Here is a 216,000-nt window from a genome sequence, read left to right as displayed (position 1 = left end):
CCCCGATTTTATAAACATATTGTTTCATTTGCTTTACTTAGAGGACATCATTTGATGTCCTTTTTTTTATCCACTCGAAAAATTTCACTAACATTAACCAGCATAAAATAATTTATCATTAACGCTCGTTATTTATAATCTTGTGCAAAAAAGTATTACCCAGCAGATAAGTTAAAATAATTCACCTATCGAGTGAAATCATTTCGTTTGCTGAAAATAACCGAGAAAAATATACTGGCTTCAGTTTTTGAATCTCCCCGATTTTATAAACATATTGTTTCATTTGCTTTACTTAGAGGACATCATTTGATGTCCTTTTTTTTATCCACTCGCAAAATTTCACTAACATTAACCAGCATAAAATAATTTATCATTAACGCTCGTTATTTATAATCTTGTGCAAAAAAAAGTCTTACTCAGCAGATAAGTTAAAATAATTCACCTATCGAGTGAAATCATTTCGTTTGCTGAAAATAACCGAAAAAAATATACTGGTTTCAGTTTTTGAATCTCCCCGATTTTATAAACAAATTGTTTCATTTGCTTTACTTAGAGGACATCATTTGATGTCCTTTTTTTTATTCTTTTTGCAGCCTCTCATTACTATCGTAAAAAACAATTTATTAAATTACCGATAAATATTATTTACTCGATGGTAATTCGATAATTTTTAACTTTAGCTAAACCTACATTGACTAAGCTTGCTTAAGATTAGATAACAATAACCATAGCACGATAACTTCAAACCCAATTACCGCACCCAAACATATGTCTGTACTATAAGATAAAATAACTCACCTATTGCGTGAATTTATTTCGTTTGCCGTAAATACTAAATAAAAATACACTCATTTCAGTTTTTGAATCTCCCCGATTTTATAAACAAGTTGTTTCATTTGGTTAAATTTATAGGACATCGTTAGATGTCCTTTTTTTTAGCTCTGCTCATAATTATGTTGTTAGTCTACTGTGCAAACGCACCAACATAGTGCAAACCTTACGTTATATAGTATATCTATAGATATTTTCCCCTTAAAATTCAATACATTAAAAACGGTTTGATTATTGCTATATGGGTTTATCATTTATAGAATAAAGAACACCATGGCAATTCAAACTCCCATACGAGGCTTACGTTCATTTTGTGTTGCTGCAAAATGTTTAAGCTTTAAACACGCTGCAGCACAACTGTTTTTAACACCTTCAGCTGTAAGCCATCAAATTAAACAATTGGAATCACAACTCGATTTAACCTTGTTCAAAAGAGGCACAAGATCAATTGAGCTTACCAGTGCAGGAAAACAATTTTATCAATCAATACAGCCGATAATTCATCAATTAGAGTCAACTATTTCAGAGTTTACTAATACACAAGAAAACAAAACAATTGTGATCAGCTTGCCTGAATTTTTCGCCAGTGAATTATTCATTCCTCAGTTAAGTGAATGGTCTGAACAAAATCCAGATATTAATCTACAACTCGAAACAGTAAAGTCAGGTAGTGAGCCATCACAAATAGCAGATCTTTCTATCGTACTTGCAAATGGAAAACCTAATGCAAGTATTGTTCAAGAGCTATTTCCAATTAGATATGCTCCAGCTTGTAATAAAAAGCTTTATAAAAAGTTAAAGAATTCAGGCTTTAAAGCACTACAAAATACGCCATTAATTTTGCACAGAGCTAGACCTTGGTCATGGCATCAATGGGCTGATAATGTGGGTGTAGATGACTTTGATCCTAAACAAATTATTCAATTTGATAGCATGTTTGGTGTTGTTAGAGCAGCCCAGCAAGGTATGGGAATCGCTTTAGTTCCTTTACCAATGAGTAAAACTTGGTTTAGTGAAGAGCTATTAGTAAAGCTCTTTGATGAAGAGCTAAATACCAATGACAGATACTACCTAATTCAGCATGAAAATATGGAAAGCAAAATTGAATTAACGGTATTCGCTGACTGGGTAAAGAAAACCTTTGCTGTATAATATTAAAGCAATATTTAATTAGCATTACATTATTCAAATAGGTGAAATTAATTCATCCAACACCTATATTTTTATCGTTTGTCACTATCCCCTCTATTGCTTATATTTAGTGGGCATCAACAAGATGTCCACTACAAATATTAGGAAATATCATGGCTATAAAAAACATCTCTTACAAAGCTTTAGCAGCAACTATTGCTATCAGCTGTTCTGCATCAGCGATGGCTGAAATTAGCACCTTTAAAGTTGCTGTAATTAAAGACACAACAGCATCACAAGAAATTATTTCTGGTGATTTAGAAGCAAGTATCAACCAATTAACACTTACAAATGAAGATACTTTTGAAAATAACACAGGTTTATGTGTTGCATACTTAAAAAGTAAAAATGTTGAAAAATCTGAATCTGCATGTACTGCGGCGATTGAATCAATTAGCTCAGTGAATTCATACGATAGAAAAAAGAGCTACTTACAATCACTTAGTTACAGTAACAGAGCAATTGCACGTTACTTGAAAAAAGATTTCTCAGGCGCAATGGATGATTTAAGTGTTGCTACATCAATTAATTCAAACACTATTACTGCTGGTAACTTACAATTATTAAAAAACAAAATACTTGAAGTAGATAATTCTGCAGATAGCATATTTTCTGAATAATATAAGTACTCAATTTAGCACAAGGAGTAAATTATGATATATAAAATTATTAAACCCATACACTCTATCATTATGTTTATTGATGAAATGAAGCATCTGTCTATTAGCCAATGGGATATAGACCAGAAAGATGAAGGTAGAATGCCACAATAAAATAGGTAAGAAATGATTAATTTTACAGCTCAGCGGTAACATAAAAAATAGATTTTCAAGATACAGTTATTTTTATGTTACCCTCAATTACTGTACGTTATAGTACGCTTTAATTAAAGGATTTATCAAAGAAATAGTAAACAAAGGGACTCTCCAATAAACTTTCCCCTCGCAATTATTATTAATAACGAACACTTACCACTTTAATACTCTCCCCCAATTTTTCTCATAATATTAAGAAGGTAGATTATGAATTATCTTAGTGTAATTGAAAGGTATCATGATTATAAAAATTCAATTCATGAACTTATGGCATCTATTATCGCAGGGACTTTCGATGAAGCTTTTTTTCATGACGAAAAGACCTTAGCGAACTCAATGACTTGGCTTGGTAAAAATTACCCTTTTGTCGATCTAATGTTTACTTTAGATGGTGAAGGTGTGCAATTAAGCCCAAACATTTCAAATAATAACTTCCCCAATAAAGAAGATAATTTAGGCAAAGGTATAGATCGCTCTTACCGTCCTTATTATATAGAGGCCAACAAACAAGATGGTATTATTGTAACCGAACCCTATTTATCGACATCAAGTCATAACCTGTGTATTTCAGCGGCACTTAAACATGTAAATAAGTCTGGCGAATTAATGGGGATATTAGTTTTAGATATAGACCTTGCTCATGCCATTGAATTTTTAATGGGTGATCGAAAACGTAAAAAATTCCACCCTTTCTTTACCGTTATCTATTCTTTAATTGTTACAGGGTTATTTTTTATCGTCGGTATTCTGTTATTTTCTGCAGGTAGTGAAATAGTCAGTTTAATGGTTGCTCCTACACCCGAGAATCTCCAGCTCAAGCCCTTTGGCATCATTATATTTCTCACCTTAGCACTCGCAATATTCGATTTAGGCAAAACAACCATCGAAGAAGAAGTATTAATGAAGAAAGATATCTTCAGGCATAGCTCAACAAGAAGAACTATCACACGGTTTATGGCCACCATATTAATCGCGGTGTCAATTGAAGCATTATTGTTAATGTTTAAATCTGTTCTTGGCGCGCCTCAGTATTTAACGAATGCTGTCGCCATGATGGGCGCATCAGTAGGCTTGATGATTGGCTTAGGCATTTATGTTTATTTAGGCGCTAAGGCTGAAACCTTATTGATGAACAATCACTTAAATAATAAATCGGATGTGAAAAGTAACTAACGCAATTTGAAGCCAGTGACGCATTGTTACTGGCTTGATTATCACGAATTTCGTCAACTCAAGTAAATTAAATTCTTGTCATTTTATTGTCTCAAAAACCCATATTTAATAACAATATTGTTTTGCATAAAAAATCATTAAAGCGTAATATTTATTTACTTTTTTATATTGATAATCTCTTTTTATGCCTGTTAACTTACCTGAAATCATTCCCGCTTCACTAAACCCAATTGAAGGCATTCGCCTCGGCTGGGCTGAATCGAATATCAAAAAACCTAATCGTAAAGATTTACTTGTTATTGAAATTGCAGATGGTAGCGCTGTTTCGGGTGTTTTTACCCAAAACCGTTTTTGTGCTGCCCCAGTTACCTTGTGTAAAAAACACTTAAATGCCGTAAAAAATCAAGCTGTACCAAGTATTAAAGCATTAGTGATAAATACTGGTAATGCCAATGCAGGCACAGGCGAACAAGGAATGAATGACGCCATAGCAACGTGTGAGCAATTAGCTGAAATTATGGCTATTCCCGTGCAATCTATCTTACCATTTTCAACGGGCGTTATTCTAGAACACTTACCAATGGACAAGCTGTTAGCCGGTTTACCGCACGCAGTAGCTAACTTAACTGCAAATAACTGGGCCGATGCAGCGTCAACCATAATGACAACAGATGTAGCGCCTAAAGCTTATGCTACCCAGGTAAACGTTAAAAATGAAGTGGTAAACATCACCGGTATATCGAAAGGTGCTGGGATGATCCATCCAAATATGGCGACCATGCTAGGCTATGTAGCGACTGACGCTAATATTACCCAAACACTGTTAGATGAAATAACCAAAGAGATAGCGGATTTATCCTTTAACTGCATTTCTGTTGATGGTGACACCTCAACAAATGACTCATTTATTGTTATTGCTACCGGAAAAAGTAATACACCAGAAATTTCAGATCGAAACAGTAACGGTTTTAAAGCAGTATTTAATGCATTGCTTGAAACTGCTCAATACTTGGCGCAAGCCATTGTTCGTGATGGTGAAGGTGCAACCAAATTTTTAACAGTAACCATTAAAGGTGCTTTAACGAATGATGAAGCTAAAACTATCGGCTTTTCTATTGGTAAAAGTCCCTTAGTTAAAACCGCGATGTTTGCTTCAGATCCTAATTTAGGTCGTGTACTTGCTGCTATTGGTTACGCGTCAAGAGAGTGTGCGTCGTTAGAAGATTTAGATACGACTGATTTAGAGTTATATTTTGGCGATGTATTAGTTGCTGAAAAAGGCGGTCGTGCTGACAGTTATAATGAAGATGACGGACAGGCTATTATGAACGAAGCTGAAATTGACATTACCGTACAACTACACCGTGGTAATGAACAAGCTACTATTTGGACTTGTGATTTTAGCTATGACTACGTCAGAATTAATGCCGAATATCGCACATAAAGTTATATAAGTCGTATAAAATCAGATATAAGTTATACATAACTTATATCGCGTAAAGTCATCTGTTTTCAATGACCAAGCTATATTTACACTCAGCTTGGTCTAATTCCTTCTTTCACACAGCCAGTAGTTAAAGCGATGTTTTTAACTCATTGATCTACTGATAATAATCAAGTAATCTGAATGTATTATAAAATTATGAATGATTGATAACCTCTTGCACAAAGAAGGAGTCTTTCCGCATAATAAACGATTAAAACTCAAGGTAGGATCATGAAGCTATATCGTTTTGAAAAACCTGATAAGTGCAGAATAGATACGCTGAAATGTAATAAAATTTGGACAGCTCTCCCTAAATCTTTCAATGACCCGCTTGATTGTAAATTAAAAATCCATGATAAAACTGAATTCAGTACCTTTGGCGAAAAGAGAATCAAGTGTGCGGCGAAGTCTCTTTATGAAAAATATAACGTATCCGAAGGAGCTTGGTTAATCACTGAAGAAATTTTAAAAAGCATTGAATCATGGATATCGGGTAAAGACTTCTCTCCCTTGGTAACTGGAAAACCACATTTTTTAACACTTATCGAACAACGAATCTTAAGTTTTGGTGTTCAGTGCTTCAGCGAGACAGGATTTACAAATCCATTAATGTGGGCTCACTACGCCCTAAATCATCAGGGGTTTTGTATAGAGTACGAATATAAAGCATGGAGTTTAGTATCAAATAATGAAGGGAAATTTTCAATGGCTCCAGCCATATATTCATCTAAACTCCCAGAGTTTAATTTAATGGAGGTTTTGTTCTCACCAAGAGAAGTAACAGAGAAGTTGTATGCTACAAAATCAGAGCACTGGTCGTATGAAAGAGAGCATAGGCTAGTCTACTTTCCGTGTAATCCATCTCATGGTGCACAAGGAGAGTCTGTGTCTCTTCCTAAAGGCTTAAAAGTTACGAGAATAATTGCAGGACTTAATTCAGAGAAAATCAAGCAAGAATTGCAGGTTGCAGCAGCCGCACTAAATGTACCACTTGAAAAAATCAAACTATCTGATTCAAGCTACGATTTAGAGATTTAGCGTATTGATGAAACAATGGAAAGTAGGGTCCAAAGGGCTGGCTCAATCATCCCTATCTTAGCTATGCTGAGTGAATATTTATTTGTTATTAAATTAAATAAATTAGCTAGTGTAATTCACCCTGCGCAACTTACATATGAGATTTATAAAGCAAGACGATTTAAGCCTCATTTAAAACTATCAGTATGGCTCACTATATTTTTTGTTTGTTTAGGTGGTGTTTTATCAGGTTACGGTGATATTATTTATGCGAATCTCCTCCGATAAAAAGAAAATAAAAACAGTGAGTTAAGTTTATCTTCACTACATATTTTAACCTACTGTTTTAGTCCGCTTAGCGAGGCTATATATTTTTATCGACAGCTGATGCGCATCGCGCTACACTTATTGCATGATTAAATCTTTTAAACATAAAGGCCTTAAAAAATACTTCCAAACTGGTAGTGTTTCCGGTATTCAGGCAAATCATCAACGTAAATTACGAATGCAACTTGCCGCAATAAATACCGCACAAGAAATTGATGATATCAATTTACCCGGCTTTAAGTTACATCCATTAAAAGGGAATCGTGACGGGATTTGGTCTATTACTGTAAATGGTAATTGGCGTATTACTTTCGAGTTTATCGATGGTAATGCTTATATTCTCAACTATGAGGACTATCACTAATGAGTATGCAACATAATCCGCCACATCCTGGGGAATTTATCTATGACGTTTATTTGGAACCCTCTGGACTTAGTTGTCGTTATTTAGCTAAACAACTGGATGTAGCATCATCTACTTTGAATAGAGTGCTAAAAGGTCAGAGCGCAATATCACCAGAAATGGCACTTCGCTTATCTAAAGCAATTGGCAGAACGCCTGAGAGTTGGCTATCAATGCAAGACAACTACGATCTTTGGCATGCTAAACAGAAAATCAATTTAACAAATGTCCACTTTGTAAATTTTACAGTGGCATAGAAAATATAACTAAAAAAAGCAGGAAAAAAGTAGGACACACATACTTTATCGATGTGGGCGTTATACCCTACGAATAATCAGCACCGAGGAATAAATGATTTATTTTAATATCTTTATACTATTTTTAACGTCTATCAGCTTACACGCAAAAGAAAATTCAATAGAAGACCTGTACAAATCAAATAATATTAATGGCTCTATATTCATTGAATCAATCGATAGTAAAACTGAATATCGTTATAACGTCAATGATAAGGAACAGTTCGTACCTGCTTCTACTTTTAAAATACCTAATACGCTTATTATGTTAGAAGAAAACTTAATTAAAAATCAATTTGATATTATCAAATGGGATGGCGTAGAGCGGGAATATTCATCATGGAATCAAGATCAAACGCTAAAAAGTGCATTTCAATATTCGTGTGTATGGTGCTATCAACATTACGCGAAACAAATTGGTGATAAAACGTATCATACGTACTTGCGTAAATTTAATTATGGCAACCTTCTAACGGGTAGTAATTTAATTCGCTTCTGGCTAGATGGAGAGTTAAGGATTTCAGTTAAAGAACAAATTCAGTTTTTACGTAAAGTATATAATGAAGATCTTCCTATAAAAAAATCTCATATTAAAACACTTAAAAGTATCATGCTGTCAGACAATCATGAAAATTATAAGGTATGGTCAAAAACGGGTTGGTCTGGTAAAGATGGATGGTATGTAGGTTATCTAATCACTGAAGGTCAAACATGGTTTTTTGCTAACCATATTGAAATCAATGAAAAATCTGATTTAAAATTTCGTAAGAAATTAACTATGGACGTATTTAAGCTTCTAAATATTATTCAATAATAATGTTGATTAATAAAAAAGTAGAACAAAAGAGCAAAACAAAAAGTAGGACACTCATACTTTGTTGAATAAATAAAAATTCCTGACTATGTTTATATCATAAACACGTCAGGTGTTTGCTTATAACTCAATCTCGCCGTCTGCAAGTTTCATTACAAGATACCCGTTACTATCACTTAATCTTTCGTTATGTTCGCCCCGCTTATATCTGTAGCTAGGAGGATTACAGCAAACAAAGCTTTGAACAACGGTATACAAGAATAATACTGACAGATAAACCTAGCCGATATTGCCTAAACACTCACTTAAATTGTAATATTTCTTGTTCAATTTCCCTGTCATTAACGTTTATCACAATAAAAAAATCACCAACACGGCGAGTTACTTAAATAAGACACCATAGACTAACTTATTGTTTAAATTGTAATTTAAATTTTCACTTAAACTAATTCACACCGATACTAACCGTAGTAAACCGCTATTATTTTACAGTAATACCTTACTTTGTAGTTTCAAAATGGAAAAGCCACACTCAGGACAAATAAAGGATAACTTTTTAGAATAATGCTAATATAGTGGCGCTTTAATCGAGTTTATCTTCGCAAACCTTTTTTAAAATTCCATTTTACCGATAAATTATTTAAGGAAAAAAATGAAACACTTTACACTCCCCCTAATTGCTTGCTTAGCGTTAAGCGCATGTTCAACTTTCGACCCTTACACAGGTGAAGAAAAAACGACGAATACTGCTAAAGGTGCTGGTATTGGTGCTGGTGTTGCAGCCGTAGTTGCCTATATAGCTAACAAAGATGAAGACGATATTGGTAAACGAAATCGAAGAATTTTACAAGCCGCAACCGGTGGCGCTGCAATTGGTGGTGGTATTGGCTACTACATGGACACCCAAGAAGCTGAATTAAGAAAACAATTACGTGGCTCTGGCGTAAGTGTTGAGCGCGACGGCAATAACATAAATTTAATTATGCCGGGTAATATTACTTTTTCTTCTAGCAAAGCGAATATTGAACAAAACTTTTATTCAGTGTTAGATTCTGTTGTTTTAGTTTTAAAAGAGTTTGATAAAACCTTAATCGTTGTCGCTGGCCATACAGATAGTTCAGGTTCTGATGCACTAAACCAACGATTATCAGTACAGCGCGCGCAATCTGTGTCTGGCTACCTAAGTGCTGCTGGTATTCTTAATGACAGAATTGAATCTATTGGTTTTGGTGAAACACAACCTATAGCAAATAACAATACTGAAGCTGGTAAAGAGCTTAACCGCAGAGTAGAAATAACATTATTGCCGATTGCTGAATAATAAGCTTTGATCTAATAGCAATCCACATAAGAAACGAGCAGTCTATTATGTGGGTTGCGATAAGTCGTTTATGCATGTTAATTAAAGTAGTGCTTTATTAGACCTTATTTTATTAAACCTTACTTTATTAAACGTTTCTTTCATTCAAACAAATTAACAATTCACGTACAACCTTAGCGGCAAATACATCGCTATTACCAGTAGAATCAATTACTGGTGACAATTCAACTACGTCACAGCCAACAAAATTCTTTTTAAATAGTATTTTGCATAAGCTGACAAATGAATGAAAATCTTCACCTCCTGGCTCTGGTGTTCCTGTACCAGGGAAAAAGCTCGGATCAAAATAGTCTAAATCTAATGTTAAATAGATAGGACGATCATCTGCGATAGCTTCAACAGCGGCTAAAAAATCATGGCGCGATGATTTAATCGTTTTATGCTGGTGCATCCACTGATACTCTTCTTTTGTACCCGAGCGAATACCGTATTGTATGAGTTGATGTTCGTCGCCAAAATGGTCGAGTATTCGGCGAATAATAGATGCGTGTGAGTAATGAAAATCAAGGTACCCATCACGTAAATCGGCGTGCGCATCTAAATGCAATACTACTAAATTTGGGTATTGTTCTAAATAGGTTTTAATAGGCGCGTATGAAATAGAATGCTCACCACCTAGCACTAATGTACGTACTTTTGAGGTAGGTAAATCAATGTCATTAAATAGCGTACAAAAATCATCGGTAGCGCGCTGCCATTGTAGCTCTATGGTTTGATGTTCACTTTGATTTGATTGATTTGGCACCGTAGATAAATTACCTAAATCCACAAAAGAAAAATCTTCAATATCACGATCTAAATAAGGCGAATAGGTTTCTATTCCATCGGATACTAGTCTTAACGCATTAGGTCCGGCTTTAGTTCCTTTGCGAAAACAGGCTGTACCGTCAAATTCGAAACCAACAATATGGGTTGTATTCGCATATATTGCCGGTGTTATTTCGGCACAACTAAACTCGATTTCAGGTAAGCTTAAGTCGATATTAATTTCTTTTATTTTTTTCATAAGAGGTAACCCTAAAAATTTCGCCAATTATCCAAATAAAATGAAAAAAGTATAGTTTTATTTAACAAAAATAGGTAAATTTTTACACTAGCATTAAGCTAGTTTTTTTAACTACAAAGCTATTAGCTTTACTATGTCATTAGTACAAATTTCACTTAATAATTATTAAAAAAGTATTTATTGAAAAAATATTTTTTATTTGTACAATGACCGCCGCAATTTTTTATGTCTAGTTCTTTTAAATATTTTGAAGTATTTTAGGCAAATATTAAGGATTTACTTTTGTTTTTTGAAGGCTCAGAAAAAAAAGCTGAAGTGGTCGTGAATAGCCAAAATCTTTCACTTCTTAACGATATCAGCAATACATTTTGGCAAGAACTTGTTGAATGCTGTAATGCCCAAATATTATCCTCTGTTGAAAATGAGCACTGTAAAGCATTTTTGCTTTCTGAATCTAGCTTGTTTGTTTGGGATGATCGATTCTTGATTTTAACCTGTGGGGTAACTAAATTAGTTAACTCTATTGAATATTTTATTCAAAACACGCAACCAGAAGACATTCTTCATGTTACTTACCAAAGAAAAAATGAGTATTTTTCAAATGCGCAATTAACTTCATTTGGCGATGACATTAAGTTATTATCAAAATACTTAACCGGTAAAGCATACCGTTTTGGTGAAATATATAGTCATCATAATTATGTATTTCATCAAGATAATGAATTTCAAGCTGAGCCTGATGATACTACCTATGAATTATTGGCCTATCAAATAAGTGAACACGCTTCTAAAAAGCTAACAACTCATGGACTAAGCAAGCAAGAGATCAGAGAGTTTTTCTGTATTAATGACTTATTGCCTGGTTTTGAAATTGATGATTTTGTTTTCGACCCTTATGGTTATTCACTTAACGCCATTAAAGGTACAGACTACTATACGATTCATGTTACACCACAGGCAGGTAGTAGCTATGTGAGCTTTGAATCAAATATGGACTTATTGAATATAGCATCAAAAATCCTTGAAATCCTTAGCCCTTCTTCTTTTGATTTACTTGGTTTTAATGATCCTCAATTTGAAAAGAAAGTAGCAGCTAAAATTAGCAGCCCATACATCAGTAATTCATTAGTGAGTAAAACCCTAGACAATGGTTACCTCGTTTGTTTTGCTAGCTTTATTACACCCGAAACACAATATTCATCACCACTAGAGCTCGATCTCACGGGAGAAAACCATGCACTCTGATTTATGGGTAGAAGAAAAATTTTCAGACTTTTTAGGCTTACGTTTTAAAATAGAAAACGTATTATTTTCTGGTAAAAGTGACTTTCAAACAGTGGATATTGTTGAAACTAAAGGTCATGGAAAAATGCTACTTAACGATGGCTTAATCATGGTAACTGAGCGCGATGAATTTGCTTATCACGATATGATTTCTCACTTACCTTTGTTTGTTCATCCTAATCCTAAGAATGTTTTAGTGATTGGTGGTGGTGACGGTGGTACTGCACGCGAAGTAATACGTCATAACAGTGTGGAAAAATGTACTATGGTGGAAATTGACGCTATGGTTGTTGAGGCTTGTAAGGAACATATTCCACAAACAGCTAGCGCGCTTGATAACCCAAAAATTAATTTAATTATTGGTGATGGCGTACAATTTGTAAAAGAGACAACAGAAAAATTTGATGTGATCATTGTCGATAGCACAGATCCTATCGGGCCTGCTCAACCACTATTTGGTGAAGCGTTTTATCAAGACGTTTTTAACTGCTTAACCGATGACGGTATTGTGGTTTCACAGGGAGAGTCTTCTTGGTATGCCATGGATATTCAACAGTCATTATTAAAAGTATTAAATAACGTTTTTGATCAATGCTTTTTATACAGTTTTAGTAATTTAACTTACCCTGGCGGTTTATGGAGCTTCACCTTTGCCACCAAAAATCACCACCCAATTAATGATTTTGATGCACAAAGAGTTATTGATAGCGGTTTAGCGTTTGATTATTACAACCACCAATTACACACTGCCGCATTTGCTTTGCCTAACTTTGTAAAAAAAGAGCTTAAAGGTTTAATTCAAAACGATTAAAGCTAAATAAGCTGTAAATATACTGATGCTACTAACAATAATTAACCTAAATATTAATGGTTGTTAGTAGTATTGCTCACTTTATTTCTGTCTTCCTCTTGTACCTCGCTGTTCATTAATAAGCATTTTATTATTAATTTCTGCTTCAATATCAATTCCTTGCCAATGAGCAATGTCGAGCACTCTAAGAATAATATCGGCTAACTCTTCTCCAAAAGCTGCTGTTGGTTTTTCATTTCTACATTCATTAATTGCTTCGCCAACTTCCGATGCTACAAGCGCTAAAGCTTCTAAGACGGTTTTATTATGCCAACCCATTTCTTCAACCCATTCATAATTCTTCTTAGCGATATCGTTAATTGTCATTATTCTTATTCCAAGCAAAGTAAAATAAATGAATAATACCTCATTAAGAAAATCAACAGTATCGGTTTTATAACAACTAAGATACTAGCGTTGCCCCTGTAAATTTACAGCTTTGCTTTCATGATGACCTTATCACTATCACATAACAATCAAGCCTAGTTTGACTGAAAGATAAAGTACGCGTATCTTTAGTTTATTCAACCTCATTTAAAATCCCTTACAAAGTCTTACAAAGTTTAAGAGGTGAATCGCTAGTACACTAAATATTAGGTTTAGTACTATACGGTTAGAGACGTCAACAGTTCCAATCAAGCAATGTAAGCAAAGCGAAACATAATCGTTTACTTACGACAATGGAGAGCAAATCATGATTACGTTTACCGTCAACGGTGACACTCGTAAGTTTTCAGGCGACCCGACTACGCCCGTACTCTGGTATTTACGGGATGAGTTACAACTAACAGGTCCTAAATTTGGCTGTGGTATGGCACAATGTGGTGCGTGTACTGTTCATATAAACGGTGAGGCACAGCGCTCATGTACATTACCTATTTCTGCAGTTTCAGGTAGTAAAATAACAACTATTGAAGGCTTAAGTGAAAACGGTGAGCATCCTGTACAAAAAGCTTGGATAGAACATAAAGTGCCACAATGCGGTTTTTGCCAATGTGGTCAAATGATGCAAGCAGCTAGTTTACTGGCAAGCAACCCTACACCTAGTGATGATGAGATTGTACAAAGTATGTCAGGCAATATTTGTCGATGTGGTACTTATCCTCGCATTCATAAAGCGATCAAATCTGCGTCTAAATCAATGGCTGGTGTTGCTTATTATGTTCCTGAAAAAGCAGGAGAAGAAGCATGAGCCAATATTTTGATTTAACCCGTCGTAATTTTTTAAAGTCTAGTGCCGCAGTAGGTGCTTTAGTCGTTGGTACTTATTTTACAGGTGCAGCGCCTAGAGCAATGGCTGGTGTACTTGCTAAACCAGCAGAATCATCAAAAGTAGCTAATTTATTTGTTGCATTACGTCCAGATGGTGTTGTTGAAATTACTTGTCATCGTTCTGAAATGGGTCAACAAATTCGTACGGCGATAGCACAAATCGTAGCTGATGAAATGGAAGCGTCTTGGGACAAGGTTGTTGTTATCCAAGGTAAAGGCGATCCTAAATACGGTGACCAAAATACCGATGGTTCACGCAGTATTCGTTACAATATGCAACGTTTACGTGAGATGGGCGCAAGTGTTCGTCATCTTATGCGACAAGCAGCAGCAACGCGCTGGAATGTATCTATAGACGCATGTTCAGCTGAGCAGCACGTTGTTACTCATACATCAGGAAAAACCCTAACTTATGCTGAGTTGGTCAATGATGCGTTAAACATTACACCGCCAGAAGCAGATAAAATTCCGCTTAAAAAGCGTAGTGAGTGGCGTTACATTAATACCGCCATGGAACATGTCGATTTAAAAGATATAGTAACAGGCAAAGCCACGTTTGCTGCCGATGTACTAGAGCCGAAAGCGCTTATCGCAATGATTGTTCGCCCTCCTGTTGTTGGTGGCAAAGTTAAAAGTTTTGACGCAAAAGCTGCCAAAGCAATAGAAGGCGTTGTAGACATAGTAGAAATTCCTGCACCGCAAGGCGCACCTATGTTTCAGCCTAAAGGTGGTATTGCCATCATTGCCAATAATACTTGGGCAGCCATGAAAGGCCGCGAAGCATTAACAGTAACATGGGAAGACGGTAAAAATGGTGACTATAACTCAGCAGCATTCAAAGAGAGCCTGCTAACTACAGTGGCTTCGTCACAGTCGTCAGTACGAGAGCTAGGAGATGCAACAAGTATTCTAGTCAAAGACAGCGATAAGCTAGTGGCAGATTACTATGCACCGCATTTAGCTCAAGCACCAATGGAGCCGCCTTGTGCTACAGCAATGTATTACAAAGACCGTGTAGACGTGTGGGCTGCAACACAAAACCCGCAAGCAGATATGGCAACAGTAGCAGCCATGGTAGGCCAGCCACAAGAGCAAATTAATGTCCATGTTACTATGCTAGGTGGTGGATTTGGACGTAAGTCTAAACCTGATTTTTCAGCAGAAGCCGCTTACCTTTCGATGAAAACAGGTAAGGCTATTCGTGTTCAATGGACGCGTGAAGATGATATACAACATGGTTTCTACCATGCAGTTTCAGCGCAACACATTGAAGCGTCACTAGATAAAAATGGTGCGATAGAAGCCTATTTACACCGCACTGCTTTTTCGCCTTTAGCCTCTACCTTTATGGAAGGTGCGACTAGTCCACTAAGCGCAGAGTTACGTTTAGGGTTTACTGATAACCCTATTAATACGCCTAATATGAAATTAGAAAATGGTGAAGCGCCAGCTAAAGCAAGAATTGGTTGGATGCGTTCAGTATCGAATATATTTCATGCCTTTGCTATTCAGTCATTTATTGCGGAAGCCGCACATAAAGCAGGACGTGATCAAAAAGACTATTTGCTAGAAACAATTGGCCCCGATCGTATTGTTGATGTAACTGAGCAAAATGCTGAATACGATAACTACGGCGGTGATAAAGCTGTTTACCCGTTAGATATTGGTAGATTACGTCATGTTATTGAAAAAGTCGCTGAAATGAGTAAATGGGGTAGAAAGCTTCCTAAAGGCCGAGGTTTAGGGATAGCAGCACATAGAAGTTTCTTAACCTATGTAGCCACTGTGGTTGAAGTAGAAGTTTCAGACAAAGGTGATTTGAAAATAATTAAATCATGGGCAAGCATTGACGCTGGCACGGTAGTGAATACCGACACCGTGAAAAACCAAGTGCAAGGTGGCTCTATTTATGGGATTACAGCAGCGATCAGCGAAGGCATTACTTTCGATAAAGGTCGTGTACAGCAAAGTAATTTTCATGACTACCGTGTGCCACGTATGAATGATTGTCCGCTAGAAATAGAGGTAGAAATTATTCCTAGTGATGCGCCTCCTGCAGGTGTTGGTGAACCAGCCACGCCAGTTTACGCTCCAGCTTTATGCAATGCTATTTTTGCCGCATGTGGTAAACGCATTAGACAATTACCTATAGGTAATCAGCTAAAAGCTTAAACTTATTAGTATAACCGCCTACACATTAACATAAGATACGTAGGCGGTTTATACCTCTTGTTCGACTTGTTACCTAACAATGATATTTAATACCAATCTCACTAGTTATGTGATCATTTCTACTTGCTAAAATCACCAACGACATCGTTATTTATTTAATAATTAGCGCAACTAGTTATTAAACAAATACCTTGTATTAAGCAATTTTTTCTACGTATAAAATTGTTCACTTAATTAATGAAACGGGTATAACAGTCTCACCCTACTTTTTTCATTGCGGGTTTTCTAGTAAATTTTCGCTTAGTGCCAGCTTTTCTTTTTGGCTTAAAGGCCACTTTAGGTAAATTTGAAAAAGGTTGTTGGCTCGCCTCTGAAATCATCTCAGTAATAGTATTAATTAATGGCTCCATAAAACTGACATAGCTGGCATTTCTCTCTGAAATAGCCGTTAATGTTGACTCCCATTGTGCTGTCATATCTGGCAAGGTTGCTTTAATAGGCAGCGCATTAACAAGTGCTTTGCCCACATCAGTCGCAATAATTTTCTTCCCTTGTCGCTGTAAAAAATCACGCTTAAAAAGTAAATCAATAATCCCAGCACGAGTAGCATCTGTGCCTAAGCCGTCGGTATCTCTTAATACTTTTTTAATATTCACATCACTAACAAAACGAGCAATACCTGTCATCGCGCCTAGCAAGGTTGCATCGGTAAAAGACTCTGGTGGAGAGGTTTGCTTTTCAATTAATTCCCCTCGCTTACAATGCAACACCTGCCCTTTTGTTAATGCCGGCAGAAATGTATCTTTGGGCTCAGACGATTTATCTTGCCGAGGAAATAGTACCTTCCACCCTTGTTGCTGTTCAACCTTAGCACTAGTTGTGAATAACCCACCCGCAATTTTTACCGCTAATTTAGTTTGCTGGTATCGATAAACGGGATAAAACTGCGCCAAATATTGTCGCGTAATTAATAAATAAATATTTTTTTCAAACGAATTCAAATTAATATTATTAGGTGGTTTTTCTGTTGGAATAATGGCATGATGCGCAGTGATTTTTTTATCATTCCACGCATTACTCTTAATCGTTTTATCTGAATTTTGTGCTTGAACATTACAAGGTAAATTAGAATCCGCTAACATACTGATAATAGCTGGCGCTTGTTTTAACTGCTCTGTAGGAAGATAACGACAATCGGAACGTGGATAAGTAATCAGTTTATGTTTTTCATACAGCGTCTGACAAACATCTAACACTAACTTTGCGTTCATTGAAAACTGCTTAGCAGCAGAAATTTGTAAGCTAGATAAGTTAAAGGGTAAAGGTTGGTTTTGTTGTTTTTGTTCTGTCTTAATGTCTTCTACAATAGCGGGTTGATTATTAATTCTTGTAACAACATTTTCAGCTAACCCTTTAACTAGCACCCGCCCTTCTTCATCACAATATTGCAGGCATGCTTCACTCGGTTGCCATTTAACAGTAAAACAATCATTGTTATCTTGTAAGGCACTTAGTGCTATATGCGCGAGAACTTGGTAATAAGGTTTAGAAACAAACTCCGCGATTGCTTGTTCACGTCGAACAACTAATCCTAACACAGGCGTTTGTACTCGCCCTACTGACAAAACACTATTATAACCCTGCTTTTGCCCTTGCAATGTATATGCTCGGGTTAAATTAAGACCATACAGCCAATCAGCTCGTGAACGTGCTAATGCTGAAATTGATAATGGCATGAAGTCTTGATTGTCTTTAAGGGCGTTAAGCGAGCGTTTAACGGCAGGTAAATTCAAATCACTAATTAATAGTCGTTTAACTCTTAATTTTTTAGCTTTAGATACCTTAAGAAAATCAATAACTTCATCAACTAATAGCTGTCCTTCACGATCAGGATCACCCGCGTGAATAATATCATCGGCTTGCTTAACAAGCTTACGTAATGCGGCTAATTGATCACGCGTGCGAGCAATAGGCTTTAATTGCCATTGCTGGGGGAGCATAGGCAATGTTTCCATAGACCACTTTTTAAATCGATCATCGTAATCTTGAGGATCTGCTTGTTCTAAAATATGTCCTACGCACCAACTAACAACATCACCGTTAGCAACTTCTATATGGGTCTTATGATTTTTATGAGGTTTAGGAAGTGCTGCGGCAATAGCTCGTCCTAAACTAGGCTTTTCAGCAATATATAATTTCAAATATAAGGTAGATGTAATCAAATTATTTATTAAATATAACTCATCTACTGTATTTGTGTACAGTTATTTATTAAAGTTACCTGCTAGGCATTATTTTATCTTGTACTTTTTTCATATGTTCACGGAAACTTTTATCAAATTTGCTTTCGCCACAAAAAAATCCTGAGGTGGATTCTTCTACTGGGCTACCAAGAAATTGTTCTCTTGTTATTGTACAAGTGCCATTAGCATTCTTAGTGATTGAAATATCATTCGACATTCGTGCTGTACTTTTTTGTCGTATTTCTTCTTCACTTAATTGCTTATCCGAATGAGGAACCGGTGTTTGCTCACCATGCATTATTGAAGGCGATCGAAATTGTTGTAAGTCAGAAAAGCTTTGCTGAAGTATTTTGTTATTAAGTGACATTCGTAAATCTTTAAGTTGTTGATAACTTGAAAAAGAAGATTGAGCAGACGCTTTTTTTTTCGGCGTTAATTTTGAGGATATTGGCGGCTTAACTAAAGGCTCTATTTTACTTGAGTCATTTATTAGTGACATGTTTGTTGCTGGATTAACTTTCTGTGTTATTGGCTTATCAGTAGTGGTTTCTGTTATAGGGCTTTGTTGTTGGTTTTGTTTTTTTTCGGTTTTGGCTAATTTATCCGAGTCAACTGTTTTGATATCGTCAGGTATTTCTTTAACTAAAGTAGGTTTATTAATCGCTACTTTAGCGGGCATTTTATATAGGTAGCTTTTAATCGCTTTATGAGTGATATTAACTTGTTTCGCTTGTTTTGGTTCAGTGATAAAAAGCAATAACAACAGCAGTACTATGTGCATCAGCAACGATAAAAAAATAACAAGAGAATGTTTTTTCAATAGCACTCCTGTAACACTAGAGCCTTCCATTGCCCCTTGCTTTACAATGCTTCCTTTTATTACCAATCCATCTAATAACAAATACTATAATACCGTTCTACATTAGGTGTTATATAGACTCTATGTATTTAATTTAGTTCAGCTTAATAACATTATTTTTTTGTAATACCTAATCGATATGAGTCGATTATCGCAATTCCCCAAACAATAATTAACACATAGATATTCATATCTAATGCTTGCCCTTCAACACCAGACATTGAATTAGATAACGATACTGAGATAGCCGCTGGGTCTAAAGCTATTTCTCCACGGGTAATTTGGTCGACAATTTTCTCTGCTTTAGCGAAAATTTCACTAATAACAAAATATAAAGGTATAGAGAAAGCACCTGCAAAAATAACTCCTACTCGTGATTTTTTAAGAAAAAAATGTCCTGCTCCCGGGTAAATGAGTGCTGATAACAGTGCTGCCTTTATTGATTTTTTCATTATTTTACCTTGGTAAGATGTACCAAATTATTTAAACAAAAAAAGCAGCCGTAGCTGCTCTTTATTTGTCAGTTAAAAATATCTTAAACCGACTTCAGGTTATCTATGCTGTATTACATCATATCAGCAAATGGGTTTTCTGCAGGTAAAGAAATTTCATTTTTAAATTCTTTAAAATTTAAACTGCTATCACTAATTTCAATTTCGTTTTCATCAACTAAACCTTCGCCAAATTTATAAATAACATCAAACTCACCTTGGTTGGCACGTTGACGATATTCATTTTGAGCTTGTTCAACAGGCACTAGCTTCTGTTCGTATTCGTCCATAGCTTTCTCGCCATAACGTTTTTTCATCATTGCTATGGTAACTTTCGGTGACAAGACTACTGCGGTAGCATTATTACCGCCAAAGCCTTTTGAATTAATAAAAGCAGTATCCATCTCACCACAATCCCAATGCTCAACAGCAATGTTTAAACGATCACTATGAACATCGTCAGCGACTTTATCAATTGTAGTAATACCAGGCATAATATTGTCACTAAAAATACCTAATGCCATCGCCATTTGATCACCACTTGCAGGCCCGATAGTATGGCCAACAAAAGCCTTAGGAGCGGCTACAGGCCAATTATTAATATCAAAACTTGTCGCAATACGATCATAAATCAATGATTCTGTAATGCGGTTTTGTGGTGTACTTGAGCCATGCGCCAAAATAAAACTACGTTCTTGCAATGACTCTTTACCAAGAATGTTTTGCGCTAATGCAACTGATTTTGCCATAGTAATATAGTTACCAGGACCCGGTGCTGTAATCGACTTTTTATAACCATCAGCATTAACAAAAACATCTGCAACTGAAGCTAATACTTTAGCCCCCATTTCAAGCGCAAGCTCATCATCCATCAGCACAACAAACTGTGCTGCTTCACCAATAGTAAAACCACAATTATTACCAAATGGGCGACTAGTACGGCGATGATCGACTGTCTCGCTTTGATCTAATTTCTTTAAACCTTGTTCATTAGCCAAAGCGCTCATATTGCCAAAGCCTTCTATAACTTCAGGTGTAATAGGTGCTTCCGCGCTACCAACAACAGCAACACGTACTCTACCTGCTTGTATATCCTGTACTGCTGTTCGTAAATTATAAAGGAAAGTAGCGCAAGCACCTGATGAAGAAAAAGTGGTGCCAACATTGCCTGTAACATAAGCATTAATAAAGTCAGTTGACATAGTATTTAGTCCTAACGCCAACTGTTTAGTGCTAACTCTTGAGCCTGACAAGCGACTTTTTAATAAACCACCTAAACCTTCTTGCTGCATTTGCCCAACAACAGAAGCCGAATAGGTTCCTACTTGATCAGGGCTAATTTTATTCAAAATAGCATCCCATTCAATGCCTGTTGAACGAATAGCATCAGTAGCAGCAAAAATAGTTGCTTGTAATCCTCGCGGTTGGTAACGGCTGTTATAAAGTACGCCGGGATCAAAACCTGTCGGCATTTGCCCTGCTGCTTTAATAGGGTTATCGCGATATGCATCATGAGTAATAACTAATTCTTCAGGAATCTCAACACTTACTTTACCTTCACCTATGTCCGTTACTAACCAGGTATGTGGTAATGGCTGAGGTAATTCTTTGGCACGCAACTCAAAAGATATGTTTTTATCCGTAGGCTGTACGTGCATTTTTTGATGCCAATGCGTTGCATCAACATCAAAATGATTCTTTTCAATTTTTCTAATTAATGTTCCATCAAGAATTTGTTGTCCAAATTTAGCCTCTATTTCATTTACGGCAATAATATTTCCGGCTTGATCGACTAATTGACCATCCTTCATCGACACTAACTTCATTAAGCTAGCTAATCCCACAAACGTTTCTTCACGCGCCTGCGCATTAATTTTATCAATAACAATACGGCGAAAACCTTGATGAAAAGATGTACGGCCAGCGGCATTAATACCACCCATGCCAATAACTACGGGTAATGATGTCATGTAAATAACCTTTGATACGATAATAGAGTAACGAGAAGTAACCAATCTTATGGCGTTATTTTATAGCGAAGAGTAAAATATTAATGTGTTTAAAAGGCCACAAAATATGCCATAATGGCCAAAATAATATTTGGATATTGGCATGTCTATTGAAAGTAGTGGTGATGAAAAATCAGGCGAGTTAAAAGTAAGTTTAGTGATTTATCAACATGTACTAGCAACAGGTCTGACTTTACCTCTTGAAATGCTACTGGCAGGGGAAGCATTTGCTCGTCGATATGATAAATCAACAACAAAGCTTACAACACAACTCGTTAGTCAAGAAAACAAAACGGTTACCTCGCGTGCAGGTATTCAGTTATTACCTGATATTGCGCTAACTGATTTACCTAACGATAAAGATTACGTACCCGATATAATTCTCATACCAAGTTTATGGCGTAACCCTAGACCAATATTAAGAAAACATGAAAAGCTCATTGCTTGGCTTAAACATTGCTGGCAACAAGGTTCAACATTACTAGGTGTAGGTACAGGGGTTTGTTTTTTGGCTGAATCGGGCTTGCTTGATGATCATAGTGCCACAACACACTGGCATTACGTGGAACAATTCAAGCGAGATTATCCAAAGGTTTTCATTAAACCTGATTTTTTTATTACCCAATCTGAGCGCATTTATTGTGCCGCAAGTTTAAACGCATTAGCTGATATTATAGTTCACATTATTCGCCAAACGTACGGTAGAGCTGCAGCACAAAATGTTGAAAGCAACTTTTCCCATGAAATTAGAAAACCTTATGAAGAGCAACGATATTTAGAGGGCGCTGTTGATCGACATGCCGATGAATTAATTGCACAAATACAGTTTTGGTTGCGTACTAATTTAAGTAGTGAACTGAGTTTAGCCGAGCTAGCTGAGCAATTTGGTTTAAGCCAGCGTTCATTTACTCGCCGCTTCAAAACAGCAACAGGGATGCGTGCAACAGAATATTGGCAACAGCTAAGAATAGAAGCCGCTAAAGATTTACTTGCATCGAGTAACCTATCTATACAAGAGGTTTCTTACCATATTGGTTATCAAGATCAAGGGCATTTAACTCGCTTATTTAAACAAAATTTATCATTAACACCAAAAGATTATCGTGCGATGGTTAGAAAAAAACTGTTTAGCCAATCATAAAAATATACTGCTATTCATTGTCGTGTTTTTTTACATTAAGCATAAGAGAACAAAGTTAAATTTTTCAACACATTGTTATTAAAGTATAAATAAAACCTGGTATGACCTGTGCATTCTGGTATGACCTGTAAGCTAAAGAAAAATTTAAATTCATAGAGGTATATAAAAATGCTTAAAAAAATCAAATATATTATTACAACTGCCGTATCAGTTATTTCATTAAATACATCAGCGACACTAATCTCCAGTACATTTGAAAATGGGATCCCAACTAGCTGGGAATGTAATGGTAATTGCGGCGTAAGCTCTGCAAATGGCGTAGTAACCACACCACCAACTGGCAATACTAATTATGGCTGGATATCAACTGACGCTGGAGTGAAAAATATTGGTTTGACTGGTTTATTAGGCGCTGATGGCTCTATTTTACAATCGAGTTTATTTTCAGCTAATTCTGGTGACGACTTAGAGTTCTATTTTAATTATGTAACATCAGATGGTACTGGTTATTCAGATTATGCTTGGACTCGTTTATTAGATGACTCATTCAAAGAAGTCGCAATGCTATTCTCCGCAAGTACTAATATTGTTAGTGACATCGTAGCAGGCAATGGCTTATCAACGACTAAAGCAGTATTAAATACTGCAAATATAGTAAAAAATGGATCTGAATGGAAGCCTTTAGGTGCTGATTCTGGCAGATGTTTTCTTTCAGCTTGTGGCTACACAGGCTGGATTCAATCAAACTATTCAATTTTAGAAACAGGTAATTACTACCTTGAATTTGGTGTAGCAAATTGGCTTGATAGTAATTTTGATTCCGGTTTAGCATTCGATGGTATTAAGGTTGCGGGCATACCATTCGATAATTTAAAGGTTCCAAGTACAGCTACAACATTAGCAACAGATAAAGCTACAAGTGTGCCAGAGCCATCAAGTGTTGCTTTATTTGCACTTGCTTTTCTAGGATTAATCAGTGCAAAACGTAAGTATAGCTAAGATAAGTTATTACTAACTAACATTAGTAAAACTAACAACTAAAGCGCGTAATAAAGCCAATTTACTAATGTAAATTGGCTTTATTCTCTTATTATACCAATCTCACCAGTTATGTGAGCATTTCTACTTGCTACAATCACCAACCACATCGTTATTTATTTAATAATTAGCACAACGAGTTATTGAAATAAATGCCTTGTATTTGGCAATTTTTTCTACGTATAAAATTGTTCACTTAATTAATGAAGCTGTTATTAAACAAGATAAATCTATCAATACTATTGCTACTATTTATTAGCTACGGCAAAATAGCTATGATCCTTTAATTATCAGAGAAGAAAATGAGCGAACAATTATCTACTGCTTTGTCGATTGCGCAAAAGCAAATCAATCAAATGTTAACAATGCAAGATGCTATGAATTCACGAGTAAGCGAAACATGGCGCAGCAATGGTTACGAATGGTATCGCGCTATTTGGGTTGAATGTGCTGAAATGCTAGATCACCATGGCTGGAAGTGGTGGAAACATCAAGAAATTGACATTGCTCAAGTTCAGCTTGAATTAGTTGATATTTTTCACTTTGGTTTAAGCTTACGCTTAATGAGCGGCGCTAGCGTTGAAAAAATTTCGGCAAAACTGGCTAAAGAATTACACCAAGGTACTGGCGAGAATGACTTCAAAATAGCTTTAGAAAATTTAGCATCTGCAGCTGTAACTGAAAAATCATTTGACGCCAAAGCATTAGCTGACTGTATGTCATTAATGAATATGGACCTAGATGAGTTATTCCGTCAATACGTAGGTAAAAACACGCTAAATTTCTTCCGTCAAGATCATGGCTATAAAGAAGGTAGCTATATTAAGATTTGGCACGGTGAAGAAGACAATGAAGTATTAGCAAATTTAGTCAATACGCTTGATGCTACAGCAAGTGACTTTCAACAACAATTATATGCAGCATTAGAAGAAAAATACCCCAATTAGTCGCCCTCTAAATCACACTAAAAACTTTAAAGTTTAACCTTTATATTTCTGGCACAAATTCTGCTTAATTAGCATTAAGTATGCGCTTTATTTATTAAAACAAGTAAAGCGTCAAGAATTTGAATTGCCGGAGATGTTTATGGAACTTATTTTATTTGCTTTAATTAGCCTTATTGTCATCGTTGCGGTATTAGCAAGTCGATTAAATGACAACAGCTTCCCCTTTCCCTTTGATAGTAAACCGTCAGTTTTTACTGCCGCAGAAAAAAACTTTCAAAACTTACTAGAACAAGCAATGGGTCCCAAATACCGTATACTTAATCGTGTAAAGCTATCTGACATAATAACCATACGTAATGGTGTCTCTGAGAGAGCTAGTCAAAAAGCTGCCGCCAATGCTGAAGGAAAATATTTAGACTTTATTATTTGTGAACGCTCTTCTATGAAACTATTGGGTGCAGTAGATTTAGTAGATACACAAGGTCGTGGTTACAAAGTTAAAAAAGACTGGTTTGTTAGTGGCGCACTTGAAGCAGCTTCCATTCCACATTTAAGAATTAAGGTGAAAGCTAATTATACATTAGATGAAATTCGTGCATGTATTAACTCTCGTTTACTTGGTAACAAATCACCATTACCTAAAGTTAAAGGCGTCAATATACCAGCTCCTATGCTAAAAGCGCGTAAAAGTTCAGGCGCATTAAGCCCTACGGCGGCACGAGCAGAATTATCACCTCATACTAATGGTCGACTAACAGAGCAAAATGTAGCAGCACTGCCGCATTAATAAATTGAAATAAAAATCCAGCCAACAGAAAACCTAAAACCAGTAAATTAACATATTACTGGTTTTTTTATTTTCAGTTTACTCGCTGACAGTAAAAATAAGTTTATGCTTATCACATAATCATACCCCACGGCGTTTTTACTCCCTATTAATCCCCTACTTCGCTAAATGAATATAAACTAACTTTTTTCTTCAAGCCAAGTTATAATCCTTGATAAATTAATAAGCTAAAGAGAAAAACATGAAAGCAGGTATTATCGGCGCAATGGAGCCAGAAGTAGCTATTTTAAAAGAAAAACTAGTGAACTGTGAAACGAGCACCCATGCAGGTTATACATTTTATTGCGGGCAACTAAATAACAATGACGTTGTTATTGTCCAATCAGGTATTGGTAAAGTAGCAGCAGCTTTAGCCACCGCCATACTTATTGATAAATTTCAACCAGATTACGTAGTAAATACAGGCTCTGCCGGTGGCTTTGACACAAAGCTTAAAGTGGGTGATATTGTTGTAAGTTCAGAGGTACGCTATCACGATGTTGATGTAACAGCTTTTGGCTATGAAATAGGACAATTACCAGCAAACCCCGCTGCCTATATGCCTGACGTCACCTTAGTAGATGCCGCCAAAAAAGGTATTGCTCAACTTGATAATATTCAAGCTATGGTTGGGTTAATTACCACGGGTGATACGTTTATGACGAAAGACGATGATATCGCTAAAGCTCGTGCTAACTTTCCTACAATGGCTGCTGTTGAAATGGAAGGTGCGGCTATCGCCCAGACTTGCCATCAATTTAAAACGCCGTTTGTGATTATTCGTTCACTATCTGATATTGCAGGAAAAGAGTCACCTACCTCTTTTGATGAGTACTTAGAGACTGCTTCAGTAAATTCATCAAAGCTAGTAATGAATATGTTGAATGCACTTAAGGGAAAAACACTTAGTTCATAAATATTTTATCTAAAAAACATGAGTAAATGAAAAATGACTAACTTAAGTGAACTGTCTTCTTTTAGCTATCAACTACTAATATTATTAGCCGTAATATTAAGTAAAGCGATCATTAGTCATTTTTCTCATCATGAGCCTCTACGATTTTTTCAATTTTATTGCCAAAAACTGAGCGATAAAGTCAATAACCCAACAAACTCTCCTAATCAACAAACGATAGCAGGCTTAATTGCAATAGTAGTTACCTTGCCACCTATTATTATCATTTTGTGGCTGTTCGAATCTTTCGTTGAAGTTGATTTTCTATGGCAAGTGCTACTGCTGTATATTGCTATAGGTTCATTTGAAATAACCAAAGCAAGTAAGGACATCGCACAAGCGTTAACGGCGAAACAAAACTATCTCGCAAAACAAACATTAAAGCCTTGGGTGTTAAGAGAGACAGAGCCTTTATCCAGCTTAGGCTTAAGTAAAGCGTGTATCGAAATGCAGTTATTACGCAGCTTACAACAAGGATATGCCGTAGCTTTTATATTTATGACGCTAGGTCCATTAATGGCGCTTTGTTATCGACTATTGTTGGAAATGCACTATTGCTGGAACACAAAGCTAACAATACACAAGTATTTCGGCCTTTACAGTAAGTACCTTGTGAACCTTATAATGTGGTTACCGGTAAGAATATTCTCTTTATTATTACTGTTTTCTAACATAGGAAATAACTTAATTCTATTTTGGCGTTTAAGTCGAAAGCATTTTTTTCAATTAAATAACAATGTTGCTTTGCTATTATTATCACTAAATTTATCAATAAAACTGGGGGGTGTTGCCATGTATGATGATAAAAAAAACTCCCCTGAAAAATTACGCAAAATTAGCTTTAATGATAGAGCCAGACAACCACAAATTGCTGATATTATTTATGCGAGTAAAAAGGTTAATAACATGATTTTTGTCAGTCTATTTTTAATGATCTTTGTCGCTATTGCTATTGAATATATTGCATCAAATATATAAGCTCTCTAGTCATTCCATGCTTACTCTCTTGTCATTACTTAGACCGTCAGTCTCATAGTTCCGTAGGTCACCACCCCGGTCATTCCGTAGGACACTTAATACTGAATCCCATGAAGTTATCACCACACGCTTGAGATTCTGAATCAAGTTCAGAATGACAAGTTGTTGTTCAGGATGATAAGTAACTATTCTGACTGAGGGGTCATGATTAGCTGTAACAAGCGGAAGTGAGCATAACTAATTCCAGGTGACTAATGCCATAGAATCAAGTAGATTAGAGATAATTAATAAACAGATTAATTACGACTGAGGAAAAAACCATGTTTAGAGTGATAAAAATATTAGCATTAACACTTAGCCTTTTCACTACGGCAGTATTGGCAAGTGAAGCACCACAAATTTCTCAGCAAAGTTTGTTAGCAGCGCTTAATTCCCCTCAAAATAGTATTGTCTTATTAGATGTTCGTACTGAAGCGGAATATAACGCTGGCCATGTTGCTGGTGCCATTAATATTAGCCATGACACTATTGAAGAAAACCTAGCACAATTAGCACAACATAAGAACAGTAATATTGTCATTTATTGTCGCTCTGGTCGTCGTACCGCTATTGCTATCGATGTTTTAGCTAAAAATGGTTTTTCGAATCTACAACATTTAACTGGTGATATGAATGGCTGGCTTGAAGCTAAGTTACCTGTCGTCAGTGTGAAATAAAAATATAATTATTACAATAAGCTCTATTAAAGTAATCCCCCTCTCATGACTGAACTACTCTACTACTTAAATATATTTGGCATTGTTGTATTTGCGCTTTCTGGCGCATTAATGGCAGGCCGATATAAATTAGACCCTTTTGGTGTCATTGTGCTGGCTTTCGTTACTGCGGTTGGTGGTGGCACCATTCGAGATACTATTTTACAAACCCCTATATTTTGGGTCGTTGAAACTCATTACCTTTTTGTAGTTTTGGCCACTGCGCTACTTACCATTGTATTAATTCGACAACCTAAGCGTATCCCTAAACGTTTTTTACTGATTGCTGATGCTTTTGGCTTAGCACTCTTTGCTGTATTAGGGACACAAAAGTCAATTGCATTAGGTGCGCCTTTATCTGTCGCTATAGTATTGGGGACTATTACGGGTGTCGCTGGCGGTATGATTCGTGATATTTTATGTAATGTTATTCCAATGATATTAAGTAAAGAGATATATGCTTTAGCCGCCATGCTAGGTGGTGGTTTATTTGTTATATTTCACTTACAAGGTTGGCCCGAAGATGAAGCTATTGTAGTGGCTATTTTAGGTGCGTTGTTAGTGAGGTTGGCTGCTATTTATTGGCGTGTATCTCTACCTGCATTTGATATTATAGAAAAAGAGCCTGCCGAGAAAGAAGATATAAAAAAGGAAGGCCAGTAAACTCTCTAGCAATAGAGTAACTTAGAAGAACAGAGGAAACAGGGTTCAGGTTTCCTCCTTAATATTGGTAGCTTACGCTTCAACACCCCAGCCATCGTTATAACCTGAAAACTTAGTTGCTAGTGCTTCAAATTCACTTTCTTGCTTAACTATTGCTTCATAACTTGGTACTAACTGTATTGTACAATCAACATCCCAAACATTAGGTGTTTCATCAGGATGAACATTAACGATTACACCGCTCATATTTTCTTTAATATAATCAGCCATTGCATGTGCTTGGGCTTCTTGCTCAAATAAATGAAAAAAAACAACATCGTGAGTCATTTCAAGATTAATGCCTGCTTCTTGCATTTCTGCTAGTAGTTGACCTGTTTCATCATTGGGGAAATTCATAGTTTTACTCTGCTTTTTAGGCATTAGTGGAAGGTGTAAATCAATGTCGATATTATAAACAGGGAATAGCAAATTGAATAGTTTTTTGAAAAATATATTAAACCTAATCCCTTAAAGAGAAAAGTATCGACAAACAATTAAGCTAGCGCGGATATTTTGCCATCATAGCTGAAATAGCTTGTTTTATTCTATCATTAGTCTCTGCGCTATTTTCTCTATCTTCTAAATCTAACCTATACACACTGCGCCATACAGAGCGCCCTTGCTTAGGGTCTACCAAATCTACAATTAAACTTCCTCGACGAATGGCTGAATATTGTTGATCTGTTTTCCACGTTGTTGCCTGTAAACAGAAAGTACAAAAACGTACGACTTCATTATATTTAGCGTAATCTTTACGACTACCACTAACAAGATGATAAGTAACAATTAAATCAGTTTCATCAAGCTCAGCATAATTAAAATTTTGTTCCGCCATAGAACGTTCAATAGCAATTTCAATAGCGTTACGACGAGTGTCTAATAAACCCTGTGCTTCAGTGAAAGTAGAGTTTCGATCATAAAGGCTATAACTTTTCACTGACGAAAAATCAAAACCATCATGATAAACCACCCCCGCTTCTTTCATACTTGAACAAGCAATAAGAAAAGTTAAAAGAGTGATTACGATAGGTGTTTTGAACATAGATGAGAAAGCTATAAATAGAAGAACCTGCCTTAGCCTAGCAAGTTCTTCAATAACTATAAAGCAGTGATTTATTTAATAAAACATAAATACGGGGATTCTAATATAATAATTGATATTACATTAACGTATTCAGGTTAATATCTTCAAAACTATTTACTTGCCCACCAAACTCTTTGGCAAAAGCTTCCGCATCAGCTTTCTGGCTAAAGCTAGCTAAGGTTCTCCCCATTGCCCCCATTTTGTCTGAACCAGCTACATACCATGCAGTTTTCGCATCAATAAAATATTTATCATTAATACTGTCACTGCCCCATGGCATTTTACTCATGTCATGTACTAACATCTGAGCAACATTACGGGTGTTTTCTGGATCTAAATAATAGCTAAACATATCTTGCGTAGAGCAGAATTTAAAAACTTTATCGTCTTGCTCTTTACGAAAAACTTCACCTTTAGGGCCGTCAAATCGTGTAATAAGCATGCCACATAAATGGCATTCATCACTTGATTCCATCGCGACTGCTTGGTGTATAACTTTTTGTTGGTCTGAATTATCAGAGCAAGACATCACCAAAGGAGTGGTTAGTGTAAGCGCTGTAATTAACGCCAATAGTTTGTACTGTTTCATGGTCAATATTCTCAGTAAATAAGGATTATTAACAACCCTAGTTAAAGTGTCTTTTTCTTAAAAATAAATATAGCTAATGCTAAAGGAATAATAACCCAAGCAATTAACGCTAAAAATAATGATGTGTAAGATAAACTGGCATTAGTAGCAATAGATAGCACACCACTAACATTACGATTATCTAGGCCGATAAAATTCACAAGACGAAAAATATCCGTTGGGTTTAACATCAATAATTGTATTAAACCTTGTGGTGTTATCGCTTCTTCAACTCCCACTAATAAAGCAAGCAAAACAAGGTCAAAAGCGAGAGAAAATAAGAACCAAGTCATCAAGGAAAAGCCGACAGCTTTTGACTTTTCTGCCACAGAAAGACTGATAACATAAGAAATAGCGGTAAAACTTAGGCCTAATAAAGTAGCGCTGATAATAAATAAGCCAAAGGTATTCAATATATTTAAATCACCCAGTTGCCCATATAAAATCATAGCTGGAACACCAAAACCCACGAGGATAGCGAGGGTTATAATTCCACCTTGGCCAATAAACTTACCAAGTAATAATTGGCTTTTACTTAACGGATAAGTGAGTAATAAAAGTAGAGTACCGCTTTCTTGCTCGCCAACGAAGCTGTCATAACTTAATAACAAGGCAATTAACGGGATAAGCAAGGCGCTCAGGCTTGCTAAACTAGCAAGCGTGGTTGATAACGAAGCAACCCCAACGGCACCCGATGCTGCAGCGCCAAAGTAAGTTAAGCCAGTAGACAATAGCGCAAAAATTAGCGTTATAGCAACCAACCAACGGTTTCTGAGGCCATCATGAAACTCCTTATTGGCCACCGTAAATATTTGATGCATTAACTCGGTGCTCCATTATCTTTTGCCTTTAATGTGAGCTCATGCACTGAAATAAAGTGCTGATATACTTGTTCTAAATTTGCTGATTCTATTTCAATATCCTTAAGTCCTTCCATGTTAATTAACTGCTTTAATACCTTTATTTTTTCATGCGCTGGCACTTTTAGTGTATTAGAGCAAACATTGCTTAAGTACTGTGTTAAATGACTGTTTTGAGCAATAGCGTAATTTATTCCCGACGACTTAATAATAACAGGTAGCTCAGCTTGCTTACGTAATGCTTGCAATGTTCCTAGAGCGAGTAGCTTTCCAGAAGATAAAATCATTGCTCGGTCAATATGCTGTTCTACACCTGGCAGTACATGAGAACATAAGATAACACTGCTGCCAGTCGACTTAAGTTGGTCCACTGTTTTATAGAAGTCTTGAGTAGCGACGGGATCAAGGCCAACCGTTGGTTCATCTAACAGCAAAAGCTTTGGTCTATTGATAAATGCTTGCGCTAATCCAAGCCTTTGACGCATGCCCTTTGAGTATGTTTTTACCTGACGGTGTATTGCTTCAGTAATGCCTACTTGTTCTAATAAATCTATTGCCTGCTTTCTACTATCTTTGTTGGTAGGGCTTTTTAACTTAACAAAATAAGTCAGTACTTCTAGCCCTGTTAACTGCTCATAAAAACTAACATTTTCAGGTAAATATCCTACCTTATTTCGACAATGCCAAGCTTCTTTTAAATCAGGTGCCATTCCCATCACTTCTACTTTGCCATAGCTTGGTGAAATAACACCAAGAATTAGCTTCATCATAGTCGTTTTACCAGCACCATTATGACCAAACAAGCCAAGCACTTCGCCTTCATTCAACGACATATTTATCGCGTTTAATGCGTTAAGTTGGCCATAAGACTTTCCTGCTTCAACTAATGAAACTAGCGGGGAGCTCATATTATCTTTCCTATGCTTGTCATTATTGAACAGTCTTTGGCGTTAACTGATTAACGGATAATGAATTATCACTCGGTTTTTCTTGATAAAAATAAGGCTTCATTAATGGGTAACTATCGGTGACTCCCGGTGACTTTAAGACTGGAAATTGTTTCTGTACCCAACGTAAAATTACGATAGCAGGGCTATCCATTATCATTTTCATTTCTGGGTATTGCCATACTAATTGATCAATACCGTCATTAGGCTCAAAAATAGTATCACCGATGCCGTCTTTATCTATATCCCAGCCAAGATAGCTACTCCAGTAATTACCACGACCGTCTTTACTCCATTCTTGTTCGGTATTCGATACATACTTCACAGGTGTTGGATTATTAATAAAATTGTTGCCATAAACTTGCATGTTTTCTGAACCTGCCGTTAAATGAATGCCTATTTCGGTGGTATCAACAGTATTATTCTCTAATACGTTAGCACTTGAGTTATAAACAAAAAAACCTTTACCGGCGCGCCCTGCCATTACATTTTCAGGCTTAGTCCATACATTTTTGATGTAATTATCACTAAGAATAGATTCATCCAAGAAATTTAATAAAAACCCGTAATCTTCACTGCTGGTGACTTTATTACCTGTAACCGTTAAACGACTAGAGCTCATTAAAGCATAACCTGCCCGAGTGTTGTAAGCAGTATTATCCTTCACGACATTATCGTTAGAATTCATGTAATGAATACCATAACGTAGGTTATGCACAGTGTTTTTTTCTATTAGATTATGCTGACTCGCGATAACATAAATGCCATCACGTACTTCAGAGACGTCATTATTAACAATATGACTATGAGTTATATTAGTCGCTTGTATGCCATTACCTCTTTTAGCGGAAGGTAATGATAAATTACCATTCACTTTATTATTAACTATCGTTGCCTTAGTCGCATGATTGAGCCAAATCCCAAAGCCATCTCCTGACAAACTATTATTTTTAATAACTAAGCCCACAGCTCTTTCATTGATTCTTTGGTTATTAACGTAAATACCTGAATTTTCTTTATCAAGATCAGCCCCCCAATTAATAATATTTAGGCTATCAATGGTGATATAAGAATTTTTTAGTACAAGCCCATGTCCGTGGCCTTGAGCGTCAATGACGGTTCCGTTTTCGCCACGCAAGGTAATTTGTTTAGCAATAATAAAGTTACCTAGGTATTTCCCAGCCGACAAGGTAATAACATCACCATTTTGACTGGCGTCAAGCACGTTTTGTAAATCGTCATCCACAGTAACAAGTGTTGCTTTAGCAAAGCTATATTGGCTATAGCTAGCTATAACCAATAGTAGTACTAGCAAGAACGATGGTCTTTTTTTAAAGCCTAGCAAGGTGAGCTCTTCACTGAGTTTTTATATGTTAATAGCATAACATTTATAACTAATTAGCTGTTGATCTTAAATAAAGAACCGACAAATTACCGTTCTAAATTTTTATAAAAAACCAAACGCTGACATTAAGCTTCGGCCACTTAGTAATAGTGAAACAAAAACAACGATTGCCCCAAGGGTATTTTGCCAAATATTGTTTTTATGCTCGCCAAGCACCTTCGTATTCATTATCCATAATAGAAAGATTGTCACTATAGGAAGTAAAATACCATTGGCTATTTGTGCAAACCAAATGACGGCAATTGGTTTATAACCTAAGCTGGAGCCTAGCACTCCTAAAAATAGTACCACTATCCAGATAGCTTTAAAGCTATTAGAATGTAAATCCTTACTTGAATTTAAAATACCACTCAAGGCAAAGGCTGCCGCTAATGGCGCTGTAACTGCTGACGAAATTCCTGAAGCAAACAGTCCAATACCAATGAAAATACTCGCCATTTCACCAAACAGGGGCTTTAATGCTGGCGCTATGTCTGCTGCTGACGCTATTGATACCTGCGAACCAAAAAAAGCAGTAGCGGCTGTAGATAGAATAGCCATAGAAATTAAGCCACCAAGCGGAAGTGAAATATACAAATCTTTTCTCGCTTGTGGTAAATCACTAACGACATGCCATTTTTTACTCACACTTGAAGCGTGTAAAAATAAATTGTAGGGCACAATAGTTGAACCTATTAATGCAATAACAGTTAACGTAGCACCATCAGGTATAATTGGTTTAAATAACCCCGACAATAAAACCATTACATCGGGTTTTGTTAACAAAAAGGTGATAATGAACGCTAAACTCATTATTGACACTAACAAAATAAGTGCAGTTTCAATAAGCTTATAGCTACCTGAAATTAATAAGAAAAAGGCAATAGCACCAATGAGAATTGAAAACACTGTTTGAGCAGAACTAAATTTTACACCTATGTCTTCAAAAATCCCCACCAACCCTAAGCTAGCACCAGAAATATTACCACTTTGATAAGCACTGTTACCCACCACAATAGCAGACAGTACTAAGGCAATAGCCAAGCCTCTTAATAAAGGATTTGTACAGGCTTCACGGATATTTTCACCTAAGCCTTTTTGGGTAACAATACCTAAACGAGCCGTCATTTCTTGTAAAATTAACGTTGCAAGGACTGAAAATAGCAATGCCCATAATAAAGCGAAGCCATAATCAGCACCTGCAATAGAAGCGGTAATAACTGTGCCTGGGCCAATAAAGGCGGCGGTGACTAAAAATGCGGGACCGATTTGAGGAAGTTTCATTGTTATTCATGATCTTTGTTATTTATTTTGATCACAGCATACTTATTATTTCAAAAAATAAAACAAAAAATCTTAATACTTTTTACTAAAATCACCTTAATCATTAATCTTTAAACCTTCTTAATTTAGCTCACAGTGGTCTGTTCTACTATTCAACGGAAAGCTTTATGTATAATTTTGATTTTATTATTGATACTAGCTGAACAGGATGCCTGTTAGTTGACAAGTTATCCGCTTGTGGTAAATACTAATTTTTTTATTAGAAGCTGGCTCTAAAGATAGTCACTGGAACATTCGTATGCCGATAGGGGTTATCGAATGAATCAAAGATAAGGTTCGTAATTGGCAATTTCACTCTGCATCTGAATCATCAAAAAATAATACCAGTTTCATTAATTAGGTGAACAATTTTATACGTAGAAAAAATTAACAAATACAAGGCATTTATTTCAATAACTCGTTGTGCTAATTATTAAATAAATAACGATGTAGTTGGTGATTGTAGCAAGTAGAAATGATCACATAGCTAGTGAGATTGGTATAATAGATAAATATTAGTCGTATAGTGGCTATATTAATACAAAAAAGGGAAGCATATAGCTTCCCTTTTTTAGATAACACTGCAGATATACTTAGAAAATAAATTCTTCACTATCTAATGCCATCATTGATTCAGCACCATTAGCTACACAAGCTGCATGGCCGTTTGCTCTTGGTAAAATGCGTTGAAAATAGAAACGAGCTGTTTTAATTTTAGCTTGATAGAAAGCTTTGTCATCATCACTCGCTGCTAATTTATCTTGCGCTACTTTCGCCATTTTTGCCCAGAAATAAGCCAAGGTTAAATAACCTGAGTACATCAAGTAATCTACCGATGCCGCACCAATTTCATCAGGGTTCTGCATTGCTTTCAAACCTAAGGTTTCAGTCATTTTCTGCCAATCACCACCAAAGGTCATAATAGGTTGAATGAATTCTTGCATCGCTTCATCACCTGCATTGGCAACACAGAATGCGGTAACTTCAGCGCCAAACGGCTTCAATATTTCACCTTTAGAGCCTAAAATCTTACGTGCTAATAAATCAAGTGCTTGAATACCGGTAGTACCTTCGTATAAGCAGCTAATTTTAGTATCACGCATTAACTGTTCCATGCCCCACTCTTTAATAAAGCCATGACCGCCAAATACTTGTACCCCATGACTTGTACATTCTAAGCCTAGCTCAGTTAAGAAGGCTTTAGCAATAGGTGTTAATAGCGCTAATTTACTTTCGGCTATTGCTTTTTCAGCTTCATCTTTACTTGCATGACCAATATCAACTAATTGCGCTAAATAACCAATTAATGCTCGGCCACCTTCAGCAATAGATTTTTGTGTTAGTAGCATACGACGAACATCTGGATGAACGATAATAGGATCGGCTGGTCCGTTTGGATTTTTCACACCTGATAAAGAACGCATTTGTAATCTATCTTGAGCGTAAGCTAATGCCCCTTGGAAAGACGCATCTGCTGCTGCAACCCCTTCACTAGCAACACCTAAACGTGCAGCATTCATAAAAGTAAACATGCAATTTAAACCACGGTTAATTTCACCAATTAAATAGCCTTTTGCGCCATCAAAATTGATCACACACGTAGCGTTCGCATTGATACCCATTTTGTGTTCAATTGAACCACAAGTTACCGCATTTCTATCGCTGACTTCACCAGTGTCAGTTACATTGAATTTAGGCACTATAAACAATGAGATACCACGACTTCCTTCTGGAGAGCCTGGAATTCTGGCGATAACTATATGAACAATATTGTCAGATAAATCATGCTCCCCCGCTGAAATAAAGATTTTTGTTCCGGTTATCGCATAGCTACCATCATCATTGAGCTCTGCTTTTGTACGTAACATACCTAAGTCTGTACCACAATGAGGTTCAGTTAAACACATAGTGCCTGTCCAAGTACCTTCAACCAATTTAGGTATAAAAGTATTTTTTTGAACTTCGCTTCCATGCTCTTCAATTGTTGCTAAAGCACCATGACTTAAGCCGGGGTACATAGCAAAGCTATGGTTAGCAGCAGAAAAAAATTCATTTAACGCAGTATTCAATGAATGAGGTAAACCTTGTCCACCAAAATCAACGTTTTGTGCTAATGTTGGCCAACCACCTTCAACGTACTGCTGATAAGCTTCTTTAAAACCATCAGGAGTGGTTACTACGCCATCATTCCAGGTACAACCTTGCTCATCACCAGTTTTATTAATAGGTGCAATAACTTGCTCGGTGAATTTAGCAGCTTCACTCATAATAGCATCAACCATATCAAGGCTAGCATCTTCATAACCTAATTTTTGATAATGACTGTCGCAATCAAGTAGTTCTTGCATGACAAACTTCATGTCTCTAATCGGTGCTTTATATTCTGGCATAGTGCTTCTCCAATATTTATTTTTGTCAATTTATAATAGCTGACACAAATGGTCAGTGGTCTGACCTCAAACAGTTGTTTGATTAAATCATGTTCTTCACTTTTTTGAAAGAAGATTTTCGTCCATATTGACTGTTTTTTATACGTACTGGTTATTAGCCTACGCTTAAGAAACAAAAAAGGAGCAAAATGCTCCTTTCATAATTAGAATAGTAAAAGAATACTATTAGGGAATAGTGACTAGCTCTATTTGAGAATCAAGCTCACCATCACTTGACGAATCAACATAAATAATTAAACGTTGATCATCTCCTGATAACCTAAGGTTTGCTGGCTGACTTCCTTGAGTATAGGTGGTCGATGAAATTGTTTGGTGGTTATCATAAACATCTAAGTAGAAGCCAAGTTCATTAGCACTATTAAATCTGTAATAATTTGGCTGATCATTACTATTTTTAACTAACGATAGTGTCACAACACTTTCGCTGGCTTCTAATAAACCATTATCGACAAAGTTATCACCATCAAAACTGATCCATTCGCTACTTTGACTAAGCGCATAAATATTCGCTTCATCACTCGTCACCATAAAATCGAAAATAACCTGGTCATCAGCTAATAATTCTGGATGATACTCATGCGTTAACGAAACTGAGACTTTATCATCACCAAAGTCATTTACTTGTGGAATATAGCGTTTAAAGCTTGCCGTACTATTATCTAAAGCAAACAGTGTATTAGCTTGAGACGCGACAGCTAATTTACTGACAAGAAACGCATTGGGAGCATCCCAAAACAGTACATTAAGATTTTCATCCGCAAACTCAAATGCTTGTGTTATGACAAAATAACGCCCTGACAAACGAACAATAGCGATTGGTTCACTAATGATGTCTGTGTCAATAATTTCAGTAATGCTGTAATCGTCAAGTGAAACACTATAGCGATGAACCACTTCAGTGCTAGTTTCATCTTCTTGTGTCACTATTTCAGTGGCTTTTACCAACAAATAATCACCATTGGGATGTATGATTAATTGCTCGAGGATAGTGCCTTCTGGAGATATTTCTACACTGGATTCAAGCTCACCAGTATATTGATGGTAAGTAAGTAGCTCATTTCCTACACCAAGATAAAAAACAGGCTTTAATGGGGAAGTTACGATTTCACTACTATTGATAGCCAACGGCGTAATAACGTTATTACTTACATCTTGGCTACTGTTATAAAAATTGATAGTAATCGTTTCACTGATCGCTGCTATACCGGAGTCAGCAGAAATAGTCACTTGAGCCGATGAATTATTATTCGCTGATGCAAGGCTTGCATCAGCCGTTATTGTTAATTGCTCATTATTGTCTTTTGTTAACGTCAGCCAATTCGCGTCAGTTGTCGCTGTCCAGCTAATATCTAAATCAGCATTATTACTAACTGATACCGTTTTTTCTAATGTTGAAATACTATTGGTTGCACTTAAGGCCACTGCAGTTTGATCGGCAAGTAAATAAACATTATCTAACGCCACTTCTACTGGCACTAGCTTTATTTCACCTGAATCTATATCCGTTAATATAATATTACCTTGTTGTAAACCTGGCTCAGTAAATTCACTGATATCAGGAGTGACGACTATTTCTGTTTCACCAATGCCAGAGGTAATATCTAATGACAACCAGTCAACATCGGTACTTGCTGTCCATTCTTTCTCTTCAGTTAAGATAGAAATACTTTGTGCAGGAATAGTTTCATCACCAAAAGTACCGCTATAGCTAACTTTTTCAGTATCTACCGCTAAATTCCAAATTAGTAACGAAATATCAATATCATGAAAAGCAAACTTACTCGAGTCTTCATTACTTGTCGCTAATCGTAATGTAGTGTTATAGGTATCAGTAAGTAAGAATTGAGCATTAATAACATCAATAAAAACAGTGGCTGAATTCTCGGTAACGTTTTCAGTTCGATATTCTAACCACGGCGCAGAAATGGCTTCAGGAGAAAAGCCGACTAAAACACCGTCACCAACAAAACTTACATTTATTGCAATGCTCTCTGTTGACTCTTGTAAAAACTCATTACTAAAACTCACTTCACTTACATCAGCAGAAATAGAAAAAACAGTTTTATCTTCTGAGCTGCCACAAGCTTGAAGCATAATAACAGTGGTTAGTAATATTACTTTATAAAGTTGACGCATTGGTTCCTTCATAACAATTCCTAAAGCTAACACCTAAAGTTAAGTGGTTTTTATTATTTTATAATAGCTACGTAGTTGATTCAGAATTCATCATTTAATTTTAAATCACTTGATGTAAGTTAGGTTCGAGGCTCGATCAAAGAACTAATATAATATTCTAGACAAAAAATCGAGATTCTCTTCCATCCTACAAAGACGCAAATTTTTTATTTATATTTTACAAAAGTTATCATACTAATAATGATAAAACTATTTAATGGCCTTCTAAGAAAGCAAATACAGTTTCAAAAGCCTGCTCTTGATATTGTTTTAAACCTGTATCACGAAAGTCGATATCTATTTGGCTTTTTGACAGTTCTTTTTTAATAAAGCTACCGGCTAAAATTTGCACATTAAGATCTTGTATTAATTGGATTGCCGCTTCTACTTTGAAACCAATAGGTCCGCCAGCAAACTTACCTTTTAACGCGCGTCCTCGAATAATTACATCGGTTACTTGATAATCTTCCATTAACTTAGCAAACGTAAATTGGAATTTCTTTACTTCTTCCGCATCACCCGCATTATCTAAGGCTAATTTTTGTACGCGTGTATGAGGAATATCATACAAGCTATTTTCTTTGGACATAATACAAATGATTGCTTCATTGCTTTTTATTTCTACACCACATGCTTTCATAACAAATTCTCAACTGACTTAATTACTGCCATTATAACGAAATAGCAGGCAGAAGAAACGAAATAATAGTTAGAAGAAAATGGAAGTCACTTAACGATAACGGTATGATTTAATTTCAAAGCGTGATTAACAACAAAGTGAAGATTAATGAAAAAGGTTTGTATTATAACTGGCGGCAGTTCAGGTATAGGTTTAAGCATAGTTAAGTTATTTTTAAAGCATGATTATCTAGTTTTCAATCTAGATTTAACACCTTCAACATTAGGCGAGTTTTGTTTATGTGATGTTACTAATATTGAACAAATCACTAGTATTATTAGCCAAATAAGCCAACTGCATACTATTGACGTACTAGTGTCGAACGCAGGTATTCACTTTTCTGCGAACATTGAAAATACTAGCGAAGCTGATTTTGATAAGGTAATCGGCATCAATGTGAAAGGTGCATTTGCGGCAATAAAAGCGGTGTTACCTAATATGAAAAGTAATAACAATGGCGCGATTATATTAATGTCTTCTGATCAAGCTCTCATTGCTAAGCACAATTCTTTTGCTTATAACTTAAGTAAAAGTGCGCTTGCTTCCATGGCAAAAACAACCGCATTAGATTACGCTCAGTTTAATATTCGAGCGAATGCTGTCTGCCCTGGTACCATTGAAACACCGTTATATCATCAAGCTATTGACAATTATTGCCAGAAATCTGGAGCAGATAAAGCAGACGTTCATCGCGAAGAAGCAAGCTTACAGCCACTAAACCGCTTAGGACAACCTGACGAAGTGGCTGAATTAGTATTCTTTTTAGCTTCAGATAAAGCTAAGTTTATTACAGGAAGTTTACAGGTTATTGATGGTGGTTACACAGCACAATAGCTTAGAGCAGAAAACATGAAAATTATTGACCCACATCTGCATTTATTCGACTTAGCACAAGGTGATTATCATTGGTTAAAACCGGATCATCCGCCTTTTTGGCCTGATAAGTCTGCTATTAATCAAACCTTTGAAGAAAGTGATTTGGCCCTTGAGCCTACGTTTACGTTAGCTGGCTTTATTCATATTGAAGCAGGGTTTGATAATTCCCAACCTTGGCGAGAATTAATCACTTTAGAGCAAAATTGCAAACAACCTTTTCGAGCGATAGCTGCGATTGATTTAACACTAACTAACCAAGGATTTAATGACTGTTTAACAAAACTAACCGCCCTACAATCTTTTGTTGGGGTTCGTCATATATTAGATGATGATACGCTGCCATTACTAACAAACAAGCAAGTATTAACAAACTTCAGCCAACTTAATAATGCTGCTAAACAGCAAAATAAAACACTGATTTTTGAAGCACAATTATCATTAATTAATTCAACCTCAGTAAGTTCGTTATGTGATGTGATTAATGATAATGCTAATATTTCCTTTATTATTAACCATGCAGGCTTTCCCCCAACCGACATACAAAGTGTTGAATGGCAATATTGGCAAAGTAACTTGCTTAAACTATCGAGCTATCCTCATGTTGCAATAAAATGTTCCGGCTGGGAGATGAGTGACAGAAATTATAATCAAGCTTGGCTTACTCAAAGCTTAACAATAATTTTCGATATTTTTGGCCAAAATAGAATGCTGATGGCTAGTAATTTTCCGCTATGTTTGTTCAGTCATAACAGCTATCAAAATTATTGGTATTCGGTTATCGAGAGTGACTTTATTCAAGCATTATCAGCGCAAGAAAAAAGCGCATTGTGTTATGACAATGCGCTTCGTTGGTATGCTATAAGTTGTTAATAATTTAGCAATTATTTAATAGTAACATGTGGTGAACGTTTCACTATTTCATCATTCAGTTCAATGCCAATTCCCGGCACTTCAGTTACTTGAAAGAAGCCATCGACTGGCTGAGGATCTTGTAAGCATAATTCACGGTTCCAATCTTTAATTGCATAAGTATGATGTTCATGAATTAAGAAATTAGGAATCGCAGTTTCTAAATGCAATGATGCTGCCGTTGCTACTGGGCCACCACATACATGGGCTTGAATACGAATATCATAAACATCTGCATAATCGCACACTTTTTTAGCTTCAGTGAAGCCGCCACACAAGCCAACATCAGGTTGTAAAACATCAATACTTTGATCTTCAAAATAAGGACGCACATCCCAGCGATGATACAAACGCTCTCCACCAGCAATAGGTACATTCACATTATCAGAAACTTTTTTATGAACAGCAGAATTTAAGTAATTTACCGGCTCTTCGTACATCATACAATCAACTTCTTCGACAATAGCGCCCATTTGAATGGCAGAAGCAGCCCCCATAAGTGAATGAGATTCAAAAATTATATCAACATCTGGTCCAACTGCATCACGAATAGCACGTAATCGATCGCCAAAAAGGCGCATTTGTGGTCGAGTAAAAAGCTTGGTTCTGTCAAATGAAGAACTACCATCTTTGTTATACACAATCGGGTCAACTTTAACCGCATCATAACCTTCACTAACCGCTTTTAAAGCAGCTTGTGCATATTCTTCAGGCTCAATAAGTTTTTTAATATCGCTATCCCAATCAAATTGTAATTGGCTAGCATAGGTACGTAACTTGTCATTTACTTTACCACCCAATAACTGATAAACCGGGACGCCTAATGCCTTAGCTTTTATATCCCACAAAGCAGTATCTATTGCACTCATCGCTGAATACAATACAGGTCCGCCACCTAAGCCCCAAAAACTTTCTCTGAGCATACGTGACCATAACAATTCAGTATTAAAAGGATTAAAACCAATTAACACCGCTTCCGAAATTTCTTTCAGCATTGCTGCTGCTGCGCTGTGCCCCCAATCATAAGCCAAACCAGCTTCACCAACGCCACTTATCCCTTCATCAGTATGAATACGTACAAAAACAGGATTCCACGCAGGACGTTTTGGGCAATGAATATCAAATACTTCAATATGAGTAATTTTCATTTTTATCTCTTTTAATAAGTTTATTTATCTTTATCTTAAAACTAACGACTAAACCATTAACTACCAGCGTTAAGCTGTATGATTCAATTTGAACGAAAAAGCACGGAATTGACGTTAATCAGCAAAATCTGGATATTTGCGATACACTCGACGTAACATTGCTGGCCAAGCAGTTTCACCACCGGTTTTTCCTGTATGTACAATATTAGCTTGTGCTTTAATGCCATCAATAATACTTTGCGGCGCATAAATAGGTTTCATATCTGTTGCCATTACTTGTAACTGTATTTGGCATGCTCGCGTTAAGTCATACATATGCATAAACGCATCACCAATGGTTTTGCCCATGGTCAGTGCACCATGATTACGCAGTAACATAAAGTTTTTATCACCTAAGTCCTCTTGAATCCTTAACTTCTCTTCATGATTAACCGCTAAGCCTTCATAACCATGATAACTGAGTGACGCAAGCGCAAACATCGAATATTGACTTAAAGGTAATAAACCTTCTTCCAAGCTCGCTACCGCAATAGTTTCATTAGTATGCACATGCATAACACACATATCATCGTGCCGCGCTTCATGAGCAGCACTATGAATAGTAAAACCGGCAGGGTTGATGTCAAATGGGCAATCTTTATCAACAATATTACCGTTAATATCAATTTTGACTAAATTAGATGCGGTTACTTCTTCAAAAGCTAAACCAAAAGCATTAATTAAAATATGTTCACTATCTGGAATACGTGCCGAAATGTGAGTGTGGATTAAATCATCCCAACCGTGCATTACCATCAATCGGTAGCAGGCAGCTAAATCAACACGCGTTTGCCATTCTTGTGCTGAAACTTTATCTTTTAAATTTATCGGGGGAATTTCGAACATGTTCATGACCTAGTTGCGTTTCAATATATAAATTGAAGTATGTACACTGTAATACACAGAGTACAATATGAGAATTTCTTTATATTGAATACTACCTGAGCTAACACTCGGTATAAAGAAAGAGTTATCATAAGTTATAATTTCAAATTAAAAACAACCTTAATATGTGTATTTTATTTTTTGCCATTAAAGAACACCCTAAATACCCAGTGATTATTTGTGCTAACCGAGATGAAGTTCATCAAAGACCAACCCAAATGATGCATTGGTGGCCAGAAACAAAGCAACAAGCAAGTATTTTAGCTGGTAAAGACTTACAAGCAGGCGGCACTTGGCTAGGGTTAAATAAACAAGGTAGATTTAGTGCGCTTACTAATTTTCGCGAGCCACAGTTATTTGATAAAAATAAACAATCACGTGGTGATTTGGTAACACAAGCATTAGCTAAGCAAGATCAAGAAATAAATAAACAACTAGTGAATACTGCACATCAGTATAATGGCTTTAACCTAGTGTTTGGAAAACTCGACAACCTCACCTACTTTAATAGCACATCAAAAAAACAGCAAACATTAACGACTGGCTTTCATAGTTTATGTAATGGCGACTTAGACGATATTTGGCCTAAAATGGCTTTAGGACAAGAACAGCTTGCTACCGCAATACAGGAGTCTGCTAGTCAACTGTTGAATATCGATAACTTATTCACCCTGATGAAAAACAATCAACAAGCCGAAATAGAGAAATTACCTAAAACGGGGGTTCCATTAGATTGGGAGCAACGCCTTAGTTCGATTTTTATTGTATCGCCAGAGTATGGCACTCGTACTACTAATATAATCACCCAAGACAATCAAGGAAATATTTCTGTTTATGACAGGAGTTATGATGCTCAAGGAAAATGTGTAAAAGAGCAGCAATTCTCTATTCCAGCAACATAAATTACTTAAACGATGCATGCGTTGGCTCACTTAGGTAAAGTATATTCTCTGATATTCAACTGATGTTTTTGTAATTTTCGATAAAGAGTTCTAACGCTTACTTCTAAATTATCAGCAATTATTTTTGGTTGATTACCATATTTGTTTAATAGCCCAATAAGATATTTTTTCTCATTGGATAGTAAATTAGCAGGGTGATCTTCCATCTTACTTGCATTAGTAATATGCTGAGGCAAGTGTTCTATATTAATGAATTCGTCATCACTTAATAAAGCACTTCGCTGTACAATATTTTTAAGCTCTCTGATATTACCCGGATAGTGATAATTTGACAGTTTAGTTAATGCTTCTGGTGAAAACATTTTTGATGAAAACTCACTTTTTGATAATAAATGTTCGGCTAATAACGAAATGTCTGACTGCCTTTCTTTTAACGTTGGTAAACGAATAGGAAACCCTGCAATTCGATAATATAAGTCTTCACGAAAAGTGCCTTCTACCACCATTTTTTCTATATTTTTGTGGCTAGCGCAAATCAGTCTAAAGTTAGCCTTTTTCTTATCAATACCCCCTACACGTCGATAATAACCTGTTTCAATTAAACGTAGTAACTTCACCTGTAAGTTAAGCGGGACGTCACCTATTTCATCTAAAAATAAAGTGCCATTATTTGCTAAGCAAACCAAACCTTTTTTACTCGTATTGGCACCGGTAAAAGCCCCTTTTTCATGGCCAAACAACTCAGATTCAAATAACGATTCACTTAAGCCAGTACATTCAACCTCTATAAACGCTTCATTTTTTCGTTTACTCGCCTGATGTATTGATAACGCGACAAGCTCTTTCCCTGTACCGGTGTCGCCTTGTAGCAAAACACTAATATTACTGCTGGCGCTGCGCGTGATCATTTTAAGCAAATTTTGAAAAGGCTGACTTTTACCTATTAGCTTTCGATCACTACTGACACTGCTAGCAAAATCAATTTTTTCTAATATTTCTAAAAAGCCAATGGTTATTCCGTCATTATTTTTAACGGGTTTCATCAAAATACTACAATAAACATCGCCTAACTCGGTTCGATGAATATGTAACGCTGAGCTATTTTTATCGGTTATTTTACAAGATGATAAAGGACACGTTTCACCTTGCTGATCACAAGGTTTAGTTGCATTGTGCGAGACTTCATAGCATTTACTCTTTCCCAGCAATACTTCTGTTTTATAGGTATCACGATAAGCTTGGTTGACGGCCTCTATTGAGTAATCATTGGTAATGTAAATAGCTGGTTTTTCAACAGACTCGATAATTGCTTGAATTGTTTGGTGTACCACTTCGCCCCCTTAAGCCAAAATTGTCACAAACTCTCGCCATTTAATGTCATTTATGACTCAATTAAAAGCAGATTATTATAAAAAACGATATTTACAGCTTAATACACTGTTTTAAAAGTGTTTATTTTAACGTTATTCTTTGGCACTTATATTGCTATTCATATTACTGAATATACAAGCATGATACTGCTATAAGTAATTAATGTTAAATATTCATCGCTAATAACAAGCACTTTTGATCAGAGTAACTTAAGCTAATAAATAGCATTTTTACTCTAAAATTCAAGTACTTTTAAAGTTAATTTCAGTATGTGGGATAAAATGATGATGAATATTTTTAATTTGATCTGGATCAAACGTTCAAAACGTTTTAAACTTTCAGAAATTATTGAAACTTTATTTTTAAGTCTATGGAAATTTCAGAGAAAAACCAGTCATTCGTTTATCACTTTGGTGAAATGGGTAGTAAATGGGGCTTCAATCGTACCGTTGGGCAAATGTATGCCTTATTGGTGATTACTGACAAACCAATTACCGCAAACGATCTGGCAACTACGCTTAATATTTCTCGCGGCAATGTCAGTATGGGTATTAAAGAACTACAGTCATGGAAATTAGTACAAGTTACTCATGTACCGGGCGATCGTAAAGAATACTACAATGCTATTGGTAGTGTGATGGACATGGCGAATATTGTTTTTGAAGAAAGACGTAAACGTGAAGTAGATCCGACTCTATCATTACTACGAAATTTACTACTAGATACGCCAGAAACCGATAGTGAAATATATGCTCAGCAACGTATGAAAGACATTCATGACTTATTAGAAATGATCACCAATTGGGCTGCTGAATTACAAAAACTAACCCCTGAACAATTAAATACGCTAATGAAATTAGGAACAGGTGTGACCAAGATATTATCAGTTAAACAAGCCTTATTTTCTAAAAAGCAAACTGAATAAATAAATTTAGAACAACCAAACACCATCGAGACGTTAAATAATGTGTTGTGCAATAATCACGCAAGAGAGAAATCAATATGATCAATGAAACCTTAGTAGAGCTATCGCGGTGGCAGTTCGCTGTTACTGCCTTATTTCATTTCTTGTTTGTCCCTTTAACCTTAGGGTTAACGTGGATCTTATTTATTATGGAAGCCGTTTTTGTTATGACTGGCCGCGAAATTTATCGTGACATGACAAAATTTTGGGGCAAGCTATTTGGCATCAACTTTGCCATTGGTGTTGCAACTGGGCTAACCATGGAGTTTGAGTTTGGTACCAATTGGTCTTATTACTCACATTATGTTGGTGATGTCTTTGGTGCTCCATTAGCCATTGAAGGTTTAATGGCATTTTTTCTTGAATCCACGTTCGTTGGGATGTTCTTTTTAGGCTGGGATAGATTAAGCAAGCGCCAGCATTTAATCGGCACCTTTCTAATGGCATTAGGAACCAACATGTCAGCTCTATGGATATTAATTGCCAATGGCTGGATGCAAAACCCTGTCGGTAGTGAATTCAACTATATGACAATGCGCATGGAATTAGTTAGCTTTAGCGAAATAATTTTTAACCCCGTTGCTCAAGTTAAATTTATTCATACTGTAGCAGCAGGCTATGTAGCAGGCGCAATGTTTGTTTTAAGTATTAGCAGTTATTATCTACTTAAAGGAAGAGATGTTGCTTTTGCTAAACGCTCTTTTTCTGTCGCTGCCGGCTTTGGTCTTGCCGCAATACTATCAGTAATTCTTTTAGGTGATGAGTCAGGCTATGAAGTTGGCGAAGTACAACGCGTTAAACTAGCTGCTATTGAAGCCGAATATCATACCGAACCAGCTCCTGCAGCGTTTACCCTAGTAGGTTTACCTAATGACGAAACCATGGAAACGGATTATGCGGTAAAAATCCCGTATGCATTAGGCATAATTGCTACCCGCTCTTTAGACGGTGAAGTTATGGGCTTACGTGATTTACAAAAAGCCCATGAGCCTAGAATCCGTAACGGTATGGTTGCCTATGAATATTTAGAAAAACTGAGAAATGGCGAAGAAACCCCAGAAAATATCGCTAGATTTAACGAAACAAAGCATGATCTTGGCTACGGCTTATTACTGAAACGTTATACTGATAATGTGGTAGATGCCACTGAAGCACAAATACAAATGGCAGTTAAAGATTCAACCCCTTCAGTTGCTCCCATTTTTTGGGCGTTCAGAATAATGGTTGCCTGTGGTTTTACGATGTTACTGTTATTTGGCTTAGCTTTTTACTTTAACGCTAAACGACAAATAGAAGAAAAACGTTGGTTATTAAAAGCCCTACTCTTCGCATTACCTCTACCTTGGATAGCAATAGAAACAGGTTGGTTTGTCGCAGAGTTTGGTCGTCAACCGTGGTCTATCAGTGAAGTTTTACCGACTTTCATGTCAACGTCTAATCTAGCAGTAAGCGACTTAATTTTCTCGCTAGCAGCCTTTATTATTGTCTATACCATTTTATTTATTATTGAAATGTATTTAATGATCAAATTTGCTCGATTAGGCCCTAGTGCTTTACATACAGGTCGTTATCATTTTGAAAAAGAATCCGTGTTAGCACCGGGTCTTCGCAGCCAAAGTTCTTAAGGGGAAATACATGTTTGATTACGAAACATTAAAACTAATATGGTGGGGGCTAATCGGCTTCCTATTTATCGGTTTTGCTATTACTGATGGCATGGATATGGGCGTAGGTGGCTTGTTACCCTTTGTTGCTAAAAAAGATGTCGAGAGCCGTGTGGTTATTAACACTGTTGGGGCCCATTGGGATGGTAACCAAGTATGGTTAATTACCGCAGGCGCAGCACTTTTTGCAGCATGGCCTTTAGTTTATGCTACAGCGTTTAGCGGCTTTTATTTTGCTATGATGCTAACGCTATTTAGCTTATTTTTACGTCCGCTAGCATTTGATTATCGTAGTAAAATTGAATCTGAAAACTGGCGTAGTAATTGGGATAAAGCATTATTTGTTGGCTCTATGGTACCGCCATTAGTATTTGGTGTTGCTTTTGGTAACTTATTACAAGGTGTGCCTTTTAGTTTCGATGAGTTAATGCGTGTTACTTATACGGGCTCATTTTTCGCTTTATTCACTCCTTTTACTTTGCTAACAGGTATTGTCAGTGTTGCTATGGTATTAATGCATGGTTCAACTTGGTTAGTGATGCGAACAGATGCCAAGGTTGCACAGCGTTCAGCGAATATTGGTCGTGTTGTTGCCGTGGTGTTATCACTCGCGTTCGTCCTAGCAGGCGTGATGGTGTGGCAAAGTATTGATGGTTATGTAGTAACAAGTAGTATTGATAAAATGGGACAAGCACAACCCACTTTAAAACAAGTAACCACAACCGCTGGTGCGTGGCTTCATAATTACCAAAACACCCCTGTATTATGGCTAGTACCACTTACCGGAATAATCATGCCCTTAATCGTTGCACTTTTCTTAAGTAATAAAAGCAACAGAATGACAGTAAAAGTTACTGCTTTTATTGCCAGCTCGGTGACGATTGTTTCGGTAATATTAACTGCAGGCATTGCAATGTTCCCATTTGTTATGCCTTCAAGCAGCCAGCCCAATCACAGCTTACTAATGTGGGATACCGTATCAAGTGAAACTACGCTAACGCTAATGTTCACGGTAGTTGCTGTTTTTGTTCCTATTATTCTTGGCTACACTATTTGGTGTTATAAAAAGATGTGGCGTACGGTGACTATTGAAGAGATTGAGCAAAACAATCACAGTGCCTATTAATACTTAGTTGCTTAAATAGTTACTAGAAAGTTAAATAAATTTAGAGGAAAATTTTATGTGGTATTTCAGTTGGATTTTAGGTGTATTACTCGCCGTATCTTTAGGCATTATTAATGTTATGTGGTACGAAATGGAACAACATGTAGATAATGTTGCCGATGATCAAAATGGTGATAAATAGTCATCAATAATTAACCAGAAACAATATGCTTAGCACCAATATAGTAGTGCTAAGCATACAAGGTTCATGGTAAGCCAAGGACATTATGAGCGAAAAAACAACGCAACCAAAAAAGCATGTAAATAAATGGCTCAAAGCCCAAAAGAAGCACGCTCACGGCAAGTTGAGTGTCGCCATTGCTTTAGGATCATTAAATGGACTATTAATGATCTTACAAACAGCCGTTTTAGCTTACCTGATTGATTGGGTTATATTTTCAGAAAAAAGCACTCATTTATTTAATGATGCAAGTAATGAACTAGCCACTAATAGCACCATGTTTACTGGTTTTAGCATGGTTATTATTGCGTTAGTAGTGCTTATTTTTTGTCGTGCGGTACTTGGCTATTTTAGCGAATGCTATAGTCGCCGCAGTGCTATGAATATAAAAGCAAATATTCGTTCACGATTACTGTATCGTGTTTTTCAATTAGCTCCTTCTTTTGCGCAAACAAAAGGTAGTGCTAAGTTAGCGCATCTATTACATCAAGGAATAGATTCACTAGAAGATTATTTTGCTGGCTACCTTCCTACCATCGCCTATTGTGCCGTCATTCCACTAGCAATACTTATTGCGGTATTCCCTATCGATTGGCAGTCAGGACTCATTTTATTATTAACAGCACCTATGGTGCCGTTTTTCATGATCCTTATTGGTCACAAAGCAGAACAGTTAAACCAAAAACACTGGGCTAAACTACAACGAATGAGTAGTCATTTTCTGGATATTATTCAGGGATTAACCCAGCTAAAAATATTCAATGCCTCAAAAAGAGAAATTGCCGCCGTCAAAAAAATTAGTGATGATTATGGTGATCAAACGATGGGCGTTTTAAAAATTGCCTTTCTTTCATCATTTGTCTTAGAGTTTTTAGCGTCAATCTCAATTGCGTTAGTTGCCGTCGTATTAGGTTTTCGTTTGTATTATGGTGATGTAGATTATGTATTTGCCTTATGGGTTTTACTGCTAGCGCCAGAATTTTATTTACCCTTTAGACAGCTTGGCACACAGTACCATGCAAAAATGGCCGGTGTAACCGCAGCGGAAGACTTGGTTGATATATTGAGTCACCCCGTGCCAGAAAGATCACTACAAACAACCTTTACCGCCCCTTTTACGATTAAACTTGCACAAGTCGAATTTGCTTATCCGCAGCGTAGTAATACCTTAAGCAATATAAACATTGAGCTTTCATCTCAAGGTTTATATGCCGTCATTGGTGAAAGTGGTTCAGGTAAATCAACCTTAACTGATTTAGTATTAGGCTTTATTACCCCTAATTCAGGACAAGTTACCATTAATGAGCAGTTACTCACCTCAGCTAACCGTGATAACTGGTTACAACATTGTGGCTGGATTTCACAACAAGCCCAAGTATTCTATGGTTCATTAGCCTTTAATATTGCAATGTCGGACGATTATCAAGAAGATCGCGTAAAAGATGCACTGCAAAAATCAGGCTTATCAAGCTTTGTACAAAGCCTTGAGCAAGGTATTAACAGTAAAATTGGTGAAGCCGGTGCTGGACTCTCAGGCGGACAAGCACAACGCTTAGCCTTAGCCCGTGTTTTTTACCATCAACCTAAGGTGCTGATACTCGACGAACCAACGAGTTATCTTGATCAAGAAACTGAAAAAATTATTACTTCCTCTATTAATGACTATGCAAAAAATAATATTGTGGTTGTTATTGCTCATCGTTTACATACGGTAATTGATGCTAAAAAAATTATTGTGCTTGAGCAAGGGAAAATCATCGAATCAGGTACACATCAAGAACTGTTAGCACATAATGGTTATTATGCTCAGCAAGTGCTTTTGAAGGGGAATGTATGAAGACTAATTTCTCACAAGCCGCAGATGAAAAAGCAAACATGAAAACCTTCATGCGTTTGCTTTACCTGCTAAAGCCGCAGCTACCTTTGATGTTACTTGGTGCGTTATTATCGGTAATTACCATTTTAGCGAACATTAGCTTATTAGCGGTATCAGGCTGGTTTATCACTCTAATGGCTATTGGTGGAGCCACAGGTATTACGGTAAATTATTTTACGCCCGCGGCTATTATACGGTTTTTAGCGATTGTTCGTACCGCCGGTCGATATGCAGAGCGTATGCTAACTCACCGAGCAACCTTTAATGCGTTAGCAAGCTTGCGTCATTATTTTTATCAACAACTTGAGCCTTTATTACCTTATTATCAAATGGACTTACGTTCAGGAGATTTATTAGCAAGATTACAGCAAGATATCGAGAACCTTGATAATTTTTATTTACGTGTTTTATTACCCATTATCGTTGCGTTAATATCGGTACCTATTGTTTGTTACACTTTAGCTACTTTTTCCACTGAAATTGCTTGGTTAATGTTAGCAGCATTATTAATTGTCGCCTTTATTTTCCCGGTGATTAGTTATGTAGCATCACTCAAAGACGCTCGTAAAACATCACAATTAGAAAGCCATTTAACCGAAGAGTTAGTCAATGGCATGAGCGCGATTAAAACCTTGCTAGTCTATCAAGTTAGCACTCGTTTTCAGCGCTCTATCGCCCATATTACTCAAGAATATTACGGTGTGCGTTATCGTTTAATACGTATTAATGCGCGTTTAAGCGCGATAACCTTCTTACTTATTCACTTATCAGCTCTGGCCTGCTTATTGATTTTATTACCCTATTTAACATCTGGTGAAATAGACAGTAAATCGTTAGTGGCTGCTATTTTACTAATATTAGTAAGCTTTGAAACAGTGAACAGTATGCCGTTAGCATTGCAACTACTCCCACAAAGCTTAGCCAGTGCAGCAAGACTATTCGCGATTATTGATAAGCCAAAGCCGGCTAATAATGGTGATCAAATAGCCCAACAAGGCGATATTTATTTTGACAACCTAACCTTTTGTTACCCTGAACAAAAATCAGCCAGTTTAACCGATATTAATCTTTCGATTAAAGCCGGTGAAAAAGTCGCTATTATTGGCGCAAGTGGTGCAGGTAAATCAACGTTAATTAATTTACTGATGGGGTTTTGGCCAACAGGCTTAGCGCTACCATCAAGCAAGGGAAAAATAACATTAGCTGACACAGATTTGAGTTTAATAGAGTCAACTTCTTTGCGCCAAGAAATCGCGTTAATGAGCCAACAAGGCCATATTTTTGATGCAAGTATTGCAGATAATTTACGCTTAGCTAAGCACGATGCGACCTTAGAAGAAATGCGAAAAGCTTGTCAATCCGTGAATTTATTAGACTTTATTGATGAATTGCCTGATGGCTTGCAAACCTGGTTAGGCTCTACCGGTATAGGGCTTTCAGGCGGCCAAGTGCAACGCTTACAAATAGCTCAATTATTGCTTCGCCCTGCGAGTGTACTGATTCTAGATGAACCAACAAAAGGCTTAGATCGCATTAACGAACAAACAGTTATGGAAAATGTCTTAGCGCATGTTAACCAACATAATCAAAGCTTACTTGTGATCACACATAAACCACTTATGCTAGAAAAAATGGATAAAATTATCGTGATGGAACAAGGAAGCATTATCGTCCAAGGTAATCATAAAGAGCTAGCTAGTAACAATCAGTATTATCAAATGCTGCTTAATTATTTTTGATAAAAACAGAGGTTTACAATGAAATTAATCACTACAACAATGCTATTAACAAGCACGATCATAACTTTAGTTACCTTGCCTTTATTAGTAAACGCCAATGAAGTGACTAATAATATAACAGCATCTTCAAAGGATTCGCTTGAAGCGAGATCATTGGTAAAAGCTTTTGGTAGTGATTTGAAGTCGGTATTAGTTTCTACCATGAAAGCAGAAGGACCAATAAAGGCATTAGAAGTCTGTAATACCGAAGCAGGACCTATTGCCAATAAGCACTCAGCGTTGTCGAATTGGACCATCGCCCGAACATCATTAAAAGTACGTAATACCAATAACACACCAGATAAATGGGAATCTACCGTATTAGCACAATTTGAACAACGTAAAGCGGCAGGAGAAAATGTGGCAACAATGGAATATTCAGCAATGGTACAAAGCGATGATAAAACCATTTATCGTTATATGAAGCCAATACCGACAGCTGGTGGTTGCTTAGTTTGTCATGGTGAAAATATAAGCAGTAATATTGCTGATAAAATAAACGAGTTATACCCCCATGATCAAGCTACGGGGTTCTCTATTGGTGATATTAGAGGTGCCTTTTCTTTACAAAAAATAAGTGATTAACCCGCAATGGGCTTTTAACTTTACTAAAAAACTTAGCTAAAACGAGTCATCTAAAGGAGCATTTGGTAAAGTTTGCGTGTCATAGGCTGCTTTTTCTAATGCCTCTAAGTCTTTAATAATTAGCTGGTTACGCTTTTTATCTATAATGTCGGCTTTTTTCCAAAGCTGTAATTGTTTATTGATGACTTGTCTAACCGAGCCAGTCATTCGCGCCAATGTTTCATCGTTTAAGCCATTCACTAAATGGTGCTGATGTTCGGTCTCTTTTGTTCCCGTATAAAACTTAATTTTATTAATATGCTCTAAAATAATACGACTTAAACGCGTAGGCACATCATGCAGGATCAAATCACTCGCTTGCTGTTCTTTTTCACGCATTTTCTTCGCTAAATAAGGCATGAACTGTTGATTAAATTCAGGGTAAGTCCACAACCAATGTCGCATTGTCGTGAGTTTCACTGACAGTAGCTTTACCGTGGTTAATGGCGAAATAATCACATCGTGCGGTTGCTCGTCAAATAACACCATTAAATCAAAACAATCCCCTGCATAAAGCATATCTAACGTCGCTTCCCTACCCGTTTCTGGATTACTCTTCTTTATTTCTAAATGTCCGTCAATAACTACAAAAAAGCGCTTAGTTAGAATATCTGAATTAATGTAATCGCCCTTATACCATTCATTAAGCTGAAATTCTTGTTGGAAATCTTCAATCAGCTTGGTAGGTAAATCGGCAAACATATTCGCTTGCTTGACTAACACCGGACTGGCTTTTTGCGGTAAATGAGATGCTTCTTTTAACATAACCAAATAATACAGAACTTAAGTATGTTTTTATTTTAACGTGTTAGCGCTACATAGCAAAAATTAATTAATAGCGACCTAAGAAACGGTTAGATTCTAAAAGAAAAATATACAAGAATTCCGGCTATATGCTTCCATCAAAAGTTATTACACCGAGTAAAATGAAGAATAGATGTCAGATAAGAAACTTTTAAAATCAATCTAATAAGACTCAAAATAAAAACAGATTTCACAGATTAAATTTTGCTCAACGTTCTAATGCCCACTACTAGCACTTTACTCACTTTAATTTAAGGGGGTCAGTGACACTTAACAATGATTTCTATATTCATGTATCACTGACCCCTTTATGCTTTATTATAAATTAAAAACGCGCTCTCACACCTAAACTAACTGATCGTCCAGGTAAAGGTGCTTCGTCTTTTAAGTATGAAGAATGTACCCGTCCTTCTTCATCTGTTAAATTATCGCCTTTAATGTAAATAGTCATATCCACATCGCCTAAATCAAGATAGTAATTAGCTGAGACAGATAGCATTGTATAGCCTGACGTTTGCGTTTCGTTTTCCGCTATTTTATCTTGCTTGCTGTTACGAATAACTTCAACTTCGGTATGCCAATTGCCATACTCATAATGAACCGATGAACCAAATCTCATTGGTGGTATCCTTGGTACGTTGCCACCTGAATCTAATTTAGCGCGGGTATAATCAGTAAATACTTCTAAGCGCCAGTCATCGTTTAAATGCCAATCAACTTGCGCTTCATAGCCGTATAAGCGTGCGTTTTGCTGTGCAAACAAAACCACAGGTAAACCATCAGTTTCTTCGTCTGACTCACCTGACATAGCTACTTGGTCTTCATAGACAGTAGAAGTTATAAAGGCCCCATCACTAATCACTAAACCTGTAACGTCTTCAAAAATATAATTATTAATATCATTATTAAACACACTAAAATTAGCATTCCATGTGTCGGCATTATAGCGATACGTAAGATCTATATTATTTGAAGCCTCTTTCTCCATGCTTTCATCTGATTGAACAACATTGTATTGACCACTGTCGTTATTAAGCTCAAATCCACCGCCGATTTCATAAGTGCCTGAGCCGATATGAGGACCATAGGCATATATTTCTGAAGACGATGGCGCTCGTTGTGAGTATGCATAATTAAAGGCTAAGGAGTGTTTATCGTTAATACTCCAAACAACCCCTGCAGAGCCTGACACCGCGGTATAATCTTTATCATCGAACGAGATATCGTTAGACGCACTAAGATCGGCAAAAAAATCATTATTTACATTATGAGTCGATTGCTCAATACGTGTACCCAGCTGCCATAACAGTTGGCCTACCTCTTTCTCTTCCATTAAAAATGCGGCTACACTGTCTGTTTTAGTTGGTGGGGTAAAGGCTTCCTCACCAATCGCTTCAAAATCACTTTTGTTATAATGTAAACCAACAACCCCTTTCCAACCATAAACAGGTGCATGTTCAGCCCATAATCTCGACTCTATACTTTCGTTTTTAAAAGTAGTACCAATTTCAGTGCCTTCAATTTCAGAATGTTCATAGTCTGTATAGGCATTTTGCCAATGTACCGCTTTAATAAAACCAGCTAGGTTATTCCAGTCAACGACTCCTTGGTAGCGGTCTTGATTTAGCTTTATAAACACCCCCTCTTCACCCGGTAAACCGTATTCAGAGTCCATATGGCCATACGCAAAAGCAACTCTGGTATCATCAGTTATCCAGCCTGCTCCCAAGTTATAACCGCTGGCATCAATAGCTGAGTTAGCAAGTGTAGTGCTGCCGCCTTCCTCATCTATATTTGCAGGTACTGGTATTTTATAATCATCGGTTTCGCGAGTATAGCCATCAACATGAAAAGCAAAATCACCCGAGCCAGCATTTAAATCTGTTGAAACAGTGCTAGCATCGGCAACATTATTGTATTGTGCAAATACTTCACCGTTTACGCCATCTTGCCTTTGTGTAGGCAAACGATTATCAACCACATTTACTACGCCGCCAATAGCACCACTTCCGTATAAAAGCGTCGCCGGGCCTCTTAACACTTCAATTTGAGTCGCAGTAGAAGTTTCCGTTGAAACTTGATGGTCGGGACCTACACGTGATGCATCCGAAGCACCTAGACCATTTTGAACAACTTTAATTCGTGGCCCATCTAAACCACGAATAATTGGGCTACTTGCAACCGGTCCAAAATACGAACTATGTACACCGGGTACATTTTTTAGGGTTTCGCCTAACGTTGCCGCTTGATTTTGATCTAATGCTTCGCCACTTAAAATTGTTACCGGTGTGCTTGATTCAAGCACGGTGCGCTTTAACGGAGAAGCGGTAATTAACACTCGCTCAATATCGTTTTCATCTTTTTGAATGTTTTTGTCGGCAGCAAAAGCAGTGCTGCTCATTGCTGTTAATAAGGCTAGCACTATAGGTGAATAATTATTTTTCATGTTGTTATCTCTAAAAATACACAATAAAACTCTCTCGTTATCATTAAATAACGAGCATAAAATACGTTTAACTGGTTAATTAAAAAATAACAACTGGCGGATCCCTATTGCCGGCATGACCAATAAATACGCTATAAAGGTGCCAACTACTTAACTTTATTAAAGAAAAAGAATGAACATCTGACTCAAAGAGACTTATTTTAGTAGGTATAGAATGTTCTAAATCAAGAGAGCTAGAACACAGCTCACATTCTTGAGCTGTGTTTAAGACATGAGATGTGTCGTGCCAAGCAGAAAAAGCACTGAATAACACAACAAACACTAATATATATTTTAATAGTGTTGTTTGGCTTCTCAGTGAATGTAATGTAAGTCTCGGCATAAATGATATGATATAACGTTACTCATATTTTTGTCGATATATTAATTAACTTTTATCAGTGATGTATTAAGTAGCTCTCAACTCACATTTTTATGACATTCCAAAAAATTATCATTACTGTCACATTTGTGACAGTAGCACTTCCTCAACTCACGTATTATAACCCCACTAACAAACAGCCAAGGTTGTTTATGTGGTCTAGCTGCTAACAGAACATTGCCATACAGCATAAGACCTTTTTGATTAAACCCTTTTTAAGTATAGGTGGTTATTATGACTAAGATTATAGGTATAGATTTAGGTACGACAAACTCATGTGTATCAGTGATGGAAGGTGGTGTTGCAAAAATTATTGAGAATGCAGAAGGTAGTCGCACTACACCATCGATTATCGCGTATGCAAACAATGAAACACTAGCAGGTCACCCAGCAAAAAGACAATCAGTGACAAACGCTGAGAACACATTATTTGCTATTAAGCGATTAATTGGTCGTAAATTTGATGACAAAGAAGTGCAAAAAGATATTAAGCTAGCACCTTATAAAATTGTAAAAGCAGATAACGGTGATGCCTGGGTTGAAGTGAATGGCAAATCCATGTCACCACAAGAAGTCTCAGCTCAGCTTTTACGTAAATTGAAAAAAGATGCTGAGGCCTATTTAGGTGAAACAGTCACTGAAGCAGTGATTACTGTACCAGCCTATTTTAATGATTCTCAACGCCAAGCAACAAAAGATGCAGGTAAAATTGCAGGACTTGATGTTAAACGTATTATTAATGAACCAACAGCTGCGGCCTTAGCTTATGGGGTCGATAAAAAAAGTAAAAACGATCAAAACATCGTGGTTTACGATTTAGGTGGCGGAACTTTTGATATTTCTATCATTGAAATCAGCAATGTGGACGGAGAAAAACAATTTGAAGTGTTAGCAACCAATGGTAATACCTTTTTAGGTGGTGAAGATTTTGATTTACGCCTTATTAATTATCTTGCTGATGAATTCAAAAAAGACACTGGCATTGATATTCACAATGACTCTTTAGCATTACAACGTATTAAAGAAGCAGCTGAAAAAGCGAAAATAGAGTTATCGTCTGCATTACAAACCGACGTAAACTTACCTTATGTCACTGCTGATGCTAGTGGCCCTAAACATTTAAATGTACAGGTTACTCGCGCCAAGTTAGAGTCATTAGTAGATGATTTGATAAAAAGTACCATTGCTCCATGTGAGCAAGCATTAAAAGATGCCGGTGTAAGTAAAGCTGATATTAGTGAAGTTATATTGGTTGGTGGTCAAACACGTATGCCAAAAGTACAGGAAGCTGTTCAAGCTTTCTTTGGTAAAGAGCCACGTAAAGATGTAAACCCGGATGAAGCCGTTGCCATGGGTGCAGCTATTCAAGGCGGAGTGTTATCTGGAACCGTGGGTGATGTATTATTACTGGATGTAACGCCATTATCATTAGGTATAGAAACTTTGGGTGGTGTAATGACTAAACTCATTGATAAAAATACTACGATACCAACACGGGCTTCTGAAGTTTTTTCTACTGCTGAAGACAACCAAGCTGCAGTAACAGTACATGTTCTACAAGGACAGCGTGAAATGGCGACAGATAATAAGTCGCTTGGACAATTCAACTTAAGCGATATAGCTCAAGGTCCGCGCGGTTCGGTGCAGGTTGAAGTAACGTTTGATATTGATGCTGATGGTATTTTAAATGTGTCAGCGAAAGACAAGGCAACTGGCAAAGAACAAAGTATTAAAATTACTGCATCAAGTGGCTTAACAGAAGATGAAATTAATCGCATGGTTGAAGATGCAGAGCAACACGCAACGGAAGATAAACAAAAGCGCGAACTAGTTGAGCAACGTAACCAAGCGGATCAATTGATTCATACAGTAGAAACATCAATGACATCCTTGGCACAAGAGCAACAAGATGAGCTTAAATCGTTAATTGAGCAATTGAAAATGTCTGTGAATGGTAATGATAAATCTGCGATTGAAATGCGACAAAAAGCATTACAAGATGCTTACAGTAATATGATGCAAGCAGAACAAGCGCAACAGAAGTCACAACCACAAGGAGAGCAGTATCAAGAACATGCGGCCAATGACAGTGCTAAAGATGATGACATCATTGATGCTGAATTTGAAGATGTTAGTAATGGTTAATAAGTAATAGCTAAAGAGTTAACGTTTAGACATTAACTCTTTAGAATTGAAGCCTCTAATCGTCATGATTAGGGGCTTTTTTGTTTCAAAACGCCCCAAAACAACAAATATCTAGTTACCCTTCACTTATTTATAGCAAGTAATAATTGTTATTTTCTTCAGCTTCGCTTACTTTATCCAAGGTTCATATACTTCGATACTCGTTTCATTAAAGTTGTAAGCTTATTGTAAATAGTAAAATAAACCAGAGTACCGCTATCAATTAAGTAATAGCTAGCTATTGAGATTGAAAACAACGCGATATGTATTATTTTAACTAACGCAATTAAGCAAGAATTTACTGACATTAGTATTCGTTAGCCGTTTTATTATCACTATTTATCTTAAGGTACCCCCATGCTCTTTTTTATTTTCAAACTGTTAATGTTAGCTCTTTCATATAAACTATATTTAGTAAAAAAAGAGCCTTATTTTTCAGCATTATTGTTTAGTATTCCTTTGGCTATTGTAGGATTAATTATGGGTCATGAATTAATTGGAGTATTTATTGGCAGTGCCATATTATTTGCTATAGCTTTTGTTTGTTTCTTACTTATGTCAAAACTACCGAGTGGCATGCCTGAATATAGTGTTTTAGGTGTAACAGCAATAATAATCGCATTTGTAATTTAGTCTTGAGCCGTTTTACAGCCATTACCATTTCACTATTAAAGATGACAAAATAACAGTGTACTTATGAGTACTCGAAACCACGAATTTTCCAATAAAACTTGTATAGACTTAGGCGAATAAACGAACAAAGAATCGATTTAAAATAGAACCTTCTTAAGAAAATATGTCCATATAGTTGCCCTACTGACATGAATTAATATTTAACACTAGAAATATGATTAAACTTTCATTAAGGTACTATAATAATTGATTATTTATATCATGGATGTAGGTGGAATTAAGTGTTGTTACAATATAAATCGAGTATTCTTAATTTTTTTTTGTTAACGGATAATGATGATACAAATAATAAAATACCAAATTGGCGAATAAGCGCACTGAGAATTATTCTATCTACCGTTATGTTAGTATGTTTGGCCGTTGTGTGTCATACCTTCGGCCCAGCGGTACAACTCAGTTTAATACATATCATCATCCTCTCGGTTTCATTCTTCTCAATTGTCATTACGTTGTTAATCGCTAGCTATAAATATTATAAATTCTGTGCTCACTTTTTTTTGATTACGACGGTATTAGCGAGTTTAGCAATAAATTTATTTATCACGGATCTTGAACTTGCCAAAGTAGGTTCAATGTATATGTTCGCTTGCCCTACTATTGCACTGATATTGCTGGGTTACCGATCAGCAATATGTTATGCGTTGTTAAATTTAGCACCTTTTTTCATGATTATTTACAATGTTGATTTATCAATACTTTTCAGCCCACCTGAGCAATTACCCAATACAAACTGGTATATAATGGGCGTTATCTTCGCCTTTTATAATATTTGTATACCGCTTGCTGTGGCCCGTACCAGTGTCGCTGCTAAACGCTTAAATCAATCAATTCAAGACTCGAATACTCACTTAACCGCCAAAAATGAACTCTATAGAACTTTCTTTTCTCATTATTATAAGCCTAAAGTTATTCTTAGCGAAAAAGGCGAGATTATCGATCTTAATGAACAAGCTAAAATTTTATTTACTATAGAGTTAAACACCCAGACTACGAATGAACATCTATCAACTTTATTACCTAAATTAACAAGCAACGACCACAAAGACCAATTAATACAAATTAAAGATTCATATCATCGAGTCACTAAACAAAATGTGGTCAACTCAACCTACACGGTGTATGAATTTTCAGACTGTACACAAGAGCAAAAAATAAAGAAAAATTTAATTTCAATAGAAGAAAAATATAAGCGTTTACGCTATACCGATTCACAAACCAATTTACCAAATAAAGACTGGTTTGAACGCCAATGCGAAAGTTTAGCTATTAAAAAATCTGCAGGTTTTTATATTATTGTTATTCAAAGTGCCAATAATGATTATGTAAATTTAAAGTTTGGCGAATCCGATTTTCGCACACTTACTATCGCGGCATATAAACGTATTACCGATAATATTAAAGAAATCCTGCTATGTTCAGATGCAGGGTTAGGGAAACTTGTTTTTTTAATTAATACGCCAAATGTAGAAGAGTTAGAAAAATTATTATCTCGTATAAAAAAAACATTAGATGCAGAGTACACCCTATTTAATAGTACGTTTACCCAGTCTTATTTATTTGGTATTGCGCAATTTTCTCAAGAGAATAATTCTAGTGCTAAAGTTATTGCCAATGCACAAGAAGCGTTAAAAAGTGCAGACAATATTAACGTTTTTAGCTATTACAACCAAGAAAGCTCGCAGCTATTTTTGAAAAAACATGAAATTTCAATGTTACTCGATGAAGCAATTCAATCAGCAGCACTTGATGTCTATTATCAACCCAAAGTCACTAAAGATGGTCTTTGTATTGGTTTAGAAGCACTTGCTAGATGGAATAGTCCTGTACTTGGTGTTGTGCCTCCTGATACTTTTATTCCTGTAGCAGAAGAATATAGATTAATTTGCCCGTTAACCAATTTAATCATCCAAAAAGTATGCGCGCAAATACAAAAGTGGAATCAAAGTGGGTTCGATGTAGTGCCAATTGCAATTAACTTATCACCTTTTGATTTTAACCAAAAAGATTTTGTCTCAAATTTAATACGCTATTTAGCCGACTTCAATGTTAAGCCCGATCAAATTGAATTAGAAATAACAGAAACAGCGTTAGAAGAAAACAACACTAATGCCCTTAAAATTATTCAAAGTCTTCAATCTTGGGGATTTATTATATCTATTGATGATTTTGGTACTGGTTATTCAAATATAGCGCGATTAGCTGATTACCCAATCAATAAATTAAAGTTAGACAGATCATTAACGAATATGATTACTACGTCAAAACGACACTATAATTTAGTAAAAGCTGTTCATGCTATGTGTCGCTCACTTAATATAAAATGCGTATCTGAAGGTATAGAAAAAAGAGAGTATATAGCTTCACTAGCTGATATGGGCTCAGAAGAGTTTCAAGGTTATTATTTTGCAAGACCAATGACAGCAAGTGATTTTTACTTATACACTCAACAAAATGGATTATTTTTTAATGGTGAAAAAGTGGAAAACTTACCTAGTTAATTTATCGCTAGGCCCAGTTATATTCCTAATATAAAAAATAAAGCTTTAATCTACATTTATTTCCTATTGAGCTATACTAAGCTTATAATGGTAATATAAGTTGATAATATTTACGTTATCACTGTCAGTTATATTTACAAATAAATAAGATGACACATAAAAAACATTTGTACAGCCCTAATAACACTATAGTTTTATATCTTGGCTTGATTTGTGCCTAATGCTTATTATCGTAAATCATTTTATCTAGTAGTTAAATTTAGATATATATTAGTTCTAGCGTAATGCTTATTTTATTAATTACGCTTTATATGAAAAGTAGGTTGTTATGAAAAAATTTATTTCTATACTTTCAGGTTTATTCCTTTTAGCCTCAGTAACGGCAAATGCGAGTGAGTTTATCCTGAATGAATATAATGTAATCACTATTGAGGACTTTGAAGGTCTCGGGGGGACGCATGTTGACGGTAAGACTTTTGTCGGTGGTAACTATACAGGTCTAAAAAGTGATTTCGGTCAAAGACTAGACCAAAATTCACGTTCAGACATTACTGCATTAACTGTTGCGGGTTCAATAAACGCACAAGTTGGTGTTTATGTACATGATACCGTATTAAGCTCGGAAAAAAACATCGTAACGGCAGCAATAAATTCTAATCAAGTGCTCATTAATAGTACATTAATAGATTCAAAGATCGATAACGTTAAGTTAACAACAGGTTTAGATGCAATTAAAGCAGATTACAAAGCTCAGTTAGAAAATTCTTCTGCATATTTTTCTTCGCTAGCCGCTAATAGTAAAATAGAGACAAATGGAAATAACAAAACATTTGCAATTGATAAAGGATTGAATACTGACAATGATATTGCAGTATTTACATTAGATGGCTCTACGAATATATTTGATTTAAACAATCTGAGTCTAAGTATGACGGGAGACAATGCAAATGATCTTGCTTATATTGTCATTAATGTACCTGGAAATGATGTATCAATGTTAAATAATTCAAATATGAATTTTGATAAGAATAAATTTGGCTCTAAAATCATTTGGAATTTCTATGAAGCCGAAGTCATTACATTAAACGCTCAAAATTTTGTTGGTGCTTTACTAGCCCCTTATGCAACAGTTACTCAAACAGGTGGGAATATTGATGGCGCTGTAGGTGTTTTATCATTAATCACTAATGCAGAAATACATTTAGCGACTAATGTTGATGTTACAGTTCCTGCCCCTTCAGCTGGAAGACCTGTCACTCAAGTACCTGAGCCGAGCTCAATAGTACTTATGCTGCTTGCAATGACTGGCTTGATCTATCAACGTAAAAAGTTAAACGTTTGATTTTTTATGTTAACTCGTTAGATAATAAAACGGAGCTTTTTAGCTCCGTTTTAGATCTTAGCTTTAGATATAAAATAACTATGACTACATTTAAAATAAAGGAAATATTTTGACCTCATTAAAACAGCTAATATTGAAACCTATGAAGTTAATTAAACGTAACTTTTTTTTATTATATAAACGAAACTTATTAATCGTTGTATTTAGTAGTCTGCTTTCCCCACTTAGTTATGCTAGCGTCGATCCAAAAACTTATGAAGATGCGTTAACAAGCTTTCATGATGGTGATTATGCAACATCAATTATCCACCTTAAAAATATATTATCAATTGATAGTTCGCATTTACCTTCTCGTGTACTAATGGCTGAAAATTTATTAGCTCAAGGTAAAGGGGCATTAGCCGAGATAGAGCTTAATTTTTCTAAACAAGAAGGCGCTGCTATTCGTTTATTGGCCCCTTTATACGCTAAGGCTTATTTGCTACAAAATAAATTCGATCAAGTTTTAAGTTTACCTATAGAGCCACAAACCAGTGATACCTATCAAAGTACAATGTTAACCTTTCATGGTTTTGCGTTAACAGGTGACAATCAACTCAAGGAAGCACGAAATAAATTCAATAAAGCGCTAAAGTTAAGTCCTTATAATACCGAGGCTTTTATTGGCAAAACTAAGGTGGCTTTAAAAGAGCTCAACTTTGATGAAGCAATTGAATTAATTAATCATACATTAACAATTGACCCAAATAATATCCAGGCACTGTTAATGGGAGCCATAACTTATAAGCAACTTAAAAAGGATAAGTTAGCTTTAGAGTATATAACACAGCTATTAACTTATGAGCCTAATAATTATTCAGCTTTATTAGTTCGAGCTACTTTATTAATGAATATGCAAAAACATGATTCAGCAATATCCGATATTGATAAAATTGTTGAGGTTCTACCTAATGAACCTATTGCCAATTATATTAAGTTATTATCAGCTCAAGCAAGTGAGCAATCGCAATTAACGATAGAAATAAAAAAACGTTTAGATACCGTTATGATGGCTATTCCTGAGGAAGTGATGGATGAACAACCCATTTATTACTTTTTAAAAGGATTAATAAGCTTTCAAAACAATGCTATGGAAGCCGCGGAAAAAGCCTTTATTAAATATAATAAAATAGCCCCTAATGATCCTCAGGTATTAAAGCTACTTGCGCGTACCGAACTTGCTTTAGGTAATAGTTATGTTGCCCGTAAGTATCTAGTGAAAGCTTATTTGAACGATGATAACGACCGCGAATCATGGGCATTGCTAGGCCAAGCTAACTTAATGACAGGAAATATAAATGAAGCAGAATTTTATTTTGATAAAGTGATGACTGCATTTCCTAATGAATTGCAACCGCGTATAGATTTAGCAAAGTTATTACTGTTAAAAGGTGATTACACAAAAATAGTCACAGTATTAAGTGAAGTACTTGATGAAGATTCAACCATTCGCAATGAAACTAACGACGACTTAAATTTTGAATTATTACTTTTGTTAGCGAGAGCCTATCAAGAAAGCAATCAACTTCAAGCCGGTTTAAATATCAGCGCTGTATTAATAAAAAACTACCCTAATAATTCTAGTGTTAATCAAATTCACGCAACCTTATTAGGTTTATCAGGATATTTACCTCAAGCTAAACAGTTTTTAGAAAAAGCGTACGCACTCGATAATAATAACAATCAGGCCGTTATTCACTTAGCTAGAATTGATGCGTTACAAGGTAATATTGATATTGCCGTTGAACGTATAAAAACTCAATTAATGCAAAATAATAACAGTGATTTAATGGTCGAGTTAGGCGATATTCACTATTACGCTGAAAATATATCAGAAGCTCTGGTTTGGTATCAAAAAGCATTATCTCAAAATCAAGATAATGTCATCGCACTTGAAAAAATAGTAAGGCATTATGAGAGAAATAAAGCGTTAACAAAAGCACTCGATATTGTGAATAACTATTTAGATACACACAATGACAATAGCAACATACATTTATTAGCGTCTAACTTATATATTCAAAACAGACAGCATGAAAAAGCGATAAGTGCAATGGATTTGGCGTTAAAGCATACGCAAAACAAACCTCCTGTTTTATTTAAACAAGCAAAAATGTACACTTATTTGGGTAAAAAAGATCTAGCTAAAAAAAGCTTAGAGCATGCTATCTCTATTGATAAGAGCCTATTTGAAGCATACCAACTACTCATACAGCTATATAATCAAGATAATGAAAAGAATACTGCGCTTGCGTTGGTAAATAAGTTAGATCCTCAATTATTCCCCGTTTATTTAATCGAGCAATTTAAAGGCTCAATTTATATGAGCAAAGATAATAAACAAGCCCTTGGCTTTTATCAGAATTCATATCAAGCACAACCGAATAAACCTGCTTTATTAGGCCTATACTCTTTGTATACAGCGCAGAAACAGTATGCTGACATTGATACCTTACTTACGTTATGGCTCAGCAATAACCCGAACGATCTTGAAATAACCCTAGCGCTTGCTGAAAACTATAAACGTAGTGGTCAGTTAGATAAATCAATAGACTTTTATGATAAACACTTAGCTAATAACCCTAAAAATATCGCCTTATTAAATAATGCAGCTTTAGCCAATTTAACTGTCAATAATATAGAAAAAGCACATAACTTAGCTCGGCGTGCATTTAAAATATCGCCAGACAATGTAAATATTATAGATACTAATGCATTAGTTGAGCTAGCTTTAGGCAACTATAATAAGGCATTATCTTTACTTAGGCAGGCGAATATATTGGATTATAATAATGCTGAAATTAAGTATCACTTAGCCTTAACGTTAGATAAGTTAGATAGAAGAAAAGAAGCCTTAAGCTATCTAAAAGAGAGCTTGTCAACTGATAAACCTTTTACGGAAAAAGCTAAAGCAAAGGCTTTATTTTCAGCATGGCAACAACAATAGTTTAACGAGTAGTTATATTATTGGTAGCCCGCCTTTTATTTCATCACAAAAGCAGCGCGGCTTTCTCCTTCTTATAAAATTAACACAACAACTAAACGTAGTTGTTGTGTGTTCTGCGCTAAAGCATCTCTTTAATAATAGCGCCAACTAAAATCATAAAAACAAGTATCCAACTTACTTTACTAAACCTGGCTTGTTGTTCATTACTCATTGGGCTACCAAATCTTTCTCCGAGTATGACCATAAGTGCAACAACACCAAACACACACGCAAGAATAATGAATAAAGTCATATATATCCTTCAAATTTTACAATTGCTAATTACTAAAAATACATTAACATAGCACACAAGCTTTATTTACCTTTATTACTCTAATTATATGACACCTGCAGATGATTTTTATCAAAAACGTCGATTTATCATCCAACTTGGGAAGGCTCTTCACAAGTTAGGCTCTACAGCATATCGCTTAGAGGATAATTTACTCTCCATTGCGCACTTTTTAGATATTCGTGCTTCATTTATGGTTACTCCTACGGCATTAACTTTTATTTTATCTGATGAGGAAGATGAGCATCAATACAATCACTTAGTTCGCGTGGCGCCTGGCGAAATAGATTTGGGGTCTTTAGCACGTATTGATGAATTAGTAGACGAGTTAACCAGCGGTGAAAGAACGCTAGATGAAGCTATTGAACGTTTAAAAGAAGTCAATTCAAAGCCCCCTCCGTATGGTTTTTTGTTAACTTTTTTAGCTTTTGGTGCCTCAAGCGGTGCTTTTGCAATGTTAATGCACACAAGTTGGCATGATGTTTTCTGGTCAACTATATTAGGTTTTGTTGTTTTCTCATTTGTAATGTGGGCTGAGCGTTCACGTCGTGTCACCGAAATGCTAGAGCCAATGGCGGCATTAACAACCTCCTTATTAGCCTCTTTGATTTCAATATTTGATCCTAGTATTAATATACCTATGGTTATTCTTTCCAGTATTATATCTTTTATTCCTGGTTTATCGTTAACAGTTGGCTTATCTGAATTAGCAGCAAGGCACTTAATGTCAGGGACAGCACGTATAATGGATGGTGCTATGGTACTGTTCAAACTTTATTTTGGCGCTGTTTTGGGCATGGCATTAGGTAATTTAATGTGGGGAGAAGTCACCTTTATTCCTCCTGAAACTATGCCTGTTTGGACGTCATGGTTAGCCGTCACGACTCTGACTATTTCATTAGTTATTTTATTTAAAGTACGATTAAAAGATGCGCCATGGGGTATGATTGCCGGTTACATTTCTTTTGGCGTAAGTATTTGGGCTACTAGCTATCTAGGAGTCGCTTTAGGAGCTTTTGTTGGAGCTTTTGCCTTAGGAATTTATAGTAATTTATTTTCTCGAATTATGAATTTACCTTCTTCTATAGTGCGCTTACTGGGACTGGTTGTGTTAGTCCCTGGTAGTAAAGTTTATATTGGACTCAACAGCTTAGTTTCAGGAAAGCAAATGTTAGATGTGACTGACTTAGGCTCGCAAACATTCCTTATTTTTATGTCCTTAGTTGCGGGGATTATTTTTTCAAATGTAGCTATTCCTCATAGAAAAACACTATAGCGGTAACCTTTTTAAAGCACACACAATAGAAACTTAAATAATGATGAAAAAAAACAATCCAACTATTGATAGTAAAAATTCAACTTATCATCATGGTGACTTACAGAGTAGCTTACTTGCGACCGCAACAGCGATGATATCAGAAGATGGTATTGAAACCTTATCATTGAGAAAACTCGCTGAACGTATTGGTGTATCACGCACCGCGGCATATCATCACTTTACAGATAAAAATGACTTGCTCTCAGCTATCGCTGCACAAGGCTTTATTAGTTGGAAAGCTCAAGCAGAAGAAATATTTAATAATAATATGCTAACCGATCAAGAAAAATATCATACATTTGTTCATTTTTATGTACGCTTTGCCACACAAAACTCGGCGATTTATCGATTAATGTTTGGCAGTACATTATGGAAAAAAACAGAAAAAACGAATGAAACAAAAGGCAATAACGGCTCAAAAGGAACACAAAAACTTATTGATGTTGCCTATCCTAGCTTTCAGTATCAAGTTGAAATGACACAACTTTGGCAACAAAAAGGCATATTACCAAAGTCACATAATTCACTACGTTTAGCACAGGTTGCTTGGGCAACCTTACACGGAATAGCACAACTGGTTATTGACGGTATTTATGGTGATGCCAGCCAAATTGATGAAATGTGTCAATGTGCTGTTGAGCTACTTACCTCTCAGAAAGAATAAAACTCGTATTCTATCCTATAAAGCCCACCAATCACCCTAATGGCACTAGTATAATCTGCATAAATTGTTTATAAACTTAGCATAAATTTATTATGTAAATAGATGTGTTCTGAACTGGAGTTTGAACGAATTCTTTCGTAGTATTAGTTAGGCATGTTTTTCAGATACTTATTTTCCACTTTACAATATAAATTGAACAACATGATTATTAAAAACATAAATGAGAGTTAATAAATGAAAGCAATTATAACTGGCGCAGTTTGTACTTCTTTACTGATACTAAGTGGCTGTAGCAACAGCAACATGAATCAATCTGAAGTTCAAAAAAGTATGGAAGCTCCACAAAAAACAGCCTTAGCTTCTGGTATTGAACAAAAAAACATGGATAAAAGTGTACGTCCACAAGATAACTTTTACCGCTACATCAATGGCGGTTGGATGAAGAGTCACACAATTCCTGGTGATAAAACTGCAATCGGTTCATTTTACGACTTACGTGATAAAGCAGACGAAGATGTAAAAGCTATTATTGAAGAACTTGCAGCTACGAGCGGTTTAAAAGTAGGCTCTGACGAACAAAAAGTTGCTGATTTATTCCGCTCTTATATGGATAGCGAAAAGCGTAATGCTGACGGTATCGCCCCTATTCAATCAATCTTGTCTGCGATTAACACTATTGAAACTAAAGATGACTTAGCCACCTTTTTTGGTGCCTATTCAACAGTTGGTATCAATAACCCACTAGCTTTATATATTAGTATTGACGCTAAAGACTCTGCAAGCTACGCCGCCCATATTTGGCAAAATGGTTTAAATTTACCAGATAGAGATTACTACTTTAATGATGCTGAACGGTTTGTAAAATTACGTAGCGGCTATATTACACATATTGAAAATATGTATAACTTAGCAGGTCTAAGCAACGCAAAAGATGCTGCTAAAAATATCATGGAATTAGAAACTAACCTAGCTGAGCATCACTGGACTCCTGTACAAAACCGTGACAGCGAAAAAACATATAACAAACTAGCAACAAGCAGCTTAGATACCCTTACCAATAAATTTAATTGGCAGGCTTTTTTAGCAGCTGAAGGGGTTGCAACACAAAAAGATATTATTATTAACCAACCTGATTTTATTAAAGGCTTTGGTGAAGTATTCGAACAAACTTCTATCGACGTTTGGAAACAATATTTAACATTTAATACATTAAGCGCTTTTGCAAGTTATTTAACTGCTGACTTAGATAATGAAGATTTTGACTTTTTCTCTAAGCAACTTAGTGGTAGAGAAGAACAACGCCCGCAATGGAAACGTGGCGTGAGTGTAGTAAATGGTAATTTAGGTGAAGTTATTGGTAAAGTGTACGTAACTCGTCATTTTACACCTCAAGCTAAAGCTCGCATGAGTGAATTAGTAGAAAATTTACGTAATGCTTATGGTTCAAGTATTGACGATCTAACGTGGATGTCTGCCGACACGAAAAAAGCAGCCCATGTAAAATTAGCGGCCTTCACTCCTAAAATTGGCTACCCTGACCAATGGGAAGATTATTCAGCGTTAACTATTAAATCAGATGATTTAGTAGGTAACGTTATTCGCTCACGTAAAATATCAAATAATAAAGAAATCGCTAAACTAGGTGGCCCAATCCATAAATGGGAATGGCATATGACACCACAAACAGTTAATGCTTATTATAATCCGCCGGCTAACGAAATTGTTTTTCCTGCCGCTATTTTACAAGCACCATTCTTTAATATGGAAGCTGACGATGCCGTAAACTACGGTGGTATTGGTGCAGTTATTGGTCATGAAATGGGTCATGGTTTTGATGATCAAGGTAGTAAATATGACGCCAAAGGTAACTTACGTAATTGGTGGACAGAACAAGACCTTAAAGAGTTTGCTGCTCGCACTAAGGCCTTAGTAGATCAATATGCTGCTTATCAAGTATTTGATGATTTAAACGTAAATGGTGAATTAACTTTAGGCGAAAATATTGGTGATTTATCAGGTGTAACTATTGCGTATAAAGCGTATAAAGCATCATTAAATGGTAAAGAAGCACCTGTAATTGATGGCTTAACGGGTGATCAACGTTTCTTTATGGGTTATGCTCAAATTTGGCGTTCTAAAATTGTTGAAAAATCAATGCGTAACCGCGTAGCAACAGACCCTCATTCACCAGGTGAATTCCGTGCTTTAGGTTCGCTTTCAAACATGAATGAATTCTACGAAGCATTCGATGTGAAAGAAGGTGATGCAATGTATATAGCACCAGAAAAACGCGTTAAAATTTGGTAATATAGACTTCATACCTTAAATAAAAAAAGCAGCTTTAGCTGCTTTTTTTATGGAATATAAAACATAATACTAAATAAAAACCACAAACCTTATTGATAATCACTCTTGTTTACATTACTATATCAACATTGATTTTAATTAAAGTATTTTTGGTATTACTTATGTATGTCTGTTTGTGTCTTGGCGTAACCGACACCCAAATTAAAGCCGCTGTGGACAACGGTGCTCACACCATGAAACAATTAACAAGTGAATTAAAAATTGGTTCACAGTGTGGGAAATGTTGCCAATGCAGTAAAAGTATTCTGAATGATAAATTAGTACAAATTGCAGAAACTGAGGCCTTTGTTGCTTAATTCATCATTGTTTGTAGGTAATTTTCTAACCCTACATTCGTAATTAAATATTGCTGCTCTTCAATCCAGTCTATTTGTGTTTCAACACTTTCTAATAAGCTTTCAGCACAATCCCTACTAATATAATCTTGCTGCAGTTCACATGACTCAATTAATTCTTGTAGTACTGAACGAGATTTATGCTCTAATGCTATATTCGCTTGAAGTATTTCAGTTGTTTCCTCACCAATATGTAATCGACCGAGATCTTGTAGGTTAGGTAAACCTTCTAAAAAAAGAATGCGTTCAATTAACGAATCAGCCTGCTTCATTTTTTTAATTGATGTTTTATAATCCGCTTTGTTTAATTGCTCCAACCCCCAGTTCTTATACATTCTGGCATGTAAAAAATACTGATTAATTGCAATCAACTCAACCGCAAGTGCTTTGTTTAACAAAGCAATAATACCTTTATCCCCTTTCATAATAAAACCCTCTTGTTAGTTTATCCACCTAGGTGATTACCCATATGTGATTGAATATAATTATTTAGTCCAATCTTATCAATTAGCCCTATTTGTCTTTCAAGCCAATAAACATGATCTTCCTCAGTATCTTCCAAGAGTTTTTCTAACATAATTCTGCTTTGGTAATCTCCTTCAGCTTCACATAATTTAATACTTTCTTTAAGTCCTGCCACAACCTCCATTTCTAAAATAAGATCATTTTTTAACATTGAACTAACATCATCACCAATAAGTAAATCACGACGATCTGATAAATTAGGTACTCCTTCAAGAAATAAAATACGTTTTATTAGTGCATCAGCATGAGTAAGCTCTTCTTGCATTTCATGCTCTAATTGGTCATATAGCTTATCTAAGCCCCAATCTTGATACATACGAGAGTGGATAAAATATTGATCGATCGAGGCAAGCTCGTTATGTAATAAACCATTAAGACTCGCAATAACTTTACTGTTACCTTTCATTGTTTACTCCTGAAAATATTAAACCTATCTTCAGTGTAGATGAAAAATAAGTGATAAGTGAAATTTTACCTATTTTCTTTTATTGATATTTAGACGTCTAAACCGCTAAAGCTTGCTTATTTTGTACTATCTGCGTAAACTCTCCAAATGGTTAAGGAATGAGGTGCCTTTATTTTTAATAAAGAATTCCTCCACTGTACCCGCAACTGTGATTCATAAGTTACTACCATTATTTATTGGTAATAATTTAACGATAAGTCAGATACTTAACCTTTTAATATAATTAACAAACCTTAAAAATTTTGCGTGCGGGAAAACACCAACAAACAATGTCAGTACTACTGAAAGTTCACCAGCTTCATTGGCAAGTAAACAATAAAGCCATCCTTAATAATATCTCCTTTAACGTGAGTAAGGGAGAAGTGATCGGTATTATTGGTCCAAATGGTGCTGGTAAAACGAGTTTATTGCGTTGCATTACCAATCAACAACAGCACAATAAAACCGTAGCATTATCAGGCTCCGTTCATCTAAAAAACAAAATAATTAGTGGTTATTCTGCTCGAGAATTAGCCCGAAATTTTGCCAATGTAACCCAAAAAGCAGAAGCGATTTTCTCATTAACTGTGCTCGATATTGTCAGAATGGGGTTATTACCTTTTAAAGGTTTATTTGCCATTGATAATGACCATGACAAACAACAGATAAAACTTGCGTTAGAAAAAGTGGGCTTATCTAACACAGAAAAGATGCCCTATAGTCAACTTTCCGGTGGTGAACAACAACGTGTCCTGATTGCTAGAGCGCTAGTACAAAAGGCACAAATACTTATTTTAGATGAACCAACCAATCATCTTGATGTTTATTATCAGCACCAAGTATTAAATCTAGTTAATCAATTAAATATAACGGTAATCATGACAGTCCACGATCTGAATTTGGCCAGTCAGTATTGCCAACGATTATTATTATTAGAGCAAGGTAAATTGATTGCTGATGGCACACCTGAGCAAGTATTAACACAGACCCAGTTAAGTAAAGTTTTTAGATTACCATGCTCAATCATAAAAGATGATTTACAACATAAACCTCGTGTATTTTTCTCGTTACCAGAACAACAAACAATCAATTTAAGGAATAAAAATGACTAGATCATACTTCATTGTTATCTCCTTAATTATTTTCACCTTGCTCTCAGCTATCGCAGGTTTAAGTTATGGACCAGCAGATATCAATCACACTCAAATTTTTCAGTGTCTAGTGGGTAACTGCCCAGACAAAATAAGCCAAATGGTGATTTGGCAAGTCAGAATACCTAGAGTATTAGTAGGCTTAGTGGCTGGCATGGGATTAGCCATTGCAGGGGCAATTTTACAAAATACAACCCGTAACCCATTAGCCGATCCTTATTTATTTGGCATAGTATCGGGTGCAGGCTTAGGTGTAACTATTGCTAATATTTCGTTAACTAGCATTGGTTTAGAACAACAACTCGCTATTGCCCTTCCCCTTGCTGCCTTTTTGGGTGCTTTATTAGCGATAGTTATTGTGCTTATTATTGCCAAAGTATTACAGCGAATGGAACAATTATTACTTACCGGTATTGCAGTTTCATTTATGCTTGCTGCCGTGACGCAATTTATTCTTTTCTTTGGTGAGCCCTATGCTACTAATCGCGTTATTTTTTGGCTTATGGGCAGTCTAGCGCGTGTTGAGATGAGTAACTTTTATGCTATTACCGCGGTATTGCTCATCACTATTGTCATCATTACCGCCCTACATCGTCAAATTGACGCGCTCTTACTTGGTGATGAAAGTGCAGCAAGCTTAGGTATTAATGTAGATAAACTAAGATTACTCATGCTCGCTCTTTGTGCCGCTTTAACTGCTACCATTGTCGCTTATTGTGGTGGCATAGGGTTTGTAGGTTTAATGATCCCACATATTGTGCGTCAAGTATTTGGAGTCACTACATTAAAACTGATTATTGGTAGTGCCTTAATTGGTGGGATTTTTTTAATTTGGGTCGATATTATTGCCCGCTCCGCATTAGCGAATGCTGAAATTCCCATTGGTATAATAACCTCTGCTTTAGGCAGTATATTTTTCTTATTTATTATGGTTAAAACAAGAAATATTAATTAATAGTGATTACTTAAATGCTTATTTTAACGATAAAACAAACGCAAAGTGATAGATAAAATGACAGATAATAACTCAGCAAACGATTCAAAAAAGAACCTAGATCAAAAAAATGCACAACATAAAAAACGTATGCAAGCTGTGAAAGAAAAAGTTGATCAACGTATAGATAATGCTCAAGAAGAACGAGGTTTGATCATTGTTATTACTGGTAATGGCAAAGGTAAATCAACATCTGGTTTTGGTACTGTTGCTCGAGCTGTCGGTCATGGCTTAAAAGCAGCTGTTGTTCAGTACATAAAAGGTACATGGGCTTGTGGAGAGCGTTCATTATTAGAAAATGCAGGTGTTGGTTTTGACGTGATGGGAACTGGTTTTACTTGGAACACACAAGACAAAACGCAAGATATTGCCGCAGCACAACAAGTTTGGCTAAAAAACAAAAAATTATTACAAGATGAAAGTATTGATGTGGTTTTAATGGATGAATTAACCTACATGGTTGCTTATAAGTATATTGAGTTAGATGAAGTACTTGAAGCATTAAAAAACCGTCCAGTAAACCAACACGCCATTATTACAGGTAGAGGTTGTCACCGCGCTATCATTGACTTAGCAGATACTGTGAGTGAAGTGCAATCAATTAAACATGCATTTGATAACGGTATAAAAGCACAACAAGGTATTGATTGGTAGCGCATTGCTGTCAGTAATAAAGGTAAATCTACTAGATGAAAAATATAGCCCTCAAATTAATATTATTCGCTTTAATTAGCTTGAGCTTTGCAAGTATTGCTGACAGTTCACCAACCTCAAGAGCAGCACAGAAGCCTAGTATTATCGCACTTTCTCCTCATATTGTAGAAATGTTATATGACATAGGAGCAGGTGAACAAATTATCGGTACCACAACATTTGCCGACTACCCCGAGCAAGCAAAAGAGATCCCTATTGTGGGTAATTACTTACGCCTGCAAATTGAAAAATTTATTACATTACAACCTGATTATATTATCGCTTGGAAAAGTGGTAACCCAAGTGATGACATTACTCGATTAGAGCAACTCGGCTTTAACATTATCTATTCTCAACCGCATAGTTTCGAAGATATTGCGAAAGAAATGCGTGAGTTTGGTCAATTAACAGGTCATGAACAAAAAGCCAATGCTCAAGCCGAGAAACTACTTGGCCAACTCAACCTTATAAAAACTCAATACCAAAATAAACCGCCTATCACGATTTTTTACGAATTATGGTCTAAGCCATTAACCACGGTAGCGAAAGATAGTTGGCCTCAACAATTCTTGAATATTTGCCAAGCCAATAATCCGTTTGAGCAAGTGGATATAGCCTATCCCCAAGTAAATATAGAGAAAGTATTACAAGCACCTATTCAATTAATTATTCAGCCTTTATCGGCAAATCAAAGTGCTAAAGTCGGTTTCAACTGGCAAGACTGGCCAATTATACCTGCCGTTAAAAACGAACAAATAATTCAACCAAATGCTGATTCAATGCATCGTATGACGATGAGAAGCTTAACTGCCTTATCCAAACTCTGTGCCGATATAGATAAAAGCAGAGCCTTCTACCAAGCTAACACTTCAGATAAAACGTTCGAATAATTATGAATAAATTACTCTCAATACCTTCACTTAGTTTTTACTGCTGTTGCTTGTTTTTTACCAAAATAAGTTATGGTGCACAATCAAATATAGATAGTGTAGAAACGGATATAGAAACCATTGAAATCGTCAATTCTCATGAATTCAATAGTGTCAATTATCAAGTATTACATCGTGAAGATTTAATTACTTCTGCACAAACATTATCTGATGCTCTTAAGAATATCAATGGTATACAAATAAGACAGATTAGTGGTTTAGGTAACCCTGTCTCTATTTCTATCCGGGGTTCGAGTGGTAAACAAGTACAAATGTATATCGATGGGCAACTCGTCAACGATAGTCAATTTGGTGGTTTTGATCTTAACCAAATACCGACGGATCAAATTGAGAGCATTGAGATTAGTAAAAGCCAAGCACTAGGAACAGGTTCTACCCCAATTGGCGGGGTCATCAGAGTAAACACTTATAACCCAAGTGAAAACAAAAAGAAAATTGCGTTATCGATAGGTTCATTTGGCTATAAAGAAGTTAATTTTTTAAGTAATAATGCTTTTAAAAAACACAGCCTAGCATTCGGCGGAAATTACTTGGTCAGTGATAATGACTATAACTATTTAGTTCCTCAAAGCTTTATAAACCCTTCTGAATCAATTAATGAACCATTAAGAAATAATAAATTTGAAAAGCTATCATTGTTTATTAATGACAATGTTCAGTTAGATCAGCACCAATTGCGCTTTAATTTGCAATATAACAAACAAGACAAAGCCCTAGCTAACTATCAGAATAACTCTCCAGAAAATAGCTCTACATTAGAGAGTGATCAAATTAGATACAGTATTCAACATTATTGGTTAGCTGATATTAATAGTTTCGGTGATATAAATTTTGAAGGAATTGAAATTAATTATTCTGGTGAAACCAAAGATGAACTGTATTTAGAGCGTCCAAACGAAGACAGAATAAAAACTAGCGATTACAAAAACACTAAACAGCAGATTAGTATTAAACCAAATATTAACTGGTCGACACTAAGTTTCACACCATTTGTTGATATTAGCAGGCAGAATTTTAGCTCATTCAGCACTCAAAATGGTGAAGCCATTCAATGTAATGGCATCAGTAGTTGTGATGTTGAAGCAGCACAAACACAAATAAATTTTGGTGCACGTATTGAATGGAAAAGCGATAGTTATCCTATTAGCAGCTACATATTAGGTAATCAATTACGAGAAAAGAATGCCAATAGCGCATTAAACGCAATCGATAGTCAAAAAGAGACTAAAAATACCCATTACTCTACTCAAGAATTGGGGATTAATTACGGAACGGGAAACTTGAATACTTCTGTAAACTTTAGTAATGGTATTCGAACACCAACCCTCTTTGAGCTGTTTGGTGACCGAGGATCTTTTAAAGGTAATGGCAATTTATTACCAGAAGAAGCAAACACAATCACTCTAGGGCTCCAATACCAAGTTAAGCAATTCAATCTATCTTCTTCTCTTTACCGTCAAGACTTGGAGAACTCAATTGTTGCAATTTTTAACTCTAGTGGTGTTGGCTCTTATACTAATGTGGGTGGCGCTTTATTAAATGGTTTTGAACTCCAGGGAAATATTTCATTACTTGATAATTTATCGCTTTCAATGCAAGTTAGCCTTATTGATAGTGATACCTCTTCACCATTTATTGCTTTTGATAATAAAAAGCTACCAGGTATCTATCACCAACAATACAGTGCTTCATTATTATATAAGATCAAACCCAATTGGCAGATAAAAATAAATAGCAACCTTGATAAAGAGCTCTATTTTAATCGCAACAACCAATTTCAATCAACAAATAGTAATCTCGGTAGCGGTAATCCAGCCGACCGTAGCCTAACGAACATTGCACTGAACTGGCAAACACCAAAATACAACGCCAGTTTATCATTTAACAATGTATTTAACGAAAAATATCAAGACCTGGCCAATAGGCCAGCTCAAGGTAAAAGTATTCAACTCAAATTTTCAATAGAGGATCTATAAATGTCAACAACCTATACAAAAAAAGTATTACCCCTAAGTTTGTTAATCTCAGCTGCCTTGCTAAGTGGTTGTAATTCAGACAGCAATAATGCTCCAACGCTCACCGGTGAAACGGCACCTGTTGTTGCTGAAAACTCATTAACTGTAGCTCAATATACTGCGACAGATTCTGATAATGATGCCATAACATTCAGCCTTTCAGGCGCAGATAATTCACTATTTACTATTGATCAAAGTGGATTACTAACATTTAATACCGCGCCTGATTTTGACAACGGTGATACGGGTCCATACGTACTTACCGTTACGGCTACTGATAGTGGTGAACTCTCTGATGAATTAAGTATTACGGTTACTGTTGGCGATATTAAAGACACTCCTTCATTAGCGGTAGTGCAAACAATAGCGCCAGACTATAGCAGTTCTGAAGTTGTATATATGGACGGGGAAACTCAACAAGTTAATAGTGGTTATTATATCAAAGATGCTTCTGACTATACGTTAGCTAGCTACAAAACTGATGTTTACCATATCGGTCGATTTTTCATTGATACCATCACTAAATATAATGGTGCTGAAGTTAGTGAAAGAGATACTGCAATATGGTCTTTTTCAACACAAGATAGCCAAGATTCAATTAGCCGTAACCCATATTCGTTAGTATCATTAGACGATACAAAAGCCTACTTATTACGCTATGGTTCAAGCCAGGTATGGGTTGTTAACCCACAAGCCGATAATATTGATGACTTTAAAGTGGGTGAATTAGATTTATCTAGTTATGTGCCTGAAAACAATACCAATGGCACACCAAGTCCTGCTGCTGCAGTTATTAACGATGGTAAGCTTTATATTGTTATGCAACGTTTATCAGATGCTTATGCACCAAATACTAGTTATGTAGCAGTGTTTGATACCGCGACTGATGAAGAAATAGAAACTAACGCTAATAGTGACGATACTGTTAAAGGTATTCCTTTAGAAGGGTTAAATCCACTTGAAAACAGCATTACTACAGGCAATGATAAAATATATATCAGTACCCGTAGCGATTATAGCAACACTGATTTAACATTGAGTCGTATTGAAGAAATTGAACCAACCGATTATAGCGTTCGCCAAGTACTTAATGCGGGCAGTATTACAGACAACGTTAGTGGCTTTATTAAAAGTGCCGTTATTGTATCAGCAGAAAAAGGCTATTTTTATACTAGTGAATCAGTGTTTGTACCAAGCTTTCATGAAATATCATCACTATACCAATTTAACCCAACCACTGGCGAAATTACAGAGAGTAATGTAGCGAACACAGGTACAGAAGGAATTAACTTTCTTGGTTTAGATAATGCCAATTTCCTATGGCTAAGTATGCCAACACCGAGTGCACCTGGTATTGATATTATCAACAGTGAAACGAATGAAATAGTAAACGAACGTTTAGCGACAAACTTAAACCCAAGTACTATTCGCTTCCTTGAAGAATAAGCTAAGAGCTTTTTAAACTTATAGAAAACCTCGATCATGCAGGGTCGAGGTTCTTATTGCAGATTCTAAAAGTTTACTTGCTACATTATTGTGACTAAATGAGTAAATACACTTTGTACTTAATTATTTAGCAGCTAGTGCCATATTATCTAATAGTAGCTTAACTCCCTCGCCTTCCGTTTAGCGCCAATAAGCAAAATATAAATGGTAACTTTACATGGCTTGCTCCAATTGAATTCATTACTTACAAACAAACAAAAAAACATCTAGACGTCTAGACGCTTAAACGTTTATACTTTTAAATAATACCTAGTTGCTGAACGGGTAAAAATTCACGATGGACATGAAGGAATTTTCATAATGTTTGAGATAAAGCACCTAAAAACACTCACCACCTTGTCAAACACCGGGAATATAAGAAAGGCCGCTGATGCACTTTTTGTTAGTCAGTCAGCGCTTTCTCATCAGTTAAAGGACTTAGAGCAGCGCTTAAATACACAACTTTTTATTCGTAATACGTCGCCTGTTCAGTTCACCGAAAAAGGGCAAGTATTACTAACTTTAGCCAATAATATTTTGCCTAAAATAAGTACGGCACTAAACGAATTAAAAACAGAAAAAAGCACCATAACTCACCTCAATTTAGCTATAGCCTGTCACGCTTGTTTTCAGTGGTTATTACCTATTACCGAGCAATTTTCACAACAGTATCCAAAATTAAAACTTAACTTTATGGAGCAAACCTTTTTTGGTAAAACGTCATTAGAGCAAGCTTTTCCTAAACCTATTACTAATAAACCTGCTGATGATGTCGACATTCTATTTATTGATGAAAAAAATGAAAACGATAACTATATTTATCAATCACTTGGAACCTATGAAGTAGTTGCTGTACTAGCAAAAGAAAGTGAAACCACAGCCCAAGATTTTTTATCAGCCGCTGACTTTAGCCACTACACTTTACTCACCTACCCAGTGAAAATAGAAGAGCTTGATCTCTTTAAGCTTTTTTTAAATAAAAATACTAATCAAGAATCTGGTAATAAATACAAACCAAAAGCGATCAAACAAGTTGCGAATAGTCATATGATATTACAAATGGTTGCTGCTAATATGGGTATAGCGGTGTTGCCTAAATGGTTAGTAAATAGTTTAAGCAAGCAATCATTAGTACAAACTAAACGTATTGGTGAGACGGGTATATATAAAACGCTCTACGCCCGTTATCAAGCGCAAAGCCCGCATATTGAAATCATTGAGCAATTGATACCACAAACTATTTCAGCTTTTGAACGTTTAAATAAAGCAGAGATAACAGAATAGTTATACCAATTTCATTAATGAAGTGAACAATTTTATACGTATAAAAAATTGACAAATACAAGGCATATATTTCAATAACTCGTTGTGCTAATTATTAAATAAATAACGATATCGTTGGTGATTTTAGCAAGTAGAAATGATCATATAACTAGTGAGATTGGTATTATAAAGGAAAATATTAATATGTGGATACAAACGGAGATTAAGTTAACCAACAAAAGTCGTGGATTTCATTTAATTACCAATGAAGTTCAAGCACAACTTACTGGCTTAGAAAAAGTGCAACACGGCATACTACACTTATTCATTCAACATTCTTCCGCGTCACTAACGATTAACGAAAATGCCGACCCAACAGTTCGCGCCGATATGGAAAAACACTTTAATACTTTCGTTCCTGAAAGAGCCCCTTATTATCAACACACCTATGAAGGTGATGACGACATGCCAGCCCATATAAAAGCTAGTTTACTCGGCTCAAGCATTACTATTCCTATTACTAATGGGCAACTAAACCTAGGTACTTGGCAAGGTATTTATTTAGGCGAGCATAGAGATTATGGTGGTAGCCGTACAGTAATAGCTACCATCAACGGTGAATAATATAAGGAATCAATTAGTTAGCATCCGTTATAACAATGACTACTGTTAAGTTAAAATATTAGTCTTAAGTAAAGGCTTACATTCAAAAAAATAATACAAGCCAATACTCACTCAACTAATCTTCTTCAAGCACATGTGGCCCAGCATAATTATCAAAGCGTGAGTACTTACCTTGGAAAGTCAGTGGAACACGGCCAATAGGTCCGTTACGTTGCTTACCAATAATAATTTCTGCCATCCCTTTAAATTCACTATCATCGTGATATACCTCATCACGGTAAATAAACATGATTAAATCGGCATCTTGCTCTATTGAACCTGATTCACGTAGATCTGAGTTAATTGGACGTTTATCACTACGTTGCTCCAAGCCACGGTTTAGCTGAGAAAGCGCCACTACCGGTACTTGTAACTCTTTAGCTAAGGCTTTTAATGAGCGAGAAATTTCTGCTATTTCTAAAGTACGATTATCTGAAAACTGAGGTGCGCGCATAAGTTGTAAGTAATCGATCATGATCATAGAAATACCACCATGATCTCGATGAATACGTCTCGCTCTAGAGCGTACTTCTGTTGGTGTTAAGCCCGCAGCATCATCAATAAACATTTTGCCGTTTTCAATTAGTAAGCCCATAGTAGAAGACAAGCGAGCCCAATCTTCATCGTCTAGCTGCCCAGTTCTAATTTTAGTTTGATCAATGCGCCCTAAAGAGGCTAGCATTCTCATCATAATTTGATCCGCAGGCATCTCTAAACTAAAGATTAATGCCGGATACTCTTGTGTCATTGCAGCATGTTCAGCCAAGTTCATTGCAAAGGTTGTTTTACCCATTGATGGACGAGCAGCAACAATAATTAAATCTGACTTTTGTAAACCAGCCGTCATTTTATCTAGATCAGCAAAGCCACTAGGAACACCAGTAACACCACCGGTCTCCGTTGAACATAGTTTTTCAATTCTATCGACGGTTTTTTCTAACACTGAATGCAAGCTTTCAGGCCCTTCAGACTTGTTAGCGCGTTTTTCAGCTATTGCAAATACTTTCGTTTCCGCAAAATCAAGTAAATCGGCACTAGAGCGACCCTGCGTATCATAACCAGCTTCCGCTAATTCATTAGCTACGCTGATCATTTCTCGCGTAACGGCACGTTCCCGAACAATATCAGCATAAGCTGTAATATTAGCCGCACTTGGTGTATTTTTCATCATCTCAGCGAGATAAACAAAACCACCTGCATCATCAAGCTTTTGATCATTTTCTAAGGCTTCAGACAGCGTAATTAAATCAACCGGTTCACCTAGTTCAATTAGGGCGCCAATAGTTTCAAAAATCAGACGATGTGAACGACTATAAAAATCATCAGCCACTGTTTTTTCTGAAACACGATCCCAAGTTTCATTATCAAGCAATAAACCACCTAACACAGATTGTTCAGCTTCTAATGAATGCGGTGGCGTTTTTAATGCATCAATTTGCTTATCTTTGATAAATTGCCTTTCTTTAGCAAATTTACCTGGCTTTCTTTCTGCCATTTATTGAGCCTTAATTTTAAATTTGAGAAGGTTTTTCTAGGATGGTTAATGTAGCAGAAACACCACAAAAAATAGAGTACTAAAATCTACAAATGTCAGAAATAAAAAAAGCGCCTTTCGGCGCTTTTTTCGATGCTACTTTTCTTAATAACAAGAAAAGAAACTAAAAAGTAAAAATTACTTCTTAGAAAGAGCACCAAAACGTTTGTTGAATTTATCAACACGACCACCGGTCTCAGCAGCTTTCTGCTTACCAGTGTAAAAAGGGTGACATTCTGAACATACGTCTAAATGCACGTCTTTAGCTGCTGTTGAACGAGTTGTAATAACATTGCCACAAGAACAAGTTGCTTTAAACTCAACATAATTAGGATGAATTCCGTCTTTCATGGGGACCTCTATATCTCTTTCGAGAAATTGGGCGTATCGCCACTCAGCCGCTTTAGTTATATGAACTTAAAACGCCAAGCACCATACGGTGTAAAAATTAATGGAGGCGAATAATAAATGATCACCGCACCGACTGCAAGCTAAACTGATACTAAACTGACTAAAAAAGACTTATTAATAAATAGTAATTTTTACGGTAATATAAACGGCCTATTCTTATAACAAGCATTCTATATTATTCGTGTCTGAGCAATATGTACAAGTAGCAGTTCCCGTTCCTATGCGCCAGCTGTTTACCTATCAAGTACCTGAGGAACTACAAACACCACCAATAAAAATTGGTGAACGTGTTGCTGTGTCATTTGGTGCAAGAAAAGTTATTGCTATTGTGATCGCGATAACTGACAAGTGTGATATTGACTCAAAAATAAAACCTATTTCACAACGCCTTAACGATAGCTTCCACTTGAGCGATTTTTTGGTTAATTATCTAAAATTATGTGCTAATTACTATCACCACCCTATTGGTGACGTTTTTCAACAAGCACTACCCAAATTATTACGTCAGGTAAAAAAAGTAGATCTACAGCCGCCGATGGTTTGGCAAAGTGCTGAGCTAATCGAAAATGAACAGCAAGAGCAATTAGCTAAGGTTGAAACTAAAGCGCCAAAACAGTTCGCACTTTTTCAATTAATCGCAAAACACCATGGAATTAGCTGGGCTGAGTTACGGACTTTAGGTTATAGCAAAGCACAGTTAAATGCCTTGGTTGCTAAAGATCTTATCAAGCAGGTAAAACATAAACCAGGGCAATTTTCGTGGCAAGACAGCAAACTAACCCAAGAAAACAAACAAGTGCTATCAACCGAGCAAGCATTGATTGTTGCTGCAATCAATCAATCATTAGATCGCTTCTCTTGCCACTTAATTGACGGCGTGACTGGCAGTGGTAAAACGGAAGTTTATCTACAGGCCATGGAAAATGTATTAGCAAATCATCAGCAAGTATTAGTGATTGTTCCCGAGATTGGCTTAACACCACAAACATTATTACGCTTTGAGCAACGATTTAGCGTGCCTATTTCTTTGCATCACTCTAATCTTAACGATACTGAGCGTTTAGATACTTGGTTAAGCGCCCAACAAGGCAGTGCAGCCATTGTTATAGGCACACGATCGGCTATTTTCTCCCCCTTGCACAAGCTAGGTATGATTATTGTTGATGAAGAGCACGACAGCTCGTTAAAGCAGCAAGACAGTTTTCGTTATCATGGTCGAGATATTGCTATTTTACGCGCTAGGCAAACAAATATTCCTATTATTTTAGGCAGTGCTACACCTAGCTTTGAATCATTACAAAATGCCTTGTCTGGCAAGTACCAATACCACCAGCTACGTAAGCGAGCTGGAAAAAGCAGTAAAGCGCAAATAACATTAATTGATGTTGCTCAGCAACAAATGGAATTTGGTTTGTCGGGCACGTTAAAACATGAAATCAAGCAAACACTAGCACGTGGTGAACAAGCTCTTATTTTTTTAAATAGACGAGGCTATGCGCCCGCGATAAATTGTCAAGAATGCCATTGGCTTTCTGACTGCCAGCGTTGCGATAAACCTTATACTTATCATCAAAAACAACAACTATTAATTTGCCATCATTGTGGTAGCCAAAAGCGTGTCCCCAAACAATGTCCAAAATGCGGTAGTGTTCGTATTGCGCCGGTAGGTCAAGGAACGGAACAGTTAGAACAACGTATTGGTGAAATATTTCCTGATGTTAGTGTGGTAAGAATAGACAGAGACAGCACCCGTAAAAAAGGTGAATTAACTAAGCTACTACAAGAAATAACAGATAAGAAACATCAATTACTTATTGGTACACAAATGCTAGCTAAAGGTCATCATTTTCCTGACGTTACTTTGGTAGCGGTGCTTGATGGTGATGGTGCATTATTCAGTTTTGATTTTCGTGCTAGCGAACAAATGGCACAACTATTAATCCAAGTAGCTGGCCGTGCCGGTCGTGCGAGTAAACCAGGTAAAGTATTAGTACAAACAAGTTACCCTGATCATCCTTTATTACAAGACCTAGTGCATAACGGCTACCAACACTTTGCCAAACAAGCGTTAGCTGAAAGAAAGCAAGCTATGTTGCCACCTTTTAGTTATCAAGCCTTATTCCGCGCTGAAGCCAATTACCCAAGCTATCCTGAAAAGTTCTTACGACTATTAACTGAGCTTACTTTCACTAACTGTCAATTTGCCGGACCTGTTCCTGCAGCAATGGAGAAAAAGGCAGGCAAATTTCGTTATCATTTAATTTTACAGGCTAAATCAAGAAAAGAGCTGCATATTGCTATTTTCCAATTACTAGCTGCCATCCCAAATAATGAATGGCAAAGTAAAGTACGTTGGAGTTTAGACATTGATCCTATTGATTTAAATTGGTAATCAAATAATTAAACTGCAGCCTACTTTTACTGGATAGTTTTGCTTTCGCTATATCTACTTGTAATTAGAAATAACTTAAGTATAAAATAGCCTACATTCTTCCTGGTTCTTCTGTAGTTCATGTCAAATCAAGATTATATTTCTCGTACGCCGCAAAAAAAGAAAAAAAATAGCCCTTACAAAAAAAAATCGGCACAACCAGATCCAACTTCGACTCGAAAACTCAAGTTTTTAGGCCTGATAGCCATCATATTTATTTCCGTTTTTGTCTATAGTTTATGGTTTTTAAAAACAGATGAAACAACTAAAACGCCTATTCAAACTCAACATGAAGTTAAGCCTAAAAAAGAGAAAGACTTACCTGAGCCTCCTAAAGAAAAATGGACTTATGTTGAAAATTTAAAAACCAAAGAAATTGAAGTAGGACAGTATGAAGTTAAACAAAATGGTCCTTATAAAATGCAATGTGGTTCTTTTAAAACAGCAGCCCAAGCAGAATCACTAAGAGCTAAAATAGCTTTCTCCGGGTTAGAAAGTTCAATTCAAACTGCACAAGGTAAAAATAATATATGGCATAAAGTCGTTTTAGGTCCATATTCACGAAAACGCGCTGCAGAGCAAGATAAACACAAATTACGTAATAACAACATTAATGGTTGTCAGATTTGGTTATGGAAATAACCTATCCTTCAAAATAAATTGGATAGAATGACGATAAAATAAATTCTATCCTTGAAAACTCATTAATAACCCCAACTTTATTTACAACAAAAAAATGTATTTATTGAGATTGGAGTTAACATGACTACTATTGTTTCAGTTAGACGTAATGGCAAAGTAGCCATTGGTGGTGACGGTCAAGTGTCACTAGGTAATACCGTTATGAAAGGTAATGCCAAAAAAGTTCGTCGTTTATATAACAACAAAGTATTGGCGGGGTTTGCCGGCGGTACTGCTGATGCTTTTACCCTCTTCGAGCGTTTTGAAAGTAAACTTGAACAACATCAAGGCCATTTAACCAAAGCTGCTGTTGAACTAGCCAAAGATTGGCGTAGTGATCGCGCCCTTAGAAAGCTTGAGGCTTTATTAGCTGTTGCTGATGAAACTGCCTCATTAATTATTACCGGTAATGGTGATGTTGTTCAACCCGAACATGACTTAATCGCTATTGGTAGTGGAGGTAATTTTGCCCAATCAGCCGCTATCGCACTATTAGAAAACACCGACTTAAGCGCCAAAGAAATTGTAGAGAAGTCCTTAACAATTGCTGGTGATATATGTGTTTTCACTAATCAATCTCAAACGATAGATGAATTGTAAGCCACAAGCTTAATAGTAGTTTCTCCATTATATTTTCAAAAAGATTATTGTTTTGATGAATCAAGACAAAACGAGGATTAAAATATGTCAGATATGACTCCCCGCGAAATTGTCCATGAATTAGATGCCCATATTGTCGGCCAAAGCGAAGCCAAACGTGCTGTTGCCATCGCTTTACGTAACCGCTGGCGTCGTATGCAACTAAACGAAGGGCTACGCAATGAAGTAACCCCAAAAAACATTTTAATGATAGGCCCTACCGGTGTAGGTAAAACTGAAATTGCACGTCGTTTAGCAAAACTGGCACATGCTCCTTTTATTAAAGTTGAAGCCACAAAATTCACAGAAGTGGGTTATGTAGGTAAAGAAGTTGAGACGATTATTCGTGACCTTGCCGATATGGCAATTAAAATGGTTAAAGAAGACGAAATGAATCGCGTGCAACATTTAGCAGAAGAAGCCGCTGAAGAGCGTATTTTAGATGTGTTATTACCTCCTGCTCGTGATGGATTTGGAAACGCTGAAAAAAATGATGTAGACGGTGAGAATAACAATACTCGTCAAGTATTCCGTAAAAAATTGCGTGAAGGTAAATTAGACGATAAAGAAATTGAACTTGATTTAGCTGCACCGCAAGTCGGCGTAGAAATTATGGCACCTCCAGGCATGGAAGACATGACTTCGCAATTGCAAAGCATGTTCCAAAGTATGTCGAATGATAAAACTAAAAAGCGCAAATTAAAAATTAAAGATGCTTTTAAGGCGTTGCAAGAAGAAGAAGCCGCTAAAATCGTTAATCAAGATGATATTAAGCAAAAAGCTATTTATGCGGTAGAGCAAAATGGGATTGTTTTTATTGATGAAATAGACAAAATTTGTAAGCGTGCTGATAGTAATAGTGGCGGTGATGTATCACGTGAAGGCGTACAGCGAGACTTATTACCTTTAGTTGAAGGCTCAACGGTTAGTACTAAGCATGGCATGATTAAAACTGATCATATTCTATTTATTGCTTCAGGTGCCTTCCAAATGGCTAAACCTTCAGATTTAATTCCTGAATTACAAGGTCGCCTACCTATTCGAGTAGAGCTAAAAGCGTTAACAACAGAAGATTTTGTTAGAATATTAACAGAACCTTTCGCCTCACTAACAGAGCAGTATATTGCGTTATTAGCAACAGAAGGCGTGGATATTGAGTTTAGTGATGACGGTATTCAAGCAATAGCGAATGCTGCTTGGCAAGTTAATGAAACTACCGAAAACATAGGAGCTCGTCGCTTGCATACTATGATGGAACGATTAACGGAAGAATTATCTTTTAATGCTAATGAACGTTCAGGCGAAAAAATTGTTATTGATAAAGCACATGTTGATAAAACGTTAAATGACGTAATACAAGATGAAGATTTAAGCCGTTTCATCCTATAAGAAACATATTTTAACGAGTTTACAACCACTTATGAATATTCAAAGTTTTTTGATAAATACAAATACAAAAAGTCTTACCATTGATTTTAACAATGGGCAGTCTGCTTGTTTACCTTTTGAATATTTACGTGTTTTTACCCCTTCAGCAAATAAACCGACCAAACAACAAAGCTTAGTTACTCATAAAAAGGATGTTGTGTTAACCGCAATTGAAAATTTAGGTAAACATGGCTATAGGTTTATTTTTGATGATCAACATAACGCTATATATTCAACTAAATATATAGCGTTATTAGTAACAGAACAGAATAATCGTTGGCAACACTATCTTACAAATTTAAAAGCCTCTGGGCACTCTCGTGAAGCAATGATCAATATCACTCAATTGTAAATTAAGCTATTCTTGTACCTCTAGTGCTATTGTCGTTTATATATAGTTTTGTCAACCTAGCTTTTCAATACTCACGACCATATAGATTTAACTTTACACGGAAAATCAATGATAAAAAAATCGTTTTATGCGTTTGTGGGTCTAAGTGCGGTCGTCGTTCTAGCTGTAATAATCAGTGAATTTTATGAACTCTATAGTAGTAAAGTCGTCACCTTAGACAGCAGAATTAAAGAAGTTTCGGGGATTGAATTCGACAAAGCAGGCAACTTATGGGCTATCAATGATGGCGGTAATTCAGCACAAATACACCAAGTACAAAGCGATGGAAAAATTAAAAAATCAGTTACTATTACTAATGGGCGAAATTTAGACTGGGAAGACATGACCCAGGATGATTTTGGCCACTTTTTTATTGGTGACTTTGGTAATAATGACAATATGCGTAAGTGGCTCACCATTTATAAAATTGAGAATCCTATTGATATTAAAGGAACCGAAACTGAAGCGGAAATAATTAAATTCACCTTTCCAGAGCATCGAAACTTTCCACCTAAAGCGTCAGAAAAAAACTTTGATTTAGAGGCGTTTGTTTTTTACAAAAGACACTTATATTTATTTTCAAAAAATAGAACAAAGCCGTTTGATGGCGATACTAACTTATATAAAATTGGTGATCACGCAGATAATTATCAGGCCAGTTTTATTAGTAACTTTAATACTTGTACCACACATCAAAAGCTCTGCTGGATAACGTCGGCAGCTCTAAGTCCAGATAGAAGTAAATTAGTACTATTAGACTCAGAACGACTATGGTTATTTGAAAATTGGCAAGGTGATGATTTTTTCTCAGGTGATGCTTATAAAATTGATTTGGGTATCGTCACACAAAAAGAAGCAGTGACCTTTTCTGACGAAAACACCATTATTTTTACCGATGAAGAATTCTATGGCGTTGGCAGAAATTCTTATATGATTAAGCTTGATCAAGTCACGAAAGAGCGTATACAAACTAAAGCTCCCTCTAAACAATAAATCATATAATTAATAAGTTACGCGTTAACGACAATCTCAATTTACTAAGCCAGGTAAACCTCATAATAAGCATAAACTAAGTTTTTGTGCTTTTATTCTGCTTAGTCAAATAAGTAACAAATTTTTCTTCCGGCAATGGTTTATCAATAAGGTATCCTTGAACAGCATCGCAACCCATATTTCGTAAGACGTTAAGTTGATCTTTATTTTCAACACCTTCGGCAAGCACACGCTTCCCTAAACCATGTGAGAGTTTTATCATTGATTTAACAATAGTTAGATCAGAGTCATTGGTTGCAACTTCAGTGATAAAACTACGATCTATTTTAATTTTATCGATAGGTAATTGGCGTAAATAGGCTAAAGATGAATACCCTGTACCAAAATCATCAATTGATACTTTGATACCCATACTTTGTAATGACGTAATCGTGTTCATGGCAGTATCAATATCAGTCATTACCACATTTTCAGTAATTTCAAGCTCTAAATATCTAGGAGATAAATTATTATCACGTAATAAAGTTTGAATATTACTAACAAATTGAGGATCTTGAAATTCAACAGCGGTAATATTAACGGCAATAGTTACCCTGCGTTTATATTTTTCATACCATCGAGCATTCGTACTACAGGCTTTACTTAAAACATAATTATCAAACTGACTATTCATAAACAAAGTATCTATATCATCTAAAAACTCGCCTGGTAACAATAAACCTTTGGTTGGATGCTGCCAACGTACCAAAGCTTCAACACCTTCTAAACGATTCGTTAACAAGTTTAGTTGCGGTTGATAATATAAAACGAATTCATCGTTAAGAATGGCATTTTTAAGCTCTTTCTCTTTTAATAATAAACGTCGTCCACCTGCTTGCATGCCTGATTCAAAAATGATGGTAGATATATTATTAGTTTCTGCATGATGCAAAGCTAGGTTTGCATTTTGTAGTAGTTCTTCAGCATTTTCACCATATTCAGGAAAAGAGGTATATCCAATACTCGCTTGAATATGTGCTTCTTGATCATGATATTGATAAGGGCGGCTAATAATTTGATGAAGATGCTCTGGCACCCGAGCAACTGACGGTTCATTATAGTATTCAATGACAAACATAAAAGAATCACCACTTAAACGCCCTACAGCCTTTGGTTTCAAAAGACTGTTATTTAAGCGGTTTGCTACTTCTTTAAGTATGCAGTCACCTACGTTCAAACCATAAGTATCATTAATAAACTTAAACTGTTTAATATCAATTAAAAATACAGCAAGTTTACATGATTGTTGTTTGGCAATAGTAATTGCCTCCGTTAATTGTTTCATCACTTCGGTGCGATTTAACGCCCCCGTTAAGACATCATGCTTTCCTAAATACTGCTCACGAAGAATAGACTGTTTCGAGATATTACGCTCATCCCCTTGTATCCAAATAAGTAAAATAAATCCTAAAATACTGTGAGCACCAATATCAAAATAAGTTAATAGTAACGTTAATTGGTTTAGCCACTCAGCTGTTAAAGTCATCACTGTCATGGTTACATAAGCTAGATAACGAATGGCAGAAATAAGGAAAAAGGCAAATAAAAGTTTACTAGAAAAATGTGGTTTGCGATCAATAAAGAGATATAAACTTGCGCTTAAGAAACTAATAATGAAAATAAAACTTTGTACCTGTGCTTTAACCTCAAAGTACATAGCTGCGTTATCTTCGCTAAGTAAATAAGCAATTGATGCCGTTAAGCTAACAAAAAAAGTGAGTAACACAGCTAGACTCACAAAGGTTTTTGTGAACTTTCTTTTTGTGCGATAAAGGCCAAGTAATAAAAAAGCTAGAAATAGATATAAGGCTGTTTGTTGAACTTGCTCATAAAAAAGCAATAAGCTGTTATTTTTTATATAGATATCGGTAATAGGAAGTGCTGCACTAAGAACATAATAACCACTTAATGCCACTAAACTAAACAACCAACATTTGACATACTCACGTTTAAAAGAGCGAAAATACACTAAAAATACTAATGACAAAATAGCAAACACAATGGCTTGCATAGCAAATAAAAATGTAAATGAGTCCGTACTTACAAGCATTAATATATCAATTATTAGTGAGAATGAATCATCTATTAAAGAGAGTTTTAGTCCAAAATACAAGTAGCTATTTTATTTTCACTTCAGCAGGTTATACTAACAGCTATTATCTCTAAAACTTAAGGCTATTGTTATGGAATGTGATACCTCGCAACTGTGTGATATCTACGCTGACTTAATTGACGTTATCGATCCTATTTTTAGCAACTATGGTGGCCGACATTCTTTTGGTGGTAAGGTAGTCACCATAAAGTGCTTCGAAGGTGTTGGACTAATCAAAAAAACAGTCATGACCGAAGGTACCAACAAGGTACTAGTCATTGATGGTGGTGGTTCAACTAGACGCGCATTAATTGACTTAGATATCGCAGAAACTGCTGCAAACAATGGTTGGGAAGGTATTGTTTGTTATGGAAGTGTTCGTGATGTTGACGCGATTGAAGAAATAGATATCGGTATTCAAGGGCTGGTTTCAATTCCTGTTGGCGCTAACGATAATGAATTTGGTGAAATTGATATTGCGATTAACTTTGGTGGCGTAACCATATTACCTGATGATCATATTTATGCTGATAACACCGGTATTATTTTATCTCCAGAGCCATTAGATATTGAATAACGTCAAATTGAGTTACTTGGGAAAGTGAAAAAAAGGGTATTCTGGTGTTTTCGCTCAAGGGTGATTTTGCTTGAAGGTGCTTAACTGTAGTAGCCAGTGATTTCAACCGTATTTCTCTGTCATTGAGAGTTATTCTCTATTAATAAATATCGCCTTGTACTAAATTTTGTTTCATATAAAGCTACTAGGTTTTTTATTACCCTAGCGACTTAAATTCACTCGCTATCCTTTAAATGAAAAAATTTAAGTGAAAAAATGGTTAATACCAGTTTCATTAATTAAGTGAACAATTTTATACGTAAAAAAAATTACCAAATACAAGGCATTTATTGCAATAACTAGTTGTTCTAATTATTAAATAAATAACGATGTAGTTGGTGATTTTAGCAAGTAGAAATGATCACATAGCTAGTGAGATTGGTATAATTATAAAAGTTAACCATTTAAATTTAAACAAATCTACTCTAATCTAAGCTAATAAAATTAACTTATTATGCCTGTTTAGCAGGTATATATTCACCTCATAAACAGGCATATAACACTGTAATAAAAAGACAGTCTTTTTATTACATGTAGTTAGCTCTATTGCTAATTTTCAAAATAGAACTTAGCACGCTTATTATCATAATGCCCTACTTCATCCATAGTTTCAGCATTGTATAAACGACCATTAAGCATAGTATAAATTACTTTATCACTTTGTCGTATATCTTGACTGACATCACCATCAACCACAATTAAATCGGCTAATTTACCTGTTTTAATTGAGCCAAGCTGGTCGTCTAAGCCTAACGTTTGCGCTGAGGATATCGTCGCTGTTTTTAATGCTTGTAATGGTGTCATTCCACCTTGCGCCATCATCCACATTTCCCAGTGCATCGCCAGTCCTTCACGTTGTCCATGACCACCTGAATTAACTTTAATACCTAAATCTTGTAATTCTTTAGCCACCTTAGCAACACTAAAGTGATTATAATGATGCAATGGCGCTTTTGGTCTACGCATCGCTCTAGGTTGTAAAAACTCACTTGGTACATACTTACTTAAACGAGGATGTAACCAAACATCCGTTTTATCATACCAGTAGTTCTCTCCCCAAATTCCGCCATAGGCAACGACAAGCGTAGGCGTATACGCCATTTCAGATTGCGACCATAACTGCTTCACGTCGTCATAAATATTAGCCACAGGAATTGAATGCTCTAAGGTTGTGTGACCATCAACTAACATAGTTAAATTATGCTGCAATAAAGATCCACCTTCAGGAACTACCAACATATTCAACTCTCGTGCCGCTTGAATAAATTGCTGACGTTGGTTTCTGCGTGGTTGATTGTAGCTTTTCACACTAAAAGCGCCCGCTTCTTTTAAGCGCTCTACATGAAACTTAGCATCATCTAAACTATCCACATGTGCCGTATATCCAGCAGCATTGGCGCCATAAAGGATTTTTCCTGTTGAAAATAAACGCGCCGCAACAATTTTTCCTGCTTTTTGCATTTCACTCGCAGCGAAAAATTCGTTAGTGTCATTAGATGGATCGTGAATACTGGTAACTCCCAAAGCTAAACCGGCATAGTTTTTCCAGTTCTGTTGAGGAATTATTTGATTGTTACCTTGTGGACCATGTGCATGCGCATCAATGAGCCCCGGCATAATACTCTTGCCAGTTATATCAATAACAATAGCTGAAGAAGGAATAGTAACATCTGACTTACTACCTATCGCTTTGATTATATTACCTTCAACCAAAACAGTACCATTATCGATAACTTTATCGCCTTCCATGGTAATCACTTTACCCCCCACAAAAGCAACTATACCTGAAGGCTTGTCAACAGCACTGGTATAGCCAAGGTAAGTTTTAGTTACTTCTGTTGCTGATGGCTCTTTAGACGTATCATCAATATTTTCTTTCTTATCCACAGCATCAGTTATTGCAAAAAGATCAGTAATATTCGCTTGAAATAAATTAGCACCTAAACTCCAGTACAGTTCATCTGAATCACTATTCCAATTAATCCCTTCACCTGCACGCATTGATAATTTTTTAACAGGGAAATTACCTCCTTTAGGACCAATAGTAATAACATCACCACGTTCAACAAAAGGGGTTACAAATACTTTAAAACGTTCTGCAAAAGCTAAATATTTACCGTTAGGTGATACGTTATACTCAGTAGCAAACTCTCCTTGATAAAGAGCTCTGTCTTCTTTTCCATCAAGACTCACATACGCTAATTGCGGTTTTTCACCATTGCGCATGACGTAAATATTATTATTGCTGCTGCCAAAATGGGGCTGTCTACCATCTTTAGTAATGAGAACAGGTTTACGATCTTTGCGCTCACCCTTAGCTGATATCGCATAAATCCCCGTATTAAGATCCCAAGTTGGCTGAGTAATATAGCCGCCTGATATTTTACGGTATACCACTGTTTTTCCGTCAGGGGAAAAAGTTGGCTCAATGTATTTCCCTGGCTCATTTAATAACGATTTGCCTTTACCTCCTCTACTCGAAACAACACGAATCTGGCCTTGTTTATCGTCATTCCATGTAGCATAAACAATATTTTTACCATCACGAGAAAAGCTTGGGTTTAATTCATAATGGCTTTGTTGTTTAGTTAATCGTTTCGCCTTACCTTGCGCTTTACCGTTATTAATATTACGCGTATATATATGCCCCATAGATTCAAAGACAACCTTATCGCCATCTGGCGATATTTCAACATCACGAAGCATTTTTACGTTAAATTTATCTTGTGGTAAGTCTTGCTTAAATTGCAATGCTTGTTGAATTCTTTTCACAGTTTTTACATGAAAATCAATGATTGATGATTTTTTAGAAGCAATATCTAAACGATTAATTTTTCCACCATTCCAAAAAACTAAACTATCGCTCTTAGGTGTCCAAGCAATATTAGGATACACCCCATGAATCGCCCATGTTTCTTGCAAGTCACGTTCTAAATTTTCATAGATTTTTGTTTCTTTACCGCTGGTTAAATCGTATAAATAGAGGTTTGAAGAAAAGTCATCACGGCTAATAAAAGCAAGGTATTTTCCGTCGGGTGACGGTGTTGGACGAATAGCACCCCCCTTACCGTTAATAATGGTGTCAATTTCGCCTGTTGCTAACTCCAAGCGTTTTATTTTGTAAATACCTTTCACTGAATCTTTTGAATAATGAAAGGTTTTCCCTGGTGTTGCATCTTGAGAAAAATAAACATACTTGCCATCAGCAGAATAAGCAGGCTCACCTAAATCTTTTTGTTCATTAGGCCTTTTAGTTAACATAACACCGCTACCACCAGTTTTATGGTAAAGCCAAACCTCACCAGCCCCCAAAGAACGTGTACTAGAGTAGTGTTTCCTGCCAATTAAATAGTTACCATCAGGAGACCATGCGGGGCTATTTAATAAACGAAATGGCTCTGTTGAAACGGCTTTTCGATTACTGCCATCTCGATTCATAATCCATAAATTATCGCCACCATCTTCATCGGAAGTAAATGCTATATACTTGCCGTTCGGACTAAATTTCGGCTGCATTTGCCATGCAATATCTGTCATTAGCGGAGTAGCTTCACCACCTGTGATTGGCATAGTGTAAATATCACCGAGCAAATCAAAAAGCAACGTTGTACCATCTGGACTAACATCAACATTCATCCATGTACCAGAGGTCACGTCTATACTCGCATTTTTAAACACGCCTTGTGGCGAATTAACCGACCAAGTAGGTTTTTCTTCTTTTAATTCTTTCGCCTGGGCATTAACGCTCACTATCGATACTGACATGGTTAGCATCATTCCGACAGTGATAATTTTCTGAAGGTATTTCGACATATTACAGTCCTTTATTCGATTGTTTTATGTGCTAAAACCATATTAATAATATCGTTTTAGTTCATAGTGGAATAGTTTCAAGTCAAGCTTGATTGCATACAATATAATACAATCAATCTTAACTTTAAATGATAATCACCAAACAAGTCTCTTGCTTAGCAAAGGGAGTAACGTGACCTATTTCAAGTCAAGACGTTGAAGTAATTTTTCGTGAATAGAAGAGAATGAACCATTACTCATCACGACAATACTATCGCCAGCTTGTGCATAATCTGTAATTTTATTCACTAACTGATTAATATCATCTTCAACAATACAAGGCTGCTGGCAATTATTAATTAAATCGCTGACTGACCACTTTACTTGTTCACCTTGAAATAAAAACACTTGATCCGCTTGAGCTAATGAACCAGGCAAGGTGTCCTTATGTACACCAGATTTCATCGTATTAGAACGAGGCTCTAATACTGCAATAACACGGCCTGGACTATTATTACCATCAACTTGCGCTCTAACGCCGGCAAGGGTTTTAGCAATCGCTGTTGGATGGTGAGCAAAATCATCATAAACTTTAATTTGATTTACTGTGCCTCGTAATTCTAAACGTCGTTTAGTATTAATAAACTCGGCTAAAGCTTCAATAGCAATATGACTTGGTACTCCAGCATGTCTGGCTGCAGCAATCGCCATTAATGCATTATCAATATTAAAGTCGCCAATGAGTCCCCACTTAACAGTGCCCTGCTCTTTACCGTTAAAAGTAACAATAAATTCACTCCCGTCTGCAACAACTTTATTAGCTTGCCAACCTTTATCACTGTCGCTTTGCTCTGTTGGGGTCCAACAGCCCATTGCTAATGTTTCGTTAATCGCGAATTCATTCTTTGGTGATAAAATTAAACCATTGCTAGGCACCATTCGGATAAGGTGATGAAATTGGCGTTGAATATCAGATAAATCCATAAAGATATCACCATGATCAAATTCTAAATTATTGATAACTAATGTTCTTGGACGATAATGGACAAATTTAGATCGTTTATCAAAAAAGGCGGTATCGTATTCATCTGCTTCAATAACAAAAAAAGGAGTGTTACCTAATCGTGCTGAACAATTAAAGTTTTGCGGGACACCTCCAATAAGAAAACCTGGCGATAACTGTGCGTATTCTAAAATCCAAGTAAGCATGCTACTTGTTGTTGTTTTACCATGCGTACCAGAGACAGCAAGCACCCAACAATTTTTCAAAACATTTTCTAATAACCATTGAGGACCTGAAATATAGGGAATATTTCGATCAAGTATGTACTCCACCATCACATTGCCACGAGACATAGCGTTACCAACAATAACTAAATCTGGCTCATCATCAAAATGCTCTGTTTTATAGCCTTGCATTAACTCAATGCCAAGTTCTTCTAATTGTGTGCTCATTGGTGGATAAACCTGAGCATCGCATCCTGTTACGCGAAAACCCAGCTCTTTCGCTAATGCTGCAATGCCCCCCATAAAGGTGCCGCAAATACCAAGAATGTGTATATGTTGAATTTTATTTGTCATGAGCAAAAAAAAGTACTGAAAGTAGATGAAAGATTATGAGGGTTAATATAACGTATCCACTTATGACAAGTAAAAAAATATCGGACAATATACAGAAATGACAAAAGTTAGCAGTATTCATATTTACCCTATTAAGTCGACAGCAGGTATAAGTTTACCTAATTCAAAGGTTGAAGAGCTTGGGTTAGCCTTTGATAGACGCTTTATTGTTTGCGATCCTTCAGGACAATTTATCACAGCGAGAACAGAGCCAAAGTTATGCTTGGTACAAACAACAATGACCGAGCAAGGGGTAGCATTGTCAGCACCTAATATGGAAATGTTAACATTATCGTATCAAGAATTTACCGACCAGTATCATAATGTGATGGTTTGGGGTGATGAGGTTAATGGACAATTTTGCTCGCAAAAAGCGAATAACTGGTTTAGTGATTACTTACAACGACCTTGTGAATTACTCTACTTCGGAAAAAATTCTCATCGAGAAAGAAAACCTAATACGGATAATGCAAGAAAAATTGCATTCGCTGATGGCTACCCTATATTACTTATTTCAAAAGCATCATTAAACGATCTTAATAAACGTTTACTCGCTAATTCATCTAATAATTCACCACAAGATATTTCAATGGCACAATTTCGACCAAATATTGTCGTCGATGACTGCCTTCCTTTTGCTGAAGATAGTTGGCAACATATTCGTATTGGTGAAGTAGAGTTCAAAGTAAGTAAGCCATGTGAACGCTGTATATTTACTACAGTTAATCCAAGCAATGGCGAGAAACACCCACAGCAACAACCACTAAAAATGTTAAAATCATTTCGGCAAGATCATAATGGTGAAGTGTTATTTGGTCAAAATTTAATAGCTCTGAATAAAGGGACCATAAGCCAAGGTGATACCTTAACCGTTTTAAATACACAAAAACCGCCAACATTCATTAGCCCTCAAGCTACACAGGAGGTAGATAATTTGCCGATAGATGATTTACCAAAGGCTAATGCCATTAACGATATTGTTGTTCCCTCTGTAAATAAAAAATTGACCATCGCTTTTGAAAAATGGAATAAAAGCATCAAAGTATCGGCTTTAGACCAAGAAACCAACGAGCAAGCAAAAACACTACTAGAACATGGTGAAGATGCTGGACTAATTTTACCTTACTCATGCCGTGCAGGTATGTGTGGCCGTTGTCGAGCAAAACTTATCAGCGGAGAAGTAAGACCAACATCAATGGATGATAACGGCGGCTTAACGGCTTTAGAACAGCAAGAAGGCTATATATTATGCTGTATATCAGTTGCCATGAGTGATGTTGTTATTGATCATACCTAACCTTCGATAGATGATATTGACACTCTAGCTTCGCTAGTTTATTTAAAAGTAACAACAATAAGGTTTTTTTAATAGCATCAAAGCCTTATTCACAAACAATAGATAAAGGTAGTGCTAGGTAACTTTCTCACTTCCAACTTTAAGTTAAAAATATTAGAATAGCCGCGGTTTCCATGGTTAGGCTCATCCATTTTGTTATTAATGATAGATAATTACGACTCATTTACTTTTAATTTAGTGCATTACTTTCAAGCACTAGGGCAAGAAGTAAAAGTTTTTCGCCATGATGAAATTAGTATCGAGGAAATTACTCGTCTCAAACCTGATTATTTAGTCATCTCCCCTGGTCCCTGTGATCCAGACAATGCTGGCATATCGTTAGCGGTAGTCGAAAACTTTGCCGGTAAAATTCCTTTACTCGGTGTTTGTTTAGGCCATCAATGCATTGCCCAACACTATGGCGCTAAAATAATAAAAGCAAAGAAGTTGATGCATGGTAAAACAAGTATTATTAGTCATAATGCAGCGGGTTTATTTAAACAGCTTACCCCCTCTTTACAAGTTACACGATATCATTCACTGATAGTTGAACAAGCATCCTTACCTAGTGAACTCGTTGTGACTGCATGGAGTCTTGATGAACAAGGAAATAAAGATGAGATTATGGCATTACAGCATAAAGAACTCGCCTTATGCAGTGTTCAATTTCATCCTGAATCAGTATTAACTCAACAAGGCCAAGCCTTGTTGAGTAACTTTTTAACTATGTACGCTACACAGTATTAATTCTAGAAATTAAAGAAACTGCCTTTTATCACATTAATACTTTGATAACACAAACTAATCACCTTAGAATCAACGCTTACGTTATACTCTTTTAAAGTAAAAGAGTAACTTGTTACACATGAACTAAACGCTATGCACTTCTTTGAAAACAATGACATAATTTATTCTATATATCAGCAAGCCATTAGCTTATCTATTAGTAAGAGCTTTGCTGAGCAACGCCGGGGGAAAGTTAATCTTGTAGATTTTCAAGGGAGTGAACAAAAAAATCGCCGTAGACAACTATTATCTGTTGAAGAAACTGCACGACAAGAAAAAATGGTTGCCGATCATGGCAAAGAACATTTTCGCCAGCAAGTCATGGCGACATTTTTTGCGCAAGTAAACAAGCAAGTAAATGCAGAATTTGATAACAAAGCTTATTTATATGCCAGTGTACTTAATATTGAAGAAGAAGCCCCTATAATTTTAGAGTTACTCTCTTTGCGAGCCACTTCTATTAATAAAATTAAACCTCTAGCCACTTCATTACCCTGGCTTGCCACAGATCTCATCAGTTTAGTTAATAAACCTCAATATCGGAAACGAGCCGATGTTCAAGTCAACGATGCTAAACTTGCACTGAGTTACATAGGCTTAGATAATTTAAAACTGGTAATGCCAACATTTATACTTAAGCATTGGCTACCTAAAAGCTCAGCTCCTTTTAACTTAATGAAACGCAAACTGTGGAATGATAGTTTATCTATTGCCTTAGCTTCGAGCTTCCTTGCTGAACAAGTTGGTGCTAATGCCTATGTTGCCTTTACAACTGGCATGTTATCGAACCTGGGACAACTTGCCGTAACTCGATGCTTTTTAAGTACTTACAACCGGATGTATAAACAAGAGTTACGAGATGCTTTTGATGCCAAAGATAAACCTTTGCATGACATCCTGGTTAAAATTGAAAATCCACCCGAGCTGTTACTCGAACAATTAACTTTACGTAGTAGCCAACTTTCAGCTGAATTAATTGAATTTATGAACTTTGATCGCTTGCCAATAACAGAGCCAATGTTTGACTTAGCTTATGCTGACGCTATTGACAAAATGTGCCCAATAGCACAAATAGTGACTAAAGCTAAAGCGTATGTTTGTTACCGTAATCTCGCCAAAGATAATTTAATCAATACGAAGGAAGCGTTAGCGCTTTTTGAGTCTGCAAAACTCAATAAAGCTGAACTTATCTTGCTTAAAAAAAGTGATATTGACCATATAAAGTTAAAATTTAACTAGTTCTCTCTCTTTTTTATTAATTTATTTTTGATTATTTATTAAAAACATTAATAATCCTTTTTCAGTAAGTCAACTCCCTGTCTTATACAAAGCTATCTTTTAATCGTTTTATTTCATGCAATAAATATTCATTATATTTGAATAAAACACGGTAGGCCTTTGTTTTTAATGGCTTGCGGCATTCACTAGCAAGACAGCGTTAATTTTTCCTGTCATAATAACCTTCTGTTTTTGAAACACCGAACAATATTATTAGCACAAAAAATCAGTTTACTTATATACTAAAATGAGTGCTAAACAAACAAGTTATCCATCCAATTTTGAGGAGTTAAAAATGTCAGAACAGTTTTCTGTTAATCGCGAGTTATTTGATGATGTCATGGTGCCTAACTACGCACCTTCAGCTGTTATACCAGTACGCGGTCAAGGCTCTCGAGTATGGGATCAACAAGACAAAGAGTATGTTGATCTTGCAGGTGGTATCGCAGTAAATTGTTTAGGTCATTGTCACCCAGCACTTGTTGGCGCAATACAAGAACAAAGCGAGAAAATTTGGCATTTATCCAATGTAATGACTAATGAACCAGCATTACGTTTAGCAAAAAAGCTAGTCGATAATACCTTTGCGGAAAAAGTATACTTTGCCAATTCAGGTGCTGAGTCAAATGAAGCAGCTTTAAAATTAGCTCGTCGTTGGGCTATTGATGTTCACGGTAGCGATAAAACGCAAATTATAGCTTTTAACCAAGGTTTCCACGGACGGACTTTTTTTACCGTAACGGTAGGCGGGCAAGCAGCGTATTCTGATGGTTTTGGACCAAAACCAGGTGATATTGTACACGCTGAATATAATAATTTAGACAGCGTTAAAGCGCTTATTTCAGATAAAACTTGCGCTATTATGATTGAACCATTACAAGGCGAAGGTGGTATTGTTTCTCCAACTGATGAATTTATTAAAGGCGTTCGTCAACTATGTGATGAGCACAATGCTTTATTAATATTTGATGAAGTGCAAACTGGTGCTGGTCGTTTAGGCTCACTTTATGCCTATATGGATCTTGGCGTAACACCTGATATTTTAACCACAGCCAAAGGTTTAGGTGGCGGTTTCCCTATCGGCGCTATGTTAACAACAACTGACATTGCTAAGCATTTGAAAATAGGAACTCATGGTAGCACTTATGGTGGTAACCCATTAGCTTGTGCTGTAAGTGAAGCGGTTATTGATGTAATTAATACACCAAAAGTACTTAATGGTGTAAAAGCGAAAGCAAAAATTTTCGCTGATGGTTTACAAGCAATCAATACTAAATACAACGTATTTAAAGAAATACGTGGTAAAGGCTTATTAATTGGTGCGGTATTAAATGATGAATATCAAGGTAAAGCAAAAGACTTTTTAGTTGCTGCTATGAGTGAAGGTGTTATGACCTTAGTTGCCGGTGCTAGTATTGTCCGTTTTGCCCCTTCACTAATTATCCCTGATGAAGATATCACTGAAGGTTTAGCCCGTTTTGAAAAAGCTATCGCCAAAATAACGGCATAATCCACATTGCTATTCAATACGCTTGCTAGCTTATTTAACGCTAGCAAGCACTTCTTTTAATCATCGAGAATTACTTATGATTATCATCCGTCCTATTAAAATGACTGATTATGACGACTTACATCGTATAGCTATTGAGTCTGGCCATGGCTTTACCTCATTACCTGTTAACGAAGAGATACTTAAAAAGCGTATTAGTCACTCAGAAGAGTCTTTTAAAACTCAAGTGAACCAACCTGGTAATCAAGGCTACTTATTTGTGATGGAAGATCTTGAAACTGGGCAAGTTGTAGGTACGACAGGAATTGAAGCCGCTGTCGGCTTAGATAATGCTTTTTATCATTATCATTTAGGCAAAGTAGTCCATAGTTCACGTGAATTAAATATCCACAATACTGTTGAAACACTTGCACTTTGTAACGACTACTCTGGTGCAACTGAAATTTGTACTCTGTTCTTACAAGAAAGTCATAGAAAAAACAGTAATGGTCGATTCTTATCTCGCTGTCGATTCTTATTCATTGCCGAACATAAAGAGCGCTTTTCCGATTGTATTATTGCCGAAATGCGAGGAGTTAGTGACGAGAATGGCCAATCGCCATTTTATAGTTGGCTTGAAGAACACTTTTTATCTATTGAGTTCACCAAAGCTGATTACTTAACAGGAATAGGTAATAAAGGTTTTATCGCTGAATTAATGCCTAAATACCCTGTGTATGTCAACTTACTCAGTAAAGAAGCGCAAAAAGTTATTAACAAAGTACACGATAATACAATACCAGCCTTACGTTTACTTGAGGCAGAGGGGTTTTCTCGTCGTGGCTATATTGACATTTTTGATGCCGGTCCAACAGTTGAAGCAGAGCGAAGTCAAATAAGAGCTATTCGAGAAAGTAATAAATACCAAGTACTAATTGATGACAATTGCGGAGAAGAAAGTAACCAAAAATACATTGTTTGCAACACTCAAGTTGAAAACTTTAGAGCGACACAAGTTAATTTGACACTGCGTGAAACCGCTAACCAAGTAGTAATCACCAATAAAGTCGCTCAAGCGTTACAAGTACAGAAAGATGACTGGGTTCGTCTTTTACCTAATTAGTACCCTAATTTAAAATAGGAATAAATATGTCAAACGTTCAATTTATTAATGGTCAATGGCAACCTGGCTTAGGTCATGATGTCACCTCACTAAACCCAGCTAGAAACGAAGTTATCTGGCAAGGTAAAACTGCATCACCGGCACAAGTTGAACAAGCAATTAGTAGTGCACGTGTTGCCTTTGAAAGCTGGTCTATACTCAGCTTTGATGAGCGTGTCGCTATCATCACTAAATTTGCTGAACTGCTAACGGAAAATAAAGAACAATTAGCTAACACCATAGCACTAGAAACAGGTAAACCTCGCTGGGAAACGCTAGGTGAAGTTGGTGCTATGGTAGGTAAAATAAATATCTCACTTAATGCATATAATGAACGCACAGGGACTGTTGAAAACCCTATGCCTGGTGCTAAAGCCTTTATTCGCCATAAACCTCATGGTGTTGTTGCTGTGTTTGGTCCTTATAATTTCCCTGGCCATCTTCCAAATGGTCATATTGTTCCTGCGCTTATTGCAGGCAATACTGTGGTATTTAAACCAAGTGAATTAACACCTAAAGTTGCTGAAGAAGTAATAAAGCTATGGCAAGCAGCAGGCCTTCCTGCTGGTGTTATTAACCTTGTGCAAGGTGAAGTGGAAACAGGTAAAGCATTAGCAAGTAATAAAATGATTGATGGCTTGTTCTTTACAGGCAGCTCCACTACAGGTCATTTATTACATGAGCAATTTGGTGGTCAACCGGGCAAAATATTAGCGTTAGAGATGGGTGGAAATAACCCGTTAATTGTTAAAAATGTTAGTGATATAACCGCCGTTGTGCACGATATAATTCAGTCTGCTTTTGTTACTACAGGTCAACGTTGTACTTGTGCTCGTCGTTTATTCATTGAACAAGGCGAACAAGGCGATGCGATTATGGCTAAGCTAATTGAAGCGACTAAAGCATTAACGATTGGTTATTATGATGATAATGAGCAACCTTTCATTGGTTCTATGATTTCTGAAAAAGCTGCGTTAGGTTTAGTTGCTGCTCAACAAAAATTAGTTGATTTAGGTGCAACCTCATTACTTGAATTGAAGCATTTAGAAGCTAATACTGGTTTTATTTCTCCAGGCATCATTGATGTAACAGATATAGTTGCTGAAGTACCAGATGAAGAATACTTTGGTCCTTTACTAAAAGTATATCGCTATACCGATTTTGATGAAGCAATCAACGAAGGCAATAATACTGGTTTTGGTTTATCTGCAGGCTTATTAAGTGATAGTGAAGCATTATACAACCACTTCTTTACTCGTATCAGAGCAGGTATTGTTAATTGGAACAAGCCAATTACTGGTGCAAGCAGTGCCGCTCCTTTTGGTGGTATTGGCGCAAGTGGTAATCATAGAGCAAGTGCTTTCTACGCTGCTGATTACTGTGCATACCCCGTTGCCTCTGTTGAAGCAGAAAAAGTAAGTTTACCGGCAACGTTAAGCCCTGGTATTAAACTATAACGACGTAACTTAACTATGCAAATTAAAGATACTTATATTTTCGCTAATAAAAGAGAAGATGGGGTACGTCCCTGCTTCTTTAAAAGTATCGATCAACTATAAATTTAGGTGGTAGCGTCAGTTATCACCTGATTTTCTTATGAAAATCTTAACTGTTACGACTACCTTTTTGTTTAATTTATATCTACTACCATGATAAAAAAGGAAAAATGATGACAGCTACAGTAACTAAACTCTTTGACAATATTTGGCAACAATATATCGCGGTAACACCTTCTGCAGATAAAATTCACCAACTGTTAGGTGATGGAAAAGATGTAATCAACGATCATGTTGCTTACCGTACTTTTGATATAGAAAAAGTGAACTTAAAAAAACTTGCTAATCATTTATTAGCTATTGGTTATACAGAATGTGGTCAATACGATTTTGCAGCAAAAAAATTAACCGCTAAACATTATGAACATAGTGATAGCACTATGCCTAAAGTATTTATCAGTGAGCTACGCGTTAAAGAATTCCCAGAGGCTATACAAGCGATCATCCACTCATTAGTTGATCAATTACCAGGTGACATCAGCGAGCAAGAAAACTTTTTATATTCTGGTCGCCCATGGAAAATCAATTCAACAGACTATCAAACTTTATTAGCTGAAAGTGAGTATGCTGCTTGGTTAGCAGCATGGGGATACCGTGCTAATCACTTTACCGTTAGCATCAATCACCTCAAAGGTTATGATTGTATTATGGCTGTTAATGACACGTTAAAAGCAGCAGGATATAAATTAAACACCACTGGTGGTGAAATTAAAGGTGATCCAACAGTTATGTTAGAGCAATCATCAACATTAGCAGATAAAGCTTTAGTTAACTTTAGCGATACCACTATGGAAATCCCGAGCTGTTTCTATGAGTTTGCTAAACGCTACCCAAAAGCTGATGGCGAACTTTATACAGGCTTTGTTGCAGCCTCTGCAGATAAAATCTTTGAAAGTACTAACGCCTCTTAAGCACAGTTACTCAATTATTAGCACTAAGTTCATAATCACTTAGTGCTAACTTCCCCTAAAAGATGACTAAGCTTTAAATATAAATTAACCTTATTTTCATTAAGTTACTATTTATGTTTTAATAATAAAATTGTAGAGTTAAAGCTATCACAATAAAGGTTAATAACATTATCATGGTTACAGACAATGAAGGTTACATCCATTTAATTGAGTATTTAACAGAGCACCTAAGCTTATTTGAAAGCAGGCTTAATGAAGATAGTAATACTGAGACTATTATGGAAGTAATAGAGCTTGAATTAAGCGAACAAATAATAGCGGTATGTAGTCAAAACAGTGCGCTATCTTTCAATCAACGCAATGCTATTATTCGTGAAGTTGATGCTATTGTATATGATCTAGAAGAAGTTTTTTCTGGTGTGGTCAACAATCCAGTTACGGGACAACAAGCTCGATTTATTAAAGAGTTTGCAATGTTAATCAAAAATTTATTTGATACAGAAATTAATAAATTGCTCGCCTAAAAATAAAATAGATGCCAGTGTCATTTACTTAATTGAACGATCATTAATAATACAGCTTAGTGAAGATAGCATTACCTAGTATATTAAAATCTAGTTACTGCAACTACATTATAGATCACTCATCCAATCGAGTTGTTTATTTGCCTGTGTTTTTCTTTCCATTAAATCTCGAATTAATGGCGTTAAGATTAACTCCATCGCTAATCCCATTTTCCCCCCAGGTACTACTAATGTGCTCACTCTTGACATAAAAGATCCATCAATCATGCGTAAATAATATTGGAAGTCGACATTTTTCATTTCTCGAAAACGTATAACAACAAAGCTTTCATCTAAGCTTGGAATGCCCTTGGCACTAAATGGATTTGACGTATCAACCGTAGGAACCCGCTGAAAGTTAATATGTGTACGGGAAAATTGGGGGGTAATAAAGGATATATAATCTTCCATACTCCGCACTATACTTGCTGTAACAGCTTCTCGAGTATGCCCTCGCTTTTTCGTATCACGCACAATTTTTTGGATCCATTCCAGATTGACAATAGGTACCATGCCAATAAGTAAATCGACATGTTTTGCAACATCGTTCTCAGGAGTCACTACACCGCCATGAAGCCCTTCATAAAAGAGTAAATCTGTTCCCTCACCTATCTCTTCCCATGGAGTAAAAGTACCAGGCATTTGATTGTAAGGCACCGCCTCGTCGAATGTATGAAGATAGCGACGTGTCATTCCACGTCCAGTTTCACCATAATTACTAAATAACTTTTCTAATGCACCAAAATCATTAGCCAAATCACCAAAGTAACTGATATTAGAATGCGTTTCTTTCGCTTTACGCTTTTCTAGATCCATTTCAGGACGCGAAAAACGATGAAAGCTATCGCCTTCAACATTAACAGAGTTGATCCCTAAGGTTCTAAACATATGCTCAAAAGCAGCGGTAGTTGTGGAAGTTCCCGCGCCAGATGAGCCAGTTACAGCAATAATTGGATTTCGTGATGACATTTATACTGACTCACATATTAGTACTAAATGATGCTATTAATCATTTCAATTAGTATAAGCTAAAAAGTAGGGTATTTTATACGGGGAAAAATAGCGAACGTCAAGAAACAAAAAACCGAGCCAAGGCTCGGTTTTTTAATTCTTATAAAAGAATGAAACTTAAACTAATGCTTAAGCTTCTGCTGATTCTTCAACTTCTTCAACAGCGTCTTCAACTGCTGGGCGGTCTACTAATTCAACATAAGCCATAGGAGCTTTATCACCAGTACGGAAACCACATTTTAAAATGCGAGTGTAACCACCTGGACGTTCTTGGTAACGAGCACCAAGTTCGTTAAATAAAATACCTACTACTTCTTTGTCTTGTGTACGAGCAAATGCTAAACGACGATTTGCAACACTGTCGGTTTTAGCCAATGTAATCAAAGGCTCTACAACGCGACGTAGTTCTTTAGCTTTAGCTACAGTCGTTTTGATAACGCCGTGCTTAACTAGAGAGCTTGCCATATTGCGGAACATCGCTTGGCGATGACTGCTATTACGGTTTAACTGGCGACCACTTTGACGATGACGCATGTGTTAATCCTTCTTAAAAAACTATTAAAAAAACGATGATCGAACTAGTCGTTGTCAACAATGCTTTCTGGCGGCCAGTTTTCTAGGCGCATACCTAGAGACAAACCACGAGATGCTAACACGTCTTTAATTTCAGTTAATGACTTCTTACCTAAATTAGGCGTTTTAAGAAGCTCAACTTCAGCACGTTGTACTAAATCACCAATATATTGAATTGCTTCTGCTTTTAAACAGTTAGCTGAACGAACAGTTAATTCTAAATCATCAACAGGACGAAGCAAAATTGGGTCAAACAATGGTTTTTCTTCCACTTGTTCAACTTCTTTAATATCGCGAAGTTCAACAAACGCATCAAGCTGTTCAGCAAGAATAGTTGAAGCACGACGGATAGCTTCTTCCGGATCCAATGTACCATTGGTTTCCATATCTAAAACTAATTTGTCTAAATCTGTACGTTGTTCAACACGTGCAGAATCAACATCATAAGCAATTCTAACTACAGGACTGAATGAGGCATCAACCAACAAACGACCAATAGCTCGATCTTCTTCCTCGGCATCACGGCGCGCTGAAGCAGGTACGTAACCACGACCCATTTCAATTTTGATGCGCATGCTGATAGAACCTTCACCTGTTAAATTACAGATAACATGGTCTTGATTTACAATAGTAACATCGCCATCATGTTGTATATCAGCTGCCGTTACAGGGCCTTCACCAGACTTAGTTAAAGTCAGAACGGCTTCATTTTTGCCTTCTAATAAAACAGCAAGCCCTTTAAGGTTTAACAATATTTCGATGATGTCCTCTTGAACACCTTCTTTACTACTGTACTCATGTAATACACCATCAATTTCTACTTCAGTTACAGCACAACCTGGCATTGAAGATAATAGAATGCGGCGTAACGCATTACCTAAAGTGTGACCAAAACCACGTTCTAATGGCTCTAAAGTTACCTTAGCACGACGAGGGCTAATATTTTCAATACCAACCATGCGTGGTCTAAGGAATTCGGTTACAGAACCCTGCATATATGTCCTCTCTTAAAGTGTAACTTTACTACTTAGAGTAAAGTTCAACAATCAACTGTTCATTAATTTCAGCAGATAAGTCAGCTCTATCAGGAACACGTTTGAACGTACCTTCAAGTTTTTTGTTATCAACTTCAACCCAAAGTGGTTTTTCACGTTGGTCGGCTAAATCTAAAGCGGCAATAATACGCGCTTGAGTTTTAGATTTCTCACGAACAGAAACCACATCTTCAGCTTTAACAGTGAAAGATGGAATATTTACTACTACGCCGTTTACCACGATAGCCTTATGGCTAACTAATTGACGAGCTTCAGCACGAGTGCTTGCATAGCCCATACGGTAAACTACGTTATCTAAGCGTGTTTCTAAAAGTTGTAACAAGTTTTCACCTGTATTACCTTTTAAACGTGCTGCTTCTTTGTAGTAATTACTGAATTGTTTTTCAAGTACGCCAAAAATACGACGAACCTTTTGTTTTTCACGAAGTTGAACACCGTAGTCTGACAAACGACCGCGACGGGCGCCATGTTGACCTGGTATTGTTTCGATTTTACATTTAGTGTCAATTGCTCTAACACCGCTTTTAAGGAACAAATCTGTACCTTCGCGGCGACTAAGTTTTAACTTAGGACCTAAATATCTAGCCATTTTCTTTCTCCAACTATCCTAAAAAAACGATTAAACGCGACGTTTCTTAGGAGGACGACAACCATTATGAGGAATAGGTGTAACGTCAGTAATGTTGGTGATTTTAAAACCAGCAGCATTTAAGGCACGGATAGCAGATTCACGACCTGGACCTGGACCTTTAACGAACACTTCAATATTCTTCAAGCCAAACTCTTTTGCAGTAGCGCCTGCGCGATCTGCAGCTACTTGCGCAGCAAAAGGGGTAGATTTACGTGAACCACGGAAACCTGAACCACCTGCAGTCGCCCAAGATAAAGCATTACCTTGACGATCTGTAAGAGTCACGATTGTGTTGTTGAAAGAAGCATGAATATGAGCCATGCCATCAGCAACTTGTTTTTTTACGCGTTTACGCGTACGTACGGGTGTTTTAGCCATTGTCTAGTCCCTCTTACTTCTTAATTGGCTTACGAGGACCTTTACGGGTACGCGCATTTGTTTTAGTGCGTTGACCACGTAGAGGAAGACTGCGACGGTGGCGAATGCCACGGAAACAACCTAAATCCATAAGACGTTTAATGTTCATTGAAACTTCACGGCGTAAATCACCTTCTACGGTAAATTTATCCACTTCAGCGCGTAGCAAATCAATTTTTGCTTCGTCTAATTCACTGATCTTCGTTGATTCTTCGATACCTGCTGCCGCACAAATAGCTTTTGCACGGGTAGCGCCGATACCGTAAATCGCAGTAATGGCGATTACTGCATGCTTACGATCAGGGATGTTAATGCCAGCGATACGGGCCACTAACACATCTCCTTTAAATAATTAAAATTACATTGGTTGGAAAGCCCGTTAGGATACCCAACCATTCTCGTTTTTCGCAAATCGAAGCGGCATTATACAGAATTATCTGCACAATGCCACTGCTAAAAGATTTCACTAGTTATTATTGAGAATTAGACAAAGTAAATTTGACGAATCCTGGTCAATAAACAGACTAACCTTGTCTTTGTTTGTGCTTTGGTTCAGAACAAAGAACGCGTATAACGCCTTTACGCTTAACCACTTTACAATTACGACAAATCTTTTTTACGGATGCACGTACTTTCATTTTATACTCCGTTAACTAAAATAGCCCGGCCTAACGACCGTGACCTTTTAAGTTTGCTTTTTTAAGTACATTGTCATATTGATGAGACATCATATGTGTTTGTACTTGTGCCATAAAGTCCATAATCACAACCACGATAATCAATAATGATGTACCGCCAAAATAGAACTGAACGTCCCATGCTATGATCATAAACTGTGGAACCAAACAGACAAAGGTAATATACAACGCGCCCGCTAGGGTTAAACGAGTCATTACTTTATCTATATATTTGGACGTTTGTTCACCCGGACGAATCCCTGGTATGAACGCACCTGACTTTTTCAAGTTATCTGCTGTTTCACGTGGATTGAAAACCAATGCCGTGTAAAAGAAACAGAAAAATATAATTGCTGCTGCTAACATTAATACATACAAAGGTTGCCCTGGCGACATCGCCTGAGATACACCTTGTAAGAAATCAGCTACAGGGCCTTCACCTTGTCCAAACCAGCTCGCAAGCGTGCCAGGGAACAAAATAAGGCTAGAGGCGAAAATTGGTGGGATTACACCCGCCATATTCACTTTCAATGGTAAATGCGTGCTTTGCGCCGCAAAAACCTTACGGCCCTGCTGACGTTTAGCATAGTTAACAACAATACGTCGTTGACCACGCTCTACAAACACTACTAAGAAAGTCACTGCAAATACCACAGCGCCAATAAGCAATAATACTAATAAGTGCAATTCACCTTGACGCGCCATCTCAGCTGTTTGACCAACAGCCGATGGCATGCCAGCAACAATACCTGCAAATATAATGATTGAAATACCATTACCAATACCACGTTCAGTAATTTGCTCACCTAACCACATTAAAAACATGGTACCAGTAACCAAACTAACTACTGCAGTAAAATAGAAACTAAAACCAGCATTAATTACTAGTCCTTGCATCATATCCGGTAAACTTCTTGCAATCGCTATCGACTGTACTGTTGCTAGAACTAATGTGCCGTAGCGTGTGTATTGGCTGATTTTACGACGTCCAGCTTCACCTTCTTTCTTAAGCTCTGCAAACTTTGGACTAACCACAGTTAACAGTTGCATAATAATTGAAGCCGAGATGTACGGCATAATACCTAATGCCAATACCGAGGCTCGCTCAAGTGCACCACCAGAGAACATGTTAAACATTTCTACAATGGTGCCCTTTTGTTGTTCAAAGAACTGAGCTAATACAGCGGCGTCAATACCAGGGATTGGTACAAATGATCCTAAGCGTAGCACTACTAATGCAATGAATACGAACCATAATCTTTGTTTAAGCTCAGACAAACCGCCTGCGCCTTTGCTTCCCTTTTGAGAAGCGTCCATTCCTGGTGTAGCCATAATCTGTATTATTCCTCGATGTTACCACCGGCAGCTTCAATAGCTACACGAGCACCTTTAGTTACGCCTAAACCGCGAACAGTGATCTTACGAGTAATCTCGCCAGACAGCATAATTTTTGCTGTTTCAATGTTACGGTTGATTAGACCAGCATCTTTTAACGCGTGAATATCAACAACATCACCTTTGATAAGGTTTAATTCATGTAAACGAACTTCAGCGCGAACTAAAGATTTACGTGAAGTAAAACCAAATTTAGGTAAACGTTGTTTCAATGGCATTTGTCCACCTTCGAAACCAGGACGTACACTACCGCCAGAACGTGACTTCTGACCTTTGTGACCACGACCACCAGTTTTTCCGATACCTGAACCAATACCACGACCACAGCGCTTTTTAGTTTTATTAGATCCCGGTGCAGGGGATAAAGTATTTAAATGCATTATTAATCCTCCACCTTAATCATGTAAATAACCTTGTTAATCATACCACGTACAGATGGAGTATCTTCTAACTCAACTGTATGATTGATACGACGTAGACCAAGGCCTTTTAATGTAGCTCTATGCTTCGGTAAACGACCGATAGAACTTTTTATTTGAGTTACTTTAACTGTTTTAGCCATGTTCAATTACCCCAAAATGTCTGCAACGCTTTTGCCGCGTTTAGCTGCCATGCTTTCTGGCGAATGCATATTCGTCAAAGCAGAAACAGTAGCACGAACTACGTTGATTGGGTTAGTAGAGCCGTATGCTTTTGACAATACGTTCTGAACGCCTGCAACTTCAAGTACTGCACGCATCGCGCCACCGGCGATGATACCTGTACCTTCAGAAGCTGGTTGCATGTAAACTTTAGAGCCAGAGTGCTTGCCAATAATGACATGCTGAAGAGTAGTACCCTTCAGGTCAACGTTTACTATGTTACGGTGTGCTTTTTCCATTGCTTTTTGGATTGCAGCAGGCACTTCACGTGCTTTACCGTAGCCAAAACCAACACGACCATTACCGTCACCAACTACTGTTAGTGCAGTGAAACTGAAAATACGACCACCTTTAACCACTTTAGATACGCGGTTAACTGCGATTAGCTTTTCAGCCATATCACTTTGTTGTGAGTTTTCTTGATTATGATTAGCCATTATCAACCCCTAGAACTGAAGACCAGCTTCGCGAGCTGCTTCTGCTAATGCTTTAACGCGACCATGATAAAGGAAACCAGAGCGATCAAAAGCTATCTTAGAGATACCTTTTGCTACAGCACGTTCAGCGATTGCTTTACCTACTGCAGTTGCTGCTGCAACATTACCTGTGTTTTCAACTTGTGCACTAACTTCTTTGTCTAAAGTTGACGCAGATGCGATAACCTCAGAGCCAGTTGGCGCGATCAATTGAGCGTAAATGTGACGAGGAGTACGGAATATAACTAAACGATTCGCACCCAACTCGCTAATTTTTGCGCGTGCGCGTTTAGCGCGGCGCAAACGAGATGTTTTCTTATCCATAGTATTACCCTACTTCTTCTTAGCTTCTTTACGACGAACGTGTTCATCAGAATAACGTACACCTTTACCTTTATAAGGCTCTGGCTTACGGTATGCACGAATGTTCGCTGCGGTTTGACCAACTAAATGCTTATCACAACCTTTCAGTATGATTTCAGTTTGGCTAGGAGTTTCAACAGTAATTCCATCAGGAATTGCGTGATTGATTGGGTGTGAAAAACCTAATGATAAATCTACAGATTTACCAGCGGCTTTTGCACGGTAACCAACACCCTGTAAAACCAATTTCTTTTCAAAACCTTTACTAACACCTTCAACCATATTATTGATTAAAGCGCGAGCAGTACCGGCTTGTGCCCATGCATTTCTTTCATCACATGCGATGTTAGTAATGATTTGGTTCTCTTCTTGAGAAACCGCAACAAAACTATGAATCGTACGTGATAATTCACCTACTGGACCTTTAACTGTGATATTTTGACCTGATAACGTAACGGTAACGCCAGCAGGAACATCGACAGGTGCTTTTGCAACACGAGACATATTATTCTCCTTACTCTACGAAACCAAGAACTTCACCGCCAATACCCGCAGAGCGAGCAGCACGATCCGTCATCAAACCTTTAGAAGTCGAAATTATCGCAATACCCATTCCTGCAAGAACTTTAGGAAGTTCATTACAGTTTTTGTATACACGAAGACCAGGACGTGAAACACGTTTGATCACTTCAATTACTTCTTTACCTTCAAAATACTTCAACGTTACAGCTAATTCTGGTTTAACATCACCAGTAACTGAATAATCTGAAATATAGCCTTCTTCTTTAAGTAAGTTAGCAATTGCAACTTTAACTTTTGAAGATGGCATTTTTACTGCAACTTTTGCTGCAGATTGACCGTTGCGGATGCGTGTAAACATGTCCGCGATAGGATCAGTCATCATAACCATTTACTCCCGTGAATTACCAACTAGCTTTCTTAAGACCTGGAACTTCACCACGCATCATAGTTTCGCGTAATTTAATACGGCTTAAACCAAATTTGCGTAAGTAACCATGTGGACGTCCAGTAACATTACAACGATTACGTTGACGGCTACTTGATGAATCACGAGGTAAACTTTGAAGTTTCAATACAGCATCCCAGCGTTCTTCTTCAGAAGAATTAACACCAGAGATGATTGCTTTTAACGCAGCACGCTTTTCAGCGTATTGTGCTACTAACTTAGTTCTTTTATCTTCACGAGCTTTCATTGACGATTTAGCCATAACTCTACACCTTCTTCTTGAACGGGAAGTTGAAGGCAGACAATAATGCATGTCCTTCTTCGTTATCTTTCGCGCTAGTAGTAATAGTGATATCTAATCCGCGAATTTTATCAATTTTATCATAATTGATTTCAGGGAAGATGATTTGCTCACGAACGCCCATGCTGTAATTACCACGACCATCAAATGACTTAGGGTTTAAGCCACGGAAGTCACGGATACGAGGAATAGAAATAGAGATTAAACGCTCTAAAAATTCCCACATACGCTCGCCGCGTAGAGTTACTTTTGTGCCTATAGGATAGCCTTCACGAATTTTGAAGCCCGCAACTGATTTGCGTGCTACTGTCGTGACCGGCTTTTGACCTGAGATTGCAGTAAGATCATTCGTGGCGTGTTCTAGCACTTTCTTATCAGAAATTGCCTCACCAACACCCATGTTAAGGGTGATCTTTTCAATCCGAGGGACTTGCATGACACTTTTATAACCGAACTTCGCTTGAAGGTCAGCTACAACTGTATCTTTATAAAAATCATGCAGTTTCGCCATCGTTTACTCCAATTAAATTAATTCGTTATCAGATTTAAAGAAACGTACTTTTTTGCCGTCTTCAAATCTAAAACCAACGCGGTCAGCCTTGCCCGATTTAGGGTTAAGGATAGCTACGTTAGATACTTGTAAAGGTGCTTCTTTTTCAATAATCCCACCAGGCTGCTGTAACTGAGGTACAGGCTTAGTGTGTTTTTTGATTAAGTTTACGCCTTCTACGAATACTTTGCCGCTTTCAACAAGAACTTTAGTAACTTTACCAGTTTTGCCCTTGTCTTTACCTGCAAGTATAACTACTTCATCATCACGACGAATCTTAGATGCCATTATCGTGACTCCTTATAGTACTTCTGGTGCTAATGATACGATCTTCATAAATTTTTCATTACGAAGTTCACGTGTCACTGGCCCAAAAATACGAGTACCAATTGGTTGTAAGCTTGCATTAAGCATTACAGCCGCGTTTTCATCGAAACGGATAGCAGAACCATCTGTACGACGAACACCTTTCTTAGTGCGCACCACTACCGCAGTGTGAACATCACCTTTTTTTACTTTACCGCGAGGACTTGCTTCCTTTACGGCAACTTTGATGATATCACCAATGCGTGCATAGCGACGGTGCGAGCCACCAAGAACCTTTATACATTGAACACGCTTAGCGCCACTGTTATCAGCAACATTAAGCTGTGATTGCATTTGGATCATTGATTTTTGCTCCGCTGTTATCTTTTAACCCACTTACTTCCCAATATATAGAAAAATAAATATAAATCATTAAGATAAATTAAAATTCAAGGCCAGAAATTTGACCCGTCACTGCCTAAAAAGACTTCCCAAACACATTAAAGCACTGACAGAAGTCAAACACTCAAAGTTAATGGGCGCGAGATTATACCACCGCTAATTACAAAGTGATAGTTTAATTAACTAAAAAATGAACAATATTATTATAGTTTATTTATTTGCCCTGAATTTATAGGTTATTAAATAAAAAATTATGTTTATTAAGCTGTAATAGTTATTGACGAACACCTGTAAAACTTGCTAATAATGCTTGCGCAAAAAAGAAGTACTATATATAACACATTAAGTTCGACGCTTTTCATTAAGTTAAATTCAAACTTTTTTGATAAACAACATATTGATAAATAAGGTTAATAATTTTATTTTTGCTTTTATTAATCGAAAACATTGATTTTCATCATGTGTGATACAATATAGACCTGATATTTTAAGTCTATATTAAATAAGTTACATCATTGATATTGGCAATTACAACCAAGAATAAATGTTAAATGGTGTTACAGCCAAACAACCTTGGTCTTTGTAGTATTAGGAGATTCAGCATGCCAACAGGTAAAAATAAAGCATTAGGTATTTTAGCATTAGCAGGCGTAGAGCCATACCAAGAAAAAGCTAATGAAGAATATATGGGTGAGCCCCAAAAAGTACATTTTAAAAAGATTTTAGATGCGTGGCGTGTACAATTACGTGAAGAAGTAGACCGTACCGTAACTCACATGCAAGATGAAGCCGCAAACTTCCCTGATCCGGTTGATAGAGCAGCACAAGAAGAAGAGTTTAGTCTAGAATTACGTACTCGAGATCGTGAACGTAAACTCATTAAGAAAATTGAGAAAACGTTACAGTTAATAGAAGAAGATGAGTTTGGCTTCTGTAAGTCTTGTGGTATTGATATCGGTATTCGCCGTTTAGAAGCAAGACCTACTGCTGATCTTTGCATAGAATGTAAAACTCTAGCAGAAATAAAAGAACGTCAAATGGCTGGCTAAGCCATTCGTTTTGCAAGCTTTACAGAAAAACCCTCAAGATATAAAGCGACCATCGTTATTATCGCAAGATAGTTATCGTGGTCGTTTTGCTCCTTCACCTTCTGGCTTATTACACTTTGGTTCATTGATCGCCGCATTAGCAAGTTTTTTAGATGCTAAAGCATCCGTTGACTCAAACGGTAATCCAGGTAAATGGTTAGTTCGAATAGAAGACATCGATCCTCCCCGAGAAAAAGTTGGCGCTAGTACCGCGATTTTAAAAACGCTAGAAGCATTTGGCTTACATTGGGATGAAGATATTCTCTACCAAAGCCAACAAACTAACCGATATAAGCATATTTTAAATGAACTACAGCAACAACACCTAAGTTATTATTGTCAATGCACACGAAATGAAATTAAAAAGCTTGGTGGTATATATCAAGGGCATTGTCGTCCCCTAAACAATGCAAAAGAAAATAGTGCTACTCGCCTTATTAATCAATATGGTTTGTATCAATTTAAAGATATTTTTCAGGGTAATATATCTTGTGATAAAAGATTGGCTGAAGAAGACTTCATAATACACCGAAAAGATAATCTATTTGCTTACCAACTTGCAGTTGTTCACGATGATATTTACCAAAATATAAGTCATGTTATTCGAGGCTGTGATTTACTTGAGCCGACAGCGAGGCAACTAACCTTGTATGCCACACTTAATAAAAAACCGCCTCAATACGGGCATATACCACTGGCTATAACTAAGCAAGGCTTTAAACTTAGCAAGCAAAATAAAGCCACAGCTATTGATAATAATAATCCTCAACCAGCATTAATCGCTGCACTAAATTTTTTAGGACAAATTCCTGATCCGGATTTAACTCATGAACAAGTCCCTAACATTATCAATTGGGCAATTAAACACTGGAATAGAGAAAAAGTAGCTAAGGTCAAAGCAATAAACATTGACCTTAACTACAATGACGAATAATTATCAACTGATACAACGAATATTTACCTTAATAAAAACATGGACTCATATATGAATTTTGACTTTTCAGCTTTCAGCGCAAACCAACGCTATCATTTAATGACACAAACCATCATTCCTCGCCCGATTGCGTGGGCCTTAACTGATTCAGGTAATGGTTCATTTAATCTAGCGCCCTTTTCTTACTTTACTGCAGTATCTAGTGCACCTCCTATTTTAATGTTATCAGTAGGTAAAAAACCTAATGGCGATGATAAAGATACTTTAACTAACATTATTAAAAATAAAAAAGTCGTGATTCACATTGCTTCAGAACAACATGCTAGCTTAGTTACACAAACCGCACAAACATTAGCGCATGGTGAATCGGAGCTTACTGATGCAGGAATAAAAACTACTGAGTTTGCTAATTTTTCCCTACCAAGAATTGCACAATGCGACATTGCTTACGGTTGTGAGTTATATGAAATAAAACCGTTAGGTGATGTACCACAAAGCTTAATTTTTGTTGAAGTTAAGCAAGTCTATATTAATGATAACGTCGTTGATGTTGATGAAAAGCAACGAATCAAAGTACATGCCGATAAAATTCAGCCATTAGCTCGTCTTGGTGGTGCTGAATACGCAACGATTAATAATCCTTTTGAGATTAGTAGACCCAAATAATATTAATGTAGTAATTGATATAGCGATAATAAATATCTAAGTGCTACCTTATTGCCTATGCCTTTGGCATTAATATTATCACTTAAGGTAGCATTGATATGATAGTTAAAGCAGTTGTAAATAAAAAACAGCTGCTTTCTCATTCTCTTTGTTACAAGTTTGTTATATCATTACATGTATCTAATAAGATAATTTTTCATATACTTCCTACTCTTAATAAAAGGTTTGCGATTATCAAACGCGTCATTAATTTATGTAAAAAGGTTTTTACTAAAAATACCAGTAAAAAAGCTATCGTTAACAATCACGTCACAACACTCGAACAACCCATTGTACTTACACGTGATCAACATCCAGTATCTCGCCAATTAATTAGCCCAAATGCGCTTAAAGTATTATATCGGCTAAACAAAGGCGGTTTTGATGCTTATCTTGTTGGTGGTGGTGTTCGCGATATTTTATTGGGTCAAAAACCTAAAGACTTTGATATTGCAACCAATGCTACGCCTGACGAAATTAAAGGCTTATTTAGAAACTGTCGTTTAATAGGTCGCCGGTTTCGACTAGCGCATATTGTTTTTGGTCGAGAAATCATTGAGGTCGCCACCTTTCGAGGGCACCACGACAGTGAAGGTCAAAAAGGAAAGGACAGTACCAAAACCTCGAAACAAAACGATGATGGTATGTTATTACGTGACAATATTTACGGCACCATTGATGAAGATGCTGAACGTAGAGATTTCACCATCAACGCACTTTATTACTCATCTAAAGATTTTAAAGTCTTAGATTTCGCGAATGGTGTAAAAGATGTAGAAGACAAAGTTATCCGTTTAATTGGCGATCCAGAAACTCGTTACAGAGAAGATCCAGTACGCATGCTTCGTGCTATCCGTTTTGCCACTAAGCTAGATATGAAAATAGCTAAAGAAACTCAGCAACCAATTACAGAGCTGGCACCATTAATGGCAAATATTCCTGCTGCTAGAATGTTTGAAGAGTTTTTAAAAATGTTTATTTCGGGCAAAGCCGTTGCTAACTATAAACAATTACGTAAATACCAATTATTTGGTTTTTTCTTTCCTGCAGTTAATCTAGCATTAGATAATCACTCAGAAGGCAATAGCGAGCAACTAGAACGCTTCATTATTCAAGCAATGACAAATACAGATAACCGTATTAATAATGATCAACGTGTAACACCTGCATTTTTATTTGCAGCCATGCTTTGGTATTCATTACAGAACTATATTCGTCAGATAAATGCTAATCGCCAATTATCACCTCAAGATGCATTTTTTGCTGCTTTAAGCGAAATAATGCCTGAGCAGCAGCAAAGCATCGCTATTCCTAAGCGTTTTCAAAGTGTCATGAAAGACATCTGGATTTTACAAGAGAAATTAGAACGTCGAGAAGGTAAAAAAGCATTCAAAACTTTTGAACACCCTAAGTTTAGAGCAGGATACGACTTTCTCTTGTTACGTGCTGAAGTTGAAAAAGACAATGGGCACTTAACCGAGTTATCAAAATGGTGGACTGACTTTCAAAATGTTAGTCATGAAGCTCAAGAACAAATGGTTAAAGGAATCAAAAGCTCATCAGGAGCGAAAAGACGTACGCCAAGAAAACGACGTAAACCGACTAACCAAGCTACTGTTGACTAATAATACTCATGACAACGACATCAACTATTGCTTATATTGGCTTAGGTAGTAATTTATCTGAGCCAATAGAACAAGTTAAAAATGCAATTAAAGCAATTAGAAAAATAACACAAAGCAGTATTCTTTCGGTTTCTTCTTTATACCTTAGCAAACCGATGGGCCCTCAAGATCAAGATAACTATATTAATGCTGTTTTAAGCCTTGAAACGTCACTATCGCCTATTGAATTATTAGACGCTTTACAAGCTATTGAAAATGAATTTGGCAGAGTACGTAAAGAAAACCGTTGGGGTGCCCGCATTTTAGATCTAGACATCCTGTTATTTGGCAATCAAGTTATCAATTCTGAACGCTTAGTCATACCTCACTATGGTATGACCGAACGTGAATTTGTTTTAATACCATTAGCTGAAATCTCCCCTTTATTACAATTACCTAATGGCCAAAACATATCTTCTCTAAGTCAAAACATTTCTGTCAATTCAATGATAAAACTAAGCGAATACTAGCGGATCATTGCAGTTGAAAAATATTTGTGCGAAAGTAGCGCGATTGAGTCAAGGCTCAGCTTAACTAACAACCCAAACCAATTAACTCAACAGATGAATTGAGAACTATATGGCTAAAATAACCACATCTACCTTGTTAAAAATGAAACAACAAGGCGAAAAAATTTCAACTATCACCGCTTATGATGCAAGTTTTGCTCAGCTTTTCGATCAAGCAGGTATTCACGCTATCTTAATTGGCGATTCATTGGGCATGGTCCTTCAAGGACGAGATGATACTCTGCCTGTCACTATTGACCACATGGTTTACCATACTGAATGTGTTAAACGAGGTGCAGAAAATACACTTATTATTGGTGATATGCCTTTTATGACCTACGCCACCACAGAGCAAGCATTAACCAATGCAACAAAGTTAATGCAAGCTGGTGCTAGTATGGTAAAAATGGAAGGTGGCACTTGGTTAGCCAGCACTATAAAAGCTTTAGTTGAACGTGGTATTCCTGTTTGTGCTCATTTAGGCTTAACACCACAATCTGTCAATGTTTTTGGTGGCTTTAAAGTACAAGGTCGTAGTGATGAACACGCAAAGATAATGATTGAAGACGCTTTGGCGCTTGAAGCCGCGGGTGCACAATTATTAGTACTAGAATGCATCCCTGCCCCACTTGGCAAAGCCATTTCTGCAGCTGTATCAATTCCCACTATTGGTATTGGAGCAGGTAAAGATACCGATGGACAAATATTAGTTATGCATGATGCTTTAGGTATTTCTTGTAGTTATATGCCTAAATTCTCTCGAAATTTCATCAAAGAAACTGGCGATATTAAAAAAGCGATTGAGCTTTATATCAGCGAAGTATCTAATGGAAATTTTCCAGGTGAAGAACATATTTTTAAATAACTAGTCGATATAGACAGGTATCAAAGCGAAAGAATTACAATCCAAATGTTGGCGTAATTCAAAATTTCCATACTGATATTTAAGAGAATACCATGAACACTGTTGAAAATATTAAAGATCTAAGAGAACAAGTCAAAGCGTGGCGCATGCAAGGTTTAACAATAGCATTTGTACCAACAATGGGGAATTTGCATGACGGTCACCTAGCTTTAGTAAAAGCCGCTCATAAACATGCTGATAAAGTCATTGTTAGTATTTTTGTTAATCCTATGCAGTTTGGTTTAAGTGAGGATATTGATAATTATCCTAGAACTTTGGCACAAGATAAAGAAAGCTTACTCAAGGTAAACACTGACTTATTGTTCACACCTACAGCTGATGTTATTTATCCTAAAGGTTTTGGTGAAAATAGCTATGTAGAAGTCCCTAATATCTCAGATTTATATTGTGGTGCCAGCCGTCCAGGACATTTCCGTGGCGTAGCCACCGTTGTTTGTAAGCTGTTTAATTTAGTCCAACCTGATGTTGCCTGTTTTGGCTCTAAAGATTATCAACAACTGCAAGTGATTCAAACAATGGTTGAAGATTTATCTATGCCTGTTGACATTATTCCTGTGGAAATAATTCGTGAGAAATCTGGTCTAGCAATGAGTTCACGCAATGGTTACCTAACACCAGAAGAGCTCATAATAGCACCGGTATTATACAAAACCTTATTATGGTTAAGCGAAGCATTACAAGCCGGACATCAAGCTAGAGACTATGCCGTATTGCTAATGCAAGCAAGTGAAAAACTTGATAAAGCTGGCTTAAAAACTGACTATATTAATTTATGTCATGCACAAACATTAGCACCAGCCTCACCAAACGATAAAAATATTGTTATTTTAGCTGCGGCCTATTTAGGTAAAGCAAGACTAATTGATAATTTACCAGTTAAACTATCATAAAAAAACTACAATCATTTACAGTAACAAGACAACCGATATCAGCTCATCAATATCAAGCCAGAGATTAGTTGTCTTTTACTAAATCAAATAATTTAGGTAATAATATTTCACTTTCTTGCGCCAATTTGCATTGCTCTGCAAGAATATCACGTAAATTGCTTTTTCTTGTTAATGGGTTAGCTAGGACAACACGGAAAACAATCACTTTTTCGCCGCCATAACGAGCGACTTGAATACGCGTTCTCGACACAAAGGAGTGACCATCTTCACGTTGACGTTTTTGAATAAACTGTGTCAGCTCACCTAAAATAACATTAATTTCTTTCTGCTTAGTTTCATCAACTTGAGATAGCAAAAGCTGTACTGATTTAGGTACATAACGATAAGTTAATAAACATAATTCTGGTTTTGTAATCAATTCGAAGTCATCATGCTGATGAATAATCTCGGCAAAATATTCTGCTTTTTCAATGGCCTGATTGATCAACATTTCATAGCCTGGTCGACTAATAATATGTAAGCTTGAATAAACAAGCATCGCCATTCCTGCCCGAGAGCCTTCTAAGGTGTGACTACCTAAATCTTTTGAACCTTTTCGTAAAATATACTCCGCATGATGTTCGATTTCTTCAACAGATGAAGGATCTTTAAATAACACCATCCCTACTCCCATAGGTACATACATTTGCTTATGCGCATCAATCGTAACTGAATCGGCATGTTCAATACCAGCAAGGATATGTCGATGTTTATTCGATAATAAGGTTGCGCCACCCCACGCGGCATCCACATGAAAATAGCATCCGTGTTGTTTAGCAATTGCAGCCATTTCATTTAAAGGATCTACATTACCAGTTTCAGTTGTGCCCGCAATACCAACGATGGCTAGTACTTTAATATTCAGCTTCTGTAGTTCTTCGCATTTTTCTGCTAGTTTTTGACAATTTATTTTATTATTTTCATCAGTTTCAATGGCAATAACGCTATCTTGCCCAATACCGAGTATATCGGCCGACTTTTTCAAAGAATAATGACCACGTTCTGAGACAAGAATAACTAAACCTTGATAGCCATAATGTTGTAGGCCTGCAAATAAGCCTGAACGAGTAATTCCTTTAAAACTACCCTCAGCCTTAAGTAACTTATTACGAGCGACCCAGAGTGCTGTAATATTAGCAACAGTACCACCAGAGCAAAAAGCGCCTAGCGAATGTTCTGCGCTATGCATCCAAGCTTGATAAAAGCTTTCACTTTCTTTGTACACTAAATTGTGCATCATACCGACGACTTGTCGCTCTAACGGCGTGAAGGCTTTAGATGTTTCTACTTTTACTAAGTTCTGATTAAGACCCACCATCAACTTAGATAAAGGTAAAATAAAAGAAGGTAAAGCTGAAGTCATATGACCGATAAAAGTCGGACTAGCAGTATGAACTGATTGTGACACTAACTTATCTAATAAGTGGTGCATATGATCAGAAACGAACTCTGGCTGCTCAGGAATAAGCGGGCAGACAAAATCTTGCTCAATATCCGTTAACGCATTTTTACTCGCCACTATATGGTTATTCAAAAAGCCGAGCAGGTTTTGAGATATTTCTTGCTCAATGCGCCCTAAAGTAGAATCGGGTTTCTCCGCAAGGGTAAAAATCCGATGTAAGGCTGCTGGTGTAGCTTGGGCGGTACGCTTGGGCGTCGTAGTCATACGAGTTCATTCAAAAGTATAGATATTTAAGTGGTGAACTTTAATAAAAAAATGGCTAAATGTCTTCTTTTTTCTGAATAATGCAAAGCAGCAGTAGCGATTACCAGTTAACTAATTAATGTACTCACATAAATTAATCCAACCTGTACCAACATAACTAACATCGTTATTATCATTAAGATTTTATTTTTCATCGCTTTCATCATCACTTCCTTAAAATGCCTTTATATTCATAAGAGCAATCAATTGTTATGCCATAAAAATAAGCGATTGATTTAAAAGGAATTATAAATATTATGATTATCTGCTACATAAAATAATAGTGAAAAAAGCCATAAAATAGTTATTTTAATACTTAACGAGTAAAAGATAATTGCCAACAAATTTGACCACTTGCTTGATATTTAGCTTCAAATGGAGTCAATGGTTGCTCATCTATTTCCAAAGCAGAAATATCTCCAATTAAGTCCACATGATTAGCTGCTTGTTGGAACTCTTCTAAATATAATCGCCAATTACTACGTAAAATAATTTCTTTACCAAGGCTAATCAAGGTTGGAAATACCGCACTACCATGCCAACGGCGTTGCAAATGCTTTGATTTTGGCCAAGGATTAGGATACAAAATATAATGTTTACTGATAGGCCAATTAGCCACTTTCACCAAACGATAGAAATCATTTAAATCAGCTCTTACCAACTGAAAGTTCTCTGCTTGATAGCCATTTATAGCATCAAACCCCTTAACATTACGCTCTATACGACTCGATGACTTATCGACGCCAATCACTAATGCATCAGGATTTAATGATGCAAGTAGACGCGTACTTTGTCCAACACCACAACAAGAATCAAGAATCACTTTGCCATCAGGATTACCTTCAATATAAGCTTTAACTCGTTCATTAATATCATCAAAGGCTTTTTGAGTATGAACTTGATACGGTTTTTGAAAAGGATGAGTCAAATGCCTTTGCACCACTTCATCAAGCTTTTCATGTATACCACTTTGATTAGTGGTAATCGCTTTAGAGTCACCAGCAAGCTCATCTATTTTTGTATTTTCTTTCATAATAATAACTATGCTCTTTAACTTCTTAAGCCTATACCTTTATTAATTAACGTCATTGCAATAGCAAATAAAGTAACGATAAAAAAACCGATGACCATAAAAGCGGTACCTATGCTCACATCAGTAACACCTAAAAATCCATATCTAAAAGCATTTACCATATAAACAATGGGGTTAACTTGAGAAACACCTTGCCAAAATTCAGGCAGTAAACTAATGGAATAAAACACACCGCCAAGATATGTCAACGGCGTTAAAATAAAAGTTGGAATAATCGAAATATCATCAAACGTTCTAGCAAAAATAGCATTAATTAAGCCGCCTAAAGCAAAGGTTGCCGATGTTAGCGTAACCGTTGCAACAATTACCCACACATTGTGAATTTGTATATCAACAAATAATAATGATACTAAGGTAACAATTAAGCCAACCAAAATGCCACGAGCCATGCCGCCGCCAACATATCCAGCGACAATAACCCAATTAGGTACAGGAGCGACTAACATTTCTTCAACATTACGCTGCCATTTAGCACTAAAAAAAGATGATGCTACATTCGAATATGAGTTTGTAATGACACTCATCATAATCAAGCCTGGTACAATAAATGACATATAATCAACGCCGCCCATATCACCTATACGAGATCCTATAAGCGAACCAAAAATAATAAAATAAAGGCTAATGGTGATTGCTGGTGGTACTAAAGTTTGTACCCAAATACGCATAAAGCGTTGAGTTTCTTTATTCAAAATGCTTTTTAAGGCAATAGAGTTGTTCATGTTATTTAGCCTCTTTCTTGGTGCTATTATTCGTAATTAAGTTAACAAATAAAGCTTCTAATCGATTACTCTTATTGCGCATACTTAATACTTCCACATTTTGAGCAGATAATTGCTCAAAAACTGAATTCAACGTTTGTTTTTTCTGTAAATCAATTTCTAACGTACTATCATCAATCCTGCGAGAGCTAATACCGTTAAGGGCAATCTCACTTTTAAAGGGGAGTAAATCTAACACAAAGGTTTCACCATCTAATTGTGCTAACAAGCTTTTCATACTGGTATTTTCAACAATTTTTCCACCATCAATAATCGCGATATTACGGCACAAACTTTCGGCTTCTTCCAAATAATGAGTCGTTAAAATAATCGTAATGCCTTGCTCATTAAGTTGCTGCAAGAAATCCCACATGCCTCGACGAATTTCTATATCTACACCAGCGGTTGGCTCATCTAAGATCAGCATTTGTGGCTCATGCATTAAAGCACGAACAATCATCAATCGTCGTTTCATACCGCCAGATAACTCACGCCCAGCAGAGTTACGTTTATCCCATAATTCTAATTGCTTCAAATATTTTTCAGCACGAACTAAAGCCGTTTTTTTATCAACACCATAATAACCTGCTTGGTTAACTAAAATATTAATAAGTGGCTCAAACTGGTTAAAATTAAATTCTTGCGGTACTAAGCCAATAAATGACTTTGCTTTTTCTAGGTCGGTATCTATATCATACCCATATACTTTTACTTGGCCTTGAGTTTTATTCACCAAAGAAGTGATCACACCTATGGTGGTAGATTTACCAGCACCATTAGGGCCAAGTAGTGCAAAAAAATCGCCTTGTTTAACCGTTAAATCAATCCCTTTTAACGCTTGAAAACCGCCTTTATAGGTTTTTACAAGGGAGCTTATATGCAAAGCATTAGTTTCTACTGCATTGGTCATGGTAATACCTTAAGGATTAATGATGAAACGTAAATAGATAAAGACACTAAATATGGTGTTAATAATCGTAAATTCAACCGTGGCATAAATCTATTAGAAAATAAAAAATCAATGCTATAATAATATTCACTATTTTCATACATCCTTCTGATGTGACTCCATGACTAACAAAGCCCTATCAATTCGCAAAAAAACTATTTTTGACGGCATATTTACTAAATACTTTTTAAAATATTTATTTAAATTATGGTTTACATTAGCGGGTTGGAAAATATGTAAAGTAGCGCCAGAAGGTGCAGGGGTAGCAATAGCTGCACCGCACACGTCAAATTGGGATTTTGTTTATGCGCTTGGGGCCGCTATATTACAAGATGTAAAAATCTACTTTTCAATAAAAGACAGTTTATGTAAAACACCTATTTTAGGCACCTTATTAATGTGGTTAGGTGCGATGCCAATAAATAGAACGTCACAAGGTCAAGGGCAAGTTGATCAAATAAAAGCATTTATTGATTCTCAAAAAGGCAATAGAGTATTTTTTCTTTTCACACCAGAAGGTACTCGTGGCACGGTAACTAAATGGAAAACAGGTTTTTATCATGTTGCTCAAGGCTGTAATTTACCTATTTTTCTCGCTAAAGTAGATTATCAAACTAAAGAGACGGGTGTTTTTCATACTTTTCAATTAACCGATAATAAAGATGATGATATTCAAGCAATACAAGCATCCTATAAAAGTATCCATGGAAAGTTTATTAAAGATCAGTACCCGCCATATAGCGGGCAACTGCCGCTAATTTCTGAATCTGAAATTGCTATTATTCGAGCATTATACTCACTTAAAGGCGTAGCGACTGAGATGGAAATTAATACTAAGGCCAAATTAACTGAACTTTCAAAAACTATGTTTGCCTTATTGGTAGAAAAAGGATTATTAGAAAAACAATTGGTAAACGATGAAAGCACTTATCAACTGACTTTTGCTGGTAAGGGATATTTTTTACACTTAACACCAAACGTTCACCACTAATAAAGATGAAAATTCAACAAATATCAAAATTATCAACAACGGGCTCTTCTCGTCTTATTTACGGTTGCATGCGTATTGCCGGTGACAACTCAGCTAATGATCGTGCAAAAGGTAAATTAGCTATTCATACCGCCATTGACAATAACTACAATCACTTTGACCATGCCGATATATATGGTGATGGTGAATGCGAAAGTTTATTTGGCGAGGTATTAAAAGAATCGCCAAACTTACGTAATAATATAATAATCACTTCAAAGGCAGGTATTAGACGAAACCCTCAACGTTATGACTTCTCGTCAAACTATCTTACGAACAGTGTAGAAAACTCGTTAAAACGCCTTAATACTGACTATTTAGATCTCTTTCTACTACATCGTCCTGATTATTTGTTTAACGCTCAAGATGTAGCTGAAACGTTTATCCAATTAAAATCTAGCGGTAAAGTAAAGCATTTTGGTGTTAGTAACTTCTCGCCTTCGCAAGTAGCTTTATTACAATCAGCGTTAGATGACCCTTTATTAGTGAATCAAATAGAAATCAATATTCATAATATTAGCAGTTTTTCAGATGGCACCTTAGATCAATGCCAACAATTAGGCATAACACCTATTGCATGGTGCCCTCTTGGAGGTGTTGCTTATCCTGCATGGGGAAATACATTTTCAACTGCTGACGAGCAACGAATCAAAGCTGAATTATCACAACAAGCTTTAAAATATAACTGCCAACCATGGCAACTTATTTTAGCTTGGCTATTAAAACATCCTGCTAGTATTTATCCTATTATAGGCTCCACCACAGCTGAACGTATCATTGTTGCACAAAAATCACAGGAATTAGATTACAGTCATATAGACTGGTATCGTTTACTCGAGGCGAGAAATGGTCAAGCACTTCCCTAACAAAATAATGACTTAAGTTACGCTTATTTAATTACTCCAAATAATTAATTTTATGTTCTTTTCTTTTAGCTTAATATAAAAATACGTTATTATTCTGTTTATACTATGCAGATAAATTGCTGCTCTATCATATATTAAGGAATATTTGTGTTTACCACTCAACTTGCTGACACGACAGAAAAAGTCACTACCGCGCTTAACCCCACTAATTTATTAAAAGATGAAATAAATCAAGTCGCGAATATATACAACATTATTATTGAGTTCTTTACCAATTACAGTTTTCAACTTATTGGCGCACTAATTGTTTTTATTATTGGTTATATCCTTGCGGGTAAAATAGCTAAATGGGTATTAAAACTCTGTCTTAAAAATAAATTAGATATAACCCTAAGCCAATTTTTATCTAATACCTCAAAAATGATAATTGTGGTAATGATAACCATTGTAGCCTTAAGTAAACTTGGTATTAGTGTGACGCCATTTGTAGCTGCTATTGGTGCTGTTTCTTTAGGTGCTGGCTTAGCTTTACAAGGTTTACTAGCTAACTACGCGGCTGGCTTTAATATTATTATTATTAGACCTTTCGTGGTCGGTGATACCATAACCGTGCACGGTGTTACAGGGGTCGTTGAAGAAGTACTCTTAGCTTATACTGTATTAAAAAATGAAGATGATGTGATCATTACCGTACCGAATAAACATATTGTTGGCGAAATACTACATAACTCCAAAAATGACTCATTACTTGAATTAAAAGTTGGAATTTCATATGAGCATAACCCTTTAGAAGTTGCAGAATTACTGAAAAAAACCATGATGTCACTTGATATCATTGGCGATAGCAACAAACTACAAGTAGGTATTGATGAATTTTCTGACAGCGCGATTACATTAGGTATTCGTTTATGGACACCAACCATCAACCTTTACGAGTCAAAATATAAAGCTTATGCGAGTATATATTCCGCATTAGATGACGCTAATATCAACATTCCATTCCCGCAACGTGATGTACATATTCATCAAGTTGAATCAAAGTAGCTAACTAGCAACACGAAAATATAAAAAAACCGATATTCTTTAACAAAAATATCGGTTTTTTATTTTAAAATAGTAGACTAAAAAGATTAACAAGGCTTATAAAAAGTTTAACCCTTGTTTCAATATTCCTGCAGCATTACCATAACCGTTACTATCTAAATAACTAGTAACTGTACTGATCATAAGCGGAAGGCTTTCTTTTGGAATACCTAAACTTTCAAAAGCTGAATCTAAATAGCTCGCACTTTGTGCTGTTTTAGACGCTTTACTATCACCTAATAACGAAGTAATCGCTGAGGTTGAAAATGATGGTGCTTGGTCGATATAGCTACTTATATCCGGTATCGCTGTACTTAACTCTGAAAAGTTTTCTGTTGTTAAGTTATCTTGTGCAACTTTAAAAATAGACGCTAAACCACCACTAACCATTGCTTCAGACATACCAAGCTCAGTTGCGGCATAAGTTGTTAACGCATTTTTTGCCATATCTGTAGCAGCATTCTTAGCGATATCAGTTGCTGAATTACTTTCCGATAACTTACTTGTTAACGAATCAGGTAATTTAATAGCTGAAGCAGGCATGGCTAAGCTACTTAGTGCTACAGATAATAAAATGATACTTGCTTTCATAATTAAAAATTCCTTGGATAAACTTGATAATATAGTTAACTTAGATTAACACACTGTTAACCTAAGTTAACAGTAATAATACATTCGTTGCAACAATTATAAAATAGTATAATTTACTTCAACAACTATCTGGATATATCAACGAAAACTTCCAACCATGAGTACATTTTTTATCAGGAACATTACACGCTAATACCAGCAAAAATAGGCATGGTCACGCAAACAATAACATAGTATTCTCATTTGTTAGACACGTTAAAGTTAGCAAAATGTCTTATAATTTCCTGTACTAAACTCAGTAATAAAACTTTTATAGGAAATAAATTTATTAAAATGGGTATTATTCGATAAACATTGAAAAACACTAATGGTAATTAATATATCAACCGTTAACGTTAATCATAGATAATTAGGCAAAAGTAGACATGAATAATAATGATAAAAAAATAGTTAATTTAATTGCCGATATTGGCGGCACTAATATTCGTTTAGCACAAGCTAATGCACAAAGTGAATCTCAATATACAGATATAGAAACGTATCAATGCGCTAAATTTGCGAGTTTAATCGATGTTATTGCACTATATATTAAAAACAAAAATATTGCTGGCACCTGTATAAATGCTTGTTTAGCAATTGCTTGTCCCACAGATAAAGACATTATTTCAATGACAAATTTACCGTGGGAATTTTCACAAAAAGAGCTAATAGCAGCGCTTAACCTAAATAGTTTAACCATGATAAATGACTATACAGCTATTGCCATGGCAATTCCGCTATTAAATGATAATCAAAAAGTTAAAATTGGCGGTGGTGCAACAGTAGCTCAAATGCCTATTGCGGTATGCGGACCTGGTACAGGTTTAGGTGTTGCGCACATAGTACCAATATCCTCAAATGGAAAGAGTCAATGGCATTGTTTCAGCGGTGAAGGTGGTCATGTAGATTTTGCCGCCGTTGATGAACTTGAGATACAAATTTTACAACATTTAAAAAAGAACTTAGCACGAGTTTCTTATGAACAGTTATTGTCTGGTTACGGCTTAGAGCAAATTCATCAAGCAATTATTGCAATTAACGGTCAAGATAAGGTGCACCTTTCCGCTGCTGAAATTAGCCAACAAGCAGTATCTGGTAAATGTTCGGTGTGTGAACAAGCATTAACGCAGTTTTGTAAAGTCTTAGGCAGCTTCGCGGGTAACTTAGCCTTAACATTAAATTGCCAAGGAGGAGTATATATTGCAGGGGGGATTGCACCACGTTTTATTGACTTCATTAAAAACAGTGATTTTAGAACTCGTTTTGAAGCAAAAGGACGTTTATCGAATATACCGAAGCAAACACCTACCTATATTATTACTGAACCACAGCCAGGTTTACTTGGTGCTGCAGCATTATTACTTCAAAGATAAAACGTTAATCCTGCCAATCACTACCGAGTATTAGTAAAAATTCTAAGCAAAAAAGTCCAAATAATATTATTTGGACTTTTTCATATTTATATTGTGCTCGTTACTTAAATAACGCAGCTGCAAGCCGATAACTCATTTATATTAGTTAAATTATTTAGCTGTTGCTCGTGATACATATTCTCCTGAACGTGTATCTATTCTTACTTTTTCACCAATTTGTACAAATAAAGGAACACGAACTACTGCACCTGTTGATAACGTTGCTGGTTTTCCGCCAGTGCCTGCAGTATCGCCCTTTAAGCCAGGATCAGTTTCAGTAATGTCTATTTCAACAAAGTTTTGAGGTGTTACTGAAATAGGTGAATTATTCCATAGTGTAATAGTACAAATATCACCTTCAACTAACCATTTAGTTGTATCAGATACAGCTTTTTCATCCGCCGCAATTTGTTCGAATGTCTCGTTATTCATAAAGTGCCAAAATTCACCATCAGCATATAAATAAGCAAGTTCAACATCCATTACATCAGCGCCTTCAACCGACTCACCTGATTTAAATGTTTTCTCTAATACTTTATCTGATACTAGTTTGCGAATTTTTACACGATTGAATGCTTGACCTTTACCCGGCTTAACCAATTCGTTTTCAAGAATATTACATGGTTCGCCATCAAGCATGATTTTAAGTCCAGCTTTAAACTGGTTAGTACTGAAATTAGCCATAAGTGTGCTCTTTAATTAATTGTCCATTACCTTCATACCCAATATACTACACAGCATCTAAGGTAAAGATCATAAGTTGAAATAAGAATTGTCGCAGATAATAACCCAAATTGACCCTAAATTGCATCTTTGTGATGAAAATTCATGGCAAAAAGACCTTCGCCAAGTCATTACTGACCCTGAAAAGCTCTTAACATTGCTTGATATAAATAGTGCTGAGTATTTACAACATTTCAACGCCAAACAATTATTTCCTGTTCGAGTACCTTTGCCTTTTATCAGTCGTATGAAAAAAAGCGATTTTAATGACCCTTTACTCAAGCAAGTTATGCCGTTATCTAATGAGTTTATTATGTCTGATGGCTTTAGCACAGATCCTTTAGAAGAACACGATACGGTTGCTGAAGGCTTACTACATAAGTATAAAAATCGGGTATTGATGATTGTTAGAGCAGGTTGCGCCATTAACTGCCGTTATTGCTTTCGCCGTCATTTTCCCTATCAAGAAAATAGTCCTAACAAACAACGATGGCAGCAAGCATTAATCTATATTGCCGAACACTCAGAAATTTCAGAAGTCATTTTTAGTGGTGGCGATCCTTTAATGGCCAACGATTCTCACTTAACTTGGCTAGTTGAGCAAATTGAAGCCATAACGCATGTAAAACGTCTGCGTATTCATACAAGATTACCTGTCGTTATCCCTAGCCGTATTACTAAGGGTTTAGTCGATTTATTAATCCGTACCCGCTTAAAAGCAACTATGGTTTTACATATAAACCATGCTAATGAAATAGATGATAATTTTGCACAAGCACTAGAGCCATTGCGTGAAGCTCGCATTCCCTTATTTAATCAAAGTGTATTACTCAATGGTGTCAATGATAAAAGCGATACGCTAATCGCATTAAGTGAAAAAATGTTCGATATTGGTATCATACCTTATTATCTTCACCTTTTTGATCCTGTACAAGGCGCTGCCCACTTTGATGTAACAGAGAAAAAGGCGGTTAAAATAGTTAACGAAATGCTTGCGAGTTTACCCGGCTTTTTAATGCCTAAATTGGTACGTGAAATTGCAGGTCAAACTAACAAAACACCAATAAATCTGACATAATTACTATTAATAACGACTGCTAATAGCAACTTTTGATATTAGCAATTACTCTCGACTAGACAAATAAAGAAAAAATATGACTACTAAAGCGATTGAACAACAATTAATTGAAAATATTTCGTTGATTCTAAAAAGATCATTAACCGCTGATGCAACATTGGCAGACTTGCGTGAACATAAAAAAGCAGGGTTTGAAGCTATTTTTAAAAAAGATGCTGGTTTCACATGCTCAGCTGATACTTTTCAACCTTATGTCGAAGAGATAGCGGATGATTTATTACAATGGCAAGCAAACAAAGAGAATTCGAAATTACTAATTCCTTTAGTTAAAAAAATTGAACAATTATTCACTGTATTGGCTGGCTTTGAAAAAACTCATAGCGCTTAATAAGCCGTATTTCGGCTAACGAATAAGGTAATATGATAAGACATATCCAGACGTCATTAGGTATAAAAATAAAACACTCGCAAGATAAATAGGCTTAAAACCTACACCTTTAAATTTATTTAAGCGTGTCTCTATACCTAATGCTGTCATGGCCATTGTTAGGGCAAAATTATCCAGCTGATTGATATTATCCACCCAAGTTATTGATAAAATATTCAGTGAATTAAAGCCAACCATGGCAATAAAGCCTACAGCAAACCAAGGGATCGTAACTCCCCCTTTCTGCTGCCGGTTATCGTTAATAACATATTGTGCTTTATTACCTTGCTTAGCTAAACTTGCCAGCCAAACACCTAATACTAGTAAGAATGGGGCTAGCAGCATAACGCGTAACATTTTTACAATAACAGCTGTGTTAGCAATATCATCACTCATTGAAGCACCGGCACCAACCACATGAGCTACTTCATGTAATGTAGCTCCAACGTAAGCTCCCATCGCTTGTTCTGTTAACCTTAAACTTAGCCCTAAAAAGTCCTGTTGATACAAGATCGGATAAATAAACATAGCAATAGTGCCAAAAATCACTACCGTTACCACTGCAATACTGGTTTTATAAGCCTCTGCTTTAATTACTGGCTCAGTTGCCAATACAGCTGCGGCACCACAGATTGAACTACCAGCACTAATTAAAATGCTGGTATCGCGATCTAACTTTAATATTTTTGTGCCAAACCAATAGCCAAAAATAAAAGTACTTATTACAATAAAAATACTCAATAAAACGCCTGCAAAACCAACTTGTACAATATCTTGAAAAACTAAACGAAAACCATAAAAAACAATACCGGCACGTAATAAGGTTTTAGTCGAAAAGACAAGTCCTCCGTGCCAAGCATTAGGAAACTTGTCACGTAAGCTATTACCGTAAAATATACCAACCACAATGCCTATAATTAACGGGCTAATAGCTAACTCTTTAAAAAAGGAGAGTTCGGCTAAATAAGTCGCTGCCATTGCTAATAGCGCGACAAACAAAATTCCATTAAGTGTATTTACTCGATTATCTTTGGAAAACGGCATTGCATTCTCTCTCATCATTCATGTTAAGCATAATATATAGGGAGAACTTAAATAAAAAAAACAGATGTTTTTAATGTATTATATTAAAAATATTAATATATGATGACCTAGTAAATTGTGAAATAGCAGATGAATATAACATTAAAACAATTAACCGTATTTACCACCACCGCAAGGCTGAGTGGTATAACAAAAGCTGCGCAAGAGTTATCTATGACACAGTCTGCTGCTAGCCAATCATTAAAAGAATTAGAAAATATATTAGGCTACCCGTTATTTACTCGCCATGGCCGTAAGCTAGTGATTAACGCACATGGGCAAATGCTATTAAGTAAAGCAACACAGATGTTAGTATTGCAAGAACAAATTCAGCAACCCACTACAACCGAGTTACAAGGAGAATTAAAAGTAGCTGCCAGTGTTACTATTGGTTCATATGTTATGCCACAACTGCTAGCCGAGTTTATAGCAATACATCCTCAAGTAGAGCCAAAACTCTTCATAAGCAATTCAGAGCAAGTCACCGAGAAATTATTAGCTGGACAAGCCCATATAGGTTTAATTGAGGCACCACTTTCACATAAATCATTAAATTTATCAGCTTGGCGTAATGATCAACTCGTTGTTTTCTGTGCCAAAGATAATGTGTTGGCCAAACAAAAAAAATTAACATTAACAGAAATGTCACAACAACGTTGGATACTACGAGAACACGGTTCAGGCACACGTGCAGTGTTTATTAATGCTATGCAACAACTAGGCGGTACAATTAACCACAGCATGGACTTAGCGAGACAAGAGGCTATTAAGCAAACCGTTAAAGCGAATTTAGGTTTAGGAGTATTATCATTATTGTCGATACAAGAAGAACTAACACTTGGAATATTTAAGAGGCTAGAAACGCCCCTTAATTTAAATCGTCAATTATCCATTATAGAATCAGAGCATTACTGCCATGACCCTCTTGTAAGCGCCTTTCATACTTTTCTTCAAACGAAGATAATTAGTTGACTTGCATAGTAATATGGTTGTCAAAGGTTTCCAAAAACCACTCATCAAGCATGTTCTTCTCATAACCTAATGACTCATTTCTATATCTTAAACGACTTCCCATCAAAAAACTCATATCTTTGAGAATCACTTCAGCAGACTCAATTACATTACCATCGGTACTCACTAATTGATAAGAAAAATTAATTCTAGGGAAATAAATATCTTTAACAATTCTAATTTGATCTATGCCTCCAGCCATTGTATCACCGGCTAAGTCAACATCAGTGACATCAATTTTTAAAACTTGCCCTTCTGGAAGTTTCTCAGCAAGTTTGGCAATGTGTTTTTCTAAATTATAAAAGGTACTTTCACGAAAATGTTTTCGACTACCATTACTTGGTCGAATATCACGATATTTTTCATAATTGGTCCAAGTCACCTCTGATGTCGCCGCATAAGCAAAACCAGAAGATGATAGTGTAATAAACAAACTAAATAATATTGTGGTTAATATTTTCATCACTCTATCCTATTGTTACTGGGTATAGGCTATTAAAGCATATTTGCCGCTACAACATTGTAAAAAGATGTAACAACATAACAAGCAAAACAACACTATCAATAAAATATTTGTGTGTGCTTTAAGGCTAGTAGTATACAAGTCAAATTAACGAAATATTAATAAGTCACTGTGCCACGAATTGGATATCCTTCTTGGTTACGAACAAAAGTTAAACCTCTTACCACAACATCTAATTCTGGACGTAGAAATGGTGTGTTAGAAATATTTACTGCTTGAGTTATGCCTTCATCATTAACAATAAACAGTCCGGGTTCAGCAAAGTTATGATCAGTTTCTTGCTCTGAGCGCGGAGCTGAAATATAAAGCCCTAATTGCTGCATTTGCTGCTCAGTTAAACCGTAAGCAATTGGATAAGTTATTGATAATTGTTCCATAGTGCCTGCAAGCTGAGCTTTTGAATCAGCTGAAATAGCTGATATGCTCACCCCTATGGCCTTTAATGCTTCTTGATGTTCTTCTAATAAATTTAAGTATCGAACACATAGTGGACAATGCTTACCTCTATATACAATAATCATCTGCCAATCAGCACCGCTATGTGCTTTGCTCATGTCGACAATAGTACCGTTAAGCAATGTTGCTTCAATAGTAGGGAAAATATTACCAGCTGTTATTTTTACTGAATTTGTCATAATCATCTCTTCATTTATGAATTTTACTGTTATTACTAAGTGAGGTAAGTCTAATACATGCAACATTTAGCCTATTCATGCTAACAACTAACAAAATTTAAACATCAATGCGTTATTTTTTTGCTAATGAGTTAAACGTAGCACTAATAGCAATAAATATAACACTAACTATCACAACACCAGGCCATTGATAAAGCGAAAATGCTTTAACGCCCGCAATAGAGCCAAGCGCGCCACCAAGATAATAACCTAACATATAAATACCATTAATTCGGCTTTGTGCACTTGGGTCGATACTAAATACACGCACTTGGTTGGCGACTTGAGCACTAAAAATGGCAAAATCGATTAAAACAATACCGATAATTAAAGCAATTAAATTTCCTGTAAAGACACCCGTGATAGCAAAACCTATTGCCGCAAGTATCAGCACCATCATGATTAATTTTTTAGAGCCTAAGGTATTAACCCATTTACCTGATGATTTTGCACCGATAACACCCGCTAATGCAATAACACCAAATAAGCCAGCTTCTTGTGCGTTGTAATTAAAAGGCATATCACTTACATAAATCGCTAGTGTTGCCCAAAGTACATTAAAAGCAGCGAACCAGAAAGCGCCGGATAAAGTATAAATTTGTAATGGCTTATGCTGAACAAATAAACTGACGGTGCTTTTAATAAGTGCTAAATAAGGTAAATTACTTTGCGGTTTATTGCTTGGTAAAAATAGCTGTAACAAAATACCAAATATTGCAGCTAAAACTGCTGACATAATAAAGACACTACGCCAGCCAAACTGCTCACCAACAAAGCCACTTATCGTTCTTGAAAGTAGAATGCCAAGCGTTAATCCCATCATTAACGTGCCCAAGGTCACGCCTTTATTATTGGTTGATACCATAGAAGCTGCGAATGGTATTAACTGCTGAGTAATATTGGCACTAACACCAATAAGAAAAACTGCACTCAATAATATAGGTAAACTTGGTGCAATTACCGCAACTGCACAAGCAACAACTAAAATGCACGACAAAATACTGATTAAACGCCGACGGGCAATAGAGTCACCTAACGGGGAAATAAATAGTAACGCAAAAGCATAACCAAATTGGGTAAATGCAGGAATGCTGCCTAATTGTGAATAAGTTAATTTATACTCATCAGCAATAAGCGGTAAAATCGGCTGGCTGTAGTACAGATTTGCCGCTGTCGCAGCAATAGCAGTAGTCATCAATAATAATATAAACCGGCTCAACGACTGATTTTCTTCAGGATTCGTCATGTTTTTCTTGCGTAGGTAAATAAATAATTTATGGATAGATAATAGGCCTTATTAAGAGATAACAAAAATGATAGTATTTTATTGAATCTATATAAAAACTGTATAGACAAAGTTTTAATGCTCACGGCAGAAATATAAGGCGAAACTACAAATTGAATCAGCTATGGAATTAAAAATACTAAAAAGCTTTATTGCCGTCGCTAAGCACAAAAGCTTCTCAGACGCCGCTCGCGAGTTAAATACAGTTCAGCCCGCTATTAGTCGTCATATTTCTGCCTTAGAAGCTCAGCTTGGAGTAACTTTATTTAATCGTAACTCCCGAGATGTAGCAATTACTGTAGCCGGTGAACAGTTACTAAAGGATGCTACGGCCATTTTATCCTTAACTGAGCAAGCGACAGCACAAGTAAAACTTGCACACAATGGTCAAGTAGGCTCGCTGAATATTGCCTATTTAGGCTCTGCATGTTTATCCTTCATGGCGACCTTAGTGCGGGCTTATCGCTCTCAATTTCCATATGTACATGTCACCTTATTTGAAATGACCGCAACTGAACAAATTGAGGCCTTAAAAAATGAAAAAATAGATATTGCATTTTCAAGGCCTCTACCTAGTTCAATTAATGACGAATTTATTAGCCACTGTATTTACATTGATAAATTGATTGCTATCGTTAATCAAAACCATGCCTTGGCAAATAATAAAAGTATCAATTTAGCGCAGTTAAAAGACGAACAATTTATACTTTTTAATCGTGATGAAGCACTTGGATTATTTGATGAAACAATAATACATTGTAAAGAAGCAGGGTTCTCACCTAACATAATCAGCCAACCAAGGCACATGCAAACCTTAGTAACTGAAGTAGCTGCAGGGTTAGGTGTTGCGATTGCCCCATACTGTATTCGTAAGTTATACAGTGAAGGCTGTAGTTTTATTGAGTTAAATAATGTAAATACGCAAATTCCACTGCACATTCAGTATAAAAAAATCGATAATAACGCAACAGTAAATGCTTTCATACAGATAGTGCTAGCCGCCAAAAAGGAAATAAAACACAATATGACTAGATAACCTTAGACACAAGGATATGTTTTTTAAATAAACAAGACTGTTCCCTCCAGAATATTATTTAGTATCAAGAATATATATTATTTTTCTATTAATAATATAAGTATTTACACATCGATAATGAGCATTGATTTAACAAATAACGAGAAAAAAACACTAAACTTTATTAAAGCTAACTATGATTATGAATAGCGAAAAGGTACTATAGCGCCTTTTTTTAATGCTGTTCATGCAGCATCGTAATTTTTGTTAAATTTATAGTTTTTGGAGTTCTTTTTTATGCCATTTCAGGTAGGTCAGCGTTGGATAAGTGACAGTGAGTCAGATCAAGGGTTAGGGACAGTTACAAATATAGAGCACAGGTTCGTTACAATCGTCTTTACTGCCACTGGTGAATCACGTCAATATGCCAAAGCGAATGCTCCTTTAACACGTGTTATTTTTAATCAGGGTGACATAATTCCAAGCCACGAAGGCTGGACATTAAAAGTAACATCAAGCTCTGAAGAACACGGTATTATTACTTACCACGGCATAAAACAAGGTAATGATCTAAACGAAGAAATTTCGTTAAAAGAAGTGATGATAGATCACTTTATAAAATTTAATAAACCGCACGACCGCTTACTTAACAGCCAAGTTGATAGACTCGACTGGTTTCGCTTGCGTAAAGACTGTTTACGCCATCAGTATGAGCAACAACAATCTGAATTAATGGGCCTAACTGGTGCCCGCGTTAGCCTTATTCCTCATCAACTTTATATTGCTGACGAAGTGGGTAATCGCTTTGCTCCTCGTGTTTTACTTGCCGATGAAGTAGGTTTAGGTAAAACCATCGAAGCAGGTTTGATAATACATCAACAGCTTGTTAGTGGGCGCGCAAAACGTATTTTGATCATAGTCCCTGAGTCACTAATGCATCAATGGTTAGTAGAAATGCTACGTCGCTTCAATTTAAGCTTCAGTATTTTTGATGAAGATCGTTGTGATGAAGTCGCAGGTGAAGATAATGTAAACCCATTTAGCAGTGAACAATTAGTGTTAGTTAATTTAGGGTTTGTCACTAAAAATCCTAAATGGTACGAAGAACTAATTAGTGAAGACTGGGATTTAATGGTGGTAGATGAAGCCCATCATTTAAATTATCACAAAGAAAATCCAAGTATTGAATATCAATGCATTGAACAATTAGCACGAGTAATTCCAGGTGTATTATTACTTACCGCAACCCCCGATCAATTAGGCCATGAAAGTCATTTTGCTCGCTTACGGTTACTTGATCCTGATAGGTTTTTTGATTACGACAAGTTTATAGAAGAAGAGTCTCGTTATAGCGAAATAGCAGACGCAGCCAATGCTTTAGTTGAAGGCGAAAAACTTTCGTCTGATCAAGAAAAGACCTTATCAGCATTACTAAAAGAATCAAATATTAGTCAACAGCTAACGCAGCTAAACGATAGCAATGCTGATGTCCAACAAAAAGTTCGTAAGCAATTACTATCTCAATTACTTGATAGACACGGCACCGGTCGTATTTTATTTAGAAACTCGCGTAATACAATTAAAGGTTTCCCTGCGCGTGAAGCACACCCAGCACCGTTAATTATGCCTGAGCAATATCAAGAGTCATTGAATGAATTTATGCTAAGCGGTTGCCCTGAAACATTGGCTAACTCAAAACAAGCTAAGTTCGTTTTCACACCTGAAATGCTATACAGCTTAGATCATCAAAACGAAGTATGGACCGACTTTGATCCACGTGTTGATTATTTAATTGATTTACTACAATCATTAAAAAAAGAAAAGGTCTTAGTGATTTGTGCACATGCACAAACAGCGATTGACCTAGAAGCCGCTCTTCGTATTAAAGAAGGTATTCGCTCAGCAGTATTTCATGAAGGTCTATCGATATTTGAACGCGACAAAGCTGCCGCATATTTTGCCCAAGATGAAGACAGTGCACAATTATTGCTTTGCTCAGAAATAGGCAGCGAAGGACGCAATTTTCAATTTGCGCATCACTTAGTATTATTTGATTTACCAAGTAATCCTGACTTATTAGAACAACGTATTGGTCGCCTTGACCGCATAGGGCAAACCGAAATTATTCGTTTGCATATTCCTTATTTTCAAGACTCGGCACAACACTTATTACTTGACTGGTATCAGCAAGGAATGCAAGCCTTTGAACATACCTGTATTACTGGCCGCGTAGTTTATGAAACATATGGTGAACAGTTATTGGCTTTAGCATTAAGTGACCAACAAGTTTCTAATCAAGCCGAGCAACTCGTTAGTGATAGTTGGAAAAAGCACTGCCAGTTAAAAGCAGAATTAGAGTCTGGCCGTGATAAGTTACTCGAATTAAACTCATCAGGCCAAGGCCGTGCTTATGAGTTAGTTGAAAAAATAGAGAGGAATGACAAACAAATTCATTTACCGCAATTTATGTTTCAAGCGTTAGACGTGTTTGGTGTGCAGCAAGATGATAAAGCAGACAATTCAATCGCATTAAATCAAAGCGAACACATGCTTAATAGTAATTTTCCATGCTTACCAGAAGACGGAACGACTGTTACTTTTGATCGTAATACCGCCTTAATTAACGAAAACTACCAATTACTAACTTGGGATCATCCAATGGTTAGAGGTGTACTAGATTTAGTACTTAGCGACGAAATTGGTAATGCAAGTATAGGGCTATTAAAAAATGAAGCCTTACCTGTAGGTACTTTCTTTTTAGAATGTTTATTCACTGTCGAAGCAACGGCACCAGCGCACTTACAATTAGGCCGTTATTTACCAACCACACCGATTCGAATTTTAGTCGATAAAACAGGTAATAATCTTGCTGATAAAGTAAGTGAATCTGTTTTAGATAACCAATTAGCACCAGTTAAAAAGCAAATAGCTTTACAATTAATTAAAGCGTTAAAATCTCAAATTGGACCGCTAGTCACTAAAGCTGAAAGTCATGGTAAGCAACAAATTAAAGCTATTCAAACAAAGGCATTAGAAAATATGCAAACTAAGCTTGAACAAGAGCAGCAAAGATTAACGGCATTAAAAGCGGTTAACCCAAGTGTTCGACAAGCCGAAATTGACTTTATTGCTCACCAACAAAGTCAATTAACGCATTATATTGATAAAGCCCAGCTCACTTTTGAAGCCGTACGTATGATAGTAGTGACCCATTAATGGCTGCTAATCCAGACTTTATTTATACACCACCAATGACACCTTATCTTGATATTATTTTTCAGGATGAGGACATTGTTGTACTAAATAAAAGTAGCGGACTATTAAGTGTTCCAGGGCGCTTACCTGAACATCAAGATTGCTTACAAAATAGAGTGCAACGCGTACTACCCACAGCAACTGTGGTGCACCGTTTAGATATGGCAACTTCTGGTATTATGATTATGGCGCTAAATAAACCTGCCCATGTTTCTATTAGTCGACAGTTTGAACAACGAAAAACTAAAAAAAGCTATATTGCTCGTGTCTATGGTCAGGTAAAAGATCAAGCAGGTAGTGTAGATTTACCATTAATATGTGATTGGCCAAATAGGCCAAAGCAAAAAGTGGATCATGAAAATGGCAAACAATCATTAACGCACTATCAAGTACTAAGCTACAACGACTTAAATTCTGGTGAAGAAAGTAGTTTAGTTGAATTAACGCCTGTTACAGGGCGTTCTCATCAATTAAGAGTGCATATGCTAGCGTTAGGGCACCCTATTTTAGGTGATAGATTGTATGCGCATAAGCAAGCTTTAGCCGCGAGTTCACGGTTAACATTACATGCAAGAAACTTAAGCTTAGCGCATCCTGTAACAGGAGAATTACTCAATTTTGTTGCCCCTTGTCCATTTACTTAATACATTGAGTTAATACTTTTAACTTATAGGCCGATATATATTTATTGATCATTAGGTAAACTAACTTTTAAACTAATATTTCAATCATTATTCGATACGGCTTAAAATTAAGGAACACTGTGCGAGCATCATTAACGTTACCCAAGCTAATTATATTTTTTTTATTACTACCCTGGTTAAATATTAATGCTGTCGCACAGCAAGACGCTGCAACTGCAACAAATGATAATGCCAAACAAATGTCAGAGGATATAGCAGCGAAAGAAGCAAATGCAGATGCCACTGCAGCAAAAGATACTCAGGCGCCAGCGCCTGAAATTATTCCCATACCACCACCAATTTCTATTGCACAACAATACAAAGACGATCTAACACACTATTTACCTAACAAAAATGTAAAGCCATTATTAGCTGGTGCTGACGATTACATTACTTTAATAACTGAAAACACCACTGTAAATGATAAAGGTGTTGCAATTTTATTACCTGATTGGCAGCAAGGTGCGACTAACCCCAAAGCTATCAATTTTTTACGAAACCAATTACCTCAACATGGCTGGACTACCATTAGTATTCAGCCAATGGACAAACCCAAAAGCTATCCTTCTAGCGCGATAAGAATTGATACTCAACAAGAAGAAAATCAACGCATTATTGATGACTATAAAATAAAACTCGCCATAATGCTCAATGCTGTGCTCGACAAAGCAAAAAATTACCCTGGCATTCTCATGATTATAGCTCAAGGTAATAATGGTGCACTACTGGTAGATCTGTTGAGTCAAAAAAATGGGCAGCCCAGTATAAGCCAAGCACCTAACGCACTTATATTATTAAGTAGTTATATGTTAACAAACCAGCAATTAATTGATGAGGCTAACACTCGTTTTGCAAAAAGGTTAGCGGCTAGTGAATACCCTGTTCTAGACTTATACCTAAGAAAAGATAATCACATTGCGCTATATAAAGCTAAAGAACGTTTGTTATTGTCTAAGCAAGAGATGAAAGCCTACTATCGTCAGCGCCAATTAAACAATAGTGCCATGGGATATTACCCTGAAACAGAGCTACTTACTCAAGTGAATAGTTGGTTAAGATCCATTGGATGGTAGGGTTAAATAAAGAATACTCTCCTTCAAACGACCAACAGAGAGCACTTCTTTATTTGCTCAAGAAACAGCTGACCGCTGCATAAATAGCTTAAATCGAGTTCAGATGACTAAGCGTTCTATAAGTAAGTTAATTTACTATGCTTGCTTTGAAATCAAATCGTACGCAGCTTGAATATCTTGCGTCTTCTCTTTTGCTGCCTCCATCATTGCAGGTGGCAATCCTTTAGCAATTAACTTATCTGGGTGATGTTGAGACATAAGCTTACGATAAGCTTTTTTAATATCACCTTTGGAATCGTCTTTACTTACTCCTAAAATTTTATAAGCATTATCTAACTGTCCTGCGCTAGTTGGTGCATTTTCACCATTAAATTGCTGATAACTTTGCCCTGATTGCTGATTAAAAGCGGCACTGGCGATAATCATCTCAAGTAAATTATCTAATTGACGAGCTGAGTAACCTAAAAATTTAGCGGTAGTATGTAAAACTTCACGTTCTTTCGCGTCTAAATCACCATCAGAGAAAGCGACTTGAATTTGGATCTCTAAAAACATCAAGCGTAAATCATGACGATTACCACAAATACGCTTAAACTTTCTTAGGCGATCTTCTAATGGAAACCCTGTGGTTTTCCCTTCTCGAAACGCATCTTGTGCTTGTTGACGTAACTCACTGGTTAAATTAAGTTTATCCATGTAAGCACTGGCAAAAGCTATTTCATGATTGGTTACCTTACCTTTTGCCTTCGCAACATGCCCCATAACCGAAAATGTTGTGTAAAAAAAAGCAGCTTGCCGAGCAACGTCATCTTCTTTTCCACCTGTAACACCATCAAAATCAAATCCGCGTCCACGGTCAAACATATGCCCTAGCCAGACACCTAATAACGCACCAAATAAGTTTTTACTTAACATAAAGCCAAACAAAAACCCTAAAACTTTGCCCCAAATACGCATTTTTTAATCATTCTCCTACACTTTATGTGCTATTTGCTTGCTTCTCGTAGCTAGAAACGTATATTTCCTATATCATATACGTTTCATTGCGCATATTTAAGATAACATTTACAAATAAATGCATTTTCTCCAATTATCCCTTATTTTTATTGCTTCTGTTTCTATGACATTTTCTATGTCTACGTTAGCTGAAACAACTATTGAAAAAAATAGTGAAGTAGATTCCGAAACAGATGAGTTATTTCAGCTCCAGTGTCCTATTCCAATTTATATTCCTATGGTTACCAATGGACCAAAGATAACTGACGATAGTATTAATATTACATCTAGCTATGCCAGTATTGAGAAAGATCAAATTGCCAATTTCAGCGGTGGCGTTACGCTTGTTGATAAGAATCAAATGATACAAGCAGATCAACTTAACTTTGATCGTTTATTAATGACATTTAATGCCACCGGCAACATACACTACCAAAATCAAAATATCGATATTCATGCAAGTGAACTTTATGCCAGCAAGAAAGAACAAAAAAGTACAATGCTTGATGCTGCGTATCAACTTTATGGTAATCCTGGTCATGGTAGTGCTAACGAATTACAAATAAGCTCAAAAGAAGGGCTAAGTTTAGCTGGCTCAACTTATACAACCTGTATAGGGGATAGCCCTGCTTGGCAAATAAAAGCCTCAGAAATAAAAATATCTGCTGATGGTAATGAAGGTCAAGCTTATCATGCGCAAGTAAGACTGTTTGATACACCCGTTTTATACTTACCTTATTTCACATTTCCAGTATCTGACCAGCGAAAAAGTGGCCTTTTATACCCGAGAATTGGCAGTACAACTAACTCTGGAATAGAGATTGAAACTCCATATTATTGGAATATTGCTCCTAATATGGATGCCACTATTACCCCTCGCTATATGTCAAAGCGTGGTACGCAATTAAAAACAGAGTTCCGTTATTTATCAGGGCTGCAAAGTGGCAATATTGATATAGAATATCTTCACCGAGATAACGAGCTTAAATCAGATAATTCTGCCCGCTACCTTGCCAGATTCCAACATGTGGGAACATTTTCTAATAATTTCCGTGCTTACGTAGATTATACCACTATCAGTGATGAAAATTATTTAATTGATATTGGCTCTAATCAATACAATTCAAATGATGCCTACTTATATCAAATAGGTGAGTTATCTTATTTTGGTGAGCAATGGCAAACCACAATGAAATTACAAGATTTTGAAGTATTAGGTAATCACCAAGCAAGTTATAAAACGTTACCACATATTGAAATTTCAGCCCAAGACCCCTTTACTTTATTTTCTGAACAAGGCTTATCTGGCCAACTAGAGTTATACTCAGAGTTAACCAGTTTTGAAAGTGATACCAATGACCAAGTAAACGCAAACCGCTATCATGTTGAAGCCGGAGTTAGTTTTCCTTACTCGACACCTGCTTGGTTCCTAAATTCAGAATTTAAGTTAATGCATACTTATTACCAGCAAGATAATATTCAAGCGGGAAGTGAGTTAAGCGAAACAGTTAGCCGAACATTGCCGAAAATACGCTTCCACGGCGGTGTGAACTTTGATAGAACATTATCACTGTTTAACAGCAGTTATACTCAAACAATAGAGCCTCAAATCCAGTATTTGTATATTCCAGAAAAAGATCAATCAGATATTGGGTTATATGACACCTCGAATTTACAAGACGACTTTAATGGCTTGTTCCGAGATAGAAGTTATAGTGGTTTAGATCGAGTCGCTAGTGCGAACCAATATACTTGGGGTATTACTACACGAATTCTGAATGAGTCAAACTTAGAAGTTTTTCGTTTAAGTCTTGGTCGCATTCAATATTTATCAAGTAAAAACTCTGCTAACTTTATTAATTCTCTTAACTCTTTAGACTATCTGAGCTCTATTAATACGAGTGATTCTTTCGATGAGATACTCGTTAATAGCGATAATGATCCAAGTGTGCAACAATCTTCTGTTGCTGCAAATTTATTTTATCGATTAAATCATAAGTGGCAAATGAGTAGTGATATACAATACAATACGATTGATAACTTCACGAATAAGAGTCAAGCGGCTGTAAATTATCAAATTGATAAATATAATTCAGTTCAATTGAACCATAGGTACACTCGTAATGTCTCAGGTAGTAGTTTAGAGCAAATGTCATTACTGGCAAACGTTGCAATTAATCGAGATTGGGCTTTTGTCGGACGTGTTACACAAGATTTAAAAGAGCAGCGTAGTATAGAAAGCTATACAGGCATACAATATGAAAGTTGTTGCTGGGCTGTACGTATAGCGTACCATAGGCATATAAACTCAAACTTAAACGATGGATTTTCTAATGAAAATCGAGATGAATTTAATAGTGGTTTAGAGCTACAGTTCATCATAAAAGGGCTAGATGGTAAGCAAGATACCATTGGCACACAAGATATGTTTAATTCAAGTATTTTTGGCTATAAACGTCCTTACTATTTACAAAACTAAACATAATTACAATTTATAATGCACCATAACCAAGATGTAATAATTCATGAAAAATTTAGCTACTTTTTTACTTAAAACGTTAATATTAACCACTGTTCTTCATTCTAGTTTACCAATAGCACAAGCCGAAGAAAAACAACTAGACAAAGTTGCTGCTATTGTTAACAGTAGTGTTGTACTTGAATCTGAAGTACAAAGTTTATTAGAGAATATTAAACAGCAGGCAATAAAAAATAATCAAGCACTCCCATCAAACAATGCGTTACGCACACAAGTGATGGATAAGCTAATCAATGATAGCTTAACCTTACAAATTGGTGAACGTATGGGCGTACAAGTCAGTGATGCTCAATTAGATCAAACAATCACAAATATGGCGATGGAAAATAAACTTACCTTATCTCAATTTCGTCAATCGCTTATTAATGATGGTACTGACTATGAAAAATATCGTGAAAGCGTTCGTACTGAATTAATTTCTGGTGAAGTCCGTCGTAATAGTGTGCAACGTCGTATTCATATAGCTCCGCAAGAAGTTGCTAACTTATTAGAATTAATGAAAGAGCAAACCACCAATGATGTTGAATATAATCTTGGACATATATTAATAGAATTCCCTTCTGATCCAACTCAGGCAGAGTTGAATTCAAATAAAGAACGTGCCGATAAAGTAATTGAATTACTAAACAATGGCTCTGATTTCAAAAAAATTGCTATTGCTTCATCAGGTGGTGCTAATGCCCTCGCCGGTGGTGATTTAGGTTGGAAAAACATTAATGAAATGCCAACACTTTTTTCTGAATTAATCGCAGGAAAAGATAAAGGCACAGTTGTGGGCCCTATTCGTACAGGTTTAGGTTTTAGTATTGTTAAAATACTTGATATTCGTGGTCGTCAAATAGTAGAAGTTGAAGAAGTTAAAGCTAGCCATATATTAATAAAACCATCTATTATTTTAAGTGAAGAAAAAGCAGAAGCACAACTTCAAGCAATACTAGATAAAATTAAAGCGGGTGAACAAACCTTTGCTGAAGCAGCTAAAGAATTTTCTGAGGGGCCAACCTCAGTTCGTGGCGGTGATCTAGGTTGGGCTGATCCAAAAAGCTATGACCCTGCATTTAAAGAAGCACTCGCTACTATGCAACCTGGTGAATACCACAAACCATTTCGCTCTTCATTTGGTTGGCATATTATTCAATTAAATGATCGTCGTATGGTTGATGCTACTTCACAAATGAATCAAAACCGAGCCTATCAAATTCTTCATAGTCGTAAATTTGCCCTTGAAGAAGCGCGTTGGATGAAAGAAACTCGCGATGAAGCTTACATTGAAATTTTTGAACAGGATAAATAAGCATGACTAAACGCATTGCTATTACACCCGGTGAACCTGCTGGTATTGGTCCTGATTTAGTGCTTAAAATTGCTCAGCAACCTTGGCCTACACAAGTTGTTGTTATTGCGTCGAAAGCATTAATGGAACAACGTGCTAAACAGCTTAATTTACCTATTACACTGATTGATTATGATGCTAACGCAAAAGCAGCACCTCAAGCTAAAAGTACCTTAACTATTATAGATATCCCCTTAGGAGCTCCTGTAATTGCAGGTACTCTTGATACAGAAAATGGTACTTATGTTGTCGAGACTTTAAGGATAGCAAGCGAGAAAAACATATCAGGTGAATTTGATGCTATTGTTACCGGCCCTGTCCACAAAGGCTTGATTAATAAAGCTGGCGTACCTTTTAGTGGCCACACAGAGTACTTTGCCAACCAAGCTAATTGTACTGACGTGGTAATGATGCTGGCAACTGAGGGTCTACGTGTCGCTTTAGTAACAACACATATTCCTTTAGCCTATGTATCTAAAGCAATCACATTTGAACGTTTGCAGAAAGTAACTCGTATTCTTCATCAAGATTTAAAAAGTAAATTTGGTATCGCATCACCAAAAATCTATGCCTGTGGTATAAACCCTCATGCAGGTGAAGACGGACATTTAGGGCGTGAAGAAATTGACGTAATGGAGCCTGCTTTTGCTGAGCTTAGAGAGGAAGGTATGAATATTATTGGGCCTTTACCCGCTGATACTATTTTCCATGAAAAATACCTAAATGATGCTGATGCCATTTTAACCATGTACCATGATCAAGGCTTACCTGTATTAAAGTACAAAGGTTTTGGCTCATCGGTGAATATAACGTTAGGTTTACCTTTTATTCGTACTTCTGTTGATCACGGTACCGCACTTGAGCTTGCAGGTACAGGCGATGCTGATGCCGGTAGTATGATGGAAGCAATGAAAACGGCTATTCATTTAGTCGAAGTAGCAAGCCGTGCTGGATAGCCTGACAACTAGAGAATATTTATGAACAGTAAAACCCACTTAGGTCATCAAGCTAAAAAGCGCTTTGGTCAAAATTTTCTTCATAACGACGCCGTAATCAGCGACATAATTGATGCAATTAACCCTGAGCCGGGTGAGAATTTAATTGAAATTGGTCCAGGGCTTGGCGCACTAACAGAGCCTGTAGTTGAGCGAGCCAAAAAATTATCTGTAGTAGAATTAGATAGAGATCTTGCGCATCGGTTACGCCATCATCCTTTCTTAGCACCGCATTTAACCATATATGAAACTGATGCATTAAATTTTGATTTTGCACAGTTAGCACAAAGTGAAAGTGGAATAGAAAACCCATTACGGATTTTTGGTAACCTGCCCTACAATATCTCTACGCCATTAATCTTTCATCTTTTAACCTTTAAAGATAAGGTTAAAGATATGCACTTCATGCTACAAAAAGAAGTGGTCGAGCGCATGGCGGCAGAGCCTCATAGTAAGGCGTATGGCCGTTTATCAATTATGACACAATATCAATGCCAAGTTATTCCTGTGATGGAAATAGGTCCTGAGGCTTTTAAGCCTGCACCTAAAGTGGACTCTGCTATTGTGCGTTTAATACCACACAAAACCATAAAAAATCCTGTTAAAGACATCACAGCACTTAACACTGTATGTTTAGCAGCCTTTAACCAGCGTAGAAAAACCATACGTAACGGCTTTAAAAAATTAATCAGCGTTGAACAGTTAGATAGCCTTAATATTGACGCTAATCTTCGTCCTGAGAATTTGACACTAGATGACTTTATTATGCTTGCTAACTTCATTGTGGACAATCCTCCCGAGAAAGCGATTGAAAAAACTAATAAAAAACAGTCTAGGCGTGCAATAAATAGAGAGAATCAACAAGTTTAATTATTAAAGAGAAGCGTTAAATGGCAATTTACTTAGTTGGCGACATTCAAGGATGTTATAGTGAACTTAAGGCACTATTAAAGAAAGTTGCTTTTAATCAAGAAGTTGACCAACTCTATTTAGCGGGTGACCTTGTTGCTAGAGGCCCAGATTCTTTAGCAACCCTTCGTTTTGTCAAGTCACTTAAACATTCTGCAAAAGTTGTACTGGGTAACCATGATCTACACCTACTTGCCGTATATGCTGGTATTAAGAAAGTAAAAGAACAAGATAAACTTACTTCATTACTCGCTGCTGATGATGTTGATGATTTAATGAACTGGCTAGCCCAACAACCACTGCTACAACAAATTGGTAATGATAATGCTTATATGAGCCACGCTGGGATTTCTCCTCAGTGGAACTTACAGCAAGCAATAACACAAGCAAATTTCGCTCAAATGAAACTTAGTGCTGTCACAAGAAATTACTGGCTGTCTGCTATGTATGGTGAGCAGCCTGATGATTGGCAACAGGCAAAAACAGCAGAAGAAAAATTTCGCTATACTATAAATTCATTTACCCGAATGCGGTACTGCTATCCCGATAAGCGATTAGAATTTTATAATAAATCGGCACCCGCAACACTCACTTCAAAACTTGACTCGACTGAAAAAAAACAAGAAACTTTATTACCTTGGTACGAAATATCACCAACAATAAAAAAAAGCACTTGGGTTTTTGGCCATTGGGCTGCACTTATGGGCAACTGCTCAGTACCTAATGTTTATGCATTAGATACGGGTTGTGTTTGGGGAAAACATTTAACAATGCTACGTTGGCACGATAAAAAAACCTTTATAGAGCAATCTCACCTAAAATCCGCTAAATAAAACTCATTTTAGGGGTGAAAAAGTTTAATACCTTGATATACTGAATTAATTGATGATGCTTATTATCAATATGCCTTTTAAAAATGAGCAAGAATTACGGTCTCTATAAACAAAATGCTCTGCTTAAAAGTTTATGCCGAAGCCGTACTAATTTAACATTAACTCAAAATAATGAAGTGAAATAATACAACATAATCATTGTTAGATAGAGAGCTTCCTAATCTTTAACTAATGATTTTATTCAAACTAATTGGTGGTATATATGAATTTAACTGTAGCAATGAAAATAATTGGTGGTTTTACCATCATTTCAATTCTACTGATTTTAACCAGCGTAATTTCCTTACTTAACTTGAATACGATTAGCGACTCTACTCAACAACAAAACCAATTAGCTATTCCTACCTTAAAAGGAAGTAATAAACTTGCTTTAGCATTAGAAAAAATGGAAAGCTCTACACTAAGAGGTTTTTATCAAACAGATCTTGATTTATTAGCAGAGAACTTAAATCGCTATAGAGCGATAAATGCGCAATTCATGCCAGAATTTAAACAATTAGAAGCATTAGTGCAAAATGAAAATGAGTTAATGGGAAATTTAAATCAAGTATCCCAGGTATTTAGCAGTCTTGAAAAAAATGCTCTTTCAGTTTTCAGCAATCGTAAAATTTCTATTGAACAAAGCATGTTATTAAAAGAAAAAGTCAGTGACTTAGAAGACAAAGCTGATGATGCTGTCACATTATTACTTGACTTAGCTGACCACCGGTTAGCTGAAACTAAATTACAACGCGCTATTAGTTTAAGCGAACAATTAGAAAATCAATTCAATGCTATTGTATCTTCATCTTTAGAGTATCGAGATATTAATTCAGACAGTACTGCTGACCTAATAGAAAGTGAAATTTCGTTTAGTTTAGAAGGGGCTCAATCTTCAGTAAACGAAATTATAGCTGAGTTAACAATGAACAATATGGAGAGTATTGCAGAAGAGTTATCAGATGCTTTTAGTGAGCTAGAAGAATTACTCTCCTCCGATGCAGGCACTATATTTCATAAAAAATCTCAGTTAACTGCAAATCACGAAGCCAAAGCCATGTTAGCAGCTTTAGAGCAAGACACAATTCGCGCAAATAAGATTTTAGATACGCAAGTAGAACTAGCAAATCAAGCAACCCTAGCCTCAGGGAAATTAGTTAAAAGCTCGGTAGAGAGTGGTAATAAACAAACTATTATTATTGCAATAGTGTCAATAATCATTGCTTTTGTTATCGCACGTTTTACCTTACTAAGTATTACTCGCCCACTAAGTCGTGTAAATGACATGCTAAATATAGTATCTTCTGGTGATCTTTCACGAAAACTAGATGAAACAGGTAAAGACGAATTTGCGCTCTTAGCAAAAAACTGTAATGTACTTATTGATAGTTTACGTAGTCTTATCGAAGGTATTGTAAACCGCTCAGCACAACTTGCTGCCGCAGCTGAAGAAACATCAACAGTAACAGCAGAAAGTACCGTTGCAATAGAAGAGCAACGTAACCAAGTAGAACAAGCCGCAACAGCAACCACAGAAATGAGCAGCACCGCTAAAAGTGTTTTATCTAGCGCTAATGATGCCCTTAACGAAATTAAGCATGCCGATGATGAAGCAGAGCGAGTCAAAACAATTTCTGGTCGTAATCGTGAAACCATTGAACAACTGGCGACAGAAGTTGACTCTGCTGCGCATGTAATTAACCAATTACAACAAGATAGCGCTTCTATTGGCGGTATATTAGATGTAATTCGTGCCATTGCCGACCAAACTAACTTACTTGCTTTAAATGCGGCTATTGAAGCTGCACGTGCCGGTGAGCATGGTCGAGGCTTTGCTGTTGTTGCTGATGAAGTTAGAACGCTTGCGAGTAGAACACAAGAGTCTACTGCAGAAATTCACACTATGATTGAATCTTTGCAGTCAGGTGCAGAAAAAGCAGTATCTGTTATGGATACAGGTAAAGCTAAAGCGAGTGATTGTGTAACGCAATCTAAAGAAGCGGATCGAGCACTAGAAACAATTACGCATGCGGTACATGAGGCTTATGATCGTAGTTCACAAATAGCGACAGCTGCAGAAGAGCAAAATGTTGTTGCACATGAAATCAGTGAAAACCTTGAGTCAATCGTTGCTATTGCTGAACAAACGACTGCAGGCTCACAACAAACAGCCGCCTCAAGTAGTGAAGTTGCACGTCTTTCGGAAGAATTACAACAATCAGTACAAGAATTTAAATTATAAACAAAGCTTATTAGTAAAAAGCCTGCATTGTGGAAATAATGCAGGCTTTTTTATTTTAAAATGCTGCACAAACGTGCTCAACTAACATATCAATGCTCATCTTCTTCGCCAATGGCACTCAGAAATTAACACAATTCATTAAAACAAGCAGGAAGGTATTTTTGGTAAGGTAACCACGCCTTAGCTATATTATTCTTTAAACCATTACGTAATTGTATATCACTCAGCGTATCAATATGACGCGATTTGTGTTCAAAGCTTAAGCACTCTTCTTGATAACTTAATGAGCAAAAGCCCAAAAGCTTGGTCAGCGATTCTTTAGGAGATGCGACAAGACTTTCATAACTTATATTATAAATAAACTCTGGCAACACCTGCTGCCAATGAGACATCACTTGCTGATAGTTTTTATGGTACAGAACTATTTCAGACAATGAACAGAAATAAGGCTCGGGTGCATCAAAATGATTAGTGAATATGGACCAACTAACATCTTTCACTGCACGAGAAATATGAATAACTTTCGCATATGGAAAAAGCATTTTAATCAATCCGATAGATTGATAGTTTGCAGGCATTTTATCAATAATAAATTTAGCTTTGGGTGCCAAGGCTTGCATATTAGTTAAATAATGGTGAGCTAATGACTCACGCTGCTTCACAGTTAAATGTGCACACCCATAAGGAAACTCTTGTTTAGTTAGTTGCCAAACTCCCTGAGCAATATCTCCAGCTAAAAAAGGTAATTCACCGGCAGAGTTAATATCAGTATGACTAATTAACATTTGCTCTAACAGAGTAGATCCTGAACGTGGCTGACCAACAATAAAAATTGGCGTTAATAGAGGTTTCTTTATTTGTGATAAATTCACCGCTTGTTCTTGTTTTATTTTATTTATAAAAGTAGATGAAAAAACCTTCATTAATTGCGAGAAGTAGTTTTCCATATCGTCAACCGAGAATGATACTTGTAACGCTTGTAATTTATTGGCTTGAGTAAAATGGTAAAACGCTTGTTTATAATTAGACGATTGTTGATATAACTGTGCAAAGGCATAATGAAGTAACACCTGCTCTTTCTGGGTTAAATCATTGGTTTTATCTGCCAATTTATCTAAAAAACTTTGTGCATGATCATCAAGTATAACTTGTACATTTATTCGAACTTTTAAACAAAATGCTCGAATATTATTAGGTGCTATAAAAAAGAGTACATCGAGATATTTTTTCGCTTTAACCAACTGATTCGACTGACAATAAAAAATAGCTAAGGATAATAACGTCGTTATACTATCTTTTTTAATCTCATAAGCTGTTAATAATGCATGCTCCGCCTCTTCAAAACGCTGCAGCTTTTGACAAGATTGAGCTAATGATAGCCACAAAGGTGAGGCATTAGCCACTAACTGCACACATCGTTTGAAAATATCATAACTAGGCTGATAACTATCGAGCGCTAAGGCAACTTTACCCAATCCCCATAATGCATCAATATTATTAGGGTTTTGTGTTAGTAACTGCCGATATAAGGACTCAGCTTGTTTGATTTTATTCTGTTTCAATAGCAAATTAGCTTGAACAATTAAACTCATAGTTTGTGCTTTATTCTCTTTATTAACTTAAGGCTAATAAAAACCCCAGCAATTGCTGGGGCTTTGGCAGATAACATTTAATGTAAAGACATTAGAAGTTATATGTCGCTTTTACATAATAGTAACCACCATTGAATCCAAAAGGAGATGTTTCATAATAAACACCACCCCATGCTCTATCATCACCACCATCTTGACGGTTGATTTTAGTTGCTTGTTCATCAAAGATGTTTTGCGCACCAACAGAAACAGTAAATGCGTCATTTATAAAATAGCTTGCTTCAGCATCAAATAATAAAGCCGCATCACCATCACCAATTGTCGCATCGTAATCTACATGAACACCTTGATATTCACCGTAGTAATTACCACGTACAAAGAAGCTAAAGTCATCATAGCTTTGTGACCAGGTTAATGTAGCTCTATGGTTAGGTAAATCATTTTCTAAGCGAGATACTTTAAAATCTCCGGTAACTTCGCTATAACTATCAACTTCCGTTTCATTATAGTTATAGGCGAAACTAAACACTGAATCCCCCTCAAATAATGCTGTCGAGTAGTTTGCTATTAAATCAATACCTTGCGTAGTAGTATCAAAATCATTAGTAAAGAAACTTACTTGTTGAATTGAATCTACATTTGCTACACCCGCTAATTTTAATGCTGCTTTATCACCTTCCGTTAGGCTATATTTATCCGACTGAGATATACGATCTTCAACTTGAATGTTGTAATAGTCAAGTGTAATAAATACCTCTCCAATATTCCAAACAGCACCTAAAGTATAACTTTCAGATTCTTCTGGTGTTAACTCAGTAGCACCTAATTGTTGTGCAACAGGGTTAGTAGCAGGTAGTAATGCAGAATCCGATAATACCCCGCCATCTAACGATGTTTGTACATTTGAATAGTTTGCTTGGCCAACCGTTGGGGCACGGAAGCCCGTACTTATTGAGCCACGTAATGAAAAATCTTCAGTTACGTTATATTGAGCGGTGATCTTATAATTTGTATCATCACCAAAACTACTATAATCCTCATAACGAAGTGCTGCACCTAACAATAAATCTTCTGTGATTTCTGCTTCAACATCAACATAAAATGCATAGTTTTGACGTGAAAAAACACCTGCAGACTCCGGTTTAAAACCAGGAAAACCATTAGAACCAATACCGAAGCCTTGATCTGTATATGGCCCTGCAATATATGAATCTACGTCTCCAGCGGTTACTTCAAAAGATTCCGCATGCCACTCATACCCAGCCGCAACCATTAAATAGCTGATGGAATCAAGTTCTAGCTCTTTATTAAAATCAAGATTAAATGTTTTTTCTAATTGCCTATGCTTACCCGGACTAAAATCTCTCCCCGTTTCAGGACCCAAAGAAGCATTTAACGTATCATAAATGACATAGCTGGACTCATTCATACCAACAGAGCCACTCACATCATACATAACGCCATTGTCTAATTCACCACGTGTCCCCATAGTTAATGAGGTGTCAACAATGTTACCGCCAAAGTTTGGAGTGAAACCACCCGGCAGCATTTCATTGAAACTAAAACAGTTATCATCATTGACTACATTATTAATGTAGTCATCTTGAGTTAATACATTATCTGTCGTTATGTTGACAGGGCTACAGCTTCCACCAACACCGATACCATCCAAGTCAGCAATTAATAAATTTGGATTTCCGTCCTCATCAGTGTCGCCATTACTATAGACGCCACCGCGAGTATGAGGATTACGATAGTAAAAACCGCCACGTACATCACGCTCAGAGAAGTTACCAAACATGTAAGCTTCTTTATTATCACCTAAATCTAAACCTGAATTGATAAAAATAGTGTAGTCATCTTCAATTTTTGGCGAGCCCCAAACTTGAGCAGGATCTTCTATACCTTCAACACCAACAGCATCAAAAGCAGCAGCATCTGTACGCTGCACACTTCGGCTTGTAGCATCAGAATTTTTATATTGGAAACTAGCATTAATGAAGCCATCTTTGGTCAGCTCCATACCAATGTTACCTGATACTTCAAGCGTATCACCATCACCTTCATAGTAAGAGCCGGCTCTTACCGTTAAATTTCCACCGTCTGAGTCATCCTTTAAAACAAAGTTCATTACGCCGGCGATAGCATCACTACCATATTGAGCCGCAGCACCGTCACGTAAAACTTCCACTTGCTTTAATGCAGAGCTAGGAATAACTGAAATATCAGGCCCCTGGGCACCATCATTTATGCCACCACCAAGTAAAGCGATAACAGAAGCACGATGACGACGCTTACCATTGACTAAAATTAAGGTGCTGTCTGAAGATAATCCGCGCAGGTTAGCTGGTTTTACTAAACTTGCTGCATCTGAGATAGGGTTGCTATGAACATTTAAAGAAGGAACACTTCCTTTCAATAATTCAAGCATATCTGTATTACCACCTTTCGCTAATTCATCACCACCGATAATATCAATAGGTACGGGTGAATCATTTACAGATCGCGGTGCGCCACGTGAACCAACAACAGCAATACGCTCTACTTTTTCTTCTTTTACTGACTCAGCTTCTTCCGCTGCATACGAGGGTGCTGTGCCTAATGCTACACCTACAGCTAAAGCTAATGTAGTGGCTCTAAATTTTGTTGACATGATACTTCCTTCTAAAATTATTATTTTTAAATTAGTTACTTACTTTTAAACTCAAAAGTGGAGTACTAATTCTTATATTTTTTATATTTTTTATATTTTTTTTATTTTTTTTATTTTTTTTATAGTACAGCGCATTGAATTTTTCATGTGCCGCATGAATCAGTACAAATAATACTAATCACTACCTATTTATAATGTAGTGTTTCAATACTTACAAGGTATGAAAATTAATCCATAATAAAATCTACTATCACCTTCTCTATCCCTAGTAACACAACGCACGTTAATAGAGCAACAATGAATATAAAAAACAATACATTACAAATAAAAGAGCAAAGTACACTAATTGATTATTGTTATTTTTTTAAAACTAAAAAGCAATAAAAGTCACCATACATATACAAAAATGATATATAAAAACACAGAAAATTAACACTTTTGTTACACTGTATACATTAAATCATCATTAAACAGGCAATTAATGATCAATACTTATCCCTGTATTGCAACATAAGTATTGACAAGAATCGCTACGGCTTTATAATTAAGGTCGCTTGAAGTTAGTTTTATATTTTTGTACACCATTTCGCTGTAAATTTCTGCTTGATAGATATTTCTCGTCCTGTTTTATAAGTAATAGCAACACTTTTTAGCAAACCCGCTTTTTCAGTTTTGTATAATACATGCTGATTAGGCTCAATTACTCATAAATAAACAAATAGGATATCCTTATGTCTACAACTACTGGTACAGTAAAATGGTTTAACGAAGCTAAAGGTTTCGGTTTCATCGAGCAAGAAAATGGTCCTGACGTTTTCGCTCACTTCAACGCAATCGTTGGCGAAGGTTTCAAAACTTTAGCTGAAGGTCAAAAAGTTGAATTCACAGTTACTGATGGTCAAAAAGGCCCTCAAGCTGAGAACATTGTTGCACTTTAATTTTTTAAATTAAAGTCACAAAAAAAGCGAGTATCTCAAAGATAACTCGCTTTTTTTATGCCTAAAGTTTGTATAAACTATATTTTAATGGCAAAGATTAGCTTTACTCTGATTTATTTTCCTACATACAACAAGTTCATGCACTTCGTCGGGGTAATTTCCTTCATTATGACTTAAATGGCATGCTCTAAGCGCTATATATAACCTATCAACTACCTTTAATAAATAGTCACTGAAGATGGGCTTAACACCGATAAAATACTCAAACGTTCTAAATCACAATAACCAAGTGCCATACATAGCATATCATCATCGATACCAAATGATGGTAAGTCTAATTCATTAACAATTTCATTTTGGTTATGTAATTTCAATAACTTTTGATGAACCATAATTCGTTTCGAAATATAAAGTAATTGGGTCTCAGTATTAATCAGATTAAAGTCTGCCTGGTCTTGATTACGAATAGGCGAAACAATATTATAAGGTAGCTGCCACTGTTTTAACAGTTCGGCCCCGCACTCTCCATAAGTAAAGCCTAAAATGTCACGTTGGTTATCCCATGGTAACTTACCACTATCAATACTTTCGCACTGCAGCACTTTATCAGGGGAAATTCGCTTAACAATCAACTCTCCCAAATTATGTAACATACCTAATATAAATAATCGTTCGCCATTAGGAATATTTAAACTACATCCTAGAAATTTAATGAGTAAAGCACAATCAATACTTTCTTCCCAAAAGTTATCTAAATAAGCGGCATCGTTACTCATAGACTGACATGCTTTTGTTGTAAAATGTGTTATCACGAGATTATAAACTTCAGTTATCCCTAAAACTAACACCGCTTTAGATATAGTATCTATTTTTCCTGGATAATTAAAAAGTGCACTGTTAGCAAGTTTTAAAATTGTTCCTGTTAATGCAGGATCAATAATAATCACATCACTGATATCATCTATAGTTGAAGACTCATCATCAATTAACTCTTTGATACGAATAAATGAATCAGACAAAACAAAAATTTTATCCATTTGATTAACATATTCAGTAACTGTCATAAAAGCTTTTCCAGTCAAATTTATTTGTATGGTTTTATTTATTTTTTATAAATAAAGTATAAGTTAGAATTTAACACATATTGCAAAAAATCAGTAATAAATCAATATTCAGCACTTATTTGATACGATGAAAACTTACGCATATTAATCACGCCTTCTTCAAAGATTAGATACTGCCCTTTAATACCTAATAATATCCCTGATACCGTTGAGGTTTTGTCAAAATTAAAAGAACTAATTTTCGTTAAGTACTGGCTAACAGGGAACACAATATCTACCACCTCTTCATTTAATAACTGTACAGCATCTTCACCATATTTAAGTTTGATTTCAGACAAGCGATCAGCTATCTGTGGTATTAACACTTTAGCCTGAGCTTTCAAGTCAATCGGTTCATTACTACCTTTGAGCATAGCACGCCAATTAGTTTTATCACTGACTAATTCAGATAATGCCGTTTCAATAAGCCCTGACTGTAAACGTGTTCTCACTTTAAACAGAGGTAATGCTTGTGTTGCCCCCTGATCAATCCACCGCGTTGGTATTTGTGTATGACGTGTAATACCTACTTTTAAACCTGAGGTATTTGATAAATAAACATAATGATCGACCATACAATGCTGCTCTGCCCACTCTGGCTCTCGACAAGTCCCTAAATGGTAATGACAAGTTTCAGGTTTCATAATACACATATCACATTGAGCAAGCTTGGTCATACAAGGATAACAAAAACCTTGTGAGTAACTTTTTTTAGTTGTTGTACCACAATTTTTACAAGCTATTGTACTATGAAAAACTAACGTTAATTTTCTGCCAATAAGCGGATTCAAGGCAATACTTTGTTGCTCTCCATTCTCATCGATAGCTGCCAAAGGAAGCTTATATTGAACAATATTATTACTATCAAGTTTTGCAGTCATCTTTTCCACTGCACCTATTGCTGAAATGGGCATTTTTACTCTCTTATATTATTTTTTATACAGGACTTTTATCAAAGTGCTCTTATAGTAAGAGACTTCAAAATTTAACTTTTTGACGTGTCTGTTTAACTGTTTTTTTATTGGCTTTAGTCGTCAACCTTCGTTGAACAGAGCCTTTTGTGGGTTTAGTTGGGCGTCGTTTTTTTTGTACTATCATCGCACCAGTAACTAATTCCTTTAAACGCTTAAACGCATCTTCTTTATTCATTTCTTGTGTGCGGAAAGATTGAGCTTTAATAATAATCACGCCATCTTTAGAAATACGACTATCTTTACTCGCTAATAACCGTTCTTTATAAACAGCAGGTAATGATGACCTATTAATATCAAAACGTAAGTGAATAGCAGTAGCAACTTTATTTACTCGTTGCCCACCATTGCCCATTGAACGAATAGCACTTAATTCTATTTCCCAATCGGCTAAACTTACATTATTTGATATCTCTAACACTTTTATTTACCATAGGTTTATATCAATTTTATAATTAATTTTCATGAGCACAGCACAAACTTGGTTTGTATATTTCTTGCGTTGTAATGATAATAGCTTATATGCAGGTATCACGACTGATATAGAGCGTCGTCTGCATGAACATAATTATACCAAGCTTGGTGCTAAATATACTAGGGCAAAACGTCCTGTAACACTTGTATTTATTGAAAAATCGGAAAATAAAAGCTCGGCAAGTAAGCGAGAATATCAACTTAAAAAGCTAACCAAGGACCAAAAGGAACGATTAGTTAGCACTTACCTTGATACAATCAAATGAATCACAGAGGTCTGCTTAGTTATTATTCCTTCTTTTTTTTCGATAAAACTTATTAATTACTGTTAGAATGCCTCGTTTTTTGTAAATCAAGTGATTACCATGTCTAAAAAAGAACTACCGAAAAAAGCTATGTTTATTGAAGAATACTGTCCTATTGATAATGAAATTATTAGTTTTACTCGCCAACAAGCGAGTGACTTTGCTAAGCAAGTAGCTGATGATTTTAATCCGCTGCATAATATTGATGCGAAACGTTTTTGCGTTCCTGGTGATTTATTATTTTCAGTGATCATTGCGAAAGCAGGGTTACATAAAGAAATGAGCTTTAATTTTTCAGGAATGGTAAATGACAATATTGCACTAACTTTCCCTAACGAAATAAATAATTTTTTTGATGTCGTTGATAACCAAGGTAAAACCTATTTAACGGTTGAGGCTAGTGGCGAGGTAACTCACTGTCCATCACTTATTAATGCATTAACAAAAGCCTATGTTGATTTTTCCGGTGATACTTTTCCTGATATTTTAGTAAAATTAATGGCAGAAAAAAATGTCATGATTAACCCCGCTCGTCCAATGGTTATGTATCAATGCATGAAAATAAGCCTGAACCGACTCGATATTACTAGCCTTTCGTTACAGCTTGCTCAAACCAGTTTAACTATTGAAGCAAAACGTGGCGATGCTTGGTTAGAGTTTGATTTGATCAGCGAAGGTGAAGTAGTTGGTCATGGTAAAAAACATATGTTACTAAGTGGCTTACGTGAATATTGTCAAACAAGTATTGATGAAATGGTTGCTCAATACACCGAGAATAAAAAAAGCTACTGCTATAAAAGTTAATAGTCACGATTAGTTACCAACAATCCAAAGCCGATACGACTGTAATCATTTTGTTTATAATGCTCTGAACTCGTTTGGCTTTGTTCTGCTTACTTGGTTTTTTCGCTTACTCTATCCCCGAATATACCGCGAAATTAAATTCGGACGACAATAGCAAGCTTCCCGATGAGTGGTAATTATATTTTTATCAAGTTATTGAGTTTTATAGTGCTGCTCAAAATTCCCCCGTTGCGCTTGTTTATCTTCAATACAGGCCGCAAAAACAGATAAATTTTTAGGCTTTATACAGCCTTCTGGCTGCTGGTAGTATTTAAGCCATGCTTGCTGTTTATCTCCTTGATATTTTGATTTTATCACTATTGCCTCGCTACTTTGAAAAGGTGTTACTACGTTAACGTCTTTATTTTTTACTCCATTGACATTATTTAACGCCTTACTCAAATTACTATTTTTGTGCTTCGTTGGTTTCTTTATTTTCTTAGTTTTTTTCTTACGACTACCTTTTTCACATTGCCACCAACGCTCTCTAGCTGCATCTTCACGCTTTCGTAACCTTATTCCTTCTTGAACTGAATAGCCATTGCGTTGTAACGATTGCACATGATGAAGCTTTTCTAATAAGGGAGCACAATGCTTTTTTGCTAATAAATTAGGTGAAAAACTCCAAATAAGACTAACTATTAATACAAACTTAAATTGACGCATAAACATTCATTCCTTGAATATTGTCGAGTAGTTATTTATTTAATCATAGTCTATATTTTAGACTATGATTAAATAAATAACATAAATAAGAAAACATGGACGTTCACAATGCTACAGCTGACAATCACAAAATTTTTAATATACTTATTTTTCAATTTACTATTATTTATCCCTGCTTATGCTTACCAATCCAAACATTTCAAGCCTGAAATTCAACATGCAACCCGCTACAAAGTAGTAGAAGATATCAACCAATATTGGGTTTCTGAAAAATTAGATGGTATGCGAGGTTACTGGGATGGACAACAGTTACTCACACGCCAAGGTAATATTATACATAGCCCAACATGGTTTACTAAAAACTGGCCCATAACACCTATGGATGGTGAGTTATGGTTGGGTAGAGATGAATTTCAAACAACTGTATCCTGTGTGAGAAAGATTAAGATTGATGAAGCTTGTTGGCATAATGTGCGTTTTATGATTTTTGATCTTCCAAAACATACAGGTACATTTACTGAACGTATAAAAGCGATGAAAACCATAACAAATACGACATCATCAGCACACTTAGAGATGATTAAACAATTCAAACTATCTAGTAATCAGCAACTTGATAAGACCCTCAATAATATTATATCTAACCAAGGAGAAGGCTTGATGTTGCATAAGGGCAATGCTTATTATCATGTTGGTAGAACAAATAACATAATGAAACTTAAAAAAGATCAGCATGCTGAAGCAAGAGTTATAGCTTATATTGGTGGTAAAGGTAAATATCAAGGAATGTTAGGTGCCATAACAGTACAAACAACGACGGGTATAACATTTAATATTGGCTCTGGATTTAGCGATGATGAACGGGCTAATCCGCCTGAAATAGGCAGTACAATCACCTATAAATATAATGGTAAAAGTCAAGCAGGAATACCAAGATTTGCGAGATATTTTCGTATAAGAAATACAGAAGTAGAAGAGGAATTAATGGAGAAAAAATAATTAGCTGCTAAATTGCAGCTAATTATTTTCAATAATATACTGAATGACTTTAAAAGATACAGTGTTTTGCAAAATCTTTAGTTTCTGTTGCTGTCCAGCTGCCTTTATCTTTTTCTTTCATGTCTGCACACCAATCTTCACTTCCTACTTTAGGAGAACAAGCACTAAGTAAGAAAACAACTGATAATAAACCGATAACTTTTTTCATTTGAATATCCACATTTAATTTATATATAAAGAAGTAAACATAACGTCATTCGAAATATCTTGCAACACTTGTTTACAACAAATTAACATTAAACCTGTCAAATAATTCTCTGTGTAGAAATAATCAACAAATTAAATCAGCACTTCATACCGATATTATTTATCGACCGCTTATGGCTGATATGAAAATAATAGTACCTTGAGCCCTTTACCTGCATGAGCTTCTTTAAAAACAGTAGGATTCATTATACGCTGTTCGAAGATACATTCAGGACATGCCTCTGCCACCTCTTTTTTTAAAAAGTCTTCATCCAGATCGGGAGAATTTAAACATAATAATAACTGAGCACCTTCATTCATCCATTGTGGAATTCTACGAATAATCTTTGCATAATCACGCTCAATATTAACACTACCTTTTTGAAATGATGGTGGATCACAAATTAATAGGTCATATTTTCCATACTTTTTGATGCGACTATTTGATTTAAAAATATCAACACCTTCAAAAACAACTTGTTTACCCTCTTTTTTTGCCAGCTTATTTAGTTGATGATTTTCTCGTCCCTTACTTAATGACGACTTACTTAAATCAATATTGACAACTTTACTTGCACCACCTGCGGTTGCTGCTACAGAAAAAGCACAAGTATATGCAAATAAGTTGAGCACATTTTTACCTGCAGCTTGTTGGTAAACCCAAGAACGACCATTAGCCATATCTAAAAACAAACCACTATTTTGTGCTTTGCCAAGTTCAATGTGATAAGAAAGACCATTTTCAGTAACAATAGTCCTATCAACCGTTTCACCTAATAAGAGCTGTGTTGGCGCAAATTTTTCATATCGACGCTGTACTTGCACACTTCGACACTTATCCGTTAATGCTTGTAATGCTTTGGCTTGTGTTAGTAGCCACAACTCATCAACAGGCTCATATAGTGTTATCAGCATAACAGGAGATAACCAATCAACATTTACATGCGACAAGTTTTCGTAAGCATGCCCACGACCATGAAAAAGGCGCTGACAATCAGTAAAGTCAATTGGATTTATGTGTTCAATCATATGAAATAGCTTAATAAATTTAGAGTGTTTTTTAAAGAATAAAGCCGAGCAATAATGCCACTGCTCGGCTCAAAGATTAATGATGTGTTACTTTGTAAAGATTTTAAGTAGAAGCGTTAAGTTAAAAACCAAATAGGCTTACACTAAAAAACTTCTGTGCTACGGTGTTAATAAATATAATCAAGACAATAGCAGGGATAAAGGTTCCTAATGAAAAGTTGATATATTTTTCCACCCAAGAACCAATATATGTATCGTTACCAATACTTAAATGCTCAGATAAATTCTTTGCCTTCCAGCGGTAGCTAACAAATACACACAGTAAGAAGCCATTAAGCGGTAATATTGTGTCATAAAAAACATCATACACAATATCAAAGAATGACTTAGTGCCCCCTGCATAAGAAGTAAATTCGGTAAAGAAAGTAACCATACCAAATGATACCGTAGCAAAAACAGTTAATACTCCTGCTGTCATTAATAAAATAGACAAGGCTTTTTTACGACTATTGTTTTTTTCTGTCACTAAATAAGAAACCGGAACTTCGATAATAGACACTAATGAAGTAATGGCGGCAAAGAAAACTAATAGAAAAAAGAATGCCGCAACAGAACTTGCCCCAACATAACCAATTGAGGTTTGTAATGCTAAAAATATTTTAGGTAAGAAGGTAAATATTAAAGAAACAGAACTGTCACTTAGTTCGCTAGGGTTTACATTAGGATTAAACGAAAAAACTGCTGGTAAAATCATTAAGCCAGCGACGAAGGCTACCCCTGTGTCAGTAATTGCCACTAACTTTGCTGAGTTAGGAATGTTGGTTTTATTATCAATATACGAACCATAAGTAATTAAAATACCCATGCCTAATGATAGCGAAAAAAATGCTTGTGATAAGGCACCATTCACAACACTAGGAGTAATTTTACTAATATCAGGAATCAAGAAGAATTTGATACCAGCTATTGCATTATCTAATGTTAAGACAAAAATAACCATCATGATGAGCATAAAGAACAAGGTAGGCATTAATATTTTAGCCGCTCTTTCAATACCATCCTTAACACCTGCTACCAAAATAAAGTTTACAATAGCCACCACTGCAGCCATAGCAGCAAATAAGTATGGGCTATTAATAAACTCACCAAACCCATTACCACTTGCTAAGTAATCTAAATTACCTGATATTGTCATCACAATATAGCCAAATATCCATACTGTAATCACCATATAAAATACGGCAATCATAAAAGGTGTTAGAACACCTAGAAAGCCTGCAGCCCCCCAAAGACTACTATTATTACTTAAAGACTTATATGCACCTACAGGCTCTTTTGCTGTTTTTCTACCGACAGCCATTTCGGCAATCATGACAGGCAAACAAATTAAAAAAACGAATAGCGCATACAAAATTAAAAATGCTCCTCCGCCATTTTTAGCTGCATTCACAGGAAAGCCAACTAAATTCCCAATACCTACAGCAGAACCTGCCGCAGCAAGAATAAAGCCAATACGGGAACTAAAATGTTCTCTAGATGTACTCATAAACGTCCTTCACTTATTTTTATACTTTTTATATTCTTATTTTAATTTTTAAAACCATTCGATGCTAGCAAGCTTTCTTGCCTTTGTCTCTTTTAAGCTCAGCATACAATATCAATAAGTGTATAGTAATTTATCCACTATTCTATGCAAACAACCTTTGTCACCTTACCTAGAAAACAGCTTAGGGTTCATTACTATTAAAATACTCTCCGCATCTTTTGACGCTATTTCAACCACTTGTTCAATATCAGCTCTAGTGAGTTTTAAGCTTTCACATAAAGACTGATCGATCAATTCATCAATTTCAAATAGATCACTATGACTATCAAATAAAGCGAGTCTTGATGCCAAATTTAAAATTTTAACATCATTATTAATTTGATTACTTTGTGCTTGATGAAAGTGACGAATGGGAATAATAATTTTTTCTGGTAACTGCCAAATTTTAAGTAATACAGCTGAAATATCAGTATAAGTATAACCAAGTGCTTCTTCTTGTAATACCCAAGGTAAATTGTCACGATTATATTGCTCACAGTCTTGTGCGACTTCAGGGGTAATTTTAGCAACTAATAATTCACCAAAATTCTGTAAAAGGCCAGCAACAAATAAACGCTCAATATCTTTTACACCAGCCTTAATTGCTAAGCCTCTGGTAACCAAACCACAATAAATACTCATACGCCAAAACCGTTTTAAATTAATGGCTTGGTTTTCGAAATGTTTAAAAGCAGAGCCGGCTAAGTCTACCAACATCATATTATATACGGCTTGTGTACCAATAATCGTAATCGCCCGTGAAATTGTACTGATTTCTCCAGGAAAATTATAAATAGCACTATTAGCTAATTGTAATAATCTAGAGGTCATCGATGGATCAATACTGATAATATCTGCAAAATCAGTGATAACTGAATTTTCATCTTCCATCAATGCTTTTACTTTAAAACAGGCATCAGGCAAAGCAAAAGAACCATTTGCTTGAAGTGCATATTCATATGCGTTCATAGTAACCCTTTTTTAAATCAATCTTGATAGTGAGTTACTTAAATGGTACACCACTATCCTCTTTAATATGTTCTGTAACCATATAGGTATGCGTTTGTGATATTGACGGTAAACCCGCAACTTTTTCTAAAATCAAACGATAACTTTCCATGTCAGAAAATCGTGTCTTCAATAAGTAATCATAGCCACCCGCAACTAAATGACATTCAACAATTTCTTCAATTTTGACCACTTCTTTTTTGAACAGCTTAAAAACATCTGCAGTTGTTCTATCTAAGGTCACTTGTATAAAAGCTGTCATACCATAACCAAGTTTTTGAGCACTTAGAAATGCGCCATAACGTTTTATATAGCCACCGTCTTCTAGGCGTTTAACACGATCTAAACACGGACTAGCACTTAAATTAACTTTTTTAGCTAACTCAACATTAGTAATTCGACCATCTATCTGAAGTGTTTTTAGGATTGCTATATCGACACGATCTAGGGGCTTTATTTTGGTCATTATCCAAAGTACCACAATTTCTAGTGAGTAAAATAAATAATGCCATATATTCAATGGATAAGAAATAAAAAAGGCGAAACCATTGAGTTTCGCCTCTTAAAATATCAATATTTTAGCTGTTGTTAGTCATCTTCTTCAACTAAAGTCATTAATGATGTATTACCCCCTGACGCGGTAGTATCTATACTAATGGTTTTTTCAGTTAATAAACGTTGAATTAAGTTATCAAAATACTCTGAAGTAATCACAGGTAAAATTGCTCCTTTGCGTTGAGAAAGCTTTTCACTCATGTAATGTTTTAAGTCACAACTACTGTCGACTACAACACCAGCAAGCGCATCATGAGCTAGCATAGCTTCTAGATGATGCAATTTGGCAACTTGTAAAATACCAACATCTGCCCCAGTAGAAATAAATTTATCTCTAAAAGCTAATGCTTCTTCATAATACAAATCAGACACCACTGATATTACCGTATTACCGGTTGCTAATGCTGTTACAACAGACATAACCCAAAAATGAAAACTTACATTATCGTCTGCAAAACAAATGAGATTTCCACGGTTTTCTAAGTAAATGATATTAGATTCACCTGTAGGCCCTGGTAACTCTTGGGGTTTTTTCATACGTTTTTCAATATTGATTAACTGATCACGCGCTGCTGCTAAGGTGCGATTTAAGTTCTCAGCTAAGTCATCCACAATTTCAACATGGGCAATTTTTGCCAGTAATTGTCTAACATGCGAAATACGTGTATTTAAATCTGTTAAGCGCCATTTCTTTTGTGCATCATCAGCTATACCCATATAATCATCAGCTTGGCTTTGCTCTTTTTTATCACCAGTTAAAGCCAGTGCTTGTGCAGGTAATAAATGAACTTTCTCTTCATCTGGTGTTGCTTTTTCAACTACTAAACGCGAAAGGTAATTAGGTCCACCTGCTTTAGGACCTGTGCCTGACAGACCTCGTCCACCAAAAGGTTGTACGCCTACAATCGCACCAATGATATTACGGTTAATATAAACATTACCTGCTCGTGATAATTTGGCTAACTCAATCGCTCTATGCTCTATACGCGTATGAATTCCCATAGTCAAACCAAAGCCTGTACTATTGATTTTTTCAATAACGTCTTCTATTTCTTCGCCTTTAAAGCGAATAATATGAACACAAGGACCAAAAACTTCTTTGGTTAAAACATTAATGTCATTAATTTCATACAAACGTGGAGCAAAGAAAAAATGACCATCTTCAGGCTGAGTATCTTGCCCGTTCTCGCCACCAAATAGTTCACACTGATATAAAAGCGTACCATTACTTTCCATGTAATCACTATGAGCATTAAGTGCATCAAGTGCTTTTTGATCAATAACTGGGCCTACATCCGTGCTTAACCTTGCTGGATTACCAATATGCAGTTCAGCTAGAGCACCTTTAAGCATGGTAATAACACCATCCGCAATATCTTCTTGTAGAAATAGTACTCTTAAAGCTGAACAACGTTGACCTGCTGATTGAAAACCAGATGAAATGACGTCATCAACTACTTGCTCTGGTAAAGCAGTAGAATCAACTATCATGCAATTTTGTCCACCTGTTTCAGCAATCAATGGAACTTGGTCGCCTCCTCGTTCTGCTAATGTTTGAGAAATTCGCGTTCCTGTTTCAGTCGAGCCTGTAAACATAATGGCAGCAACTCTTTCATCAGGCACGATTATACTGCCTACATCACTACCTCGAGCTAAAACAACCTGTACAACATCTTGAGGTAATCCCACTGATTGCATTAATTCAATAGTTCGTAAAGCAATAAGACTTGTTTGTTCTGCAGATTTCGCCAATACAGTGTTACCCGTCACTATTGCTGCAGCAACTTGTCCTAAAAATATTGCGAGAGGAAAGTTCCAAGGACTAATACATAATACAACACCACGAGGTTCAAGCCTTTCATCAACACTTTGTTCTATTGCACGGGCAGCATAGTATCGACAAAAATCAACGGCTTCACGCACTTCATCAATACCATCTTGTGTAACTTTACCTGCTTCTTTGATACATAAGGCAATCAATTCGTCCATATGTCGCTCTAAAATATCAGCGATACGACATAATAAGTCGGCACGTTCTTTGACCGGTGTTTTCGACCAAGTAACAAAAGCACGATCAGCCTGGTCTATCATTGCTAACATATCATCTTTGGTATGAAGATAATGAAAGCCAATTATTTCACTATGATTAGCTGGATTTCTAACAGGTTCGGCGCCTTCAGGTACATCATTCTTATTTAATAGATTATCAACCAGCCAATTATCTAATGCTGATTTCAAATCAGTAATAGTCGGGATATCAGTTAAATCAAGACCTTTTGAATTATCGCGACTGTCAATTGTAATGCTTAATTTTTTCTTATTTTCATTACGATAAAGGTCAATAGGCATCATGATTTGCCCGTTGTATCTATCTTTTAAGCGTTGTGTTTTTTCAACTGGATCTTCAAGTAAAGACTCTACCGGTTGTGATTCATCAACAATTGCATTCACAAAAGAAGAGTTAGCACCATTTTCTAATAAACGGCGTACTAAATAAGCCAATAAGTCTTCATGATGCCCTACAGGTGCATAAATCCGGCATTGAATGCTTTCTTGAGATACTATTTGATCATATAAAGAATCACCCATGCCATGTAAACATTGGAATTCAAAACCATTTTTATCTTCACCAGCAAGCTCGACAATAGTTGCCGCTGTGTAAGCATTATGTGTGGCAAATTGCGGGTAAATACTATCGCGGTAATCAAGTAATTTATTCGCACAAGCATGATAAGAAACATCAGTTGAAGACTTACGCGTAAATACAGGAAAATCAACCATACCATCTTTTTGAGCGTTTTTAATCTCGGTATCCCAATAAGCACCTTTAACTAAACGAACCATCATACGACGATTGGTTTTAAGTGTAAGATCTCTTAACCAATCAACAACAAACATTGCACGTTTTTGATAAGCTTGTAATGCAATACCAAATCCTTGCCAATCACCAAGATCTGTATCTGTAAAAACCGCTTCGATAATATCAAGTGATATATCTAAACGCTCAGACTCTTCGGCATCAACAGTTAAGCCAATATTATAGTGTTTCGCTTGTAAGCATAAGGCCTTTAATTTAGGTACAATTTCATCCATTACTCGCGCTTGATGAGTAAACTCATAACGAGGGTGAATAGCAGATAATTTTACTGAAATACCAGGAACACGGCGCGGATCATTTTTACCTGAAGCAAGTGCAACTTTGCCAATTTCTTCAATAGCATCTTGATATGACTTCAAATATCGCTCAGCATCAGCCATTGAACGAGCACCTTCGCCTAACATGTCATAAGAGTAAACATAACCTTGCTGCTCTTTAGTAGCAGCACGTACAGTCGCTTCTTTGATGGTTTCTCCCATTACGAACTGCTTACCCATAATTTTCATAGCATAATTCATTGATTTACGAATTACAGGCTCGCCTAAACGGCCAATAGTTTTTTTCAATAAACCAAATTTATCTTGTTTACGTTTATCTGCGTAATCAACCATAGAGCCAGTGATTAATAACCCCCAAGAAGAGGCGTTAACAAAAATAGAGTCACTTGTACCTAAATGGGTACTCCATTGACCTTGTGATATTTTATCACGTATCAAAGCGTCTTGAGTATGCTTATCAGGCACACGTAAAAGCGCTTCTGCCAAACACATCAGTACAACACCTTCATCCGAAGACAATGAGTATTCATTTAATAGTGCATCAATGGCACCATTACCTTCTTGGTCTCGACGAATCTGCAACACCATTTTACGGGCACGTTCCCAAGCACGGCTTCGTGCACTCACATTTACTTCTGCAAATGGTAAAATATGGTCAACAGCAGCATTTTCATCTATGCGGTAAAACTCACGAATTTTCTGACGAATTGGACAATCCGTATTAAATGAACCAGTAAATAGCATTGGCGAACCTCAACAAAGCAAACAGAGTATTTCTGTCTTGATTATAGTAAACAAATTTCGAGGCGCATTCTAATGGTAAAACAACAGAAGGTGTTGGTTATTTTCGAAATTACGCCATTTATAATACTGAAAAAGCCAGAATTTACAGTAGAATATTCCACGTAAATTCTGACTTTTGTATGTTATTCAGCTTTATTACAATAAAATCAATAGGGTTTTACGGTAATGCCACTCTTATTAATCAATATTAATACGAGTAATATCTGCACCTAAAGCTTGTAATTTATCTTCTATTTTTAAGTAACCGCGATCGATATGGTAAATACGGTCAACTTGAGTGGGAGTTTCTGCTACTAAACCGGCAATAACTAAACTTGCTGAAGCACGTAAATCTGTTGCCATCACTTGTGCACCGTTTAATGAATTAACACCTTTTACAATGGCAGTATTACCTTCAAGGGTAATGTCTGCTCCCATTCTTTGTAACTCAGGTACATGCATAAATCTATTTTCAAAAATAGTTTCGATTACCGTTGCTGTACCTTGTGCTAATACATTCAAAGTCATAAATTGCGCTTGCATATCTGTTGGAAATGCAGGGTGTGGCGCAGTTTTAACACTAACTGCTTTTGGTTTTTGAGTCATTGCTAACTCAATCCATTCTTCACCTTCGCTATTTTCACCAATACTAATAACAGCACCAGCTTCAGTGAGTTTAGACAATACAGCTTCTAAGCCACTCGAGTCAGTATTTAAACACCTTACTTTTCCTTGAGTAACCGCTGCAGCAACCAAAAAAGTACCGGTTTCAATTCGATCAGGCATAACACTATATTCACTACCACATAATTCACTAACTCCTTCAATGGTTAGTGTATTAGTGCCAGCACCCGAAATTTTTGCTCCCATACTAATTAAGCAGTTAGCTAAATCTACAATTTCAGGCTCTTGCGCCGCATTTTCAATAATAGTAACGCCATCAGCTAATGCTGCAGCCATCATTAGGTTTTCAGTGCCGGTAACACTGACCACATCCATAAAGATATTAGCGCCAGTTAAACGACCTTCTTTATTCGCAACAATATAGCCATTTTCTACATCTATATCGGCAGCCATCGCTTTTAAACCTTGAATATGTAAATTCACAGGGCGGGCACCAATAGCACATCCTCCAGGTAATGAAACTTCAGCATGCCCCATACGGGCAAGCAATGGACCAAGCACTAAGATAGAGGCTCTCATCGTTTTAACAAGATCATAAGGAGCACAACACTGAGTGATATTACTCGCATCTATTTCTAATTTATCTTCAGCTAACCATTGTGTCTTAGCACCTAATTGACCTAATAATTTTACTGTTGTTAAAATATCATTTAACTTAGGTACATTACTAAAAACAATAGGCGTTTTTGATAACAGTGCTGACATTAAAATAGGGAGTGCGGCGTTCTTAGCCCCAGAGATAGTAACTTCACCATGTAGTGGCTTGCCACCAATAACTTTAAATGCGTCCAAAATGCTTACTTCTTACTTAAAAAATGAATGGATAAATACTTAACTAGTATTGCATGCCTTTACTTATTAAACAATTTGTCTCACAACCATTGTAGGTTTCTAGAGTACTAAATTGTTTTGAATTACGTTTGAATACCAACTAGGATTAATCGTATTAGGCACAACTCTTACATATTGAATAATTTATCACGTTGCCATTGCGCAGTAGTAAAAGTTTTTACTGTTACTGCATGTATACTGCCATCTTTAATCGCATCAGCTAGAGCTGCAAAAACAACTTGTTGTCGTTTAACGCGAGATAATTCTCCAAACATATCAGCAACGGCAATAACACTACATTGTGAACCATCAAATTTAACCAATAGTTCATCAAGCTCTAGCGCGTCATTTATCAATTTTTCTATTTCTATTACTTCCAAAGGGTATTCCTTAATCTGGTATTCTTAGCTTTTGTTAGCGAGAGGTAGAAAACCCTCTACACCACTTAAGCTAATTAAATTTTTTAGTTTTGTTGGGATGTTACTAAAAGATAATTGACAACGACTGCTATTCGCTTGTTCTAATAAATAGAAAAGCCAAGCAAGCCCTGCCGTATCAATTCGAGTAACTTGTTGTAAATCTATCACTAAAGATTGCTGGGTAATGATCTGCTTAATACTTTTTTTAGATATTTGCATCACTGTTTGTCGTGTTAATTCACCAACTAACACGCCATTATCTTCAGTTACATTTAACGTAATTTTATCCACAAATTTTTCGCCATTTACTGAGGTTATCTTAATGTTTTATCGTGACAAATTAGTCTTTAAAAACAATATCTCGCTCACTTTTCTCTCTTAATAGCTCGGTAACATGGGGCAAGCCTTTTTGACGAATAACTCCGCCTAATTCAGCTTGTTTACTGTCGAGTAAACTAACACCTTCTGCTATCATATCAAAGGCTTTCCATTCATCTGTTTTTCTATTTTTTCTTACTTTAAATGAAACATCAATATTTTCTCTATCTGGCATAATAATACGAGTATCTACTGCAACAATTTTATTATCAGCAAAGTCCTTAGCTGGAGAGAATTCCACAACTTGATTATCATATAAGGTAAAAACTTGTGCATAAGAAGTAATTAAGTACTCTCTAAAAACCGGCACAAACTCTTTTCGTTCTTGCTCGGTAGTATTCTTTAAATGCTTACCAATAACTTTAAATGCTGAATATTGATAATTAATGTAAGGCATTAATTCTTCACGAACAATATTCTTAATAATATTTGGGTCAGCTTTTATTGCTTGTTGTTCATCAGCAAAGCGCTTAAAGGTATTACCGGCAACTTCCTTGATCATTAAATATGGGTCTTTTTTATCGACATAAATACGAGACGCATCAACAAAGTCTTCTGTTTCTTCATCTTCTATATTATTCGTTGCTTGTTGAGCTGCAAATACAAAGCTGCTTTGTATTGATAAACAAGATAAAATAACAACAAGAAATAATGTGGTTTTTAAATTTATCATTTTATGGACTTTTTCCTCTTTCATTACTAATCACCACTTCCTTGGCTAAATAAAAACTGCCCTATTAATTCTTCTAAAACTAAAGCAGGTTTGGTATCTTCAATAAAGTCATTGGGTTGAAGAATATCTAACGATTCAATCATAAAGCCAGGTTGAAGACCTATATATTGTTCACCTAATAATCCAGCAGTTAAAATAGCGACTGACGTTGCTTCTGAAAATTGATTATATTTACTGTAAATCTCTAATGTAACCACAGGCGTATAATCTGTTTCATCAAGAGAGATATCACTAACACGACCTACAACAACGCCACCTACTTTAATAGGAGAACGAACTTTTAATCCACCAATATTATCAAACTTGGCGAAAAGGTTGTAATGCTCACCTCCCCCCGACATCCCCGTATTAGCAACTTTAAGTGCCAACACAAGTAATGCAGCAATACCTAAAGCAACAAAAAAACCTACCAATAACTCTACTTTTTTTGACAACATGTTTTCACCAAACGCCTTTTAAATTTACTTAACACCCAAACAAAGCAGGTATTCACAATCAATATTACCTTGCAAACATCAATGCCGTTAAAACAAAATCGAGTGCTAAGACTAATAACGATGATTGTACCACAGTTGAAGTTGTGGCTCTTGAAATACCTTCAGAGGTAGGTTCACAATCAAACCCTTTATAAACAGCAATCCAAGTAACAACAAAAGCAAAAACTACACTTTTGATAATACCATTTAAAATATCTTTATTAAAATCTACCTGCGCCTGCATAACAGACCAAAAAGTACCAGAATCAACTCCTAACCAGTCAACACCAACTAAATGGGCTCCTAATATCCCCACCATAGAGAATATAGCGGCTAATAGCGGTAAGCTAATAAATCCAGCCCAAAACCGTGGAGCAATTACACGGCGTAAAGGGTCTACTGCCATCATTTCTAAACTTGATAATTGTTCAGTCGCTTTCATCAAGCCTATTTCAGCTGTCAGTGCTGAACCAGCACGGCCAGCAAACAATAACGCAGCAACGACAGGACCTAATTCACGCAACAAGGATAAGGCAACCATAGGTCCAAGACTTGCTTCTGCACCATAACTCACCAAGATGGTATAGCCTTGTAACGCTAGCACCATACCGATAAAGCCACCAGAAACAACCGTAATAACTAATGACATCACACCAATACTGTACAATTGGTTTATTAACAGTGGCGTTCCTTTGCGAATGTTAGGAATATGAAGTAATGCCGAGAGTAAAACAATAACTGCCCGCCCTAACCCACTAATTAACGCTAAAGTATTTCTACCTAATAGCTGTAATTGATTCATCAACGCTTCCCTCTTTCGCTTAACGCGTTTGAACCTTTAATTAATTCATTTTGATAATTAGGCGCTTCAAAGTGAAAAGGCACTGGGCCATCAGCCTCGCCATGCACAAACTGTTTAACCAATGAAGAGTTATGATTTCTAATTTGATCAGGAGTTCCTTGACCAATAATTTTTTGTTCCGCAATAATGTAAATGTAGTCAGCAATACTCATTACTTCTGGTACATCATGAGACACAACAACAGATGTTAAACCTAAAGCATCGCTTAACGAACGAATTAAACGAACAATTACCCCCATAGATATCGGATCTTGTCCCGCAAAAGGTTCATCGTATAAAATTAATTCAGGATCAAGTGCTATTGCACGTGCTAAAGCAACACGTCGAGCCATACCACCAGAGAGTTCATTAGGATGTAAATCTCGTGCACCGCGTAATCCTACGGCTTCAAGTTTCATCAATACTATTTTTTCAATTATAGCTTCAGGTAACTGACTATGTTCACGAATAGGAAAAGCAATATTGTCATAAACATTCATATCTGTAAAAAGCGCGCCACTTTGAAAAAGCATGCTCATACGTTTACGCGTTTCATATAGATTTTTTCGAGAAAGCTGCGGAATATCATTACCTGCAAATAAGATTTTTCCAGATTCAGGTTTAATCTGCCCGCCAATTAAACGTAATAAAGTAGTTTTGCCAATACCACTTGGCCCCATAATGGCGGTAACTTTACCTGTAGGTATAGACAAACTAATATCATTATAAATAACCCGCTCACCTCGTTTAAAGGTTAGATTATGTATATCAACTAAATTCTCATGCTTATCGTTTTCGATCATATTATTAATTATGCCTTATTGATTAAAAACGATTTTACCTGACCACCTCAAATTCTTCACTAAAAATTCACAATTTAGTGAATAATAAGCATCATTAAGTGTTAGAAAATGTAAAAAGGGATGTTTTTAGCTTTTTATATCGCTTATTTTCTTTTAATCGAATTAATTCCTTTTTTTTTCTGTTACAAACAGCGACAATTTGCACCTCAAAACTGGAGTCATAAATGTTAGAACACGTTGGAATATTATTAATTGCCCTTACTGTACTCGTGTGGAGTGCGGATAAATTTGTTTTAGGTGCATCATCATTAGCAAGAAATATAGGCGTTTCACCAATGATCATTGGTTTAACGATAGTTGCCATGGGCTCATCAGCTCCCGAAATGATGGTAGCTGCGGCAGCATCTTTGCAAGGAAGCCCTGATACAGCTATTGGTAACGCGGTTGGTTCAAATATTACCAATATAGCACTAGTGTTAGGTCTTAGCGTCTTAATAAAACCCCTAATGGTATCCTCTTCAACCATTAAACAAGAATTGCCACTTTTATTGCTATTTTCTTTAGTAGCTTACTGGATGATTTCTGATAATTTCTTTAGTTTGACTGAAGGTATTATTTTAATGGTGAGTTTTTTCGGTTTTATATCAATTTTATTAATCAAGGCCATGCGACAACGAAAAGCCAACAAAATTGATGACCCTTTAATTATTGAAGCTGAACAAGATATACCAGAAGCAACAAGTACATCCAAATCTATTTTTTGGTTAATCGCTGGTATTGTTTTATTAGTATTAAGCGCTCACTTCCTTGTTGATTCTTCAATATTTATTGCAAAAGCCTATGGTATTAGTGATCTTGTTATTGGTTTAACTATTATTGCTATTGGCACAAGCTTGCCTGAATTAGCAGCAAGTATTGCGAGCATCTTAAAGAAAGAAGATGACTTAGCGATGGGGAATATTGTCGGCTCTAACCTCTTTAACATACTAGCAGTATTGCCTTTTGCAGGTATTATCGCACCAGGCCCAATAAATCCTGAAGCATCGATTCGCGACATTCCTATTATGCTCGCAATCACAGGGTTACTATTTTTACTGTGTTTTAGCCGTAAAGCGGGCTGCTTTAGACTTACCCGCATAAAAGGTGCATTATTATTAATGTGTTTTTGTGGTTATCAAGCATTACTTTATAGCCAAACAACCATTAACTAGCACAAAATATTAGTTTAAGCTGAGCCATGAAAAACTTTAAAAAACTTGCTAAAAATGTAATTAACATTGAACAACAAGCAATTAAAGAGTTATTACAATATATTGACCATAACTTTGAATACGCCTGTCAATTAATGTTTAACTGCCAAGGCCGTGTTATTGTTATTGGTATGGGGAAGTCGGGACATATTGGCGGTAAAATAGCAGCCACATTAGCAAGTACGGGCACCCCTGCTTTTTTTGTTCACCCAAGTGAAGCCAGTCATGGTGATCTGGGTATGATCACCAAAGACGATGTTGTACTAACAATTTCTAATTCAGGTGAAACAGGCGAAGTTCTCGCGATTACGCCTGTGATAAAACGCATTGGGGCAACACTCATCGCTATGACGGGCAATATCAACTCTACATTAGCCAAATTAGCTGATACACATATTTGTATCAAGGTTTCGGCTGAAGCTTGCCCATTAGGATTAGCTCCAACGTCCAGTACTACTGCAACATTAGTAATGGGCGATGCTATTGCCGTTGCTCTACTTAATGCTCGTGGGTTTACCGCAGATGACTTTGCTTTATCTCACCCTGGTGGTAGTTTAGGTAAACGTTTATTACTTCGCTTGAGTGATATTATGCATCAAGGCGATCGTATTCCTATTATTTCAGAAGATGCATTGATAAAAGACGCATTAGTGGAAATGTCACTTAAAGGCTTAGGCATGACCGCCGTTGTTAATAAACATAAGCAACTTGTTGGTTTATTTACTGATGGTGATTTACGGAGAATTCTTGATTTACAAATTGATATTCATCGGGACAATATAACAACCGTTATGACTAAATTCCCAACCTTAGCACAAGCAGACATGTTAGCAGCGCAAGCGCTAAATATAATGGAAGATAAAAAAATCAATGGTTTGATTATCGTTGATGAAAAACAAATACCTATTGGTGCAATGAATATGCATGACTTACTAAGATCAGGAGTTCTTTAAATGGAAAATATCACTAATACTATTCAAAATTCTAATACACTTTATGGTGATGTATCACTAAACGTATTAGAACGAGCCAAAAAAATTAAATTACTTGTTTGTGATGTTGATGGTGTTTTTTCAGATGGTCGTATTTATTTAGGTAATGATGGCGAAGAACTTAAAGCATTCCATACTAAAGATGGCTTTGGAATAAAAGCACTTGGTAATAGTGGTGTAGAGGTTGCAATAATCACTGGTAGACGTTCAGCTATTGTAGCTAACCGGATGTCAGCTTTAAATGTTAAACACATTATACAAGGGCAAGAAGATAAATTGCCTGCACTGATGACTTTAATTCAAAAACTTAATTTAACCCCTGATGAAGTAGCTTACATAGGAGACGATATTCCAGACTTAGCATGTATTTTACACGTTGGTTTAGGTATTGCTGTGTCTGATGCACATCCAGCTGTATCAGCAAAAGCTAATTATACAAGCTTTATTAATGGTGGTTTCGGCGCAGTACGAGAAGTTTGCGACTTGATAATGCAATGTCAAGACACTATTGATAATGCTACAGGCGCGAGTGTATGACACGGATAAATTTTTTAGCCTTTTTAATCTTGCTATTAGCCGCTACGGTTTATGGAATAATCGAATGGCGACAGTCAAAAATAATACCAGGTGAAGTCATCGACAGTGAACTCACACCTGACTTTATAGCGGAAGCACTTAAAACTGATATTTACACCGATTCAGGCGTACTTTCACATGCTATTATTGCTAAGAGAATGGAGCATTATGCCAAACTTGAACTAACACACTTCGAGCTACCTAAGTACACATTGTATCCCCAAGCATCATCGAAAGATAATATTGACGGCTCCGATTTAGCAAATGAAAATAGCTCGAGCAACAAACTAACAAAAAATGCACCATGGAAGCTTAGCGCTAAAGAAGCAACGCTATATAAAAATAATAGGGTTATTTTAAATCATCGAGTACACTTAAGTGCAACTGATAAAAATAGTTTAATACAAGAAATTCATTGCAAATATTTAGAGCTTGATTTAAATACTAATATCATTAGCTCAGATCAAACGGTAATGGTGCAAGGAAAAGACTTCACTATGTATGGCTCAGGTTTAATAATTGACTTAAACACTAAACAGATGACATTAACCGAACATGTACGTACTATTTACAAAAAAAATAATGGTTACCCTCTAAATGACAATTAAAAAAATTAGCAAAGGTTTCTTATTAAGCTCATTACTGCTCTCGTTAGCACTTCCAGTATGCGCGGCTAAGAAAGATCTCACACAAGAAATCACGATAAAATCGAAACGTCAATCAGCTGATTTAAAAAATAAAATAGCGAGTTATTTAGATGACGTTAGTATAAACCAAGGCTCTATTTCGATTAGTGCTGATATTGTTCAAGTTTACAGTAAAGTTGATGATAAAACTCAACAAAAACAAGACACTTACCTTGCCAAAGGTGAACCTGCTGTTTTCAAACAACAATTAGAAGATGGTAGTTTAATCAGCTTGCAAGCTAATGAGATAACCTATCAACCAGATCAAAATATCATTACCATCTCAGGTAATGCGCAAGTACAACAAGCAGGTAGTAAAGTGACAGGAGAAATAATCACTTACAATACGCTAAATGAGAAATTGGAAGCTATCAGTAGTGATAATGATTCAGTAACCACTGTTTTGCAGCCAGCTCAAATAAAAGCTCAACAAGATAAGAAAAGTAATGACAGTAACAAGCAATAATAATAACGGCGAAGCTAATAATTCGACTTTGATAGCTAAAAACCTATCAAAAGCTTACAAAAGCAAAAAAGTTGTTAAAAACGTTAGTTTAGCGGTAAGCTCAGGACAAATTGTTGGCTTACTGGGGCCTAATGGAGCAGGAAAAACGACTTCTTTTTACATGATTGTTGGCTTAGTACCCAATGATAATGGCCAAATAATGCTGAATGACGAAGATGTAACACTATCGCCTATGCATGAACGCGCACGTCGAGGTATTGGGTATTTACCTCAAGAAGCGTCTATTTTTAGAAAACTAACCGTTACTGAAAATATTATGGCAATATTACAAATTCGAAAAGGCCTTAATGAAAATGAAAGGCAAACAAAATTAGAGCACCTCTTAGAAGAATTTAATATCAGCCATATTAAAGATAATTTAGGTATGAGTTTATCAGGAGGGGAAAGAAGACGCGTAGAAATAGCCCGCGCTTTAGCAGCAGATCCTGAATTTATATTACTTGATGAACCTTTTGCAGGTGTTGACCCTATTTCTGTCGGCGACATAAAAAAAATAATTATTCATCTTAAAAACCGTGGTCTTGGTATCTTAATAACTGACCACAATGTTCGTGAAACACTTGATGTATGTGAGCATGCTTACATTGTTAGTCACGGTGAAATAATAGCAGAAGGAGATTCTAATCAAATTCTTGCTAATCAAAAGGTAAGAGATGTATACCTAGGCGAGCAATTCACGCTATAGTTAACATATATAATAAATTCGTAGACTATACTTGCTCTAAGTTAGTAACTATAAACAATAATAACAGGAATTAAGACAACGTAGATGCGCCCAACTCTGCAACTCCGGATAGGACAACAACTAACCATGACGCCACAACTGCAACAAGCTATAAAGCTTTTGCAGTTATCGACGTTAGAGCTTCAACAAGAAATTCAAGAAGTACTTGAAAGTAATCCTCTGCTTGAAATTAATGATCAAGAAACCTCAGATAATAATTCAGAGGATAGTAGAGATAAACTTGAAGAAGCTTTTTCAGCCACCATCACAGAACGATCTACCAGTGATGGAAGTGAAGATTCATCAGCCTCTATTGATGAGATAAGTACAACAGAAGCAATGGAGAAAAATGACATACCAGAAGAGTTGAACATTGATACAACTTGGGAAGAAAGTTACAGTGCTGGTACGTCAAATACAGGGGCAATTAGTAGCCCAAGTGAAGATTACACCTATCAAGGTGAAACGATCGATTCAATACAAGATCACCTTTTATGGCAAATGGAATTAACGCCATTTTCAGAAACTGATCGCACGGTTGCTATCGCTATTATAGAGGCTGTTGATGAAGCAGGTTATCTTACGGTATCGAGTGAAGAAATATTAGAAAGTGTTGGTATAGAAGGACTGGAACTTGATGAAGTCGAAGCGGTATTAAAACGTATTAATGTCTTTGATCCTGTTGGTGTTGCAGCCCGTTCTATCGCTGATTGTTTAATTATTCAATTAAATCAGTTTGATCCTGAAACCCCTTACTTAAAAGAAAGTAAATTAATTATCGGCGAGCATATCGACTTACTCGGTAATCGTGACTATCGACAATTAATGCGTAAAACTCGCCTCAAAGAAGAACAGTTACGTGAAGTAATGCGTTTGATACAGAGCTTAAATCCTCGTCCTGGTGATGCAGTAGTGAAAAGCGATGATCAATATGTTATTCCTGATGTTTCCGTAGAAAAGAAAAATGGTCGTTGGGTTGTCGAATTAAACCCTGATACTGCTCCTAAGCTATCAGTAAATCAACAATATGCTGCCATGACAAAAACAACAAAATCTTCTAGTAATGACGGACAGTTTATTCGAACAAACTTACAAGAAGCTAAATGGTTTATTAAAAGTTTAGAGTCACGTAATGATACTTTACTTAAAGTATCTAACTGCATTGTACAACGTCAACAAGGCTTTTTAGAACATGGCGCTGAAGCGATGCGACCTATGGTATTAAATGATATTGCTGAAGCCGTGGATATGCATGAGTCAACTATATCTCGCGTAACTACGCAAAAATATATGCACACGCCTAGAGGTATTTTTGAATTAAAATACTTTTTTTCAAGTCATGTTAGTACCGAAAATGGAGGTGAATGTTCATCAACTGCCATACGTTCATTAATTAAAAAACTCATTTTAGCAGAAACACCCGCTAAACCGCTCAGTGATAGCAAAATGGCAGACTTACTAGCACAACAAGGAATTAATGTTGCTAGACGTACTATAGCTAAGTATCGTGAATCCTTATCTATACCACCGTCCAACCAACGTAAGAGTTTATTATAGCCTGTGACTTTATTTTCTGAATTAACTAGAGAAGGAACATACTTATGCAAATTAACCTTACCGGTCACCATGTAGAAATAACGTCATCATTACGCGATTGTGTTGAAACAAAATTAGCTAAATTAGAGCGACATTTTGATCATATCAATAATGTTCATGTAGTCTTGACTGTTGAAAAGTTAGAACAGATAGCTGAAGCAACTATACATTTAAAAGGCAGTGAAATTCATGCTTCAGCAGTAAGTGCTGATATGTATACCTCGATAGATACTTTGGTGGATAAACTAGATCGCCAAGTACTCAAATACAAAGGCAAAATAACACAACATTAGTTTTATCCATTATAATTATGACACTACAAAATATATTAACACTGAACTGCACACGTTGTGCAGTTCCAGTTCAAAGCAAAAAGCGTTTACTTGAACTAATTTGCCAACTTGCCGCCAATGAACTAATTGACTCTAACCCAACAGATCTATTAGATAGCTTAATGAATAGAGAGAAAATGGGGAGTACTGGTATCGGCAACGGTATCGCTATCCCTCACGGCAGACTAAACAATACAGACAAAGCTATTGCCGTGTTTTTAACTACTGAAAACGCAATTGACTTCGACGCAATTGATAATAGACCTGTTGATATATTTATTTGCCTATTTGTACCTGAAGACAATACGCAAGCGCATTTAGAAACGTTGCAAAGTATTGCCAAACTATTTAGTGATCGCAAAACAGCTAAAAAAGTTCGTAAATGCACCAGCCAACAAGAGATGTTTGATCTTATTCAACAAACCGCTTAATCAATAAGTTGAAATATATTTCTACACAATAAAACCTAATGCATAGCTAATTCATGCGGAACTTAAAAATATGAAACTTATCATTGTTAGTGGCCGCTCTGGCTCAGGGAAATCAGTTGCATTAAGAGTATTAGAAGATTTAGGATATTATTGTGTTGATAATATTCCTGTTAATTTACTACCTGCATTAACCCATACCGTGATTAATGATTATGACAATGTTGCAGTAAGCCTAGATGTTCGTAACTTACCTAACAATCCTAAGGATATTGTAGAGATCATTGAATATTTACCTGATGCAGTTGATGTAACTACATTATTTTTAGATGCAGATGACAATGACCTTATTCGTCGTTTTAGTGAAACAAGGCGCTTACATCCTCTAATTAAAGAGAATATTGCGCTAGACCAAGCGATATCACTCGAAAAGAAACTATTAGCACCTATTTCTACCAATGCCGACTTATATATCAATACCAGCCAGCTAACTCCGCACCAATTAGCTGACTTGGTACGAGAAAGAATTCTTGGAAAGAAAACCGGTAAAATGGTTTTAGTCTTCGAGTCTTTTGGCTTTAAACACGGTATTCCTGCTGATGCTGATTATGTATTCGATGCACGCTTTCTTCCTAATCCTCATTGGGAAACTGAACTCAAACCTTTTACAGGTTTAGAGCAACCAGTAAAAGACTTCCTTTCTAGTCAGCCAATTGTGACAAAGTTTATTTGGCAAATTAATAGTTTTATGATGACTTGGTTACCCCATCTAGAACGCAATAACCGTAGTTATGTTACTATTGCAATTGGTTGTACGGGTGGGAAACACCGCTCTGTTTATATTGCTGATTTATTAGCAAAGAACTTTAGTAAAGAACAACAACATGTTCAAACTCATCATCGAGACATTAAGAAAATTAAAGAGTAAAACTCATTATGTCTATTCAAAAGCATAACAAGAACCATGATGATATCATCGTCAGTAAAGAATTAACTATAATTAACAAACTTGGCTTACATGCCCGAGCTGCAAGTAAATTAGCCTTACTTTGTCAGAAATTCTCCGCCCAAATAACCCTATCATTAGAAGAAAAAGAAGCTGACGCCAATAGCATAATGGCCATAATGCTCTTAGCTGGTGGACAAGGAAAAAATGTAACAGTCACCGCTCAAGGAACCGATGCACCCGCTGCATTAGAAGCTATAAGCCAGCTGATTGAAGCTAAGTTTGATGAAGATGAATAAATAGCCCAAGATCGGCTTAATAAATATTCCTCAAACAGCTATTTACGTGCGATAGACTAGCTATTGACGCTCGATTTTCCCTACTGCTTGCAGGTCAAAAGTAGAAAACTATCAAGCATGAGTATAGTAAAAGTAAGATTCTTAATATTTTCAATTAATTAAAAATATCTTAAACCAAGTTCAAGTTAAATAAGTAAAAAAGCTGAAAGAAACGCTAAGTTACGATAAACTTAACCATAATAAAAAATATTAAGTCTATTACACACCCACTCTCAAGTGTTTAATAGCGTTGGTATTTATCATTCCCTACGCTCAAGTAAGATATCTATGCCGGATCTAATAGAACAAGAATATATTCAAGAAAGACTACACCAAATTAATGAAGCACTTGATGGTGGTATGTTTGTCTATGTACGCAAATTATTACAAGACATGTCTGCCTATGATCTCGCGCTATTCCTTGAGTCTTCTCCAGCTAAGAGTCGCGCATTATTATGGCAACTTATTGATGCTGAACACCATGGTGAAGTACTTGAAGAATTAAATGAAGAAGTACGTAAAGGCATTTTACAAAGCATGCAGCCTGAAAAACTGGCTGCCGTTGCTGAAGGTATGGATGTTGATGATCTAGCAGAAGTGTTACGTACCTTACCTGATACTGTTTATAGAAAAGTTCTCGATTCTATGGACTCTCAGGATAGAGCACGGGTAGAAACTGCGCTATCTTATGACAAAGAGACAGCAGGTGGTATCATGAACACTGATACCATTACGCTACAACCTGAGGTAAGTGTTGACGTAGTATTACGCTATTTACGCTTAAAAGGTCAACTACCTGAAGCAACAGACTCATTTTATGTCGTCGACCGAAGTAATCACTTCATTGGTGCTGTGTCACTAGCCGCTATTATAACCGCTAAACCTGAGGTTATCATTTCCAAGTTGATTGATGCAGAAATAGAAGCTGTACAAGCTAATATGAGTGAACATGATGTTGCGCAATTGTTTGAAAAGCATGACTGGTTTTCTGCTCCTGTCATTGATAAAAAAGGTCACTTACTTGGTCGTATCACCATTGATGATGTTATTGATATAATTCGTGAAGATGCAGAGCATTCTATGATGAGTATGGCAGGTTTAGATGATGAAGCCGATACATTTGCTCCTGTATTAAAAAGTACTAAACAACGCTCTTTATGGCTAGGGGTTAACTTAATTACCGCCTTATTTGCAGTAGCCGTTACAAGTATGTTCGAAGGGTTATTTCAGCAATTAGCAATACTAGCAGTACTTAACTCGTTGGTGCCAAGTATGGGTGGCGTAGCCGGTAATCAAACCTTAACCTTAGTTATACGTGGTATGGCATTAGGCCATGTTGGTAATAGTAATGCGCGCGCGCTATTACATAAAGAAGTCGCGATTGGCTTCCTCAACGGCATAATTTGGGCTTTATTAATAGCTTCAGTTGTTGCTATTTGGAAACAAGATTTAATGCTAGGCGTTGTCATAGCTTTTGCTATGCTGATGAATATGACCGCCGCAGGTTTAGCGGGGGTCGCAATTCCATTATTACTTAAGCGTTTGAATATTGACCCAGCACTTGCTGGCAGCGTTATTATTACCACGGTTACTGATGTTGTCGGTATTTTTGCCTTTTTAGGTACCGCAACAATACTTTTAACCTAAGCTTTTACTTTTATATTCAATTAACCGTATGTGCAGACTAAATCCTACGCATACGGTTTACAGTTAAAGGGGCTCTGATTACAACGTATTAAGCTCAGTTATTGACCAGCTATTTGCATCTCATCAATGAGTATTGAGCCAGTACTAATACTACCGTGCTTATCAAGGTCAGAGCCAACGGCAATAATCCCTTTAAACATTTGTTCTAAATTACCAGCAATAGTAATTTCACTTACAGGATAAGCAATCTCTCCATTTTCGACCCAGAAACCTGCAGCCCCACGAGAATAATCGCCATTCACAACGTTTACTCCTTGTCCCATTAATTCAGTAACTAATAAGCCTGTGCCTAAGGTTTTTAACATGGCATCAAAATCTGCAGCTTTACTTCCTTTAGATGCAATATTCTTATCTTTTACTAACCAATTATGAATTCCACCAGCATGCCCGGTAGTCGTTAAACCTAATTTACGAGCAGAATAACTCGTTAGAAGATAGCTTTGTAGCGAACCATTAGTAATGATATCTCTGTCTTTAGTTAACACACCTTCACTATCAAAAGCACTACTTGCCAATGCTTTAGGTATATGAGGTCGCTCATGAATAGACAAGAAGTTAGGGAAAACATCTTTACCTATAGCATCCAGTAAAAATGATGATTTACGATATAAATTACCACCACTAATTGCAGAAATAAAATGTCCCCATACTGTATTCGCAATATCAGAGCGGAACAATACTGGAACTTTCATAGTCGATAACTTTTGTGGGTTTAAGCGTGATATAACTTCGCTCGCCGCTTTGGTGCCAATATCTACACCGCTATCTAATAATGAAAAGTCACGATTAACGTCATAAGCGTAGTCACGCTGCATGTCATCACCATTCCCTGCAATCACCACGCAGCTTATGCTATGCCTTGAACTAGGGTAAGCAACCAACTGACCATGACTATTACCATAAACTTTAAAACCCGAAAAACAATCTAGATTAGCACCATCTGAATTTGTTATGCGTTTATCACTATCTAAGGCACTACGTTCACACTCCTTAGCTATTTCTATCGCTTGTTCAGTGCTTAGGTCTTTAGGGTAATATAAATCTAAATCTAGTGGCTTCATTGCAAGCAATTCTTTATCGGCTAAACCCGAGCAATCATCAACAGACGTATATTTAGCAATATTAACAGCAGCTTCAACTGCTTGAGTCAGTGCCTTTTCTGATAAATCAGCCGTTGATGCACTCCCCTTACGGCCTTGTTGATAAACAGTTATGCCTAAAGCACCATCGTTCGTAAACTCTACATTTTCAACTTCACCAAGACGAGTGCCAACACTTAATCCTTGTTGACGACTCATCGCTACCTCAGCACCATCTGCGCCTAAAGATTTAGCAAGTTCAAGAACTTTAGCCACTCGATTTTTTACTTGGCCAAGTTGTTCGATTAATGGATCCACAGATTGGTTTACTTTCGTCATAATGTTTTTATCTACTTATTTGCTGCGTTTTGAGTTTAAAATTAGATTTAAGCTAAGGTTTAGATTCAAAATATTACTTTATTAGTTTTTGCGCATTTAAATTCAAGCTATAATAAAGGTAATATTTATATAAATTACATTAGTAACCATTATGCCCCAGTCAGCCAACGATATCGACGACTTAACACCAGAAATGGACGAAGAATTAAAAAGTAAAACAGAAATAAAGAGGGAAATGCATCAATTACAAGATTTCGCTCAATCTTTGGTAGAAATGTCCAAACATCAACGTAGCTTAATTCCATTAAGTGACGACTTAAAAGATGCAATGGTTGTAGCTGATAAAATTAGAAACAAGCATGAAGCACTTCGTCGTCATATTCGACATATTGCAAAAATATTACTCGAAACTGATCTTGAGCCTATTCATCAAGCCATCGACGTTATGGCAAATAAGCATCAACAAGCAACTGCTAAGTTTGTCCGTTTAGAAAATTTAAGAGATGAATTAATAGAAGAAGGTAACGACGCTGTTGAAAGTTTATTAGCAGAATTTACACTAATGGATCGTCAAAAACTCAAGCAGTTGGTGCGTAATGCCGCTAAAGAGAAAAAAGCCGAAAAATTGGGTAAGCATTACAGAAACTTATTTGATTACCTAAAAGAGATGAGTTAGTGACGTAAAGCTGAATACAAATAAGTTAACAATGGTGAATTATCCCTTCGAAAATCACTAAATAAAAGCATTATAAGCAACATATTAGCATCGAATTTAAAAAACAAAATATGGTAAATATTTCGTTTTTAAATTCGTAACTAATCACTGTTTATTTATTGTGTGCCACCAATGGTGATACCATCTACTCTCAAAGTTGGTTGCCCAACACCAACAGGTAAACTCTGACCATCTTTACCACACACCCCAACGCCAGCATCAAGTTGAAGATCATTACCCACCATAGAAACATTTTTCATTGCTTCCGGTCCACTACCTATTAAAGTAGCTCCTTTGATAGGGGTCGTGATTTCTCCATTTTCGATTAAATACGCTTCAGAGCTAGTGAAGACAAACTTCCCTGAGGTAATATCTACTTGTCCACCAGCAAAATTAGGCGCATAAACTCCTTTTTTGACTGATTTAATAATATCTTCAGGAGCAGACTCTCCTGCTAACATATAAGTATTAGTCATACGCGGCATAGGTAAGTGAGCATATGATTCACGTCGGCCATTACCAGTTGGTTTTACGCCCATTAATGAAGCATTATGCTTATCTTGCATGTACCCCTTTAAAATTCCTTTTTCAATTAACACATTATATTGTCCTGGGGTACCTTCATCGTCTATATTCACTGAGCCACGACGGTTTGCCATAGTACCATCATCAACAATAGTACAAAGCTCTGAGCACACCTTGCTACCGACTTTACCTGAAAAAGTTGAAGAGCCTTTACGATTAAAATCCCCCTCTAAGCCATGACCTACCGCTTCATGTAATAATACACCCGGCCAGCCTGCACCAAGTACTACAGGAAAAGTGCCTGCAGGTGCATCAACAGCAACCAAATTAACCAATGCTTGACGTACTGCTTCTTCTGCGTAAGTTAAATAACGAGGCTTTCCTTGCGTTGTATTCGTTGATACTGATTCAAAAAAGTAACTATAATCAGTTCTAGCACCACCACCAGAGCTTGCTCGTTCACGTTTACCGTTATCTTCGACTAACACAGAGCAATTCAAACGTACTAAAGGTCGAATATCAGTACCATAAGTACCATCACTTGCTGCTACTAACACTTTTTCGTAAACCCCTGAAAGGCTCACTATTACCTGACTGACTCGACTATCAATTTGCCTAGCATGTGCTTCAACCTGATGTAATAAATCAATTTTTTGTTCTTGCGTTAAACTACCTAATGGCTCTACTGACTGATAAACCTTAATTGGAGACTGACGTTTAAACGCTTGAACTTTTCCGCCCTGCCCTGCATCAGCAATACCTTTAGCTGCATCTGCCGCTTTTTGTAAAGCTAACGGTGATATATCATCAGAATAAGCAAAACCTGTTTTCTCACCTGATATAGCACGTACACCTACGCCTCGCTCGATATTATAAGAGCCTTCTTTTACTATGCCATCTTCTAACATCCATGATTCATGCTGACTAGATTGGAAATAAAGATCAGCAAAATCAACTTGACGTCCCATCATACTATTTAATGTTTTAGATAAAATATCATCATCAATATGGCTATCAGCTAGTAAAACTTGTTCAACATTATTCATTTATCACTCAACTTAACATTAGGTTTTAGCAGTATGCATTAATGGCATACTTGCTCGTATTCGTTTAATTTCTTGTGGGAGGAAATCACTACTAATAATTCCCTCTCCCTCTTCAATAGAAGCTAAAATTTCCCCCCAAGGGCTAATAATCATTGAATGCCCCCAAGTTTCTCTTCCATTCTCGTGTACGCCTTCTTGTCCTGCAGCAATAATATAAACTTGATTTTCTATCGCTCTTGCTTGCAATAAAGTTTGCCAATGAGCTTTACCTGTAACTCGCGTAAAAGCACTTGGCACGGTAATGATGTCAGCTCCCATTGCTGTTAGCCTTTGAAATAGCATTGGAAAACGTAAATCAAAACATATCGTTAAACCTATATTTACAGTAGGTGTTTTTACTATGTAAGGGGTGCTACCTGCATGAGTAAATCGTGATTCACAATAAGTTTTCTCACTATCTGCAACATTTACATCAAATAAATGTATTTTATCATAACGGCCTATTAATGTTCCGTTTGAATTAAAAGCACAGCTACTGTTTGTAAATTTGTTTCCTTCAGCTGTTAACAGAGGAATGGAGCCGGCAATCAGGGTGACCTTATACTTTTTTGCCAAAGCGCCTAATGCAACTTGCAGGTCATTATTAGCAGATGACTCTTTGGCTAACGACAACTGAGCATTATCTCTTGCACCAAAAAATAAACAACATTCAGGTAAAACAACAATATGTTGCTCATAAGTAGCTAGCGTGTTTTGGCTAGTTAGCTTGACAAGCTTTTGTTCTATAACTTGTAAGTTGTGCTTAACATCAGCTTTAGAGTTAAGCTGAATAGCACTCAGTTTAATCATCATTTAGCTCCTCTAATGGTTTATTATCATTATATGGGTCTTGTTTATATTCTTGTTCAAGCAAATTAGGAGACTGATGTTCTTTAAAAGATTTAGTATTTATTTTGTCTTCTGGAGATACTATTATCTTATCGACATTATCAACAAACTCAGGGGGAGTGGAACGGCCAACACTGACATCTCTGCTCTTACGGTTTACTTCTTTAAAATTAGGATCACTCACATCACCTGTTAGCTCAAAGTTAAACTCAGAGACAACTTGTGAAGTAATAACTTGATCTATTGCAACGCCCGCTAAAAATACAACTGGGTTTAATGTTGCTATCCATGCAAGTACCGGCAAGCTAGAAGTCAAATTAGGCTTATAGGACATTTTATAATCAAGCGTATTATTTACAAAGCTAGTATTACCTTTAATATATAAATTTCCTGCAGAGCCATTCATGCGAGTATTATCAGTATATAAAACACCTTCTTTTATATGATAATCACCCTCAATATCTTTATAAAACATACCATCGCTAAAGATATCTCTAAAATCTAAGGTTAACTTTCGAACAATAGACTGTAAACTTAATACCGAAAAAATACGTGCTTTGTCGCTTACATCAGCTAAGTAACCATCGTCTATATCCGCTTTAAGATCGCCATTAAGTTGGCTTAATTCGAAATGCTGAGGACCCCCTTGCCAATTCAAATTAAAATCAAGTTTACCACCACTATCACGTATAATAGAGGCATACCCTAATTGTTCTAATTCATATTCGATATTTTTTAACGACAAGCTTCCAGAAACAGTAGTTTTTGAAATATCACCTATCTTTTGCCATTCACCTGATAAGTTAAACTCAGCTTGCTCACGCTTAGCTTGGAAGTTTTCAATTTTAATCACCTTATTATCTGCTCGTAACAAATCGAATTTAACACTGCCTAAATTTAAGTCACCGATTAAACAACGCTCACAGACAAAATTCATTTCAGGTATATTAGCAAAAACCTTCTCACTCGTTAATTCAGTTACCACGCTATTATCGTCTTCTTGCGTTACCTCTTCACTTAAAGAGCTTACAGTCTTACTTGTTAGGTGAAGAAAATCGGCATTAACATCAAGGCCTTGCTCTAGCCAATTAGGATAAATTTTAATCTGACTACGCGTTTCTTTAGCATTAAGCTCCAATAACCACCAATGCGTTTTATCTAATAAGTTAAAAGATACATTATGTAAATTTTGCCCTAACACAGCTAAATTATCTATCGTTCCTCGGATACGCTCTGGGTTAGAAAATAAACCCGTGGTTGACTCAATTGTACCGTCAGCATTCAACGTCTTTTTCACTTGCGAAGTACTATTAATAATATCAGTAATAAAAGGCTGCCATTCACTTGCAACCACATCCTCTAAGTCACTAGTAATATGAAAACCATTCATTGGTAAAAGCATTTTTTCATTGCCTAAAACAATGTGCGCTCTGGAAAAGTGGTTAGTTCGATGATCTAAAACACCAAAAAAGCTGAGTTTATCTCCATAGGTTGCATTAAAAACTGACTCTTCTAATTGCCCCTTTACCTCTATTTGTAGAGGTGTCTTTATCTTAGCTAATTTGTTATATGGCTCAGGAATCTTAATTTCTAACGGTTCAAGGTTTGAATCAATATTTAATTGATAAGAAAAGCCTCCACCATGGTGTTGATATAAAGATAAATCACCTTGCAACTGTAGTTGACCATCAAAATATTTTTGTAAATGTGGAGATATATGCTGTAACCATGCATCGTGATGCCAATCAGCTTTAAGTGCTATATTGGTATCATAATAATCTGCTTTATCAATGCCATTTACCGCTATTTCTAACGGTAAACCAAGCCAAGTTAGTGACAAATTACTTGTTGTAATTAAATCATTTTCAAACGTTAACTGCCCATTTACTTTTTTAAAATCCATTCTAGGGGCTTGTAAAGAAACTGTATTATTAGCAAAATTAACAATACCACTAGCTACTACCCCGTCAGGTGCACCAATTGGTAAAGCTAAATGAAACTCACCGTTAACTTTTCCTCCAATGTTTAATTGCTGTAAAACACTACCTACGCTATTTTTAAGAGAGCTTTGCGTCATTAAATTAGCAATACTCGTTGCAGCGGAATCTTCAATTAAGGTATCTACAGTTAACACTTGATCATGAGTTAAATCATCTATAGCAACTTGTACACCTGCTACATTAAGCCCAGCCAAGCTACCTGAACGCCCAGTAATTAACATACTATTATTAGTAAAATTCAAATTTGCGGATAAATCCGCTATCGTTGGCCAACGCTCATTAAATTTAAATTTTGCTTCTTCTAACTCAGCATCAACGATGAATGTGCCTGAATTATCAATAAAAGGAAATTTACCTAACTCTCCATTTATTAGCACTTGAGCTTGATGAATTTTGCCATCAATTAAGGCGCTATTTAAATAAGTAACCAGATTATCACTCATTGCTGTTAGTGGATAATAATGCCCTGTTTTACTAGCATCTCCATCAGTGATATTCGCTAATAACGCCATTGTCATTGCACTATTGACTGGAGAATCTATGGTTAAATCTGCAGCTAATACTAATTCACTGGAAGAAAGCTCAACATCATTAACCTTTAATCGCCAACCTGTATCCATAATGGATAAGTCAACTATCGCTTTCAATGAATCATAAGGGACAGGTGCTACAAGATGTTTATTAAAATCTAAGGCTCCCTGATCTGCAGCAAGCTCTACAGTTAAGTGTTGTTGATTATAACTTAGCGAGCCTGACACATTATCAACACCCGGAATTCCTTGACTGTAATGAGTCGAAACATCGCTAAAATTAGCGACAGCTTGAATATCGAGTGCTGTTTTTTTTAAAAAAGCATCCCTTGCTTGACCGCTAATATTTAAGTTAGACATCAATGCTTGTTTACTTGGCGACTCGATAAATAAGGGTGAAAGGTGACTAATTAAAGATAGATCTAAATATGAGAGATAAATATAATATTCTTGAGCTGTTTTAGTCATTTGTACTGTATATTCTTCTACTGCATCTGTATCTAATTGCAATAGCATAGGTGTACTATACAGCTTAAAACTTTCAGGCTCTTTGCCTTCAACGAGTAATAACTGACCAGCACTTAACTTCAGTAAATGAGATTTTTGCTCTATTTCATCATCATTTTGAGTGTTTTCCTGCCAACTAATAAAATTATCATTTAACGATAATTGTAAACGTTCAACACCTCCATTATGCACTTGTAGCCAAGCTGAAAAACTAATATCAGTTTTAATTTTATCATTATCAATGGTTAAAATATTATCAAGCCAAGGCGTAATATCTAGGTGATTAGCATCAACATAAATAATCCCTTCCAACTCATCAATTGAATGCCCATGAATATCTATTTTTAGGCTTAAATTGTTTGAACTTAATTCATCAACAATGATATTACCTTGCGCTTGATGACGATCGTCAAGGTTTAACCAATCTAAATTATTTACTCTAAACTGCTGTGTCAGTGATTCATTTTCTATTGCAATATTACTATTTTTTAGAGAAAAACGATTAATCTGATTTAAAAAAATATCAGTAATTCTTTCAAAACCATCAAGCTGCTGAGCACCACCAACATCCTTTGCTTGTGTGCGCCAAATATTTTTTTGTAATGTAACAACCGCACCATCAAGTATTAAATTATTTGATATTAAATTGCGTCTCGTTAACGTTGCCCAAAAATCAATTTCAACTTCTAAGTGGTCCACATAAACATAAGCACCGTTAGTTTCCACTAAAGTAACATTATTGGCGATTAATGTTGGTCCAGATAGCTGCCAGCTCATTCCTAAGCCACCAATAACAATGTTGGTTTTATTTTTTGTATTTATATAATTTTGAAAATCTTGCTTATAGTTTTCAACATAAGGAAGGAACAAGCGAAACGCGCTAATCAATACCGCTAGCAATACCAGCATAATAGCTAGTATTTTGTAAAGACGGTTAAGCCAACGGTTAGAAACGCTTGCAATCGACATTAATGGTTTTTCCTTTAATCAGCTCTATTGTTTGATATTGACAGTACTAGTCACTACATCATTACAACATCAAATTGTTCTTGAGAATACATAGCTTCAGTTTGAACTTTGATCGATTTCCCAATAAAAACTTCAACTTCTGCCAAAATATGGAATTCATCATTCACAAGAAAATCACTAACAGCCGAAGAAGCATAAACAATAAATTTATCTGCATCATGAGCACGATTTACTCGCACTATTTCACGTAAAATTTCAAAACATACCGTTTCAACCGTTTTTAGATTGCCACGTCCAGTACAAACAGGACACTCTCCACATAAAACATGCTCTAAACTTTCCCGAGTACGCTTACGTGTCATTTCCACTAACCCTAAAGAAGAAAAACCATGAACACTAAATTTAACGTTATCTTTTGCCATCGCCATTTCTAAACTATTCAACACTCTACGCTTATGATCTTCATTATGCATATCAATGAAATCAACAATAATTATCCCGCCAAGGTTTCTCAACCTTAATTGACGTGCAATCGCTTGTGTCGCTTCAATGTTTGTACTAAAAATAGTATCTTCAAGATTTCTGTGTCCGACAAAAGCCCCTGTATTAATATCAATGGTTGTCATGGCTTCTGTTTGATCAATAACTAAATGCCCACCTGACTTTAATTCAATTTTACGATGTAAAGCACGTTGTATTTCAACTTCAACAGAGAATAAATCAAAAATAGGCCTTTCACCTGGATAGTACTCCATGACCTCTGTGAGCTCGGGTATAAACTCTTCGGTAAAATTGATAAGTTGTTCATAGGTCAATTTAGAATCAACACGAATTCGTTCAAATTTAACACCGACAAAGTCCCTTAATACTCGTAACGATAAAGACAGATCTTGGTAGAGGGGAAGATCGACCTGTTTCCGTTTTTTCCGTTCTTTAACTTTTGTCCACACTCTTCGCAAAAATTCAGCATCATGTTTTAATTCTTCCTCTCCCGCGCCCTCTCCTGCGGTGCGTACTATAAAGCCTTGTTCTTCATCGCAATAAGGGCTTACAATACTTTTCAAGCGCTTACGTTCACCTATATCTTCAATGCGTTGAGATATACCAGCGTGACTCGAGTGCGGCATTAACACTAAATAGCGAGAAGCAATCGTAATATCAGTAGTTAAACGAGCACCTTTTGAGCCAAGTGGATCTTTTACTACTTGCACCATTAACAGTTGACCTTCATGAACCAAAGCTCGAATATCAGGTACCTGCTCAGTCTCTTCATTTAAAATAAGCTTAGAGTTAATGTCTGATGCATGTAAGAAGGCCGCCTTATCTAAACCTATATCAATAAAAGCCGCTTGCATACCAGGTAAAACACGAATAACTTTACCTAAATATATATTGGAAACAATGCCACGTTTAGCTTCTCGCTCAATATGTACTTCCTGCAAAGAACCATGCTCAATTAACGCTACTCGCGTTTCGCTCGGTGTCACATTGATTAATAATTCACTGCTCATTTTATATTAATCCTTCATTGATACTTGACGGCAAACCTGCTTGAGCCAACAATTGTGTTGTTTCATATAGAGGTAATCCAACGACAGCGGAGTAACTACCATTAATCATAGTTACAAATTGCCCGCCAATACCCTGGATAGCATAAGAACCTGCTTTATCACATGGCTCCCCCGTATTCCAATAACGTTTAATTTCGTCAACAGTTAACGGTTTAAAATGAACTTGCGTTTCTACAAGGGCTGTTATTGCATGATAATTTTGTGGTGAATTTTTTGAGTCTTGAGTGATTATCGCTATTGCAGTTAATACTTGATGTTGTTTATTTTCAAGACGCATTAAGGTAGTTATACATTCAGCTTCATCGATTGGTTTCCCCAAGATTTCACCATTAATAACGACACTTGTATCTGAGCCTAAAACAATTGTCTGGGCTTTATTTTCTTCAGGTAAAGCAAGAAAAACTGTTAACGCTTTTTCTTTTGCTAAACGTATCACATAGTCTTCAGGCTTCTCATTACAATAAACCGATTCATCTATATTCGCAGGTTGGGTATTAAATTGGTAACCTAATTGCGCTAAAAGTGTTTTTCTTCTAGGCGATTGAGACGCCAAAATAAGTTGTTTCATACATACTCAAGTAAAATTGCTATTTAATAGAAAAATGTCTACGTACTTTTCGTAACAGATAAAAAACCCATGGCCACAGCACAATAGTAGTTATCACCGGATATAAATAGCTTGTAAGAAAAGCAACATTAATTAAAAAATGTTGTAACCAAAAAACTACTAAGTGATATAACGCTGCTAAAACACCGGTAATAAGTGCTTGTTGCCAAATGGAGAAATTGCGTATCTTTTGAAAGTTTTCTGCAACAATATAAACTGCAATTGCCATAGCCGCAGCATGAACACCTAAAACCGATCCTAGAATAACATCAAGTAAAAACCCCATAACCCAAGCAGTAATAATGTTTACTCTATCAGGTAAAGCCATACACCAATAAATAAGTACAATAAGCACCCAATCTGGTCGAAAAGCATCAACACTTAATGGTAGCGGCATAATGCTGGCAATTATAGCAATCAAGAGTGTTAGTAATATAATTATACCGTTATGAGCAAGCATTACTTCACAGCCTCAGTTTCTGTTTTTGGTGCAAAAATATTAATAGGATCTTCATCTGATAATAATAATAAATAACGTAAACGATCAATTTGCGCGATAGGTGTGCTATATACCCTTAAAAACTCTCTAGATTCATCGTTACTTATATACGAAATCGTTGCAACAGGGTAGCCTTCAGGGTACTTCCCTCCTAACCCCGAAGTAACTAATACATCACCTACTTGAACATCAGCACTTTGTGGCACAAAATTAAGGTTTAATCGGTCTATTTGTCCGCTGCCCGAGGCAAGTAACCTTAAACCATTACGCTTAACTCTAACAGGTACTGCATGAGAAGTGTCGGTAATGAGAATAATGCGAGAAGTTGTTTGACCAACATGTAATATCTGTCCAACAATACCTAAGGCATCAAGTACAGGTTGCCCTTCATAAACACCATCTCTTGCGCCACGATTGATCACTAATTGATGACTGTATGGGTCACTATCTACAGAGAGGATTTCAGCCACCATTTTCTTTAACTCACTACGCAATGGTGAAGCAAGTAACGTACGCAAACGTTCATTTTCTTGCTTTAGAATATCAAGTTGCATCGCTTGCTCATGAAATACTAATTCATTCAATCTAAAATATCGATTCTCATTCATCAATTGTTGGCGAGTGGTGACATTAGTTGAGATCCATGTCATGGCAACCTTAGGTGTATTAGCGATATATTGCAAAGGACTAATCATTGACTGTAAATAACCACGTAACGACTCAAAACTGGCCATTTTATGATCGAAGAAAACCAATAGAGCAGAACAAAACAGCACCAAGACAAGTCGGTGCTGTGGGGATGGACCATGTTTAAAAATTGGGTTCATAGAAAACCAGTTATGAATTGCACACTTCTAATTGCAAATTAATACTTATGACTTTTAAACCATATAAAAAATAATCAACCTAGTTGTTTTTTACATACTTTAATTCGAGTACACAGCAAAAGCATAAAATTAACAATAATTATTGCATACTTTTGACACTGTAATTGAATTAAAACGCAATAAGAACTAACCAAATTTATTCATAGGAGAAAAGGTCACCACCATGCATATCGATCATTTCTAGTGCCTTACCACCACCTCTTGCCACACAAGTTAACGGGTCTTCTGCCACAACAACAGGAATACCTGTTTCTTCCATCAATAAACGATCTATATCTTTTAATAATGCACCACCACCAGTTAGCACCATGCCACGCTCTGAAATATCTGAAGCTAATTCAGGTGGTGACTGCTCTAAAGCAACCATAATGGCACTAACAATACCGGTTAGTGGTTCCTGTAAAGCTTCAAGTATTTCATTGCTATTTAAAGTAAAACTACGTGGCACACCTTCAGCTAGATTACGACCACGAACTTCAATTTCAGCTAACTCATCACCAGGATAAGCTGAGCCAATTTCATGTTTAATACGTTCTGCTGTCGCTTCGCCGATTAGACTGCCAAAGTTACGACGCACATAATTGATAATGGCTTCATCAAATTTGTCACCACCAATACGCACTGAAGATGAATAAACGATGCCATTTAGAGAAATAATTCCGACCTCTGTAGTACCGCCACCTATATCAACAACCATAGAGCCAGTTGCTTCTGATACAGGCATACCTGCACCTATTGCTGCCGCCATAGGTTCATCAATTAAATGAACTTCTCGAGAACCTGCCCCCATAGCTGACTCACGAATAGCACGTCGCTCTACTTGCGTAGAACCACATGGAACACAAACCAAAACTCTAGGGCTAGGGCGTAAAAAATTATTGCTATGCACTTGTTTAATGAAGTGCTGTAACATTTTTTCAGTAACAAAAAAGTTAGCTATAACGCCATCTTTCATTGGGCGTATCGCTTCAATATTACCAGGAGTACGCCCTAGCATTAATTTTGCGGCCGTACCGACGGCAGCAACACTTTTTGAGCCACCAGTACGATCTTGACGGATAGCAACCACTGAAGGCTCGTCTAATACGATACCTTGATCTTTAACATAAATAAGGGTGTTGGCTGTACCTAAGTCAATTGATAAATCGTTAGAAAACATACCGCGTAATTTTTTAAACATAAGCTCGAAATGTCCTGTGAAAATGCGAGTTAATTAGAGCGTGTTATTACTTTAGAATAACAGATCGAACAATGATACCTCAGTATTACCAATTTGTGTTGCTTGTTTTGTATAAATTGCAAAAAAATATTTTTTTCGTTAAAAAAATAGCAAAAATCATCATTCAATCAGATAAAATACACTCATCAATATGGTAGTACTGAGTTCATATTGTGATAAATTAGTAACTGCCAATATCTTTTCAAATATCTTCAACTGGTGAAATATATCCTTGATACCCTTGTACTTTTAATGCATTAAAATGTGTTAGTTGTTCTTTATCTTCAATACCGGTAATAATGACATCGATTTGTAACCCTTTAGCTACATTAACAAGTGCCCGACAAAGTTCTTTGTTCTGATTTAATTTATCATAATAGGCAAATGATAAATCTAATTTAATATAGTCAGGTTGTAATTTATGTAAGTAGTCTAAAGATCCAATTTGACGTCCGCATTGATCTATCCCTATTTTAGCACCCGCTGCTCGGGTAATTTCAGCTAAATTAATACACTGCTCAAATAAATGAATGGCTGCCGATTCCGGGATTTCAAATGAAATGCGTTCCGCATGAACTGTTCGTTTAAGAAACCCACTTAACCATTGAATAAATTCATCATTTTGTAAACTATCATGAGTAAGGTTAATTGCGATACTATTATCTGCTTTCGCTAAAATATTTTGTTGTTCAATTGACTCTAATAAGCATTGATCAAGTTGGGCACCTAATGACAACAACTCGATAAAAGGCATAAATTCTGATGCTGTTACTATTTTGTCATCAATGGTTAATCGACAATATATTTCCCGGTGAATTATTTCTTGTGTTGCTATGCTGACAATAGGTTGCCACTGAAATATAAAAAAGTTGTTATTAATCGAATCGACTAATTTACTACGCCATTGCTCTCGACTATATTTTTGTGGCTGTTCAGCGTCTATCCAATAGCTTATTTTATTAGTTTGTTGTGCCTGTTGCAGAGCATTATCTGACTGTGCCAATAAATCAGAAGCATTCATATTTTCAATACGTTGGCTAATACCTAGCGCAAAACGCGTATTAGCTGTACAACCAGCTTTACTAATTTCTTGATTAATAATTCTAATTAACGATTGTAAATACAATTCAATCGTACTTTTCTCTGCTTTAGTAATTAAAAATGCAAACTCAGTGTTAGCAATACGAGCAATCACACTTTCCGCAATTTCAGGTAACTCCGCCTGCATTCGTTGTGAGACCACCTTAATAATCTCATCTCGCCCTTGAAAACCATACTTGGTATAAATATCTTCTAGCCAGTCAAACTTAGCTAATATAAGGCCACCAAAACCAGGTTCATTTAACCAATTATTAATTTGTGCTGACAAGTATTGACGATTAGGTAGTTGTGACACATGGTCAATTAATTTATCTTCTTTGAGTTCATTAACTTCTTTATCTAAAGTAGAAAATATTTGCTTTAATTGTCCAGACATCGAGTTTATCGCCTCCACTACATCTTTTAATTCTGTAGTTTTTGGTATCTCAATATCATGGCTAAATTTACGCTCTGAAATTTGCTTTGCTTGAATCGCAATATTGTTTAATGGTTTTAAAATACGATTAAGCTTAAATCTCAGTACAATAATTGAAAGTATAAATAATAAAAATAAAACCATCACAGTATTATTCATTACTCGCCATAGCTCTTTATACCCAAACGCTGGGTGTCCTTCTATTTCAAGAGTTGCTAACTGCATCCACCCAGAAGTTATTAAGGTTTCTTTTTTCTGAGATTTAAACAAATCTAAATTAATAAACCATTGAGGTACCCCTTCGATAAGAATAGGATTTTCCCAAACTTGTACTTTATCATTCGCTAACCACTTCAATGTAACTTTACGATAGAATCCTCCTTCAAAAATCACATTTACCAAGGTTTCGGCGGTAACAACATCTCCTGTTTCAAGATGAGGCTTTAGCATTAATCCTAATGAAGTAATGGTATTATTTAAATCTGATTCCATTTGCTGACTCATAAAGTCACGCGTTTGGGTAAACTGAAAATAAACCAAACTTGTCATAACTAATAAGAACAGTCCGAATAGTAATGAGTTTATTTCTCTAAATAAGGTCATGATCTTAAAACTCCATTTTTAGCTTGGGTTGTTTAAGTTTTGAAGTAGTGATACGTTCTCGTAGCTCACGCCAAAGTTTCAGTTTTGATGATTTTCCACTAATCACACCACGCCCCTTCTCTTTGTTTAGCCATAATTGACTGGCATTAAAACTATATATTGGGATTAAATCATTTCGCTGACTTGCGGGCTTAATAACACCATCAATATTGTCTAATATTAACGGCATGGCATTCGGGGTATCATAATAAGCAAGCACCATATGATATTGATTCAGTTTTACTGCTTTTACCATGGTGATCCTCATTTTTTCATCCGCAATACCAAGCTCTAATAATGTAAAGTATTTCGCTATTGAATAGTCTTCACAATCTCCGCCATTAACACCAATAAATTCAACAGGTGTTGCCCAATAGTTACTTACACCCCAAAGTATTTTATCGTCTATAAACCTAAAAAGATTAAAAAAATTATTCACTTCCTTTAATTTTTCAAGTTCAGAGATATCTGACTTCTGTTGCATTAAATTAAACCAAGTCTTACCTCGTTTACCTGCCCTTTCACCATAACTTTGCGTTAGCGATGATATAATTTTTTCTTCATCAAGTGGCAAGATAGATCGAGCAAAAATAGCTGGTGATAGCAACAGAATAAGTAGTACTTGAACAAATTTCATTCCAATACTTACAAAAAGAATATTGCTCGTAATACTACTCATTATAATTAATTAACTTGGTCTACCGTATAAATGGTCCATTTGAGTTCATCAATATTCTCTATATTTGAAATCTCGGCCATTATACGACGATTTACTGCATGATCTTGCTCCGTATCCCCCATAGCTTCTAAGCGCTCAAACCCATAACCAATAGTAGCAATTCTGCTTTTATCAATTGCAAAGTCATTTTCTAATACTGTAGCTACAGCTTCGGCGCGAGCATTAGAAAGCGCTTTATTCAACGCAGCAGTACCAACTTTACTGGTATGGCCTTCAACCAATACATTAATTGCAGAATTTTTCTCCAAAATGTCTGCTAATTTACTAATTTCAGCATAAGCTGCAGCAGGTATTTCAGATGAATTACGTTCAAATTTAATATCTATTTGAAAAGGTTCGATAGTAGATATCTTTGTGCCACAGCCATAATTATCGACAGAAGCTCCAATGGTAGTTCCATCACATTTTTCTCGTGCTTTTATCACACCATCACTATCATCATCAGCTAAATTAAATTGCTGTTCAACAGAATCCTCTAGGACAACAACCCGTGTATCAGCACATGCCATAAGCAGTAAAGCAGACACTATCATTGCCAAATACAGTGAAATATACTTATTGGGATTGCGTAATACTTTATTCATTGTATGCTCCTTCCTCATATTCGTGCTCTCCCTTCCAAGCGGCAGATCTAGTCACCCTTAGCGAGTCTAATAACTGTCCTGTTGAGTTTAATATACGATATTTAGCACTTAACTCATTAAAGTCTGCATCTAAATAATCTTGACGGGCTTGAAACAACTCATTTTCAGTATCAAGTAAATCAAGTAAATTACGTTGACCAATATCAAATTGTTGTTTGTAGGCTACTTGAGTGTCTTTAGAGGTTATAACATGTTGCTTTATATATTTTTTTTGTAAGGCTAACATTTGAAAAGCATTCCAAGCCAGACCAAAACTTTCTGTTACTTGCCTATGAGCACTTGCATTAATGTCTTGTGCTTCTGATACTTTATAGGCTGCACTTCTTTCACTGGCAATATCTTTTCCACCAGAATAAAAATTATAGCGCAAACGTAACATTGCTGAGGCATCATTACGGTGACCCCCCACATCAGCACCAAACTGATTTAATCCACTCTCGCCTCCAATATCATTATCTGAATTAGCAGCTAACTCTAACGATAATGTAGGGTAGTAATTTGATTTTACAGCACTTTTAAATGAACGTGCAGCTCTTATATCTTGTTGAGCTGATTTAATAACCGGGTGACGTTTAATTGCTAGATCTAGGCCACTTTCTTTATCTTTAGGTAGCATGTCAACATCGGGGACTGGAATCACTAAGTTTTCAGGCAGTGTGTTTGTTAAACGAATAAACTGTGTTCTTGCATCAAGGTGGTTATTTCGCGCGGCTATCATATTTGACTGTGCTCTAGCTAATCGCCCTGTCACTTGTGATAAATCAGCAATATTACCTAATCCAGAATCAGTACGCTCTTTTATTTGTTGATAAATTATTTCGTGTGATTCAATATTTTTTTGTGCTAACTCAATAAGTTGCTCTGTTTTAATATAATTCAAATATGCTTGCGCAACTTTCAAAGCGAGATCTTCAGCATTTGAAATTAAAGTCCATTGCTCTGCACTTGCTTCAAATTTAGTTCTATCTACTTCATGGCTAGTAAACATACCATCAAAAAGTATCTGTTTAATACTAATACCAAACTCACCACGCGCCAACTCAGTTTGACCGTTACTATTATTGAGTTCGGTCCTTCTATTACTTGGCGTATCTGTAAACTCATAACCATACCCAGCAGTTAAATCAACGGTAGGAAGGTAACCTGCTGATGCACGATTAACATCTTCTTCTTTCGATTTAAATCGAGCAAAAGACTGGCGAATATCAGGATGCGTATTAAGTGCTTCCGCAACAGCCTGCTCTAAACTTTGGGCATTACTACTAACCGACCACAATGTCGATAAACCTAGCACACCAAGTATTGCTATTTTATTCAAGGTAAAAACAACATTATTCATAAATATTCCCTGTTTGTATTATTTTTTATTCTTAATTTTTAGTTAAGCGCTATCGTTCCCTAAGTGCAGCTTCATTCGCCCGTAATATTGGGTTTAAAATATATTCCAAAATAGTTCGTTTACCAGTGATAACATCAACTTCAGTCAACATTCCTGGAATAATTGGCATTGCTTCACCTTTTTTGTTTGTTATGCTTGAAGCATCCGTACGTACTCTAATCAGGTAAAAGCTATTGCCTTCCTCATCTTGGGTCGTGTCTGCACTTATATGTTCAACTTTGCCTTTCAATCCACCATAGCGAGTAAAATCATACGCTGTAATTTTTACAACAGCAGGTAACCCCGGATAAATAAAAGCAATATCTCTTGGTTTTATTTTAGCTTCAACCATCAATTTATCTTCTGTAGGTACTATTTCTGCAATTGTTTCCCCAGGTTTTACTACACCACCTAATGTGTTGATATGAATTGTTTTAATCGTACCAACAACAGGAGATAATATTAAGGCTTTAGTAACTTTATCTTGAGCACCAACTTGTGATTCATTAATACGAGATAATTTATTTTGCATATCATTAAGTGTTGCCCTAGCTTCTGATCTATAAGCAAGCGCTGTTTCTCGACGATTTAATATTGATTCTTGTAATGAGGACTTTAACTTAGGTGATAGTAGCCGTACTGCACTCAACTCGCCTTTCAGCTCATTAACACTACGCTCTAATTTATATAATTCTATTTTAGAAACTATATTTTTTTCAGCGAGAGGCCGCGTAAGATCAAGTTCTTTACTCGCTATTTGGTAACTTATTTGCAGAGTGTTAATTTTAGAATCTAACTCAGCAACTTCTTGCTCTCTCTGCTGAATTTGTTGTTCTTGAATAGCTAATTGATTTATTAAATTATCTAACCTTCCAGAATATTCTTCTTTTTGTCTTTCAACCATAAATTCGGCATTTTGCAGGAGATCATCAGGGTAAACAGGTATATTTTTATTAATTTCTATTTGACGTTGCCACTGTTCATTATGGCCAATTAAGATACTTGAAAGTTCGGCTCTAAGACGAATCACATTTGCTCGCAAACTATTAACTTCTTGTTTTTGTTCAGCAAAATCTGATCTGAAACGGGTGTCATCAATTCTTGCTATAGGTTGCCCCTTCACAACCTGCATACCTTCTTGTACAAATAACTCTTGTAATACGCCACCATCTAAACTTTGAACAATCTGCACTTGTGTTGAAGGGATAATTTTACCTATGCCAGAAGTAACTTGCTGTAGTGCTGCAAAATAAGACCACACAAGAAAACACAAAAGTAAGCTAGCCATAGCCCAAATAGTTAAGCGATGTAAACTTGGTACTTCAGTTAGCATTGCGCCATAGACATCGTCAGCCATTTCTAAATCTTGTTGACTCACCTTCATGCGCTTGTCTCTTGATTTAATTGATTACCTTTTAGCTTTGCTAATACTTCATCTTTTGGACCATCTATTATTAATTTACCTTTGTCTAACACCAGAATTCTATCAACCAATTTTAACAAATCCATTTTATGTGTAATTAATAACATAGTACGATCTTTAGCCGTCGCATGTATTGATTTAATAAACTGCTTTTCAGCCCGAGCATCAAGGCTAGCAGTTGGTTCGTCTAATAATAATATTTGAGGCGAATTTAATATTGCTCTTGCTAACGCAATAGACTGCCTTTGCCCACGAGACAGGGCATTACCACTCTCGCCCACTTGTTGATCAAGTCCTTGACTATTCTGATCAGTAAAAATACTGACCCCAGAAAGTTGCACAGCTCTAATCAGTTGATATTCTGTAACTTGTCTAGTACCAAAGAGTATATTATCTCTGATAGTACCGTGAAATAACACGATATCTTGTGGTAAGTAACCAATATTCTTACGTAAATCACTGGGGTGTATTTGTTGGTAATTCAAACCATCAAATTGTATAGAGCCTTGACTAGGTTGATAAAGTCCAAGCAATAATTTTGCTAACGTGGTTTTACCTGAGCCGTTATGTCCAACAATCGCAACTCTTTCGCCTTGACGAATATTCACAGACATCGGTTTTAAAGACGGGATATCCGCATTTGGGTATTTAAAACTCACATTATCAGCATTAATATTACCCGCAAGCTTATTTCTACTGACTAAATGTGCTTTATCTTCAAATTCACCTTCTTGTTCCATTAAAAGATCAAGTTGCTTTAACGCACTAATGGTTTGATTAGAGCGCGTCATTAAACCTGCAAGTTTGGCAACAGGTGAAATAGCTCTGCCTGTTAACATTACTGCCGCGATAATTCCGCCCATTGAAATTAAGTTATCCGAGACTCGATAAACCCCTAAAACCACTACAGCAACAACTGATATTTGCACAATAAAACTAGCAAAATTTAACACTGAATTCGTAATAATTTTTGATTTAAGCAACCAAGTAGAGGTGTGCCCTATCATTTGTTGCCAGGCATTTTGAACAACACCTTCGGCTCCATTGGCTTTGATCGACTCTAAAGTGCTTAAACACTCAATTAGATGGCCGTGTCGTAAGCTGGAATACTTATTCGTTTCTTCAATTGCTTGCTTGAGCTTTGCTTGATTCAACAAGGTATAACCAATAATCAAGATAGAGGCAATAATAGGAAACATCACTAAGTCTCCAGCAACAAGCCAAATACAAAACATAAAGAGCAGTGCGAAAGGTAAATCGACAACTGCACTGATAGTTGCAGATGATAAGAACTCTCTCACATTATCAAATTCACCTATTTGCTTAGCCATTCCACCAACACTTGGAGATCGTTTTTCAAGGGGCATACCTATGACTTTTGCGAAAAGCTTCGAGGAAACTTCTATATCAATTTTTTTACCCGCGACATCAATTAAATAACCACGTAGTTGCTTTAAAATCAAATCAAATATATAAGCAATTCCGGCACCGACAGCAAGTACCCAAAGTGATTCAAATGCAAGATTAGGAACGACTTTATCATAAACATTCATAACAAAAAGAGGCGAAACTAACGCAAAAATATTTACCATGATAGAAGCTATAATCACATCACGGTAGATAGAGGAAGTGTTTTTAATTCTTTTCCACAGCCAATGCTCTTTCGAACTATCGTGCTGAACATCAAAATTTCTATCGCCACGATATTGTTGCTTTACTAAAAACAAGTAGCCGACAAAATTTGATTCGAGCTCTTCAATAGTTAATAGCTCTTCTCCACCAGTTTCAGGCAAGGAGACTATTGCTTTATTATTTTCAATATCAAGCTCTTGTAAGACTATTGCTTTTTTATCTTTGAGCATCAAAATACAAGGTAGCAACATTGAAGGCAGTTCGTTCAAGCCTTTACGTACTAGCTTGGCACTTAGCCCTGCCCGAGAAGCTGCTTGAGGTAAAAGTTCAGGCGTTAAATTTGTTTCTGTCAGTGGTAAACCTGCTGAAAGAGCATCAGCAGAGCAGGGATTGCCAAAATGCTCAGTGAGGAGCACTAAGCTATCTAATAAGGGATCTGAACTTAACTTTTGTGAAGCATTGATTGACCACTCAGATGACGGTTGCACTGTTGATTGCACGAAGTATTTGATCCCTTAAAATAAATTCACTGTCTAACTAACCTGAACTTGGCTAATGACCTAATGATGTATAAATACATATTACACCATTAGATCATTTTTAATATCATTTACTAATATTATCAGATTAATTATATATGGTCGTTGGAGTCAAGTTCAATTTGTTGTGGAACATTCTCTGGAGACGCATCACTGATCAATGTAGCCCCTTCTTTTAATAGGCTATTTGTCACTATTGTTTCAGTATCTCCCGCTTTAGCTACATCTTGAGTATCTGTTTCTAATATTAGTTCTTCTTTATTAGACTGTGAAGTATTTTTTAACGCACTATTTTCAACTAAAGCGTCAAACTGCATGTATTCTTCAATACTTTCATTGTTTGTTTCGCTAAAAAGCTCCGCCATATCATAGCTAATTAATTGATCCGGCACTTCTTGATCTTGGTCCTCAATAACATCTGGTATCTCTATCAGCTTCTCTTCTGAAGAAGTCCGAGATGAACTAGTCACCTCATTCGAATATGTAAAGTTTATTTCTAGTGTTGCATCATCTGTTTCAGGATTATTTGTATCACTATCCTCTATTGTATAAACAATATTCAAGTTATCAGGTATTTCAACAACTTTAGTGCCTAATGGTAACTCAAAAGAATACTCTCCTGTGTTATCCATTATAAAAGTACCAAAAGTAGTTATAATAGTATGAGAGGTTACATCATCATTAAAGATAAAATCTGAGCCATTATAATTAAACTTAACTATCGTGACTAATCCATCATCTGAAGTATCCATATGGTCGTCTGAAGTTCTACCGGTTATAACATTACCACCAATACTTGAACTACCTGTGATGTCACTTCTACCAAAATCACTTAAATCAGAAAAAGTTAAATAATTATAATCATTGACGGCAACAGGTGCTGAATCATCAATATCAATTGTCACCGTCGCTATATCTGTGTCAGTTCCATCACTTAAAGTGTAATTAAAACTTGGATAATCACTACCTAAAATATAACCATCACTATTATTATAAGTGAAATCACCTGCCGCATTAATGGTTACTGCTCCACCATCAACATTCACAGTCGCAAAACCATCAGCCCCAAAAACCAAATCAACACCATTAACTTGCGTTATGGTGAGCACTGCCCCATCACCACCATCATGATCGGCAATACCATCATTACCATCGACATGTGTGATAAGGTTACCGCTAACGCTTTCCCCTTGATAAATACTAAAGCCATCATCTTCTGCCACAGGTGGAATATTATCAGCAGGTGTCACCACAATCGTTAACGTTGATTCATTAGTATCACCGATACCATCTTCAACAAGATAAGTAACAACAGGCACTGCTCCGTTAAAGTCTGGCAGTGGCGTAAAAGTATAAGTGCCGTCTCCATTTAATAACAAGGTGCCTTTATCTACTATCGTGACAGGTACACCAACAGGATAATTAGTTTCATCTACACCATCACCGTCACTATCAACACTAAAGCTTGTTACTTTCAACCCAGCTTCAGGGCTTGAGGCATTGGTTAGTACACTACCTGAAGCTACTTCATCTTCCGCTATCTCAACATACTCATTATCATCAATAAGATCTGACTCAGGTGTCACCACAATTGTTAGTGTTGATTCATTAGTATCACCGATACCATCTTCAACAAGATAAGTAACAACAGGCACTGCTCCGTTAAAGTCTGGCA

The 216,000-nt window shown here is 36.3% G+C and carries 198 protein-coding genes; 104 read left to right on the top strand and 94 right to left on the bottom strand.

Going from position 1 to position 216,000, the window contains the following annotated elements; translation table 11 throughout:
* The first annotated feature begins 1,110 nt into the window (after positions 1-1,110).
* The 9 genes from Q4503_RS02700 to Q4503_RS02660 all read left to right on the top strand — a co-directional run bounded on the left by Q4503_RS02700 (position 1,111) and on the right by Q4503_RS02660 (position 9,674).
* Entirely contained in the window at positions 1,111-1,983 is an 873-nt protein-coding gene (locus Q4503_RS02700; RefSeq protein WP_303495266.1) for a LysR family transcriptional regulator, read from the top strand.
* 152 nt (positions 1,984-2,135) lie between these two features.
* Positions 2,136-2,642 (top strand): hypothetical protein, encoded by a 507-nt coding sequence (locus Q4503_RS02695; RefSeq protein WP_215973565.1) that lies wholly within the window; start codon positions 2,136-2,138, stop codon positions 2,640-2,642.
* A gap of 402 nt (positions 2,643-3,044) precedes the next feature.
* Entirely contained in the window at positions 3,045-4,010 is a 966-nt protein-coding gene (locus Q4503_RS02690) for a PDC sensor domain-containing protein (RefSeq protein ID WP_215973564.1), read from the top strand.
* 184 nt (positions 4,011-4,194) lie between these two features.
* Positions 4,195-5,454, top strand: coding sequence for a bifunctional glutamate N-acetyltransferase/amino-acid acetyltransferase ArgJ (gene argJ, locus Q4503_RS02685; RefSeq protein WP_303601318.1), 1,260 nt, complete (start codon positions 4,195-4,197; stop codon positions 5,452-5,454).
* Positions 5,455-5,727: 273 nt separating this feature from the next.
* Positions 5,728-6,534, top strand: coding sequence for a DUF2971 domain-containing protein (locus Q4503_RS02680; protein ID WP_303601317.1), 807 nt, complete (start codon positions 5,728-5,730; stop codon positions 6,532-6,534).
* 391 nt (positions 6,535-6,925) lie between these two features.
* A complete protein-coding gene (locus Q4503_RS02675; RefSeq protein ID WP_303601316.1) occupies positions 6,926-7,204 on the top strand; it encodes a type II toxin-antitoxin system RelE/ParE family toxin in 279 nt (92 codons plus the stop codon).
* Complete coding sequence (locus Q4503_RS02670) at positions 7,204-7,500, top strand: HigA family addiction module antitoxin (RefSeq protein ID WP_303601315.1); 297 nt, start codon at positions 7,204-7,206, stop codon at positions 7,498-7,500. The genes Q4503_RS02675 and Q4503_RS02670 overlap by 1 nt, the downstream gene beginning before the upstream one ends.
* A 94-nt stretch (positions 7,501-7,594) precedes the next feature.
* Entirely contained in the window at positions 7,595-8,353 is a 759-nt protein-coding gene (locus tag Q4503_RS02665; protein ID WP_303601314.1) for a penicillin-binding transpeptidase domain-containing protein, read from the top strand.
* A 652-nt stretch (positions 8,354-9,005) separates the two neighbouring features.
* The gene (locus Q4503_RS02660) at positions 9,006-9,674 is read left to right on the top strand and encodes an OmpA family protein (protein ID WP_303601313.1); all 669 of its coding nucleotides are present in this window, start codon (positions 9,006-9,008) and stop codon (positions 9,672-9,674) included.
* A 127-nt stretch (positions 9,675-9,801) separates the two neighbouring features.
* On the opposite strand, the gene speB is transcribed toward Q4503_RS02660, so the two are convergent.
* Positions 9,802-10,740: an agmatinase gene (speB, locus tag Q4503_RS02655; protein WP_215973557.1), complete on the bottom strand. Its 939-nt coding sequence runs from the start codon at positions 10,738-10,740 to the stop codon at positions 9,802-9,804.
* Positions 10,741-11,022: 282 nt separating this feature from the next.
* Here speB and Q4503_RS02650 point away from each other — a divergent pair, with 282 nt between their 5' ends.
* Together Q4503_RS02650 and speE are read left to right on the top strand one after the other, a co-directional pair.
* Positions 11,023-11,985, top strand: a complete 963-nt coding sequence (locus Q4503_RS02650; protein WP_215973556.1) for an adenosylmethionine decarboxylase — start codon at positions 11,023-11,025, stop codon at positions 11,983-11,985.
* Positions 11,975-12,835, top strand: a complete 861-nt coding sequence (gene speE, locus Q4503_RS02645; RefSeq protein WP_215973555.1) for a polyamine aminopropyltransferase — start codon at positions 11,975-11,977, stop codon at positions 12,833-12,835. The genes Q4503_RS02650 and speE overlap by 11 nt, the downstream gene beginning before the upstream one ends.
* 81 nt (positions 12,836-12,916) lie before the next feature.
* Here speE and Q4503_RS02640 read toward each other — a convergent pair whose 3' ends face one another.
* Positions 12,917-13,201, bottom strand: a complete 285-nt coding sequence (locus tag Q4503_RS02640) for a MazG nucleotide pyrophosphohydrolase domain-containing protein (RefSeq protein WP_215973554.1) — start codon at positions 13,199-13,201, stop codon at positions 12,917-12,919.
* 367 nt (positions 13,202-13,568) lie between these two features.
* Here Q4503_RS02640 and Q4503_RS02635 point away from each other — a divergent pair, with 367 nt between their 5' ends.
* Positions 13,569-14,066: a (2Fe-2S)-binding protein gene (locus Q4503_RS02635; RefSeq protein ID WP_303601312.1), complete on the top strand. Its 498-nt coding sequence runs from the start codon at positions 13,569-13,571 to the stop codon at positions 14,064-14,066.
* Positions 14,063-16,318, top strand: a complete 2,256-nt coding sequence (locus Q4503_RS02630) for a xanthine dehydrogenase family protein molybdopterin-binding subunit (RefSeq protein WP_303601311.1) — start codon at positions 14,063-14,065, stop codon at positions 16,316-16,318. Before Q4503_RS02635 ends, Q4503_RS02630 begins: the two co-directional genes overlap by 4 nt.
* A gap of 257 nt (positions 16,319-16,575) precedes the next feature.
* Here the strand turns inward: Q4503_RS02630 and Q4503_RS02625 are convergent, their stop codons facing one another.
* From Q4503_RS02625 to Q4503_RS02610, 4 genes are all read right to left on the bottom strand, one after another.
* A complete protein-coding gene (locus tag Q4503_RS02625; RefSeq protein ID WP_303601320.1) occupies positions 16,576-18,519 on the bottom strand; it encodes a DNA topoisomerase III in 1,944 nt (647 codons plus the stop codon).
* 76 nt (positions 18,520-18,595) lie between these two features.
* Positions 18,596-19,381 carry a hypothetical protein gene (locus Q4503_RS02620; protein ID WP_303601310.1) on the bottom strand — a complete coding sequence of 262 codons (786 nt, stop codon included), beginning with the start codon at positions 19,379-19,381 and terminating at the stop codon, positions 18,596-18,598.
* A 152-nt stretch (positions 19,382-19,533) separates the two neighbouring features.
* A complete protein-coding gene (locus Q4503_RS02615; RefSeq protein ID WP_215973550.1) occupies positions 19,534-19,872 on the bottom strand; it encodes a hypothetical protein in 339 nt (112 codons plus the stop codon).
* Between the two features lie 113 nt (positions 19,873-19,985).
* The gene (locus Q4503_RS02610) at positions 19,986-21,881 is read right to left on the bottom strand and encodes a beta-ketoacyl synthase (protein ID WP_303601309.1); all 1,896 of its coding nucleotides are present in this window, start codon (positions 21,879-21,881) and stop codon (positions 19,986-19,988) included.
* 142 nt (positions 21,882-22,023) lie between these two features.
* On the opposite strand from Q4503_RS02610, the gene Q4503_RS02605 reads away from it, so the two are divergent.
* The 8 genes from Q4503_RS02605 to Q4503_RS02570 all read left to right on the top strand — a co-directional run bounded on the left by Q4503_RS02605 (position 22,024) and on the right by Q4503_RS02570 (position 29,223).
* Positions 22,024-23,061, top strand: a complete 1,038-nt coding sequence (locus Q4503_RS02605; RefSeq protein WP_303601308.1) for a GlxA family transcriptional regulator — start codon at positions 22,024-22,026, stop codon at positions 23,059-23,061.
* A gap of 168 nt (positions 23,062-23,229) precedes the next feature.
* Positions 23,230-24,060: an NF038132 family protein gene (locus Q4503_RS02600; protein WP_303601307.1), complete on the top strand. Its 831-nt coding sequence runs from the start codon at positions 23,230-23,232 to the stop codon at positions 24,058-24,060.
* A gap of 341 nt (positions 24,061-24,401) precedes the next feature.
* The gene (locus Q4503_RS02595) at positions 24,402-25,046 is read left to right on the top strand and encodes a dUTP diphosphatase (RefSeq protein ID WP_215973547.1); all 645 of its coding nucleotides are present in this window, start codon (positions 24,402-24,404) and stop codon (positions 25,044-25,046) included.
* A gap of 139 nt (positions 25,047-25,185) precedes the next feature.
* Positions 25,186-25,833 (top strand): DUF2726 domain-containing protein, encoded by a 648-nt coding sequence (locus tag Q4503_RS02590; protein ID WP_215973546.1) that lies wholly within the window; start codon positions 25,186-25,188, stop codon positions 25,831-25,833.
* 241 nt (positions 25,834-26,074) lie between these two features.
* The gene (gene mtnN, locus Q4503_RS02585; protein ID WP_303601306.1) at positions 26,075-26,788 is read left to right on the top strand and encodes a 5'-methylthioadenosine/S-adenosylhomocysteine nucleosidase; all 714 of its coding nucleotides are present in this window, start codon (positions 26,075-26,077) and stop codon (positions 26,786-26,788) included.
* A gap of 33 nt (positions 26,789-26,821) precedes the next feature.
* Positions 26,822-27,805, top strand: coding sequence for a cobalamin biosynthesis protein (locus Q4503_RS02580; protein WP_303601305.1), 984 nt, complete (start codon positions 26,822-26,824; stop codon positions 27,803-27,805).
* Between the two features lie 320 nt (positions 27,806-28,125).
* On the top strand, positions 28,126-28,521 hold the full coding sequence (locus Q4503_RS02575; RefSeq protein WP_303601304.1) for a rhodanese-like domain-containing protein: 396 nt from the start codon (positions 28,126-28,128) through the stop codon (positions 28,519-28,521).
* A gap of 45 nt (positions 28,522-28,566) precedes the next feature.
* On the top strand, positions 28,567-29,223 hold the full coding sequence (locus Q4503_RS02570; protein WP_215973542.1) for a trimeric intracellular cation channel family protein: 657 nt from the start codon (positions 28,567-28,569) through the stop codon (positions 29,221-29,223).
* A 72-nt stretch (positions 29,224-29,295) separates the two neighbouring features.
* Here the strand turns inward: Q4503_RS02570 and Q4503_RS02565 are convergent, their stop codons facing one another.
* The 10 genes from Q4503_RS02565 to Q4503_RS02520 all read right to left on the bottom strand — a co-directional run bounded on the left by Q4503_RS02565 (position 29,296) and on the right by Q4503_RS02520 (position 40,753).
* Positions 29,296-29,619: a ribonuclease E inhibitor RraB gene (locus Q4503_RS02565; protein WP_215973541.1), complete on the bottom strand. Its 324-nt coding sequence runs from the start codon at positions 29,617-29,619 to the stop codon at positions 29,296-29,298.
* A gap of 142 nt (positions 29,620-29,761) precedes the next feature.
* Entirely contained in the window at positions 29,762-30,304 is a 543-nt protein-coding gene (locus tag Q4503_RS02560) for a DUF4136 domain-containing protein (RefSeq protein WP_303601303.1), read from the bottom strand.
* A gap of 118 nt (positions 30,305-30,422) precedes the next feature.
* Positions 30,423-30,935, bottom strand: coding sequence for a nitrous oxide reductase accessory protein NosL (locus tag Q4503_RS02555; RefSeq protein ID WP_303601302.1), 513 nt, complete (start codon positions 30,933-30,935; stop codon positions 30,423-30,425).
* A 41-nt stretch (positions 30,936-30,976) separates the two neighbouring features.
* Positions 30,977-31,795 carry an ABC transporter permease gene (locus Q4503_RS02550; RefSeq protein WP_215973538.1) on the bottom strand — a complete coding sequence of 273 codons (819 nt, stop codon included), beginning with the start codon at positions 31,793-31,795 and terminating at the stop codon, positions 30,977-30,979.
* Complete coding sequence (locus tag Q4503_RS02545; RefSeq protein WP_215973537.1) at positions 31,795-32,742, bottom strand: ABC transporter ATP-binding protein; 948 nt, start codon at positions 32,740-32,742, stop codon at positions 31,795-31,797. Before Q4503_RS02545 ends, Q4503_RS02550 begins: the two co-directional genes overlap by 1 nt.
* Before the next feature lie 22 nt (positions 32,743-32,764).
* Complete coding sequence (locus tag Q4503_RS02540; RefSeq protein ID WP_303601301.1) at positions 32,765-34,126, bottom strand: nitrous oxide reductase family maturation protein NosD; 1,362 nt, start codon at positions 34,124-34,126, stop codon at positions 32,765-32,767.
* A 102-nt stretch (positions 34,127-34,228) separates the two neighbouring features.
* Positions 34,229-35,449, bottom strand: a complete 1,221-nt coding sequence (locus tag Q4503_RS02535) for an Nramp family divalent metal transporter (RefSeq protein ID WP_303601300.1) — start codon at positions 35,447-35,449, stop codon at positions 34,229-34,231.
* A 632-nt stretch (positions 35,450-36,081) separates the two neighbouring features.
* Positions 36,082-37,878, bottom strand: a complete 1,797-nt coding sequence (locus tag Q4503_RS02530; protein ID WP_303601299.1) for an acyl-CoA dehydrogenase C-terminal domain-containing protein — start codon at positions 37,876-37,878, stop codon at positions 36,082-36,084.
* Between the two features lie 225 nt (positions 37,879-38,103).
* Positions 38,104-40,086, bottom strand: a complete 1,983-nt coding sequence (locus Q4503_RS02525) for a hypothetical protein (RefSeq protein ID WP_303601298.1) — start codon at positions 40,084-40,086, stop codon at positions 38,104-38,106.
* Between the two features lie 241 nt (positions 40,087-40,327).
* The gene (locus Q4503_RS02520; RefSeq protein WP_215973531.1) at positions 40,328-40,753 is read right to left on the bottom strand and encodes a DUF3010 family protein; all 426 of its coding nucleotides are present in this window, start codon (positions 40,751-40,753) and stop codon (positions 40,328-40,330) included.
* Positions 40,754-40,900: 147 nt separating this feature from the next.
* Here Q4503_RS02520 and Q4503_RS02515 point away from each other — a divergent pair, with 147 nt between their 5' ends.
* Positions 40,901-41,626: an SDR family NAD(P)-dependent oxidoreductase gene (locus Q4503_RS02515; RefSeq protein ID WP_215973530.1), complete on the top strand. Its 726-nt coding sequence runs from the start codon at positions 40,901-40,903 to the stop codon at positions 41,624-41,626.
* A 15-nt stretch (positions 41,627-41,641) separates the two neighbouring features.
* Complete coding sequence (locus Q4503_RS02510) at positions 41,642-42,538, top strand: amidohydrolase (protein WP_215973529.1); 897 nt, start codon at positions 41,642-41,644, stop codon at positions 42,536-42,538.
* Between the two features lie 11 nt (positions 42,539-42,549).
* On the opposite strand, the gene Q4503_RS02505 is transcribed toward Q4503_RS02510, so the two are convergent.
* Both Q4503_RS02505 and Q4503_RS02500 read right to left on the bottom strand, forming a co-directional pair.
* A complete protein-coding gene (locus tag Q4503_RS02505) occupies positions 42,550-43,725 on the bottom strand; it encodes a mandelate racemase/muconate lactonizing enzyme family protein (protein ID WP_215973528.1) in 1,176 nt (391 codons plus the stop codon).
* Between the two features lie 114 nt (positions 43,726-43,839).
* Positions 43,840-44,610, bottom strand: coding sequence for a class II aldolase/adducin family protein (locus Q4503_RS02500; RefSeq protein ID WP_215973527.1), 771 nt, complete (start codon positions 44,608-44,610; stop codon positions 43,840-43,842).
* A gap of 164 nt (positions 44,611-44,774) precedes the next feature.
* Between Q4503_RS02500 and Q4503_RS02495 the strand changes: the two genes are divergently transcribed.
* Positions 44,775-45,551 (top strand): NRDE family protein, encoded by a 777-nt coding sequence (locus tag Q4503_RS02495; RefSeq protein ID WP_303601297.1) that lies wholly within the window; start codon positions 44,775-44,777, stop codon positions 45,549-45,551.
* A 26-nt stretch (positions 45,552-45,577) separates the two neighbouring features.
* Here Q4503_RS02495 and Q4503_RS02490 read toward each other — a convergent pair whose 3' ends face one another.
* Positions 45,578-46,882, bottom strand: a complete 1,305-nt coding sequence (locus tag Q4503_RS02490) for a sigma-54-dependent Fis family transcriptional regulator (protein WP_303601296.1) — start codon at positions 46,880-46,882, stop codon at positions 45,578-45,580.
* A gap of 410 nt (positions 46,883-47,292) precedes the next feature.
* On the opposite strand from Q4503_RS02490, the gene Q4503_RS02485 reads away from it, so the two are divergent.
* The 7 genes from Q4503_RS02485 (at position 47,293) to Q4503_RS02455 (ending at position 55,135) form a co-directional block, all read left to right on the top strand.
* Positions 47,293-47,847, top strand: a complete 555-nt coding sequence (locus tag Q4503_RS02485) for a GbsR/MarR family transcriptional regulator (RefSeq protein WP_215973524.1) — start codon at positions 47,293-47,295, stop codon at positions 47,845-47,847.
* Between the two features lie 77 nt (positions 47,848-47,924).
* Positions 47,925-49,511 (top strand): cytochrome ubiquinol oxidase subunit I, encoded by a 1,587-nt coding sequence (locus tag Q4503_RS02480; protein WP_215973523.1) that lies wholly within the window; start codon positions 47,925-47,927, stop codon positions 49,509-49,511.
* A 10-nt stretch (positions 49,512-49,521) separates the two neighbouring features.
* Complete coding sequence (gene cydB / locus Q4503_RS02475; protein ID WP_303601295.1) at positions 49,522-50,676, top strand: cytochrome d ubiquinol oxidase subunit II; 1,155 nt, start codon at positions 49,522-49,524, stop codon at positions 50,674-50,676.
* Between the two features lie 55 nt (positions 50,677-50,731).
* The gene (gene cydX, locus Q4503_RS02470; RefSeq protein ID WP_215973521.1) at positions 50,732-50,857 is read left to right on the top strand and encodes a cytochrome bd-I oxidase subunit CydX; all 126 of its coding nucleotides are present in this window, start codon (positions 50,732-50,734) and stop codon (positions 50,855-50,857) included.
* Positions 50,858-50,942: 85 nt separating this feature from the next.
* A complete protein-coding gene (cydD, locus tag Q4503_RS02465) occupies positions 50,943-52,733 on the top strand; it encodes a thiol reductant ABC exporter subunit CydD (RefSeq protein ID WP_303601294.1) in 1,791 nt (596 codons plus the stop codon).
* Positions 52,730-54,511, top strand: a complete 1,782-nt coding sequence (gene cydC / locus Q4503_RS02460) for a thiol reductant ABC exporter subunit CydC (protein WP_303601293.1) — start codon at positions 52,730-52,732, stop codon at positions 54,509-54,511. Before cydD ends, cydC begins: the two co-directional genes overlap by 4 nt.
* An 18-nt stretch (positions 54,512-54,529) precedes the next feature.
* Entirely contained in the window at positions 54,530-55,135 is a 606-nt protein-coding gene (locus Q4503_RS02455) for a DUF3365 domain-containing protein (protein WP_303601292.1), read from the top strand.
* A gap of 36 nt (positions 55,136-55,171) precedes the next feature.
* Here the strand turns inward: Q4503_RS02455 and Q4503_RS02450 are convergent, their stop codons facing one another.
* The 3 genes from Q4503_RS02450 to Q4503_RS02440 all read right to left on the bottom strand — a co-directional run bounded on the left by Q4503_RS02450 (position 55,172) and on the right by Q4503_RS02440 (position 58,806).
* On the bottom strand, positions 55,172-55,939 hold the full coding sequence (locus Q4503_RS02450; RefSeq protein ID WP_215973519.1) for a Crp/Fnr family transcriptional regulator: 768 nt from the start codon (positions 55,937-55,939) through the stop codon (positions 55,172-55,174).
* Positions 55,940-56,303: 364 nt separating this feature from the next.
* A complete protein-coding gene (locus Q4503_RS02445) occupies positions 56,304-58,424 on the bottom strand; it encodes a TonB-dependent receptor (RefSeq protein ID WP_303601291.1) in 2,121 nt (706 codons plus the stop codon).
* A gap of 79 nt (positions 58,425-58,503) precedes the next feature.
* Positions 58,504-58,806 carry a hypothetical protein gene (locus tag Q4503_RS02440; protein WP_215973517.1) on the bottom strand — a complete coding sequence of 101 codons (303 nt, stop codon included), beginning with the start codon at positions 58,804-58,806 and terminating at the stop codon, positions 58,504-58,506.
* 273 nt (positions 58,807-59,079) lie between these two features.
* On the opposite strand from Q4503_RS02440, the gene dnaK reads away from it, so the two are divergent.
* The 5 genes from dnaK (at position 59,080) to prsT (ending at position 68,548) form a co-directional block, all read left to right on the top strand.
* A complete protein-coding gene (gene dnaK, locus Q4503_RS02435; RefSeq protein WP_215973516.1) occupies positions 59,080-60,990 on the top strand; it encodes a molecular chaperone DnaK in 1,911 nt (636 codons plus the stop codon).
* Positions 60,991-61,386: 396 nt separating this feature from the next.
* Positions 61,387-61,662 carry a hypothetical protein gene (locus Q4503_RS02430; RefSeq protein WP_215973515.1) on the top strand — a complete coding sequence of 92 codons (276 nt, stop codon included), beginning with the start codon at positions 61,387-61,389 and terminating at the stop codon, positions 61,660-61,662.
* A 281-nt stretch (positions 61,663-61,943) separates the two neighbouring features.
* Positions 61,944-64,220, top strand: a complete 2,277-nt coding sequence (locus tag Q4503_RS02425; RefSeq protein WP_368411053.1) for a putative bifunctional diguanylate cyclase/phosphodiesterase — start codon at positions 61,944-61,946, stop codon at positions 64,218-64,220.
* 328 nt (positions 64,221-64,548) lie between these two features.
* Positions 64,549-65,562, top strand: a complete 1,014-nt coding sequence (locus Q4503_RS02420; protein ID WP_303601290.1) for a collagen-binding domain-containing protein — start codon at positions 64,549-64,551, stop codon at positions 65,560-65,562.
* Between the two features lie 109 nt (positions 65,563-65,671).
* Positions 65,672-68,548, top strand: coding sequence for an XrtA/PEP-CTERM system TPR-repeat protein PrsT (gene prsT, locus Q4503_RS02415; RefSeq protein ID WP_303601289.1), 2,877 nt, complete (start codon positions 65,672-65,674; stop codon positions 68,546-68,548).
* Positions 68,549-68,666: 118 nt separating this feature from the next.
* Here prsT and Q4503_RS02410 read toward each other — a convergent pair whose 3' ends face one another.
* Positions 68,667-68,840: a hypothetical protein gene (locus Q4503_RS02410; protein ID WP_215973512.1), complete on the bottom strand. Its 174-nt coding sequence runs from the start codon at positions 68,838-68,840 to the stop codon at positions 68,667-68,669.
* A gap of 88 nt (positions 68,841-68,928) precedes the next feature.
* Between Q4503_RS02410 and Q4503_RS02405 the strand changes: the two genes are divergently transcribed.
* The 4 genes from Q4503_RS02405 to Q4503_RS02390 all read left to right on the top strand — a co-directional run bounded on the left by Q4503_RS02405 (position 68,929) and on the right by Q4503_RS02390 (position 73,524).
* Positions 68,929-70,155, top strand: a complete 1,227-nt coding sequence (locus tag Q4503_RS02405; RefSeq protein WP_215973511.1) for a threonine/serine exporter ThrE family protein — start codon at positions 68,929-68,931, stop codon at positions 70,153-70,155.
* A gap of 43 nt (positions 70,156-70,198) precedes the next feature.
* Entirely contained in the window at positions 70,199-70,861 is a 663-nt protein-coding gene (locus tag Q4503_RS02400; RefSeq protein WP_215973622.1) for a TetR/AcrR family transcriptional regulator, read from the top strand.
* A gap of 234 nt (positions 70,862-71,095) precedes the next feature.
* Positions 71,096-73,168: a M13 family metallopeptidase gene (locus Q4503_RS02395; RefSeq protein ID WP_303601288.1), complete on the top strand. Its 2,073-nt coding sequence runs from the start codon at positions 71,096-71,098 to the stop codon at positions 73,166-73,168.
* 161 nt (positions 73,169-73,329) lie between these two features.
* The gene (locus tag Q4503_RS02390) at positions 73,330-73,524 is read left to right on the top strand and encodes a (2Fe-2S)-binding protein (RefSeq protein WP_215973509.1); all 195 of its coding nucleotides are present in this window, start codon (positions 73,330-73,332) and stop codon (positions 73,522-73,524) included.
* Here Q4503_RS02390 and bfr (Q4503_RS02385) read toward each other — a convergent pair.
* Positions 73,521-73,988, bottom strand: coding sequence for a bacterioferritin (gene bfr, locus Q4503_RS02385; protein WP_215973508.1), 468 nt, complete (start codon positions 73,986-73,988; stop codon positions 73,521-73,523). The genes Q4503_RS02390 and bfr (Q4503_RS02385) overlap by 4 nt on opposite strands.
* A 20-nt stretch (positions 73,989-74,008) precedes the next feature.
* Complete coding sequence (gene bfr / locus Q4503_RS02380) at positions 74,009-74,494, bottom strand: bacterioferritin (protein ID WP_215973507.1); 486 nt, start codon at positions 74,492-74,494, stop codon at positions 74,009-74,011.
* Between the two features lie 329 nt (positions 74,495-74,823).
* On the opposite strand from bfr (Q4503_RS02380), the gene Q4503_RS02375 reads away from it, so the two are divergent.
* The 8 genes from Q4503_RS02375 (at position 74,824) to Q4503_RS02340 (ending at position 83,708) form a co-directional block, all read left to right on the top strand.
* Positions 74,824-75,645, top strand: coding sequence for an ABC transporter ATP-binding protein (locus Q4503_RS02375; protein ID WP_215973506.1), 822 nt, complete (start codon positions 74,824-74,826; stop codon positions 75,643-75,645).
* Positions 75,638-76,639, top strand: a complete 1,002-nt coding sequence (locus Q4503_RS02370; protein WP_215973505.1) for an iron ABC transporter permease — start codon at positions 75,638-75,640, stop codon at positions 76,637-76,639. The genes Q4503_RS02375 and Q4503_RS02370 overlap by 8 nt, the downstream gene beginning before the upstream one ends.
* Positions 76,640-76,696: 57 nt before the next feature.
* Positions 76,697-77,332 carry a cob(I)yrinic acid a,c-diamide adenosyltransferase gene (gene cobO / locus Q4503_RS02365; RefSeq protein ID WP_303601287.1) on the top strand — a complete coding sequence of 212 codons (636 nt, stop codon included), beginning with the start codon at positions 76,697-76,699 and terminating at the stop codon, positions 77,330-77,332.
* 35 nt (positions 77,333-77,367) lie between these two features.
* Positions 77,368-78,261, top strand: coding sequence for a cobalamin-binding protein (locus Q4503_RS02360; protein ID WP_303601286.1), 894 nt, complete (start codon positions 77,368-77,370; stop codon positions 78,259-78,261).
* Positions 78,262-78,263: 2 nt separating this feature from the next.
* Entirely contained in the window at positions 78,264-80,297 is a 2,034-nt protein-coding gene (locus Q4503_RS02355) for a TonB-dependent receptor (protein WP_303601285.1), read from the top strand.
* On the top strand, positions 80,298-81,782 hold the full coding sequence (locus Q4503_RS02350) for a cadherin repeat domain-containing protein (RefSeq protein ID WP_303601284.1): 1,485 nt from the start codon (positions 80,298-80,300) through the stop codon (positions 81,780-81,782). It begins immediately after the preceding gene.
* A 360-nt stretch (positions 81,783-82,142) separates the two neighbouring features.
* Entirely contained in the window at positions 82,143-83,105 is a 963-nt protein-coding gene (locus tag Q4503_RS02345) for a LysR substrate-binding domain-containing protein (RefSeq protein ID WP_215973500.1), read from the top strand.
* Between the two features lie 183 nt (positions 83,106-83,288).
* Positions 83,289-83,708, top strand: a complete 420-nt coding sequence (locus Q4503_RS02340) for a secondary thiamine-phosphate synthase enzyme YjbQ (RefSeq protein ID WP_303601283.1) — start codon at positions 83,289-83,291, stop codon at positions 83,706-83,708.
* 115 nt (positions 83,709-83,823) lie between these two features.
* Here the strand turns inward: Q4503_RS02340 and dnaB are convergent, their stop codons facing one another.
* Together dnaB and rpmE are read right to left on the bottom strand one after the other, a co-directional pair.
* Positions 83,824-85,242, bottom strand: a complete 1,419-nt coding sequence (gene dnaB, locus Q4503_RS02335; RefSeq protein WP_215973498.1) for a replicative DNA helicase — start codon at positions 85,240-85,242, stop codon at positions 83,824-83,826.
* A 177-nt stretch (positions 85,243-85,419) separates the two neighbouring features.
* Positions 85,420-85,632, bottom strand: coding sequence for a 50S ribosomal protein L31 (gene rpmE / locus Q4503_RS02330; protein WP_215973497.1), 213 nt, complete (start codon positions 85,630-85,632; stop codon positions 85,420-85,422).
* Between the two features lie 241 nt (positions 85,633-85,873).
* On the opposite strand from rpmE, the gene priA reads away from it, so the two are divergent.
* From priA to Q4503_RS02300, 6 genes are all read left to right on the top strand, one after another.
* On the top strand, positions 85,874-88,084 hold the full coding sequence (gene priA / locus Q4503_RS02325) for a primosomal protein N' (RefSeq protein WP_303601282.1): 2,211 nt from the start codon (positions 85,874-85,876) through the stop codon (positions 88,082-88,084).
* Between the two features lie 120 nt (positions 88,085-88,204).
* Complete coding sequence (locus tag Q4503_RS02320) at positions 88,205-88,765, top strand: SPOR domain-containing protein (protein ID WP_303601281.1); 561 nt, start codon at positions 88,205-88,207, stop codon at positions 88,763-88,765.
* Between the two features lie 120 nt (positions 88,766-88,885).
* Positions 88,886-89,404, top strand: coding sequence for an ATP-dependent protease subunit HslV (hslV, locus tag Q4503_RS02315; RefSeq protein WP_215973494.1), 519 nt, complete (start codon positions 88,886-88,888; stop codon positions 89,402-89,404).
* Positions 89,405-89,488: 84 nt separating this feature from the next.
* Complete coding sequence (gene hslU, locus Q4503_RS02310) at positions 89,489-90,832, top strand: ATP-dependent protease ATPase subunit HslU (RefSeq protein WP_215973493.1); 1,344 nt, start codon at positions 89,489-89,491, stop codon at positions 90,830-90,832.
* Between the two features lie 31 nt (positions 90,833-90,863).
* A complete protein-coding gene (locus Q4503_RS02305; RefSeq protein ID WP_303601280.1) occupies positions 90,864-91,223 on the top strand; it encodes a gamma-butyrobetaine hydroxylase-like domain-containing protein in 360 nt (119 codons plus the stop codon).
* Between the two features lie 108 nt (positions 91,224-91,331).
* Positions 91,332-92,255: a hypothetical protein gene (locus Q4503_RS02300; protein WP_303601279.1), complete on the top strand. Its 924-nt coding sequence runs from the start codon at positions 91,332-91,334 to the stop codon at positions 92,253-92,255.
* Positions 92,256-92,331: 76 nt separating this feature from the next.
* Here the strand turns inward: Q4503_RS02300 and Q4503_RS02295 are convergent, their stop codons facing one another.
* On the bottom strand, positions 92,332-94,344 hold the full coding sequence (locus tag Q4503_RS02295; protein ID WP_303601278.1) for a bifunctional diguanylate cyclase/phosphodiesterase: 2,013 nt from the start codon (positions 94,342-94,344) through the stop codon (positions 92,332-92,334).
* 133 nt (positions 94,345-94,477) lie between these two features.
* Here Q4503_RS02295 and rraA point away from each other — a divergent pair, with 133 nt between their 5' ends.
* The gene (gene rraA, locus Q4503_RS02290; protein ID WP_303601277.1) at positions 94,478-94,963 is read left to right on the top strand and encodes a ribonuclease E activity regulator RraA; all 486 of its coding nucleotides are present in this window, start codon (positions 94,478-94,480) and stop codon (positions 94,961-94,963) included.
* Between the two features lie 588 nt (positions 94,964-95,551).
* Here the strand turns inward: rraA and Q4503_RS02285 are convergent.
* Together Q4503_RS02285 and mpl are read right to left on the bottom strand one after the other, a co-directional pair.
* Positions 95,552-98,815 (bottom strand): amidohydrolase family protein, encoded by a 3,264-nt coding sequence (locus Q4503_RS02285; protein ID WP_303601276.1) that lies wholly within the window; start codon positions 98,813-98,815, stop codon positions 95,552-95,554.
* Positions 98,816-98,992: 177 nt separating this feature from the next.
* Complete coding sequence (gene mpl / locus Q4503_RS02280; RefSeq protein ID WP_303601275.1) at positions 98,993-100,375, bottom strand: UDP-N-acetylmuramate:L-alanyl-gamma-D-glutamyl-meso-diaminopimelate ligase; 1,383 nt, start codon at positions 100,373-100,375, stop codon at positions 98,993-98,995.
* Positions 100,376-100,472: 97 nt separating this feature from the next.
* Between mpl and Q4503_RS02275 the strand changes: the two genes are divergently transcribed.
* The 8 genes from Q4503_RS02275 (at position 100,473) to Q4503_RS02240 (ending at position 109,456) form a co-directional block, all read left to right on the top strand.
* On the top strand, positions 100,473-101,711 hold the full coding sequence (locus tag Q4503_RS02275) for a YcbX family protein (RefSeq protein ID WP_303601274.1): 1,239 nt from the start codon (positions 100,473-100,475) through the stop codon (positions 101,709-101,711).
* A gap of 192 nt (positions 101,712-101,903) precedes the next feature.
* A complete protein-coding gene (locus Q4503_RS02270; protein ID WP_215973165.1) occupies positions 101,904-102,497 on the top strand; it encodes an aminodeoxychorismate/anthranilate synthase component II in 594 nt (197 codons plus the stop codon).
* Between the two features lie 132 nt (positions 102,498-102,629).
* Positions 102,630-103,775: an HDOD domain-containing protein gene (locus Q4503_RS02265; protein ID WP_215973164.1), complete on the top strand. Its 1,146-nt coding sequence runs from the start codon at positions 102,630-102,632 to the stop codon at positions 103,773-103,775.
* 334 nt (positions 103,776-104,109) lie between these two features.
* Positions 104,110-105,324, top strand: a complete 1,215-nt coding sequence (locus Q4503_RS02260; RefSeq protein ID WP_303601273.1) for an aspartate aminotransferase family protein — start codon at positions 104,110-104,112, stop codon at positions 105,322-105,324.
* Between the two features lie 76 nt (positions 105,325-105,400).
* Positions 105,401-106,426 (top strand): arginine N-succinyltransferase, encoded by a 1,026-nt coding sequence (gene astA / locus Q4503_RS02255; RefSeq protein ID WP_215973162.1) that lies wholly within the window; start codon positions 105,401-105,403, stop codon positions 106,424-106,426.
* Positions 106,427-106,452: 26 nt separating this feature from the next.
* Complete coding sequence (astD, locus tag Q4503_RS02250; protein WP_303601272.1) at positions 106,453-107,922, top strand: succinylglutamate-semialdehyde dehydrogenase; 1,470 nt, start codon at positions 106,453-106,455, stop codon at positions 107,920-107,922.
* A 212-nt stretch (positions 107,923-108,134) separates the two neighbouring features.
* On the top strand, positions 108,135-108,932 hold the full coding sequence (locus Q4503_RS02245; RefSeq protein WP_303601271.1) for a DUF1338 domain-containing protein: 798 nt from the start codon (positions 108,135-108,137) through the stop codon (positions 108,930-108,932).
* A gap of 173 nt (positions 108,933-109,105) precedes the next feature.
* Entirely contained in the window at positions 109,106-109,456 is a 351-nt protein-coding gene (locus Q4503_RS02240) for a DUF3802 family protein (protein ID WP_215973159.1), read from the top strand.
* Between the two features lie 108 nt (positions 109,457-109,564).
* Here the strand turns inward: Q4503_RS02240 and Q4503_RS02235 are convergent, their stop codons facing one another.
* The 18 genes from Q4503_RS02235 to rplN form a co-directional block, all read right to left on the bottom strand.
* A complete protein-coding gene (locus Q4503_RS02235; RefSeq protein ID WP_215973158.1) occupies positions 109,565-110,464 on the bottom strand; it encodes a phosphoribulokinase in 900 nt (299 codons plus the stop codon).
* 171 nt (positions 110,465-110,635) lie between these two features.
* Positions 110,636-111,040, bottom strand: a complete 405-nt coding sequence (gene rplQ / locus Q4503_RS02230; RefSeq protein WP_159817725.1) for a 50S ribosomal protein L17 — start codon at positions 111,038-111,040, stop codon at positions 110,636-110,638.
* Positions 111,041-111,084: 44 nt separating this feature from the next.
* A complete protein-coding gene (gene rpoA / locus Q4503_RS02225) occupies positions 111,085-112,074 on the bottom strand; it encodes a DNA-directed RNA polymerase subunit alpha (RefSeq protein WP_159817723.1) in 990 nt (329 codons plus the stop codon).
* A 28-nt stretch (positions 112,075-112,102) separates the two neighbouring features.
* Complete coding sequence (gene rpsD / locus Q4503_RS02220) at positions 112,103-112,723, bottom strand: 30S ribosomal protein S4 (protein WP_159817721.1); 621 nt, start codon at positions 112,721-112,723, stop codon at positions 112,103-112,105.
* A gap of 30 nt (positions 112,724-112,753) precedes the next feature.
* The gene (gene rpsK / locus Q4503_RS02215; RefSeq protein WP_159817719.1) at positions 112,754-113,143 is read right to left on the bottom strand and encodes a 30S ribosomal protein S11; all 390 of its coding nucleotides are present in this window, start codon (positions 113,141-113,143) and stop codon (positions 112,754-112,756) included.
* 13 nt (positions 113,144-113,156) lie between these two features.
* Positions 113,157-113,513 carry a 30S ribosomal protein S13 gene (gene rpsM, locus Q4503_RS02210; RefSeq protein WP_159817717.1) on the bottom strand — a complete coding sequence of 119 codons (357 nt, stop codon included), beginning with the start codon at positions 113,511-113,513 and terminating at the stop codon, positions 113,157-113,159.
* A 193-nt stretch (positions 113,514-113,706) separates the two neighbouring features.
* Complete coding sequence (gene rpmJ / locus Q4503_RS02205) at positions 113,707-113,820, bottom strand: 50S ribosomal protein L36 (RefSeq protein ID WP_130603190.1); 114 nt, start codon at positions 113,818-113,820, stop codon at positions 113,707-113,709.
* 30 nt (positions 113,821-113,850) lie between these two features.
* Entirely contained in the window at positions 113,851-115,191 is a 1,341-nt protein-coding gene (secY, locus tag Q4503_RS02200) for a preprotein translocase subunit SecY (protein WP_215973157.1), read from the bottom strand.
* Between the two features lie 8 nt (positions 115,192-115,199).
* The gene (gene rplO / locus Q4503_RS02195) at positions 115,200-115,634 is read right to left on the bottom strand and encodes a 50S ribosomal protein L15 (RefSeq protein ID WP_215973156.1); all 435 of its coding nucleotides are present in this window, start codon (positions 115,632-115,634) and stop codon (positions 115,200-115,202) included.
* Between the two features lie 2 nt (positions 115,635-115,636).
* Complete coding sequence (gene rpmD, locus Q4503_RS02190; RefSeq protein ID WP_215973155.1) at positions 115,637-115,816, bottom strand: 50S ribosomal protein L30; 180 nt, start codon at positions 115,814-115,816, stop codon at positions 115,637-115,639.
* 6 nt (positions 115,817-115,822) lie between these two features.
* Positions 115,823-116,332, bottom strand: coding sequence for a 30S ribosomal protein S5 (rpsE, locus tag Q4503_RS02185; RefSeq protein WP_215973154.1), 510 nt, complete (start codon positions 116,330-116,332; stop codon positions 115,823-115,825).
* 9 nt (positions 116,333-116,341) lie between these two features.
* On the bottom strand, positions 116,342-116,695 hold the full coding sequence (gene rplR, locus Q4503_RS02180; protein WP_215973153.1) for a 50S ribosomal protein L18: 354 nt from the start codon (positions 116,693-116,695) through the stop codon (positions 116,342-116,344).
* 9 nt (positions 116,696-116,704) lie between these two features.
* On the bottom strand, positions 116,705-117,238 hold the full coding sequence (rplF, locus tag Q4503_RS02175; RefSeq protein ID WP_215973152.1) for a 50S ribosomal protein L6: 534 nt from the start codon (positions 117,236-117,238) through the stop codon (positions 116,705-116,707).
* Positions 117,239-117,248: 10 nt separating this feature from the next.
* Positions 117,249-117,644: a 30S ribosomal protein S8 gene (gene rpsH, locus Q4503_RS02170; protein ID WP_215973151.1), complete on the bottom strand. Its 396-nt coding sequence runs from the start codon at positions 117,642-117,644 to the stop codon at positions 117,249-117,251.
* A gap of 13 nt (positions 117,645-117,657) precedes the next feature.
* Complete coding sequence (rpsN, locus tag Q4503_RS02165) at positions 117,658-117,963, bottom strand: 30S ribosomal protein S14 (RefSeq protein WP_215973150.1); 306 nt, start codon at positions 117,961-117,963, stop codon at positions 117,658-117,660.
* Between the two features lie 4 nt (positions 117,964-117,967).
* A complete protein-coding gene (gene rplE, locus Q4503_RS02160) occupies positions 117,968-118,513 on the bottom strand; it encodes a 50S ribosomal protein L5 (RefSeq protein ID WP_215973149.1) in 546 nt (181 codons plus the stop codon).
* Positions 118,514-118,525: 12 nt separating this feature from the next.
* Complete coding sequence (gene rplX, locus Q4503_RS02155) at positions 118,526-118,840, bottom strand: 50S ribosomal protein L24 (RefSeq protein ID WP_159817697.1); 315 nt, start codon at positions 118,838-118,840, stop codon at positions 118,526-118,528.
* Between the two features lie 12 nt (positions 118,841-118,852).
* On the bottom strand, positions 118,853-119,221 hold the full coding sequence (gene rplN, locus Q4503_RS02150) for a 50S ribosomal protein L14 (RefSeq protein ID WP_159817695.1): 369 nt from the start codon (positions 119,219-119,221) through the stop codon (positions 118,853-118,855).
* 641 nt (positions 119,222-119,862) lie between these two features.
* On the opposite strand from rplN, the gene dksA reads away from it, so the two are divergent.
* From dksA to panC, 7 genes are all read left to right on the top strand, one after another.
* Positions 119,863-120,309 carry an RNA polymerase-binding protein DksA gene (gene dksA, locus Q4503_RS02145; RefSeq protein WP_159817693.1) on the top strand — a complete coding sequence of 149 codons (447 nt, stop codon included), beginning with the start codon at positions 119,863-119,865 and terminating at the stop codon, positions 120,307-120,309.
* A gap of 10 nt (positions 120,310-120,319) precedes the next feature.
* Complete coding sequence (gene gluQRS, locus Q4503_RS02140; protein ID WP_303601270.1) at positions 120,320-121,282, top strand: tRNA glutamyl-Q(34) synthetase GluQRS; 963 nt, start codon at positions 120,320-120,322, stop codon at positions 121,280-121,282.
* A gap of 51 nt (positions 121,283-121,333) precedes the next feature.
* The gene (locus Q4503_RS02135; protein WP_303601269.1) at positions 121,334-121,948 is read left to right on the top strand and encodes a flavin reductase family protein; all 615 of its coding nucleotides are present in this window, start codon (positions 121,334-121,336) and stop codon (positions 121,946-121,948) included.
* Positions 121,949-122,046: 98 nt separating this feature from the next.
* Positions 122,047-123,612, top strand: coding sequence for a polynucleotide adenylyltransferase PcnB (pcnB, locus tag Q4503_RS02130; protein WP_303601268.1), 1,566 nt, complete (start codon positions 122,047-122,049; stop codon positions 123,610-123,612).
* Positions 123,613-123,620: 8 nt separating this feature from the next.
* Positions 123,621-124,121, top strand: a complete 501-nt coding sequence (folK, locus tag Q4503_RS02125; protein ID WP_215973145.1) for a 2-amino-4-hydroxy-6-hydroxymethyldihydropteridine diphosphokinase — start codon at positions 123,621-123,623, stop codon at positions 124,119-124,121.
* Positions 124,122-124,230: 109 nt separating this feature from the next.
* Complete coding sequence (gene panB, locus Q4503_RS02120; protein ID WP_215973144.1) at positions 124,231-125,025, top strand: 3-methyl-2-oxobutanoate hydroxymethyltransferase; 795 nt, start codon at positions 124,231-124,233, stop codon at positions 125,023-125,025.
* 92 nt (positions 125,026-125,117) lie between these two features.
* Positions 125,118-125,975, top strand: a complete 858-nt coding sequence (panC, locus tag Q4503_RS02115; RefSeq protein ID WP_215973143.1) for a pantoate--beta-alanine ligase — start codon at positions 125,118-125,120, stop codon at positions 125,973-125,975.
* 64 nt (positions 125,976-126,039) lie between these two features.
* Here the strand turns inward: panC and panP are convergent, their stop codons facing one another.
* The 4 genes from panP to Q4503_RS02095 all read right to left on the bottom strand — a co-directional run bounded on the left by panP (position 126,040) and on the right by Q4503_RS02095 (position 130,483).
* Entirely contained in the window at positions 126,040-127,680 is a 1,641-nt protein-coding gene (panP, locus tag Q4503_RS02110; protein WP_215973142.1) for a pyridoxal-dependent aspartate 1-decarboxylase PanP, read from the bottom strand.
* A 355-nt stretch (positions 127,681-128,035) separates the two neighbouring features.
* A complete protein-coding gene (locus tag Q4503_RS02105) occupies positions 128,036-128,752 on the bottom strand; it encodes a tRNA (guanosine(46)-N(7))-methyltransferase TrmB (RefSeq protein ID WP_215973141.1) in 717 nt (238 codons plus the stop codon).
* A 17-nt stretch (positions 128,753-128,769) separates the two neighbouring features.
* Entirely contained in the window at positions 128,770-129,534 is a 765-nt protein-coding gene (locus tag Q4503_RS02100) for an ABC transporter permease (RefSeq protein ID WP_215973140.1), read from the bottom strand.
* Between the two features lies 1 nt (position 129,535).
* Complete coding sequence (locus Q4503_RS02095; protein WP_303601267.1) at positions 129,536-130,483, bottom strand: ABC transporter ATP-binding protein; 948 nt, start codon at positions 130,481-130,483, stop codon at positions 129,536-129,538.
* 160 nt (positions 130,484-130,643) lie between these two features.
* On the opposite strand from Q4503_RS02095, the gene Q4503_RS02090 reads away from it, so the two are divergent.
* From Q4503_RS02090 to Q4503_RS02080, 3 genes are all read left to right on the top strand, one after another.
* Positions 130,644-131,513, top strand: a complete 870-nt coding sequence (locus tag Q4503_RS02090) for a 1-acyl-sn-glycerol-3-phosphate acyltransferase (protein ID WP_215973138.1) — start codon at positions 130,644-130,646, stop codon at positions 131,511-131,513.
* A gap of 5 nt (positions 131,514-131,518) precedes the next feature.
* On the top strand, positions 131,519-132,418 hold the full coding sequence (locus Q4503_RS02085) for an aldo/keto reductase family oxidoreductase (RefSeq protein ID WP_215973137.1): 900 nt from the start codon (positions 131,519-131,521) through the stop codon (positions 132,416-132,418).
* A gap of 147 nt (positions 132,419-132,565) precedes the next feature.
* The gene (locus tag Q4503_RS02080; RefSeq protein WP_303601266.1) at positions 132,566-133,462 is read left to right on the top strand and encodes a mechanosensitive ion channel family protein; all 897 of its coding nucleotides are present in this window, start codon (positions 132,566-132,568) and stop codon (positions 133,460-133,462) included.
* 96 nt (positions 133,463-133,558) lie between these two features.
* On the opposite strand, the gene Q4503_RS02075 is transcribed toward Q4503_RS02080, so the two are convergent.
* Positions 133,559-134,092: a DUF2780 domain-containing protein gene (locus Q4503_RS02075; RefSeq protein WP_215973136.1), complete on the bottom strand. Its 534-nt coding sequence runs from the start codon at positions 134,090-134,092 to the stop codon at positions 133,559-133,561.
* 425 nt (positions 134,093-134,517) lie between these two features.
* On the opposite strand from Q4503_RS02075, the gene Q4503_RS02070 reads away from it, so the two are divergent.
* A complete protein-coding gene (locus tag Q4503_RS02070; RefSeq protein ID WP_215973135.1) occupies positions 134,518-135,504 on the top strand; it encodes a glucokinase in 987 nt (328 codons plus the stop codon).
* Between the two features lie 150 nt (positions 135,505-135,654).
* Here Q4503_RS02070 and efp read toward each other — a convergent pair whose 3' ends face one another.
* Positions 135,655-136,227 carry an elongation factor P gene (gene efp / locus Q4503_RS02065; RefSeq protein ID WP_215973134.1) on the bottom strand — a complete coding sequence of 191 codons (573 nt, stop codon included), beginning with the start codon at positions 136,225-136,227 and terminating at the stop codon, positions 135,655-135,657.
* Between the two features lie 88 nt (positions 136,228-136,315).
* Here efp and epmB point away from each other — a divergent pair, with 88 nt between their 5' ends.
* A complete protein-coding gene (gene epmB / locus Q4503_RS02060; protein WP_215973133.1) occupies positions 136,316-137,344 on the top strand; it encodes an EF-P beta-lysylation protein EpmB in 1,029 nt (342 codons plus the stop codon).
* Positions 137,345-137,420: 76 nt separating this feature from the next.
* Positions 137,421-137,732 carry a hypothetical protein gene (locus Q4503_RS02055; protein WP_215973132.1) on the top strand — a complete coding sequence of 104 codons (312 nt, stop codon included), beginning with the start codon at positions 137,421-137,423 and terminating at the stop codon, positions 137,730-137,732.
* A 15-nt stretch (positions 137,733-137,747) separates the two neighbouring features.
* Here Q4503_RS02055 and Q4503_RS02050 read toward each other — a convergent pair whose 3' ends face one another.
* Complete coding sequence (locus tag Q4503_RS02050) at positions 137,748-138,815, bottom strand: YeiH family protein (RefSeq protein ID WP_303601265.1); 1,068 nt, start codon at positions 138,813-138,815, stop codon at positions 137,748-137,750.
* 129 nt (positions 138,816-138,944) lie between these two features.
* On the opposite strand from Q4503_RS02050, the gene Q4503_RS02045 reads away from it, so the two are divergent.
* Positions 138,945-139,826, top strand: a complete 882-nt coding sequence (locus Q4503_RS02045) for a LysR substrate-binding domain-containing protein (RefSeq protein ID WP_215973130.1) — start codon at positions 138,945-138,947, stop codon at positions 139,824-139,826.
* On the opposite strand, the gene Q4503_RS02040 is transcribed toward Q4503_RS02045, so the two are convergent.
* The 3 genes from Q4503_RS02040 to Q4503_RS02030 form a co-directional block, all read right to left on the bottom strand.
* Positions 139,819-140,328: a DUF3016 domain-containing protein gene (locus Q4503_RS02040; protein ID WP_303601264.1), complete on the bottom strand. Its 510-nt coding sequence runs from the start codon at positions 140,326-140,328 to the stop codon at positions 139,819-139,821. The genes Q4503_RS02045 and Q4503_RS02040 overlap by 8 nt on opposite strands.
* 158 nt (positions 140,329-140,486) lie before the next feature.
* The gene (locus Q4503_RS02035; RefSeq protein WP_215973128.1) at positions 140,487-141,023 is read right to left on the bottom strand and encodes a redoxin domain-containing protein; all 537 of its coding nucleotides are present in this window, start codon (positions 141,021-141,023) and stop codon (positions 140,487-140,489) included.
* Between the two features lie 112 nt (positions 141,024-141,135).
* On the bottom strand, positions 141,136-142,308 hold the full coding sequence (locus tag Q4503_RS02030; RefSeq protein WP_303601263.1) for an MFS transporter: 1,173 nt from the start codon (positions 142,306-142,308) through the stop codon (positions 141,136-141,138).
* Between the two features lie 163 nt (positions 142,309-142,471).
* Here Q4503_RS02030 and Q4503_RS02025 point away from each other — a divergent pair, with 163 nt between their 5' ends.
* The 4 genes from Q4503_RS02025 (at position 142,472) to Q4503_RS02010 (ending at position 148,373) form a co-directional block, all read left to right on the top strand.
* A complete protein-coding gene (locus tag Q4503_RS02025; protein ID WP_303601262.1) occupies positions 142,472-143,383 on the top strand; it encodes a LysR family transcriptional regulator in 912 nt (303 codons plus the stop codon).
* A gap of 276 nt (positions 143,384-143,659) precedes the next feature.
* A complete protein-coding gene (gene rapA, locus Q4503_RS02020) occupies positions 143,660-146,578 on the top strand; it encodes an RNA polymerase-associated protein RapA (protein ID WP_303601261.1) in 2,919 nt (972 codons plus the stop codon).
* Positions 146,578-147,261, top strand: coding sequence for a bifunctional tRNA pseudouridine(32) synthase/23S rRNA pseudouridine(746) synthase RluA (rluA, locus tag Q4503_RS02015; protein ID WP_303601260.1), 684 nt, complete (start codon positions 146,578-146,580; stop codon positions 147,259-147,261). The genes rapA and rluA overlap by 1 nt, the downstream gene beginning before the upstream one ends.
* Before the next feature lie 119 nt (positions 147,262-147,380).
* Positions 147,381-148,373 (top strand): DUF3530 family protein, encoded by a 993-nt coding sequence (locus Q4503_RS02010; RefSeq protein ID WP_303601259.1) that lies wholly within the window; start codon positions 147,381-147,383, stop codon positions 148,371-148,373.
* Positions 148,374-148,508: 135 nt separating this feature from the next.
* On the opposite strand, the gene djlA is transcribed toward Q4503_RS02010, so the two are convergent.
* A complete protein-coding gene (gene djlA, locus Q4503_RS02005) occupies positions 148,509-149,330 on the bottom strand; it encodes a co-chaperone DjlA (protein WP_215973123.1) in 822 nt (273 codons plus the stop codon).
* A gap of 118 nt (positions 149,331-149,448) precedes the next feature.
* Between djlA and Q4503_RS02000 the strand changes: the two genes are divergently transcribed.
* The 6 genes from Q4503_RS02000 (at position 149,449) to Q4503_RS01975 (ending at position 158,259) form a co-directional block, all read left to right on the top strand.
* On the top strand, positions 149,449-151,848 hold the full coding sequence (locus Q4503_RS02000) for an LPS-assembly protein LptD (protein ID WP_215973122.1): 2,400 nt from the start codon (positions 149,449-149,451) through the stop codon (positions 151,846-151,848).
* Positions 151,849-151,894: 46 nt separating this feature from the next.
* A complete protein-coding gene (gene surA, locus Q4503_RS01995) occupies positions 151,895-153,202 on the top strand; it encodes a peptidylprolyl isomerase SurA (protein ID WP_215973121.1) in 1,308 nt (435 codons plus the stop codon).
* Positions 153,203-153,204: 2 nt separating this feature from the next.
* On the top strand, positions 153,205-154,197 hold the full coding sequence (gene pdxA / locus Q4503_RS01990; protein WP_303601258.1) for a 4-hydroxythreonine-4-phosphate dehydrogenase PdxA: 993 nt from the start codon (positions 153,205-153,207) through the stop codon (positions 154,195-154,197).
* Positions 154,198-154,218: 21 nt separating this feature from the next.
* Complete coding sequence (rsmA, locus tag Q4503_RS01985; RefSeq protein ID WP_303601257.1) at positions 154,219-155,106, top strand: 16S rRNA (adenine(1518)-N(6)/adenine(1519)-N(6))-dimethyltransferase RsmA; 888 nt, start codon at positions 154,219-154,221, stop codon at positions 155,104-155,106.
* Between the two features lie 20 nt (positions 155,107-155,126).
* The gene (locus Q4503_RS01980; RefSeq protein WP_303601256.1) at positions 155,127-155,978 is read left to right on the top strand and encodes a symmetrical bis(5'-nucleosyl)-tetraphosphatase; all 852 of its coding nucleotides are present in this window, start codon (positions 155,127-155,129) and stop codon (positions 155,976-155,978) included.
* Between the two features lie 262 nt (positions 155,979-156,240).
* Positions 156,241-158,259, top strand: coding sequence for a methyl-accepting chemotaxis protein (locus Q4503_RS01975; protein ID WP_303601255.1), 2,019 nt, complete (start codon positions 156,241-156,243; stop codon positions 158,257-158,259).
* A gap of 125 nt (positions 158,260-158,384) precedes the next feature.
* On the opposite strand, the gene Q4503_RS01970 is transcribed toward Q4503_RS01975, so the two are convergent.
* Entirely contained in the window at positions 158,385-159,851 is a 1,467-nt protein-coding gene (locus tag Q4503_RS01970; RefSeq protein ID WP_303601254.1) for a tetratricopeptide repeat-containing sulfotransferase family protein, read from the bottom strand.
* 91 nt (positions 159,852-159,942) lie between these two features.
* The gene (locus Q4503_RS01965; protein ID WP_303601253.1) at positions 159,943-162,504 is read right to left on the bottom strand and encodes a TonB-dependent siderophore receptor; all 2,562 of its coding nucleotides are present in this window, start codon (positions 162,502-162,504) and stop codon (positions 159,943-159,945) included.
* A gap of 731 nt (positions 162,505-163,235) precedes the next feature.
* On the opposite strand from Q4503_RS01965, the gene Q4503_RS01960 reads away from it, so the two are divergent.
* Positions 163,236-163,442 (top strand): cold-shock protein, encoded by a 207-nt coding sequence (locus Q4503_RS01960; RefSeq protein ID WP_033092258.1) that lies wholly within the window; start codon positions 163,236-163,238, stop codon positions 163,440-163,442.
* 218 nt (positions 163,443-163,660) lie between these two features.
* Here the strand turns inward: Q4503_RS01960 and Q4503_RS01955 are convergent, their stop codons facing one another.
* From Q4503_RS01955 to arfB, 3 genes are all read right to left on the bottom strand, one after another.
* Complete coding sequence (locus Q4503_RS01955; protein WP_215973114.1) at positions 163,661-164,506, bottom strand: HDOD domain-containing protein; 846 nt, start codon at positions 164,504-164,506, stop codon at positions 163,661-163,663.
* A 101-nt stretch (positions 164,507-164,607) separates the two neighbouring features.
* Positions 164,608-165,459 (bottom strand): DUF2797 domain-containing protein, encoded by an 852-nt coding sequence (locus Q4503_RS01950; RefSeq protein ID WP_215973113.1) that lies wholly within the window; start codon positions 165,457-165,459, stop codon positions 164,608-164,610.
* A 64-nt stretch (positions 165,460-165,523) separates the two neighbouring features.
* On the bottom strand, positions 165,524-165,937 hold the full coding sequence (gene arfB / locus Q4503_RS01945; RefSeq protein WP_215973112.1) for an alternative ribosome rescue aminoacyl-tRNA hydrolase ArfB: 414 nt from the start codon (positions 165,935-165,937) through the stop codon (positions 165,524-165,526).
* Between the two features lie 43 nt (positions 165,938-165,980).
* Here arfB and Q4503_RS01940 point away from each other — a divergent pair, with 43 nt between their 5' ends.
* Both Q4503_RS01940 and Q4503_RS01935 read left to right on the top strand, forming a co-directional pair.
* Positions 165,981-166,256 (top strand): GIY-YIG nuclease family protein, encoded by a 276-nt coding sequence (locus Q4503_RS01940; RefSeq protein WP_215973111.1) that lies wholly within the window; start codon positions 165,981-165,983, stop codon positions 166,254-166,256.
* 99 nt (positions 166,257-166,355) lie between these two features.
* Complete coding sequence (locus Q4503_RS01935) at positions 166,356-167,099, top strand: DUF3581 family protein (RefSeq protein WP_252727484.1); 744 nt, start codon at positions 166,356-166,358, stop codon at positions 167,097-167,099.
* 192 nt (positions 167,100-167,291) lie between these two features.
* Here Q4503_RS01935 and Q4503_RS01930 read toward each other — a convergent pair whose 3' ends face one another.
* Entirely contained in the window at positions 167,292-167,804 is a 513-nt protein-coding gene (locus tag Q4503_RS01930) for a hypothetical protein (protein ID WP_303601252.1), read from the bottom strand.
* Positions 167,805-167,912: 108 nt separating this feature from the next.
* On the opposite strand from Q4503_RS01930, the gene Q4503_RS01925 reads away from it, so the two are divergent.
* Positions 167,913-168,803, top strand: a complete 891-nt coding sequence (locus Q4503_RS01925; protein WP_303601251.1) for a DNA ligase — start codon at positions 167,913-167,915, stop codon at positions 168,801-168,803.
* Between the two features lie 49 nt (positions 168,804-168,852).
* Here Q4503_RS01925 and Q4503_RS01920 read toward each other — a convergent pair whose 3' ends face one another.
* The 13 genes from Q4503_RS01920 to mlaF all read right to left on the bottom strand — a co-directional run bounded on the left by Q4503_RS01920 (position 168,853) and on the right by mlaF (position 182,330).
* On the bottom strand, positions 168,853-169,011 hold the full coding sequence (locus Q4503_RS01920; RefSeq protein ID WP_159817613.1) for a DUF3012 domain-containing protein: 159 nt from the start codon (positions 169,009-169,011) through the stop codon (positions 168,853-168,855).
* Between the two features lie 170 nt (positions 169,012-169,181).
* Entirely contained in the window at positions 169,182-170,078 is an 897-nt protein-coding gene (locus Q4503_RS01915; RefSeq protein WP_303601250.1) for a class I SAM-dependent methyltransferase, read from the bottom strand.
* Positions 170,079-170,199: 121 nt separating this feature from the next.
* Positions 170,200-171,624 (bottom strand): sodium-dependent transporter, encoded by a 1,425-nt coding sequence (locus tag Q4503_RS01910; protein WP_215973107.1) that lies wholly within the window; start codon positions 171,622-171,624, stop codon positions 170,200-170,202.
* A gap of 165 nt (positions 171,625-171,789) precedes the next feature.
* The gene (locus Q4503_RS01905; RefSeq protein WP_215973106.1) at positions 171,790-172,632 is read right to left on the bottom strand and encodes an HDOD domain-containing protein; all 843 of its coding nucleotides are present in this window, start codon (positions 172,630-172,632) and stop codon (positions 171,790-171,792) included.
* Positions 172,633-172,666: 34 nt separating this feature from the next.
* Positions 172,667-173,137 carry a winged helix-turn-helix transcriptional regulator gene (locus Q4503_RS01900; protein WP_215973105.1) on the bottom strand — a complete coding sequence of 157 codons (471 nt, stop codon included), beginning with the start codon at positions 173,135-173,137 and terminating at the stop codon, positions 172,667-172,669.
* 122 nt (positions 173,138-173,259) lie between these two features.
* The gene (gene putA, locus Q4503_RS01895) at positions 173,260-177,126 is read right to left on the bottom strand and encodes a bifunctional proline dehydrogenase/L-glutamate gamma-semialdehyde dehydrogenase PutA (RefSeq protein ID WP_215973104.1); all 3,867 of its coding nucleotides are present in this window, start codon (positions 177,124-177,126) and stop codon (positions 173,260-173,262) included.
* 237 nt (positions 177,127-177,363) lie between these two features.
* Positions 177,364-178,641, bottom strand: coding sequence for a UDP-N-acetylglucosamine 1-carboxyvinyltransferase (murA, locus tag Q4503_RS01890; protein ID WP_215973103.1), 1,278 nt, complete (start codon positions 178,639-178,641; stop codon positions 177,364-177,366).
* 167 nt (positions 178,642-178,808) lie between these two features.
* The gene (locus tag Q4503_RS01885; protein ID WP_215973102.1) at positions 178,809-179,060 is read right to left on the bottom strand and encodes a BolA family protein; all 252 of its coding nucleotides are present in this window, start codon (positions 179,058-179,060) and stop codon (positions 178,809-178,811) included.
* Positions 179,061-179,084: 24 nt separating this feature from the next.
* A complete protein-coding gene (locus Q4503_RS01880) occupies positions 179,085-179,390 on the bottom strand; it encodes a lipid asymmetry maintenance protein MlaB (RefSeq protein WP_303495264.1) in 306 nt (101 codons plus the stop codon).
* Positions 179,391-179,439: 49 nt separating this feature from the next.
* Positions 179,440-180,150, bottom strand: coding sequence for a phospholipid-binding protein MlaC (locus Q4503_RS01875; protein ID WP_215973101.1), 711 nt, complete (start codon positions 180,148-180,150; stop codon positions 179,440-179,442).
* A gap of 26 nt (positions 180,151-180,176) precedes the next feature.
* Complete coding sequence (mlaD, locus tag Q4503_RS01870; RefSeq protein ID WP_215973100.1) at positions 180,177-180,647, bottom strand: outer membrane lipid asymmetry maintenance protein MlaD; 471 nt, start codon at positions 180,645-180,647, stop codon at positions 180,177-180,179.
* A gap of 64 nt (positions 180,648-180,711) precedes the next feature.
* On the bottom strand, positions 180,712-181,491 hold the full coding sequence (mlaE, locus tag Q4503_RS01865; RefSeq protein WP_215973099.1) for a lipid asymmetry maintenance ABC transporter permease subunit MlaE: 780 nt from the start codon (positions 181,489-181,491) through the stop codon (positions 180,712-180,714).
* Positions 181,488-182,330 (bottom strand): phospholipid ABC transporter ATP-binding protein MlaF, encoded by an 843-nt coding sequence (gene mlaF / locus Q4503_RS01860; RefSeq protein ID WP_215973098.1) that lies wholly within the window; start codon positions 182,328-182,330, stop codon positions 181,488-181,490. Before mlaF ends, mlaE begins: the two co-directional genes overlap by 4 nt.
* 224 nt (positions 182,331-182,554) lie before the next feature.
* On the opposite strand from mlaF, the gene Q4503_RS01855 reads away from it, so the two are divergent.
* The 12 genes from Q4503_RS01855 (at position 182,555) to mgtE (ending at position 192,371) form a co-directional block, all read left to right on the top strand.
* The gene (locus Q4503_RS01855; protein ID WP_215973097.1) at positions 182,555-183,541 is read left to right on the top strand and encodes a calcium/sodium antiporter; all 987 of its coding nucleotides are present in this window, start codon (positions 182,555-182,557) and stop codon (positions 183,539-183,541) included.
* A 26-nt stretch (positions 183,542-183,567) separates the two neighbouring features.
* Positions 183,568-184,533 (top strand): KpsF/GutQ family sugar-phosphate isomerase, encoded by a 966-nt coding sequence (locus tag Q4503_RS01850; protein ID WP_215973096.1) that lies wholly within the window; start codon positions 183,568-183,570, stop codon positions 184,531-184,533.
* Positions 184,534-185,109 carry a 3-deoxy-manno-octulosonate-8-phosphatase KdsC gene (gene kdsC, locus Q4503_RS01845; protein WP_215973095.1) on the top strand — a complete coding sequence of 192 codons (576 nt, stop codon included), beginning with the start codon at positions 184,534-184,536 and terminating at the stop codon, positions 185,107-185,109.
* Positions 185,106-185,756, top strand: a complete 651-nt coding sequence (gene lptC, locus Q4503_RS01840) for an LPS export ABC transporter periplasmic protein LptC (protein WP_215973094.1) — start codon at positions 185,106-185,108, stop codon at positions 185,754-185,756. Before kdsC ends, lptC begins: the two co-directional genes overlap by 4 nt.
* Positions 185,746-186,300 carry a lipopolysaccharide transport periplasmic protein LptA gene (lptA, locus tag Q4503_RS01835; RefSeq protein ID WP_215973093.1) on the top strand — a complete coding sequence of 185 codons (555 nt, stop codon included), beginning with the start codon at positions 185,746-185,748 and terminating at the stop codon, positions 186,298-186,300. The genes lptC and lptA overlap by 11 nt, the downstream gene beginning before the upstream one ends.
* On the top strand, positions 186,281-187,045 hold the full coding sequence (gene lptB / locus Q4503_RS01830; RefSeq protein ID WP_303601249.1) for an LPS export ABC transporter ATP-binding protein: 765 nt from the start codon (positions 186,281-186,283) through the stop codon (positions 187,043-187,045). Before lptA ends, lptB begins: the two co-directional genes overlap by 20 nt.
* 84 nt (positions 187,046-187,129) lie before the next feature.
* Positions 187,130-188,641 (top strand): RNA polymerase factor sigma-54, encoded by a 1,512-nt coding sequence (locus Q4503_RS01825; protein WP_303601248.1) that lies wholly within the window; start codon positions 187,130-187,132, stop codon positions 188,639-188,641.
* Positions 188,642-188,685: 44 nt separating this feature from the next.
* A complete protein-coding gene (gene hpf / locus Q4503_RS01820) occupies positions 188,686-188,973 on the top strand; it encodes a ribosome hibernation promoting factor (protein ID WP_303601247.1) in 288 nt (95 codons plus the stop codon).
* A 17-nt stretch (positions 188,974-188,990) separates the two neighbouring features.
* The gene (gene ptsN, locus Q4503_RS01815) at positions 188,991-189,443 is read left to right on the top strand and encodes a PTS IIA-like nitrogen regulatory protein PtsN (protein ID WP_215973089.1); all 453 of its coding nucleotides are present in this window, start codon (positions 188,991-188,993) and stop codon (positions 189,441-189,443) included.
* Positions 189,444-189,513: 70 nt separating this feature from the next.
* Complete coding sequence (rapZ, locus tag Q4503_RS01810) at positions 189,514-190,368, top strand: RNase adapter RapZ (RefSeq protein WP_215973088.1); 855 nt, start codon at positions 189,514-189,516, stop codon at positions 190,366-190,368.
* A gap of 8 nt (positions 190,369-190,376) precedes the next feature.
* A complete protein-coding gene (locus Q4503_RS01805) occupies positions 190,377-190,685 on the top strand; it encodes an HPr family phosphocarrier protein (RefSeq protein ID WP_215973087.1) in 309 nt (102 codons plus the stop codon).
* 327 nt (positions 190,686-191,012) lie between these two features.
* Positions 191,013-192,371: a magnesium transporter gene (gene mgtE, locus Q4503_RS01800; protein ID WP_215973086.1), complete on the top strand. Its 1,359-nt coding sequence runs from the start codon at positions 191,013-191,015 to the stop codon at positions 192,369-192,371.
* 98 nt (positions 192,372-192,469) lie between these two features.
* On the opposite strand, the gene pmbA is transcribed toward mgtE, so the two are convergent.
* Positions 192,470-193,849, bottom strand: a complete 1,380-nt coding sequence (gene pmbA, locus Q4503_RS01795) for a metalloprotease PmbA (RefSeq protein WP_303601246.1) — start codon at positions 193,847-193,849, stop codon at positions 192,470-192,472.
* 151 nt (positions 193,850-194,000) lie between these two features.
* Between pmbA and yjgA the strand changes: the two genes are divergently transcribed.
* A complete protein-coding gene (gene yjgA / locus Q4503_RS01790) occupies positions 194,001-194,525 on the top strand; it encodes a ribosome biogenesis factor YjgA (RefSeq protein WP_215973084.1) in 525 nt (174 codons plus the stop codon).
* A gap of 155 nt (positions 194,526-194,680) precedes the next feature.
* Here yjgA and tldD read toward each other — a convergent pair whose 3' ends face one another.
* The 15 genes from tldD to Q4503_RS01715 form a co-directional block, all read right to left on the bottom strand.
* The gene (gene tldD, locus Q4503_RS01785) at positions 194,681-196,135 is read right to left on the bottom strand and encodes a metalloprotease TldD (RefSeq protein ID WP_303601245.1); all 1,455 of its coding nucleotides are present in this window, start codon (positions 196,133-196,135) and stop codon (positions 194,681-194,683) included.
* 18 nt (positions 196,136-196,153) lie between these two features.
* Positions 196,154-196,987, bottom strand: a complete 834-nt coding sequence (locus Q4503_RS01780; protein WP_303601244.1) for a carbon-nitrogen hydrolase family protein — start codon at positions 196,985-196,987, stop codon at positions 196,154-196,156.
* The gene (locus Q4503_RS01775; RefSeq protein ID WP_303601243.1) at positions 196,977-201,029 is read right to left on the bottom strand and encodes a YhdP family protein; all 4,053 of its coding nucleotides are present in this window, start codon (positions 201,027-201,029) and stop codon (positions 196,977-196,979) included. Before Q4503_RS01775 ends, Q4503_RS01780 begins: the two co-directional genes overlap by 11 nt.
* Before the next feature lie 53 nt (positions 201,030-201,082).
* The gene (rng, locus tag Q4503_RS01770) at positions 201,083-202,540 is read right to left on the bottom strand and encodes a ribonuclease G (RefSeq protein ID WP_215973081.1); all 1,458 of its coding nucleotides are present in this window, start codon (positions 202,538-202,540) and stop codon (positions 201,083-201,085) included.
* A gap of 1 nt (position 202,541) precedes the next feature.
* Positions 202,542-203,168 (bottom strand): nucleoside triphosphate pyrophosphatase, encoded by a 627-nt coding sequence (locus Q4503_RS01765; RefSeq protein ID WP_215973080.1) that lies wholly within the window; start codon positions 203,166-203,168, stop codon positions 202,542-202,544.
* Between the two features lie 19 nt (positions 203,169-203,187).
* Positions 203,188-203,667 carry a rod shape-determining protein MreD gene (gene mreD, locus Q4503_RS01760; protein WP_215973079.1) on the bottom strand — a complete coding sequence of 160 codons (480 nt, stop codon included), beginning with the start codon at positions 203,665-203,667 and terminating at the stop codon, positions 203,188-203,190.
* Positions 203,667-204,533 carry a rod shape-determining protein MreC gene (mreC, locus tag Q4503_RS01755; protein ID WP_215973078.1) on the bottom strand — a complete coding sequence of 289 codons (867 nt, stop codon included), beginning with the start codon at positions 204,531-204,533 and terminating at the stop codon, positions 203,667-203,669. The genes mreD and mreC overlap by 1 nt, the downstream gene beginning before the upstream one ends.
* Positions 204,534-204,729: 196 nt before the next feature.
* Positions 204,730-205,773 (bottom strand): rod shape-determining protein, encoded by a 1,044-nt coding sequence (locus Q4503_RS01750; RefSeq protein WP_215973077.1) that lies wholly within the window; start codon positions 205,771-205,773, stop codon positions 204,730-204,732.
* 241 nt (positions 205,774-206,014) lie between these two features.
* Positions 206,015-207,931 carry an EAL domain-containing protein gene (locus tag Q4503_RS01745; protein WP_303601242.1) on the bottom strand — a complete coding sequence of 639 codons (1,917 nt, stop codon included), beginning with the start codon at positions 207,929-207,931 and terminating at the stop codon, positions 206,015-206,017.
* A 4-nt stretch (positions 207,932-207,935) separates the two neighbouring features.
* Positions 207,936-208,607: a transglutaminase-like cysteine peptidase gene (locus Q4503_RS01740; protein WP_215973075.1), complete on the bottom strand. Its 672-nt coding sequence runs from the start codon at positions 208,605-208,607 to the stop codon at positions 207,936-207,938.
* Positions 208,608-208,654: 47 nt separating this feature from the next.
* Complete coding sequence (locus tag Q4503_RS01735; protein WP_303601241.1) at positions 208,655-209,293, bottom strand: OmpA family protein; 639 nt, start codon at positions 209,291-209,293, stop codon at positions 208,655-208,657.
* Positions 209,286-210,692 (bottom strand): TolC family outer membrane protein, encoded by a 1,407-nt coding sequence (locus Q4503_RS01730; RefSeq protein ID WP_303601240.1) that lies wholly within the window; start codon positions 210,690-210,692, stop codon positions 209,286-209,288. Before Q4503_RS01730 ends, Q4503_RS01735 begins: the two co-directional genes overlap by 8 nt.
* Before the next feature lie 49 nt (positions 210,693-210,741).
* Positions 210,742-212,115 carry an HlyD family type I secretion periplasmic adaptor subunit gene (locus Q4503_RS01725; protein WP_303601239.1) on the bottom strand — a complete coding sequence of 458 codons (1,374 nt, stop codon included), beginning with the start codon at positions 212,113-212,115 and terminating at the stop codon, positions 210,742-210,744.
* A complete protein-coding gene (locus tag Q4503_RS01720) occupies positions 212,112-214,286 on the bottom strand; it encodes a type I secretion system permease/ATPase (RefSeq protein ID WP_303601238.1) in 2,175 nt (724 codons plus the stop codon). The genes Q4503_RS01725 and Q4503_RS01720 overlap by 4 nt, the downstream gene beginning before the upstream one ends.
* A gap of 131 nt (positions 214,287-214,417) precedes the next feature.
* Positions 214,418-216,000, bottom strand: a 1,583-nt coding sequence (locus tag Q4503_RS01715; RefSeq protein WP_303601237.1) for an Ig-like domain-containing protein, incomplete at its 5' end; no start/stop codon positions are given.

The sequence above is a fragment of the Colwellia sp. 6_MG-2023 genome (genome assembly GCF_030547765.1).
Lineage (GTDB): Bacteria > Pseudomonadota > Gammaproteobacteria > Enterobacterales > Alteromonadaceae > Colwellia.
The sequence above is the reverse complement of the archived record's forward strand: the minus strand, read 5'-3'. Positions and strand labels throughout refer to the sequence as shown.

Bases quoted from the DNA above. Each gene is read 5' to 3' on its own strand.
- Q4503_RS02695 (WP_215973565.1), top strand. From the start codon at position 2,136: ATGGCTATAAAAAACATCTCTTACAAAGCTTTAGCAGCAACTATTGCT.
- Q4503_RS02690 (WP_215973564.1), top strand. From the start codon at position 3,045: ATGAATTATCTTAGTGTAATTGAAAGGTATCATGATTATAAAAATTCA.
- argJ (WP_303601318.1), top strand. From the start codon at position 4,195: ATGCCTGTTAACTTACCTGAAATCATTCCCGCTTCACTAAACCCAATT.
- Q4503_RS02680 (WP_303601317.1), top strand. From the start codon at position 5,728: ATGAAGCTATATCGTTTTGAAAAACCTGATAAGTGCAGAATAGATACG.
- Q4503_RS02675 (WP_303601316.1), top strand. From the start codon at position 6,926: ATGATTAAATCTTTTAAACATAAAGGCCTTAAAAAATACTTCCAAACT.
- Q4503_RS02670 (WP_303601315.1), top strand. From the start codon at position 7,204: ATGAGTATGCAACATAATCCGCCACATCCTGGGGAATTTATCTATGAC.
- Q4503_RS02665 (WP_303601314.1), top strand. From the start codon at position 7,595: ATGATTTATTTTAATATCTTTATACTATTTTTAACGTCTATCAGCTTA.
- Q4503_RS02660 (WP_303601313.1), top strand. From the start codon at position 9,006: ATGAAACACTTTACACTCCCCCTAATTGCTTGCTTAGCGTTAAGCGCA.
- speB (WP_215973557.1), bottom strand. From the start codon at position 10,740: ATGAAAAAAATAAAAGAAATTAATATCGACTTAAGCTTACCTGAAATC.
- speE (WP_215973555.1), top strand. From the start codon at position 11,975: ATGCACTCTGATTTATGGGTAGAAGAAAAATTTTCAGACTTTTTAGGC.
- Q4503_RS02640 (WP_215973554.1), bottom strand. From the start codon at position 13,201: ATGACAATTAACGATATCGCTAAGAAGAATTATGAATGGGTTGAAGAA.
- Q4503_RS02635 (WP_303601312.1), top strand. From the start codon at position 13,569: ATGATTACGTTTACCGTCAACGGTGACACTCGTAAGTTTTCAGGCGAC.
- Q4503_RS02630 (WP_303601311.1), top strand. From the start codon at position 14,063: ATGAGCCAATATTTTGATTTAACCCGTCGTAATTTTTTAAAGTCTAGT.
- Q4503_RS02615 (WP_215973550.1), bottom strand. From the start codon at position 19,872: ATGAAAAAATCAATAAAGGCAGCACTGTTATCAGCACTCATTTACCCG.
- Q4503_RS02610 (WP_303601309.1), bottom strand. From the start codon at position 21,881: ATGACATCATTACCCGTAGTTATTGGCATGGGTGGTATTAATGCCGCT.
- Q4503_RS02605 (WP_303601308.1), top strand. From the start codon at position 22,024: ATGTCTATTGAAAGTAGTGGTGATGAAAAATCAGGCGAGTTAAAAGTA.
- Q4503_RS02600 (WP_303601307.1), top strand. From the start codon at position 23,230: ATGCTTAAAAAAATCAAATATATTATTACAACTGCCGTATCAGTTATT.
- Q4503_RS02595 (WP_215973547.1), top strand. From the start codon at position 24,402: ATGAGCGAACAATTATCTACTGCTTTGTCGATTGCGCAAAAGCAAATC.
- Q4503_RS02590 (WP_215973546.1), top strand. From the start codon at position 25,186: ATGGAACTTATTTTATTTGCTTTAATTAGCCTTATTGTCATCGTTGCG.
- mtnN (WP_303601306.1), top strand. From the start codon at position 26,075: ATGAAAGCAGGTATTATCGGCGCAATGGAGCCAGAAGTAGCTATTTTA.
- Q4503_RS02580 (WP_303601305.1), top strand. From the start codon at position 26,822: ATGACTAACTTAAGTGAACTGTCTTCTTTTAGCTATCAACTACTAATA.
- Q4503_RS02575 (WP_303601304.1), top strand. From the start codon at position 28,126: ATGTTTAGAGTGATAAAAATATTAGCATTAACACTTAGCCTTTTCACT.
- Q4503_RS02570 (WP_215973542.1), top strand. From the start codon at position 28,567: ATGACTGAACTACTCTACTACTTAAATATATTTGGCATTGTTGTATTT.
- Q4503_RS02565 (WP_215973541.1), bottom strand. From the start codon at position 29,619: ATGAATTTCCCCAATGATGAAACAGGTCAACTACTAGCAGAAATGCAA.
- Q4503_RS02560 (WP_303601303.1), bottom strand. From the start codon at position 30,304: ATGTTCAAAACACCTATCGTAATCACTCTTTTAACTTTTCTTATTGCT.
- Q4503_RS02555 (WP_303601302.1), bottom strand. From the start codon at position 30,935: ATGAAACAGTACAAACTATTGGCGTTAATTACAGCGCTTACACTAACC.
- Q4503_RS02550 (WP_215973538.1), bottom strand. From the start codon at position 31,795: ATGCATCAAATATTTACGGTGGCCAATAAGGAGTTTCATGATGGCCTC.
- Q4503_RS02545 (WP_215973537.1), bottom strand. From the start codon at position 32,742: ATGAGCTCCCCGCTAGTTTCATTAGTTGAAGCAGGAAAGTCTTATGGC.
- Q4503_RS02535 (WP_303601300.1), bottom strand. From the start codon at position 35,449: ATGAAACTTCCTCAAATCGGTCCCGCATTTTTAGTCACCGCCGCCTTT.
- Q4503_RS02530 (WP_303601299.1), bottom strand. From the start codon at position 37,878: ATGCCAGAATATAAAGCACCGATTAGAGACATGAAGTTTGTCATGCAA.
- Q4503_RS02525 (WP_303601298.1), bottom strand. From the start codon at position 40,086: ATGAAGGAACCAATGCGTCAACTTTATAAAGTAATATTACTAACCACT.
- Q4503_RS02520 (WP_215973531.1), bottom strand. From the start codon at position 40,753: ATGAAAGCATGTGGTGTAGAAATAAAAAGCAATGAAGCAATCATTTGT.
- Q4503_RS02515 (WP_215973530.1), top strand. From the start codon at position 40,901: ATGAAAAAGGTTTGTATTATAACTGGCGGCAGTTCAGGTATAGGTTTA.
- Q4503_RS02510 (WP_215973529.1), top strand. From the start codon at position 41,642: ATGAAAATTATTGACCCACATCTGCATTTATTCGACTTAGCACAAGGT.
- Q4503_RS02505 (WP_215973528.1), bottom strand. From the start codon at position 43,725: ATGAAAATTACTCATATTGAAGTATTTGATATTCATTGCCCAAAACGT.
- Q4503_RS02500 (WP_215973527.1), bottom strand. From the start codon at position 44,610: ATGTTCGAAATTCCCCCGATAAATTTAAAAGATAAAGTTTCAGCACAA.
- Q4503_RS02495 (WP_303601297.1), top strand. From the start codon at position 44,775: ATGTGTATTTTATTTTTTGCCATTAAAGAACACCCTAAATACCCAGTG.
- Q4503_RS02485 (WP_215973524.1), top strand. From the start codon at position 47,293: ATGGAAATTTCAGAGAAAAACCAGTCATTCGTTTATCACTTTGGTGAA.
- Q4503_RS02480 (WP_215973523.1), top strand. From the start codon at position 47,925: ATGATCAATGAAACCTTAGTAGAGCTATCGCGGTGGCAGTTCGCTGTT.
- cydB (WP_303601295.1), top strand. From the start codon at position 49,522: ATGTTTGATTACGAAACATTAAAACTAATATGGTGGGGGCTAATCGGC.
- cydX (WP_215973521.1), top strand. From the start codon at position 50,732: ATGTGGTATTTCAGTTGGATTTTAGGTGTATTACTCGCCGTATCTTTA.
- cydD (WP_303601294.1), top strand. From the start codon at position 50,943: ATGAGCGAAAAAACAACGCAACCAAAAAAGCATGTAAATAAATGGCTC.
- cydC (WP_303601293.1), top strand. From the start codon at position 52,730: ATGAAGACTAATTTCTCACAAGCCGCAGATGAAAAAGCAAACATGAAA.
- Q4503_RS02455 (WP_303601292.1), top strand. From the start codon at position 54,530: ATGAAATTAATCACTACAACAATGCTATTAACAAGCACGATCATAACT.
- Q4503_RS02450 (WP_215973519.1), bottom strand. From the start codon at position 55,939: ATGTTAAAAGAAGCATCTCATTTACCGCAAAAAGCCAGTCCGGTGTTA.
- Q4503_RS02445 (WP_303601291.1), bottom strand. From the start codon at position 58,424: ATGAAAAATAATTATTCACCTATAGTGCTAGCCTTATTAACAGCAATG.
- Q4503_RS02440 (WP_215973517.1), bottom strand. From the start codon at position 58,806: ATGCCGAGACTTACATTACATTCACTGAGAAGCCAAACAACACTATTA.
- dnaK (WP_215973516.1), top strand. From the start codon at position 59,080: ATGACTAAGATTATAGGTATAGATTTAGGTACGACAAACTCATGTGTA.
- Q4503_RS02430 (WP_215973515.1), top strand. From the start codon at position 61,387: ATGCTCTTTTTTATTTTCAAACTGTTAATGTTAGCTCTTTCATATAAA.
- Q4503_RS02420 (WP_303601290.1), top strand. From the start codon at position 64,549: ATGAAAAAATTTATTTCTATACTTTCAGGTTTATTCCTTTTAGCCTCA.
- Q4503_RS02410 (WP_215973512.1), bottom strand. From the start codon at position 68,840: ATGACTTTATTCATTATTCTTGCGTGTGTGTTTGGTGTTGTTGCACTT.
- Q4503_RS02405 (WP_215973511.1), top strand. From the start codon at position 68,929: ATGACACCTGCAGATGATTTTTATCAAAAACGTCGATTTATCATCCAA.
- Q4503_RS02400 (WP_215973622.1), top strand. From the start codon at position 70,199: ATGAAAAAAAACAATCCAACTATTGATAGTAAAAATTCAACTTATCAT.
- Q4503_RS02395 (WP_303601288.1), top strand. From the start codon at position 71,096: ATGAAAGCAATTATAACTGGCGCAGTTTGTACTTCTTTACTGATACTA.
- Q4503_RS02390 (WP_215973509.1), top strand. From the start codon at position 73,330: ATGTATGTCTGTTTGTGTCTTGGCGTAACCGACACCCAAATTAAAGCC.
- bfr (WP_215973508.1), bottom strand. From the start codon at position 73,988: ATGAAAGGGGATAAAGGTATTATTGCTTTGTTAAACAAAGCACTTGCG.
- bfr (WP_215973507.1), bottom strand. From the start codon at position 74,494: ATGAAAGGTAACAGTAAAGTTATTGCGAGTCTTAATGGTTTATTACAT.
- Q4503_RS02375 (WP_215973506.1), top strand. From the start codon at position 74,824: ATGTCAGTACTACTGAAAGTTCACCAGCTTCATTGGCAAGTAAACAAT.
- Q4503_RS02370 (WP_215973505.1), top strand. From the start codon at position 75,638: ATGACTAGATCATACTTCATTGTTATCTCCTTAATTATTTTCACCTTG.
- cobO (WP_303601287.1), top strand. From the start codon at position 76,697: ATGACAGATAATAACTCAGCAAACGATTCAAAAAAGAACCTAGATCAA.
- Q4503_RS02360 (WP_303601286.1), top strand. From the start codon at position 77,368: ATGAAAAATATAGCCCTCAAATTAATATTATTCGCTTTAATTAGCTTG.
- Q4503_RS02355 (WP_303601285.1), top strand. From the start codon at position 78,264: ATGAATAAATTACTCTCAATACCTTCACTTAGTTTTTACTGCTGTTGC.
- Q4503_RS02350 (WP_303601284.1), top strand. From the start codon at position 80,298: ATGTCAACAACCTATACAAAAAAAGTATTACCCCTAAGTTTGTTAATC.
- Q4503_RS02345 (WP_215973500.1), top strand. From the start codon at position 82,143: ATGTTTGAGATAAAGCACCTAAAAACACTCACCACCTTGTCAAACACC.
- Q4503_RS02340 (WP_303601283.1), top strand. From the start codon at position 83,289: ATGTGGATACAAACGGAGATTAAGTTAACCAACAAAAGTCGTGGATTT.
- dnaB (WP_215973498.1), bottom strand. From the start codon at position 85,242: ATGGCAGAAAGAAAGCCAGGTAAATTTGCTAAAGAAAGGCAATTTATC.
- rpmE (WP_215973497.1), bottom strand. From the start codon at position 85,632: ATGAAAGACGGAATTCATCCTAATTATGTTGAGTTTAAAGCAACTTGT.
- Q4503_RS02320 (WP_303601281.1), top strand. From the start codon at position 88,205: ATGTCAAATCAAGATTATATTTCTCGTACGCCGCAAAAAAAGAAAAAA.
- hslV (WP_215973494.1), top strand. From the start codon at position 88,886: ATGACTACTATTGTTTCAGTTAGACGTAATGGCAAAGTAGCCATTGGT.
- hslU (WP_215973493.1), top strand. From the start codon at position 89,489: ATGTCAGATATGACTCCCCGCGAAATTGTCCATGAATTAGATGCCCAT.
- Q4503_RS02305 (WP_303601280.1), top strand. From the start codon at position 90,864: ATGAATATTCAAAGTTTTTTGATAAATACAAATACAAAAAGTCTTACC.
- Q4503_RS02300 (WP_303601279.1), top strand. From the start codon at position 91,332: ATGATAAAAAAATCGTTTTATGCGTTTGTGGGTCTAAGTGCGGTCGTC.
- Q4503_RS02295 (WP_303601278.1), bottom strand. From the start codon at position 94,344: ATGCTTGTAAGTACGGACTCATTTACATTTTTATTTGCTATGCAAGCC.
- rraA (WP_303601277.1), top strand. From the start codon at position 94,478: ATGGAATGTGATACCTCGCAACTGTGTGATATCTACGCTGACTTAATT.
- Q4503_RS02285 (WP_303601276.1), bottom strand. From the start codon at position 98,815: ATGTCGAAATACCTTCAGAAAATTATCACTGTCGGAATGATGCTAACC.
- mpl (WP_303601275.1), bottom strand. From the start codon at position 100,375: ATGACAAATAAAATTCAACATATACACATTCTTGGTATTTGCGGCACC.
- Q4503_RS02275 (WP_303601274.1), top strand. From the start codon at position 100,473: ATGACAAAAGTTAGCAGTATTCATATTTACCCTATTAAGTCGACAGCA.
- Q4503_RS02265 (WP_215973164.1), top strand. From the start codon at position 102,630: ATGCACTTCTTTGAAAACAATGACATAATTTATTCTATATATCAGCAA.
- Q4503_RS02260 (WP_303601273.1), top strand. From the start codon at position 104,110: ATGTCAGAACAGTTTTCTGTTAATCGCGAGTTATTTGATGATGTCATG.
- astA (WP_215973162.1), top strand. From the start codon at position 105,401: ATGATTATCATCCGTCCTATTAAAATGACTGATTATGACGACTTACAT.
- astD (WP_303601272.1), top strand. From the start codon at position 106,453: ATGTCAAACGTTCAATTTATTAATGGTCAATGGCAACCTGGCTTAGGT.
- Q4503_RS02245 (WP_303601271.1), top strand. From the start codon at position 108,135: ATGACAGCTACAGTAACTAAACTCTTTGACAATATTTGGCAACAATAT.
- Q4503_RS02240 (WP_215973159.1), top strand. From the start codon at position 109,106: ATGGTTACAGACAATGAAGGTTACATCCATTTAATTGAGTATTTAACA.
- Q4503_RS02235 (WP_215973158.1), bottom strand. From the start codon at position 110,464: ATGTCATCACGAAATCCAATTATTGCTGTAACTGGCTCATCTGGCGCG.
- rplQ (WP_159817725.1), bottom strand. From the start codon at position 111,040: ATGCGTCATCGTCAAAGTGGTCGCCAGTTAAACCGTAATAGCAGTCAT.
- rpoA (WP_159817723.1), bottom strand. From the start codon at position 112,074: ATGCAGGGTTCTGTAACCGAATTCCTTAGACCACGCATGGTTGGTATT.
- rpsD (WP_159817721.1), bottom strand. From the start codon at position 112,723: ATGGCTAGATATTTAGGTCCTAAGTTAAAACTTAGTCGCCGCGAAGGT.
- rpsK (WP_159817719.1), bottom strand. From the start codon at position 113,143: ATGGCTAAAACACCCGTACGTACGCGTAAACGCGTAAAAAAACAAGTT.
- rpmJ (WP_130603190.1), bottom strand. From the start codon at position 113,820: ATGAAAGTACGTGCATCCGTAAAAAAGATTTGTCGTAATTGTAAAGTG.
- secY (WP_215973157.1), bottom strand. From the start codon at position 115,191: ATGGCTACACCAGGAATGGACGCTTCTCAAAAGGGAAGCAAAGGCGCA.
- rplO (WP_215973156.1), bottom strand. From the start codon at position 115,634: ATGCATTTAAATACTTTATCCCCTGCACCGGGATCTAATAAAACTAAA.
- rpmD (WP_215973155.1), bottom strand. From the start codon at position 115,816: ATGGCTAAAACAGTTAAAGTAACTCAAATAAAAAGTTCTATCGGTCGT.
- rpsE (WP_215973154.1), bottom strand. From the start codon at position 116,332: ATGGCTAATCATAATCAAGAAAACTCACAACAAAGTGATATGGCTGAA.
- rplR (WP_215973153.1), bottom strand. From the start codon at position 116,695: ATGGATAAGAAAACATCTCGTTTGCGCCGCGCTAAACGCGCACGCGCA.
- rplF (WP_215973152.1), bottom strand. From the start codon at position 117,238: ATGTCTCGTGTTGCAAAAGCACCTGTCGATGTTCCTGCTGGCGTTACC.
- rpsH (WP_215973151.1), bottom strand. From the start codon at position 117,644: ATGGTTATGATGACTGATCCTATCGCGGACATGTTTACACGCATCCGC.
- rpsN (WP_215973150.1), bottom strand. From the start codon at position 117,963: ATGGCTAAATCGTCAATGAAAGCTCGTGAAGATAAAAGAACTAAGTTA.
- rplE (WP_215973149.1), bottom strand. From the start codon at position 118,513: ATGGCGAAACTGCATGATTTTTATAAAGATACAGTTGTAGCTGACCTT.
- rplX (WP_159817697.1), bottom strand. From the start codon at position 118,840: ATGGCATCTAAGATTCGTCGTGATGATGAAGTAGTTATACTTGCAGGT.
- rplN (WP_159817695.1), bottom strand. From the start codon at position 119,221: ATGATCCAAATGCAATCACAGCTTAATGTTGCTGATAACAGTGGCGCT.
- dksA (WP_159817693.1), top strand. From the start codon at position 119,863: ATGCCAACAGGTAAAAATAAAGCATTAGGTATTTTAGCATTAGCAGGC.
- Q4503_RS02135 (WP_303601269.1), top strand. From the start codon at position 121,334: ATGAATTTTGACTTTTCAGCTTTCAGCGCAAACCAACGCTATCATTTA.
- pcnB (WP_303601268.1), top strand. From the start codon at position 122,047: ATGATAGTTAAAGCAGTTGTAAATAAAAAACAGCTGCTTTCTCATTCT.
- folK (WP_215973145.1), top strand. From the start codon at position 123,621: ATGACAACGACATCAACTATTGCTTATATTGGCTTAGGTAGTAATTTA.
- panB (WP_215973144.1), top strand. From the start codon at position 124,231: ATGGCTAAAATAACCACATCTACCTTGTTAAAAATGAAACAACAAGGC.
- panC (WP_215973143.1), top strand. From the start codon at position 125,118: ATGAACACTGTTGAAAATATTAAAGATCTAAGAGAACAAGTCAAAGCG.
- panP (WP_215973142.1), bottom strand. From the start codon at position 127,680: ATGACTACGACGCCCAAGCGTACCGCCCAAGCTACACCAGCAGCCTTA.
- Q4503_RS02105 (WP_215973141.1), bottom strand. From the start codon at position 128,752: ATGAAAGAAAATACAAAAATAGATGAGCTTGCTGGTGACTCTAAAGCG.
- Q4503_RS02100 (WP_215973140.1), bottom strand. From the start codon at position 129,534: ATGAACAACTCTATTGCCTTAAAAAGCATTTTGAATAAAGAAACTCAA.
- Q4503_RS02095 (WP_303601267.1), bottom strand. From the start codon at position 130,483: ATGACCAATGCAGTAGAAACTAATGCTTTGCATATAAGCTCCCTTGTA.
- Q4503_RS02090 (WP_215973138.1), top strand. From the start codon at position 130,644: ATGACTAACAAAGCCCTATCAATTCGCAAAAAAACTATTTTTGACGGC.
- Q4503_RS02085 (WP_215973137.1), top strand. From the start codon at position 131,519: ATGAAAATTCAACAAATATCAAAATTATCAACAACGGGCTCTTCTCGT.
- Q4503_RS02075 (WP_215973136.1), bottom strand. From the start codon at position 134,092: ATGAAAGCAAGTATCATTTTATTATCTGTAGCACTAAGTAGCTTAGCC.
- Q4503_RS02070 (WP_215973135.1), top strand. From the start codon at position 134,518: ATGAATAATAATGATAAAAAAATAGTTAATTTAATTGCCGATATTGGC.
- efp (WP_215973134.1), bottom strand. From the start codon at position 136,227: ATGGCTAATTTCAGTACTAACCAGTTTAAAGCTGGACTTAAAATCATG.
- Q4503_RS02055 (WP_215973132.1), top strand. From the start codon at position 137,421: ATGACTACTAAAGCGATTGAACAACAATTAATTGAAAATATTTCGTTG.
- Q4503_RS02050 (WP_303601265.1), bottom strand. From the start codon at position 138,815: ATGCCGTTTTCCAAAGATAATCGAGTAAATACACTTAATGGAATTTTG.
- Q4503_RS02045 (WP_215973130.1), top strand. From the start codon at position 138,945: ATGAATATAACATTAAAACAATTAACCGTATTTACCACCACCGCAAGG.
- Q4503_RS02040 (WP_303601264.1), bottom strand. From the start codon at position 140,328: ATGAAAATATTAACCACAATATTATTTAGTTTGTTTATTACACTATCA.
- Q4503_RS02035 (WP_215973128.1), bottom strand. From the start codon at position 141,023: ATGACAAATTCAGTAAAAATAACAGCTGGTAATATTTTCCCTACTATT.
- Q4503_RS02030 (WP_303601263.1), bottom strand. From the start codon at position 142,308: ATGACGAATCCTGAAGAAAATCAGTCGTTGAGCCGGTTTATATTATTA.
- Q4503_RS02025 (WP_303601262.1), top strand. From the start codon at position 142,472: ATGGAATTAAAAATACTAAAAAGCTTTATTGCCGTCGCTAAGCACAAA.
- rapA (WP_303601261.1), top strand. From the start codon at position 143,660: ATGCCATTTCAGGTAGGTCAGCGTTGGATAAGTGACAGTGAGTCAGAT.
- rluA (WP_303601260.1), top strand. From the start codon at position 146,578: ATGGCTGCTAATCCAGACTTTATTTATACACCACCAATGACACCTTAT.
- djlA (WP_215973123.1), bottom strand. From the start codon at position 149,330: ATGCGTATTTGGGGCAAAGTTTTAGGGTTTTTGTTTGGCTTTATGTTA.
- Q4503_RS02000 (WP_215973122.1), top strand. From the start codon at position 149,449: ATGCATTTTCTCCAATTATCCCTTATTTTTATTGCTTCTGTTTCTATG.
- surA (WP_215973121.1), top strand. From the start codon at position 151,895: ATGAAAAATTTAGCTACTTTTTTACTTAAAACGTTAATATTAACCACT.
- pdxA (WP_303601258.1), top strand. From the start codon at position 153,205: ATGACTAAACGCATTGCTATTACACCCGGTGAACCTGCTGGTATTGGT.
- rsmA (WP_303601257.1), top strand. From the start codon at position 154,219: ATGAACAGTAAAACCCACTTAGGTCATCAAGCTAAAAAGCGCTTTGGT.
- Q4503_RS01980 (WP_303601256.1), top strand. From the start codon at position 155,127: ATGGCAATTTACTTAGTTGGCGACATTCAAGGATGTTATAGTGAACTT.
- Q4503_RS01975 (WP_303601255.1), top strand. From the start codon at position 156,241: ATGAATTTAACTGTAGCAATGAAAATAATTGGTGGTTTTACCATCATT.
- Q4503_RS01970 (WP_303601254.1), bottom strand. From the start codon at position 159,851: ATGAGTTTAATTGTTCAAGCTAATTTGCTATTGAAACAGAATAAAATC.
- Q4503_RS01965 (WP_303601253.1), bottom strand. From the start codon at position 162,504: ATGTCAACAAAATTTAGAGCCACTACATTAGCTTTAGCTGTAGGTGTA.
- Q4503_RS01960 (WP_033092258.1), top strand. From the start codon at position 163,236: ATGTCTACAACTACTGGTACAGTAAAATGGTTTAACGAAGCTAAAGGT.
- Q4503_RS01955 (WP_215973114.1), bottom strand. From the start codon at position 164,506: ATGACAGTTACTGAATATGTTAATCAAATGGATAAAATTTTTGTTTTG.
- Q4503_RS01950 (WP_215973113.1), bottom strand. From the start codon at position 165,459: ATGCCCATTTCAGCAATAGGTGCAGTGGAAAAGATGACTGCAAAACTT.
- Q4503_RS01940 (WP_215973111.1), top strand. From the start codon at position 165,981: ATGAGCACAGCACAAACTTGGTTTGTATATTTCTTGCGTTGTAATGAT.
- Q4503_RS01935 (WP_252727484.1), top strand. From the start codon at position 166,356: ATGTCTAAAAAAGAACTACCGAAAAAAGCTATGTTTATTGAAGAATAC.
- Q4503_RS01930 (WP_303601252.1), bottom strand. From the start codon at position 167,804: ATGCGTCAATTTAAGTTTGTATTAATAGTTAGTCTTATTTGGAGTTTT.
- Q4503_RS01925 (WP_303601251.1), top strand. From the start codon at position 167,913: ATGCTACAGCTGACAATCACAAAATTTTTAATATACTTATTTTTCAAT.
- Q4503_RS01920 (WP_159817613.1), bottom strand. From the start codon at position 169,011: ATGAAAAAAGTTATCGGTTTATTATCAGTTGTTTTCTTACTTAGTGCT.
- Q4503_RS01915 (WP_303601250.1), bottom strand. From the start codon at position 170,078: ATGATTGAACACATAAATCCAATTGACTTTACTGATTGTCAGCGCCTT.
- Q4503_RS01910 (WP_215973107.1), bottom strand. From the start codon at position 171,624: ATGAGTACATCTAGAGAACATTTTAGTTCCCGTATTGGCTTTATTCTT.
- Q4503_RS01905 (WP_215973106.1), bottom strand. From the start codon at position 172,632: ATGAACGCATATGAATATGCACTTCAAGCAAATGGTTCTTTTGCTTTG.
- Q4503_RS01900 (WP_215973105.1), bottom strand. From the start codon at position 173,137: ATGACCAAAATAAAGCCCCTAGATCGTGTCGATATAGCAATCCTAAAA.
- putA (WP_215973104.1), bottom strand. From the start codon at position 177,126: ATGCTATTTACTGGTTCATTTAATACGGATTGTCCAATTCGTCAGAAA.
- Q4503_RS01875 (WP_215973101.1), bottom strand. From the start codon at position 180,150: ATGATAAATTTAAAAACCACATTATTTCTTGTTGTTATTTTATCTTGT.
- mlaD (WP_215973100.1), bottom strand. From the start codon at position 180,647: ATGTTGTCAAAAAAAGTAGAGTTATTGGTAGGTTTTTTTGTTGCTTTA.
- mlaF (WP_215973098.1), bottom strand. From the start codon at position 182,330: ATGATCGAAAACGATAAGCATGAGAATTTAGTTGATATACATAATCTA.
- Q4503_RS01855 (WP_215973097.1), top strand. From the start codon at position 182,555: ATGTTAGAACACGTTGGAATATTATTAATTGCCCTTACTGTACTCGTG.
- Q4503_RS01850 (WP_215973096.1), top strand. From the start codon at position 183,568: ATGAAAAACTTTAAAAAACTTGCTAAAAATGTAATTAACATTGAACAA.
- kdsC (WP_215973095.1), top strand. From the start codon at position 184,534: ATGGAAAATATCACTAATACTATTCAAAATTCTAATACACTTTATGGT.
- lptC (WP_215973094.1), top strand. From the start codon at position 185,106: ATGACACGGATAAATTTTTTAGCCTTTTTAATCTTGCTATTAGCCGCT.
- lptA (WP_215973093.1), top strand. From the start codon at position 185,746: ATGACAATTAAAAAAATTAGCAAAGGTTTCTTATTAAGCTCATTACTG.
- lptB (WP_303601249.1), top strand. From the start codon at position 186,281: ATGACAGTAACAAGCAATAATAATAACGGCGAAGCTAATAATTCGACT.
- Q4503_RS01825 (WP_303601248.1), top strand. From the start codon at position 187,130: ATGCGCCCAACTCTGCAACTCCGGATAGGACAACAACTAACCATGACG.
- hpf (WP_303601247.1), top strand. From the start codon at position 188,686: ATGCAAATTAACCTTACCGGTCACCATGTAGAAATAACGTCATCATTA.
- ptsN (WP_215973089.1), top strand. From the start codon at position 188,991: ATGACACTACAAAATATATTAACACTGAACTGCACACGTTGTGCAGTT.
- rapZ (WP_215973088.1), top strand. From the start codon at position 189,514: ATGAAACTTATCATTGTTAGTGGCCGCTCTGGCTCAGGGAAATCAGTT.
- Q4503_RS01805 (WP_215973087.1), top strand. From the start codon at position 190,377: ATGTCTATTCAAAAGCATAACAAGAACCATGATGATATCATCGTCAGT.
- mgtE (WP_215973086.1), top strand. From the start codon at position 191,013: ATGCCGGATCTAATAGAACAAGAATATATTCAAGAAAGACTACACCAA.
- pmbA (WP_303601246.1), bottom strand. From the start codon at position 193,849: ATGACGAAAGTAAACCAATCTGTGGATCCATTAATCGAACAACTTGGC.
- yjgA (WP_215973084.1), top strand. From the start codon at position 194,001: ATGCCCCAGTCAGCCAACGATATCGACGACTTAACACCAGAAATGGAC.
- tldD (WP_303601245.1), bottom strand. From the start codon at position 196,135: ATGAATAATGTTGAACAAGTTTTACTAGCTGATAGCCATATTGATGAT.
- Q4503_RS01780 (WP_303601244.1), bottom strand. From the start codon at position 196,987: ATGATGATTAAACTGAGTGCTATTCAGCTTAACTCTAAAGCTGATGTT.
- Q4503_RS01775 (WP_303601243.1), bottom strand. From the start codon at position 201,029: ATGTCGATTGCAAGCGTTTCTAACCGTTGGCTTAACCGTCTTTACAAA.
- rng (WP_215973081.1), bottom strand. From the start codon at position 202,540: ATGAGCAGTGAATTATTAATCAATGTGACACCGAGCGAAACGCGAGTA.
- Q4503_RS01765 (WP_215973080.1), bottom strand. From the start codon at position 203,168: ATGAAACAACTTATTTTGGCGTCTCAATCGCCTAGAAGAAAAACACTT.
- mreD (WP_215973079.1), bottom strand. From the start codon at position 203,667: ATGCTTGCTCATAACGGTATAATTATATTACTAACACTCTTGATTGCT.
- mreC (WP_215973078.1), bottom strand. From the start codon at position 204,533: ATGAACCCAATTTTTAAACATGGTCCATCCCCACAGCACCGACTTGTC.
- Q4503_RS01750 (WP_215973077.1), bottom strand. From the start codon at position 205,773: ATGTTTAAAAAATTACGCGGTATGTTTTCTAACGATTTATCAATTGAC.
- Q4503_RS01745 (WP_303601242.1), bottom strand. From the start codon at position 207,931: ATGACCTTATTTAGAGAAATAAACTCATTACTATTCGGACTGTTCTTA.
- Q4503_RS01740 (WP_215973075.1), bottom strand. From the start codon at position 208,607: ATGAAATTTGTTCAAGTACTACTTATTCTGTTGCTATCACCAGCTATT.
- Q4503_RS01735 (WP_303601241.1), bottom strand. From the start codon at position 209,293: ATGAATAAAGTATTACGCAATCCCAATAAGTATATTTCACTGTATTTG.
- Q4503_RS01730 (WP_303601240.1), bottom strand. From the start codon at position 210,692: ATGAATAATGTTGTTTTTACCTTGAATAAAATAGCAATACTTGGTGTG.
- Q4503_RS01725 (WP_303601239.1), bottom strand. From the start codon at position 212,115: ATGAAGGTGAGTCAACAAGATTTAGAAATGGCTGACGATGTCTATGGC.